This window comes from Neisseria subflava, from assembly GCF_003044935.1.
Taxonomy (GTDB): Bacteria; Pseudomonadota; Gammaproteobacteria; order Burkholderiales; family Neisseriaceae; genus Neisseria; species Neisseria subflava_E.
Map to the genome: position 1 here is coordinate 1 of NZ_POXP01000002.1, position 230,686 is coordinate 230,686.

Annotated in this window: 208 protein-coding genes, 6 tRNA genes, 2 pseudogenes and 1 riboswitch (1 of these 217 cut by a window edge); of the genes and pseudogenes, 94 read left to right on the forward strand and 122 right to left on the reverse strand. The window is 49.9% G+C overall.

Annotation, left to right across the window (positions count from 1 at the left end; translation table 11 throughout):
- The 13 genes from DBY95_RS10750 to DBY95_RS05665 form a co-directional block, all read right to left on the reverse strand.
- Positions 1-3,409 (reverse strand): collagen-flanked surface repeat-containing protein (locus tag DBY95_RS10750; protein ID WP_199903865.1); only part of this gene is annotated, 3,409 nt, incomplete at its 3' end.
- Between the two features lie 764 nt (positions 3,410-4,173).
- On the reverse strand, positions 4,174-4,302 hold the full coding sequence (locus tag DBY95_RS10755) for a hypothetical protein (RefSeq protein ID WP_256388401.1): 129 nt from the start codon (positions 4,300-4,302) through the stop codon (positions 4,174-4,176).
- Positions 4,303-4,501: 199 nt separating this feature from the next.
- Positions 4,502-6,082, reverse strand: a complete 1,581-nt coding sequence (gene purH, locus DBY95_RS05620) for a bifunctional phosphoribosylaminoimidazolecarboxamide formyltransferase/IMP cyclohydrolase (RefSeq protein ID WP_107723682.1) — start codon at positions 6,080-6,082, stop codon at positions 4,502-4,504.
- Between the two features lie 163 nt (positions 6,083-6,245).
- Complete coding sequence (locus tag DBY95_RS05625) at positions 6,246-7,415, reverse strand: chloride channel protein (RefSeq protein ID WP_199903869.1); 1,170 nt, start codon at positions 7,413-7,415, stop codon at positions 6,246-6,248.
- Positions 7,416-7,523: 108 nt separating this feature from the next.
- Positions 7,524-8,342, reverse strand: a complete 819-nt coding sequence (locus tag DBY95_RS05630; protein ID WP_107723683.1) for a hypothetical protein — start codon at positions 8,340-8,342, stop codon at positions 7,524-7,526.
- A 66-nt stretch (positions 8,343-8,408) separates the two neighbouring features.
- On the reverse strand, positions 8,409-9,284 hold the full coding sequence (locus tag DBY95_RS05635; RefSeq protein ID WP_107723684.1) for a DMT family transporter: 876 nt from the start codon (positions 9,282-9,284) through the stop codon (positions 8,409-8,411).
- 76 nt (positions 9,285-9,360) lie between these two features.
- Positions 9,361-10,095, reverse strand: coding sequence for a glutamine amidotransferase-related protein (locus DBY95_RS05640; RefSeq protein WP_107723685.1), 735 nt, complete (start codon positions 10,093-10,095; stop codon positions 9,361-9,363).
- 43 nt (positions 10,096-10,138) lie between these two features.
- Complete coding sequence (locus tag DBY95_RS05645) at positions 10,139-10,378, reverse strand: Fis family transcriptional regulator (protein ID WP_003684241.1); 240 nt, start codon at positions 10,376-10,378, stop codon at positions 10,139-10,141.
- A gap of 54 nt (positions 10,379-10,432) precedes the next feature.
- Entirely contained in the window at positions 10,433-11,437 is a 1,005-nt protein-coding gene (gene dusB, locus DBY95_RS05650) for a tRNA dihydrouridine synthase DusB (protein WP_107723686.1), read from the reverse strand.
- Positions 11,438-11,568: 131 nt separating this feature from the next.
- Positions 11,569-12,219, reverse strand: coding sequence for a site-2 protease family protein (locus DBY95_RS05655; RefSeq protein ID WP_049332294.1), 651 nt, complete (start codon positions 12,217-12,219; stop codon positions 11,569-11,571).
- Between the two features lie 372 nt (positions 12,220-12,591).
- Positions 12,592-14,010: a type I glutamate--ammonia ligase gene (gene glnA, locus DBY95_RS05660; RefSeq protein ID WP_107723687.1), complete on the reverse strand. Its 1,419-nt coding sequence runs from the start codon at positions 14,008-14,010 to the stop codon at positions 12,592-12,594.
- Between the two features lie 99 nt (positions 14,011-14,109).
- On the reverse strand, positions 14,110-14,274 hold the full coding sequence (locus DBY95_RS10565; RefSeq protein WP_159068468.1) for a hypothetical protein: 165 nt from the start codon (positions 14,272-14,274) through the stop codon (positions 14,110-14,112).
- Positions 14,249-14,641 carry a surface-adhesin E family protein gene (locus tag DBY95_RS05665; protein ID WP_107723688.1) on the reverse strand — a complete coding sequence of 131 codons (393 nt, stop codon included), beginning with the start codon at positions 14,639-14,641 and terminating at the stop codon, positions 14,249-14,251. Before DBY95_RS05665 ends, DBY95_RS10565 begins: the two co-directional genes overlap by 26 nt.
- A gap of 193 nt (positions 14,642-14,834) precedes the next feature.
- On the opposite strand from DBY95_RS05665, the gene aroE reads away from it, so the two are divergent.
- Positions 14,835-15,644: a shikimate dehydrogenase gene (gene aroE, locus DBY95_RS05675; protein ID WP_107723689.1), complete on the forward strand. Its 810-nt coding sequence runs from the start codon at positions 14,835-14,837 to the stop codon at positions 15,642-15,644.
- Between the two features lie 2 nt (positions 15,645-15,646).
- Positions 15,647-16,348, forward strand: coding sequence for a monofunctional biosynthetic peptidoglycan transglycosylase (mtgA, locus tag DBY95_RS05680; RefSeq protein WP_003684244.1), 702 nt, complete (start codon positions 15,647-15,649; stop codon positions 16,346-16,348).
- Positions 16,349-16,387: 39 nt separating this feature from the next.
- Here the strand turns inward: mtgA and pncB are convergent, their stop codons facing one another.
- Both pncB and DBY95_RS05690 read right to left on the reverse strand, forming a co-directional pair.
- Positions 16,388-17,608 carry a nicotinate phosphoribosyltransferase gene (gene pncB, locus DBY95_RS05685; protein ID WP_107723690.1) on the reverse strand — a complete coding sequence of 407 codons (1,221 nt, stop codon included), beginning with the start codon at positions 17,606-17,608 and terminating at the stop codon, positions 16,388-16,390.
- A 92-nt stretch (positions 17,609-17,700) separates the two neighbouring features.
- A complete protein-coding gene (locus DBY95_RS05690; protein WP_107723691.1) occupies positions 17,701-18,996 on the reverse strand; it encodes a M23 family metallopeptidase in 1,296 nt (431 codons plus the stop codon).
- 362 nt (positions 18,997-19,358) lie between these two features.
- Between DBY95_RS05690 and DBY95_RS05695 the strand changes: the two genes are divergently transcribed.
- Positions 19,359-20,339 carry a hypothetical protein gene (locus DBY95_RS05695; RefSeq protein ID WP_107723692.1) on the forward strand — a complete coding sequence of 327 codons (981 nt, stop codon included), beginning with the start codon at positions 19,359-19,361 and terminating at the stop codon, positions 20,337-20,339.
- Between the two features lie 6 nt (positions 20,340-20,345).
- Here the strand turns inward: DBY95_RS05695 and rfaQ are convergent, their stop codons facing one another.
- Positions 20,346-21,428, reverse strand: coding sequence for a putative lipopolysaccharide heptosyltransferase III (rfaQ, locus tag DBY95_RS05700; protein ID WP_107723693.1), 1,083 nt, complete (start codon positions 21,426-21,428; stop codon positions 20,346-20,348).
- 147 nt (positions 21,429-21,575) lie between these two features.
- Positions 21,576-21,620: riboswitch (PreQ1 riboswitch) on the forward strand.
- A 3-nt stretch (positions 21,621-21,623) separates the two neighbouring features.
- Here rfaQ and queF point away from each other — a divergent pair.
- Both queF and DBY95_RS05710 read left to right on the forward strand, forming a co-directional pair.
- Entirely contained in the window at positions 21,624-22,097 is a 474-nt protein-coding gene (queF, locus tag DBY95_RS05705; RefSeq protein WP_003748427.1) for a preQ(1) synthase, read from the forward strand.
- Positions 22,098-22,197: 100 nt separating this feature from the next.
- Positions 22,198-22,875, forward strand: a complete 678-nt coding sequence (locus tag DBY95_RS05710) for a 7-cyano-7-deazaguanine/7-aminomethyl-7-deazaguanine transporter (protein ID WP_107723694.1) — start codon at positions 22,198-22,200, stop codon at positions 22,873-22,875.
- A gap of 67 nt (positions 22,876-22,942) precedes the next feature.
- On the opposite strand, the gene ubiM is transcribed toward DBY95_RS05710, so the two are convergent.
- From ubiM to rplU, 3 genes are all read right to left on the reverse strand, one after another.
- Positions 22,943-24,127 carry a 5-demethoxyubiquinol-8 5-hydroxylase UbiM gene (ubiM, locus tag DBY95_RS05715; RefSeq protein WP_003680095.1) on the reverse strand — a complete coding sequence of 395 codons (1,185 nt, stop codon included), beginning with the start codon at positions 24,125-24,127 and terminating at the stop codon, positions 22,943-22,945.
- A 273-nt stretch (positions 24,128-24,400) separates the two neighbouring features.
- A complete protein-coding gene (rpmA, locus tag DBY95_RS05720) occupies positions 24,401-24,673 on the reverse strand; it encodes a 50S ribosomal protein L27 (RefSeq protein ID WP_002212328.1) in 273 nt (90 codons plus the stop codon).
- A 27-nt stretch (positions 24,674-24,700) separates the two neighbouring features.
- A complete protein-coding gene (gene rplU / locus DBY95_RS05725; protein WP_002216394.1) occupies positions 24,701-25,009 on the reverse strand; it encodes a 50S ribosomal protein L21 in 309 nt (102 codons plus the stop codon).
- Positions 25,010-25,272: 263 nt separating this feature from the next.
- Between rplU and ispB the strand changes: the two genes are divergently transcribed.
- The 3 genes from ispB (at position 25,273) to DBY95_RS05740 (ending at position 26,791) form a co-directional block, all read left to right on the forward strand.
- Complete coding sequence (gene ispB, locus DBY95_RS05730) at positions 25,273-26,247, forward strand: octaprenyl diphosphate synthase (protein ID WP_070588035.1); 975 nt, start codon at positions 25,273-25,275, stop codon at positions 26,245-26,247.
- A gap of 4 nt (positions 26,248-26,251) precedes the next feature.
- Positions 26,252-26,698, forward strand: a complete 447-nt coding sequence (locus tag DBY95_RS05735) for a DUF441 domain-containing protein (protein WP_063069345.1) — start codon at positions 26,252-26,254, stop codon at positions 26,696-26,698.
- Between the two features lie 18 nt (positions 26,699-26,716).
- Positions 26,717-26,791 (forward strand) — tRNA-Arg (locus DBY95_RS05740).
- Between the two features lie 101 nt (positions 26,792-26,892).
- Here the strand turns inward: DBY95_RS05740 and DBY95_RS05745 are convergent.
- Complete coding sequence (locus DBY95_RS05745; RefSeq protein WP_070588034.1) at positions 26,893-28,050, reverse strand: NnrS family protein; 1,158 nt, start codon at positions 28,048-28,050, stop codon at positions 26,893-26,895.
- Positions 28,051-28,136: 86 nt separating this feature from the next.
- Positions 28,137-28,517 carry a hemerythrin domain-containing protein gene (locus tag DBY95_RS05750; RefSeq protein WP_070588032.1) on the reverse strand — a complete coding sequence of 127 codons (381 nt, stop codon included), beginning with the start codon at positions 28,515-28,517 and terminating at the stop codon, positions 28,137-28,139.
- A gap of 147 nt (positions 28,518-28,664) precedes the next feature.
- Between DBY95_RS05750 and DBY95_RS05755 the strand changes: the two genes are divergently transcribed.
- Entirely contained in the window at positions 28,665-29,123 is a 459-nt protein-coding gene (locus DBY95_RS05755; RefSeq protein ID WP_004518811.1) for an RrF2 family transcriptional regulator, read from the forward strand.
- A 599-nt stretch (positions 29,124-29,722) separates the two neighbouring features.
- On the opposite strand, the gene DBY95_RS05765 is transcribed toward DBY95_RS05755, so the two are convergent.
- From DBY95_RS05765 to DBY95_RS05800, 8 genes are all read right to left on the reverse strand, one after another.
- A tRNA-Ile gene (locus tag DBY95_RS05765) sits at positions 29,723-29,798 on the reverse strand.
- 92 nt (positions 29,799-29,890) lie between these two features.
- The gene (folP, locus tag DBY95_RS05770) at positions 29,891-30,742 is read right to left on the reverse strand and encodes a dihydropteroate synthase (RefSeq protein WP_107723695.1); all 852 of its coding nucleotides are present in this window, start codon (positions 30,740-30,742) and stop codon (positions 29,891-29,893) included.
- Positions 30,743-30,826: 84 nt separating this feature from the next.
- A complete protein-coding gene (locus DBY95_RS05775; RefSeq protein ID WP_107723696.1) occupies positions 30,827-32,488 on the reverse strand; it encodes an electron transfer flavoprotein-ubiquinone oxidoreductase in 1,662 nt (553 codons plus the stop codon).
- Between the two features lie 132 nt (positions 32,489-32,620).
- A complete protein-coding gene (locus DBY95_RS05780; RefSeq protein ID WP_101755979.1) occupies positions 32,621-33,058 on the reverse strand; it encodes an ExbD/TolR family protein in 438 nt (145 codons plus the stop codon).
- 3 nt (positions 33,059-33,061) lie between these two features.
- The gene (locus DBY95_RS05785; protein ID WP_049332314.1) at positions 33,062-33,721 is read right to left on the reverse strand and encodes a MotA/TolQ/ExbB proton channel family protein; all 660 of its coding nucleotides are present in this window, start codon (positions 33,719-33,721) and stop codon (positions 33,062-33,064) included.
- Between the two features lie 102 nt (positions 33,722-33,823).
- Complete coding sequence (locus tag DBY95_RS05790; RefSeq protein ID WP_107723697.1) at positions 33,824-34,756, reverse strand: energy transducer TonB; 933 nt, start codon at positions 34,754-34,756, stop codon at positions 33,824-33,826.
- A 351-nt stretch (positions 34,757-35,107) separates the two neighbouring features.
- Positions 35,108-36,004, reverse strand: coding sequence for a tyrosine recombinase XerC (locus DBY95_RS05795; protein WP_063069341.1), 897 nt, complete (start codon positions 36,002-36,004; stop codon positions 35,108-35,110).
- A gap of 1 nt (position 36,005) precedes the next feature.
- Positions 36,006-36,434, reverse strand: coding sequence for an acyl-CoA thioesterase (locus tag DBY95_RS05800; protein WP_063069340.1), 429 nt, complete (start codon positions 36,432-36,434; stop codon positions 36,006-36,008).
- A 150-nt stretch (positions 36,435-36,584) separates the two neighbouring features.
- On the opposite strand from DBY95_RS05800, the gene fba reads away from it, so the two are divergent.
- Together fba and DBY95_RS05810 are read left to right on the forward strand one after the other, a co-directional pair.
- Positions 36,585-37,649, forward strand: a complete 1,065-nt coding sequence (gene fba, locus DBY95_RS05805; RefSeq protein WP_070608533.1) for a class II fructose-bisphosphate aldolase — start codon at positions 36,585-36,587, stop codon at positions 37,647-37,649.
- A 128-nt stretch (positions 37,650-37,777) separates the two neighbouring features.
- Complete coding sequence (locus DBY95_RS05810; protein ID WP_107723698.1) at positions 37,778-38,707, forward strand: glycosyltransferase family 2 protein; 930 nt, start codon at positions 37,778-37,780, stop codon at positions 38,705-38,707.
- 65 nt (positions 38,708-38,772) lie between these two features.
- Here the strand turns inward: DBY95_RS05810 and DBY95_RS05815 are convergent, their stop codons facing one another.
- On the reverse strand, positions 38,773-40,449 hold the full coding sequence (locus DBY95_RS05815) for a formate--tetrahydrofolate ligase (RefSeq protein ID WP_107723699.1): 1,677 nt from the start codon (positions 40,447-40,449) through the stop codon (positions 38,773-38,775).
- Between the two features lie 178 nt (positions 40,450-40,627).
- On the opposite strand from DBY95_RS05815, the gene DBY95_RS05825 reads away from it, so the two are divergent.
- Positions 40,628-41,059: an EamA family transporter gene (locus DBY95_RS05825; RefSeq protein ID WP_003680126.1), complete on the forward strand. Its 432-nt coding sequence runs from the start codon at positions 40,628-40,630 to the stop codon at positions 41,057-41,059.
- Positions 41,060-41,135: 76 nt separating this feature from the next.
- Here the strand turns inward: DBY95_RS05825 and DBY95_RS05830 are convergent, their stop codons facing one another.
- Positions 41,136-42,278: an extracellular solute-binding protein gene (locus DBY95_RS05830; protein WP_107723700.1), complete on the reverse strand. Its 1,143-nt coding sequence runs from the start codon at positions 42,276-42,278 to the stop codon at positions 41,136-41,138.
- Positions 42,279-42,586: 308 nt separating this feature from the next.
- Here DBY95_RS05830 and rpsT point away from each other — a divergent pair, with 308 nt between their 5' ends.
- From rpsT to lpxH, 6 genes are all read left to right on the forward strand, one after another.
- Positions 42,587-42,850 carry a 30S ribosomal protein S20 gene (gene rpsT, locus DBY95_RS05835; RefSeq protein ID WP_107723701.1) on the forward strand — a complete coding sequence of 88 codons (264 nt, stop codon included), beginning with the start codon at positions 42,587-42,589 and terminating at the stop codon, positions 42,848-42,850.
- A 169-nt stretch (positions 42,851-43,019) separates the two neighbouring features.
- Complete coding sequence (locus DBY95_RS05840; protein WP_107723702.1) at positions 43,020-44,159, forward strand: phospholipase A; 1,140 nt, start codon at positions 43,020-43,022, stop codon at positions 44,157-44,159.
- A 152-nt stretch (positions 44,160-44,311) separates the two neighbouring features.
- Complete coding sequence (locus DBY95_RS05845; RefSeq protein ID WP_101756094.1) at positions 44,312-45,013, forward strand: DUF502 domain-containing protein; 702 nt, start codon at positions 44,312-44,314, stop codon at positions 45,011-45,013.
- A 64-nt stretch (positions 45,014-45,077) separates the two neighbouring features.
- A complete protein-coding gene (gene aspS, locus DBY95_RS05850) occupies positions 45,078-46,886 on the forward strand; it encodes an aspartate--tRNA ligase (protein WP_107723703.1) in 1,809 nt (602 codons plus the stop codon).
- 239 nt (positions 46,887-47,125) lie between these two features.
- Positions 47,126-48,511, forward strand: a complete 1,386-nt coding sequence (locus DBY95_RS05855; protein ID WP_107723704.1) for a PIG-L deacetylase family protein — start codon at positions 47,126-47,128, stop codon at positions 48,509-48,511.
- Positions 48,512-48,662: 151 nt separating this feature from the next.
- Complete coding sequence (gene lpxH, locus DBY95_RS05860) at positions 48,663-49,373, forward strand: UDP-2,3-diacylglucosamine diphosphatase (protein ID WP_199903870.1); 711 nt, start codon at positions 48,663-48,665, stop codon at positions 49,371-49,373.
- A 71-nt stretch (positions 49,374-49,444) separates the two neighbouring features.
- Here the strand turns inward: lpxH and serB are convergent, their stop codons facing one another.
- Positions 49,445-50,275 (reverse strand): phosphoserine phosphatase SerB, encoded by an 831-nt coding sequence (gene serB, locus DBY95_RS05865; protein WP_107723952.1) that lies wholly within the window; start codon positions 50,273-50,275, stop codon positions 49,445-49,447.
- A 321-nt stretch (positions 50,276-50,596) separates the two neighbouring features.
- Between serB and DBY95_RS05870 the strand changes: the two genes are divergently transcribed.
- The 4 genes from DBY95_RS05870 to argC all read left to right on the forward strand — a co-directional run bounded on the left by DBY95_RS05870 (position 50,597) and on the right by argC (position 58,706).
- Positions 50,597-52,801, forward strand: a complete 2,205-nt coding sequence (locus tag DBY95_RS05870; protein ID WP_107723706.1) for a TonB-dependent siderophore receptor — start codon at positions 50,597-50,599, stop codon at positions 52,799-52,801.
- 430 nt (positions 52,802-53,231) lie between these two features.
- Entirely contained in the window at positions 53,232-55,439 is a 2,208-nt protein-coding gene (locus DBY95_RS05875) for a TonB-dependent siderophore receptor (protein ID WP_107723707.1), read from the forward strand.
- 133 nt (positions 55,440-55,572) lie between these two features.
- A complete protein-coding gene (locus DBY95_RS05880) occupies positions 55,573-57,276 on the forward strand; it encodes an ABC transporter ATP-binding protein/permease (RefSeq protein WP_107723708.1) in 1,704 nt (567 codons plus the stop codon).
- A gap of 383 nt (positions 57,277-57,659) precedes the next feature.
- Positions 57,660-58,706, forward strand: a complete 1,047-nt coding sequence (gene argC, locus DBY95_RS05885; protein WP_107723709.1) for an N-acetyl-gamma-glutamyl-phosphate reductase — start codon at positions 57,660-57,662, stop codon at positions 58,704-58,706.
- An 80-nt stretch (positions 58,707-58,786) separates the two neighbouring features.
- On the opposite strand, the gene DBY95_RS05890 is transcribed toward argC, so the two are convergent.
- Complete coding sequence (locus DBY95_RS05890; RefSeq protein ID WP_003748371.1) at positions 58,787-59,062, reverse strand: hypothetical protein; 276 nt, start codon at positions 59,060-59,062, stop codon at positions 58,787-58,789.
- A gap of 261 nt (positions 59,063-59,323) precedes the next feature.
- Between DBY95_RS05890 and DBY95_RS05895 the strand changes: the two genes are divergently transcribed.
- From DBY95_RS05895 to DBY95_RS05905, 3 genes are all read left to right on the forward strand, one after another.
- Positions 59,324-60,010 (forward strand): S24 family peptidase, encoded by a 687-nt coding sequence (locus DBY95_RS05895; protein WP_003680158.1) that lies wholly within the window; start codon positions 59,324-59,326, stop codon positions 60,008-60,010.
- Between the two features lie 132 nt (positions 60,011-60,142).
- Positions 60,143-60,481, forward strand: coding sequence for an iron-sulfur cluster insertion protein ErpA (erpA, locus tag DBY95_RS05900; RefSeq protein ID WP_003680162.1), 339 nt, complete (start codon positions 60,143-60,145; stop codon positions 60,479-60,481).
- A 335-nt stretch (positions 60,482-60,816) separates the two neighbouring features.
- Positions 60,817-61,479 (forward strand): hypothetical protein, encoded by a 663-nt coding sequence (locus DBY95_RS05905; protein ID WP_107723710.1) that lies wholly within the window; start codon positions 60,817-60,819, stop codon positions 61,477-61,479.
- Positions 61,480-61,559: 80 nt separating this feature from the next.
- Here DBY95_RS05905 and DBY95_RS05910 read toward each other — a convergent pair whose 3' ends face one another.
- Positions 61,560-63,749 (reverse strand): primosomal protein N', encoded by a 2,190-nt coding sequence (locus DBY95_RS05910; RefSeq protein ID WP_107723711.1) that lies wholly within the window; start codon positions 63,747-63,749, stop codon positions 61,560-61,562.
- Positions 63,750-63,884: 135 nt separating this feature from the next.
- Between DBY95_RS05910 and DBY95_RS05915 the strand changes: the two genes are divergently transcribed.
- A complete protein-coding gene (locus DBY95_RS05915) occupies positions 63,885-64,676 on the forward strand; it encodes a DsbC family protein (protein WP_107723712.1) in 792 nt (263 codons plus the stop codon).
- Between the two features lie 137 nt (positions 64,677-64,813).
- Here DBY95_RS05915 and DBY95_RS05920 read toward each other — a convergent pair whose 3' ends face one another.
- From DBY95_RS05920 to DBY95_RS05950, 7 genes are all read right to left on the reverse strand, one after another.
- A complete protein-coding gene (locus tag DBY95_RS05920) occupies positions 64,814-65,497 on the reverse strand; it encodes a 2,3-diphosphoglycerate-dependent phosphoglycerate mutase (RefSeq protein ID WP_107723713.1) in 684 nt (227 codons plus the stop codon).
- Positions 65,498-65,599: 102 nt separating this feature from the next.
- Positions 65,600-66,352, reverse strand: coding sequence for a class I SAM-dependent methyltransferase (locus tag DBY95_RS05925; protein WP_107723714.1), 753 nt, complete (start codon positions 66,350-66,352; stop codon positions 65,600-65,602).
- A 48-nt stretch (positions 66,353-66,400) separates the two neighbouring features.
- Positions 66,401-68,029 carry a sigma-54-dependent transcriptional regulator gene (locus DBY95_RS05930; RefSeq protein WP_107723715.1) on the reverse strand — a complete coding sequence of 543 codons (1,629 nt, stop codon included), beginning with the start codon at positions 68,027-68,029 and terminating at the stop codon, positions 66,401-66,403.
- On the reverse strand, positions 68,022-69,608 hold the full coding sequence (locus tag DBY95_RS05935) for a two-component system sensor histidine kinase NtrB (protein ID WP_107723716.1): 1,587 nt from the start codon (positions 69,606-69,608) through the stop codon (positions 68,022-68,024). Before DBY95_RS05935 ends, DBY95_RS05930 begins: the two co-directional genes overlap by 8 nt.
- 70 nt (positions 69,609-69,678) lie before the next feature.
- Positions 69,679-71,982 (reverse strand): DNA topoisomerase IV subunit A, encoded by a 2,304-nt coding sequence (gene parC, locus DBY95_RS05940; RefSeq protein WP_107723717.1) that lies wholly within the window; start codon positions 71,980-71,982, stop codon positions 69,679-69,681.
- 208 nt (positions 71,983-72,190) lie between these two features.
- On the reverse strand, positions 72,191-73,513 hold the full coding sequence (locus DBY95_RS05945; protein ID WP_107723718.1) for an MFS transporter: 1,323 nt from the start codon (positions 73,511-73,513) through the stop codon (positions 72,191-72,193).
- Positions 73,514-73,713: 200 nt separating this feature from the next.
- On the reverse strand, positions 73,714-74,757 hold the full coding sequence (locus DBY95_RS05950; protein WP_107723719.1) for a LacI family DNA-binding transcriptional regulator: 1,044 nt from the start codon (positions 74,755-74,757) through the stop codon (positions 73,714-73,716).
- 251 nt (positions 74,758-75,008) lie between these two features.
- On the opposite strand from DBY95_RS05950, the gene pgi reads away from it, so the two are divergent.
- Both pgi and DBY95_RS05960 read left to right on the forward strand, forming a co-directional pair.
- On the forward strand, positions 75,009-76,649 hold the full coding sequence (gene pgi / locus DBY95_RS05955) for a glucose-6-phosphate isomerase (RefSeq protein ID WP_107723720.1): 1,641 nt from the start codon (positions 75,009-75,011) through the stop codon (positions 76,647-76,649).
- A gap of 207 nt (positions 76,650-76,856) precedes the next feature.
- A complete protein-coding gene (locus DBY95_RS05960) occupies positions 76,857-78,134 on the forward strand; it encodes an AmpG family muropeptide MFS transporter (protein ID WP_234394597.1) in 1,278 nt (425 codons plus the stop codon).
- 72 nt (positions 78,135-78,206) lie between these two features.
- Here DBY95_RS05960 and hpf read toward each other — a convergent pair whose 3' ends face one another.
- The 8 genes from hpf to DBY95_RS06000 form a co-directional block, all read right to left on the reverse strand.
- Positions 78,207-78,521 carry a ribosome hibernation-promoting factor, HPF/YfiA family gene (hpf, locus tag DBY95_RS05965; protein ID WP_004518850.1) on the reverse strand — a complete coding sequence of 105 codons (315 nt, stop codon included), beginning with the start codon at positions 78,519-78,521 and terminating at the stop codon, positions 78,207-78,209.
- A 49-nt stretch (positions 78,522-78,570) separates the two neighbouring features.
- On the reverse strand, positions 78,571-79,926 hold the full coding sequence (rpoN, locus tag DBY95_RS05970; protein WP_107723721.1) for an RNA polymerase factor sigma-54: 1,356 nt from the start codon (positions 79,924-79,926) through the stop codon (positions 78,571-78,573).
- A gap of 135 nt (positions 79,927-80,061) precedes the next feature.
- Positions 80,062-80,721: an energy transducer TonB gene (locus DBY95_RS05975; RefSeq protein WP_107723722.1), complete on the reverse strand. Its 660-nt coding sequence runs from the start codon at positions 80,719-80,721 to the stop codon at positions 80,062-80,064.
- Between the two features lie 27 nt (positions 80,722-80,748).
- Positions 80,749-81,483 (reverse strand): LPS export ABC transporter ATP-binding protein, encoded by a 735-nt coding sequence (gene lptB / locus DBY95_RS05980; protein ID WP_107723723.1) that lies wholly within the window; start codon positions 81,481-81,483, stop codon positions 80,749-80,751.
- 70 nt (positions 81,484-81,553) lie between these two features.
- On the reverse strand, positions 81,554-82,084 hold the full coding sequence (gene lptA, locus DBY95_RS05985; protein ID WP_107723724.1) for a lipopolysaccharide transport periplasmic protein LptA: 531 nt from the start codon (positions 82,082-82,084) through the stop codon (positions 81,554-81,556).
- Positions 82,065-82,646: an LPS export ABC transporter periplasmic protein LptC gene (lptC, locus tag DBY95_RS05990; protein ID WP_003686789.1), complete on the reverse strand. Its 582-nt coding sequence runs from the start codon at positions 82,644-82,646 to the stop codon at positions 82,065-82,067. The genes lptA and lptC overlap by 20 nt, the downstream gene beginning before the upstream one ends.
- Positions 82,643-83,179 carry a KdsC family phosphatase gene (locus DBY95_RS05995; RefSeq protein WP_003686818.1) on the reverse strand — a complete coding sequence of 179 codons (537 nt, stop codon included), beginning with the start codon at positions 83,177-83,179 and terminating at the stop codon, positions 82,643-82,645. Before DBY95_RS05995 ends, lptC begins: the two co-directional genes overlap by 4 nt.
- A gap of 66 nt (positions 83,180-83,245) precedes the next feature.
- Entirely contained in the window at positions 83,246-84,220 is a 975-nt protein-coding gene (locus DBY95_RS06000; RefSeq protein WP_107723725.1) for a KpsF/GutQ family sugar-phosphate isomerase, read from the reverse strand.
- Between the two features lie 134 nt (positions 84,221-84,354).
- Between DBY95_RS06000 and tal the strand changes: the two genes are divergently transcribed.
- From tal to DBY95_RS06015, 3 genes are all read left to right on the forward strand, one after another.
- Positions 84,355-85,410, forward strand: coding sequence for a transaldolase (gene tal, locus DBY95_RS06005; RefSeq protein WP_107723726.1), 1,056 nt, complete (start codon positions 84,355-84,357; stop codon positions 85,408-85,410).
- Positions 85,411-85,562: 152 nt separating this feature from the next.
- Entirely contained in the window at positions 85,563-86,450 is an 888-nt protein-coding gene (gluQRS, locus tag DBY95_RS06010; RefSeq protein ID WP_107723727.1) for a tRNA glutamyl-Q(34) synthetase GluQRS, read from the forward strand.
- Between the two features lie 238 nt (positions 86,451-86,688).
- Positions 86,689-87,423: a LytR/AlgR family response regulator transcription factor gene (locus DBY95_RS06015; RefSeq protein WP_036493381.1), complete on the forward strand. Its 735-nt coding sequence runs from the start codon at positions 86,689-86,691 to the stop codon at positions 87,421-87,423.
- Between the two features lie 274 nt (positions 87,424-87,697).
- Here the strand turns inward: DBY95_RS06015 and pilC are convergent, their stop codons facing one another.
- Positions 87,698-91,168 (reverse strand): PilC family type IV pilus tip adhesin, encoded by a 3,471-nt coding sequence (pilC, locus tag DBY95_RS06020; RefSeq protein ID WP_234394598.1) that lies wholly within the window; start codon positions 91,166-91,168, stop codon positions 87,698-87,700.
- Positions 91,169-91,669: 501 nt separating this feature from the next.
- On the opposite strand from pilC, the gene carA reads away from it, so the two are divergent.
- The 18 genes and pseudogenes from carA to ispH all read left to right on the forward strand — a co-directional run bounded on the left by carA (position 91,670) and on the right by ispH (position 113,698).
- Positions 91,670-92,800 carry a glutamine-hydrolyzing carbamoyl-phosphate synthase small subunit gene (gene carA, locus DBY95_RS06025; protein ID WP_107723729.1) on the forward strand — a complete coding sequence of 377 codons (1,131 nt, stop codon included), beginning with the start codon at positions 91,670-91,672 and terminating at the stop codon, positions 92,798-92,800.
- A gap of 137 nt (positions 92,801-92,937) precedes the next feature.
- A complete protein-coding gene (locus DBY95_RS06030; protein ID WP_016687622.1) occupies positions 92,938-93,195 on the forward strand; it encodes a SemiSWEET family transporter in 258 nt (85 codons plus the stop codon).
- A 362-nt stretch (positions 93,196-93,557) separates the two neighbouring features.
- On the forward strand, positions 93,558-94,463 hold the full coding sequence (locus tag DBY95_RS06035) for a hypothetical protein (RefSeq protein ID WP_107723730.1): 906 nt from the start codon (positions 93,558-93,560) through the stop codon (positions 94,461-94,463).
- Between the two features lie 28 nt (positions 94,464-94,491).
- Positions 94,492-97,707, forward strand: coding sequence for a carbamoyl-phosphate synthase large subunit (gene carB, locus DBY95_RS06040; protein WP_107723731.1), 3,216 nt, complete (start codon positions 94,492-94,494; stop codon positions 97,705-97,707).
- A 200-nt stretch (positions 97,708-97,907) separates the two neighbouring features.
- On the forward strand, positions 97,908-99,449 hold the full coding sequence (locus tag DBY95_RS06045) for a type I restriction-modification system subunit M (RefSeq protein WP_107723732.1): 1,542 nt from the start codon (positions 97,908-97,910) through the stop codon (positions 99,447-99,449).
- Between the two features lie 116 nt (positions 99,450-99,565).
- Positions 99,566-99,649, forward strand: a pseudogene (locus tag DBY95_RS06050) (DNA-damage-inducible D domain protein); the annotation flags it as partial.
- A 132-nt stretch (positions 99,650-99,781) separates the two neighbouring features.
- A complete protein-coding gene (locus DBY95_RS06055; RefSeq protein WP_199903866.1) occupies positions 99,782-100,936 on the forward strand; it encodes a restriction endonuclease subunit S in 1,155 nt (384 codons plus the stop codon).
- Positions 100,937-101,014: 78 nt separating this feature from the next.
- Positions 101,015-104,113, forward strand: a complete 3,099-nt coding sequence (locus DBY95_RS06060; protein ID WP_107723733.1) for a type I restriction endonuclease subunit R — start codon at positions 101,015-101,017, stop codon at positions 104,111-104,113.
- A gap of 51 nt (positions 104,114-104,164) precedes the next feature.
- Positions 104,165-104,923: a nucleotidyltransferase domain-containing protein gene (locus DBY95_RS06065; RefSeq protein ID WP_107723734.1), complete on the forward strand. Its 759-nt coding sequence runs from the start codon at positions 104,165-104,167 to the stop codon at positions 104,921-104,923.
- 14 nt (positions 104,924-104,937) lie between these two features.
- Positions 104,938-105,999: a DNA polymerase beta superfamily protein gene (locus DBY95_RS06070; RefSeq protein ID WP_107723735.1), complete on the forward strand. Its 1,062-nt coding sequence runs from the start codon at positions 104,938-104,940 to the stop codon at positions 105,997-105,999.
- A 392-nt stretch (positions 106,000-106,391) separates the two neighbouring features.
- On the forward strand, positions 106,392-108,071 hold the full coding sequence (gene pilB / locus DBY95_RS06075) for a type IV-A pilus assembly ATPase PilB (RefSeq protein WP_107723736.1): 1,680 nt from the start codon (positions 106,392-106,394) through the stop codon (positions 108,069-108,071).
- Between the two features lie 79 nt (positions 108,072-108,150).
- The gene (locus DBY95_RS06080) at positions 108,151-109,392 is read left to right on the forward strand and encodes a type II secretion system F family protein (RefSeq protein ID WP_107723737.1); all 1,242 of its coding nucleotides are present in this window, start codon (positions 108,151-108,153) and stop codon (positions 109,390-109,392) included.
- Position 109,393: 1 nt separating this feature from the next.
- Positions 109,394-110,281 (forward strand): prepilin peptidase, encoded by an 888-nt coding sequence (locus DBY95_RS06085; protein WP_107723738.1) that lies wholly within the window; start codon positions 109,394-109,396, stop codon positions 110,279-110,281.
- The gene (coaE, locus tag DBY95_RS06090) at positions 110,281-110,901 is read left to right on the forward strand and encodes a dephospho-CoA kinase (RefSeq protein ID WP_107723739.1); all 621 of its coding nucleotides are present in this window, start codon (positions 110,281-110,283) and stop codon (positions 110,899-110,901) included. Before DBY95_RS06085 ends, coaE begins: the two co-directional genes overlap by 1 nt.
- Entirely contained in the window at positions 110,898-111,080 is a 183-nt protein-coding gene (gene yacG, locus DBY95_RS06095) for a DNA gyrase inhibitor YacG (protein WP_003682475.1), read from the forward strand. The genes coaE and yacG overlap by 4 nt, the downstream gene beginning before the upstream one ends.
- An 81-nt stretch (positions 111,081-111,161) precedes the next feature.
- Positions 111,162-112,061, forward strand: coding sequence for a glycine--tRNA ligase subunit alpha (gene glyQ / locus DBY95_RS06100; protein ID WP_107723740.1), 900 nt, complete (start codon positions 111,162-111,164; stop codon positions 112,059-112,061).
- A gap of 148 nt (positions 112,062-112,209) precedes the next feature.
- Positions 112,210-112,716: a signal peptidase II gene (gene lspA / locus DBY95_RS06105; RefSeq protein ID WP_199903867.1), complete on the forward strand. Its 507-nt coding sequence runs from the start codon at positions 112,210-112,212 to the stop codon at positions 112,714-112,716.
- A 13-nt stretch (positions 112,717-112,729) separates the two neighbouring features.
- The gene (gene ispH / locus DBY95_RS06110) at positions 112,730-113,698 is read left to right on the forward strand and encodes a 4-hydroxy-3-methylbut-2-enyl diphosphate reductase (RefSeq protein ID WP_107723742.1); all 969 of its coding nucleotides are present in this window, start codon (positions 112,730-112,732) and stop codon (positions 113,696-113,698) included.
- 121 nt (positions 113,699-113,819) lie between these two features.
- On the opposite strand, the gene ftsZ is transcribed toward ispH, so the two are convergent.
- The 28 genes from ftsZ to mraZ all read right to left on the reverse strand — a co-directional run bounded on the left by ftsZ (position 113,820) and on the right by mraZ (position 141,351).
- On the reverse strand, positions 113,820-115,019 hold the full coding sequence (gene ftsZ, locus DBY95_RS06115) for a cell division protein FtsZ (protein ID WP_003682480.1): 1,200 nt from the start codon (positions 115,017-115,019) through the stop codon (positions 113,820-113,822).
- A gap of 252 nt (positions 115,020-115,271) precedes the next feature.
- Complete coding sequence (ftsA, locus tag DBY95_RS06120) at positions 115,272-116,525, reverse strand: cell division protein FtsA (RefSeq protein WP_003682483.1); 1,254 nt, start codon at positions 116,523-116,525, stop codon at positions 115,272-115,274.
- 74 nt (positions 116,526-116,599) lie between these two features.
- The gene (locus tag DBY95_RS06125) at positions 116,600-117,319 is read right to left on the reverse strand and encodes a cell division protein FtsQ/DivIB (RefSeq protein ID WP_107723743.1); all 720 of its coding nucleotides are present in this window, start codon (positions 117,317-117,319) and stop codon (positions 116,600-116,602) included.
- A complete protein-coding gene (locus DBY95_RS06130; RefSeq protein WP_107723744.1) occupies positions 117,309-118,223 on the reverse strand; it encodes a D-alanine--D-alanine ligase in 915 nt (304 codons plus the stop codon). Before DBY95_RS06130 ends, DBY95_RS06125 begins: the two co-directional genes overlap by 11 nt.
- Before the next feature lie 87 nt (positions 118,224-118,310).
- Positions 118,311-119,720 (reverse strand): UDP-N-acetylmuramate--L-alanine ligase, encoded by a 1,410-nt coding sequence (murC, locus tag DBY95_RS06135; RefSeq protein WP_070826291.1) that lies wholly within the window; start codon positions 119,718-119,720, stop codon positions 118,311-118,313.
- A gap of 165 nt (positions 119,721-119,885) precedes the next feature.
- The gene (gene murG / locus DBY95_RS06140; protein WP_063069305.1) at positions 119,886-120,953 is read right to left on the reverse strand and encodes an undecaprenyldiphospho-muramoylpentapeptide beta-N-acetylglucosaminyltransferase; all 1,068 of its coding nucleotides are present in this window, start codon (positions 120,951-120,953) and stop codon (positions 119,886-119,888) included.
- A 4-nt stretch (positions 120,954-120,957) separates the two neighbouring features.
- Complete coding sequence (locus DBY95_RS06145) at positions 120,958-122,220, reverse strand: FtsW/RodA/SpoVE family cell cycle protein (RefSeq protein ID WP_107723745.1); 1,263 nt, start codon at positions 122,218-122,220, stop codon at positions 120,958-120,960.
- 271 nt (positions 122,221-122,491) lie between these two features.
- Positions 122,492-123,988, reverse strand: a complete 1,497-nt coding sequence (locus DBY95_RS06150) for an amidase (protein ID WP_107723746.1) — start codon at positions 123,986-123,988, stop codon at positions 122,492-122,494.
- 189 nt (positions 123,989-124,177) lie between these two features.
- Positions 124,178-124,780, reverse strand: a complete 603-nt coding sequence (locus tag DBY95_RS06155) for a hypothetical protein (RefSeq protein WP_107723747.1) — start codon at positions 124,778-124,780, stop codon at positions 124,178-124,180.
- Positions 124,781-124,913: 133 nt separating this feature from the next.
- Positions 124,914-125,474: a L,D-transpeptidase family protein gene (locus DBY95_RS06160; RefSeq protein WP_107723748.1), complete on the reverse strand. Its 561-nt coding sequence runs from the start codon at positions 125,472-125,474 to the stop codon at positions 124,914-124,916.
- A 13-nt stretch (positions 125,475-125,487) separates the two neighbouring features.
- On the reverse strand, positions 125,488-126,825 hold the full coding sequence (gene murD, locus DBY95_RS06165; RefSeq protein WP_107723749.1) for a UDP-N-acetylmuramoyl-L-alanine--D-glutamate ligase: 1,338 nt from the start codon (positions 126,823-126,825) through the stop codon (positions 125,488-125,490).
- Positions 126,826-126,870: 45 nt separating this feature from the next.
- Entirely contained in the window at positions 126,871-127,794 is a 924-nt protein-coding gene (locus tag DBY95_RS06170; RefSeq protein ID WP_107723955.1) for an SEL1-like repeat protein, read from the reverse strand.
- A gap of 61 nt (positions 127,795-127,855) precedes the next feature.
- Entirely contained in the window at positions 127,856-128,380 is a 525-nt protein-coding gene (locus tag DBY95_RS06175) for a hypothetical protein (protein ID WP_107723750.1), read from the reverse strand.
- Between the two features lie 24 nt (positions 128,381-128,404).
- The gene (locus tag DBY95_RS06180) at positions 128,405-129,478 is read right to left on the reverse strand and encodes a hypothetical protein (RefSeq protein ID WP_107723751.1); all 1,074 of its coding nucleotides are present in this window, start codon (positions 129,476-129,478) and stop codon (positions 128,405-128,407) included.
- A gap of 22 nt (positions 129,479-129,500) precedes the next feature.
- Positions 129,501-129,992, reverse strand: coding sequence for a hypothetical protein (locus DBY95_RS06185; RefSeq protein ID WP_159068470.1), 492 nt, complete (start codon positions 129,990-129,992; stop codon positions 129,501-129,503).
- A gap of 139 nt (positions 129,993-130,131) precedes the next feature.
- Positions 130,132-130,743 carry a hypothetical protein gene (locus DBY95_RS06190; RefSeq protein ID WP_107723753.1) on the reverse strand — a complete coding sequence of 204 codons (612 nt, stop codon included), beginning with the start codon at positions 130,741-130,743 and terminating at the stop codon, positions 130,132-130,134.
- Positions 130,744-130,873: 130 nt separating this feature from the next.
- Positions 130,874-131,353, reverse strand: a complete 480-nt coding sequence (locus tag DBY95_RS06195; protein ID WP_107723754.1) for a group II truncated hemoglobin — start codon at positions 131,351-131,353, stop codon at positions 130,874-130,876.
- Positions 131,354-131,468: 115 nt separating this feature from the next.
- On the reverse strand, positions 131,469-132,551 hold the full coding sequence (mraY, locus tag DBY95_RS06200) for a phospho-N-acetylmuramoyl-pentapeptide-transferase (protein ID WP_004518887.1): 1,083 nt from the start codon (positions 132,549-132,551) through the stop codon (positions 131,469-131,471).
- A gap of 100 nt (positions 132,552-132,651) precedes the next feature.
- Positions 132,652-132,801 carry a hypothetical protein gene (locus tag DBY95_RS10610; RefSeq protein WP_003748282.1) on the reverse strand — a complete coding sequence of 50 codons (150 nt, stop codon included), beginning with the start codon at positions 132,799-132,801 and terminating at the stop codon, positions 132,652-132,654.
- Positions 132,802-132,816: 15 nt separating this feature from the next.
- A complete protein-coding gene (locus DBY95_RS06205) occupies positions 132,817-134,181 on the reverse strand; it encodes a UDP-N-acetylmuramoyl-tripeptide--D-alanyl-D-alanine ligase (protein ID WP_107723755.1) in 1,365 nt (454 codons plus the stop codon).
- Positions 134,178-134,681, reverse strand: coding sequence for a hypothetical protein (locus tag DBY95_RS06210; protein WP_107723756.1), 504 nt, complete (start codon positions 134,679-134,681; stop codon positions 134,178-134,180). Before DBY95_RS06210 ends, DBY95_RS06205 begins: the two co-directional genes overlap by 4 nt.
- Positions 134,682-134,702: 21 nt before the next feature.
- Positions 134,703-135,557: a peptidase gene (locus DBY95_RS06215; protein ID WP_107723757.1), complete on the reverse strand. Its 855-nt coding sequence runs from the start codon at positions 135,555-135,557 to the stop codon at positions 134,703-134,705.
- Positions 135,558-135,581: 24 nt separating this feature from the next.
- A complete protein-coding gene (locus DBY95_RS06220; protein WP_070826302.1) occupies positions 135,582-136,103 on the reverse strand; it encodes a M23 family metallopeptidase in 522 nt (173 codons plus the stop codon).
- A gap of 180 nt (positions 136,104-136,283) precedes the next feature.
- Complete coding sequence (locus tag DBY95_RS06225; RefSeq protein ID WP_107723758.1) at positions 136,284-137,762, reverse strand: UDP-N-acetylmuramoyl-L-alanyl-D-glutamate--2,6-diaminopimelate ligase; 1,479 nt, start codon at positions 137,760-137,762, stop codon at positions 136,284-136,286.
- Between the two features lie 26 nt (positions 137,763-137,788).
- Positions 137,789-139,537 carry a peptidoglycan D,D-transpeptidase FtsI family protein gene (locus DBY95_RS06230; protein ID WP_107723759.1) on the reverse strand — a complete coding sequence of 583 codons (1,749 nt, stop codon included), beginning with the start codon at positions 139,535-139,537 and terminating at the stop codon, positions 137,789-137,791.
- Between the two features lie 74 nt (positions 139,538-139,611).
- Positions 139,612-139,875 carry a cell division protein FtsL gene (gene ftsL / locus DBY95_RS06235; protein WP_107723760.1) on the reverse strand — a complete coding sequence of 88 codons (264 nt, stop codon included), beginning with the start codon at positions 139,873-139,875 and terminating at the stop codon, positions 139,612-139,614.
- Positions 139,876-139,936: 61 nt separating this feature from the next.
- The gene (gene rsmH, locus DBY95_RS06240; protein ID WP_107723761.1) at positions 139,937-140,899 is read right to left on the reverse strand and encodes a 16S rRNA (cytosine(1402)-N(4))-methyltransferase RsmH; all 963 of its coding nucleotides are present in this window, start codon (positions 140,897-140,899) and stop codon (positions 139,937-139,939) included.
- Positions 140,896-141,351, reverse strand: a complete 456-nt coding sequence (gene mraZ / locus DBY95_RS06245) for a division/cell wall cluster transcriptional repressor MraZ (RefSeq protein ID WP_039861849.1) — start codon at positions 141,349-141,351, stop codon at positions 140,896-140,898. Before mraZ ends, rsmH begins: the two co-directional genes overlap by 4 nt.
- A 401-nt stretch (positions 141,352-141,752) precedes the next feature.
- On the opposite strand from mraZ, the gene DBY95_RS06250 reads away from it, so the two are divergent.
- From DBY95_RS06250 to DBY95_RS06260, 3 genes are all read left to right on the forward strand, one after another.
- Positions 141,753-142,904: a class I SAM-dependent methyltransferase gene (locus DBY95_RS06250; protein WP_107723762.1), complete on the forward strand. Its 1,152-nt coding sequence runs from the start codon at positions 141,753-141,755 to the stop codon at positions 142,902-142,904.
- A gap of 106 nt (positions 142,905-143,010) precedes the next feature.
- Positions 143,011-143,087, forward strand: a tRNA-Met gene (locus DBY95_RS06255).
- Between the two features lie 6 nt (positions 143,088-143,093).
- Positions 143,094-143,169 (forward strand) — tRNA-Ala (locus DBY95_RS06260).
- Between the two features lie 146 nt (positions 143,170-143,315).
- Here the strand turns inward: DBY95_RS06260 and DBY95_RS06265 are convergent.
- From DBY95_RS06265 to DBY95_RS06290, 6 genes are all read right to left on the reverse strand, one after another.
- Positions 143,316-143,720, reverse strand: a complete 405-nt coding sequence (locus DBY95_RS06265; protein ID WP_107723763.1) for a ClpXP protease specificity-enhancing factor — start codon at positions 143,718-143,720, stop codon at positions 143,316-143,318.
- A gap of 11 nt (positions 143,721-143,731) precedes the next feature.
- Complete coding sequence (locus DBY95_RS06270) at positions 143,732-144,337, reverse strand: glutathione S-transferase N-terminal domain-containing protein (protein WP_039861850.1); 606 nt, start codon at positions 144,335-144,337, stop codon at positions 143,732-143,734.
- Positions 144,338-144,551: 214 nt separating this feature from the next.
- Positions 144,552-145,340, reverse strand: a complete 789-nt coding sequence (locus DBY95_RS06275) for a cytochrome c1 (RefSeq protein ID WP_198341499.1) — start codon at positions 145,338-145,340, stop codon at positions 144,552-144,554.
- A 14-nt stretch (positions 145,341-145,354) separates the two neighbouring features.
- Complete coding sequence (locus tag DBY95_RS06280; RefSeq protein WP_003681866.1) at positions 145,355-146,704, reverse strand: cytochrome b; 1,350 nt, start codon at positions 146,702-146,704, stop codon at positions 145,355-145,357.
- An 18-nt stretch (positions 146,705-146,722) separates the two neighbouring features.
- Positions 146,723-147,304 carry a ubiquinol-cytochrome c reductase iron-sulfur subunit gene (petA, locus tag DBY95_RS06285; RefSeq protein ID WP_070504243.1) on the reverse strand — a complete coding sequence of 194 codons (582 nt, stop codon included), beginning with the start codon at positions 147,302-147,304 and terminating at the stop codon, positions 146,723-146,725.
- A gap of 122 nt (positions 147,305-147,426) precedes the next feature.
- Entirely contained in the window at positions 147,427-148,176 is a 750-nt protein-coding gene (locus DBY95_RS06290) for a Nif3-like dinuclear metal center hexameric protein (protein ID WP_107723764.1), read from the reverse strand.
- 175 nt (positions 148,177-148,351) lie between these two features.
- Here DBY95_RS06290 and DBY95_RS06295 point away from each other — a divergent pair, with 175 nt between their 5' ends.
- Complete coding sequence (locus DBY95_RS06295) at positions 148,352-149,278, forward strand: LysR family transcriptional regulator (protein ID WP_003748251.1); 927 nt, start codon at positions 148,352-148,354, stop codon at positions 149,276-149,278.
- 73 nt (positions 149,279-149,351) lie between these two features.
- Here DBY95_RS06295 and DBY95_RS06300 read toward each other — a convergent pair whose 3' ends face one another.
- The 3 genes from DBY95_RS06300 to dnaJ form a co-directional block, all read right to left on the reverse strand.
- Positions 149,352-150,002: a TIGR01621 family pseudouridine synthase gene (locus DBY95_RS06300; protein WP_107723765.1), complete on the reverse strand. Its 651-nt coding sequence runs from the start codon at positions 150,000-150,002 to the stop codon at positions 149,352-149,354.
- A 1-nt stretch (position 150,003) separates the two neighbouring features.
- Positions 150,004-150,582: a TMEM165/GDT1 family protein gene (locus tag DBY95_RS06305; RefSeq protein WP_004518907.1), complete on the reverse strand. Its 579-nt coding sequence runs from the start codon at positions 150,580-150,582 to the stop codon at positions 150,004-150,006.
- A 291-nt stretch (positions 150,583-150,873) separates the two neighbouring features.
- Entirely contained in the window at positions 150,874-152,043 is a 1,170-nt protein-coding gene (gene dnaJ / locus DBY95_RS06310) for a molecular chaperone DnaJ (protein ID WP_107723766.1), read from the reverse strand.
- A gap of 211 nt (positions 152,044-152,254) precedes the next feature.
- On the opposite strand from dnaJ, the gene leuS reads away from it, so the two are divergent.
- From leuS to DBY95_RS06325, 3 genes are all read left to right on the forward strand, one after another.
- Positions 152,255-154,885: a leucine--tRNA ligase gene (gene leuS / locus DBY95_RS06315; protein WP_107723767.1), complete on the forward strand. Its 2,631-nt coding sequence runs from the start codon at positions 152,255-152,257 to the stop codon at positions 154,883-154,885.
- A gap of 236 nt (positions 154,886-155,121) precedes the next feature.
- On the forward strand, positions 155,122-155,934 hold the full coding sequence (locus tag DBY95_RS06320; protein ID WP_107723768.1) for a DNA adenine methylase: 813 nt from the start codon (positions 155,122-155,124) through the stop codon (positions 155,932-155,934).
- Positions 155,927-156,742: a DNA-methyltransferase gene (locus tag DBY95_RS06325; RefSeq protein ID WP_070591787.1), complete on the forward strand. Its 816-nt coding sequence runs from the start codon at positions 155,927-155,929 to the stop codon at positions 156,740-156,742. Before DBY95_RS06320 ends, DBY95_RS06325 begins: the two co-directional genes overlap by 8 nt.
- A gap of 12 nt (positions 156,743-156,754) precedes the next feature.
- Here DBY95_RS06325 and DBY95_RS06330 read toward each other — a convergent pair whose 3' ends face one another.
- The 4 genes from DBY95_RS06330 to DBY95_RS06345 form a co-directional block, all read right to left on the reverse strand.
- The gene (locus tag DBY95_RS06330) at positions 156,755-157,453 is read right to left on the reverse strand and encodes a MutH/Sau3AI family endonuclease (RefSeq protein WP_159068471.1); all 699 of its coding nucleotides are present in this window, start codon (positions 157,451-157,453) and stop codon (positions 156,755-156,757) included.
- Positions 157,440-157,694: a helix-turn-helix domain-containing protein gene (locus tag DBY95_RS06335; RefSeq protein ID WP_070591788.1), complete on the reverse strand. Its 255-nt coding sequence runs from the start codon at positions 157,692-157,694 to the stop codon at positions 157,440-157,442. The genes DBY95_RS06330 and DBY95_RS06335 overlap by 14 nt, the downstream gene beginning before the upstream one ends.
- 125 nt (positions 157,695-157,819) lie before the next feature.
- Positions 157,820-160,435 carry a bifunctional acetaldehyde-CoA/alcohol dehydrogenase gene (gene adhE / locus DBY95_RS06340; protein WP_107723770.1) on the reverse strand — a complete coding sequence of 872 codons (2,616 nt, stop codon included), beginning with the start codon at positions 160,433-160,435 and terminating at the stop codon, positions 157,820-157,822.
- 316 nt (positions 160,436-160,751) lie between these two features.
- Positions 160,752-162,071 (reverse strand): MFS transporter, encoded by a 1,320-nt coding sequence (locus tag DBY95_RS06345; RefSeq protein WP_107723771.1) that lies wholly within the window; start codon positions 162,069-162,071, stop codon positions 160,752-160,754.
- A 363-nt stretch (positions 162,072-162,434) separates the two neighbouring features.
- Between DBY95_RS06345 and DBY95_RS06350 the strand changes: the two genes are divergently transcribed.
- Both DBY95_RS06350 and DBY95_RS06355 read left to right on the forward strand, forming a co-directional pair.
- The gene (locus DBY95_RS06350; RefSeq protein ID WP_107723772.1) at positions 162,435-163,808 is read left to right on the forward strand and encodes a Na+/H+ antiporter family protein; all 1,374 of its coding nucleotides are present in this window, start codon (positions 162,435-162,437) and stop codon (positions 163,806-163,808) included.
- Position 163,809: 1 nt separating this feature from the next.
- Positions 163,810-164,037 carry a SlyX family protein gene (locus tag DBY95_RS06355; RefSeq protein ID WP_004518924.1) on the forward strand — a complete coding sequence of 76 codons (228 nt, stop codon included), beginning with the start codon at positions 163,810-163,812 and terminating at the stop codon, positions 164,035-164,037.
- Positions 164,038-164,138: 101 nt separating this feature from the next.
- On the opposite strand, the gene lysA is transcribed toward DBY95_RS06355, so the two are convergent.
- Together lysA and lptM are read right to left on the reverse strand one after the other, a co-directional pair.
- Positions 164,139-165,359: a diaminopimelate decarboxylase gene (lysA, locus tag DBY95_RS06360; protein ID WP_107723956.1), complete on the reverse strand. Its 1,221-nt coding sequence runs from the start codon at positions 165,357-165,359 to the stop codon at positions 164,139-164,141.
- A 16-nt stretch (positions 165,360-165,375) separates the two neighbouring features.
- Positions 165,376-165,567, reverse strand: a complete 192-nt coding sequence (gene lptM, locus DBY95_RS06365; protein WP_003684659.1) for an LPS translocon maturation chaperone LptM — start codon at positions 165,565-165,567, stop codon at positions 165,376-165,378.
- Positions 165,568-165,617: 50 nt separating this feature from the next.
- Here lptM and cyaY point away from each other — a divergent pair, with 50 nt between their 5' ends.
- The 3 genes from cyaY to DBY95_RS06380 all read left to right on the forward strand — a co-directional run bounded on the left by cyaY (position 165,618) and on the right by DBY95_RS06380 (position 168,078).
- Entirely contained in the window at positions 165,618-165,941 is a 324-nt protein-coding gene (gene cyaY, locus DBY95_RS06370; RefSeq protein ID WP_107723773.1) for an iron donor protein CyaY, read from the forward strand.
- 54 nt (positions 165,942-165,995) lie between these two features.
- The gene (gene luxS, locus DBY95_RS06375; RefSeq protein WP_004518928.1) at positions 165,996-166,502 is read left to right on the forward strand and encodes an S-ribosylhomocysteine lyase; all 507 of its coding nucleotides are present in this window, start codon (positions 165,996-165,998) and stop codon (positions 166,500-166,502) included.
- A gap of 184 nt (positions 166,503-166,686) precedes the next feature.
- On the forward strand, positions 166,687-168,078 hold the full coding sequence (locus DBY95_RS06380) for a hypothetical protein (protein ID WP_107723774.1): 1,392 nt from the start codon (positions 166,687-166,689) through the stop codon (positions 168,076-168,078).
- Positions 168,079-168,188: 110 nt separating this feature from the next.
- Here DBY95_RS06380 and DBY95_RS06385 read toward each other — a convergent pair whose 3' ends face one another.
- The 4 genes from DBY95_RS06385 to DBY95_RS06400 form a co-directional block, all read right to left on the reverse strand.
- Complete coding sequence (locus DBY95_RS06385) at positions 168,189-168,878, reverse strand: hypothetical protein (protein ID WP_107723775.1); 690 nt, start codon at positions 168,876-168,878, stop codon at positions 168,189-168,191.
- Positions 168,860-169,918: a beta-ketoacyl synthase N-terminal-like domain-containing protein gene (locus tag DBY95_RS06390; protein WP_107723776.1), complete on the reverse strand. Its 1,059-nt coding sequence runs from the start codon at positions 169,916-169,918 to the stop codon at positions 168,860-168,862. Before DBY95_RS06390 ends, DBY95_RS06385 begins: the two co-directional genes overlap by 19 nt.
- Positions 169,915-170,205 carry an acyl carrier protein gene (locus DBY95_RS06395; protein WP_063068421.1) on the reverse strand — a complete coding sequence of 97 codons (291 nt, stop codon included), beginning with the start codon at positions 170,203-170,205 and terminating at the stop codon, positions 169,915-169,917. Before DBY95_RS06395 ends, DBY95_RS06390 begins: the two co-directional genes overlap by 4 nt.
- Before the next feature lie 82 nt (positions 170,206-170,287).
- Complete coding sequence (locus DBY95_RS06400) at positions 170,288-171,013, reverse strand: 16S rRNA (uracil(1498)-N(3))-methyltransferase (RefSeq protein WP_107723777.1); 726 nt, start codon at positions 171,011-171,013, stop codon at positions 170,288-170,290.
- A 163-nt stretch (positions 171,014-171,176) separates the two neighbouring features.
- Between DBY95_RS06400 and DBY95_RS06405 the strand changes: the two genes are divergently transcribed.
- Positions 171,177-171,965 carry an inositol monophosphatase family protein gene (locus DBY95_RS06405; protein WP_003684681.1) on the forward strand — a complete coding sequence of 263 codons (789 nt, stop codon included), beginning with the start codon at positions 171,177-171,179 and terminating at the stop codon, positions 171,963-171,965.
- Positions 171,966-172,229: 264 nt separating this feature from the next.
- Here the strand turns inward: DBY95_RS06405 and DBY95_RS06415 are convergent, their stop codons facing one another.
- The gene (locus DBY95_RS06415) at positions 172,230-172,697 is read right to left on the reverse strand and encodes a YchJ family protein (RefSeq protein ID WP_107723778.1); all 468 of its coding nucleotides are present in this window, start codon (positions 172,695-172,697) and stop codon (positions 172,230-172,232) included.
- Positions 172,698-172,884: 187 nt separating this feature from the next.
- On the opposite strand from DBY95_RS06415, the gene DBY95_RS06425 reads away from it, so the two are divergent.
- The 5 genes from DBY95_RS06425 to DBY95_RS06445 all read left to right on the forward strand — a co-directional run bounded on the left by DBY95_RS06425 (position 172,885) and on the right by DBY95_RS06445 (position 177,819).
- Entirely contained in the window at positions 172,885-173,733 is an 849-nt protein-coding gene (locus tag DBY95_RS06425; protein WP_199903872.1) for an RnfABCDGE type electron transport complex subunit B, read from the forward strand.
- Between the two features lie 70 nt (positions 173,734-173,803).
- The gene (locus tag DBY95_RS06430; RefSeq protein ID WP_070606141.1) at positions 173,804-174,802 is read left to right on the forward strand and encodes a BtrH N-terminal domain-containing protein; all 999 of its coding nucleotides are present in this window, start codon (positions 173,804-173,806) and stop codon (positions 174,800-174,802) included.
- 81 nt (positions 174,803-174,883) lie between these two features.
- Complete coding sequence (locus tag DBY95_RS06435) at positions 174,884-175,627, forward strand: SH3 domain-containing protein (RefSeq protein WP_107723781.1); 744 nt, start codon at positions 174,884-174,886, stop codon at positions 175,625-175,627.
- Between the two features lie 27 nt (positions 175,628-175,654).
- Positions 175,655-176,569, forward strand: coding sequence for an ABC transporter ATP-binding protein (locus tag DBY95_RS06440; protein WP_107723782.1), 915 nt, complete (start codon positions 175,655-175,657; stop codon positions 176,567-176,569).
- A complete protein-coding gene (locus DBY95_RS06445; RefSeq protein WP_107723783.1) occupies positions 176,566-177,819 on the forward strand; it encodes an ABC transporter permease in 1,254 nt (417 codons plus the stop codon). Before DBY95_RS06440 ends, DBY95_RS06445 begins: the two co-directional genes overlap by 4 nt.
- 194 nt (positions 177,820-178,013) lie before the next feature.
- Here DBY95_RS06445 and DBY95_RS06450 read toward each other — a convergent pair.
- The 5 genes from DBY95_RS06450 to glnE all read right to left on the reverse strand — a co-directional run bounded on the left by DBY95_RS06450 (position 178,014) and on the right by glnE (position 185,682).
- Positions 178,014-178,089: transfer RNA gene (locus DBY95_RS06450), tRNA-Lys, on the reverse strand.
- Between the two features lie 58 nt (positions 178,090-178,147).
- Positions 178,148-179,227, reverse strand: a complete 1,080-nt coding sequence (gene apbC, locus DBY95_RS06455) for an iron-sulfur cluster carrier protein ApbC (protein ID WP_107723784.1) — start codon at positions 179,225-179,227, stop codon at positions 178,148-178,150.
- 162 nt (positions 179,228-179,389) lie between these two features.
- On the reverse strand, positions 179,390-181,453 hold the full coding sequence (gene glyS, locus DBY95_RS06460) for a glycine--tRNA ligase subunit beta (RefSeq protein WP_107723785.1): 2,064 nt from the start codon (positions 181,451-181,453) through the stop codon (positions 179,390-179,392).
- Between the two features lie 167 nt (positions 181,454-181,620).
- On the reverse strand, positions 181,621-182,715 hold the full coding sequence (locus DBY95_RS06465; protein ID WP_107723786.1) for an FAD-dependent oxidoreductase: 1,095 nt from the start codon (positions 182,713-182,715) through the stop codon (positions 181,621-181,623).
- A gap of 282 nt (positions 182,716-182,997) precedes the next feature.
- A complete protein-coding gene (gene glnE, locus DBY95_RS06470; protein ID WP_107723787.1) occupies positions 182,998-185,682 on the reverse strand; it encodes a bifunctional [glutamate--ammonia ligase]-adenylyl-L-tyrosine phosphorylase/[glutamate--ammonia-ligase] adenylyltransferase in 2,685 nt (894 codons plus the stop codon).
- Positions 185,683-185,810: 128 nt separating this feature from the next.
- Here glnE and DBY95_RS06475 point away from each other — a divergent pair, with 128 nt between their 5' ends.
- The 3 genes from DBY95_RS06475 (at position 185,811) to coaD (ending at position 187,555) form a co-directional block, all read left to right on the forward strand.
- Positions 185,811-186,086 carry an oxidative damage protection protein gene (locus DBY95_RS06475; protein ID WP_003682648.1) on the forward strand — a complete coding sequence of 92 codons (276 nt, stop codon included), beginning with the start codon at positions 185,811-185,813 and terminating at the stop codon, positions 186,084-186,086.
- 163 nt (positions 186,087-186,249) lie between these two features.
- Positions 186,250-186,936: a Bax inhibitor-1 family protein gene (locus DBY95_RS06480; protein ID WP_107723788.1), complete on the forward strand. Its 687-nt coding sequence runs from the start codon at positions 186,250-186,252 to the stop codon at positions 186,934-186,936.
- A 106-nt stretch (positions 186,937-187,042) separates the two neighbouring features.
- Positions 187,043-187,555 carry a pantetheine-phosphate adenylyltransferase gene (gene coaD, locus DBY95_RS06485; protein WP_049345008.1) on the forward strand — a complete coding sequence of 171 codons (513 nt, stop codon included), beginning with the start codon at positions 187,043-187,045 and terminating at the stop codon, positions 187,553-187,555.
- A gap of 47 nt (positions 187,556-187,602) precedes the next feature.
- Here coaD and DBY95_RS06490 read toward each other — a convergent pair whose 3' ends face one another.
- Positions 187,603-188,163: a hypothetical protein gene (locus tag DBY95_RS06490; protein ID WP_049336656.1), complete on the reverse strand. Its 561-nt coding sequence runs from the start codon at positions 188,161-188,163 to the stop codon at positions 187,603-187,605.
- A 204-nt stretch (positions 188,164-188,367) separates the two neighbouring features.
- Here DBY95_RS06490 and DBY95_RS06495 point away from each other — a divergent pair.
- From DBY95_RS06495 to DBY95_RS06535, 9 genes are all read left to right on the forward strand, one after another.
- Positions 188,368-188,443: transfer RNA gene (locus DBY95_RS06495), tRNA-Phe, on the forward strand.
- Between the two features lie 309 nt (positions 188,444-188,752).
- Complete coding sequence (locus DBY95_RS06500) at positions 188,753-189,661, forward strand: hypothetical protein (protein WP_107723789.1); 909 nt, start codon at positions 188,753-188,755, stop codon at positions 189,659-189,661.
- Complete coding sequence (locus tag DBY95_RS06505; protein ID WP_283114128.1) at positions 189,639-189,941, forward strand: GNAT family N-acetyltransferase; 303 nt, start codon at positions 189,639-189,641, stop codon at positions 189,939-189,941. Before DBY95_RS06500 ends, DBY95_RS06505 begins: the two co-directional genes overlap by 23 nt.
- 19 nt (positions 189,942-189,960) lie before the next feature.
- Entirely contained in the window at positions 189,961-191,127 is a 1,167-nt protein-coding gene (locus tag DBY95_RS06510) for a beta-ketoacyl-ACP synthase III (protein WP_107723790.1), read from the forward strand.
- Positions 191,128-191,523, forward strand: coding sequence for a hypothetical protein (locus tag DBY95_RS06515; RefSeq protein WP_107723791.1), 396 nt, complete (start codon positions 191,128-191,130; stop codon positions 191,521-191,523).
- Between the two features lie 8 nt (positions 191,524-191,531).
- Complete coding sequence (locus tag DBY95_RS06520; protein WP_107723792.1) at positions 191,532-192,206, forward strand: glutathione S-transferase family protein; 675 nt, start codon at positions 191,532-191,534, stop codon at positions 192,204-192,206.
- 163 nt (positions 192,207-192,369) lie between these two features.
- Positions 192,370-193,044, forward strand: a complete 675-nt coding sequence (tsaB, locus tag DBY95_RS06525; protein WP_107723793.1) for a tRNA (adenosine(37)-N6)-threonylcarbamoyltransferase complex dimerization subunit type 1 TsaB — start codon at positions 192,370-192,372, stop codon at positions 193,042-193,044.
- The gene (gene rimI / locus DBY95_RS06530; protein WP_107723794.1) at positions 193,041-193,484 is read left to right on the forward strand and encodes a ribosomal protein S18-alanine N-acetyltransferase; all 444 of its coding nucleotides are present in this window, start codon (positions 193,041-193,043) and stop codon (positions 193,482-193,484) included. The genes tsaB and rimI overlap by 4 nt, the downstream gene beginning before the upstream one ends.
- Positions 193,478-194,245, forward strand: coding sequence for a uracil-DNA glycosylase family protein (locus DBY95_RS06535; protein ID WP_107723795.1), 768 nt, complete (start codon positions 193,478-193,480; stop codon positions 194,243-194,245). The genes rimI and DBY95_RS06535 overlap by 7 nt, the downstream gene beginning before the upstream one ends.
- A gap of 70 nt (positions 194,246-194,315) precedes the next feature.
- Here DBY95_RS06535 and DBY95_RS06540 read toward each other — a convergent pair whose 3' ends face one another.
- Genes DBY95_RS06540 through thiE form a run of 4 tightly spaced genes read right to left on the reverse strand, consistent with a single transcriptional unit; the run spans position 194,316 to position 196,364 of the window.
- Complete coding sequence (locus DBY95_RS06540) at positions 194,316-195,104, reverse strand: thiazole synthase (RefSeq protein WP_049332237.1); 789 nt, start codon at positions 195,102-195,104, stop codon at positions 194,316-194,318.
- Between the two features lie 54 nt (positions 195,105-195,158).
- Complete coding sequence (locus tag DBY95_RS06545) at positions 195,159-195,452, reverse strand: YciI family protein (RefSeq protein WP_039861865.1); 294 nt, start codon at positions 195,450-195,452, stop codon at positions 195,159-195,161.
- Between the two features lie 58 nt (positions 195,453-195,510).
- The gene (gene thiS, locus DBY95_RS06550) at positions 195,511-195,705 is read right to left on the reverse strand and encodes a sulfur carrier protein ThiS (protein WP_004518965.1); all 195 of its coding nucleotides are present in this window, start codon (positions 195,703-195,705) and stop codon (positions 195,511-195,513) included.
- Between the two features lie 41 nt (positions 195,706-195,746).
- Positions 195,747-196,364 (reverse strand): thiamine phosphate synthase, encoded by a 618-nt coding sequence (gene thiE, locus DBY95_RS06555; RefSeq protein WP_004518966.1) that lies wholly within the window; start codon positions 196,362-196,364, stop codon positions 195,747-195,749.
- Positions 196,365-196,571: 207 nt separating this feature from the next.
- Between thiE and DBY95_RS06560 the strand changes: the two genes are divergently transcribed.
- The gene (locus DBY95_RS06560; protein WP_004518967.1) at positions 196,572-196,955 is read left to right on the forward strand and encodes a hypothetical protein; all 384 of its coding nucleotides are present in this window, start codon (positions 196,572-196,574) and stop codon (positions 196,953-196,955) included.
- Positions 196,956-196,975: 20 nt separating this feature from the next.
- Here DBY95_RS06560 and DBY95_RS06565 read toward each other — a convergent pair.
- A pseudogene (locus DBY95_RS06565) lies at positions 196,976-197,505 on the reverse strand (IS1595 family transposase); the annotation flags it as partial.
- Between the two features lie 218 nt (positions 197,506-197,723).
- On the opposite strand from DBY95_RS06565, the gene DBY95_RS06570 reads away from it, so the two are divergent.
- Positions 197,724-197,990 carry a SemiSWEET family transporter gene (locus DBY95_RS06570; RefSeq protein ID WP_004518970.1) on the forward strand — a complete coding sequence of 89 codons (267 nt, stop codon included), beginning with the start codon at positions 197,724-197,726 and terminating at the stop codon, positions 197,988-197,990.
- A 149-nt stretch (positions 197,991-198,139) separates the two neighbouring features.
- Here the strand turns inward: DBY95_RS06570 and mgtE are convergent, their stop codons facing one another.
- Both mgtE and DBY95_RS06580 read right to left on the reverse strand, forming a co-directional pair.
- The gene (gene mgtE, locus DBY95_RS06575; protein WP_004518972.1) at positions 198,140-199,612 is read right to left on the reverse strand and encodes a magnesium transporter; all 1,473 of its coding nucleotides are present in this window, start codon (positions 199,610-199,612) and stop codon (positions 198,140-198,142) included.
- 246 nt (positions 199,613-199,858) lie between these two features.
- The gene (locus tag DBY95_RS06580) at positions 199,859-200,752 is read right to left on the reverse strand and encodes a LysR family transcriptional regulator (RefSeq protein ID WP_049331643.1); all 894 of its coding nucleotides are present in this window, start codon (positions 200,750-200,752) and stop codon (positions 199,859-199,861) included.
- A gap of 14 nt (positions 200,753-200,766) precedes the next feature.
- Between DBY95_RS06580 and DBY95_RS06585 the strand changes: the two genes are divergently transcribed.
- Together DBY95_RS06585 and DBY95_RS06590 are read left to right on the forward strand one after the other, a co-directional pair.
- Positions 200,767-201,240, forward strand: a complete 474-nt coding sequence (locus DBY95_RS06585; RefSeq protein ID WP_107723796.1) for a CidA/LrgA family protein — start codon at positions 200,767-200,769, stop codon at positions 201,238-201,240.
- A 15-nt stretch (positions 201,241-201,255) separates the two neighbouring features.
- On the forward strand, positions 201,256-201,951 hold the full coding sequence (locus DBY95_RS06590; protein ID WP_107723797.1) for an LrgB family protein: 696 nt from the start codon (positions 201,256-201,258) through the stop codon (positions 201,949-201,951).
- Between the two features lie 80 nt (positions 201,952-202,031).
- On the opposite strand, the gene DBY95_RS06595 is transcribed toward DBY95_RS06590, so the two are convergent.
- The 3 genes from DBY95_RS06595 to DBY95_RS06605 form a co-directional block, all read right to left on the reverse strand.
- A complete protein-coding gene (locus DBY95_RS06595) occupies positions 202,032-202,661 on the reverse strand; it encodes a hypothetical protein (protein ID WP_107723798.1) in 630 nt (209 codons plus the stop codon).
- Positions 202,662-202,969: 308 nt separating this feature from the next.
- Positions 202,970-203,062, reverse strand: a complete 93-nt coding sequence (locus DBY95_RS06600) for a methionine/alanine import family NSS transporter small subunit (protein WP_036493939.1) — start codon at positions 203,060-203,062, stop codon at positions 202,970-202,972.
- Positions 203,062-204,597 (reverse strand): sodium-dependent transporter, encoded by a 1,536-nt coding sequence (locus DBY95_RS06605; protein ID WP_107723799.1) that lies wholly within the window; start codon positions 204,595-204,597, stop codon positions 203,062-203,064. The genes DBY95_RS06600 and DBY95_RS06605 overlap by 1 nt, the downstream gene beginning before the upstream one ends.
- A gap of 776 nt (positions 204,598-205,373) precedes the next feature.
- On the opposite strand from DBY95_RS06605, the gene gap reads away from it, so the two are divergent.
- Both gap and uvrD read left to right on the forward strand, forming a co-directional pair.
- Positions 205,374-206,402: a type I glyceraldehyde-3-phosphate dehydrogenase gene (gene gap, locus DBY95_RS06610; RefSeq protein WP_107723800.1), complete on the forward strand. Its 1,029-nt coding sequence runs from the start codon at positions 205,374-205,376 to the stop codon at positions 206,400-206,402.
- 100 nt (positions 206,403-206,502) lie between these two features.
- On the forward strand, positions 206,503-208,710 hold the full coding sequence (uvrD, locus tag DBY95_RS06615) for a DNA helicase II (RefSeq protein ID WP_107723801.1): 2,208 nt from the start codon (positions 206,503-206,505) through the stop codon (positions 208,708-208,710).
- Between the two features lie 255 nt (positions 208,711-208,965).
- Here the strand turns inward: uvrD and DBY95_RS06620 are convergent, their stop codons facing one another.
- On the reverse strand, positions 208,966-209,442 hold the full coding sequence (locus tag DBY95_RS06620; RefSeq protein WP_063068390.1) for a hypothetical protein: 477 nt from the start codon (positions 209,440-209,442) through the stop codon (positions 208,966-208,968).
- Positions 209,439-209,690 (reverse strand): helix-turn-helix domain-containing protein, encoded by a 252-nt coding sequence (locus tag DBY95_RS06625; RefSeq protein ID WP_004518984.1) that lies wholly within the window; start codon positions 209,688-209,690, stop codon positions 209,439-209,441. The genes DBY95_RS06620 and DBY95_RS06625 overlap by 4 nt, the downstream gene beginning before the upstream one ends.
- A 66-nt stretch (positions 209,691-209,756) precedes the next feature.
- On the opposite strand from DBY95_RS06625, the gene dndC reads away from it, so the two are divergent.
- The 4 genes from dndC to DBY95_RS06645 are packed head-to-tail and all read left to right on the forward strand — an operon-like array spanning position 209,757 to position 214,753.
- Positions 209,757-210,869, forward strand: coding sequence for a DNA phosphorothioation system sulfurtransferase DndC (dndC, locus tag DBY95_RS06630; RefSeq protein ID WP_107723957.1), 1,113 nt, complete (start codon positions 209,757-209,759; stop codon positions 210,867-210,869).
- Positions 210,866-211,090 (forward strand): DNA modification system-associated small protein, encoded by a 225-nt coding sequence (locus DBY95_RS06635; RefSeq protein WP_107723802.1) that lies wholly within the window; start codon positions 210,866-210,868, stop codon positions 211,088-211,090. The genes dndC and DBY95_RS06635 overlap by 4 nt, the downstream gene beginning before the upstream one ends.
- Before the next feature lies 1 nt (position 211,091).
- A complete protein-coding gene (locus DBY95_RS06640; protein WP_107723803.1) occupies positions 211,092-213,146 on the forward strand; it encodes an AAA family ATPase in 2,055 nt (684 codons plus the stop codon).
- An 11-nt stretch (positions 213,147-213,157) separates the two neighbouring features.
- Entirely contained in the window at positions 213,158-214,753 is a 1,596-nt protein-coding gene (locus DBY95_RS06645; RefSeq protein WP_107723804.1) for an FtsK/SpoIIIE domain-containing protein, read from the forward strand.
- Positions 214,754-214,839: 86 nt separating this feature from the next.
- Here the strand turns inward: DBY95_RS06645 and DBY95_RS06650 are convergent, their stop codons facing one another.
- From DBY95_RS06650 to polA, 4 genes are all read right to left on the reverse strand, one after another.
- Positions 214,840-218,130, reverse strand: coding sequence for a DUF2339 domain-containing protein (locus DBY95_RS06650; RefSeq protein WP_107723805.1), 3,291 nt, complete (start codon positions 218,128-218,130; stop codon positions 214,840-214,842).
- A 210-nt stretch (positions 218,131-218,340) separates the two neighbouring features.
- Complete coding sequence (locus tag DBY95_RS06655) at positions 218,341-219,309, reverse strand: SEL1-like repeat protein (RefSeq protein ID WP_107723806.1); 969 nt, start codon at positions 219,307-219,309, stop codon at positions 218,341-218,343.
- A gap of 186 nt (positions 219,310-219,495) precedes the next feature.
- Complete coding sequence (locus DBY95_RS06660; protein ID WP_107723807.1) at positions 219,496-220,989, reverse strand: hypothetical protein; 1,494 nt, start codon at positions 220,987-220,989, stop codon at positions 219,496-219,498.
- 9 nt (positions 220,990-220,998) lie between these two features.
- Entirely contained in the window at positions 220,999-223,794 is a 2,796-nt protein-coding gene (gene polA, locus DBY95_RS06665) for a DNA polymerase I (protein WP_107723808.1), read from the reverse strand.
- Positions 223,795-223,975: 181 nt separating this feature from the next.
- Here polA and DBY95_RS06670 point away from each other — a divergent pair, with 181 nt between their 5' ends.
- The 5 genes from DBY95_RS06670 to DBY95_RS06690 all read left to right on the forward strand — a co-directional run bounded on the left by DBY95_RS06670 (position 223,976) and on the right by DBY95_RS06690 (position 228,825).
- Complete coding sequence (locus DBY95_RS06670; RefSeq protein WP_107723809.1) at positions 223,976-224,476, forward strand: hypothetical protein; 501 nt, start codon at positions 223,976-223,978, stop codon at positions 224,474-224,476.
- Positions 224,477-224,517: 41 nt separating this feature from the next.
- Positions 224,518-225,294, forward strand: coding sequence for a hypothetical protein (locus tag DBY95_RS06675; RefSeq protein ID WP_234394599.1), 777 nt, complete (start codon positions 224,518-224,520; stop codon positions 225,292-225,294).
- Positions 225,295-225,351: 57 nt separating this feature from the next.
- The gene (locus DBY95_RS06680) at positions 225,352-226,020 is read left to right on the forward strand and encodes a PspA/IM30 family protein (protein WP_107723810.1); all 669 of its coding nucleotides are present in this window, start codon (positions 225,352-225,354) and stop codon (positions 226,018-226,020) included.
- 215 nt (positions 226,021-226,235) lie between these two features.
- Positions 226,236-226,901, forward strand: a complete 666-nt coding sequence (locus DBY95_RS06685) for a YqiJ family protein (RefSeq protein ID WP_070826407.1) — start codon at positions 226,236-226,238, stop codon at positions 226,899-226,901.
- A 211-nt stretch (positions 226,902-227,112) separates the two neighbouring features.
- The gene (locus DBY95_RS06690) at positions 227,113-228,825 is read left to right on the forward strand and encodes a flotillin family protein (RefSeq protein WP_107723811.1); all 1,713 of its coding nucleotides are present in this window, start codon (positions 227,113-227,115) and stop codon (positions 228,823-228,825) included.
- A gap of 366 nt (positions 228,826-229,191) precedes the next feature.
- Here the strand turns inward: DBY95_RS06690 and DBY95_RS06695 are convergent, their stop codons facing one another.
- A complete protein-coding gene (locus tag DBY95_RS06695) occupies positions 229,192-229,617 on the reverse strand; it encodes a F0F1 ATP synthase subunit epsilon (RefSeq protein WP_049331696.1) in 426 nt (141 codons plus the stop codon).
- Between the two features lie 10 nt (positions 229,618-229,627).
- Positions 229,628-230,686, reverse strand: partial view of a F0F1 ATP synthase subunit beta gene (gene atpD / locus DBY95_RS06700; protein ID WP_003683789.1) — the 3' portion only. The gene runs 339 nt beyond the window's last position; the window shows 1,059 of its 1,398 coding nt (coding positions 340-1,398); its start codon lies off the right edge, out of view; its stop codon occupies positions 229,628-229,630.

A 230,686-nucleotide genomic window follows, 5' to 3' on the forward strand; every position in this document is an offset into this window, starting at 1 on the left:
TGGTATGGGTACCGTCACCATTATCTACAACTTCACCTGTGATGCTGTCGCCTTTGTCGCCTTTAGCGCCGGCTGCACCAGTGTCACCTTTATCGCCTTTAGCACCGGCTGCACCAGTGTCACCTTTGTCGCCTTTAGCGCCGGCTGCGCCAGTAGCGCCGTCTTTACCATCTTTACCGTTTTTACCGTCTTTAACGATAGTAGTAGTGACTGAGCCATCACCTAGATTAGTAATAGTGATGGTATGGGTACCGTCACCATTATCTACAACTTCACCTGTGATGCTGTCGCCTTTGTCGCCTTTGTCGCCTTTAGCGCCGGCTGCGCCAGTGTCACCTTTATCGCCTTTAGCACCGGCTGCGCCAGTGTCACCTTTGTCGCCTTTAGCGCCGGCTGCGCCAGTGTCACCTTTGTCGCCTTTAGCGCCGGCTGCGCCAGTGTCACCTTTGTCGCCTTTAGCGCCGGCTGCGCCAGTGTCACCTTTATCGCCTTTAGCACCGGCTGCACCAGTGTCACCTTTGTCGCCTTTAGCGCCGGCTGCACCAGTGTCACCTTTGTCGCCTTTTTCGCCTTTAGCGCCGGCTGCACCAGTATCACCTTTGTCGCCTTTAGCGCCGGCTGCGCCAGTGTCACCTTTATCGCCTTTGTCGCCTTTAGCGCCGGCTTCGCCAGTGTCACCTTTATCGCCTTTGTCGCCTTTAGCGCCGGCTTCGCCAGTGTCACCTTTATCGCCTTTGTCGCCTTTAGCGCCGGCTGCACCAGTGTCACCTTTATCGCCTTTAGCGCCGGCTGCACCAGTATCACCTTTGTCGCCTTTGTCGCCTTTAGCACCGGCTGCGCCAGTGTCACCTTTGTCACCTTTGTCGCCTTTAGCGCCGGCTGCACCAGTGTCACCTTTATCGCCTTTAGCACCGGCTGCACCAGTATCACCTTTGTCGCCTTTAGCGCCGGCTGCACCAGTGTCACCTTTGTCGCCTTTGTCGCCTTTTTCGCCTTTAGCGCCAGCTGCGCCAGTGTCGCCTTTAGCGCCGGCTGCACCAGTATCACCTTTGTCGCCTTTATCGCCTTTAGCGCCGGCTGCACCAGTATCACCTTTGTCGCCTTTAGCACCGGCTGCGCCAGTGTCACCTTTGTCACCTTTGTCACCTTTGTCGCCTTTAGCGCCGGCTGCACCAGTGTCACCTTTATCGCCTTTAGCACCGGCTGCACCAGTGTCACCTTTGTCGCCTTTAGCGCCGGCTGCACCAGTGTCACCTTTGTCGCCTTTTTCGCCTTTAGCGCCGGCTGCACCAGTGTCACCTTTATCGCCTTTGTCGCCTTTAGCGCCGGCTGCGCCAGTATCACCTTTGTCGCCTTTAGCGCCGGCTGCACCAGTGTCACCTTTGTCGCCTTTAGCGCCGGCTGCACCAGTAGCACCGTCTTTACCATCTTTACCGTTTTTACCGTCTTTAACGATGGTAGTAGTTACTGAGCCATCACTTTCATCAATAATAGTGATGGTATGAGTACCGTCGTTGTTATTTACAACTGTACCAGTGACGCCGCTGCCTTTTTCGCCAGTATCACCTTTTTCGCCGGTATCGCCTTTAGGGCCAGCAGGACCGGTATCGCCTTTTTCGCCTTTAGCACCAGGTGCGCCGGTAGCACCAGTAGAACCACCACCAATTACGCTCAGGGTGTATTCGTTAGAGCCGTTTGAGGTCATTGTCAAACCGTTACCGGCGATCAGTTTCAGGGTGTTATTGGCATTTGATTTAGGATCGTATGTGTATCTACCTACATCTGGTGAGCTACCGCTGCCATTGTGGCCTGAGAATACAAACGGATTCAGGTTTTCGATGCGGTTTGCAACAGCGTACAATTGAGAGCCGTTGATTGCATCGGTAGAAGTTGAAGAGATACGACCTGCAGCAACGTTTTGGATTTGACGTTCTTTACCTTCAGAACCTACAGACAATACTGCGCCGTTACCCAAACCGCTGGTTGCGCCTGCGAAACCACCGTAAGTGTAGCCGCGAACAGTAGCGCTGTTAGTAGGTGCGAAGTTGCTGGTTGTAGAGCCGTTACCCAGAGCTACGCTGTTTTCGATAGTAGATTTAGCTTCTGTACCCAAAGCCAGAGTGTTTTTGGCTGTTGCTTGAGCACCGTTACCCAGAGCAGTTGCATATTCACCACCATTGGCTTGAGCACCACGGCCCAATGCGATGGCTTGTTGTGAAGTGGCTTGGCTTTGTACGCCCAAAGCTACTGAGTATTTACCTGTTGCTTGAGCAGCAGGACCGAATGCAGAAGCAGAAATACCGTCGGCTACAGAACCGCGACCGATTGCTACGGCAGAACCTTGTTTAGCTTTAGCGTCGCCACCCAATGCTACTGCGCCGTTTGCCAGGGCTTGAGAACGTTGGCCGATAGCAGTTGCTACGATACCGGTTGCTTGAGCATTAGTACCGATTGCCATAGCTGAACCGGCATTATTAGCACCCACAACACCATCACCATCAGCACCAGTAGAGGTACCATCAGCTTTTGCTTCAAAACCTACAGCAACGTCAGCAGCTTGGTTAGCAACTGCGGCACTACCATGAGCAATAGAGTTACTACCCAAAGCTTGAGTTGTAAAACCTGTTGCAACAGAATAAGCACCACTTGCTTTCGCTGCAGTACCTGTTGCAATTGAGCGTCCACCAGTAGCAGAAGCACGCAAACCTACAGCAATGTCATTTACCTGACTTGCACTGGCTTTGTTACCAACAGCAACAGCATTATCACCAGCTGCAGTAGAGTCATAACCAGCAGCAACTGCAGAAGAACCAGAAGCATTAGATGATTTACCTACGGCAACAGTAGCTGGACCAGATGCTTTTGATTGAGAACCAAAAGCAAGAGACTCACCACCGGTAGCTTGAGCTTGCTTACCAATAGCTACATCCATATCTTTGCTAGATGTTGCCTCTCTACCGATCGCAACAGAATCAATAGACTGATTAGTTGCACCAAAACCAATTGCAACACCATTTTCTTTAGTTGCATTTGCGTCTTTACCAATAGCTACTGCCTTATCTCCAGTACCAGTTGCATTAGTACCAACAGCAATTGCGTCATGAGAGACTACATTGTTACCTTCGTTTCTATAAGTATTTGCATCAGTACCAATATTGATATTGTTGAAACCTAGCTCTACCGTCTTCCGATTTTTATCATTAGACTTAATAGTAATTGTACTGTTATCCACATCCACACCTGCCTGAGCAGCACCAGAAGCCATCAAGGCACCTGCAGCAACCACTACAGCAGCTACGGCTTTACGCTTGTCAGAAGCGGATTTTTTGCCGTGTGCATGGCTGATTTCAGAAACCGCGGTCCATGTCTGGGTCGCGTGGTTCCAAATGACTTTAAAGACTTTATTCATATCGATTTTCCTGTAAGGGGTTTGATTTCTTTCGGGACGTTTGCTCGGCCATAAACCGCTTGCCCATACATATGCCGCACTTCAGAGTCTCCCCTTTATGCGGTTTTACGTCGTAATCTCTTGTATGCAATTCCCGTGCCAAAAGTTTCCACTCGGCCGAATGGCAGCTAAATTCCTGTTTTAAGGGATTTTATGCTGATACATTTTGGGAAGCTTGTGAAGTTTGGGAAACGATGTGCCGTTTTTTGTCAGCTTGTTTCTTAACAAGTCACTTTTTGTCAGCTTCTTTCAATGCATTCGGAATCCTTGTCCAAATTTTATATGCGTTTGGTTTTACAAATCAACTCTTCCGATAAAGTGTTATTTTTTCGCCCTCAACGGTCATGCTGGTTAGATTTACTTGTTGCTTTTTTTAAACGATTTTTCTAGCTATATGATTTTTATTGAAATTTTTAAACAATAATGATTATTAAATAATATGTTAACAGGATAGTTATTTTAGTGATAGATTTAGATGTCAGCTTTTATTTAGAGAATTAATGAGATTTGTATCGAAGATCGGTTTGAAACGTGTAACGGGTTTATATCGCCTGTTTTCAGACGGCCTTTGACGTTTCCTAACATATAAATAGTGAACAAATGATACGAATTTATGCGCTATTAAGCCGATAGACAGCGTTAAAAAGGCAAGTGTAAAACTTGCCTTTACGTTTGGGATTTGTTTGTTCTTTATTGTAGAAAACTGTGTTGTTTTTCAGACGGCCTTACCAACGGAATGTTTGGGTCACACCTGCGGAAGCGCCGTTGTTGCCGGCATAGCCGTAGCCGCCGGTATGGCTGGAGGCGCAGGCGGTGAGTGTGGCGAGGGTGAGGATGAGGAGGATGTGTTTCATGTTTTTTCTCTGAGTGGGTTGGTTTTAGACTTTTGTGGCGTTGCGTTGCTGCATGAATCGGACGGGCTGGGGCTTGGTTGCTTTGTCCTGATTTGTAGTTAGGCCGCTAAATTGTTTGATGATTGAAAAGGCCGTCTGAAAACGGGTTTCATGATATTGAAACTTTGTTTTCAGACGGCCTTTATTTTATATCAGCTTATTAGTGGCGGAAATGGCGAATACCCGTTACCACCATCGCAATACCGTGTTCGTCCGCTGCGTCAAAGACTTCTTGGTCGCGCATGGAGCCTGCGGGGTGGATGATGGCTTTGATGCCCTGCTCGGCAATGACATCTACGCCGTCGCGGAATGGGAAGAAGGCATCGGAAGCGGCACAGGCGCCGTTTAAGTCTAAGCCTGCGTCCTGCGCTTTACGGGCGGCGATACGGGTGCTGTCCACGCGGCTCATTTGGCCTGCGCCGATGCCGTAGGTTTGGCCGCCTTTGCCGAAGACGATGGCGTTGGATTTGACGTATTTGGCGACGTTCCAGACAAACATCAGGTCGTTCCATTCTTGCTCGGTCGGTTGGCGTTTGGAGACGACTTTCAAATCGGCGCGGTTAAGGCGGTGGATGTCGGGGGTTTGTACCAACAGTCCGCCGCCGACGCGTTTGAGTTCAAAGCGGTTGGCATCTGCTTCAAGCGGCACTTCCAATACGCGCACGTTTTTCTTGGCGGCGGCGATTTCGAGGGCTTCGGCGGTAAACTTCGGCGCCATGAGGACTTCCATAAATTGGTTGTCGGTAATTTGTTTGACGGTTGCGCCGTCCACTTCGCGGTTGAAGGCGATGATACCGCCGAATGCGCTGGTGGTATCGGTAGCGTAGGCGAGTTTGTAGGCGGTCAAGGTATCGGCTGCAACGGCAACGCCGCACGGATTGGCGTGTTTCACGATCACGCAGGCCGGCACGTCAAAGGATTTGACGGCTTCCCATGCGGCATCTGCATCGGCGATGTTGTTGTAAGACAATTCTTTGCCTTGCAGCTGTTTGTAGGCGGAAAGGCTGCCTGCGGCGGGGTAAATATCGCGGTAGAACGCGGCTCGTTGGTGCGGATTTTCGCCGTAGCGCATGTCTTGCACTTTAATCCAGCTTTGGTTGAACTGGCTTGGGAATTCGCCGATTTGGGGCTGGCCGCTTAAGACGTCGTCTGAAAGCGAAGTCAGGTAGTTGGAAATCATGCCGTCGTATTGGGCGGTATGGCTGAATGCTTTGCGTGAGAGGTTGAAACGGGTTTTGTCGCTCAATGCGCCGTTGTTGGCTTCGAGTTCGGCGGCGATGACCGGAAAATCGGCGGTATCGGTAACGATGGCGACGTGTTTCCAGTTTTTCGCGGCAGAACGCACCATGGTCGGGCCGCCGATGTCGATGTTTTCAATCGCGTCTTCCAGTGTGCAGTTTGGTTTGGCGATGGTGGCGGCGAAGGGGTAGAGGTTGACGCACACGAGATCGATGTTGCCGATGTCGTGCTCTTCCATCTTGGCGACGTGTTCGTCCAAATCGCGACGTCCGAGTATGCCGCCGTGGATTTTCGGATGCAGGGTTTTCACGCGGCCGTCGAGCATTTCGGGGAAGCCGGTATAGTCGGCAACTTCGATAACGGGGACGCCTGCATCAGCCAAGAGCTTTGCTGTACCGCCGGTAGAGAGGATTTCAACACCGAGCTTGGTCAGGGTTTGTGCAAATTCGACTGCGCCTGTCTTGTCGGATAGGCTGATCAGGGCGCGTTTGATGGAAGACATTTGGATTTCCTTTGTTGAAGGTTTAATCGATATGGGATGAATTTTCAGGGCGGTATTATCCGCTATTTTTGCCTTTTTGGCAGTAGGTTTTTATAGATATTGTTGACAATTTTATTGTAAAAGGCCGTCTGAAACTTGGTTTCAGACGGCCTTTTGCTTTTGCCTATTTAAATCCCATTTTCTTTGCCACCCATACTGCGCCTGCCATGCCTGTACATAATGGCATGAGTAAGGCAACGGGGGCGTAGGTTAGCTCCAAAATAAAGGCTATGGCTGTCAAGGGCATTTTGAGGGAAACACCGAGGAAAACGGCGGCGCCGACAACGGCCGCGCTTTCGGAGGACATTTCTGGGAAAACGCCGTTCCACGCGGCTGCGGCGGCAAAGGCGATGGTACTGCCGAGCATCATGGACGGGGTAATCAGGCCGCCGTATGCACCTGCCACCAGCGCCATCAAGACGACCAGCCATTTGACGGCGGTCAGCTCAAGGCTGTGTTGCCAGTCGGTCAATCCGCCAAAGGTCAGTTGGTTACCTGCTTTGCCGTTGCCCAAAATTTCGGGAAACCAAACGGCAATCGCGCCGATGAGTGCAAACATACAGACGGCCAAGGGAATGATTTTGATGTTGTCGCGCTTGATGAAGGGGAATTTTTGGGCGGTGCGCTGGAAAAAGACGGCGGTTGCGCCCAGTATCGGTCCGATGATGGCGGAAAACCAAAGTAATGATGTGTTGATGGAAAGGTTGGTTGGATGATATTGCTGCACGTCGCCCAAGCCGATGCGTGCGACAGCGGTGGCGATGACGGAAGTCAGCAATGCGGCGGCGACGGCTTGCTGCGTCCACAAGCCAAGCATGGCTTCGAGGATAAAAAGTGTGGAGGCGAGCGGCACGTTATACACAGCCGCCAAACCTGCACCTGAGGCGCAAGCAATGACCAGCCTTGCGTCGTCTTCGCTCAACCCGAAACGGTTGACGCCTACTGAAGCAAAGGCAGCAGTCATTTCGCGCGGCGCAACTTCGCGACCGAGCGGCGAGCCAAGCCCGACGGTAATGATTTGCAACAGGGCATGGCTGACGGTTTCAAAAAACGGAAAACCGGCAAGCGGATTTTTAACCACGGCTTTAATGCTCGGTTGCGGCCTGCCGTAGCGTTTGAGCAACCACCACCCCAAGCCGACCACCACGCCGCAAAAGGCCATCACGCCGATACGTCGCTCTGGACTTGCCTGCGATACGCCCTCTCGGAATGAAACGTATAGGCCGTCTGAACCGTAACCATAGGCAAGATGTTGAATTGTATGCATGATTTCGGTTAATACAATGCCGACCATGCCGCCGATAATGCCGGTAATGATGAGGGCGACCCAAAGTTTATGCGTTTCTTTCACGGGATTTGACTTGAGGTAGTAGTGGTTTGATAAAAGCGTTTTTCAAGGAAACTATTGTCCGCCTAAGGGATAGTTTTTGGGGGCAACGTGGGTTTTGCCGTTATAAGGGAAAATATATTTCTGATTTTTATAATTTTTCTTTCCTGATACGCCGCTGAGTTTTGCAGTCAACGCCCATACGCCGGATACGGCAGGACGGCTTTTGTCAAAAGCAATTTTGGCTTCCAGGCTGGTATATCTGTTTTTGCAGTCTCGTTTTTCATGCCCTTTCCATTCATCGCAATCGCCAAAATATGCGCCGTTATCGTTACCGTTGATAATTAAGCTTTTACGGACACGGTTGCTATTATCGGTAAACAGGAAATTTTCTCCGGTTGTCGTTTCACCCTGACCGGTATAACCTGACTCGACAGTGTAGCCCCAGTTCTGCTCACCCATCTGGACAAACCGCCAATCCTTATTCTCCGGCACATCCCCCCATGCGCCAATTTCATCGCTTCCATGTTGTTTGATTGCCCACTTTCCGTCTGTTTTTTCCAAAACAAACAATTCCGCCAGACCCGAAGAAGCATGCGCGTCCTGTTTTACTTTTTGTTGCATATCGTAGGCAAAACCTGTGTACAACACATAGCGCGTGGCTTTGCCGTTGCGCGTTACGGCATGGTCGGCAACGGGTTTCATGCAATACATAATATTGTCAGATACTGTCTCACTGTCTTTCGGCGGCTTGGCGAGCTGGCATTTGTGCGCGGCAAGCGGTCGGTTGTAATACTTGGCAATGACGGCTTGTACGGCGGCTTTATCGTTATCGGGTGCAGCCGACGCCAAGATAGGGCAGGCAAGCAAAAGCAGGGAGATAATGTGTTTCATAGAAATTTTCCCAAAATGTTTTATTGAAAAAAGATACTGCTTACTTCAGGCCGTCTGAAACCGTTTTCAGACGGCTTTTTTGTGTTTGTTGCTGACACGCGCCAACATACCGGCGACAAAAGTGGACGCAATAACGACGGTAATGCCCATCGCAGACATAGCGCTTAAATGTTCGCCCAAAATTAACACCGCCATGATAACGCCGATGACCGGCTCAAGCGAAATCAGTAGGCCGGATACGTTGGCAGGGACTTTGTTCATGCCTTTGTTCCACAACAGATAGGCAAGCCAGCTGCAACCGATCCCCATATATAAAATCGACAGCGTACCGCCCCATGACCAGTTGATTTGATAACTGTCTGCCAACACCAGCGAAAACGGCAGACACAACACCGCCGCCACCGCCATGGAAGCCACGGTAAATGCAGGCGCACCGATACGGGCAACCATCTGCTGGCTCGGACGTATCACGCCTGCAAAACCCAATCCCGCAAGCAAAATCAACAGACAGCCGAACCAGTCAATCGTACCGCCCTCTTCCGCGCCGCCCATTACCATCATGCCCACGCCGACAAACGCCGCCGTACCGCAAATCCAGTGGTAAATTTTCGCTTTGTCGTTGAAAAAGAAATGACCGACAAAAACCACCAGCAAAGGCTCCAACCCCACCATGGTAACCGCGCTGGCGGCAGACGTGTATTTCAAACCGATAAACTGGAGCATCAAAACGACAACGTAGTTGACAAAGGAAATCCACAACAACGGCTTCCACTCGCTCCGCGGAATCCTACCCAAATGACGGCGGCACGACGGCAGTACCATCAACGCGGCAATCAACAACCGTGCCTCAACCATCAGCGCAGGGTCGATCATCTCGTAAGAATACTTGGCAGCGATAAAAGAGCTGCCCCAAATCAGCAGGGCAAGTATTTGATAGAACATGGTCCGACCTTTTAAAAAGGATTAATCGTTTCTTCTCTATATTTATTATTCAGACGGCCTGGAGAGTTAGCCTTTTTTATTTTGTCTGCGTCAGCGAATCCAAAAAGTCAAAGAGTTTGGCATTCATTTCACTGAAATCCGCCGCTTCGATTTTATCCGGATGCTGGACATAAGTTTGGGCTTGGCTTTGTTCGGCCACATTTTCGCGTCCGTCCACCGCAATCAGCAGCCCGACGGCTTCATGGTCAAACTCCAAATGGGCCTGGAAGGCATAATGTTTGGGCGCAAAACGGATAATCTGGCGCGGACAGCCTTTGCTGGTTGCCAACACAACCGCCTTATCCGTCAAACCGGGCATATCACCGTGCCAATGGCCGGTATTCAGGGTTTTGCCCAACAGGGAAACATGGGCATCCGCCAAACCTTCCGCCGTCAGCTCAATCGGATAAATGCCGATTTCACGCTCAGGGCTGCGTGTGTGGCGCGCGCCGTAGGCAACGGATAAAAGCTGCGCACCCAAACACACGCCGACAATATATTTATCCGCCACCATCGCCTGACGCATCAGGCACAGCTCTGATTCGGGGTCGTAATACGGGAATGCCTGCCTGTCTTCATCAGGCGATTGCGGCCCGCCCATCACAATCAAAAAATCTATATCATCCACATTGTCAGGCAGGGTTTCCCTTTCGTACACTTTGGTTGTACTGATGTTATGTCCGCGCCATTGCGCCCATTTCAAATATGCTCCCGGCACTTCAAATGCCTCGTGCAAGATGAAATGGATATTTAACTTATTCGGATTTTGCATTGTTATTTCTCCTTCGACCGTCAGGACGGATTGCCCTGCCGCATTACAGCATACCGTGCTGTTGTAATTTTTTACGCAGGGTATTGCGGTTCAAACCCAAAATAACCGCCGCTTTAGACTGGTTGCCGCCGCATTGCTCCATCACGCAGGCAAGCATCGGCTTTTCCACTTGATGCAATACCATATCATACACGCCGCAAGGTTCCGTACCATCCAAGTCTTTGAAGTATTGTCGTAAGTTTTGTTCAATACATTGCGCAATGTCAGTCGTCGTTTGATTCATCGTGATTGTCTTTCTTTAGATTTGTTTTTAAATGATGAGGCCGTCTGAAACTCTTCAGCCTTCCCGATAATGGCATACCCAACGGTTGGTTTTTTCTGAAAGTATTTCAAGATAGGCGGCAATGGTATCGTATTGTGCCGCAGCACTATCCAAGCGGTTGATTTCCCGGCGTGTTTGCTCTCCGTCGGGCATTTCATCGATGTACCAGCCGATGTGTTTGCGGGCGATGCGTACGCCGGCAATTTCGCCATAAAATTCATGCATGGCGCGGATGTGGTTCAAAATGGTGGCGTTGCATTCTGCCAAGCTCAAGGCCGGCGGCAAAACGCCGTGTTCGGCGTAATGTTTTAAATCACGGAAAAGCCACGGCCTGCCTTGTGCGCCGCGCCCTATCATGATGCCGTCGGCGGCGGTTTGTTTGAGGACGGCGGCGGCTTTTTGCGGCGAAGTAATATCGCCGTTAACCCAAACGGGAATGTTCAGACGGCCTTTGGTTTCGGCAATCAGTTCGTAACGCGCTTCGCCTTTGTACATTTGCGTGCGTGTACGTCCGTGGATGGCAAGGGCTGCGATGCCTGATTCTTCGGCAATTTTGGCGATGGTCGGCAAGTTTTGATGTTCGTCATGCCAGCCCAAACGGGTTTTGAGGGTAACGGGTACGTCCACCGCGTTGACAACGGCTGCCAAGATTTCGGCAACCAACGGCTCGTTTTGCATCAATGCGCTGCCTGCCTGAACATTGCAGACTTTTTTGGCCGGACAGCCCATGTTTATATCAATGACCTGCGCGCCCAAGCCGACATTGTAACGCGCGGCTTCCGCCATCTGCTGCGGATCGCTGCCGGCAATCTGCACGGCCACCACTCCGCCCTCGCCTTCAAAATCGCTACGGCGCAAGGTTTTTTTGGTATGGCGCAAGCTCGGATCGCTGGTCAGCATTTCGCATACCGCCCACCCTGCGCCAAACTCGCGGCAAATCCGGCGGAACGGTTTGTCCGTAATGCCTGCCATGGGGGCAAGTGCGATAGGATTGTCAATGAAATAGCCGCCGATGTGCATGATGTTTGCGCCAAATTGAAAGGGCTGAAATTGTACAATTTTTAAGCAACTTTTCCAATCGTATTTACATGTTACACAATGAAAAAGGCCGTCTGAAACTGAGTTTCAGACGGCCTTTTCAGCCACAACATTCAAATAAACAACATGACAACCATCCCCACTGCGTCCTGAATCATAGCAATAATCGGCCAAATCAGTTTGGCCAGCAGGCCGGTAAACAACAGAATCAGGATAATCCATGTGCCGTATGGCTCGATTTTACGGAACTGCATGGACTGTTTGGCATTGAGGAAGGTATCGATAAAAATACCGCCGTCCCAAGGCAAAATCGGAATCAGGCTGAATGCGACCCAAATCGAGTTCACCATCACACCGTAACCGGCCATCTGCGCCAACGGCGCTTGATACGATTCAGGCACATACGCGGCAAGTACGACGACAAAGCCCCAGAAGAATGCCAAAATCAGATTGGCAATCGGGCCTGAAATCGACACCCAACGCCACGCGCGGCGCGGATCGCGGAAATTGCGCGAATCGATGGGCATGGGGCGCGCCCAGCCGAACAGAAAACTGCCTATCATCAGACACACCAGCGGCACGACAATCGTACCGACAGGGTCGATGTGCGGCAGCGGATTGAGCGTCAAACGCCCAAGCTGCTCGCCGGTATGGTCGCCCCAATAACGCGCCGTATAACCGCGTGCCACTTCGCGCACGGTAATGGCCAACAACACGGGCAATACTGCCAGCAGAAATACGCCTAAATCAAAATTTGCAAACATGTTTTTCCTTATCAAACACGCCGTCTGAAAACACAAAATATCCTTTCAGACGGCCTGAGGCTTTAATCTTCCTGTTTTTTGTCCGAACCGAAAGACTCTTTCAGCTCTCGCCAAGTAATGCCTTTACCTTGCGGATTCAGCTTGAAGACCGGTTCACTACAAAGTAATGGCGGATATCTTTAATAAAAGGCCTGTCATACTGAAATTTAACACGTAGAACCGATTCCATAAAGGCTTTCCAACAGCATGATTTATTGCTTCTCGCTATCATACCCAATTCGATCGCCCTATCTATTTTAAGCCTAAAGGCCGTCTGAAACTTCAAATCCAGTTTCAGACGGCCTTTGATTTCCTATTTAAAATGTTTCAGCTTTACAGGCTGTAATACATTTCAAATTCCAGCGGGTGCGGCGCCATGCGGATACGGCGTACGTCTTCTTCTTTGAAGGCGATGTAGCTGTCGATCCAATCTTTGCTGAACACTCCGCCGCGCAGGAGGAATTCGTGGTCGGCTTTGAGGGCGGCCAGTGCTTCTTCCAAAGAGGCGCAAACGGTTGGCACCAATGCATCTTCTTCCGGAGGCAGATCGTAGAGGTTTTTATCGGCAGGGTCGCCCGGATGGATTTTGTTTTGAATACCGTCCAAACCGGCCATCAACAAAGCGGAAAATGCCAAGTATGGGTTGGCGGTCGGATCAGGGAAACGCGCTTCAATGCGGCGTGCCTTGCTGCTGTTTACGGACGGAATGCGGATGGAAGCGGAACGGTTTTTGGCGGAGTAGGCCAGTTTGGTCGGCGCTTCAAAATGCGGCACGAGGCGTTTGTAGGAGTTGGTGGACGGATTGGTAATCGCGTTCAGGGCTTTGGCGTGTTTGATGATGCCGCCAATGTAGTAGAGAGCGGTATCGCTCAAACCGGCGTAGCCGTCGCCGGCAAACAGGTTTTGACCGTCTTTCCAGATGGATTGGTGGACGTGCATGCCGCTGCCGTTGTCGCCCATGATGGGTTTGGGCATGAAAGTGGCGGTTTTGCCGAAGTTGTGGGCGACGTTTTGGATAACATATTTCATGTCTTGGGTTTGGTCGGCGCGTTTGACCAAGGTGGCGAAACGCGTGCCGATTTCCATTTGGCTGCCGGTACCGACTTCACTGTGGTGCACTTCCACTTCGATGCCGAGTTCTTCCAAAATATTGACCATGGCAGAACGCAGGTCTTGGCCGCAGTCAATCGGTGCAACAGGGGCGTAGCCGCCTTTGACGGCCGGGCGGTGGCCGGTGTTTTGACCGTCCAAATGCAGGCCGCTTGACCATGCACCGCTTTCGGACGTGATTTCGTAACGGGTTTTGTGCATGTCGGTTTCAAATTCTACGCCGTCAAAAACGAAGAATTCAGGCTCAGGGCCGAAGTAGGCGGTATCGCCGATACCGGAAGATTTCAAATAGGCTTCGGCGCGGCGTGCGATGGAGCGCGGGTCGCGGTCGTAGCCTTGACCGTCGGCCGGATCGATAACGTCGCAGGTAAAGACAACGGTGGTATCGTCGTAGAAAGGATCGACGAAGGCTGTAGATGCATCGGGACGCAACTGCATATCTGAAGCCTGAATGCCTTTCCAGCCGCCGATGGACGAACCGTCAAACGCCTGACCGTTTTCAAACCATTCTTCGGGATCGTCGAGGACGATGCGGGCGGGTACGGTAAAGTGGTGCTGCTTGCCTTTGGTATCGGTAAAGCGCAAATCTACGAAGCGGGCTTCGCTTTCTTCAATCAGTTTTACAGCGTCTTTGATGGACATCTTCAGCTCCTGAGGGATTGGGTTTAATTTGTTATTCTATCACGGTAAGGCCGTCTGAAATACATCAGGGCACCCGTTTTTACGCAATGAAATATAGTTTCAGACGGCAAGATTGTCAACAATATGCTTCGGTTTGCCCGTTCCCACGCGGAATGCCCGCCCTTTTGTCCGAATGCCGACAAAACAAATGCCGTCTGAAAGCAGCTCAGACGGCATCTGTTGTTTGGTTTGAAAACGGTCAGCGAGGATAGCGGTTGCAGACAAATTTGTACATACTCTCTCCACGCGTACCGGGAATAACATATTCCCATTCGGCATAGGATGGCGTATAAGAACCGATATAGTTTCCCGATTCGGAATACATCGTTGCCGTCAAAACCCTACGACGTCCACCACTGCAATCCATTTCTACCAACATTTTATTTATATTATAAAATTTTCCATTGCCATACTTTTGCGGCTTGACAAACAGTATTTCAAACCATGCTCTATTGTCCGTACGGCTGTCTGCATCACCAAATGTGGCAGCAGTATTGTCACTGCTACTAATACCTACCAACACCAAATCCGCCGCCACCGCCGGCGCTGTCAACCCTAATGCAAATACTGCCAAGCACAATATCTTTTTCATGTCCGCCCCTTTCGTTCTTGTCAAGAAAATAAAGTTAAATTGTAAAAAAATAAAGTTAAATTGTAAAAAGAAAACGACTTTTTTTCAAGAAACAAATATTCCATCATGCTACCTGACAACCGTTTCAGACGACATCGTTTCCATCTGTACGCCGCCGTTATAAAATAGCCGTCCCGTCTTTTGGAACACGACCATGACTACCCTCCCCCGTTACGCCGTTTTCGGCAATCCCGTTGCACACAGTAAATCGCCGCAAATTCATCAGCAGTTTGCGCTGCAAGAAGGCGCGACCATCGAATATGAGCGAATTTGCGCCGAAATCGACGGTTTTGCCGAGGCTGTTGCGGCGTTTCGTGCCGAGGGTGGGCAAGGTGCGAATGTGACCGTCCCGTTCAAGCAGGAAGCTTTTGCGCTGGCAGACGAACATTCCGAACGCGCTTTGGCTGCCGGCGCGGTCAATACGCTGGTGTGGTTGGAAGACGGCAGAATACGCGGCGACAATACCGACGGTATCGGTTTGGCCAACGACATCACGCAGGTCAAAAATATTGCCATCGAAGGCAAAACCATTTTGCTTTTGGGCGCAGGCGGCGCGGTGCGCGGCGTGATTCCTGTTTTGAAAGAACACCGCACTGCCCGTATCGTCATTGCCAACCGTACCCACGCCAAAGCCGAGGAATTGGCGCGGCTTTTTGACATTGAAGCCGTCCCGATGGCGGATTTGAACGGCGGTTTCGATATCATTATCAACGGCACGTCCGGCGGCTTGAGCGGTCAGCTTCCTGCCGTCAGCCCTGAAATTTTCCGCAACTGCCGCCTTGCCTACGATATGGTTTACGGCGAAGCGGCGCAGGCGTTTTTGAACTTTGCCCAAAGCAACGGCGCGGCCGAAGTTTCAGACGGCCTGGGCATGCTGGTCGGTCAGGCTGCTGCCTCCTACCATATTTGGCGCGGATTTACGCCCGATATCCGCCCCGTTATCGAATACATGAAAGCCCTGTAACCATGTTCCGCATCATCAAATGGCTGATTGCCCTGCCCATCGGCATCTTCATTTTCTTCAACGCTTATGTGTACGGCAACATCATTACCTACCGCGCCGTCGCGCCCAGCAAAACTGCCTTCATGTCCATGCGCATGAGCCAATTTGCAAAAGAAGGCCGCGATGTCGAGCTGGATTACCGCTGGGTGCCTTACGACCAAATTTCCGTCAACCTCAAAAAAGCCCTGATTGCTTCCGAAGACGCCAACTTTGCCGAACACAGTGGCTTTGACTGGAACGGCATCAAATACGCCATGAAACGCAATAAACAAAGCGGCGAAGTCAAAGCCGGCGGTTCGACCATCAGCCAACAGCTGGCGAAAAACCTGTTTCTCAACGAAAGCCGCAGCTACATCCGCAAAGGCGAAGAAGCGGCGATTACCGCGATGATGGAAGCTGTTACCGACAAAGACCGCATTTTTGAGCTGTATTTAAACTCAATTGAATGGCACTACGGCGTATTCGGCGCGGAAGCGGCATCCCAGTATTTCTACAAGAAACCTGCCTCCGCCCTCACCCGCCAACAAGCCGCCAAGCTCACGGCACGCGTTCCGGCTCCGCTGTTTTACGCAGACCACCCTAAGAGCAAACGGATGCACAACAAAACCAATATCATCCTGCGCCGGATGGGTTCGGCAGAATTACCTGAAAGCGATATGGATTAATGAAGAAGGCCGTCTGAACATTTCAGACGGCCTTTATTTTTAGGCTTTCTCTTCCGGATCCGGTACGTCAAACACTTGGCGCAGGTAAGCGAGGAAGGTGTTGTTGGTGGTCATGGTTTTGCCCGGGGAGTCGGAGAGCTTGGCGACGGATTGGCCGTTACACTCGACGAGCTTCAAGACAATGTTCAAAGGTGTGTGTCCCAAGTCGTTGGTCAGATTGGTACCGATACCGAAACTGGTTTTGAAACGGTCTTTGAAGTATTGGTGCAACGCCCATGAACGCTCAATATCGAGGCCGTCTGAAAAGGTCAGCATTTTGGTGCGGCTGTCGATTTTGAGTTTTTTGTAATGCTCGTAGGCTTTGTCGCCCCAAATATAAGGATCGCCGCTGTCATGACGCAGGCCGTCGAAGAGTTTGGCGAAGTAAAGATCGAAATCGCGCAAGAAGGCATCCATGCCGACCACATCGGTCAGGGCGATACCGAGGTCGCCGCGGTATTCGTGTACCCAGCTTTCCAGCGCGGCTTTTTGGAAATTGCGCAAACGTACGTCCAAGGCTTGGAAGGCTTGGAGGAACTCGTGCGCCATGGTGCCGATGGGTGTGATGCCGAGTTTTTTGGCCAGATAAACGTTGCTGGTACCGCGCACGATATCAGGAGCGGCTTCCAGCAAGGTACGGATAACGTGTTCCTGCCATGCAAGGGTATAGCGGCGGCGCGTACCGAAATCGGAAATCAGGAACGGCGGATCATTCGGATTTTGAGTGGCCGCAATTTCTTTCAGCTGTTGCGCTTTGGCCTGCAAACGGCGCTCACCCTCTTCGATGACGGCAGGCGTTTCCAAGCGGCGGAAATAGAGTTCGTTGACGATGGCAAGAATGAAAATCTCGAAGAACATCGCCTGTACCATCGGGCCTTCGATGCGGATATTCAGACGGCCTTGGTCGTCGGGGCTGACTCGGACGAAGCGGCGTTGGAGTTGGAAAAGTTCGAGATAATCGACAAAATCGCTTTTGATAAAACGCAGGCTGCGCAAATAGTCGAGTTCGTCATGGGTAAAGCGCAGCTGGCACAGGGCGTCGAGCTCGCGTTCCAAGTCTTCTTGAATATCGGCCAGCGGATACACCATCTCTTTGTTGCGGCAGCGGAATTCGTAGAGGCTGTGGGTTTGCGGGAATTGGTGCAACACGACTTGCAGCATGGTGAATTTGTACAGGTCGGTATCAAGCAGGGATTGGATAATGGGCTGATGAGCAGACATAAGCTTTCTCTGAGTAAACGTGGGCGTTGAGGTATCGATTTTAATGGAAAAGGCCGTCTGAAAGAAACCTTATTCAGACGGCCTTTATCTTATTAATCCAACTGCGCTACGGAAACCGGCAAAGAGCGGATGGTAGACAACATCGTGCTGGCATCTTTTTGCTGTTTGCGGAACGCGGCCATATTGGTCGGGGTCAATTTCGGCGTCGGCAGAGCGACGGTAGTCGGGTTGACCGGCTGGCCGTTGACGCGTGCTTCGTAGTGCAGGTGCGGACCGGTAGAACGGCCGGTTGTACCCACAAAACCAATCACTTCGCCGGCGCGGACTCTACCGTCGGCAGGGCTGAACGCGCTCATGTGGCCGTACAGGGTTTCCACACCGTTGGCATGGCGAATCATAACGGTATTGCCGTAACCACCTTTCCAACCTTTGAAAATCACTTCGCCGTCGGCAGCGGCCTTAATCGGCGTACCGGTCGGAGCGGCATAGTCGATACCGGTGTGCATACGGACGGTATGCAAAACCGGGTGGACACGGTAGCCGAATGGGGAAGAAATGCGCGTGTATGCAACAGGCTCGGTATTAAAGCCTTCTTTTTGTTGCAGGGACTTACCGTTTTGGTCGTAGTAGCTGCCGCTTTCTTCGTCGCCTTTACCTTGACTGTAATAATAGGCTTGGTAGGTTTTACCGTCTTTAACCACTTCAGCCGCCAAAATATCGCCAACCGCCATTTGCTGGCCGCGGAAATACATGCTGTTGTACAAAAGGCGTACGGTATCGCCTTCTTTCAAATCGCTCATATTGAACGAGTCGGCAAAGATTTCTTTGAGCTGGATATACACTTCGGAAGGTATTTCGGCACGGAGCATATCGCCGATGGCGGAAGTGCGGATTTGTACGGAGCGCAGGGTTGGCATGGTTTTCATGTCAATTTCGGCATTAGAGATGCGCCATTTTCCTTTGACTTTTTCCAAAGCCACCAAGTTGCGTTCCAATTCTTCATCGGTAAAGAATTGAACATCGGTTACTTGGCCTGAAGAATCGATGCGGATGTTGACGGATTGGTTGGTCCGCAGGTTTTTCATATCGAGGTTGGCATTGTTTTTCGCCATGATTTGCTTGATGTCTTCTTGGTTGACACCCATGCGCGTCAAAACGTCTGCCAAAGAGTCGCCGGCTTGGACGGCTTCTTGCACCCAATAGCTGGATTGATAGGTATTGGTTTCCACATAAACGGCAGGCAACTCTTCGGAAATACGCTCGACTTTGAAATCGGTTTGTGCAGGTTGAGGGTCGGTAATGGCGTATGCAGTCATGATGCCTGAAGCCGGCAGCAGAAACGCTAAGAGGGTTGCTTTGAATCGAGTGGAATATTTGTTTTTAATCACGCGTTATCCTTAATGGGGCGGTCTGTTTTTGAGGTTTGCAGAATGCCGGCACATCCGGCCTGCCGCGACCGCCTGCTGGTTTAAACAGTTTTGGGGATAAAGGACTTTGAGTCTTTTTTCCGATCTGAAAATCAGGTTTTCATTCGGAATGAATGAGGTCGTATTTGAGATTGACGTTATTATCAGGGCTATTGTGTTGATTTACACCCTGTTTTTCTGAAATTTACGCCACGCATTTTAACATGACAGCCCGTTTTTTCCAAACCGGCCGTCTGAACGGCTCTTTTTCAGGGCGTGAGGGCAAGGTTCCGAAACGCATCATTTGTCGCGTAAAATAACGGTTTTCCTATCTATTTGCGCTTATGAAGCTGACCCTCGCCCTCCCCTCGCTCAACCGCTTTGCCGACGAATCCGTCCCTGAGCTTGCCTTACCTGCTTTTAACCGTCTTTTGCGTTACGGCACATTACGCAAAGAAACACTCAGGCCGTCTGAATTTTACGGACGCCATTTGTGGAGCGGCAGCCTCATTGCCCAAGTGCAACGTTTACGCCACACAAGCCAAAAACGCGCGGCCGCTTTTGCCTCTCCGGTTTGGCAACAGATGGGCATGCACCATGTCAACATTATCAGCGGCGAGTTTATCGGCATCCAAAAAGAAGAGGCGCAACGGTTATGTGCGGATTTGTCGGCGTTTTATCAAGATAAAGATTGGCAATTCGAGCCGCTTTGCGAAAGCATGTGGCTGCTCAGTATGCCGACAATAGAAGATTGGGGCGCGGAATGTGTTTTGGATGTGTGCGGGCAGCCGGAAATGGACGGTCAGGCGCACGGCCAAGATGCGGTGTCTTGGTTGGCCATGCAGACGGAAATCCAAATGTTTCTCCACACGCATCCGATTAACCAAGCGCATGAACAACAAGGATTGCCGGAAATCAACGGTTTGTGGCTGTGGAACGATGCAGACGGTACACAGTCTGCGGATATCGTCGCTTCAGACAGCGCATGGGCGCGTTTTTCGGATGCGCCCAAACTCGATGCGCCGTATGATTTGAAGGCTTGGTTTGAGATGGTTCAAGAAACAGGCAACACGGTTTCAGACGGCCTTATCTTTTTGGACGACTTGGTTTCCACCTTACAGACAGGCGATGTTTGGGCATACAAAGATATTTTGGAAAGCTGGGAAACCCGTTGGTTTGCGCCTTTATGGGACGCTCTCGCTTCAGGCCGTCTGAAAGCAGTGTGCATTGCCACAGACGGCGAAAACGGCGGCACGCTGGAAATTGGCCGCCGTTCAAAATGGGCGTTTTGGCGCAAAGCCAAAACGTTTAACGGATCGTGGTAAGCGGTTTTAAGCCTCCAACGCCTCCAATTTGGCCGAAATTTTATCCCACACATCCTGCAACGGAATCGCTTTTAACAAACGGGTCGGATCGTTGGTGTCGATACTGTCAGGATGCGGCAATTCGGCATAATCGCCGGCATAAATGACTTCCGCCTGTTCGGAATACGGACGCCATTTGTCCACCCATGACGCCCCAAACAAAGCGATTTGCGGTTTATCCAAAGCGGCGGCGATGTGCATCGGTGCGGAATCGACACCGATAAACAGCTTCGCTCCCTCAATGGCCGCCGCCAATTCACGCAGGCTCAAGCATCCGGACAACACCCAAACTTTCCCGCCTTCCGGAATATTCAGACGGCCTATAATTTCCTGAAGCATGTATTGCTCGACATTGTCGGGGGAAGCGGTCAATACGACATTCTGTCCGCTGTTGAGCAGAAGCTGTACGATGGCGGCGTTTTTTCCGTCTTCCCAACATTTGAAATGCCAACGCGCACCCGGGTGCATCAACACATAATCTTCGCCGTTCCAACCCTGCTCACGCAATTTCTGCCGCATGCTTTCCCTTGCATCTTGCGCCACCCAAAGGCGTACCTTCGCATCGGCCACATCTTCCGGCTGGATAAGCGGCGCAAGGATATTCAACTGGTTTTCAACGATATGATGGCTGGGATCCAGCTCATGGTTGATAAAATCATGACAAAAACGCCACCAAAAACCGTCGCGCTTGATGCAGTCCAAACCCACGCTGCAACGGGCGCACAGTTTGGCAATTACCGCTGCGCGCCATTGGTCGGACAGGTTGAAAGCCCAGTCATAATCGCGCGCCTTCAGCTTTGAAAAAAGATTTTTCTCACACGCCAACTGCTTGAATACGCCCAGCTTCTTCCAATTTCGATCAATGGTAAAAATCTGCGCAATCTGCGGATTATCGGCAATCAGCTGCTCCGTACCGGCGTATACCAGCATATCGATTTCGCAATCGGGGAAACGGGTTTTCAGCGCATCGACTACCGGCGTGCTCAAAAGCACATCGCCATGATGGCGCAATTTGATGATCAGAATACGTTTGGGTTGGGCTAAAGACATACAAAACTTTCAGACGGCCTGTTGATTGGCTGCTATTGTAAAGCGGAAAACAGGTTTCATAAAATACAAAACAGGCCGTCTGAAACCTATCCTGCTGATTCATCGCTATAAAATCCGCACAAGCCATTCAATTTATATTACAATCCGCACCCCGTGGTTCGAAAACCTCCCACATTAAAAAACTAAGGAAACCTCATGTCCCGCAACAACGAAGAGCTGCAAGGCATCTCCCTTTTGGGCAACCAGAAAACCCAATACCCGAGCGAATACGCGCCTGAAATTTTGGAAGCGTTCGACAACAAACATCCCGACAACGACTATTTCGTCAAATTCGTCTGCCCCGAGTTCACCAGCCTCTGCCCGATGACCGGCCAGCCCGACTTTGCCACCATCTACATCCGCTACATCCCCCATATCAAAATGGTGGAAAGCAAATCACTGAAACTCTATCTCTTCAGCTTCCGCAACCACGGCGACTTCCATGAAGACTGCGTCAACATCATCATGAAAGACCTCATCGCCCTGATGGATCCGAAATACATCGAAGTATTCGGCGAATTCACACCGCGCGGCGGCATCGCCATTCATCCGTTTGCCAACTACGGCAAAGCAGGTACAGAGTTTGAAGCTTTGGCGCGCAAACGCCTGTTTGAGCACGATGCACAATAATCCTATTCAGACGGTCTAACGCCCTTTTCATTGTAAGACTTTCTCTATTGCACAGTCTCGCAAGGCTTCATGCCGTCTGAAAAACTTCCGAAAGATTTCCATGTACGAATTTACCGCCGCACAGCAGAAGAAAGCGCTCTTCTGGCTGGTGCTGTTCCATATTTTTATTATTGCCGCCAGCAACTATCTGGTGCAGTTCCCCTTTCAAATTTTCGGTATCTTTACCACTTGGGGCGCATTTTCCTTTCCCTTTATCTTCCTCGCTACCGACCTGACCGTGCGCATTTTTGGCGCGCCGTTGGCGAGACGGATTATTTTTTGGGTTATGCTCCCGGCCCTGCTGCTCTCTTACGTCTTCTCCGTCCTCTTTCATGACGGCAACTGGACAGGCTGGGCATCTTTAGCCGAATTTAACACCTTCGTCGGCCGTATCGCATTGGCCAGCTTTTCCGCCTATGCGCTCGGGCAAATCCTCGATATTTTCGTGTTCAACAGATTACGCCGTCTGAAATCATGGTGGATTGCCCCCACAGCTTCCACCGTTGTTGGCAACGCTTTGGACACGCTGGTATTTTTTGCCGTTGCCTTTTATGCGAGCAACGATGAATTTATGGCGGCAAACTGGCAGGGCATCGCATTTGTCGATTATCTGTTCAAACTTGCCATCTGCACCCTCTTCTTCCTGCCTGCCTACGGCATAGTATTGAGCATCTTGACCAAAAAACTGACTTCCTTAAACGTCTGTCAAGAAATGCCCGAATCGGTTTTAGCCGAATAAGCAGTAGATAAAAAACAAGGCCGTCTGAAACTTTAATCGTTCAGACGGCCTTTTATGTTTTAAACAATTAACCGGTCAATTGTTTGGTAATCAGTTTTTTCAGTGGCGGAAAGTTATTGCTTGCACGCAATACCAAACCGCGCAGCAGTTTTGCCGGAGCAGTTTCATTGGTAAAGAGTTTCAGCAGCATATTGGTACCGTGGTAAATCGGATGGGCGTGGAGCATATGCTTGGTGCTGTATTTTTCCAGCAGGCTCTTCGCACCAATATCCTGACCGCGTTGCTCGGCTTCAAGCACCAATTTAGCCAAAAGATCAGCACTTGCCAAACCCAAGTTGAAACCGTGCGCAGTAACCGGATGCATACCGACTGCGGCATCGCCGATCAACGCACTGCGTTTGCCGTAGAAACGTTGGGCAATCATACCGACCAAAGGATAATTGTGAATGGTGCTGACCAATTCCATATCGCCCAAACGGCCTTTGAGTTGCTCTTTCACGCTGGCTGCCAATTCTTCCGGCGACATGTTTTTAATTGTTTCGGCTTTATCGCTATCCACCGTAATCACTGTATTGGTCAAGTGTTCTTCCAAAGGCAGCAACGCAATGGTACGGCCGTAGTGGAAGCATTCATATGCGGTATGCAGGTTGGACAGAGTATGCTTCATGCGGCACACAAACATGGTGCGGCTGTAATCGTGCATATCGGAAGAAATGCCCAATTGGCGGCGCGTTTGCGAGAAGCGGCTATCGGCGGCCAACAACAGACGGCCGGTCAATACTTCGCCGCTTTCCAAAATGACTTGCGCCTCATCGTCAGAAGTTTTGACTTCTTTAACATTGGTGCCGGTCAGAATTTTGACGTTGTCCAATTTGGACACGACTTCATAAGCGGCTTTACGGATATTGTGATTGGAAATCAAATAGCCCAAGCAGTCCGCAGGCTCGCCGCGCGCCTGAGTAGGTTGCGGGAAGTGGAGCTGGTAATCGGAATGGCCATTCAACACTTTGGCATCGCGCAAAGGATAAATTTCGTCTTTTGGAATCAAATCCCACATACCCAATCGCTGCATGATTTCACGCGACAAGTGCGTCAATGCGATTTCACGGCCGTCATACGGCGGATTTTGCAACACTTCTAAAGGACTTCTTTCAATCAGGGTTATGTTCAAACCACTTCCGGCCAACTCTGCGGCAAAACTTAATCCGGCAGGGCCTGCGCCGACGACGAGAATATCACTGTGTAAGCTCATGGGAGGAATTCCTTGTATTCAACTGATACGGATTTTTTCAGACGGCCTTAAGTTTACTGTGTTTAGCTACATGAGGGTAAATCAAAGGCATTTGATAGATTATATAGAAAGAGTCGATAGAATAAAACAAAGGCCATCGATTGTAAGCACGTTTTTACTTTGGCCTTAATATAAATCAAGCTTCACGACATACGGATTTTATCAAACAGACAAAACAGTCTGACAAACAAAAACCGCATTCCGAAAAGGAATGCGGTTTCAATCGTAAAACGATTATTCTTCAGAACCGGTGTAAGGACGGATGCTGACAGTTTTACGGTTCAGCGCGCCTTTGGTTTTGAATTCAACGTAACCGTCGACTTTAGCAAACAAAGTGTGGTCTTTGCCCATGCCTACGTTGTCACCTGCGTGGAATTTAGTACCACGTTGACGAACGATGATAGAGCCTGCCGGAATCAGCTCGTTGCCGTAGGCTTTAACGCCCAAGCGTTTGGCTTCTGAATCGCGACCGTTGCGGGTGCTACCGCCTGCTTTTTTACTTGCCATTTGTAATACTCCTGAACTTACTTGAAATTAGGCGATTGCCACGATTTCGATTTGGGTGAAATTTTGGCGATGGCCTTGGCGTTTTTGGTAGTGTTTGCGACGACGCATTTTGAAAATGCGTACTTTCTCGCCACGACCATGAGCAACGACTTTAGCTGTTACTTTTGCGCCTTCGATAAAAGGTGCGCCTACTTTTACAGATTCGCCGTCAGCAATCATCAAAACTTCAGTCAGTTCGATTTGGCTGTCGAGTTCGGCTGGTATCTGTTCTACTTTCAATTTTTCGCCAACGGAAACTTTGTATTGTTTACCGCCGGTTTTTACGACCGCGTACATACTCAACTCCATGAGAATTAGGTTAACATTCCGCACACCATGTGCGAAACGAGCTATTCTATTTCTATTTGCCTGTTTTGTCAAAATTTATTTTATTTACAAGTGAAAATGCCGTCTGAAAGATATGTTGCATGCTTTTTAACTGATATAATCACGCGCTGGATTGCTGATATCTTTATGCAACGTTATTACCCCGACCGAATGTACGGGTTTAAACAGATTCATTGGAGCCACCGCTCCGTTTTATCAACAGAGAATGTTTTATGCTCGAAAACCTGCCTTACTTCCAACGCCACCTGCCCGATGACCTTGCCAAAGTTAATGCGGTCATCAACCAAGCTGTTCAATCCGATGTTGCGCTGATTTCGCAAATCGGCACATACATCATCAGCGCGGGCGGTAAGCGCCTGCGTCCGATTATTACCATTTTGGCAGGCAAAGCAGTCGGGCATGACGATGAAAAACTGTACTCGCTGGCAGCGATGGTGGAATTCATCCACACCTCCACCCTCCTGCACGACGATGTCGTCGATGAAAGCGATTTGCGCCGCGGCCGTAAAACCGCAAACAACCTCTTCGGCAACGCGGCGGCTGTTTTGGTCGGCGACTTCCTCTATACACGCGCCTTCCAACTGATGGTCGGTTCGGGCAGCATGCGTATCTTGGAAGTGATGGCAGATGCGACCAACATCATCGCCGAAGGCGAAGTCATGCAGCTGATGAACATCGGCAATACGGATATTACCGAAGAGCAATACGTCCAAGTTATCCAATACAAAACAGCAAAACTATTTGAAGCGGCCGCACAAGTCGGCGCAATTTTGGGCAAGGCTTCCCCCGAACACGAGCAAGCCCTAAAAGACTACGGCATGTACGTCGGCACGGCTTTCCAAATCATTGACGATGTATTGGACTATTCTGGCGAAACCGAAGAAATTGGCAAAAACGTCGGCGACGATTTGGCAGAAGGCAAACCCACCCTGCCATTGATTTACCTGATGCGAAACGGCTCCGAACAGGCCGCCAACGATGTGCGCCATGCTTTGGAAAATGCCGACCGCAACTATTTTGAAAAAATCCACGACTATGTCGTCAACTCCGACGCTTTGCCGTATTCGATTTCCGAGGCGAAAAAAGCCGTCGACAAAGCCATCGCTTCATTGAACGTGTTGCCTGACAGCGAAGTCAAAGAAGCCATGATCCAACTGGCAAAAGAATCTTTGGCCCGAGTATCTTAATCCGATGAATTTCAGCTTTGTCCCTTTGTTTCTGGTTACGCTGATTTTTTTGGGCGTCGTCAGCAACAACAACTCGATTACGATTTCGGCAGCGGTATTGCTGCTCATGCAGCAGACGGCCTTGTCGCAATATCTTCCCTTGGTGGAAAAACACGGTTTGTATCTGGGCATCATCCTGCTGACCATCGGTGTATTGAGCCCGCTGGTTTCCGGTAAAATCCAGATTCCGCCGCTGTCCGAGTTTATCAATTTTAAAATGATTGCCGCCGTCCTTATCGGCATTTTGGTTGCCTGGCTTGCCGGACGCGGCGTTCCCTTGATGAGCGAACAGCCTGTTTTGGTAACCGGATTATTAATCGGCACGGTCATCGGCGTTGCCTTTGTCGGCGGCATTCCGGTTGGCCCTTTGATTGCCGCCGGCTTATTGTCTTTTTTTGCCGGAAAGGTTTAAAATCCCCTCCTTTACCGCCTCGCCATAGTTCAACGGATAGAACGTATGCCTCCTAAGCGTAAAATACAGGTTCGATTCCTGTTGGCGAGGCCATAATTTCAATAAAAGCCTTTCATATTCTGAAAGGCTTTTTTATTATCAATAATAAAGGCCATCTGAAACTTTTCAGACGGCCTTCTCATTTTGCCAAACCGTTAACCCGGACGACCATCCGAACGCGGACGGATCAACCAAGGAATATATTTCCATGCGTACAACAGCAAAGAGGCGGCAAACAAAGCGGCGGAGCAACGGATACTGTGCGTGTATGCCGTACCGCTCACAAAGGTTGCCAAAACACGGACAACCGTTGCGGCTATCATCAACCAAAAGGCAACAGGAACCACTTTAGGCGGTGGATAAATGGAGTTGCCGGTATGGCCAAGCGCAGTTCGCGCCATCATGCCCAAAGTCAGCACGCCGATACCGCCAACGCCGATAAGGTGCACGCCCAAATTCAGGAAGTTTGAAATCCAATAGGAAAGACCGACCGCAATCAAACCCAAGCCGGTAAACAGATAGCCGGCAAACAAAATCCAAAGCATAGGCTCTTTCAGCACGGCTTTATACCACCAGCGGTACACCTGCACGGTAAAAATCACACCGGCAGCCAGAGCAAACAACGCGGCCAGTCCCGGCAAAATGTTATGCGCCATCAGCATGGCGGTCAGCATAGGCAGCCAAAGTGAAGCGTGCGCTACCCATTGAGGGCTGGGAATTTGCGGCACGTTCAGGCGCTTGGACGTAAAGAACGAGATAATCCGCATACCGATCAAACCGATAAATCCGGCCACCATAATCAAACCGGATTGCAAACCGGTCATCAGCGCAATGGCATCAAACGGCTGCACTTTCAGATGGAAGGCGAAATGGGTGCCGCCCAAAACAAAAATAGCGAACACGGCAACATAGTTGCGCTTGTTTTGAGAACGAATTACCGGCAAAGCCATGCATACCGCGCCATACCAGAAAAAAATCGTACCGAATATGCCGCTTGCCGTTACCCCCCAACCAGGAATAAACATACAAATGCGGGCCAACAGCCAAAATGCGGTCAAACCGGCCAACGCCTTACCGCGTGTCGGCGGCTGGCCTGTCCAAGTCGCCACGGCCGTCAATAAGAATGCAATGACAACCAATCCGGCATAGCCCCAAATCATTTCATGGGCATGCCAATAGAAACCCGGCAACTCAGGCATACCCTGAAAGCCGAAGCCCCAAAGCAGTATAGACAATGCGCCATACAAAGCCGCCAACGAATAAAACGGGCGGAAGGCCATTGCCCAAACCGGGTGTTTGAACAAATCGGTCATGGTGGTTCCTTCAATTTTTATATCATCATAAAACAGCAACAGAGGCCGTCTGAAACTTTTCAGACGGCCATCGACTCCTTTACCTGTTACACATTTTCAGGCAAAGGCAAAAAAGGTTCAATCGCAGGGAAAAGCTCGCGCTCCTCAAAGCGCGCATGATCGCGCAAAGTGACAGCAAACTCCTTATTCCATGATTCATTCATATATTCAGGATGCGCCATCATCGCACGCAATTTGGCATGATCGCCTTCAAAACGCTGCTGCAACGCAGGGTCAATTTTATCCCAATACGGAGCAAACATGGTTTCCTCTTCCAAAAAATGTGGCTCAAGCTCAACAAAATGAGGCTCCAGCTCCGCCTGATGGCTTTGATCGGGCGTACGCAGAAGACGGACGCACAACGATAGCGAGCCATGATGTTCGCGGGAAAGTTCTATTAAGGCAGGATGGCGTTTCAAGGGCTTCATAAGTTCGTTATAATGGTAACAGTTTGTCAAACTGGATTAATTTAAATGTTTCAGATATTATGAAACCCAATCCCACATAAAGTCAAACAACCCTTTACCAAACACTACCCTTTTGACATATAAGAAAAAATATTCAAAGAGCCAGCCATGTATCTGACCCAACATACCGATTACGGATTGCGCGTATTGGTTTATACCGCCATCAACGACGACACCCTCGTCAATATCGGCACCATTGCCGAGACTTACAATATTTCCAAAAGCCATTTGATGAAAGTAGTTACCTCATTAGTCAAAGGCGGTTTTCTGGTCAGTGTGCGCGGCAAAGGCGGCGGTTTACGCTTGGCAGACAATCCTGAAAACATCAATATCGGTGCAGTTGTACGCCATCTTGAGCCGATGCAGGTCGTTGAATGCATGGGCGATAACAACGAATGCCTCATCACCCCATCCTGCCGACTGACCGGCATCATCACCGGCGCCATCAAAGCCTTCTTCAATCATTTAGATCAATATTCACTGCAAGATCTGCTGGACAAGCCGACTTACGACATACTTTATACACCGCGCATCCCAATCAACGAAATACGCGGAACGGCCGACTAAATCTTCAGGCCGTCTGAAAACAATCCAGTCATACTGAAATGGTATTACTTAAATAATAAAAAATGCCGTCTGAAATGAAGATTTTCAGACGGCATTGGTTTACAAAACACTCTACAACTTAAATAGCTGACTTTCATTCTATAGGTTAATTTTTATACTAAATATGTCGAATATAAGACAATAGAAAAACCTAAAATAAGAATAATCATAGCAACCGTAAAATTTATTCTTAATACTTTCAAATAAAATTTATTGGAGATTTTTTGCACTCCAAACAGCACCTTGAAAAAATTAAATTGCATTCTTCTAGCAATAAACAGATATTCAAAAAAACCCGCATTCATCCCTTCTAATTTTGATATTTTATATAGCATTACTAGATTAATGATAATTACAATAAAATACACAAATACTAAAAAAAACAGAAAATAAGGCAATAACTCCACCAAACTACTCCTTCTTTTTTAAAAAGAATTTTCCCTAAAAAACATATTGGACGACATAACCGAATTGCTATACTCGACATTATATTCCAACCCTTCACAAACCAATAAATACAAAAATGCCCGAAGCCAAAAGCCTCGGGCATTTTTAATATTTGGTGGGTCCGGTGGGTTTCGAACCCACGACCAAGGGATTATGAGTCCCCTGCTCTAACCCCTGAGCTACAGACCCGTCAAGAGTAGACGCGGATTATAGCATAACTTGTTGCTTGTTCAAAATGCCGAAAAATGTTTCAGACGGCCTGTTGGTTTTCTATTCGGGTATTATGCCGATATGCCCAATGCTTCCCAAACTTTCAAAGCGTCCGATGTTGCTTTGACATCGTGAACACGGATGATTTGCGCGCCTCTAGCCACTGTGGCCAAAGCGGCTGCAACGCTGCCGTGTACACGTTTGGCGGCATCTTGTTCGCCTGTCAGTTCGCCAATCATACGTTTGCGCGACACGCCGATCAGAAGTGGGAATCCGGTTGCGTCCATCAATTCAGGCAAATGTTTTATCAGGGTAATGTTGTGTTGCAGGTTTTTGCCGAAACCGAAGCCGGGGTCTAGTGTGATGCGTTCAGGGGCAATACCTGCTTGAACGCATTCTGCCGCGCGTGCTTTTAAATAACGCACAACTTCTTCGACGACATCTTGATATTGCGGATTAAGCTGCATGGTTTTGGGCAAACCCTGCATGTGCATGAGACACACGCCTGTCTTCGGCTGTTGCGCCAGCAATGCGACTGCACCTTCATCACTCAATGCGGCAACATCGTTGATAATATCGATGCCGCCTTGCGCCAAGGCTTTTTCCATAATCACCGTGCGGCGCGTGTCCAAGCTGACGGGAACATTCCACTTGGCCACCTCCGCCAAAACCGGCTGCACCCTGGACCATTCTTCTTCGAGAGAAACATCATCCGAACCCGGGCGGGTAGATTCGCCGCCGATATCGAGAATATCCGCACCGTCTTTCAGCAGCTGCTCGGCATGTGCCAATGCTATTTGGACATTTTGCGAATAGGTGCCGCCATCGGAAAATGAATCGGGGGTCAGATTGACGATGCCCATGATTTTCGGTTTGTCCAAGGCGATTTCAAATCGGCCTGCCTGCCAAATGCGTGTGTTCATAATGCTTCCATTGATGAAATAATAGGATAGAGGCCGTCTGAAACTTTTCAGACGGCCTTTAGGTTTTGACTTCAAAACAGTAAATTACATTCCGCCGTAATTCGGTCCGCTCGCACCCTCAGGACAAATCCAAGTGATGTTTTGCGTCGGGTCTTTGATGTCGCACGTTTTGCAATGAACGCAGTTGGCGGCGTTGATTTGCAGGCGCGGGCTGCCGTTTTCTTCGACGATCTCATATACGCCGGCCGGACAATAGCGCGTTTCGGGCGAGGCGTATTCTTTGTAGTTTACGTCTATCATGACCTGCGGATTTTTCAGCACCAAATGGTCGGGCTGGTTTTCTTCGTGCGCAAGGTTGGCAAGGAAAACACTACTCAAACGGTCAAAGGTCAAAACACCGTCGGGCTTCGGATAATCAATCGGCTTGCATTCGGAGGCTTTTTTGAGCTGCTCGTTGTCTTTGCCGTGATGTTTCAAAGTCCAAGGGGCTTTGCCTCTGAAAATCATTTGGTCGATACCGGTATAGATTGAGCCGAGGTAAACGCCCCATTTGAATGACGGACGGACATTGCGCGCGGCGTAAAGCTCTTGATACAGCCAGCTTTGTTCAAAACGTTGCTGATAATCGGTGGCCTCTTTGCCGCTGTCGAAGCTTTCCACTTCTTCGAGGTTTTCCAACATAGGGAACACTGCTTCTGCGGCAAGCATGGCGGATTTCATGGCCGTATGGATGCCTTTGATGCGTGGCATATTCAGGAAACCTGCGGCATCGCCGACCAAAACGCCGCCTTTAAACGAGAGTTTCGGCAGGCTTTGCAAACCGCCTTCAATCAGCGAACGCGCGCCATACGCGATACGGCGGCCACCTTCAAAGGTTTTGCGGATTTCAGGATGGGTTTTGAAACGTTGGAACTCTTCAAACGGCGACAGATACGGGTTTTGATAATCCAAACCGACCACAAAGCCGACAGCGACTTTGTTGTCGTCAAAATGATAAATAAACGAGCCGCCGTAGGTTTTGCTGTCGAGCGGCCAGCCTGCGCTGTGCATCACCAAACCTGGCTGATGTTTTTCAGACGGCACTTCCCAAATCTCTTTGATGCCCAAGCCGTAAGTTTGCGGCTGACTGTTTTGGTCGAGTTTGAAGCGTTCTATGACTTGTTTGGAAAGCGAACCGCGGCAGCCTTCGGCAAATATGGTTTGCTGCGCCCAAAGCTCCATGCCGGGTTGGAAACTGTCGGTTGGCTCGCCGTCTTTGCCGATGCCCATATTGCCGGTCGCAATGCCTTTGACCGAACCGTCTTCGTGATACAGCACTTCGGCGGCGGCAAAGCCCGGATAGATTTCCACGCCCAAATTTTCCGCCTGCTCCGCCAGCCAGCGCACGACTTCGCCCAAGCTGGCAATATAGTTCGCATGGTTGTCGAAATTCGGGGTAACCGGCAAGTTGAAGGCTTTTTTCTCGGTCAGGAACAAAACCCTGTCCTTCGTCACTGTACGCGTCAGCGGCGCGCCTTTTTCTTTCCAATCAGGAATCAGCTCATTCAAAGAAATCGGATCGATGATGGCACCGGCAAGCGAGTGCGCACCGGCCTCCGAACCCTTCTCCACCACGCAAACGCTGATTTCACGTCCATTCTTTTCGGCAAGCTGCTTGAGTTTGATGGCGGCAGACAAACCCGACGGGCCTGCGCCGACAATCACGACATCGTATTGCATACTGTCGCGCTCGATGGTTTCTGTCATAGTGGTTCCTGTATTGTCATTATTCAATTTAATCCGCTAATTATACAGCTTGGACATATAGTTACCAAATACAACAAAAGGCCGTCTGAAACTTTACTCAAATTTCAGACGGCCTTTACTTATTCAAAGAGATTATTGCGCTTTAGTTTCCGTTACAAAACCGATTTTGCTGATACCGGCTTCGCGCGCTGCTTGCAGGGCTTGGTTGACGTAATCGTATTCAACCGCTTTATCCGCCGCAATCGCCACAATCACATCTTCGTTTTTCGCTTTGGCTTCTTTCAGCTTGGCAGTTACCGTTGCCAAATCCACTTTGGTATCGGAATCGCCGCCAACGACATAAGCACCGTTGGCATCAATATTCAAACGCAAAGGATCTTTAGGCTGCTGCTTATCCTCTTTCGCCGCTTTTTCCGAAGCAGTCGGCAACTCCAAAGGAATTGAGTGGGTCAGCACCGGCATGGTAATCATAAATACAATCAGCAACACCAGCATCACGTCCACCAAAGGCGTAACGTTGATATCCGACATCGGCGCATCATCGCCGGAATTCATTGATCCGAAAGCCATGGTTTAATCCTTTTGGTTCAGCAGGCGGACATGCAGGTCATGTGCAAATGCGTCCATATCTTGCGCGATGGTTTTTGTACCGCGATTGAGGAAGTTGTACGCCAATACGGCCGGAATCGCCACAAACAGGCCGACAGCAGTCGATACCAAAGCCTCACCAATCGGACCGGCTACCGCAGCAATGCTCATTTGACCGCTTTCGCTGATGCCGATCAGGGCATGGTAAATACCCCAAACAGTACCCAACAGGCCGATAAACGGAGCGGTTGCGCCGATGGAGGCCAACGCGGTCATGCCGTAGTCAAACTGACGCATGGTTTGGGACATGCTGTTGCGGATGTGAACAACCAAGTATTCGTTCAAAGGCAATTCGTCAATCAGCGATTTGCTTGTCGTTTGACGGTAGTTTTGGTATGCGCGCAGAGACTCATCGGCAACATTGCTCATTGGTGCTTCTACCGCTTTGGCTTTCTGTACAGCATCGGCCAGCGTAAACGCATTCAACATCAACTCTTTTACCTGAGCATTGCCTTTTTTCGCTTTGCGGTATTTGATGCAGCGAATCACAATGACACTCCAAGTCACCACACTCATCAACAACATCAGGACAAATACACCAATCAGTACCACATCACCTGATTTGAAAACTAAACTTAAATCCATAATTTTTCCAAGTTAAAAATAAAATTAAAATTTCTATCGGGTCATTTAAAAATATTTCCCAACAGCATATATTTTCCAATCAATCAGCTTAGTCCTAGATACTTATTCAAGCGTGAATTTGACAGGTACTTTAAATTCAGTCCAAACGCTTGCATGACAGCTACCATCTTTAACGGCTTTACGCGCTGCATTATCCAGACGACTATAACCACTTGATTTATTCACACTAATTGAATCCACTTTACCGCCGGGACCAACCAAGACTTTCAAAACAACCAAGCCCTCTTCGCCATTTTCAGTGGACAGTGAAGGATACGGAGGTCTCGGAATATGGCAGGTTCCTTTTGCCGGATTGCCTTTACTGCTGCCGGCACCTGTACCGCTGCCACCACCTCCGCCACCGCCGGTACCGGAGCCATGTTCGCCTTTCGCACCGCCGCTGCCGGATCCGCTGCCTTCGCCACGGCCGCTGCCTGTACCTTTCGTACCGCCGCCGTTGCCTTTTCCTTCTCCGCCCAAGGCTTTGCCTTCGCCGTTGCCTTTACCGTTTTCAGCAGTGTTCGGCCCGGTTTTGCTGCCTGAGTATTCCGATGCTTTTGGAGACGGTTTAGGTTCTGCCTTCGGCTCTGGTTTTGGCTCGGGCTTCGGCTCAGGTTTAGGTTCCGGCTTAGGCTCGGGCTTAGGTTTCTCGATAGGTTTCGGTTTTTCCTTTTGCTGTACGATATCCGCTTTTTCTTTTTTCGTTACCACAGGTTTGATAACAGGTTTGGGCGGCTCGACAGGCTTAGGTTTGGGTTTCGGCTTGGGTTTCGGCTTGGGTTTCGGTTGTTCGGGGGTTGGCTCGGGTGCGGCAGGTGCGCCTTCGCCCTCAGGGCTGCCGTCGCCTCCGCCGAAATCGCCCAAATCGACAAATTCAATATTCGCCATTTCGACAGGAGGCGGTTTGTGCGCGTGCCATAAAAGTGCAACCAAGCCGACGTGAATCAACGCAACGGAAGTCACGACGGCTGGAGTTAAAATTCGTTTTTTATCCATAATTCCGTTATGTTAATAGCAACAATTCCCGTTTGCAAGTCGTTTTACAGTCAAAATAAGCATTAATGCTTATAGAGAAAGTTTATAGACCTGCTGTTTTAAAGGCTGCATATCATAATATGATATTAGCTCTCATTACTAATATTATCAAACAAAAGGTCGTTTTAAAAGATAAGCGGTAAGACAAAACAGCCTATTCTTCCGGCGTTTATGCTATCCGCACATTAAATCAATATCGAAACCTCATCAGACCGATAAAAATTCAAATGGTTTCAAATAATCTGTATTTTTTATCCATAAAACATCAGGCCGTCTGAAAACATTCTTTCAGACGGCCTGATTCAAACAAAATCATTTTTTCCGTTTCGCCCTTGGGTGCGCCTCATCATAAACGCGCGCTAAGTGATCAAAATCCAGCTTTGTATAAACTTGCGTAGCGGAAAGGTTGCTGTGTCCCAACAATTCCTGCACAGCACGGATATCGCCCGATGCCTGCAAAAGATGGGTTGCATAGCTGTGGCGCATCATGTGCGGTGAGATATGGCTGGCACTGCCCACGCGCACTGCCCACGCCTGCAGGCGTTTTTGGATTTGACGTTGCCCCAGCCTGCCGCCGTTCTTATTGGTGAACAAGGCCTGCTCGCCCTCTTTGGCAATACGCACTGCCAAATAATCATGCAATGCTGCAATGCTTTTAGCTACCAACGGCACTTGCCGTTGCTTGCCGCCTTTACCATTCACACTGACCCAACCTTCGTCCAAAACGATACCGTCCAGATTCAAACCTTGTATCTCGCTCAGGCGCAAGCCGCTGCCATACATCAATTCAAACATGGCCTTATCGCGTACATCCAACTCATCATCAACCGGCGCATGGTCAAGGATATGGTTTAAAGGCTCTTGCGGCAGCGCTTTGGGCAGGCGTTCGGGCAGGTGCGGCGCTTTCATATTAAATGTCGGGTCGCTTTCCATGACTTCTATCTGCACCAGCCAACTGCAATACTGCCGCCACACCGACAATTTCCGCGCCAAGCTACTTTCGCTCAAGCCCTTTTGCGACAGCTTTTTCAATACCGCCACAAAATCACGGCGCGTTGGCAGGCCGTTTTCCAGATTATCGGGCAACAGGCGCATCAACTCACTCAAATCGCGCCGATAAGCGGAAACGGTATGCTCCGACTTGCCTTGTTGCAGCAAGGTTTTCAGATAGCGTTCAAAATGGGGCGCAAAATTGTTTGATTCCGCCATTTCAGACGGCCTCCAATGCTGTTTTCAATGCCGAAGGCAAACGGCAGACACGCTGCTTGCCATAATCGAAACACACCATACCTGTCTGCACTTTCGCCAGCACAAGGCCATCTGAAATCCTGCGGATACGGTACAACAAAGAAAAGCCCACTCCGGCCACACCCGCCGCCCCCATTTCCACCGACAGCTCATCGCCATGATGACCTTGCGCCAAATACTGCACCGCCGCATCCGCCATAATCAGGCCAGCCCCTCCGGCATCCATTTCACTCCAACCCAGCTTCGCCAGCCAACGCATCCTCACTTCATGGCACAAACGCAACACCGCATCGTTCGCCAGATGGCCGCCATAGTTCACATCGCCCACCTGCACCATCAAGTCCGTCTGAAACAAAGGCTTATCACACTCGGCCACCGAAATCCTATCCATTTTACACACCCGTTTTCAATACTCTGCCATTATAAACCGAGACCCTGTTCGTTAATATATAAAAACAATGTAGCAGCTTGTAGTTTTTCATAGCAAAAAACATTATAATTTATCGGATAAATTTACCCTTCACTACTTCAGGAGCTTCTCATGGCACTCGTATCCATGCGCCAACTGTTGGACCATGCTGCCGAAAACAGCTACGGTCTGCCCGCATTCAACGTTAACAACCTCGAACAGATGCGCGCCATCATGGAGGCGGCCGACCAAGTCAACGCCCCCGTTATCGTTCAAGCATCCGCAGGCGCACGCAAATACGCAGGTGCCCCATTCCTGCGCCATCTGATTTTGGCCGCAGTCGAAGAATTCCCGCATATCCCTGTCGTGATGCACCAAGACCACGGCGCATCTCCTGATGTATGCCAACGCTCCATTCAACTGGGCTTCTCCTCCGTGATGATGGACGGCTCGCTGATGGAAGATGGCAAAACCCCTTCTTCTTACGAATACAACGTCAACGCCACCCGTACCGTGGTCAACTTCTCCCACGCTTGCGGCGTGTCCGTTGAAGGCGAAATCGGCGTATTGGGCAACCTCGAAACTGGCGAAGCCGGCGAAGAAGACGGCGTCGGCGCAGTGGGCAAACTTTCCCACGACCAAATGCTGACCAGCGTTGAAGATGCCGTACGTTTCGTTAAAGATACCGGCGTTGACGCATTGGCTATTGCCGTTGGTACCAGCCACGGCGCATACAAATTCACCCGTCCGCCCACAGGCGACGTATTGCGTATCGACCGCATCAAAGAAATCCACCAAGCCCTGCCCAACACCCACATCGTAATGCACGGCTCCAGCTCCGTTCCGCAAGAATGGCTGAAAGTCATCAACGAACACGGCGGCAAAATCGGTGAAACCTACGGCGTACCGGTTGAAGAAATCGTCGAAGGCATCAAACACGGCGTGCGCAAAGTCAACATCGACACCGACTTGCGCCTCGCCTCTACCGGCGCCATCCGCCGCTTCATGGCAGAAAACCCAGCCGAATTCGACCCGCGCAAATACTTGAGCAAAACCGTCGAAGCCATGAAACAAATCTGTCTTGACCGCTACCTCGCATTCGGTTGCGAAGGCCAAGCCGACAAAATCAAACCGATTTCTTTGGAAAAAATGGCAACCAAATACGCCAAAGGCGAATTGAACCAAATCGTTAAATAATCCGTAGATCGGATTAACACTAAGGCCGTCTGAAAACTTGGCAATAAGGTTTCAGACGGCCTTAGCTTTTGGGAAATTTATAGTAAAATCTTCCACCGACTACACATCAAAACACATCGAAAGCAAACATGAAACTCGCCGTTATTTTGCCGGCCTATTGCGCCGAAGCTTATTTGCCCGAATGCTTGGACTCGGTATTGAATCAAACATTCCGCGACTTTTTCGTCATCGCCATCAACGATGCTTCAACAGACAAAACCGGCGAAATCCTCGAGGCTTACGCAGCCAAAGATTCACGTTTGCAGGTTTTCCACCTTCCGGAAAACAGGGGCGAGCCGTTTGCCTGCCAATTTGCCATGGATATGCTCAAAGACGTAGAAGTCGAATATGTGGCACGAATGGACGCGGACGATATTTGCGCCTTGGATCGTTTTGAAAAACAGATTCAATTCTTAGACAGCCATCCCGAAATCGATATTGTCGGCAGCCAAGCCACCATCTTTTTTGATGACCAAACCGGAAGAGAACCCGTTTTAAGCGACCTCCCCCTGCTCGACAAAGACATTAAAGCCTTTCTCTCCTTTGCCGCCCAAAACATGTTCAACCCCACCACCATGTGGCGGCACGACAGCATTAAAAACCTCGGAATAAACTACACCGCGACGGAAACCGCACCCGATTTCCATATGTGGGTGCAATGCGCCCTACATGGCAAAACCTTTGCCAACCTGCCCGAGCCTTTGTTGTCATACAGGATACACACAACTCAAGAAAGCAAAAAAAGAGACAAAATCAACAGATCCGTCCAATACACCATGGAGTTGTGGATCAGTCATCTCTTCCCTGATTTGAATGCGACGGAAGTAACGCTCTTAAGCCGCATCTTGTACGAAAAGCAACTGCGCTTGACCACTGAAGAGCTGAAAACCATTTTTGCCGCCTATGACAGAATCAGCAAAGACCGCAGCATTTCATTGTTTGGCGAAGACCGCAATACCATGTTCGACATGATAGACAAGTTCTTCAATTTCTTAAAAAGCCAGTTGAAATTCACTTAAATCATAAAAGGCCGTCTGAAACCTAAGTTTCAGACGGCCTTTGTCTATTTCAAGAGCAATCTAAATCAGAACAAGCCATGAATCACGCCTTCTGCGTCCACATCAATTTTCTCGGCAGCCGGAACTTTCGGCAGGCCCGGCATCTTCATCATATTGCCGCACAACGCAACGATGAAACCTGCGCCTGCGGAAACAGTGATACCGCGCACGGTAATGCGGAAGCCTTCGGGGCAGCCCAAAAGTTTGGCGTTGTCGCTCAAAGAATATTGGGTTTTCGCCATGCAGATCGGCATTTTGTCCAAACCCAGTTTTTCCAGTGAAGCGATTTCGGCAGACGCTTCCGCGCTGAAATCAACATCTTCCGCGCCGTACACTTTTTGGGCAATCGCACGGATTTTGTCTTTAATGCTCAACTCAACATCGTAGGCAAACTTGAAGTTATTCGGTTGGTTTTCGATGGCGTTGACGACTTTGTGCGCCAAGTCTGCACCACCCGCGCCGCCTTTGCCCCATACTTCGGTCAGGGAAACTTCAACGCCGTGTTCCGCGCAGGCTTTTTCAATCATGGCCAACTCGGCATCGGAGTCGGACACGAAGCGGTTGATGGCGACGACGACGGGCAGGCCGAATACGTTTTTCAGGTTGGAAATATGTTTCAAGAGATTAGGCAGACCTTTTGCCAAAGCGTCGAGGTTTTCTTCGCCGAGGTTGGCACGTTCTACGCCGCCGTTGTATTTCAAAGCACGGACGGTGGCGACGACAACAGCCGCATCAGGTCTCAAATCAGCTAGACGGCATTTGATGTCGCAGAATTTTTCCGCGCCCAAATCCGCACCGAAGCCTGCTTCGGTTACTGCGTAATCGGCAAGGTGTTTCGCCAGTCGGGTGGCGGTAACGGAGTTACAGCCGTGGGCGATGTTGGCGAATGGGCCGCCGTGTACAAAGGCCGGCGTGCCTTCGATGGTTTGTACCAAGTTAGGCTTAATCGCATCTTTGAGCAATGCCGCCATCGCGCCATTTGCTTTCAAATCTTTGGCGTAAACAGGGCTGCCGTCTTTAGCGTAAGCGACAAGGATGTTACCCAAACGCTCTTTCAAATCGCTGATGTCTTTGGCAAGACAGAATACCGCCATCACTTCGGAAGCAACGGTAATGTCGAAACCGTCAGGACGCATCACGCCGTCAACAGGTTTGCCCATGCCGTCGATGATGTTGCGCAACTGACGGTCGTTCATATCGACCACGCGACGCCACAGGACGCGTTTCGGATCGATGTTCAACTCGTTGCCTTGGTAGATATGGTTATCAAGCATGGCAGCGAGCAAGTTATTCGCCGCGCCGATGGCGTGAAAGTCGCCGGTGAAGTGCAGGTTGATGTCTTCCATCGGCAACACTTGGGCATAGCCGCCGCCTGCCGCGCCGCCTTTAACACCGAACACCGGTCCCAAAGAAGGCTCGCGCAGGGCGATAACCGAGTCTTTGCCGATGTGGCGTAATGCGTCCGCCAAACCAATGGTTACAGTGGTTTTACCCTCACCCGCAGGAGTCGGATTAATGGCGGTCACCAAAATCAGACGGCCTTGTTTTTGCGGCAGCTTGAATGCCTCGGCGGGATTGATTTTGGCTTTGTAATGACCATAGGGCTCGATGTTGTCAACGTTCAAACCCAGCTTGGCGGCAATTTCACCAATCGGGCGCATGGTGGAAGACTGGGCAATTTCAGCATCGGTTTTGAAGCTCATGATTTTCCTTTATTGAGAGAGGGAAAGGCCGTCTGAAACAATATAATAAAGACGGCTGGAAGAAAAAGAATATTCGTTCTATTATAGCGTTTTCCAAAGACAAACCGCAGTGAAAATTTCGATATTTCATCAACAAGCGGATTCATATTGTCAACAATTTAAAACAAAGGAATAAAACATGAGCAGCAACGCATGGCTGTTTTGGGCATTGGCATCGGCAGGCTTCGCCTCATTGACCGCCATTTTCGCCAAAATGGGTTTACAGGGTATAGATTCAGATTTCGCCACCTTTATCCGTACCTTGGTCATCCTCGCCGCTTTGGTACTGTTTTTAACCTACACCGGCAAATGGCAGGGCGTGAACGGCTTTACCGGCCGCAACTGGACATTCCTCATCCTATCCGGCCTCGCTACCGGCGCATCTTGGCTCGCCTACTTCAAAGCCTTGCAACTGGGCAACGCCTCGCAAGTCGCACCCGTCGACAAATTTAGCCTGGTCTTGGTCGCCCTGATGGCCGTCGTTTTCTTAGACGAACGCCCAAGCACGCAGGAATGGATAGGCTTAGGCTTGGTAACCGCAGGCGTATTGACTTTGGCTTTGAAACGATAAAGATTGGGATATCAAAAAAAGGCCGTCTGAAAAATTTCAGACGGCCTTTGCTTTGCTTCAAACAATCAGCTCACAATTAATTTGAACCGACTTTGATTTTTTGCCACAAGTTGACAGACAGTTTTTTCGCATCTGCGCTCATTTGAGGCATGACGAAACCGTCTTTCATATCTTGCTCGTTCGGGAAAATAGAACGTGTGTTCACCAGCTCGGCAGGCATTTTTTCGCGTGCAGGTTTGCTGGCTGGGGCGAAGGTTACGGCAATACCGTTTTTCGCAGCCACTTCTGGATCAAGCGTGTAGTTGATGTATTTGTGGGCATTGACGATGTTTTTCGCATCGGCCGGAATCAACCAAGATTCAATCCAGAAGCCCATGCCTTTCGGAGTCAATACTTCGACGCCGACATTGTTCTTCACTTCTTCGGAACGCGCTTTGGCCAAGTTCAAGTCGCCGCCGTTACCTGCCGCCAAGCAGATGTCGCCGCGCGCCAATTCGTCAATGATGGAGGGGCTGAAACGTTTCACGTCAGGACGGATGGTTTTCAAAACTTCTGCAGCCGCTTTCAAATCTTCAGGATTCGAGCCTTTAGGATCTTTACCCAAGTAATTCAACAAGATTGGGAACATTTCGCTCGGGGTATCCCACAAAGCGATGCCGCAAGATTTCAGCTTGTTGGTGTATTCAGGTTTGAACAGCAAATCCCAGCCGTTTTCAGGCAATTTTCCGCCCAAAAGCTCCTTGCCCTTCGCCGTAATCGCAATCGTATTCACACCTGAGAAGTATGGAACGGCGTATTGATTGCCCAGATCGGCGGTTTCCAACATCTTCAGCAATTCAGGATCGATGTTTTTGTAGTTCGGAATCAAGTCCTTATTGATTTTTTGGTATGCACCCGCCTCAATTTGACGCGGCAGGAAGGCAATACCGGGCACAACCAAGTCATAGCCGGATTTACCGGTCAGCATTTTGGCTTCCAGCGTTTCATTGTTTTCATACAAATCGTAAGTCAGCTTCAAATTGTTGGCTTTTTTGAAGTCTTCGACTGTACTTTCGTCAACGTAGTTTGACCAGTTGTAGATATTCAAAGTATCGGTGGCGGCTGCTTCGGCATTGGCAGCAGGCGCGCTGCCTGCTTGAGGTTGCTCGGCTTTTTTCTCGCCACCGCCGCACGCGGCCAAAGACAATGCGGCCAATACGGCTAATACAGATTTTTTCATACGGGCAGATTCCTGATGAAAGAGTGGTTAATGTCAATAAATAAGAAACCCTGCACCCCATAAACACCCCGGCGCAGAGTTAGGCTATTGTAATGGAAACGTAAGCAAACGCAAAGCAATATCCATCTGATTTTTATTGAAATAAGGCAAAGCAACACCATCTTTTTACCAAAAGCGTTGCACCGGCTGTCGTTTTTGGGCAAAATACGGCTGATTTGCGCGCGTTTATAGAGAAAAAGCTTGCATACAAGGAAATCTGTCTTTAAAATTGCGCGTTTACAGAATTTATTTTTCAGGAGATATTCAATATGGCAAACAGCGCACAAGCCCGCAAACGTGCCCGCCAGTCGGTTAAACAACGCGCCCACAACGCCAGCCTGCGTACTGCATTCCGTACCGCTGTGAAAAAAGTGTTGAAAGCAGTTGAAACCGGCGACAAAGCTGCTGCTCAAGCAGTTTACCAAGAATCCGTTAAAGTCATCGACCGTATCGCTGACAAAGGCGTATTCCACAAAAACAAAGCAGCCCGTCATAAAAGCCGTCTGTCTGCTAAAGTAAAAGCTTTGGCTTAATACTGACGCAGATGCCGGAAATCCTGACAATCAAAACAGGATGAATCGAGCTGATACGATGCCCCTGAGGTCCTGCCTTTCAGGGGCATTGCCGTATTCACCGCCCAAACCGACTGAATAAAACCATTTACCCTTTCATCAGGCCGTCTGAAAAACAACGGAAACTCTCATGAACAAGATGTTGAAACATTCCCTAAGTATCGGATTCATTGTCGCCGCCCCACTGGCTGCCGCCGATACCGCCCTACACTGCACCACCATTCAAGACAACGCCACCCGTTTGGCGTGTTACGACAACATCTACTCGGCGCAACTTCCCCCTCAATCCCCACTGCCGCAAGCGCAAACCGAAACCGTCAAAACACCAGTTGACCTCGAAAAAAGCGTGCGCAAGAGCATCGAGAAAAAAGAAGCGGCCATCGTATTCGACAACCCTACCCATCCGAATATTTCAGACGACGTATTAAGCGAAACTGCCGACAGCTACACACCTTTAAGCCTGATGTACGATTTGGATAAAAACGACACACGCGGCCTGTTGAGCGTACGCGAGCACAACCCTATGTACCTCATGCCCGTTTGGTACAACAGCAGCCCCAACTATTACCCGGAATCCCCCAGCCGCGGCGTAACCACACAGGAAAAATTCAGCGAGCAAAAACGTCTCGAAACTAAAATGCAGGTTTCCTTCAAAAGCAAGATTGCCGAAGATTTATTCAAAACCCGTGCCGACGTATGGTTTGGCTACACCCAAAAATCCGACTGGCAAATCTTCAACCAAGGCCGCAAATCCGCTCCGTTCCGCAACACCGACTACGAGCCCGAAATCTTCATTACCCAACCCGTTAAAGCAGACCTGCCTTTTGGCGGCAAACTGCGTATGGTCGGCGCAGGTTTTGTTCACCAGTCCAACGGTCAAAGCCGCCCCGAATCACGCTCATGGAACCGGGTTTACGCCATGGCAGGCATGGAATGGGGCAAGCTGACCGTCATTCCCAGGGTTTGGATGCGCGCCTTCGACCAAAAAGGAGACGACGATGACAATCCGGACATCAACAAATACATGGGTTATGGCGACTTAAAAGTCCAATACCGCCTCAATGACAAACAAAATGTTTATTCCGTCCTGCGTTACAATCCGAAAAGCGGACGTGGCGCCGTTGAAGCGGCCTATACTTTCCCCATCAAAGGCAAACTCAAAGGCGTTGTCCGCGGCTTCCACGGCTACGGCGAAAGCTTGATTGACTACAACCACAAACAAAACGGCATCGGCTTCGGCCTGATGTTCAACGACTGGGACGGCATCTAAATGACCCCATATTGTTTCAGACGGCCTTTGCAATCAAGGCGGCCGTCTGAAACAATAAAACAAAACAAGCCATTCGTTTAAAATACTCGTTTCCTAGCGTCCAAACGCGTATAATGCAAAGTTTGGGCAAAACTTGCCGGAATGAAACAAAGATGACAGAAGCCGCAGCCGAAAGCGGAAAAATCGCCAAGGCTTTAAAGAAATACCTGATTACAGGCGTACTGGTTTGGTTGCCGATTGCTGTAACCATCTGGGCGATGACCTACATCATATCCGCCGCCGACAGACTGATCAGCCTATTGCCGGAAAGCTGGCAGCCCCAGCATTTCTGGGGATTCAACATACCCGGTTTGGGCATTGTTGCCGCCACAGTCGTCTTGTTCGTTACCGGAGTATTTGCCGCCAACGTATTGGGCAGACGGATTCTAGGCGCGTGGGACAGCCTTTTGGGACGCATTCCCGTCGTCAAATCCATCTACTCCAGCGTTAAAAAAGTTTCCGAATCCCTGCTCTCTGACAGCAGCCGCTCGTTCAAAACCCCCGTACTGGTTCCCTTTCCGCAACCGGGCATTTGGACGATAGCCTTTGTTTCCGGCCATATCCCCGCCAAACTCAAAGGCAGCCTGCCGCAAGATGACGACTATATTTCCGTTTACGTCCCAACCACGCCCAACCCGACCGGCGGCTATTACATCATGGTTAAAAAAAGCGACGTTCGCGAGCTGGACATGAGTGTGGATCAGGCATTGAAATATGTAATTTCACTGGGCATGGTGATGCCGGACGACTTACCGGTTAAAGCCCTACCTGCCCAAAAACCGTCTAAAGACGGTGATACCGAACACAACAATTAAGGTCTTCTTTTTTTCAGACGGCCTTTCCTTCTTTTCAAATTGAACAATATAAAAAGGTGATTTTATGCGTACCAACTATTGCGGCCTTATCAGCGAGCAATACTTAGACCAAACCGTTACCGTCAAAGGCTGGGTACACCGCCGACGTGACCACGGCGGTGTGATTTTTATCGACCTGCGCGACCGCGAAGGCATCGTTCAAGTCGTTATCGACCCTGACACTCCGGAAGCATTTGCCGCTGCCGACTCTTCCCGCAACGAATACGTTTTGAGCATTACCGGCCGCGTACGCAACCGTCCTGAAGGTACAACCAACGACAAAATGATTTCCGGCAAAATCGAAATCCTTGCCAAAGAAATCGAAGTCTTGAACGCTGCCGCTACGCCTCCGTTCCAAATCGACGATGAAAACATCAGCGAAAACGTTCGCCTGACCAACCGCGTTATCGACTTGCGCCGTCCTACCATGCAACGCAACCTGCGCCTGCGTTACCAAGTCGCTATGGGCGTTCGCCGCTACTTGGACGCGCAAGGCTTCATCGACATTGAAACGCCGATGCTGACCCGCTCCACCCCGGAAGGCGCGCGCGACTACCTCGTACCAAGCCGCGTTCATCCAGGCGAATTCTTCGCTCTGCCGCAATCTCCACAATTGTTTAAACAACTGTTGATGGTTGCCGGTTTCGACCGTTACTACCAAATCACCAAATGTTTCCGTGACGAAGATTTGCGTGCCGACCGTCAACCTGAATTCACTCAAATCGACTTGGAAACCTCGTTTTTGAACGAGGATGAAATCATGGACATCACTGAAGGCATGGCCAAACAAGTCTTCAAAGATGCTTTGAACGTAGATTTGGGCGACTTCCCACGCATGCCTTACTCTGAAGCCATGTTCTACTACGGCTCTGACAAACCGGATATGCGCATCAACTTGAAATTTACCGAGTTGACCGACTTGATGAAAACGGAGGAATTCAAAGTCTTCCGTGGCGCCGCCGACATGAAAGGCGGCCGCGTAGTCGCTCTGCGCGTGCCTAACGGCGCGAAATTCAGCCGCAAAGAAATTGACGAATACACCAAATTTGTCGGCATCTACGGCGCGAAAGGTCTGGCATACATCAAAGTAAACGATGTCAGCAACCTTTCCAATGGCGAAGACAGCGGCCTGCAATCTCCAATCGTGAAATTCCTGTCCGAAAACGCCCTGAAAGAAATCATCGAACGTACCGGCGCACAAAACGGCGACATCATTTTCTTCGGTGCAGACAAAACCAAAGTCGTGAACGAAGCCATCGGCGCATTGCGCATTAAAGTCGGCTTGGAACACGGCAAAGACAACGGCTACTTCGTAGACGAATGGAAGCCTTTGTGGATTGTCGATTTCCCAATGTTCGAATACGATGAAGAAGCCGACCGCTACGTTGCCGTACACCATCCGTTTACCGCGCCTAAAGAAGGTCATGAAGACCTGATGGTTTCCGACCCTGCAAACTGCCTGGCCCGTGCCTACGACATGGTATTGAACGGCTGGGAAATCGGCGGCGGCTCTATCCGTATCCACCGTGCAGACGTACAAGAGAAAGTGTTTGCCGCGCTGAAAATCAGCCCTGAAGAGCAACAAGAGAAATTCGGCTTCCTCTTGGACAACCTGAAATTCGGCGCGCCTCCTCACGGCGGCCTTGCATTCGGCCTCGACCGTCTGATTACCCTGATGACCGGTGCCGAATCTATCCGCGACGTGATTGCCTTCCCGAAAACACAACGTGCACAATGTCTGCTGACCAATGCACCTAATGTGGTCGACGACAAACAACTTCGCGAATTGAGCCTGCGTCTGCGTCAGAAAGCAGTTGAAACAAAAGAAGCGTAATTTATCGGCTTAACCTTTAAAATATCAAGGCCGTCTGAAATTTTTGAAATTTCTTTCAAATTTTTCAGACGGCCTTTCTGTATTTTAGTCGTTTATATATAATCAACTCATAAACTGTTTTATTTTAAACGTTCACTTTAATGACGTTAGAGTATAAAAAACAACCGTTTGTAAGAAAAACAAACAAATAAGCTCCACAAGCACTATCATGACTGTTACAACAATAAAGGAACCAAACAATGTTTCTGATACTGACGGGGCTGATACTGACTTTTTTTATTTTGTTGTTTATTATTACTTCAATTATTCACAAAAAACAGTTTGCCTATAACACACACCAAGACTATAACTATCCCTCCCTCCCCTCTACCGCGCATGCTACCCTCAAGGGTGGCAGCCTGACTTTACCTGCCACTATCAGCGGGCAAGATACCGTTATTGCCAAAATCCGTATCAAATCCACTTGGGCAGGATTGCTGGTATTGCCTTTTGTTGAAACCATTTCATCTAAGGGCAAATGGAAGCAATATTTCGAATATGGCGCAAAAGGCGTGCGCTATATCAATCTGAGCGACACCTTCTCCGACAGCGACAAAACCATCCGCTTGGAAGGCAAATACCTAACCTTGTCCGATCAAGAAATCGAACTCTCTGTTTATCCGCGTGAAAACCTAGACGGAAAAAAAATCCTTGTTCTCGCGCCTCATGCTGACGATGCCGAATTAAGCGCATACGGTTTGTATGAAAAACACGCCGCCAATTCAATGATCTGCACCTTAACCGCCAGCGAAGGCGGCAGCTTCCACTATGGCAACCTTTATAGCACGTGCGACTGCGACACTCAGGCCCAATATCTGCAAAAAGGTCGGATGCGCGTTTGGAACAGCCTGACCGTTCCCCTTTTAGCCGGCGTGCCGTTTGAAAACATCCTGCAACTGGGTTACTTCGACAGCACTTTGACCGCCATGCGCCAAAATCCGGAAAAAGAGATTAAATCGACCAAAATCGATACAACCAACGTCGATATTTTCCGCCATGCCAATACCTCCTCATTGGCGAAACACCTCAAGCCCGGCTCGACTTGGAACAGCTTGGTGGACAACCTTGGCTATCTGATAGAAACGTTCCAGCCGGATATTATCGTGACACCGTCCCCAAATATTGATGCACATCCCGATCACCAACATACTGCGCTGGCCGCCATCGAAGCCCTGCGCAAAATCGATTACCGCCGTGGCAATCTGTTTTTGCACACCATACATTATCTGAGCGACGACTTTCCTATCGGCAAAGTAGGTTCTTCCCTCAGCCTGCCGCCGCCCTCCGAGCAACCGTTTTACTTCCAAAGCATCTATTCCCATCCCTTGGATAAAGAAGAGCAAAACCGCAAACTTCTCGCCCTTGACGCCATGAACGACATCCGTCCTAATTCAGACGGCTATATGCGTTGGAGCACCATGATATTCAAAGGCCTAAACAAACTGCGGCACCACGTCCTCCATCTCGACAAAGACTTGGTCAACCGCTTTGTCCGTAGCAACGAATTCTTCTATACCGTCCCCATCAGCGACTTGTACCAAGAAGATACGCTGAAACAAATCACTTATCAGGGCAAAGCCCAATAAACCAAAAGGCCGTCTGAAAAGATGTTTCAAACGGCCTTTATCACACCAAATCAAAACAATAAAATCACCGCATTACAACGAAAAACACCCAGCCAAAATCCAAACGCGACAACCCAAGTTATAATAAAACCCTTCCCATACGCCTCACATCATCATGCCGATTTACTTCATCGCCGATTTGCACCTGAGCGAATCCCATCCTCAACTGACCGCACTCTTCCAGAAATTTATCCAAGAAAAAGCCGTTCATGCCCAAGCCGTATACATTCTTGGCGACCTTTTCGATTTTTGGATCGGCGATGACGAAAACAGCCCTTTGGTTCAAACCATCAAACAAACCATCCGCAGCCTGACCGAGCGCGGCATTACCTGCTATTTCATCCATGGCAACCGCGACTTCCTCATCGGCAAAACCTTCGCCCGCGATACCGGCATGACCTTACTGCCCGAGTACGCCGTGATCGACCTGTTCGGCACACCCACCCTACTCTGTCACGGCGACACCCTTTGCACCGACGACCATTCTTATCAAAAATTCCGCCGTACCGTCCATCAAAAATGGCTGCAACGCCTGTTCCTGCTCCTACCACTCACACTCCGACTGAACATCGCTACCAAAATCCGCAAGCAGAGCAAACAGGACAAACAGCACAAAACTGCCGACATCATGGATGTCAATCCGGCCTTTACCCACGAAACCGTCCAACACTTCCACACGCCCCTGCTCATCCACGGCCATACCCACCGCGAAAACATCCATCGCAACGCCGGCTACACTCGCATCGTACTCGGTGACTGGCGCGACAATTACGCCTCCATTCTCGAAGTCGATGCCGAAGGCTACCGTTTTATCGCCTTATAAAACATCAGGCCGTCTGAAAACCGGTTTCCCGATTGTTCAGACGGCCTGACTGACAAATATCCTCAATCGGTTTACGCAAACCAACCGCGTATCCGCTCCAAACCACCAAAGCGCACACACGCATCCGCATTCGCCTCAGTTTTCGGTTTCGCCCGATAAGCAATGCCGAATCCCGCCTCCCGTATCATCGGAATATCGTTCGCACCATCTCCCATCGCCACCACCTGCCATGGAGCCAAACCCAGACGCTCACGGTATTCACGCAACAAATCCGTCTTAGCCTGCGCATCGATAATACGCCCTTTCAGACGGCCTGTCAGCTTGCCGTTTTCCACTTCCAACACATTCGCAAAATGGAAATCCAAGCCCAAACGCCGTTGCAGACGTTCCGTAAAGAACGTAAATCCGCCCGACACCAGCATAAACTTCACATCATTCCGTTTACACGCTTCCAACAAAAATTCCGCGCCCGGCGACAGCTGCAACACATTCTCGTACACCTCTTCCAACACGCGCTCGTCCAAACCGGCCAGCAAAGCCACACGCTTACGCAAAGACTGCTCAAAGTCCAGCTCGCCGCGCATCGACTGCTCCGTAATCTTGGCCACCTCATCCTTTAGTCCGACACCGGCCGCAATCTCATCCACGCACTCAATCGTAATCAGCGTCGAATCCATATCGCTGACAATCAGTCCCAAATCAGCAAAAGCCACATCCGGCAACACCGCACCATCTATCTGCTGCGCAATCAATGCAGCCCGCATCTCGTCCGTCAATTCAAAATCATCATCAACCGGCACACGCAATACCGACTTCCCTGATGACGCAGACACCAAACCGCCAAACGCCGACCAGTCGCAAGCGCCCAAATCTCCATGTTGCAACACCAAAAATTTCTTCATCTCATTCTCCTCATACCCCAAAACCTTTGCAAACATATCGGGTACACATTCAGCTTAAAATAACAAAACCATATTTTTGCAAAGGCCGTAAAAAACCAAAACAGCATTATAGCCGAACCACCCCGAAAATTTTCAGACGGCCTGTCGCTTGATTCCCTTAGCTAGTTTAATTTCAAAAACACCTTCAAAAACCATAGAAACAACATAAATCCGCTAAAAAACCTCAAAACCTTGTTCTTAAATTACAAAACAACAAAATTATCGTAAAATATAATTATTCTTATTTTGGTTCGATTAAATTTTAATTATAGAAAGACGTTCATGAACGCCCCAGCCCTTAAAACATTAGCACTCATTATTGCCACTCTGCCTTATGCAGCCTTAGCAGAAAACACTGCAACACCCCGGCCAGAACAAACTGCCGAGCTGCAAACCGTCAATGTAACCGGCAAAAACCGTTCCACCCGCACCGAAAACCGCGACTCTTACACCACCTCTGCCATGCGCACCACCACCGGGCTTGCCTTGTCTCCGAAAGAAACGCCGCAGTCGGTAAGCGTGATTACCAAAACGCAGCTGGATAACCAAGGCATGACCAATATGGAACAAGCCTTAAAAACCACAACCGGCATCAACGTGATTCCCGATTCCGGCCGTTGGCGTTATCAGTCGCGCGGCTTTTACATCGATCAAATTGAAGAAGACGGCTTATCCACTACCGTTGCAGGTTCGTCCGGCAACCCGTACAACGACCCTCAAAGCATGAGCAATCTGGCCATCTACGACCATATCGAAGTTGTCCGCGGTCCGACTGGCCTGACCCAATCCAACAGCGAACCCGGCGGCACAATCAATGCCGTACGTAAACGTCCGACCGCCAATACGCAGGCAACCTTAAGTTTTATGGCCGACCGTTTCGGCGCAGCAAGCCTGATCGGCGACGTATCGGGCAGTTTAAACAGCAGTCACAGCGTCCGCGGCCGTTTGGTTTCCAGCCTGACACGCAATAAAACTTTCCAAGACAAAAACCCAACCAAAGGTCAAATGCTGTACGGGATTTTAGAGGCCGATATCGGCGAGAACAGCAAAGCCACACTTGGCGGCCTGTACCAACGCACCGAAGAAACACCCGATTTTTACGGCGTACCGATGGGCAATGGCTTTGACCTTAACCTTCCGAGAGATACCTATCTGGGCGCGGAATGGAATCAAATCCGCTTTTACAAACGCAATGTCTTTGCCGAATTCGACCATCAAATCAACGACAATTGGAAATGGAGCAGCAAGCTCAACTACAACCGTTCTTCATCCGCCCAAAACTTCGCCACCGCAGCCAATACAGGCGGCAGGTTCGCTGGCATCGGACAGAACGGTATTTTTACCGGTGCAACCGACAACATCCAAAAATACGACAATACCGGCAAACAATTTGCCTTCCAAACCGGCGTATCCGGCAAATTCCAAGCCTTAGGCAACGAACAGCAGGCATTTGCCAACTACACTTATTCACGGGAAAACAACAGCTCCTACAACCTATGGAAAGCCCGTACCTCTAACGAATACAATATTTTCGATTACTACTGGAAGAGCGTGGCGCGCACCGATTGGACAAGCGGCAACGCCAACTATACCGATACCGAACGTACCATCACCAACCATGCCGTATCGACAGGCGTTCTCTTTACCCCTTGGCACAAACTCCACATTTTGGGCGCATTGCGTTACACACACTGGGTATACGACTTCGACAACCGCAAAACAGGCAAACTGTCCGAATACCGAAAATCCAGCCTTGTCCCTTACTTGGGCATTACATTCGATGTCGACAAAAACCACAGCATCTATGCCAACTACACCCAAATCAAAAAACCGCAGACCAACCGCGATATGGACAACAACCTCCTGAACCCGATTACCGGTACCAATACCGAAATCGGCTTCAAATCCGACTGGTTCGGCAACGGCAGGCTCAACAGCTCGTTTGCCCTCTACCAAATCATTCAAAAAAACCGTCCGTATGATTTAGATAAACGCAACGCTATGGGCGAATGGGCATATCAGGCCATTGGCAAAGTTCAAAGCCGCGGCTTTGAAGCCGAACTCTCCGGCGACCTCACCGAAGATTGGAAAATATCGGCAAACTACGCTTTCAATATGAGCAAATATAAAGAAAGTGAAGGGGCGCGTTACCCCATCGGCACAAACTTCAGCAAACATACGCCCAAACATATGTTCCGCCTGTACACCAGCTACCGCCTCCCCTTTACCGACCGTAAATGGACCATCGGCGGCGGCATGACCGTACAAAGCAAAACCAACAGTTTGTGGAATGTAGGCCAAGGCGGCTACCTGCTTTGGAATGCCGATGTTCATTACACACCGACCAAAAATCTCAACCTCAGTTTGATCGGCAGCAATTTGGGCAACCGCCGCTACTATGAAAACCACCGTATTCGCACAATGGGCATTAACAATATTTATGGCCAACCGCGCAACGTCATGTTCAAAGTCGATTACAAGTTCTAATCCCACTTGATTCAAAGGCCGTCTGAAACCGATTCTTTCCGTTTTCAGACGGCCTTTTCCAATCAAACCTTTTTTTAAATCTTGATATAAAGCAAACAGTCTAAAAAATTTTCTCAACCGAAAAAAATTCCTGTTGATTTTTTTCACCGTTTCGATATAGTTATTTATAGCTAGTTTGATACTACCCTTTGTATCTAGCTTTCATTGCATTACCACCTCCATTCGTTGCCAACGGCTCCCTTTCCGGCGGCAACCTTTTTTTGACCCGATGGTTTGGCAAAATCGAAATTGAATCAAATAAAATGATTCGGAGATTTAAATTTAATTTTTAAAACAAAACGGATTATAAAAAATAACTGCTCAATTTAAACAGATATTGCCGCCAATATTTAAAAACAAACAGATCTTTCTTTATCAAGGACCTCATCAAATGCATCATTCTGAAAAACTATTCAAACTGAGCACACTTGCCCTCTGCCTTGCCGCATTGCCCCAAGCCGCGCAGGCTGCCGAAGAAGTACAACAGGCTGAAGTGGAACAAGTTACCGTTGTCGGCAAAAACAAAAGCTTGCGCACTGAAAGTCAAAACAGCTACACAGTATCCGCCCTGCGCTCAACCACGGGGCTGGTCCTCTCTCCGCGGGAAATTCCCCAATCTGTCAGCGTCATTACTAAAAAACAAATTGAAGACCAAGGCATCACCGACTTAGAAGGTGCGTTGCAAAACGCTACGGGCATCAATGTTTTCAAAAGCGGCGGACGCACGCATTTCATGTCGCGCGGCTATTTTATCGAACAGTTTGAAGAAGACGGCATTGCCACGCAACTCGGCTCACCCGGCGGATTCGGCTTAAGCGGCCCGGCCGGCGACCCGACCAGTGCAACCGATATGGCAATGTACGACCACATTGAAGTAGTGCGCGGTGCGGCAGGTTTGACACAGGCAAACAACGAACCCGGCGGCACGGTAAACGCCGTCCGTAAAAAGCCGACTGCAAAACGCCAGCTTTCCGCCGATTTGATGGCAAACTCATGGGGCAAAGTAAACAGCGTCTTTGATGCATCCGGTGCCTTAAGCCAAGAGCACGGCCTGCGCGGACGCTTTGTCGGCTCGGTTGGCAGTAACAAAACTTTCAAAGACCAATCCAGCGGCCGCGACATCCTTCTGTATGGCGTGATGGACAAAGACATCGGCGACAACAGCAAACTTACCTGGGGCGCAAGCTATCTCAACCAAACTGAAACACCTGATCCTGACGGCCTGCCTATGCGTGCAGACGGCAAAGAGTGGAAACGCAGCCGCTATCTTGGTGCGGATTGGAACGAAGCCCGCCTGAAAAAATACAATCTCTTTGCCGAGTTTGAACATTATTTCAACGACAACTGGAAACTGAGCAGCAAGTTGGACTGGCGTAAAAACACCAGTTCAAAAGAATATTACACGCTGGGCGGCACAGGTAACGGCATCGGTACAGACGGCCTGGGAACCACATACAGCTTCGACCGTTACGATGCAGGCAACCGCCAGTTCACTTTCCAAAACAACCTGACCGGCCGCATCTTCGCTTTTGGCCAAAATCACGACCTCTTCTTCATGCACAGCTATTCCAAAGAGAACGTGAACTCAAGCAACCGCTGGTTTGATGACAGCAGTACCTATGACGCAGATGCCTTTAACGGCAGCGAGAAAGCCAAACCCGATTGGGATTCTGCCACAGCCAAAGCCCGTGGCGGCGACGGCCGTTATACTACCCATGCCTTCGGTTTGGGCGCGCGCATCAATCCTACCGACAAACTGCACATCATCGCAGGCGGACGCTATACCAGCTGGAAACGCGACTTCTATTGGGATCGCGACCTCAAAGACGGGGTAGCAGGTTCATCAGACTCGCTCAAACGCAACCGCTTCGTTCCTTATGCCGGCATCACTTACGACATCACGCCTAAACAAAGCGTTTACGCCGCCTATACGTCCATCTTCAAACAAACGATGAACCGCGACTACAACGACAACCTGCTGCCTCCGATTATGGGACGCAACTACGAACTCGGCTGGAAAGGCGAATGGAACGAAGGCCGTCTGAATACCTCCGTCGCCCTCTACCGCACCGATAAAGACAACAACAATCAACGCGTCAATGCCAAACCGCACGCCTACTGGGAACCGCTCAACCAAAGCAGCCGCGGCCTGGACGCCGAAATCTCCGGCAGCCTGACCGACCGTTGGCAAGTTTACGCAGGCTACACCTTCAACCGCAGCACCAACCGCAGCAGCGTTACCGGCAATGTTGAATCGCGCCGAAAAGGCTACAACTTCAGCAGCCATACGCCGAAGCATATGTTCCGCCTCTATACCAGCTATGTCCTGCCGGTGGATGACGGCAAATGGACGGTCGGTCTTGGCTTGAAGAGCAGCAGCAAAACCTCCAATTCCTACGGCTCCATCAAGCAAGGCGGCTACACCATTTGGAATACCAACGTCCAATACCGTCCGAGCAAAAACCTGCAACTGGGACTGGCAATCAACAACCTGACCGACAAACGCTACTACGAAAACCAATACAGCCGTGCCGCCAACAGCGGCAACTTCTACGGCGAACCGCGCAATGCCGTGTTCAGCCTAAAATGGAAAATGTAAATAGCAGCATAGCAAGCACGGGTTGACCGCTCATTTTTTAAAAGCATAAACCAACTATTGCTGATAAAAAGGCCGTCTGAAAGTACAATTTCACTTTCAGACGGCCATTCGCACGCATTCACAAGCATTCATCATGAATACGCTCAAAAAATTCTTTTACCTTGCCCGCCCTTTTTGGTCAGGGGCACACGGTCGCCTCCAATGGCTGATGCTCGCCGTTTTGATAGGGTTTACCCTATTCTCCATCACCATCAGCGTTTGGATTGCCGCATGGGACAAACGCTTCTACGACGCGCTGGCCGCGTTTGACGGCGCATCCATGCCCACGCTCATCGTTGAATACCTCGGCTACATGGCGATGATTATCGGCTGCATCGTCTGCGGCGACTGGCTGCAAAAACGCCTCATCTTCCGTTGGCGCACCCATCTGACCGATCAATTTCAAAAAAACTGGCTCGAAGGCCACAAACACTACCGCCTGCGCCTGACAGGCGAACCGGACAACCCCGACCAACGTATCGCCGAAGACATCTACCTCCTTGCCGACAAAAGCATCAGCCTCTTTCGCTCCTTCATCAATAATATTGCCAAATTCAGTGCGTTCGTTGCCGTATTGTGGACACTCTCCGGCGTGCAGACCTTCAACATCGGCGGACACAACATCACCATACACGGCTACCTCGTCTGGGTTGCCCTGATTTATTCCATCTTCAGCACCGTCATCGCCCATCTTGTCGGCCGCAAACTGAAAAACCTCAACATCGACCGCCAGCACCGCGAAGCCGACTACCGCGCAGCCCTTTTACGTGTACGCGACCATGCCGAACAAATCGCCTTCTACAACGGCGGCGAAGCGGAAACAGGCCGTCTGAAACAACGTTACCTCCGCATCCGCGACAACTGGCGACGGCTGACCAACTGCGAATTCCGCCAAGAAACCTTCTGGGCGACCTATGTGCGCATCAGCATCTTCATCCCCATCCTCGCCACCCTGCCCATGTACCTCGCCAAAACCATGACCTTCGGCGACATGATGCAGACGCGCACATCGTTTGCCCGCGTTCAAGACAGTTTCGGCTGGTTTACCGATGCATACCGCCGCCTGATTGAATGGGCAGCAGTCATCGAACGGCTTTCCGGTTTTCAGACGGCCTTGGAACAAGCAGAACAAAAAAGCCCCTCCCTTCAGTCACACCAAACAGATTTGCCGCATCATAGCGGCAAAGTCGTCCTGCAAAACCTCACCGTCCACACCCAAACCGGCAGCCCCCTGCTTACTGATATTCACCTCCAAGCCCGTTCTCCGGAATGGGTATTGCTTGAAGGTCGAAGCGGCATCGGCAAATCCACGCTGCTTCGCGTGCTTGCCGGTTTATGGCCGTATTATCACGGCAGTTTTTCCCTCGAAGGCAACCGCCTGTTCTTCCCGCAACGCCCTTACCTGCCTGCGGACACATTGCGTCAAACTGTCAGCTATCCCTATGCGGCCTGCCAAGACGACCATTTGATTCAAACCGTTTTGGAACAAGTCGGCTTAAGCAGCCCCACGGGTAGGTTGCACACGTTGATGACCGATTTGGACACTTCATACGAATGGCACGGCATCCTTTCCGGCGGCGAACAGCAACGCCTCAGCCTTGCACGCGCACTGCTGCACAAACCGCAAATCCTGTTCCTAGATGAAGCCACCAACCATCTCGATGATGAATCAGCCCTGATGTTAATGCAGACCCTCAAGCAACATTTGCCCGATACTTTGGTCATCGGCATCAGCCACCAACCCAAGATTAAAGCCCTGTTTGATAGCTCACTGAATTTGAATGAAAAAATTATTTAAATGTTAAAATGTGCAAAACTCTTGCTTTCAATCCTAACAAGAGATATAGTACCAAGTAACTAGTTCTTATTGATGAGAGCTACTCCTTGGATACTTGCCTCCGGTTCTCCAACCCGGGGGCATTTTTTTGCGTTTTTATTTTATGTTTGTATGAATAGGATAAAGACGAAACACCCACCACAAATCAACAAACAAATCGAACCGCAAACTGCGTTTTCCAAACGCTCAGGCCGTCTGAAATCCTCTCCATGATGTCGTTAATCCCATATTTCAGACGGCCTGTTTAACTGTCTATTGCAAAGCTTGGCACAAGCACCGCTGACCGACTGCAATTAATTACTATATAATCAAACGCATTGTTACCCCTACAAAGGAGCCACACCATGACCACAAAAATTAAAATTGGTATTGTCGGTGCAACCGGATATACAGGCGTCGAATTGTTGCGCCTGCTCAGCAGCCACCCCAACGCAGAAGTCACTGCCGTCACCAGCCGAAGCGAAGCCGGTATTGCGGTTGCCGACTACTTCCCCAGTCTGCGCGGCATTTACGACATTGCATTCCAAACGCCTGAAGATGCCGGGCTTAACCGTTGCGACCTCGTGTTCTTTGCCACGCCCAACGGCGTAGCCATGAAAGAAGCACCGTCCCTTGTCGAAAAAGGCGTACGCGTGATTGACCTGTCTGCCGACTTCCGCATCCGCGACATCCCCACATGGGAAAAATGGTACAAAATGACCCATACCGCGCCGCAACTTGTTTCCCAAGCGGTGTACGGCTTGTGCGAACTTTACAAAGACGACATCTCCAAAGCCATGTTGGTGGCCAATCCGGGCTGCTACCCTACCTGCGTTTCCCTGCCCTTATTGCCACTACTTCAGGCTGGCCGTCTGAAAGCCAACGCGCCTCTGATTGCCGACTGTAAATCCGGTGTTTCCGGTGCAGGCCGCAAAGCCAGCACCCACGCCCTGTTGTGCGAAGCTGGCGATAACTTCAAAGCCTACGGCGTCGGCGGCCACCGCCATCTGCCTGAAATCCGACAAACCCTGTCCGGACTGCAAGACCATGTTTCAGACGGCCTGATTTTCGTGCCACACCTTGTTCCGATGATACGCGGTATGCACGCCACCCTGTATCTGCACCTGCAAGAACATACCGATCCTGAAGCTTTGCTGCGCGAATACTACCGCGACAGTCCTTTTGTCGATATTTTGCCTTCAGGTTCGACACCTGAAACCCGCAGCGTGCGCGGCGCCAACCTTTGCCGTATCAGTGTTCAAAGAGCGCCCGAACAAGACGATGTGTGGATTGTTCTTTCCGTCATCGACAACTTGGTTAAAGGCGCAGCCGGCCAAGCCGTGCAGAATATGAACATTATGTTCGGCCTGCCCGAAACCACCGGCCTGACTAATGCACCATTAATGCCTTAAGCCAGCCATCCTTATTAAAAACACAAGGCCGTCTGAAACTTTGATCGTTCAGACGGCCTTTATCGATTCATTCACAAACATCACTCATACACCACGCCGGCAAGCATTTCTTCTTCATTCAAGTTGCCGTACTGTTGCTCCCAATCGTGGGTAGCCTCCACCATATCGCATTCTTTCGCAAAAGCCAGCAGCCTGCCGTCCATCTGATCCAAACTCAAGCTGCCCAAGCGTTCGCATTCCGAAGCCGTCAAATTACCGTCCGCTTCATGCGCTTCCGAAGATCCGAAAGGCAGGGCAAAAAAACCCAGCACCAACGCCAGCAGCACCCAAAAAATATTTTTACGCGAACGAGTCATTTCACACCTCTCATCATAATCATATAGCAGGTTTAAATCAGAAAAACTAAACCAAATAAAACTAAACTAAGAAAAATCAAATATAAAACTAGAAATATCGATTTATCTAAGACAAAACGAATAATACTAAGAAAAAATAAAATATGCAATACTTTTTCTTAGATTGAGTAATTTTTTTCTTACAATTTTATAAAAACTAAGGTAAAATACACTCAAATCGTCCAAACCATATAAAAAACATACCTCCATAAAGGCATAAACATGGATACCTTTAAAGACCGCCTGGCTTTCTTATGGAAAGATGAAGCCCGCCAAGCCAAAATTGCCGCCGACATCGATATGACCATCGCCGGATTCAGCCGTATCTGGAACGAAGGCGGCCTGCCGAAATCGGAAACGCTAAAAAAAATCAAACAACTTAAAGGCTGTAGCATAGACTGGCTTTTGACAGGCGAAGGTTCTCCCTTCCCCGATTCCGAAGCCCCAAAAGCCACGGCAACCGACACACTGGGCAACCCTGTCGATATAGACGAATTTGTCTTCGTACCGCGTTACGACATCCAAGCAGCGGCCGGACACGGCCAGCTCGTCGGCGATGAACAGCCCATGTTCGCCATGGCGTTCCGACGCTATTGGATAGAAAATTATGTGACGCGCGACATCAAAAACCTTTCCGTTATCTCAGTCAAAGGCGACTCGATGGAAGGCGTGCTTAATGATGGCGACACCATCCTCATCAACCACGGCCAAACCACGCCGCGCGACGGCCTCTATGTTTTGCGCCTCAACGAAAACCTTTTAGTCAAACGCCTGCAACTGATACCCGGCGGCATCGTCAACGTCATTTCCGCCAACGAAGCCTACCCTACTTTTGAAATCGACTTGAAAAACCCGACCGACGACGTTGCCATCATCGGCCGTGTAGAATGGTTTGGCAGAAGCATCTAAATCTGACATACTGGTGCTTGAAATTTCTGCCATGCCCTCCATGTAAGCTGGCAGACCCTGTCTGCACAAACTTGCCTTGACTAACGGTTTGCGCGACAATAGTAAAAATATTCATATAAAAGGAATCACATCATGTCAGACGAAAGCCCTATTATCTTTACTGACAGCTGCTGCACCAAAGTTGCCGACCTGATCGCCGAAGAGAACAATCCCGATTTGAAATTGCGCGTATTTGTCAACGGCGGCGGTTGCTCCGGCTTCCAATATGGTTTTACCTTTGATGAAATCAAAAACGACGACGATTTCGAAATCCAGAAAAACGGCCTGACGTTCTTGGTCGACCCGATGAGCTACCAATATCTGGTTGGTGCAGAAATCGACTACACCGAAAGCCTGCAAGGTTCTCAATTCGTCATCCGCAATCCGAATGCCGAAACGACTTGCGGTTGCGGCTCGTCCTTCTCCGTATAAATAATCCGTTTCTTCATGAAAAACAGGCCGTCTGTATCTTCAGACGGCCTTTTGTGTGAATTTATTTTAAACAATATTGGATTTATCTTATAATAATAATATCGGGCGTGAATATTTACTCTACAATAGACATAACATTGGACATGCATATTGCCATATAAATAAAAAATCATTGTCCAGCCGATTAACGACACAAAGGCACCTCCTATCCGGTCTGCCTAAGACTGCGGCCTCTGTTTTTGCCTGCATCGCAAGCCAAAACAGCTCAAACACAATAACAAAACCTCAGGCCCAACCCATTTGGTTGACGCAGTCGAAATATTCATGGGATATCAATGAGCAAACAAGAAAAATTTTTCGACGTATATGTTTCCTATCCGCCGAACACGGATAAGGAGCGCATCCATGCCTGCCTGTATGAAAACGAAGTCGAGAGCCTGATTCAAGCCTTGGCCGAGCGTCCGCAAGCCATTGTGGCCGAAAAATGTACCCAAGACGAGCGCGAAAATGCGCAGCATTACTTCAGCTATTTGGGTTTGGACGTAATCGTCCGTCAGGCTATGGAGTTGGAAGCAGTCGAAGAAGAACCCGTGTTGGCAGTCAACACTCCCGACCCTATCCAATGCCCAGTCTGCATGACGATTATCGACGAACTCGACGCACAGGAATGTAAAACCTGCCACTTTGATTTGACAGAAAAAAATGAGCTGGCCATCCAGCGCAAGCGCATTGAATGGCAGGAAAAAATCTCTTTCGAGCATAAAAAACAAACCGAAATTGCCCACAAGCTCAAATATGAACGCGAGCAGGAAGAGAAAAAGCTGCGCAAGAAAATCCGTGCTGAATTGGAATCCCAACTACGCGAAGAGTTAGGCCAAAATCCTGAGCTGGCCGCACTTGCAGCAAGGAAGAAAACACAATTTCTGCTTACAATGGCTATCGTATTCGCCGTTTTGAGTCTGCTTGCACTCGGCTATATCGCTGCAAAATTCTTCTAACCTGATTTCAAAACTCAAGGCCGTCTGAAAAACAGATTTTCAGACGGCCTTTTATTTCCTTATTGATTGAATCATTTCAATCAAGCCTCTTGCACATCAACGTCCACTGACCATCTGATTTTACCATCGCGGTTTTGCTGCAACACTTGCACCCATAAACTCACGGCGCGGTGCAAATCCTGTCGGGACGGGGATTCGAGGAAGATTTGCGCGCGTTCGCGTTCGGCGAGGCGGACCATCAGCATGGGTGCGGCGCCGAACTGAGAGACGCTTTCGGGCAAAAGCGGGGCCAGGGTTTCTTTGGCGGCGTTGAGAAATTCCATCGCATCGGCAACGCGCGGCGCATCGGCACGGACGGCCGTCTGAAAACCGAAAGGCGGCATGGCGAACATTTGCCGCTCTTTCAATTCGTTTTCGGCAAACACGGCGTAGTCCTGCGCTTTAACGGCGGCGAAGACGGGATGTTCGGGCAGTTGGGTCTGTATCAACACCTTGCCGGGTTTGTCGGCGCGCCCCGCCCTGCCGGACACCTGCATCAGCTCGGCGAACAGCCTTTCCGGCGCGCGAAAGTCTGCGCTGTACAGGCTGCCGTCGGCGTTCAACACGATAACGAGGTTGAGCCGCGCAAAATCATGGCCTTTGGCAAGCATCTGCGTGCCGATCAGAATGTCGATTTCGTTGTCGGCGATGCGGCGGTACAAATCCGCCCAGTCGTTTTTGTGCGCCGTACTGTCCCTATCGACGCGGACGACGGCGGCCTTGGGCAGGAAGGTGCGCAGTGTTTCTTCGACGCGCTGCGTGCCGTGTCCGACGGCGGTCAGGTCTTGGTTGCCGCAGTCGGGGCATTTGGACGGAATGGGTTCGCGGTGGTCGCAGTGGTGGCAGCGCAGTTGGCGGGCGCGTTGGTGCAGCACCATTTTGGCGGAACAGTTTGGACAGCCGAAGGTATGACCGCAGTCGCCGCAAAACAGCGCGGGCGCAAAACCGCGCCGGTTGAGGTACACTAGCGACATACCTCCTGCTTCAAAGTTCTGTTTCAAAAGCTGCAAGGCTTGCGGCGAGAAGCCGTTGTCGAGTTTCAGACGGCCTACGTTGAGGATATCCACTTGCGGCAGTTGCGCGGAAGCATGGGCGCGCTCGGTCAGTTGCAGCAGGCAGTACGCGCCGCTTTGCGCCTTGTGCCAGCTCTCTAGGCTAGGCGTGGCGCTGCCCAATATGATGGGACAGCCGCTCTGCTTCGCCCGCCACACCGCCAAATCACGGGCATGGTAGCGCAATTCGTTGTCCTGTTTGAACGAGCCGTCGTGTTCCTCATCGACCACAATCAGCCCGATATCAGGCAAAGGTGTGAACACCGCCAGCCGCGTGCCGATCACCAGCTTCGCCTGCCCCAACATGGCACGCAGATAATCCTGCGTGCGCCTGCCTGCCGCCATCTGGCTGTGCAACACGGCGGTCGGCACGTCGGCAAAACGGTTTTCCACCCGCTTCAAAAGCTGCGGCGTGAGATTGATTTCTGGCAACAGAAACAACACCTGCCGCCCCTGCGCCAACACTTTCGCCATCGCATCGAAATACACCTCAGTCTTGCCGCTGCCGGTGATGCCGTACAGCAGAAACGGCTGAAATTTACCAAAGGCCGTCTGAATTTCATCGGAAGCCTTCTGCTGGTCGGCATTCAACACAAATTCAGAGTGCGAAGCCTGCCCATGGCACGACTCTAAAACGGACTTTGCCGCTTCCATCGTTTCAATCCAACCCTGCTTCGCCCAATCTTCGATTAACTTCGCCGCCTGCGCATTCACCTGCTTCAACGCCACCATCGTCATCCCGCCCGACAGCAGCGCGCTCCACAAAGCCGCTTTTTTGTTGAACCGAGACGACGGCGGCGTTTGCGCCCTACCCGCTTCGTTCAAAGCGTAAAACAACGGCGGCTGCGGCATTTCCACCGCGCGCGTTTCCTTCAAACCCTGCGGCAATGCGGTAAATACTGCCTGCCCGGTCGGATAGTGGTAATAACGCGACGTAAACGCCAACAAATCACGCCAGCCTTGAGGCAACGGCTTTTCTTCCACAAAGGCCGTCTGAACGCTCAAAATCCGCGCCGTATCCATATCGGGCGCAATATCCGTTTCCCACACAATCCCAACAACGGTTTTATTGCGGAAAGGCACGAGTACCCGCGTTCCCGGAGGAAGCGGCTTGGAATAGGAATAAGTCAAAAGGCCGTCTGAAAGCGGCACGTTTACGGCAATACGGTGGTAGAACATACAAACAATCAAATCATTTTTTCGTATTTTAACAGCCGAAAGCTATTTTCAGACGATAAATTGAGCCTCAATACAATGCAGGCATGACAGAGGTTTGATACAATACCTTACTTTTAACACACGCAAGTCTCTCGCATGAAAACCAAGTTAATCAAAATCTTAACACCGTTTGCCGTCCTTCCTTTGTTGGCATGCGGTCAACCTGCCGTATCCAACGCCAACGCGGCGCCTGCACAGGCTGCCAAAGCGGAAGCGCCTGCCGACAAATCCGTTGCCGCTTCTTTGAAAGCACGTCTGGAAAAAGTCTATGCCGCCCAAGATTTGAAAGTTTTGAGCGTCAGTGAAACACCGATTAAAGGCATTTATGAAGTTGTCGTCAGCGGCAAACAAATCATCTATACCGATGCCAAAGGCGACTATATGCTTGTTGGCGACCTCATCAACGTCAATACGCGCCAAAGCATGACTGAAGAACGCGCCGCCGATTTGAACAAAATCGACTTCGCTTCCCTGCCTTTGGACAAAGCCATCAAAGAAGTACGCGGCAACGGCAAACTGAAAGTCGCTGTTTTCTCTGATCCGGACTGCCCGTACTGCAAACGCTTGGAGCATGAATTTGAAAAAATGACCGACATCACGATTTATACCTTCATGATGCCGATTCCAAGCCTGCACCCTGATGCCGCGCGCAAAGCCGAGCTGTTATGGTGTCAGCCTAATCCGACTCAGGCATGGATCGACTGGATGCGCAAAGGCAAACTCCCAAGTGGCAAAGCAAACTGCGAAAACCCTGTTGCGGAAACCACTTCATTGGGCGAACAATTCGGCTTCAACGGCACGCCGACCCTGGTCTTTCCTAACGGCCGCAGCCAAAGTGGTTACAGCCCTATGCCTCACCTCAAAGAAATCATCGAGAAAAACCAGTAATACAGGGTTTAATCTCCATAAAGGACGCTTTACGCGTCCTTTTTTCATGTCGCCCGCCATCAACTGCCTTCAGACGGCCTCGATATAGACAAATATAAAAAAAGGACGTGTCCAACACATCCTTTTTTTCCTTTACCTTACAGGTAGAATTTTTCAATCACTTTCAGGTTTTCATCCAATTTGTACACCAACGGCTGACCTGTTGGGATTTCCAAGCCCATGATGTCTTCGTCGGAAATGCCTTCGATGTGTTTAGCCAACGCACGCAGGGAGTTGCCGTGTGCCGCAACCAATACACGTTTGCCGCTCAAGATGGCCGGAGCGATTTGGTCTTCCCAGAAAGGCAGGACGCGCTCGAGGGTAACTTTGAGGTTTTCACCATCAGGAATAACATCGCTAGGCAGGTTGGCATAGCGGCGGTCGTTGTGGGCGGAGTGAGGGTCTTTAGGATCAAGCAGAGGAGGCAGGGTGTCGTAGCTGCGGCGCCAAATGTGGACTTGCTCGTCGCCGTATTTTTCTGCGGTTTGTTTTTTATCCATACCTTGCAGCTGACCGTAGTGGCGCTCGTTCAAACGCCATGATTTGATTTGTGGAACAAACAGTTGGTCGGATTCTTCCAAAACAATGTTACAGGTTTTGATGGCACGGGTCAGAACGGAGGTAAAGGCGATGTCGAATTCATAGCCTTTTTCTTTCAGCTTTTTACCTGCTGCTGTGGCTTCTGCCAAACCTTGCTCGCTCAGCTTGACGTCGCGCCAGCCGGTGAAAAGGTTTTTCGCGTTCCATTCGCTTTGTCCGTGACGGATGAATACTAATTTCATGATTGTTTGCTCCAATGAAGTTTGGGAAAAGGTATTTATAGCACACTTTGCCGCCGCGCTGATAACGTCGGCGGTTTCTTTTGATATGTTGCAAATTTGCTTCTAGTCTTCAGACGGCCTTGTCGGAAGGTAAACGTCAAAACGCGTGCTTTTGCCTGTGTATTGATAAGCAGGTTTGCGCCCGTCAAGAAATTCGCCCAAGCGCGGGCGTTTGACGACAATGCGCTTTTTGGCGGTATTCAACGCTGCGTCCAACAACTCGGCTTCGTCTTGTGCCGCGCCGACCAAGTCGTGGAAATAGGCCATTTCTTTTTTCACGGCGGCGGTTTTGCGGCGTTCCGGGTACATCGGGTCGAGGTACACCACATCGGGTCTGCCTTTTTGCGCGGCCAATTTCTGCATTAAATCAACGGCATTGCCGAAATGCAAAGTAATGCGTTGGGCAATCTCCCGTGTCTCTTCACTTTGCCCCGCCCTGTTGAGGCCGTCTGAAAGTAGACAGGCAACGGCAGGATTTTGTTCAAAAGTGTGTACCTTCAAACCCAACGAGGCAAGCACAAAACTGTCGCGCCCCAGTCCGCCGGTAGCGTCCCAGACAGTCGGTTGTACAGTATGGTTGACGGCTTTGGCAATCAACTCGCCTCCGCCTTTAGTTCGCCGATAATGGGCGGCACCGCCATCAAAATCAACGCGAACACGGCCTTTTTCACCGGCGCGGCACAAACTGATGCCGCTTTCGTAAGCAATAAGGAAACTGCCTTCTTCAGGCTGCCGATCAATAACGGTCAGCCTGAAAGGTGCAGCAAGGCTGCGAAGTTCGGCAGATGCGGTTTCGTCAAAATAAATCTTGTACATAAGGCTTATGTTTCAGACGGCCTTGAAAACTTGGGCCGTCTGAACGTTTTAATTGATGTCCAAGCGTTCCATGCGGTAGCGCATAGAGCGGAAGCTGATGCCCAAAAGCTTGGCGGCTTGGGTACGGTTGTAACGGGTTTGCTGCAAGGCCTGCTCGATGATACTGCGTTCCACTTGGTCAAGGTAATCCTGTATCTGCATGGTACGCGGATCAAACGGTGGAATGGGGCTGTGATTGAGCGTAGTTTCACGCGCGTCAGGTTCGGCAATATCGTCAAAGGAGAAGCCGCTGCGTTCAGCCTTAACCTGTGGGGCGTTTTGAATCTGCAAGTCGTCCACTTGTATCACTTGACCGACCGTCAATGCAACGGCGCGTTCGAGGATATTTTCCAACTCGCGGAAGTTGCCGGGGTAGCTGTAATGCAACAGGGCTTCTTGGGCTTTCGGGCTGAGTTTGTAGGTTTGATTGCCGTGACGGTGTTTATACAGCAGATACAGAATCAGCGCGCCCAAGTCTTCGCGCATTTCACGTAAAGGCGGCATGTGCAGGGTGACAACGTTGAGGCGGTAATACAAGTCCTGACGGAATGCACCGCTTTCAACCAAGGCTTCGAGGTTTTTGTGGGTTGCACAAATAATGCGCACATCCACAAAGGTTTCCCGCGCATCGCCGATACGGCGCACGGCTTTTTCTTGAATGGCGCGCAGGAGTTTGACCTGCATGGCAAGCGGCAAATCGGCAACTTCGTCAAGGAACAAAGTGCCGCCGTCAGCGTGTTGGAAAAAGCCGAGACGGTCTTGATCTGCGCCGGTAAAACTGCCTTTTTTGTAGCCGAAAAACTCGCTTTCCATCAGGTTTTCAGGAATGGCTCCGCAGTTGACGGCAATAAACGGTTTGTCGGCGCGGTCGGACAGCTCGTGAATCGTGCGCGCCGCCTGCTCTTTACCCGTACCGGACTCGCCGGAGATATAAACGGGAACAAGGCTGTGGGCCAATCTGCGAATCAGGTGGCGTACTTCGACCATTTGCGGCGAAGTACCCAACAGGCGCGGCATATCGTCCTCGCCTTCCAATATAGGTGCATCTTGTTGCAGAGCAGGATTGATGCTGCCGGCCGAAAAACGCTCTTTTAAGGAATTGAGCCCTTCCGGAACAGTCAAAGGCCGGTTAAATTCACTCTGTACGCTCTTAGGAGGCGTAACAACAGGCTTGGCCGGCTGAGGTTCAGGTTTATACAGGGCAGCAGAAACAGGCGCAGGCTGCAATTTGACTTTTTCAGACGGCGTGGGTTCGGCAGTATTATCGGAAACCGATACTGCCGATTTAACCAATGAACGCAACTGCGACAGCGTAATCGGTTTTTGCAGATAATCAAACGCCCCCGCTTTCAAGGCTTCAACGGCTTGGTCGGCATTGCCGAAAGCCGTAATCACGGCGACGGGCGTGTCGAGCATCAATTCGTCGATGTATTGAACCACCTCGAGGCCGGAGCCGTCAGGCATACGCATATCGGTCAACACCAGCGAATAATCGTTGTTGTCCAGCTTGTCTTTAGCCTCTTCAACACCAGCCGCAGTATCGACACGCAGACCCATTTTCATCAGGGTCATTTCCATCAGGTCGCGGATGTCTGCCTCGTCATCGACAACCAAAACCGGCTCTTGCAATTTATTCATCCTGCGCTTGCTCCTTCGGTAAAATCAATTCAAACCCGTTCATTTCAGGGTGATAATGCAGCTGCCCCATATTGGCGTGTGCCAACTCGCGTGCGACGTAAAGTCCCAAGCCGGTGCCTTGTTTTTCGGTGGTGTAAAACGGCTCAAACAAATGATTTCGTACATCCGGCGGCACGCCTTTGCCGTTGTCCGCCACGACGATGGAAATATGCATCCTGCCGCTAGAGCGGATAAGAACGGTAATGGCGTTTTCGTCCTGACGGCTGTGTCGCCAAGCGTTGTTGCACAAGTTCCACATCACTTGCTGCAAGTGCATGGAGTCGACCAATACGGTCAGGTTGTTGCCGTCCATATTCATGCGCAGACAGCCGATGGCATCGGGATTATTCAAGGTAAATTCCTGCTTAAACTCCAACCAGAATTTCATCAGATTAATCGGCTGGCGGCTGATGTTGTCTCGTTTGTTAAGCAGGGATACGTCTTCCAACATCTTGTCGATACGTTGGATATTGCTGTCGATGATGTTGTAGAGCTTGGCCTTGAGCGGATCTGCCTCATCGCCCTCTTGCAACAAATCGCTGGCATGACGGATGGCGGACATCGGGTTACGGATTTCGTGGGCAAGGTTGGCAGTCAACTGTCCGAGCGAAGTCAGCTTGGTGGACATGGCCTCTGCAGCCACTTCACGCAATGAGCGGACGTACAGCATCAGCAGCTCGGTTTGCTCCTGAATCAGCGGAACGGCTCGGACGTGCATGGCGTGTTGGAAAATATGGATATCGGTTTCAAAAGGTTTGTCGGGTTGGCGCTGCCAGCGGGCCACCAGTTCGCCGAACACGATTTCCTGCTGATCGATAATCAGGCTGGGAAAATAGATTTTTGCCTGTTTGTTAAACAGCCACACGCGTTGGGTCGCATCAATCACCACAACCGCTTCCTGTACTCGGTTCAAAACCAAATGGTTCAAACCGCTGATACGGCGGTAGGCCAGTTGATGGCGGCTGGCGGACTCTGTGGCCTGTTCGAGATAACGGGCGGCAAACGAGGTCAGCATCGCCACCAGATAGCTGGCGCCGATCAGCATTAAAGAATTCGCCATTGATTTCGCGTCCCAATTAAACGAATCGAAACGCATACTGCCGTCTAAAAACAGGTTCAAAATAAACAACATTGCCGTATAGCCTGCATACAGCATAGGATAGTGGCCATAACTGAGTAGACACGACGTGGCCACAAACGGCAAAACCAAAATCCCGAAACCGGAAGCCGTACCGCCGGAGATATACACCAAAACCATCATCATGGTGATGTCGACCACGGCACTGGCATTGGGCAAATCCAAAGACTGCCACTGCCAGCCCGGACGGAACACGGAAAGCATAATCAGGAAGAAATACAGCGTTACCCAGATATAAAACTCAACGTCCGGCAACGAAACGCCAATCAGGTTGCCGCCTGTGTAGCTGCCGAAAGCGTGCAAAACCAAAAGCGGTAAGACGATGGCTATTCGGGCAATGTTGATGACGCCGGGAATTCGCTCCCTCAGATTACCCAGCTCTTGAAGATTGGCTCTGTTCATAAGTGAACCTTTTTTATTTTCATGCAATGTCGTAGTAAATTTAATTTATTTGAATATATTTGTTCTTGTTTCAGGACAAACTTTTCAGACGGCCTGATATTTCCAATACCTTGCCTTTTTTACCGCGTTTACCGTCAATATCGGCAATCCGCAGTTTTTCCTGATGCTCGGCGCCGCGTCGGCCGACCGATACAACGGTAAACTCAGGAGAGGTCGTCACCATAATGTGTTCCAAAGATGCACCCTCAGCCAACGACATCAGCTGCAAACCGCGGCCTTTAGGCATGACTTTGAGTTCGCCGATGGAAAACGCCAAGAGACGGTGGTCGCTGCTGGCCAGTACGACTTTGCAGTCGGGATTGATCAGCGAAGAAGCATAGACGGCAACTGGCGGCAGGACGGTTTCGTCGCTGTCCACGGTCATGACCACTTTACCCGCTTTCACTCGCCCGACCATATCGGCCAACTTGGTGATAAAACCGTAGCCGCCGCTGCCTGAAAGCAAGTAATGCTGTTCGGGCTGACCGGTGAGCATGGCGACGGGTTTTGCACCGTTTTGCAGCTCGATTAAGGATGAAACCGGCACGCCGTCGCCGCGTCCGCCGGGGATTTCGGCGGCATCGAGCGTGTAGGTTCTGCCCAATGAATCCAGGATGACGACGGGTAAAACAGTGCGGCCTTCGAGGGTTTGTTTGAGGCGGTCGCCTTCTTTGAACGCGGTTTGGCTCAAATCAAGGTTGTGTCCGGCGCGGCTGCGTATCCAGCCTTTTTCCGACAAAATCAGCGTGATGGGTTCGTCGGCGGTGGTTTGAGTCAACACGGCGCGTCCAGCCTCTTCCACCAGTGTGCGGCGTGCGTCGCCGAACTGCTTCATGTCCGCCTGCATCTCTTTGATAATCAGCTTGCGTTTTTCGTTTTCGTCGCCCAAAAGGATATTCAGACGTCCTTGTTCTTCGCGCAACTCGTTCAATTCTTTTTCGAGTTTGAAACCTTCCAAACGCGCCAACTGGCGCAGGCGGATTTCCAAAATGTCTTCGGCTTGGATTTCGGTCAGCCCGAACGCTGCCATCAAATCGGTTTTCGGGTCGTCTGACTCGCGGATGACTTTAATCACTTCGTCAATGTGCAGAAAGACTTTCAGACGGCCTTCAAGGATGTGCAGCCGTTTTTCCACTTGGTTCAAACGGAATTTCAGACGGCGTGTTACGGTCACGACGCGGAAATCCAGCCATTCCTGCAAAATCGTTTTCAGATTTTTCTGCGCAGGGCGGTTGTCCAAACCCATCATCACCAAGTTCATGGACACATTGCCTTCCAGCGAAGTTTGCGCCATCAGCGTGTTGATGAAGGTATCCGTATCGATGCGGCTGGATTTCGGCTCGAACACCAGTCGCACGGGATGTTCGCCATCTGACTCGTCGCGCACGCGGTCGATTAAATCCAGCATCAGCTTTTTGGTGTTGAGCTGGTCTTGGTTCAGCTGCTTTTTACCCGCTTTCGGTTTCGGGTTGGTCTGCTCTTCAATTTCGGCAAGGATTTTGGCGGAGTTGGCGTTCGGCGGCAGCTCGGTCACAATCACGCGCCATTGCCCGCGCGCCAGCTTCTCAATTTCGTAACGTGCACGCACGCGCACACTGCCTTTACCGGTTTCGTAAATCCGGCGCAATTCATCCGCCGGCGTAATGATTTGACCGCCGCCGGCAAAGTCGGGCGCAGGGATATATTGCATCAGGTCGGCGGTTTCCAGCGACGGTTTTTTTAACAGCGCAATCGCCGCCTGCGTGACTTCGTTCAAATTGTGCGACGGAATTTCGGTCGCCATGCCCACCGCAATGCCCGACGCGCCGTTGAGCAACACCATAGGCAAACGGGCGGGCAGGTGCAGCGGCTCGTCAAACGCGCCGTCGTAGTTCGGCACAAAATCTACCGTCCCCTGATTGATTTCGGACAACAGCAATTCCGCAATCGGCGTCAGTCGCGCTTCGGTGTAACGCATCGCCGCCGCTCCGTCGCCGTCGCGCGAACCGAAGTTGCCGATGCCGTCGATTAAGGGATAGCGCAAGGTAAAATCCTGCGCCATTCGCACCATCGCTTCATAGGCGGAACTGTCGCCGTGCGGGTGGTATTTACCCAAAATTTCGCCGACCACGCGCGCCGATTTCACCGGCTTCGCCCCCGCCGTCAAACCCATATCGCGCATGGCAAACAAAATACGCCGTTGTACAGGCTTTTGGCCGTCTGAAACTTCAGGCAGCGCGCGGCCTTTGACCACGCTCATGGCGTATTCGAGATAGGCGCGTTCGGCGTATTGACCTAACAGCAGGTAGTCTTCGCCGATAGGAGATGGGCTTGGAGCGGAAATGTGTTCTGTCATCAGGATGGTAAAACGAAATAAATTAAAGGAGGATATTGTAAAGCAAAATCGGTAGTCATAGCCAATTTGAGTGATGAACGGTAGTGCAACGACAATAAGGCTTGCCGAATCAGGTCAGCAAATGGAATCCGTTTCTGCCAAAAAGGCCGTCTGAAACCATTTCATGTTTCAGACGGCCTTTTCATTTTGGTTTTAAATCAAAACTTCGTTATTCTGCAGTAGCCGGTTTGGCCGCAGTTTTAATGGTTAAGGTCACCGCTGCGGCAATGGCCAGGGAAACACCGGCAAAAGTCATCGCGTTGGCAGGGTTTGAACCCAAGAAAGTTCTGTACACCCAGCCGAAAGATACGGTTTCAATCAGCATTGGAATCACAATCATCATGTTCACAATACCCATGTACACGCCGTAACGTTCTTTAGGGATAGAGCCGACCACAATCATAAACGGCACGCCCATCATACTTGCCCAACCGACACCGAAACCAATCATCGGCGCAAACATCAGGTATTTATTACCGATGTGCGGAATGGTAAGCAATGCCAGCGCGGCAAGGGTTACGGCAAAGGCGTGAACATATTTGGCGGCGTATTTGCGCGCCATCCACATCAGGCCGAAAGCGGAGATAAAGGTTACCACGTTGTAAAAACCGTTTACCAGGCCGGTCCATGCAACCGCTTGGCTATACGCTTCGGTATTTTCAACGGTCGAATCCCAGACGGATTGGACGATACTGTGGGAAATATATTGCCAGTAGATGAAGAGCGCGTACCATTGGAAGAGATACACCAAGGCCAGTTGCCACAGGGCAGTCGGCATTTCGCGCACGGCAACGACAATATCTTTAACAGCATGGGCCGGACCGCTCGGCTGGGCTTTAATGGCCGCCATTTCTTCAGGGCTGGGCTCGCGTTCGGCCGTTGATAAAACGGTAACCAAAACCGAACCGATGGAGCAGACCGCACCAATATAAAACGAACCGAATACCCAATACGGAATGCCCGCTTCGGAGGTTTGTTGCAACCAGCCGATTTGTTGGAAGATGTAGAGGGAAACGTTGGCCAGGGTAATACCCAAACCGGTAAACACGGACTGCATCAAGAAACCGGTGGATTGCTGGTGTTCAGGAACGGTATCGGCAATAAAGGCACGGAAAGGTTCCATTGCCGTGTTGTTGCTGATGTCCAAGAGCCACAGCAGCAATACAGCCACCCATAATGCGGTAACGTGCGGATAGATAAAGAGACAGAGGCTGCAACCGATGGCGCCAATCAAGAAATACGGGCGGCGGCGACCTAATCCCGGCACCCAAGTGCGGTCACTCATCGCACCAATCATCGGCTGCACCAGCAAACCGGTAATCGGACCTGCCATATTCAAAATCGGCAACTGGCTCGGGTCGGCATGAAGAAAGCTGAAAATCGGATTAATCGCAGTTTGCTGCAACCCGAAGCTATATTGAATACCGAAGAAACCGAAGTTCATCAGCATAATCTGGCGAAGTGTCATCGCCACTTGTGGGGAGATTTTCATAGGAAGGCTACTCCTGGGTAATAAACTATGGAAACAACAAACTCCAATTTCAGCGGTATGACGCTTTTATTGTATTTGGGCTGCCCTTTTTACTGAAGCAACTCCGTTTTCAGACGGCCTTTATTTTGACCGTTTACATGAATCTTATTTTGATGTGTGTTTGTGTTGTTTAAAGCTTATTATTTTCAGGCCGTCTGAAACTATTTATTAATCACAGACTGACGCCAGATGGTTTCCCCAACGACCTTGACTGGCTGAACCGCACCGGCCGGGTGTTCAATATGTCGAAACAGCAAATCCGCCGCCATCGCACCCATACGCAGATACGGCAGCTCGGTGCTGGTCAACGGCGGAAACAGCGTCTCCGCAATCGCGCTGTGATTATCATAGCCGGCAACCGAAACTTGCTCGGGAACCCGCACGCCGCGCGTCCTCAAAATCCCGTACACGCGTACTGCCATTTCATCGTTACCACAGCAAATTACCGTCGGCGGAAGCGGCAAAGACAACAGTTTCAAAATAGCCGAAATCAAAGATCCGCTGTCATTGCTGAAGTCAGGATAACCAGTTTGCACCAAATCAGGATCGAAGACAATATCCGCATCAGCCAAAGCACGGCGGTATCCGGCCAATCTCAATCTCGTCGCTTCCACGCCCGGCTGCAAAGTTACATAAGCAATCCGTTTGTGCCCGCTTTGGATAATCCGGCGCACCAAGCCATACTGCCCTGCTTCGTCGTCCGGCAAAACCGACGGCGTACCTGCCAAATCAAAACAGTTGACCAACACCATCGGGCAACGGTTGGGCACTTCCGGCAGCAATACTTCCTGATGGAAACCTGCCACATATAAAATCCCCTCAGCACGATGCTCCATAAAGGTACGGATCAGCGGCTCCATCTGACCGGGCTGCCCCGGCTTGTTGTCGATGTCGGCAATCATCAAAATCTTGCCTTGTGCGCGAATCTGCTGCTGAATGCCCTTAATCAAGAACATATCCGGTATACCGTGTCCGCCCGTATTCTCGCCTGTCCGCGAAATAGCGCCGGTAATCAAACCGACCAATCCGGAACGGTGTGACCGCATAATCCGCGCCGCAGAAGACGGGATATAGCCCAAAGCAGCAATCGCTGTTTCTACTTTGAAACGGGTTTTATCACTGACCGGCGCATCGCCGTTAATCACTCGGCTGACCGTCTTGGGAGATACCCCGGCATAAGCAGCGACATCATAAATTGTAGCCATCTTACGAACCCGCCCCGACAGGATTTCAATAATGTTACATAGGATAACACAGCAGACATCGGTGTCATACCCCCTTTTTTACAGAAACTTGATGATAATCAACCGTTTCTATTGCATTTTGCATACATTTCTTAAATAAAACCGACCCTACCATCTCCCAAAAGTTGTCCAAATTTGTTAAACTACAAACAACTACAAAAAGCAGAAAATAGATACCCTGCTTGTTTACCGTTACATACTAAGGAAACGAGATGTCCGCATACTCAGATGCATGGCAAGCCTTGGAAGCCCATCATGCCGATACTCAACACGTTACCCTGCGCGAACGCTTCGCCGCAGATGCCGAACGTTTCAACAATATGCACGAAATTCTGCACGGCTTGTTATTTGATTACAGCAAAAACCGTCTAGATGAAAACACCCTGGATTTATTGTGTCAACTGGCCGAAGCAGCCGATTTGCCACAATATATGCAGGCCATGAGCAGCGGTGAAAAAATCAACACCAGCGAGCACCGCGCCGTCCTCCACACTGCCCTGCGCCTGCCTGCCAATGCCAAACCTGTTTACGTCGACGGCGAAAACATCGTGTCCAAAGTTCATCACGAACTCAACCGCACCCTCGAATTCGCACGCCAACTTTTAGACGGCACCCACGCAGGCATTACCGGCAAACCCATTACCGATTTGGTTCACATCGGTATCGGCGGCTCCGATTTAGGCCCGCGTATGGCCACACAGGCGCTGCAACCTTATTGGCAAAACATCCGCGTCCACTTTGTCAGCAACTCCGATGATGCCGACCTGACCCAAACCCTTCTCGGCCTCAACCCCGAAACCACCGTATTCAGCATTGCCAGCAAATCGTTCCGCACACCGGAAACCCTGCTCAATGCCTACGCTGCGCGTACTTGGTACCGCGATGCAGGTTTGCCTGATTCCGGCATCTACCGCCACTTCTGCGCCATTTCCGCCGATGTGGCCGCAGCCCAAAACTTCGGCATCTCCCCCGACAAAGTTTTCGCCATGTCCGACTGGGTCGGCGGCCGCTATTCCGTCTGGTCGCCCATCGGCCTGCCGCTGATGGTTGCCGTCGGCGAAAAAGCGTTCCGCAAAATGCTGGCCGGCGCACACGCGATGGATACCCATTTCTTCGAAACGCCATTCCGCCACAACATTCCCGTCCTGATGGCGCTCATCAACGTTTGGTACAACAACTTCCAACATTCAGACGGCCAAACCGTTGTCCCATACAGCCACAACATGCGCCTCTTTACCCCGTGGCTCAACCAGCTCGATATGGAAAGCCTCGGCAAACAGCGTACTTCAGACGGCCAACCCGTTTCCTGCACCACCGGCGGCATTGTCTTTGGTGATGAAGGCGTCAACTGCCAACATGCCTACTTCCAGCTTCTGCACCAAGGCACGCGTCTGATTCCCGTTGATTTCATCGTCCCCATGACCACAATCTACGGCAACCACCGTCAACACCGCTTTACCGTTGCCAATGCTTTCGCCCAAGCCGAAGCGCTGATGAAAGGCAAGACCTTAGACGAAGTGCAAATCGAATTGGCCGCCCTGCCCCAAGACGAACGCGACCGCCTTGCGCCGCAAAAAGAATTCCCCGGCAACCGTCCGAGTAACAGCCTGCTCATCGACAGCCTGACGCCTTTCAACCTCGGCATGCTGATGGCCGCCTACGAACATCGCACCTTCGTTCAGGGCGTGATTTGGCGTATCAACCCCTTCGACCAATGGGGCGTGGAATACGGTAAAGAGCTGGCCAAAACCATCGAACCCGAACTCGAACGCGGCACGCCGGCACACGACAGCTCCACCAACGGTCTGATTGCCTTCTACCGCAACTGCAACGCAGCATCGAAGGCCGTCTGAAAATGAAAATATCCGTAAAACAAACATCTCTGCCTGTCTTACGGACATTTCAAAACCTGATCAACTTGTTCCAACAAAAGGCCGTCTGAAACTTAATTTGTTAAAGTTTCAGACGGCCTTTTATTATTCAATAAAGATAGCAGAAGTTCATTCGCCATATCCCCCATCTTTGCTACAATATCCCTTTTCTTTTTTATTGATTCCACTATGACAACCGCACCCCAACCCAGCACTTGGCGCAAGATTTTTTCGCGCAAAATGCTGATTTGTATCTTTACAGGCTTCACTTCGGGGTTGCCGCTTTATTTTCTGATCAACCTGATTCCGGCATGGTTGCGCAGCGAACATGTTGATTTGAAAACCATCGGCCTGATGGCACTTATCGGGCTGCCTTTCACTTGGAAATTTATCTGGTCTCCCGTCATTGATTTGGTCAGATTACCTTTTTTAGGACGGCGACGCGGTTGGATGCTGGTTACGCAAATTGGTTTACTGCTGACCTTGCTCATTTACGCCTTCCTAAATCCTGCTCAGCATTTATATGTAATTATGGGCTTATCGTTGGTGGTCGCCTTTTTCTCTGCCAGTCAAGATATTGTATTGGATGCATTTCGCCGCGAAATTTTGTCAGATGAAGAATTAGGCTTAGGCAACTCTATCCACGTCAATGCCTACCGTATTGCCGCTTTGGTACCTGGTTCGCTCAGCTTGATTTTGGCCGACTTGATGCCTTGGCACAACGTATTCATCATTACTGCACTATTTATGCTGCCCGGTCTGCTGATGACCCTGTTTTTAGCTAAAGAGCCTGACATTCCACCATCTGTGTCGCGTACATTTGCCCAAACAGTCTCTGACCCTTTCAGTGAGTTCTTCTCCCGCAAAGGAATCAAACAGGCCATATTGGTATTGCTGTTTATCTTTCTCTACAAACTGGGCGACAGCATGGCCACTTCTTTGGCTACACCTTTTTATCTGGACATGGGATTCAGCAAAACCGACATCGGCCTCATTGCCAAAAATGCCGGTTTATGGCCTGCTGTCATTGCCGGTATTGTAGGCGGTATTTGGATGATAAAGCTCGGTATCAATAGAGCTTTGTGGATTTTCGGCGTGGCGCAATGGGTTACTATTCTAGGCTTTGCCTGGTTGGCAAATTTTGGCAAGTTTGAAACCATCACACTGACAGAGCAAATGATGCTTGCAGCTGTAATTGGTGCAGAAGCAGCAGGCGTAGGTCTGGGTACAGCGGCGTTTGTTGCCTATATGGCTCGTGAAACCAATCCTGCATTTACGGCCACACAATTAGCCCTCTTTACCAGCCTGTCAGCCGTTCCACGTACATTTATCAATGCTTCGGCAGGCTATCTGATTGAAGCGATGGGTTACTTCAATTTCTACTGGCTGTGTTTCGCTTTGGGCATACCGGGCATGTTGCTGCTGTTTAAAGTGGCACCGTGGAATGGCGAAAAAGAGAGTAACTAGATTGCCAGTCTAAAACTTCTAGTAAAACAAAAGGCCGTCTGAATGTTCAGACGGCCTTATCATACAAAAGCTTTATTCGGCAGCAGGTTTGACAGTACTACGGACATCGCCGCTTTTTTCTTTATGTTTCAAAACAGCGCGGTCGAGCTTGTCCATCAAAACATCAATCGCGGCGTACATATCCTGTTCAATCGCTTCAACGTGCAAATCTTTACCTGCCAGATGGACATCGGCTTCGGCTTTCTGGCTGACTTTTTCCACCGAGAGCGTGATGGTCACGGAAATGATGTTGTCGGCGTGGCGACTGATTCGTGCCAACTTGTCGGAAACGTAGTTTTTGATGGCTTCGGTAACATCAAAATTCAGACCGGTGATTTTCAGATTCATGATACAGCTCCTTCGGTTGATTAGTCCGTCAAAACGGATCGGAATATATCTACTCGGTAAATTTTCGTTTGTGTGCCGGTGGTATGTCTAATGATTCTCTATATTTTGCAACTGTACGTCTGGCGATTTCAATGCCGCGTTGTTTTAATAATTTGACGAGGGTCTCGTCCGAATAGGGTTTGCTGCTGTCTTCACTTTCAATCAGCTGGCTCAATACGGCTTTGATTGCGCCTTGGCTGAACCCTTCGCCATCATCATCGGCATTAACTGCCTGTGTGAAGAAATAGCGTAACGCAAACAGGCCGCGCGGGCAAGACAAATATTTCTGGTTGGCGGCGCGCGAAATGGTGCTTTCCGCCAAACCCAATTCGGCGGCGGCATCTTTCATCAGCATGGGCGACAGGCCGATTTCTCCGAAGATAAAAAAATCTTCCTGATTTTTGACGATATACTCGGCAAGGCGGAGGACCGTACTTTTACGCAGCTCCAAAGAATCAATGCGCTGCTTGGCTTCGTTGATTTTTTCCTTCCACTCCGGTGCCCCCTCTTCCGCCGCCTTCATCAGGTCGCAATACTCCTGATTGAGCTGCAGCTTCGGCCAAGCCGCCTCGTTGCTGATGACTTCCCAGCCATCCTTGCCCTCTTTGACCCAAACGTCAGGCTGAATATAAGGCGTGGGCGTGGCAGAGGCGAAGCCGTAGGCCGGATAGGGATTGAGCTCGGCAATCATATCGAGCGCAGCTTCTATGGTTTCGCTATCGGTATCTGGATAGAGTTTGCGGAAACGCAGAACGTTTTGTTTGCGGTTTTTGCCTAACTCTTGAAGCGAACTTTGCACCAAATGCGCGGCCATTTGTCTAGCCGGAGAAGCCGGCAAACGCATCAGCTGCAGCATGAGCGACTCGGTCAAGTCGGCCGCCGCCACGCCGGGCGGCTCAAAGGTTTGCAATACATCCAGCGCGTTTTGCAGGGCCTCTTCGTCCAGCATCCATTCTAACGGCGTGTGGTCGATGATTTCTTCGAGACTGTCGGTGAGGTAGCCTTGTTCGTCCAAAAAATCAATCAAGACGTGAACATAGGCTGCTTCCACTTGCGAAAGCGGATGCTCGCACACTTGGGCATGCAGATAGTGTTTGAAATCCTCTTCTTCGGCGATGTTGCTCCAAATATCTTCGGCATCGTCGCCACTCAACTGCTGACCTGCGCGCGGCATGGTTACCGCACGGTTGAGCCCGCTATCGGCAAACTCATCGGTTTCCGGACGCTCAAGCAGAGGATTGTCTGACAACCAGTCTTCCACTTCGCGCTCAAGCTCAAGACCTGACATCTGCAAGATGCGCAAAGACTGCTGCAGCCGCTGGTTGAGCTGCTGGGTCTGTTTGAGTTTAAGGACGAGTGAAGACATAATGTTTGATAGTAAATGTGCTTTATGGATTTCAGACGGCCTGTATCTGACGGGCCGTCTGAAAGTATCAAATATATTGTTTATATATTGGATGATTATTTCAATATATTATTCTTTTATCAACCGATAAATGAATTATTCAACAGTAGAGATGGTTTCTAACGGTAAAGCAAACGTAATAGGCAGAACAAAAACCATGGTAACAGGCTTCCCGCGATAGGTAGCAGGTTGAAATTTTGTCTTCAAAACTGCTTTTCGTCCTGCCGCATCTAAACGCGGGGACCCACTACTCTTTTGTATCCATACAAATGCTTTGCCATCTATATTGATAAAGACATTTAATACCACAGTCCCTTCCTCGCCATTCTCTGTAGAAAGCTGTGGATAAGGTGGGGGAGCAACTTGGACAGGTTTCGTCTTTATCTCTTCTTTGAATCCATTTGGCACAGTATAAAAGAATCTGAATTTTTTAAGGCTTTCCAGTGTCTTACAATCCGTTTGTTGGGTTTTCTGATTATAAGTACACTCTTTATAAGGCTCGACTTGTTTTGGCAAACCTACTTCTTGAGCAAGTTTCAACAATTCCAGCGCATCCACTTCCCAATGGAGGCTTTTTCCCAGCTTACCCTCTTTATCCACGATAGCTGTCGCCGTTACGATACCGGTTATCGGCTTGCCATTTTTATCTATCACGCCTTGGCGCACACCCATATTCTGCAATGGCAGTTCTGGCATTGCATGCACGGCAGTAGCTGCCAAAACGGCAAAGGAAGACAAAAAAATTCGTTTCAACACAGATACACCTTTTCAGACGGCCTAAACTCAATATTTGAAATTTTCACCCAAGTAAACCGAACGGACTTGTTCATTGTTGACCAAATCATCCGGCTTGCCTGAAGCCAATACCGTACCGTCGCTGATGATGTAGGCACGGTCGCAGATGCTGAGGGTTTCGCGCACGTTGTGGTCGGTAATCAATACGCCGATACCGCGTGATTTGAGGAACTCGATGATTTTCTGAATATCGATGACGGCAATCGGGTCAACGCCGGCAAAAGGTTCGTCCAACAAAATGAAACGCGGCTGCATGGCCAACACGCGCGCGATTTCGACACGGCGGCGTTCGCCACCAGACAAGGACGGCGCAGGGTTGTTGCGCAGGCGCTCGATATTCAAATCTGCCAACAGTTTTTCAAGTTCAGCATCGATGCGGCTTTTGTCCTTCATGCTGATTTCCAAAATGGCGCGGATATTTTGTTCCACGGTCATTTTGCGGAAAATCGAGGCCTCCTGCGGCAGGTAGCCGACGCCGAGGCGGGCGCGTTCGTGAATGGGCAGGTGGCACAACTCTTGGCCGTCCAGCATCACACTGCCTGCATCGGCGGCAATCAGGCCGACTATCATGTAAAAGCTAGTGGTCTTACCCGCGCCGTTGGGGCCGAGCAGGCCGATGACTTCGCCGCTTTCGATTTCAAGGGAGAAGCTTTTGACGACTTGGCGTTTTTTGAAACTTTTTTGCAGGTTTTGAACCACAAGACGGCTGTTGTTTGCGCTCATATTCTGTTGACTTTCGATATTGACCTCAGGCCGTCTGAACCTTTTTCAGACGGCCTTTTTGTGTGTTTTCTTATTTGTTTTTCTGCGTGCTGGACGGCTGGATGACCACGCTGACGCGGCCGGATTTCGCGGCGGATTTCACACCGGATTTGGCGCTGCCGTTGATGGTGTAAACCTCGGTTTTGGTGTTGTAGGTAATGACCGCACCTTCGGCCACATCGCCGCCGCGCTGTACTTTGGCATTGCCGGTCAGGGTAACCAGACTGGCTGCGGAAGAATACGTTACAGTATTGGCTTGGCCGTTGACCACGCCTTTGCCGCCGTCCAACTCTTGGCTGAATTTGACGGGCGAGCCGGTGGCTTTCATCAACTGCTCGCTTTTGTCGTTGCGCGAAACGGTCACGCTGCCGGCACGGATATTGAGCGTGCCTTGTTTGATGATGACGTTGCCGAAGAAGGTAGTGCTTTGGTTGTTTTGGTCAAGCGAGCCTTGGTCAGCTTCGATTTGAATCGGCTGCTTGCTGTCGCTTTGCAGGGCAAAGGCCGGGCTGGCGGCAAAAACGGCAACAAGGGCTAAGGTTTTACAAATTTTTTGTATCATAAATTGTGGCTTTCACTTTGGAAGGGAAATTCAGCAAACCGGTTTTGTGGTCATAAGTCATGCCGTTTGCCTGACCGCCGGACTGTCCGTATTGGAAAGTAACGGGGCTGTCGGTATGGGCGTATTGCGCTTCGGTATCAACATTCAAACGTTCGGTTTTGACGATGCCGGCCAAACGCTTGGCATCTGCCGCTTTATTTAAGACAACATTCTGTTCAAAAACGACTTTTTTGTTTTGAATATTGTACGCTGCCTTATCGCTGCCGACTTCATACAGCAGGCTGCCGTCGCGGTAAAACGAAAGATGTGGTTTGTCCAAATGCACGTCTGCGCTATTCGGATATTGGACGGCATCGACCGCGCTCAGGTTTTCTTTCAGACGGCCTTCTTGGTCAAAACGTTTGCCGTTGATGCCTTTCATCGAATATTGCGGCTCATTCGGATTGAGGACGACTTCTTCGACCTGCACTTCGCTGATGCGGCCGAGCCACGCCGCCAGTGCGCCGAGTGAAACGGCCAACACCAGCGGAAAGGCGATTCCGTAACGCCATCTGATTTTCATCGTACATACTCTTTCAAAGCAGGTTCAAGCGTACCTTGCGCCTGCATAATCAAATCGCACACTTCACGCACCGCACCTGCGCCGCCGGATCGTCGGGTTACATAATGGGCGTATTGCAAAGTAAACCAATGCGCCTCAGGAACGGCGACCGCCAATCCGCAACGCACCATCACGGGCAAATCGACAACATCGTCGCCGACAAAGGCGCACTCATGCTCCTCCACACCGGCCTGTTCGCGTAATTGGGCGTAGGCGGCACGTTTGTCGTGAATGCCTTTGAAGTAATAGTTGATACCGAGCTGCTTCACGCGGATACCGACGGAAGGTGCATCGCGGCCGGTAATAATCGCTGTTTGCACGCCACTGGCCTGAAGCATTTTCAAACCGTGTCCGTCCAAAGTGTGGAACGATTTGATTTCTTCGCCGTTGTCGCGGATAAAAATGCGGCCGTCGGTCAAAACGCCGTCCACATCCAGTATCAGCAGTTTGATACCTAAAGCACGTTGTTGCAGGTCGGAAGAGAGGTTTTGCATAAGGTTTCCTTATTTCAGACGGTCTATTCTAGCATAAGGCCGTCTGAAAACGTTTTTGCCGTCGTTTCAGACAATTCGTGCCATCAATAAATCGTGCATATTCAGCGCACCAATCAATACGCCGTTTTCTTCTACCACCAGCAAACCGTTCACATGGCCGCTTTGCATGGCTTTCAGAGCTTCGGTGGCAAGGCGGTCGGCGGAAATGGTTTTCGGCGAAGCGTGCATGATGTCGTCCACTTTCAAACCGGCAAAGCTGTCGCGTTCTTGAAACAGACGGCGCAAGTCGCCATCGGTAAATACGCCTTTCAGACGGCCTTCGGCATCGGTTACCGCCAGCATGCCCAAGCCTTTTTCACTCATGCGGACAATGGCCTCTTTCAACGGCGTGCCCAACAAAACGGCTGGCAGGGCTTCTTCTTTGTGCATGATATCCGCCACGCGCAACAGCAGGCGTTTGCCCAAGCTGCCGGCAGGATGGCTTAAAGCAAAATCATCCGGCGTAAACGCTCGCGCCTGCAGCAATACCACCGCCAGCGCATCCCCCAACGCCATCACGGCGGTCGTACTGGAAGTCGGTGCGAGGCCGAGCGGACAGGCTTCTTTAGAAACCGCCGCGGTAATATGGATATCGGCATGACGCGCCATGGTGGAAGTCGGATGGGCAGTGATACAAATAAGCGTGATGTTTTTGCGTTTCAATGCCGGAATAATCGCTGCAATTTCATCGCTTTCGCCGGAATTGGAAATGGCAACCACGACATCGTGGTCCACAATCATGCCCAAATCGCCGTGCGCCGCTTCGGCAGGATGGACGAAAAACGCAGGCGTACCGGTGGAAGCCATGGTTGCCGCCATTTTGCGGCCGATGTGTCCGGACTTGCCCATGCCGGTAATGACGACCCTGCCCTTGCAGTGCAACAACGCTTCTGCCGCACGGACAAAATCATGATCCAAAGCCGCTGCAATTTCACGCAAACCTTCGGCTTCCGTATCTAATACATCGCGCGCCCAGTCGAGATAAAGTGTGTTTTCCGCCATCAAAGCCACCTTTCGTGCTTGAATTTAGGTTTGTTTTGCCCAAATTAATCGGCTGTAAACTGTTCAAATTCATCGAATCGGCGTAGCATTACCGCCACTTCACAAACAAACCTATTATGTAAAAGGAATCAGAGATGACTATTTTATCGGACGTTAAAGCATTAGGACAACAAATCTGGTTGGACAATCTCTCCCGTTCGCTGGTACAAAGCGGCGAATTGGCAGAAATGCTGAAGCAAGGCGTGTGTGGCGTAACTTCCAATCCTGCCATTTTCCAAAAAGCCTTTGCCGGAGATGCCCTGTACGCCGATGAAGTAGCCGCGCTCAAACAGCAAGACCTGACCCCGAAACAACGCTACGAAACCATGGCGGTTGCCGACGTACAAGCCGCTTGCGACGTATGTCTTGCCGAACATGAATCCACCGGCGGCAAAACCGGCTTCGTCAGCCTCGAAGTTTCGCCTGAATTATCCAAAGACGCACAAGGCACGGTTGAAGAAGCGCGCCGCCTGCACGCCGCCATCGGCCGTAAAAATGTCATGATTAAAGTACCGGCAACCGACGAAGGCATCGAAGCGCTTAAAATCCTCGTTTCAGACGGCATCAGCGTCAACCTGACCCTGCTCTTCTCCCGCGCCCAAACCCTCAAAGCCTATGCGGCCTACACGCGCGGCATTGCCAAACGTTTGGAAGCAGGACACGACGTTTCCCATATCCAAGTTGTCGCCAGCTTCTTTATTTCCCGTGTCGATGCCGCATTGGACGCCACCCTGCCCGACCACCTCAAAGGCAAAGTCGCCATTGCGCTGGCCAAAGCCGCCTATCAAGATTGGGCGCAATACTTCGGCAGCAGCGAATTTGCCGCACTTGCCGAACAAGGTGCCAACCGCGTACAACTTCTGTGGGCATCTACCGGCGTGAAAAACCCTGCCTATCCTGACACTTTGTACGTTGACAGCCTGATTGGCGCCCATACCGTCAACACCGTTCCCGATGCCACACTCAAGGCCTTTATCGACCACGGCACCGCCAAAGCCACTTTGACCGAAGGTGTGGACGAAGCCCAAGCGCAGCTTGCCGAAACCGCGAAACTCGGCATTGATGTCGAAACTTTGGCAACGCGTTTGCAGGAAGACGGTTTGAAACAATTTGAAGACGCTTTTGCCAAACTGCTTGCTCCCTTGGCTTAAGCGGATTGAACGGACGGCCGAGAAACTTAAATCATTTTGAAACGTCTCAGGCCGTCTGAAACCCAAATTCGGGCGTGTACGGCACGCCCTTTTCTATCACGATTTGAATACCGTGCAGGCATACTTCCCCTGCCCTACAAAACCACCCTGCCATGTATATAGGACGTTTCGCCCCCAGCCCTACCGGCCTGCTTCATATCGGCTCCCTACTGACCGCCGTTGCCTCCTATGCCGATGCGCGCGATCATCAGGGCAAATGGCTGGTCCGCATTGAAGACCTTGACCCCCCGCGCGAAATGCCCGGCGCCGCTGCCGACATTTTGCGCACGCTTGAAGCTTTCGGTTTTGAGTGGGACGGCGAAGTCGCCTATCAAAGCCGCCGTTACGACCTATATCAAGACACCCTCGACCGCCTCAAAGCGGCCGGGCTGGTGTATCCCTGCTATTGCAGCCGCAAAGACTGGCAGGCGGCGGCAACACATGGCGCAGACGGATTTGTGTATAACGGCCGTTGCCGCAATCCTCAGCAAAGGCCCGACACGCAAAACAAAACGCCGGCATGGCGTATTCAAGTGCCCGATCGCGTGATCGGTTTTTCAGACGGCATTGTCGGACATTACGTACAAAATCTGGCACACGACATCGGCGATTTCGTCCTGCTTCGTGCCGACGGCTATTGGGCATATCAGCTTGCCGTGGTTGCCGACGATGCCGATCAGGGCATAACGCATATTGTCCGCGGTCAGGACTTGCTCGTCTCCACACCGCGCCAAATCTATCTGCAACAATGCCTCGGCGTTCCCACACCGGCCTACGCCCACCTTCCCCTGTTGACCAACAACCAAGGGCAAAAATGGTCGAAACAAACCCTTGCCCCGGCTTTGGATTTGAATCAAAAAGAACAGCTTCTCCGCCAAGTCCTAACCTACCTCAACCTACCCGATGCACCTACCGTGAACCATCCTCAAGAATTGCTCGATTGGGCGGTGGCACACTGGCAAATGGACAAAATCCCAAAATCGTCCATTATCACAGACTGAATTAGCACGATTACAACAAAATTACTCTAGGTATTACAATATTTCATAAAATTATGTAAGTAATCTTCCGATTCATCCCAAACCATGCCCAAGAAGCGAAAAATCATGTATATTTCAAAAATTTCCTAAAATTGTCACAAACTGATAATTTCAAGGTTGTAACAACATACGGCTGACGCGTTATTGAGGATGACAAAGCGCGGCAGATCTCCCACGATACAACAAAAAGAATACCGCTATGCCAAGTGCCATTATTGTAGAAGACGAAGTATTAGCAGCAGAACGCTTACGTGTATTATTGGAAGAGTGCAATGTCGTACTGCTCAACGTCTTTCACCATGCCATGCCAGCATTGGAGTGGCTGAGCGTCCACGAAGTCGACATCGTCTTTGCCGACATCGGCATGCCGGAAATCGACGGTCTCGAATTTGTCGAACGCATTAAGCGTACCGCCAAACGCCAGCCGGAAATTGTATTCACCACAGCCTACGAAGAACACGCCCTGCGCGCCTTTGAGCTGGCTGCCGCAGACTATCTGCTCAAACCGATCAAAATGACTCGCCTGCAAACCGCGCTTGACCGCATCATCGAGAAAAACCGCGAAAAAGCAGACAGTTTCACCCATTTCAAAGTCTACAACCGCGAACGCATGGTCGAAATCCCATGGCAACAGGCGCGTTACCTGATGGCGGAACACAAAACCGTCTATCTGTTTACTGGCGACGGCCACAGCTACGAATTACCGAAGACCTTGGTTTACTGGGAAGAATTACTGGGCGACAAAGTCATCCGTATCCACCGCAATGCCCTCGTCTTCCGCCACACCCTCGACAGCCTGATTCGACTAGACGATGACGAAAACGACGAATCCGCATCCACATGGGGCGCAAAAATTCTTGATATTCCGACCCCGTTGCCCGTCAGCCGCCGACAACTGTCCACCCTGCGGAAAATCATTAAAAACAGCATCTAATATGTACTCCTTAACTCGTTGTCCTTAAATTAAAGGCCGTCTGAAAAGATATCTTCAGACGGCCTTTTAACTTCTCAGCCAAATAGTAGAAATTTAAAAAAAGAATAACCTAAGTCTGTCGTTTAGCTTTATCCAAGTTCTCAATTTGATCAAACCTTGTTTTGCTTTCAAACAAGCTTTTCTATCCACCAATCCAACATCTTTGAATTACTACTACTCAACAGAAAAGGCCGTCTGAACAATTCAGACGGCCTCGATACTTAAGCCTTACAGATTAAAAGAACAATTCACGCCAGCTGATGCGTTTCAGTCCGCATGTACGGCCTTGAACTTCCAGACTGTCCAATTGATTGGACAAGAGACTGCGATCGCCTTTGGTTGCAAAACATTTATTGTTTGGCACGCTCGGCGTAGCGTTCAGCTCCTTATCCGTACCCGTGCCGCCGCTATCGCCATCGGCAGTGACCGGAGAATCGTCGGCTTTGCTGGAATTCATATAAGTAAAGTTGATAACGCCATCAAAAGTCATACCGTTGGCGTAATAAATCTGGCCATTATTTTCACGTTTGATAAACGTGCGATCCTTACTGGAGATACGCGCATCACGCAAGCCCAAACGGCCGCCGTTTTCAGCATTTACGCCCAGAATAATCGTTTTCGCTGTCGTTTGCGTGGATGTACTGTCTGGCAAACAAACATCTGTACTGGAAGAATCAGTATGAATTGTTTTGGTTTCATACTTGCGGATGGTCACAACGGCTGTACGCAAAATCATGGTTGGTTTGACGGTCACACGTTCATTCGGACCCAAAGTAAGGCTCCAGCCTTTTTTGCCTTCGCCAACCTTATTGTCGCTGACATAAATGTGTTCGCCGTCACTTTCTCTGGTTTGCTGTTCCAACTCACTACTTTTCGCCAAAACCGCTTTTTTAGATTCATCAGGAGACACATCGTCGTAAATACCATAAACGGCATTGATTTGACCGTTGGTACCTTCTAATTCATTCTGATAAATCTCGCTACCCGTACCAAAAATGACGACATACTTATCTTTACTGCGGCGTGATACCGCAGGCGCAGAAGTAATCGGTTGATTACCCGATCCTTGGAAAATCATTTGCGCAGACCATTTGGACGGAGTTTCACCACTCAAGTCAAAGCGGAACATATTGCCGTAACGGTCGCCGGCATAAGCAATATCGACAATACCGTCAAAATCGGTGTCTACCAAAGTAGGGGTAGAGAGGCCGCCTTTGCCATTCGGCGCAGGAATTTTAGCCAAGAGCTTGCCGGCTTCAGAAACATTTTTACCGGTATCTTGCGTACCAGCTTCTTTACCCGTCATATCATAGATATACAAAGCTGTTTCATTGTCGGTACTGTTCACATCTTCAGTACGATAGCCGCTGGCCAAGAAACCCGCATAGCGCACATTAGATTCCAGCTTGACCGGAGTAGTATCACGCTTGATAGACACACGACCAATTTGTGTCGAACCAATGGTATAACCCAGCGTATTGCCAGAGCCTTTTTTTGTTTCAAACAAAGGCACAGTCGTATTCCAACCACTACGATCACTGTTAGCTACCGCACCAATATTCAACGCATACGCACCGCGTCCACCCTGCCCCATCGCACCAAACATAAAGGTTTGCTTATCAGGCGTTTGACGGAGAACAAAACCACCATTAACCATATAGCGGTGTGGCGTGCTAGAGCCGTAACCATCGCGTGCAATATCTTTCAGAACTTTGCCCAAAGTTGTTGCTTGACCTTGATCATCCTCGCGCTCCATACCTGCCGGAATATAGCTGAGTTTCAAGTCATAAGGATTGCTAGACGTACCATTACGGAAAATATGTACCATGCCGTCATTGGCAGCGGCGACCAAAAACTCTTGACGGTTGTCGCGCTTATCGCCAATAGCCGCAACCGAACCGTCTAAAATATCGCCCAAATTGCGCTCATCTTTACTTGCGTCAGCTGGATCAGTGGGACGAATTCGATAAGACTGACTATAACCTTTTGTCTCTGCATCCGCTTTAATGGCTGCATCCGCTTTAATGGCTTCATTACTACCTGCTCGGCCAGTCCATTTCAGCAATGCATTTTTCCATTCCAACTTATCTTTCGCACTGCCGTCTGAAATGCCAAAATCGGCATTTGAAGCCTCATTATCAACTCTATCGATGAAATAGGTTTTACTGCCGTCCTTAACCAAAGTGAGGCGATTATTAAATGATGGCTGAACAAACTCGGTCGTATTGATAGGCGTACCATCACGGTTTAATTTATAAAACCGCAACTGACTGCTCCAAGAGCCGGTATTCAAATGAACCGTTGCCGCCATATTGGGAATACCTGTACTGGTCGTTGCCGGTGCAGTTGAAGATACTCCTTCAAATTTCGTATTCTTGCTGTCATTTTCAATATTGTCGACAATGGTCTTGAAAGCATCGAGCAACTTTTCAGGTTTTGCGGCATTAAAATACCATTCTGGGCGACTGGCGCCCTTTTCCAGATATTCTCTCCCGACTTTAGAAACTCCCTCACCAAAGCCCACGGTAAAAGTCTGAACCAATTGCTTGCTATAATCTACGCCTTTAGGATCGCTTGGATCACCATCCCAGCTCTTGCCTGCAGCATCTTTGCCATCTTTTTCTGTTTTGATGTCTTTTTCTGCCAAAGTCTGACTGAAGAAACGCATACCGCGTTTCTCATTACCATAGTTTCTATCCCAAATAGGAACAATGATTTCGCCGCTACCTATCCACATTCGCCTACGATAATAATCGCTATACCCGAATTTATAATCGGTATATTGGCACATCACTTTTTTTTCATGCTCCGGGATATGGGCATCATATTGATAAAGTGGCAGGTCAAAGTATCCACTAAAGCCATGGCCATCGTTGAAAAATTCACCTTTTCCATATTTATCGTCATAAGCCTTCGCTGCAGACGGCTCGAAATATTGGTATGCAGGCGTATCCGCGCTATGTTCGATGGCTCGGTAGTAGTTTGAATAGTAATAATCTCGATCGTAGTTGAAGCTGGTATTGCGCGATAAGCGAGGATCCTCACCGGCACCCTGATTGCTACAACTCATATTGGCATCACCATCAGATACCACAACAACATAAGATTTTTGACAACGGTATTTAATATTTGGGATAACGAAATTTTTGACAACTTCATAATAACGGCGCGTTGTCGGCGTACCTTGATAAGCCAGCATTTCATCTACTTTTTTACTGACATATTCCCAGTTTCGACCGGCAGAACCATCCGTAAAGCCTTCAGAATCCTTCATATCACCTTTGGTATCATCGGGTCTAGGCAGTTCTGTATATGCGTAAATAGCATTATTCTCTTGCCTTTTTTTCTCATCCCATTTCCAATACCGAGGATTATTGTGTAAAGTCTGCAAGCCCCAGTTAAACTGATCTTTATATTGCGCCAAAACCTGCTTTAATGCCGATTTTGCAATATTGATTTTTTTATTCTCATCACGAACATGATAATCACCCTTAGCATCAGCCAACATACTGCCCGAGTCATCAATCAAAAACATAATATTGTGTTTGACTTTGGGTTGGCCGCTGACATCGGTTTTGTTTTGCAGGTAAAAAGGAGTTTGGGCAAATTGCTGCGTATTTGCCTGAACAGAAATACTAATGAGCGCTAAAGCGGAAGCGACACTTGCATGAATGAGGCGATGGCGGCCTGATGGAGCGTTTTGCATAATGTGTTCTTTTTTCATCGGATAATCTCAGCTAAAAATGACGTTGTTTTTATTTTTTATAAGGTTACGATTCTAGCATAAACAGCCTGTTTCATGTTTGATTCGGCTGAATTTCCCTACACCTGCATTTCAAACACAACAAAAATGAAACAATCTGCCTGCTCAGTTTTCAGACGGCCTGACTGAATATTTAGTTCCAACCTTATTCATCAAGCATTACAAAAGCAAGGGACTGTACCGTAAAGATAAAACGTTTTTAAATTATCGATTATTGGCTCTACGCTTGAAATTCCTATTACTTTGACTTAAAATACACTGCTTCTACGGCATAGACCGCTATGTCTGAAAAAGCACGTTACACAGCAAAATCAAAGCTGCGGAGCGTGTTTTTTTTTAGCCGAGATTTCCGAAGGCTGTCTTTTTTGTAAACAATTTTTATTTTTCAGACGGCCTGACCCATTTTTTTCGAACCGACCATCATCAGGCAAACAGGATTCCATCATGACCACTCCGGCTCTTCTCGTTCTCGCTGACGGCAGCGTATTTCACGGCACATCAATCGGTTACGAAGGTTCGACTTCCGGCGAAGTCGTGTTCAACACTTCCATGACCGGCTATCAGGAAATCCTGACCGACCCTTCCTACTGCAAACAAATCGTTACCCTCACCTACCCACACATCGGCAACACCGGCACCAACGCCGAAGATGAAGAAAGCCGCAGCGTTTACGCCGCCGGTTTGATTATCCGCGACCTGCCGCTCTTACACAGCAACTTCCGCGCCTCTGAAAGCCTGCACGACTATTTGGTACGCAACAAAACCGTCGCCATCGCCGACATCGATACCCGTCGCCTGACCACCCTGTTGCGTGAAAAAGGCTCGCAAGGCGGTGCAATCTTGACCGGTGCAGATGCCACCGTTGAAAAAGCGCAAGAACTGATTGCCGCATTCGGCAGCATGGTCGGCAAAGACTTGGCAAAAGAAGTTTCCTGCACAGAAACTTACGAATGGACCGAAGGCGAATGGGAATTGGGCAAAGGTTTCGTTACCCCTTCCGAACAGCCTTACCACGTCGTCGCCTACGATTTCGGCGTCAAAACCAACATCCTGCGCATGCTCGCCTCACGCGGCTGCCGCCTGACCGTTGTTCCCGCACAAACCAGCGCGGAAGAAGTATTGGCACTCAATCCTGACGGCGTATTCCTGTCCAACGGCCCCGGCGACCCCGAGCCTTGCGACTACGCCATCAAAGCCGTACAAAAACTGATGGAAAGCGGCAAACCGATTTTCGGCATTTGCTTAGGACACCAACTGATCAGCCTCGCAATCGGCGCAAAAACCCTGAAAATGCGCTTCAGCCATCACGGTGCCAACCACCCGGTACAAGATTTGGACAGCGGCAAAGTCGTCATCACCAGCCAAAACCACGGTTTCGCCGTCGATGCAGACACCCTGCCCGCCAATGCACGCATTACCCACAAATCCTTGTTCGACAACACCTTGCAAGGTATCGAACTGACAGATAAACCTGTGTTCTGCTTCCAAGGCCACCCCGAAGCCAGCCCAGGTCCACAAGATGTCGGTTATCTGTTTGACAAATTTATTGACAATATCAAAGCAGCAAAACAATAAAGCTGATTTTTTCAGACGGCCACACTCAACTCAACAACAGGCCGTCTGAAAACCAAACCTCAAAAAATATAAATTCAGGCACACTCTCAACATCTACACAGTCTGAAACCCAACCTTCTAATCAGAAAGGAAAAACCATGACAGAAAAGCAAATGCGCATTCTTTCCGTCGTCGCCACCCTGACCGCCGTCGGTATGTACGTTTCCTACATCCCACAAATCCAAAACAACCTTGCCGGCAACCCCGGCTCGCCGCTGCAACCCCTCGTTGCCGCCATCAACTGCACATTATGGGTTGCCTACGGCTTTTTGAAAGAAAAACGCGACTACCCCGTCATGCTGGCAAACGCCCCCGGTATCATTTTGGGCTTGATTACATTTATCACTAGTTTTTAAGGAAGTTTTCAGACGGCCTGTGCAACATAAAAACGCAAAAGGTCGTCTGAAAAAGAGTCACCAAAATATCAACGGCAGGAATTTTTCAGGTAGCTTTTTATAGAAAGGCAGATGGAACAAACGCCGCGAGCGTTTTTTTCAGACGACCTCTGAACCCATCGGTAGGGTGTGTGCCGCAAGGCACGCACGCGGTGGGTTGGGATTGTAGGTAAAATAGAGAACGCATGCGTGCGTACCGCACACACCCTACATGCGGGCTACGGCTTACTCTCAAGAAGAGTCAACTAATTTTCAGATAACTTTTAAAGCAATAAAAGATCATTCAACTCTATATATACATTACTGCATCTTAAAGACTTATCATGATTACTTTAAAAAAAGATAGAAACTTAGTTTACATAAAAAACTGGTCTGACTTAGAAGAAATGGCTGGTTTTAGAAGAGAGATAAATCCAGAAGAAACCAAATTAAAAGAAATTATAGGCCAGTATAGTGGAGAACATGGAAAAGTTATATGTGGATTGAAAAATTGCCACACTCAACATCAAAATGGTTACATTGTAGTATCTACTGATGGACATATTACAAATATTGGAAAAGATTGTGGTGAAAAATATTTTGGGGTTGATTTTAAAACTATGTCATCGAAATTAACTCAAGATATCAAAGACTACACTAATCGAGAAGAATTACATACCTTCAATTTAAACATCTTAAATGAATGGTGTGAGACACGACTTAAAATTGCAAAAAATATTAATCGATATATTAGTCAATTAAGAGATGGCAAAGGAATTCCGGAAACTGTTCGAAAAAAAATTTCAAAAATGTCTAGAGATAGGACTTATCAAATAACAATTGAAAGAGAACTGACAGAAAAAGAAAAAGCTATCTACGAAAATATAGGTAGGACCGGAATTAAATATATCGAAGAAAATATAGCTACAGTTTCTGGTATAGAAGCAATGTATGATCAGAATAATTTAAAACTTCTAATTACTGATACACTAAAAAAATTTATAGAAAATTTCCCAATAGATAAAATTGATTTATTATCATCCAAAGACTTAGCATATTGGGCAAAGGAAGTAAAAGAAATTCCAAATTTAAAAAATAAAATAGATACTGCTATTAAATTTTGCGTTAATTTCCTAACCTTTGAGAATTTATTGCCATTTGAAAAAATTATTGAGAAACAGGAGGAAGTTGCAGAATGGCATAACTTTCTCAATTCATTGAAAACATTACCTTCAGTTAAAATAGATTAACTTTAGACTTAATCCAACAGGAAACATCATGCCTAAACGTACCGACCTAAAATCCATCCTTATCATCGGCGCCGGCCCTATCGTTATCGGTCAGGCCTGCGAATTTGACTATTCGGGCGCACAGGCCTGCAAAGCCTTGCGTGAAGAAGGCTATAAAGTCATTTTGGTAAACTCCAACCCTGCCACGATTATGACCGACCCTGAAATGGCCGATGTTACCTACATCGAGCCGATTATGTGGCAGACGGTAGAAAAAATTATCGCCAAAGAGCGTCCTGACGCGATTCTACCTACCATGGGCGGTCAGACCGCGCTGAACTGTGCGCTGGATTTGGCGCGCAACGGCGTGCTGGCGAAATACAATGTCGAGCTGATTGGCGCGACGGAAGACGCGATCGACAAGGCGGAAGACCGCGGCCGCTTTAAAGAAGCGATGGAAAAAATCGGTTTGTCTTGCCCGAAATCTTTTGTCTGCCACACCATGAACGAGGCTTTGGCAGCGCAAGAACAGGTCGGCTTCCCTACCCTGATTCGTCCTTCTTTCACGATGGGTGGTTCGGGCGGCGGCATTGCCTACAATAAAGACGAATTTTTGGCAATTTGCGAACGTGGTTTTGATGCGTCGCCCACGCATGAATTGCTGATTGAGCAGTCTGTTCTCGGCTGGAAAGAGTACGAGATGGAAGTTGTACGCGATAAGAACGACAACTGCATCATCATTTGCTCGATTGAAAACTTCGACCCGATGGGCGTGCATACCGGCGACTCCATCACTGTTGCGCCTGCACAAACATTGACCGACAAAGAATACCAAATCATGCGTAATGCTTCGTTGGCAGTGTTGCGCGAAATCGGCGTGGATACCGGTGGCTCAAACGTTCAGTTTGCGGTGAACCCTGAAAACGGCGAGATGATTGTCATTGAGATGAACCCACGCGTAAGCCGTTCTTCTGCGTTGGCATCTAAAGCAACGGGCTTCCCGATTGCCAAAGTAGCGGCCAAACTGGCTGTCGGCTTTACGCTGGACGAGTTGCGCAACGACATTACCGGCGGCCGTACGCCCGCGTCATTCGAGCCTTCCATCGACTATGTCGTAACCAAAATCCCGCGTTTCGCCTTTGAAAAATTCCCTGCCGCAGACGACCGCCTGACCACGCAGATGAAATCTGTGGGCGAAGTAATGGCAATGGGCCGCACCATTCAGGAAAGCTTCCAAAAAGCCCTGCGCGGCTTGGAAACCGGCTTGTGCGGCTTCAATCCGCGCAGCGAAGACAAAGCGGAAATCCGTCGCGAGCTGGCCAACCCGGGCCCTGAGCGTATGCTTTTTGTAGCAGACGCGTTCCGCACAGGCTTCACACTGGAAGAAATCCACGAAATCTGCGCCATCGATCCTTGGTTCTTGGCGCAAATCGAAGACTTGGTGAAAGAAGAAAAATCTGTTTCAAACGGCCAGTTGCAAGACTTGGATTATGCCGCTTTACGCCGTCTGAAACGCAAAGGCTTCTCTGACAAACGTTTGGCACAATTATTGAACGTAAGCGAAAAAGAAGTCCGTGAACACCGCTACGCGCTGAACCTGCATCCGGTTTACAAACGCGTTGACACCTGCGCCGCCGAGTTTGCCACTGAAACCGCCTATCTCTACTCCACTTACGAAGAAGAATGCGAATCCCGTCCTTCCGACCGTAAAAAAGTAATGATTCTCGGCGGCGGTCCAAACCGTATCGGCCAAGGTATCGAATTTGACTACTGTTGCGTTCATGCCGCACTCGCCCTGCGCGAATCCGGTTTTGAAACCATCATGGTCAACTGCAACCCGGAAACCGTATCAACCGACTTCGACACCAGCGACCGCCTGTACTTCGAGCCGCTGACATTGGAAGACGTATTGGAAATCGTCCGCACCGAAAACCCATGGGGCGTGATTGTTCATTACGGCGGCCAAACCCCGCTCAAACTGGCCAATGCCTTGGTGGCAAACGGCGTGAACATCATCGGCACATCTGCCGACAGCATCGACGCTGCCGAAGACCGCGAACGCTTCCAAAAAGTATTGAACGACTTAGGCCTGCGTCAACCGCCTAACCGCATCGCCCACAACGAAGAAGAAGCCCTCGTTAAAGCCGAAGAAATCGGTTATCCGTTGGTTGTCCGTCCTTCTTACGTACTCGGCGGCCGCGCCATGCAGATTGTTCACTCAGCCGAAGAGTTGCAAAAATACATGCGCGAAGCCGTACAAGTTTCCGAAGACAGCCCTGTATTGCTCGACTTCTTCTTGAACAACGCCATCGAAGTAGACGTAGACTGCGTTTCAGACGGCCAAGACGTCGTGATCGGCGGCATCATGCAACACGTCGAACAAGCAGGTATCCACTCCGGCGACTCCGGCTGTTCATTGCCTCCATACTCATTGGACGAAGAAATTCAAGACGAAATCCGCCGTCAAACCAAAGCCATGGCATACGCACTGGGCGTGGTCGGCTTGATGAACGTACAGTTTGCCGTACAAGACGGCGTGGTCTTCGTACTGGAAGTGAACCCACGCGCCAGCCGTACCGTACCGTTCGTATCCAAAGCTACCGGCGTACCGCTCGCCAAAGTCGGCGCACGCGTGATGGCAGGCATTTCACTGAAAGAGCAAGGCGTAGAAAAAGAAGTCATCCCAGACTTCTACGCCGTTAAAGAAGCCGTGTTCCCATTCATCAAATTCCCGGGTGTGGACACCATTCTCGGCCCTGAAATGCGCTCTACCGGCGAAGTCATGGGCGTAGGCGCAAGCTTCGGCGAAGCCTACTTCAAAGCCCAACTCGGCGCAGGCGAACGCTTAAGCACAACCGGTAAAGTATTCCTCGCCGTACGCGACGAAGACAAACCGCTCATCGTCAAAACCGCACAAAACTTCCAAGCACTCGGCTACGGTGTCTGCGCCACTCGCGGTACCGCCGAATACTTGAAAGAACACGGCATCATCGTGCAAGCGGTCAACAAAGTGCAGGAAGGCCGCCCACACATCGTGGACGCAATTAAAAATGGCGAAATCGCACTGGTGGTCAACACCGTCGGCAGCACAGTACAATCTGTTACCGACAGCCACAGTATCCGCCGCACCTCCCTCACCCAACGCGTACCGCAATACACCACCATCGCCGGCGGCGAAGCCATGAGCGAAGGCGCAAAAAGCCGCGAACACTTGGGCGTGTACAGCGTACAGGAATTGCATGGCCGATTAAAAGCAATGAAGTAAGGGAAATTTGGACTGTTTTAATTCAGCCCAAGAAGATGCAATTCAGATCCACAGATTGGATTTATGACTGAATCCATGATTACTGAAATTCATCTTGATAGTTACCCATACGTTTATTACATATGAGGCCGTCTGAAAGGCTGGTTCCCAACTTTTCAGACGGCCAAACTTATCCTCTCACAACAATAAGGAAACGTCTAATGTCCGCCACACAACAACGCGCTCAACTACACCGCCAAATTTGGAAAATCGCCGATGAAGTACGCGGTGCGGTGGATGGCTGGGACTTTAAACAATACGTTCTCGGCACACTTTTCTACCGCTTTATCAGCGAAAACTTCACCGACTATATGCAGGCTGGCGACAGCAGTATTGATTACACCGCCATGTCCGACAGCATCATCACGCCTGAAATCAAAGATGATGCCGTCAAAGTCAAAGGCTATTTCATCTACCCCAGCCAGCTTTTTTGCAATATTGCCGCCGAAGCTCATCAAAACGAAGAGCTCAACACCAAGCTGAAAGAAATTTTTACTGCGATTGAAAGCTCCGCCTCCGGCTATCCGTCCGAACAAGACATCAAAGGCCTGTTTGATGACTTCGACACCACCAGTAGCCGGCTCGGCAGCACTGTTGCCGACAAAAACAAACGCCTTGCCGCCGTCCTCAAAGGCGTGGCGGAACTTGATTTCGGCAGTTTTGAAGACCACCACATCGACCTTTTCGGCGATGCCTACGAATACCTGATTTCCAACTACGCCGCTAACGCAGGCAAATCCGGCGGCGAATTTTTCACCCCGCAAAGCGTATCCAAACTGATTGCGCGGCTGGCGGTGCACGGGCAGGAGAAAGTCAACAAAATCTACGACCCCGCTTGCGGCTCGGGTAGCCTGCTCTTGCAGGCGAAAAAACAGTTTGACGAGCACATCATCGAAGAAGGCTTCTTCGGGCAGGAAATCAACCACACCACCTACAACCTCGCCCGCATGAACATGTTCCTGCACAACATCAATTACAACCAATTCCATATCGAATTGGGCGACACACTGACCAATCCCAAGCTCAAAGACAGCAAACCCTTTGATGCCATCGTTTCCAATCCGCCTTATTCCATCAACTGGATAGGCAGCGACGACCCCACCTTAATCAACGACGACCGCTTTGCCCCCGCAGGCGTACTCGCCCCGAAATCCAAAGCCGATTTTGCCTTCATCCTGCACGCACTGAACTACCTTTCCGGCAGAGGCCGCGCAGCCATCGTCTCATTCCCCGGCATTTTCTATCGCGGTGGTGCAGAGCAGAAAATCCGCCAATATCTAGTGGAGGGCAACTACGTGGAAACCGTGATTGCCCTTGCGCCCAATCTCTTTTACGGCACCAGCATCGCCGTCAATATCCTGGTTTTGTCCAAACACAAAGACAATACCGACATCCAATTCATCGACGCAAGCGGCTTCTTCAAAAAAGAAACCAACAACAACGTCTTAACCGAAGAACACATTGCTGAAATCGTCAAACTCTTCGCCGATAAAGCCGATGTGCCGCATATCACCCAAAACGCTGCCCAGCAAACCGTCAAAGACAACGGCTACAACCTCGCCGTTAGCAGCTATGTCGAAGCCGAAGACACCCGCGAAGCCGTCGACATCAAACAGCTCAACGCCGAAATCAGCGAAACCGTCGCCAAAATCGAACGGCTGCGGCGTGAAATTGACGAAGTGATTACAGAGATTGAGGCCTAGGCAGTTGTTGCATGTTTTGCAACAACTGAATGAGAAAGAGGCCGTCTGAAAATACGGGCGGCAACCTGTAAGCAATCCTTACAAGTTCAAATCAAGAAATTTTCGGGGAAAAATACATGACAACAGAAAACAACGCTTTTGAAAACGCCAAACACATCGACGAAACAGGCAATGAATATTGGTCGGCGCGCACCTTGCAGACAAAGTAGGGTGGGCTTCAGCCCACCGAAACAACGGCAAAACAGCAGGCGGATTGGTGGGCTGAAGCCCACCCTACGGCGGACAAAACCGCCCCACATCCCGCCGCAGCGGGAAAGAAACGGAAAACAACCATGGATATGCAAAGCAAAGCGAAAAAATTGATTGAGATGATTCAGACGGCACCGGTGGAGTGGAAGCCGTTGGGGGAGGTGTGTCTTATTGCAGATAACTTAAGGAAGCCTGTTAAAGCATCTTTACGTGTCGCAGGCAAAATTCCTTATTATGGTGCAAATAATATCCAGGACTATGTTGATGGATATACGCACGATGGAGAATTTTTACTAATTGCAGAAGATGGCTCTGCCAGCTTAACTAATTATTCTATTCAATGGGTAGTAGGAAAATTTTGGGCGAATAATCACGTTCATGTTGTTCAGGGTAATAAACTATTGAATAATAGATTTCTATTTCATTATTTGAGACAGATGAATTTTATCCCTTATTTAGTAGGAGGAGATAGAGCAAAGTTAACAAAGGCAAAGATGTTAGAAATAAAAATCCCCATCCCGCCCCTGGAAACTCAGCAAAAAATTGTAAAAATACTTGATAAATTCACCGAGCTGGAAGCTACGCTGGAAGCTACGCTGGAAGCAGAATTAGCCCTGCGCAAACGCCAATACCAGTATTACCGCGACTTTCTTTTAGATTTTGACAATCAAATCGGAGGGGGGATAGCTGATAGCTATAAAGGCCGTCTGAAAGATGTGGTTTGGAAAACGTTAGGGGAGGTTTGCCATAATATTTCTTCCGGGAAAAACAAAAAAAGAGATATAAATGGTATTTATCCCATTTATGGATCGACGGGAGTTATTGGAAAAACAAATGAAAAAGTTTATGGCAAACAACACATTTTGGTAGCTCGTGTAGGTGCAAATGCTGGTTTTGTTCATATTGGAGAAGGTGAATATGATGTTTCAGACAATACCTTAATTATTGATAATAAAGATAACATTCTATTTGGATATTTGTTTTACGTATTAAAAAATATGAAATTAAATCAATTTGCACGAGGAGCAGGACAACCCCTTCTTACAGCTGGTCAACTTAAATCCCTTAAAATCCCCATCCCTCCGCTCCCCGAACAGGAAAAAATTGCCGCCATCCTAGACAAATTCGACACCCTGACCCACTCCATCAGCGAAGGCCTGCCGCACGAAATCGCCCTGCGCCGCAAACAATACGAATATTACCGCGAACAGCTGCTTGCCTTCCCCAAGGCAGCCTGAAAAAGCAGCCTGCACATTTTCAGGTAGCCCAATCCGAACATCAAACCGTTTAAAACCCGATACCGCAAAGGACGACCCGTGAACCTCGAAACCAAACCCATCGCCGAAACGCCGAATTTCATCGTGCTTGACCAATATGAAAAAATCGAACAGTCGGGCAGCTACCAATCGGAAAACCAGTTGGAAGCGGAGTTAATCACCGATTTGCAGAATCAGGGGTACGAATACCGCAAAGACTTGAACAGCCAAAGCAGGCTGCTGGAAAACCTGCGCGCCCAGTTGCAGCGGCTGAACGATGTGGCGTTTTCAGACGGCGAATGGGCGAGGTTTTTAACGGAATATCTGGACAGGCCGTCTGAAAACATTACCGATAAAACCCGCAAAATCCACGACGACCATATCTATGATTTCGCTTTTGATGACGGCCGTCTGAAAAACATTTATCTGCTGGACAAGAAAAACCTTGCCCGCAACCATGTGCAGGTTATCAACCAGTTTGAGCAGACGGGCACGCATGCAAACCGCTATGACGTTACCGTGTTGGTAAACGGCTTGCCGCTGGTGCAGATTGAATTGAAAAAGCGCGGCGTGGCGGTGCGTGAAGCATTCAATCAGGTGCACCGTTACAGCAAAGAGAGCTTCAACAGCGAAAATTCGTTGTTCAAATTCCTGCAAATCTTCGTGATTTCCAACGGCACGGACACGCGCTATTTCGCCAACACCACCAAGCGCGACAAAAACAGCTTTGATTTCACGATGAATTGGGCGCGGTCGGACAATAATCCGATTAAGGATTTGAAAGACTTTACCGCCACGTTCCTGCAGAAAAGCGTATTGCTGAGCGTTTTGCTGCATTACAGCGTGTTCGATGCGAATGATACGCTGCTGATTATGCGGCCGTATCAGATTGCCGCTGCCGAACGCATTTTGTGGAAAATCAACAGTTCGGCACAGGCGAAGAATTGGAGCAAGCCGGAAAGCGGCGGCTATGTTTGGCATACCACGGGCAGCGGCAAAACGCTGACCAGCTTTAAGGCGGCGCGTCTGGCGACGGAATCGGCGTTTATCGACAAGGTTTTCTTCGTGGTGGACAGGAAGGATTTGGACTATCAGACGATGAAAGAATACCAACGTTTTTCGCCCGACAGCGTGAATGGTTCGGAAAGCACGGCGGGCTTGAAACGCAATTTGGAAAAAGACGACAACAAAATCATCGTTACCACCATTCAAAAGCTGAATAACCTGATGAAGGGTGAAGATAATCTGCCGGTTTATCACCAGCAGGTTGTCTTTATTTTCGACGAATGCCACCGTTCGCAATTTGGCGAAGCGCAAAAAAATCTGAAAAAGAAATTTAAAAAATTCTGCCAGTTCGGCTTTACCGGTACGCCGATTTTTCCCGAAAACGCTTTGGGCGCGGAAACCACGGCGGGCGTGTTCGGGCGGGAGCTGCATTCTTATGTGATTACCGATGCCATCCGCGATGAAAAAGTATTGAAATTCAAAGTGGATTACAACGATGTGCGCCCGCAGTTCAAAGCCGTGGAAGCGGAACAGGACGAGAAAAAACTAAGTGCCGCCGAAAACCGCCAAGCCCTGCTGCATCCCGAACGCATCCGCGAAATCACGCAATATATCCTGAACCAGTTCAGGCAGAAAACGCACCGCTTGAATGCGGGCGGCAAGGGCTTTAACGCCATGCTTGCCGTCAGCAGCGTGGATGCGGCGAAGTGCTATTACGAAGCGTTCAAAACACAACAGGCAGGCAGCCTGAACCCGCTGAAAGTGGCCACCATTTTTTCCTTTGCAGCCAACGAAGAGCAAAACGCCGTCGGTGAAATTGTTGACGAGACCTTCGAACCGGAAGCGATGGACAGCAGCGCGAAAGAATTTTTGCAGGCTGCCATCAACGATTACAACGCCTGTTTCAAAACCAATTTCGGCACGGACAGCAAAGCCTTTCAGAACTACTACCGCGATTTGGCAAAACGGGTGAAAAACCAGGAAGTGGATTTGCTGATTGTGGTCGGCATGTTTTTGACGGGTTTTGACGCGCCGACGCTGAATACGCTGTTTGTCGATAAAAATCTGCGCTATCACGGCCTGATGCAGGCGTTTTCTCGCACCAACCGCATTTACGATGCCACCAAAACCTTCGGCAATATTGTCTGCTTCCGCGATTTGGAGCAGGCAACCATTGATGCGATAACTCTATTCGGCGACAAAAACACCAAAAACGTCGTACTGGAAAAAAGCTACGAAGAATACATGAACGGCTATACCGATGATCAGACTGGCGAAGCACGGCGCGGTTATCTAGATATAGCAAAAGAATTACACGAGCGTTTCCCCGATCCCGACAAAATCGAAACGGAAAAAGACAAAAAAGATTTTGCCAAACTCTTCGGCGAATACCTGAGAGCGGAAAACGTATTGCAGAACTACGATGAATTTGCCGCGCTGTGTGAGTTGCAGAATGTGGATGCGGCGGACGAAGATGCTATGAAGGCGTTTCAGGAAAAATACTACTTGAGCGATGAAGACGTGCAGGAAATGCGGCAAGTGCCGATGCCGTCTGAAAGAGCCGTGCAGGATTACCGTTCCGCCTATAACGACATCCGAGACTGGCTGCGCCGCCAAAAAGCAGGCGAACAGAAAGAGCAATCAAAAATCGATTGGGACGATGTGGTTTTTGAGGTGGATTTGCTCAAATCGCAGGAAATCAATCTGGATTACATCCTGCAACTGGTTTTCGAGCACCACAAAAAAATCAAAGGCAAAGCGGAGCTGGTAGAAGAAATCCGCCGTATCATCCGCGCCAGCATCGGCCACCGCGCCAAAGAGAGCCTGATTGTGGATTTCATCAACGATACGGATTTGGATAAAGTCCCCGACGTTCCTACCATACTAGAAACCTTTTACGCATACGCGCAAGAAGTGATGAAGAGCGAAGCAGCAGAGCTGATTGCCGCCGAAGGCCTGAACGAAACCGCCGCCAAACGCTATTTAACCAGCTCACTCAAACGCGGCTATGCCAGTGAAAACGGAACGGAACTAACCGAAGCCCTGCCTAAAATGAGCCCGCTCAACCCACAGTATTTAACGAAAAAACAAAGTGTCTTCCAAAAAATTTCTGTGTTTATAGAGAAATTTAAAGGCATAGGGAAAAATATTTAAAATGTCGTCTGGAAACTTTAGGTTTTCAGACGGCTTTTTTCTGGAAACATCATGAAACAAACTATTCAAGAAAAACTGACTCAAATTTCACTTGCCGAACCACTGCATTTTCTGCTGGCGGCGGAGAGCGGAAGCCGCGCATGGGGCTTTGCTTCGCCCGACAGCGATTATGACGTTCGCACCATTTATATCCGCCCGCAAGAATATTATCTGCAAATTGATGAAGCAAAAGATACTTTTGAATTTATTGAAAACCAATGGTTTGACGTAGGCGGTTGGGACATCCGCAAGGCTTTGCGCCTGTTGAGAAAAAGCAATGCCGTATTGCTGGAATGGCTGCGTTCTCCGATTGTTTATACACAAGATGAGGCATTCATAGGCCGTCTGAACGAACTTGCTCCCCAATACGTCCAAGCCGCCGCGTTGTTGCACCATTATCGCGGTATCGCTGGCAATGCTTTGAAAGCCATGGATTTGGCACAGCCGATTAAATTGAAAAAATGGTTTTACGTCTTGCGCCCTTTATTGGCGGCTCGCTGGGCAGTGAAACAAGGCGGTATTCCGCCAATGACTTTGGTTGAGTTGATGAATGAGTGGCAGACAGATTGTGCTACCCAAATTACTGATCTAGTCGCATTAAAAACAGGACAAGACGAAAGTTATCTGCACACATTATCGCCAGAGCTGCAAAAGCTGACTGTTGACCTATATAACGAAGTTTCTGCCTTGTCTGCCCCTGCTGCCGAACCTGCTGATAGCGGGCCTTTGAACGAATTGTTCCGCTCCACCTTGGCAAGCATTTATCCATAAAAGGCCGTCTGAATATGCTGACCCTCGAAGACTTGTACACGCAAAACCTGATTCTGCTTGAAGCCGTGTCCGGCAGCCGCGCCTACGGTTTGGCAACGCCCGAGTCCGATACCGACATCAAAGGCGTGTTTTATCTGCCCAAATTCATGTTTTACGGCATGGAATACATCCCACAAATCAGCAATGAAACCAACGACATTGTGTATTACGAACTGGGACGGTTTATCGAATTGCTGCTGCAAAGCAATCCGAACACGCTGGAGCTGCTGGCTTCCCCTTCCGACTGTGTGCGATACCGTTCGCCATTGATGGATGCGTTCAAAACCGAATGGTTTATCTCCAAAACCTGCCAGCAAAGTTTTGCAGGTTATGCTTACGGACAAATTAAAAAAGCACGGGGATTGAATAAAAAAATCAGCAATCCGATGCCGTCTGAAAAGAAAAGCATCCTTGATTTCTGCCACATCATAGAAGGCAGGCAAACCGTACCGTTACAGTACTGGCTTGCACAACGCGGAATGGAACAAAGGCGTGTAGGCTTAATCAAAATAGCCCACGCCCGAGAACTTTATGCCCTGTTTTACGATACCGACGGCACACTTGGCTACCACGGTATTGCACCCAAACCCGAAGCCACAACGCTTTCACTCAGCACCATTCCAGAAGGCGAAACACCGCTTGCCCATCTATCCTTCAACCAAGACGGATACAGCAGCTACTGCCGCGAATATGCCTCTTATCAACAATGGCTGACAGAACGCAACGAAACACGCTATCAAGGCACGCAGGCGCACGGCCAAGGTTACGATGCAAAAAATATGATGCACATCTTCCGCCTGCTTGAAACCGCGCGCGATATTGCCCTTTATGGCGAAATCCGGCCACGCCGTCCCAATCGTGACGAATTACTGGCCATCAAGCGCGGTTCTTTTCCTTACAATGAACTGTTGGCGCGTGCAGAAACATTGGTTAACGAAGTAGAAAATTTGTTCGCCCAGTCCGATCTACCGGAAGCTGTAAACAGCAGTTTGGCAATCAATTCCCTTGTTGGAATCCGAACCAAGATTTACGGATAAGAGAATCAAAAACAAAGGCCGTCTGAAATTATGTGTTTCCTCTTTTCAGACGGCATTTTCATATTTCAAATTCCAACCGTCTGTCCATCAAAACAACCTTTTCTGCCATCTCCAAACAAGCAATAGCAACATGAAATATAATTTCGTTATTGATTGGATTCATACGACAAAATTGTTGTTTTTTCATCATAATCCCAAAATATCGAGTTTAACGCCTATTCCCCTTGCTTTATAATGGCCGTCTGAAATAAAAATACAATTAAAGCAGAAGCATGTCTTTGCAACTTAAGCAGATTTGCATAATTAAATATATGCTTTAATCATAATAATGATAAAATAATACGGCTTTCCTCTAAATTAAAGGGAAAACTGCACAAGAAACGGAAAATAAAATGAGTGTCGGATTATTGCGTGTTTTGGTTCAAAGCCAGACCATCTCAAATCAACAAGCGGAACATTACAACAGCCTTTTACAATCGGGCAAAGAAATCCTGCCCAACCTATTTTCAGACGGCATCATCTCCCCTAAAGCTTTGGGAGAGTTAGTCGCGCGCATATTCAGCTATCCTCTTTTGGATTTGCACTACTACCCGCGCAATAATGTAGTCAGCGACATTCTGACGGAAGAGCAAATGGTGCAAAATCGTTGCATTCCGATTTTCAAACGCGGACGCAAGGTTTATTTCGCCGTATCCGATCCGACCCAAATCCAAAACTTTCAAAAAATCGCTTTTGCTTCAGGTTTAAGTGTCGACTTGGTAGTGGTTCCAGACGACCAGCTCAGCTCATTGCTGGAATGGTTGGGCCAACGTTCGACCACCATTCTGAAAGAAATCAACGACGAACATGAAGCAACGCAGCAATCTCAATCGCTTTATATCGACAATGAAGAAGCTGAAGACGGTCCTATCCCCCGTTTCATCCACAAAACCTTATCCGATGCCCTGAACGCGGGCGCATCGGACATCCACTTTGAATTCTACGAGCAAATAGCACGCGTCCGTTTCCGCGTGGACGGACAATTACGCGAAGTCGTACAGCCGCCTGTCGCCGTGCGCGGCCAGTTGGCATCGCGCATCAAAGTGATGGCGCGTTTGGATATTTCTGAAAAACGTATTCCGCAAGACGGCAGAATTCAAATTGCCTTCCACAAACACGGCCGTCCGATTGACTTCCGTGTCAGCACTTTGCCGACATTATTCGGCGAAAAAGTGGTGATGCGTATCCTAAATTCCGATGGTACATCGCTCAATATCGACCAACTCGGCTTAGAGCCTTTCCAAAAAGAAATGCTGCTTGAGGCCATCAACCGCCCTTACGGCATGGTGTTGGTTACCGGTCCGACAGGTTCGGGTAAAACCGTTTCGCTCTATACCTGCCTGAGCATTTTGAACACGGAAGATGTCAACATTTCAACGGCAGAGGATCCGGCCGAGATTAACCTACCAGGCGTCAACCAAGTCAACGTCAATGAAAAACAAGGCCTGACGTTTGCCACCGCACTCCGATCCTTCTTGCGTCAAGATCCTGATATTATTATGGTCGGTGAGATTCGTGACTTGGAAACCGCCGACATTGCCATTAAAGCCGCACAAACCGGCCACATGGTTTTCTCGACCCTGCATACCAATAATGCACCGGCCACGCTGTCCCGCCTTTTGAACATGGGTGTTGCGCCTTTCAACATCGCCAGCTCGGTCAGCCTGATTATGGCGCAAAGGCTGTTGCGCAGACTGTGCCCGAACTGCAAACGCGAAGTTGAGCGCCCGCCGGTTCCGGCATTGAAAAAAGCCGGCTTTACCGATGCGGACTTGGCTCAAGATTGGAAACTCTACCGCCCGGTTGGTTGCGACAGCTGCCGTGGCAAAGGCTTTAAAGGCCGCGTCGGTATTTATGAAGTCATGCCGGTCAGCGATGAAATGCAAAAAGTCATTATGAACAACGGTACAGAAGTTGATATCATGAACATGGCCTATCAGGAAGGCATGGTAGACTTGCGTCGCGCCGGCCTCATGAAAGTCATGCAAGGCCTGACCTCGTTGGAAGAAGTGACTGCTCATACCAATGACTAAACTGCCATATTTTCGAAAATTAAAATAAAGCGGCACGGGGAAACAGTCCGCTTTATTTCTTACTAACAAGGGATAACTCATGGCTCAAGCAGAGCAAAAAAGAAGTCTGTTCAGCTCAAGAAGTAAAGGCAAGCGTTTTACATTTGAAGGAAAAAATACCGAGACCGAACGTCTTGTCCGTGGTGAAGTAGTTGCCAAAGACGAAGAAGAAGCACGCAAAAAACTCCAACGCAGAGGCATTCGTCCTTTACGTATCAGCAAAGTCAAAACCGCACGCAAACGCCGTATTACCCAAGAAGACATCACGGTGTTTACGCGCCAACTGGCAACGATGATGAAGGCAGGCTTGCCGCTGATGCAGGCTTTTGAAATCGTTGCTCGCGGCCACTCCAATCCGAGCATGACCGAAATGCTGATGCAGGTTCGCTCCGATGTCGAACAAGGTAGCGCATTAGGCAAATCATTCTCCAAATATCCAAAATATTTCGACCGCTTCTATTGCAATCTGGTCAGCGCAGGCGAGTCCGGCGGCGTACTGGAAAGCCTATTGGACAAACTGGCTGTCTATAAAGAAAAAACCCAAGCCATTAAGAAAAAAGTCAAAACCGCACTGACCTATCCGATTGCCATTATCGTGGTGGCGATTGCGCTTATCTTCATCATGATGATGTTTGTGCTACCTGCCTTTAAAGAAGTTTATGCCAATATGGGTGCAGAGTTACCAAGCCTTACCCAACTTGTCATGAGCTTGTCCGATTTATTCGTCGACTACGGCTGGATTATGATCATCCTTTTGATTGTTTCCGCCTTCGGTCTGTACAAACTCCATGAAAAATCGCCTACTTTCCAAAAACGAATCGATGCTTTGATTTTGAGACTGCCTGTTTTTGGCACCATCGTCCGTAAAGCGACCATTGCCCGTTGGGCGCGTACGACTTCTACCCTCTTCGCAGCCGGCGTTCCTTTGGTGGAAGTATTAGATTCAGTTGCAGGCGCATCCGGCAATATTCTCTATGAAGAAGCCACTCAAGACATCCGCGCCAAGGTAACCCAAGGTCTGTCACTGACATCCAGTATGCAAAGTACAGATATGTTCCCCAACATGGTGATCCAAATGGCGGCCATCGGCGAAGAGTCAGGCTCTTTGGACGATATGCTGAACAAAGCAGCCGAATTCTACGAAGATGAAGTAGACAACTCCGTCTCCCGCTTATCTGCCTTGATGGAACCTATCATCATGGTGGTATTGGGTTCGCTCATCGGTATCTTGCTGATTGCCATGTATCTGCCGCTGTTTAACTTGGGTAATGTCGTAGGTTGATATGCTTGATAGTATTTACTCTGCCATCGACGCCCTCTCCGTTCTTGCACCATTCGCCATTCCTTTAGCCGTTATTTTGGGATTGCTGATTGGCAGCTTTCTAAACGTTGTTATTTATCGCACGCCGATAATGATGGAACGCGAATGGACACAATTTTCTAAAGAGCATTTGGGCATCGATCTGACAGATGAAGAAAAACAGCCATTTAATCTGCGCAAACCGGATTCACGCTGCCCAAAATGCAAAAGCCCAGTCAAACTTTGGCAAAACATCCCCATCCTCAGCTATATTTTACTGGGTGGGAAATGCCACTCCTGCAAAACCGCTATCGGCATACGCTATCCGCTGATTGAGCTACTGACAGGCGTCTTGTTCGGTATTGTCGCGTGGCAATACGGCTGGTCATGGGCGACTATTGGCGGATTCATTCTGACTGCCATATTGATTGCGCTGACCTTTATCGATGCCGATACTCAATATTTACCCGACAGCCTGACTCAGCCCCTAATTTGGATCGGCCTGCTGTTTAATCTGAATGACACATTCGTACCCCTGCATTCAGCCGTTTGGGGTGCGATCGCAGGCTATATGAGCCTTTATACTTTATGCGCTGTCTATAAATTTCTGACCGGTAAAATCGGCATGGGCAATGGCGACTTCAAACTTTTGGCCGCGCTCGGTGCATGGCTGGGCGTAGGTATCTTGCCTGTTCTGATCTTCATGGCTGCCTTGGTCGGACTGGTGGGCGCACTCATTGCCCGCGTCGGCAAAGGCCAATATTTTGCTTTTGGTCCCAGCCTTGCTGTGGCAGGATGGATTATTTTGGTTGCCAATGCACCTATTACCCAACTGGTACAATGGTGGCTCGTACAATCAGGATTCCGATAATGACATTATGGATAGGCTTGACCGGCGGTATCGGCAGCGGCAAATCATCTATTGCCCAAATGTTTGCCGAACTTGGCGTACCCATTATCGATGCCGATGCCATCAGCCGTTCACTGACCGCTGAAAACGGTGAAGCCCTTCCAGCCATCCGCCAACTTTTCGGCGATGAGGTTTTTGATCATGAAGGCCGTCTGAATCGTATGGCTTTACGGGAAGAAGTTTTCAGACGGCCTCAATCCAAAAAACAACTGGAAAACCTGCTTCTGCCATTAATCTTAAACAAAATCCAAAAGCAGAAACAACAACTTGCCTTCTCCACCTACGGCATTGTCGATGTACCGCTTTTGATTGAGAATCCGGCATTTAAAGCGGAGACCGACCGCATTTTGGTTGTAGATGTTCCGGAGTCCGTCCAAATCAAACGCGTACATCAACGCAATGGTTTTTCAGAAGAGCAGACGCGCCAAATCATGGCAACCCAAGCTTCTCGCTCTGACAGACTGCTTCATGCCGACGATGTATTAGACAATACCCATAGCTTGGAAGAAGCAAAAATCAAGGTTGCCCGCTTGCATCAATACTATCAATCCATTGCACAATCACTGAAAGAAACTGCATGACTGCTCCTGTTGTAAAATGTCCGACCTGCCATAAAGAAGTCGTTTGGAACACCGACAGCCCCTACCGTCCTTTCTGCAGCAAACGGTGCAAACTCATTGATTTAGGCGAATGGGCGCAAGAAAAATACACCGTTTCTTCGGAAGACGACCCCTTTTCAGACCTATTGGACGGCAAATAAACTGTGCCGCTTCCTTCAGTCTATCCAAAACAGGCTCAAAACAGTAAAATACCCTCTTTATTCCAACCTATTCCATCCACCATGCTCACCTTCCAACAAATTATTTTCAAATTACAAAACTACTGGGCAGACAAAGGCTGCTCCGTTATCCAACCTTTCGATATGGAAGTCGGTGCCGGTACTTCGCATCCAGCCACCTGCCTGCGCGCATTAGGCCCGGAGCCTTGGTTTGCCGCTTACGTTCAACCCAGCCGCCGCCCCAAAGACGGCCGTTATGGCGACAACCCCAACCGCTTGCAACACTACTATCAATTCCAAGTTGCGCTCAAACCAGCTCCCGCCAATATTCAAGACCTATACCTCGACTCACTGCGCGAATTGGGTATCGACCCTAAAGTACACGACATCCGTTTTGTCGAAGATGACTGGGAAAACCCTACTCTCGGCGCTTGGGGTTTGGGTTGGGAAGTTTGGCTCAACGGCATGGAAGTAACCCAATTCACCTACTTCCAACAAGTCGGCGGTATCGACTGCTCCCCCGTACTCGGCGAAATCACCTATGGTATCGAGCGTCTCGCCATGTATCTGCAAGGCGTGGAAAATGTGTACGACCTCGTTTGGGCAAAAACCCTTGATGGCAACATCGTCACTTACGGCGACGTTTATCATCAAAACGAAGTCGAACAATCCACCTACAACTTCGAATACAGCGATGCCGATTGGCTCTTGCGCCAATTCAACGACTATGAAGAACAAGCCAAACGCCTGCTTGCAGTTGAGGACACCAGTCTTGCCCTGCCTGCTTACGAGCTTGTACTCAAAGCCGGCCATACGTTCAACCTCTTGGATGCACGCGGCGCCATTTCCGTTACCGAACGCGCAACCTACATCGGCCGTATTCGTGCACTGAGCCGTATCGTTGCTCAAAAATTCGTTGAAAGCCGCGAGAAACTGGGCTTCCCATTGCTTAAAAACCAATAAGCCCGCACATACTTACCACGCCGCCCTTTGATACATTCAAGTGGCGGCGTTTCTATTTTCAGACGGCCTTGACGTCGATGCCATTGCAAACACTTCCAGCCTGCTTTCAGGTAAAATAAGCCCTTTACTACATAAACCGTCTGAAAACATGAGTTCATCCTCTCCTGCAAAAACGCCCTTTTTCTTACTTTCCCTCGTTGCCATCATTCTTGACCAACTGAGCAAATGGGAAATCTTGAAACACTTTACCGAAGGCGAACGCCTCAATATCATTCCAGACTTTTTTGACCTGACACTTGCCTATAATCCAGGTGCGGCATTCAGCTTTTTGGCCGACCAAGGCGGCTGGCAAAAATTCTTCTTTTTAGGTCTGGCCGTCGTTATCAGCCTGTATTTGGCCCGTGCCATCTGGCGTGATGAGTTTGGCCGCTGGGGTAAACTGGGGGCTGCCATGATTATCGGCGGCGCGATTGGCAATGTGATTGACCGTCTGATTCACGGCCACGTTGTCGATTTTCTGCTTTTCTATTGGCAAAACTGGTTCTACCCCGCATTTAACATTGCCGACAGCTTTATCTGCGTTGGCGCAGTTTGCTTGGTAATAGATGGTTTGCTGCACAAAAAAACACCTTCAAACGACACAAAGGCCGTCTGAAAACGGAACACACATGACTCAAAAAACCATTATCCTTGCCAATCCCCGCGGCTTCTGTGCCGGCGTTGACCGCGCCATCAGCATTGTTGAACGTGCACTCGAAGAGTTCGGCGCGCCCATTTACGTCCGCCATGAGGTCGTTCACAACAAATTCGTCGTGGACAATCTGCGGGCAAAAGGTGCCGTCTTTGTCGATGACTTGGCGGATGTCCCAAAGGGCGCAACGCTGATTTACTCTGCTCACGGCGTATCCAAAGCTGTACAGGAAGAAGCGGCACAACGTGGTTTCCGCGTTTTTGATGCCACCTGCCCTCTGGTAACCAAAGTCCATAAAGAAGTAGCCCGCCTCGATGAGCAAGATTACGAAATCATTATGATCGGCCACAAAGGCCACGTCGAAGTAGAAGGCACGATGGGACAATTGCCTCCGGGTAAAATGTTTCTGGTTGAGACAGTGGAAGATGTAGCCGGACTGAACGTCAAAAATCCTGACAAACTTGCCTACGTCAGCCAAACCACTTTATCGGTAGATGAAACCAAAGACATTATTGCGGCCTTAAACCAACGCTTCCCCAATATCCGTAATCCGCATAAAGAAGACATCTGCTACGCCACAACCAACCGCCAAACTGCTGTTAAAGAATTGGCCGAAGAATGCGATATCGTAATTGTTGTCGGTTCGCCCAATTCTTCCAACAGCAACCGCTTGCGTGAAGTAGCCGCATTACGCGGAGTTGATGCCTATATGGTCGATAATGCTTCCTATCTGAAAAAAGAATGGTTTGCAAACAAAACCAAGGTTGGTGTCACTGCCGGTGCATCTGCGCCCGAAGTCTTAGTTCGAGAAGTCTTACAAACCATTCAAGATTGGGGGCACGAGACCATACGCGAAGGAGAAGGTGCAGAAGAAAGCATTGTATTTGTCTTGCCTAAAGAATTGCGCCGCGAGGGCGAAAACAAACAAATTCTCAATAAAGGGTAGGCTTGTTATTTGCTTTATTTGAAAACTTAAGGCCGTCTGAAAATTTTCAGACGGCCTTAAGTTTATTTTGCTAATAAAAAAGACCTGCCTTAAAGGCAGGTCTTTTCATACATTATCCTGATTATTTCTCAGAAGTATGTTGCTGACGACGCAAGATAGCCGGAATTTCAAAGTCATCCAGTACAGACTGGTTGCTGAAATCAGCCGCAGTCAAATTCATAGAACGGATATTGCGGTTGGTACGAACCAGGCTTTCAGCACTACTTTGGCTTTGAGCTTGAGGCGCTTCTTCCGCACCACGTACCAATTGTTGGGTACGGGCAGCAGCGCGCAGTTGGTTGTCAGTACCGTTTTCTTTCAAGCCGGTAGCAATGATGGTAATACGGATAGCGTCTTCGCTCATGCTCTCGTCTTCGGCAGCACCAAATTTACATTCCACTTCAGGGTGTGCATTTTGGTTGACAATACGCATAATCTCATTGAACTCAGACATTTTCAGGCAGCCAGGAGCAGTGGTAATGTTTACCAATACGCCGCGTGCACCATCCAAAGTAACGTTATCCAAGAGCGGACTGGAGATAGCTTGATCGGTAGCCAAACGGGCACGGTCGATACCTTGTGCGAAACCTGAACCCATCATGGCGATACCGCGATTGCTCATCACGGTTTTCACGTCGGCGAAGTCCAAGTTGATCATGTCGCTCGGGCAAGTCACTACTTCGGAAATACCGGCAACCGCATCACGCAATACATTGTCGGCCGCACGGAAAGCTTCACGCATGGTCACGTCTTCGCCCAAGGCAGTCATCAATTTGTCATTCGGGATAATAATTAGGGAATCAACGCGCTCTTTGAGCTGATCCAAACCTGCTTGAGCGATGTGTACGCGTTTGCCTTCGTAAGCAAACGGACGGGTCACAACCGCAACGGTTAGGATACCCATTTCTTTAGCGATTTCAGCCACAACAGGAGCAGAGCCGGTACCTGTACCGCCACCCATACCGGTAGTGATGAACAGCATGTTTGCACCGCGGATGGCATCTTCGATGGCTTCGCGATCTTCTTGGGCAGCAGCGCGGCCGATTTCAGGATTTGCACCGGCACCTAAACCGCGAGTCAGGTTTGTACCCAATTGAATGCGTTTAGCCGCATTGTTTTTAGCCAATGATTGCGCATCGGTATTGGCACTGATGAACTCAACACCATGAATAGTGTTGGCAACCATGTTGTTGATGGCATTACAACCGCCGCCACCCAAACCGATAACTTTAATAACAGCAGGGCTCGTTGCTGATTCTGCTACGTCGTAAACAAATTCCATTCAATAATCCTCCGCGCCCCGCTTTATAAGGACGGTTCAAAAATAACTCATTATCCGTATTATATAAGAAGTATTCAGATACTGGCAAAAATCTTCTTACCATTCGGCTGTCGGCGTTATATTTTTACTACATTTTTTAACAGAAAATATACAAGTTTTAAATTATTCACTTGGCAATTATTTAAAACTGTTTAATTTCACTTAAATATTCAGGACAAACGGTTGCTGCACCGCCTGCCCTGAAAACTTTTATCAGAAATTATCTCTGAAGAATCTTTGGATTTTTTCCCACAGACCCATTTTTTTGCCTGAATCATTCAGTGCAATCGCACCGGTTCGGCTGGTTTGCTCACCCTCTTCGGCAGCATAGGCCGTCTGAAGCAGGCCGATCGCTGTTGAATAGCGTGGATTACGAATACGCTCGGATACGCCGCCCATTTCTTGTGGAACACCGATACGCGCCGGCAGGTTGAAGACTTCTTCCGCCAACTCAACAATACCGGTCAACATAGAAGCACCGCCGGTCAAAACGATACCGGAAGTCAGCACTTCTTCTGGGAAACCGGAGCGGCGCAATTCGTTCAGCGTCAACTCCAAAATTTCTTCTACACGCGGGCCGATGATTTCAGCCAATACACGGCGTGAAATTTGACGTGATTGACGGTCGCCAACGCTAGGAACTTCAATCATTTCGTCCAAGCCGTCCATAGTCGGAATCGCGGCACCGTAATGGATTTTGATGTACTCGGCTGCACTGTGCGGCGTACGCAAGGCTTGTGCCAAGTCTTTGGTAATCAAATCGCCGGCAACGGGAATAACCGCAGTATGGCGGATTGCACCATTGGTATAAACCGCAATGTCGGTTGTACCGCCACCGATATCGATGACGCACACACCCAAATCTTTTTCGTCTTCAGTCAAAACAGCATGACCGCTTGCCAAAGGCTGAAGCATGATTTGATCCATTTGCAGGCCGCAACGTTGGATACATTTTTGGATATTTTGCAAAGCAGTGTTCGCACCGGTAATGATGTGAACACGGGTATCCAAACGCACGCCGCTCATGCCGATAGGCTCTTTCACACCTGGCTGGTTGTCGATGATGTACTCTTGAACCACAGTATGCAAGATATTGTGATCAGGCGGAATATTGATAGCTTTGGCCGTTTCGATGGCACGATCGATGTCGGCTTGTGATACTTCGCCATCTTTAATTTTTACCACGCCTTGTGAATTCAGGCTGCGGATATGGTTACCGGCAATACCGGTGACGACGTGGGAAATTTTGGTATCTGCCATCAGCTCGGCATCTTCTACCGCCTGACGAATGGCTTGCGCGGTAGCGTCAATGTTGGTCACCATACCTGCACGCAGACCGCGTGAAGGGCTTTGACCCAAGCCAACAATGTGGATTTCGTTATCTTCCCGAATCTCACCGATTAAGGCGATGACCTTGGACGTACCAATGTCTAAGGCACTGATATATTTATTTTGTTGTTGTTCCATAATTGCTCGTTCGCTATGTTGTCTGACTGACGGTTTGATTATTTTTGAAACAAGATTGCTTCACGTCTAATCGGCTATTCACTGTCGGAAGGGTTTTCAGACGGCCTGTAACGGACTGAAAAACCATCCTTATAACGCATATCGACATACTCGATACGACTTTGTTTTTTACGCAGCAGCGACGGCCAAATCTGGGCAAACTGCTGCAAACGTTTAATTTCGTTTTCACGCCCCAAGCGCACGGTAATGCCGTTGTCCAATACAAGCAGCCATGCCGAACGCGGCGTGTAGATCAATTCTTTGATGGTCAGCTTCAACGGACTCAAAATACCGGAAAAGTCCGCATAATGTTTGACCATGTCTTTGCCTGTCCCCTGCTGCCCTTCAAATATAGGCAGGTCCTGTTTCAGGCTTGCGGCAAACACATTGCCCTTACTGTCGACCAAGCCGCCAGCACGCCAGTGTGCAACCGGCACGCGCTCGGTCAGGATAATTTCCACGGTTTCCGGAAAACGGCGGCGTACCATTGCCGAGTCAATCCAAGGCAATTCCTGAAAAGCGGCCTGCGCCGAATCAATATCGGCGCGGAACATATTACCCCTGATATGCTCTCGTGCAACAGTTTGCAATTCTTTGCTGGAGGCATATTTCAGCTTACCCTGAATGGCAATCTGTTTCACAGGGAAATATTTGGAATTGTAAAGCCAAGCTATGCCCGAACCTATCAGCAGAAAGGTCATCAGCAACAATAGCCGGCGGGTCAGCCGACCCAGTGCGCCTGCATCATCCCACATGAGCGGTCTTCAAAATCTCAATACACAAATCAGCAAAATCTACGCCGGTATGGCTTGCAGATTTTGGCACCAAACTATGGCTGGTCATACCAGGCAAGGTATTGATTTCCAACAGATACAGTTTACCGTCTGTATCTTTCAGAAAGTCCACGCGCAAACAGCCGTCCGCACCAATCGCCTGCGCGCCACGCACAGCCAGTTCGCGCATCAGGTTTTCCTCCGCCTCGCTCAAATCTTCCGACGGGCATTGATAAATCGTATCGTCACGGTTGTATTTGGCTTCGTAGTCGTAAAACTCGGTAGCCGGAATAATATGAATGCTCGGCAGGCCTTTGCCGTTCAATACCGGGCAAGAATATTCGCCGCCGCCGATAAAGCGTTCGGCAATGATTTCGCCCTGCAAGTGTTTCAATTCTTCGTAAACGCTTTTCAGACGGCCTTTTTCTTTTACTTTTACTACGCCGACGCTACTGCCTTCTGAGGCAGGTTTCACAAACATCGGCAGGCCCAATTTTTCTTCAACGGCATCAAAGTCGCTGTGGTCATGCAATACGGCAAACTCAGGAACAGGCAAGCCCACAGCCTGCCAAATCAGTTTGCAGCGGTATTTGTCCATACCCAACGCAGAAGCGGCCACACCGCTGCCGGTGTAAGGAATACCCATCAATTCCAACGCGCCTTGAATCGCGCCATCTTCGCCGAAAGTGCCGTGCAGAATATTGAAGGCCGTCTGAAAACCTTGTGTTTTCAATTCAGACAACGGGGTTTCTTTGGGGTCGAACGCATGGGCATCGACACCTTTGCTTTTCAAGGCAGCCAAAATAGCGGCGCCGCTATCCAGCGAAACTTCGCGCTCGCTGGAGAAGCCACCCATCAACACGGCCACTTTGCCAAAATTCTGCATAATTTCCACTTTCTTAAATACTGATACAGGCCGTCTGAATATTGTTCAGACGACCTATCTGTCCTCAAAGGCCAATATGCCTGTTTATTATGATTGTTTCGACAATTCCACCAATGCAGACGGAACGCGGTTGATGCTGCCGGCACCCATATTCAACACAACATCGCCGTCCTGCAAAACATTCAGCAGCATTTGCGGCAGATCGGCAACGTTTTCGCAGTAAATCGGCTCAAGTTTGCCCAATACGCGGATGGCGCGCGCCAAAGCGCGGGAGTCGGCCGCGGCAATCGGCTCTTCGCCTGCGGCATAAACTTCGGTCAACACCAGCGCATCAACGGTATTGAGGACTTTGGTGAAGTCTTCAAACAAATCGCGTGTACGGGTATAGCGGTGTGGTTGGAAAGCCAAGACCAAGCGTTTTTCAGGGTATGCACCGCGTGCGGCGGCCAGAGTTGCCGCCATTTCGACAGGATGATGGCCATAATCGTCCACCAGCAGCGCGGTTCCGCCGTTTGGCAATTTGATGTCGCCATATTTTTGGAAGCGGCGGCCGACACCTTCAAAGCCGAGCAAGCCTTTTTGAATGGCCTCAACCGATGCACCAACTTCCAGCGCAACGCCGATAGCCGCCAACGCATTGAGGACGTTGTGGCGGCCGGGCATATTCAAAACAACTTCAAACGGCTCTTGCTCATGCCCTTTCATTTGAACATGAACGGTAAATTTCATTTGCGCGCCAACGTTTTCAATATCGGTCGCGTAGATATCGGCAGTATCGTCCAAGCCGTAAGTGGCGTAAGGCTTGCTCACTTTGGGCAAAATCGCGCGGACGTGTTCGCTGTCGATACACAAGAATGCCTTACCGTAAAACGGCATACGGTGGATGAAATCCACAAACGCCTGATGCAACTTCTCAACGCTGTGGCCGTAAGTGTCCATATGGTCTTCATCGATATTGGTCACGACGGACATAATCGGCGTCAGATACAGAAAAGAAGCATCGGATTCGTCGGCTTCTGCGACGATGTATTCGCCTTTACCCAAACGGGCGTTGGTACCAGCGGCATTGAGCTTGCCGCCGATAACGAAAGTCGGGTCGAGTCCTGCCGCGCCGAGGATGGAAGCGGTCAGGCTGGTGGTTGTGGTTTTGCCGTGCGTACCGGCAATAGCGATACCATCGCGGAAGCGCATTAATTCTGCCAACATCAACGCGCGCGGAATGACGGGGATTTGCTGTTCCAACGCGGCAACAACCTCAGGATTGTCTTTTTTAACCGCAGTAGAGGTAACAACCACGTCGGCGCCATTGACGTGTTCGGCAGTATGACCTGGGTAAACTTGGATGCCGAGAGCGCTCAAATGCTCAGTAACGGCATTACGCGCCTGATCCGAACCGGAAACTTTAAAGCCCAAATTGTGTAAAACTTCGGCAATACCGCTCATGCCGACGCCGCCGATTCCGACAAAATGGATGTTGGTCACTCGATTTTTCATCATAACGTTGCGTTCCGGTTGGTTTTTAGTGCGTAAAAGCGTTATTTTAAAGGGCTATCCGCTTCTGCGCTATGCTTTTATTGTAAAGGAATTTTAACAAAAGCAATAAAGGCCGTCTGAAACGCCGTTAATCAACTTTTCAGACGGCCTTGAACAAAGTCTGCCTGCTTATTCGGTACAGGATATGGCGACCTCCGCCACATCGTCCGCACTGTGCGGCAGTGCCAAGGTACGGGCATTTTTCGCCCATTTCAGGCATTTTTCACGGTTTAATCCGCCGAGGATTTCGGCCAGTTTTTCTGCCGTCAGTTGAGTTTGCGGCAGCAGTAAACCAGCTTCAGCCTGCACCATAAAGCGCGCATTGGCTGTTTGATGGTCGTCCACTGCGTGAGGATACGGCACCAGCAATGCGCCCAAACCGGCAGCCGTCAACTCGGCAATCGTCAGCGCACCGGCACGGCAAATTACCAAATCGGCATCGCGGTAGGCGGATACCATATCGGTAATAAATTCGACGCACTCGGCTTGCACACCCAATGCATCATAATCCGCCTGCAGGTTACCCAATTTATTGCGGCCGGACTGATGATACATTTGCGGACGGGCCGCCTCAGGCAATAATGCCAAAGCTTGCGGAACGGTTTTGTTCAACACATCCGCACCCAAACTGCCGCCCACCACCAAAACTTTCAGACGGCCTTGACGGTTTTCAAAGCGTTCTTCAGGTACAGGCAATGCCGCAATATCGGCACGGACAGGGTTACCCACCAATCCGCCTTCATGTTGAAAGGCTTTGGGGAAAGCATACAGAACACGTTTTGCCCAACGCGACAGTTGGCGGTTGGACAAACCGGCTACGGCGTTTTGCTCGTGAATCACAATCGGCACACCGGAAATTTTTGCCGCCAAGCCGCCGGGGAAAGTAACGAAACCGCCAAAACCGATAACGCACTCGACACGGTGTTTCTTAATAATCTGCTGCGCCGCGCGGACGGTTTTATACAACGTAAACGGCAACATCAGCTTACGCTTGATACCATTGCCGCGGATACCTTTAATAGCCAGCGTTTCCAAGCGTATGCCGTATTGCGGCACGATACGCTCTTCCATCGAATCCTGACTGCCCAGCCAAATCACATGATGGCCGCGCTTTTGCAGCGACTCGGCAACCGCCAATGCAGGGAAAATATGACCGCCCGTACCGCCGGCCATCAGCATAAAAGTTTTACCGCTCATGGTTTTACTCCACCGAATAACCGCGCATTTTTTGGCGGTTTTCATAATCAATGCGCAATAACAAAGTAATGCACACCAGCATGATAAAGACAGCCGAACCACCGTAAGACATAAACGGCAAAGTCAGGCCTTTAGTAGGCAGGATACCGATGTTTACACCGATATTGAAGAAACTTTGAATACCAATCCAAATACCGATACCGTTGGCAATGTACGCGCTGAACATCAAGCCCGAATCACGCGCCTGCTTGCCGATGGAAAACGCGCGCCACACCAGCCAGCCGTAGCAGAACACCAAAACTAGCATCCCGACAAAGCCAAATTCTTCACCGATAACGGCAAAAATAAAGTCCGTATGCGCTTCAGGCAGATAGAAACGTTTTTCCAAACTCGCACCCAAGCCCTCGCCAAACCAGCCGCCGCGCGCAATCGCCATCAAGGAATGTGTCAGCTGATAGCCTTTACCCAGAGGATCGCTCCAAGGGTCCAAAAACGCCGCCACACGCGCCATACGGTAAGGCGCAGCCAAAATCAGCAAGCCCATACCGCTCACAACGGTCGCCACCAATACGGCAAAATACTTCCACGGAAAACCTGCCAAAAACAGCATACCCATGGTAATTACGACAATCACGACAAACGAGCCAAAGTCCGGCTGACCCATAATCAAAACCAAACCGACCGCCACCAACATAATCGGCAGAATCAAGGTCTTAAACTTGCGGAAGCGTTCCTTTACCCTTACCCAAGCTTCACTTTTAAAAGGGCTGCACACCAAATCGCCAATACCGGTAAACAAAGACGACCAACCCAAAGAATCCAAATCGCGCAACATTTCCTCACGGCGCGTAAACAGGCTGGACAAGTACAAGACTGTCGCCAATTTGAAAAATTCAGTCGGTTGCAAGTTGAGCGGTCCGATATGAATCCAGCGCGTCGCGCCGTTAATCTCGCGGCCGACAAACAAAACCAGCAGCAACAGCAAACCCGAAACAGCAAAATAAAACGGAATAATCCGCCGCCAGAAGCTCATCTTCAGCAGGAAAAGCGGCAAGCATATAGCCACCGTAAACAGGATAAACATTGCCTGCTTAGACACAAAAGAAAACTGACTGCCCCCTTCCGATGCCGCATACGCAATAGAAGCCGAATAAATCATAATCAGGCTGAAGACCGTCATTAAGACGACCATCCACAAGAGAGAAACATCAAACTTCCGACCATCGCGCGCAATCGGCCGGTCAAGCATTTTGGAAAGACTAATCATGAAAACATCCGTAACGGCTTGAATAAAATATTCAGACGGCCTGCTAATGGGCAAGAGGCCGTCTGAAAAAATGAATTAACGTTATTTTAAAGGTTTATTTCCAAACCAACAATTCAGAATCTTTAAAGATGCCGGATTCCGACGTTCTTTGCGCCCTCCCCTACCCTTTGATACCGGCAAAAGGCCGTCTGAAAACGCTTTTATGTTCTCAGACGGCCTTGTATAAATTTTTTCTTCAGAAAAATAGGCTACTTTTTATCCAATACAAACCCTAAGCCAACTGCGGTATTTCCGCCCACGGCTGTATCTGTTCCAACTGCGCTGCAAGGCGGAGCAGCGTGTCTTCGCGTCCGTGAGCGGCGGCAAACTGAGTACCGACGGGCAGCTCGTTATGCCGGTAAAGCGGCACGCTCATGGCGGGGTTGCCGCTCATGTTCAGCGGCGACGTATAACCGACGTATTGCAGCGCGGCGGCGGCTTCTTTTTCTAAAAACGGGTTGTTTTTCAACAGAAAACCCAAGCGCAGCGTGCCAAACAGCAGGCGCATGGCTTTTTGTGCGGCGGGCGGCGGCATCATCTCGCCGATTTTCGGCGTGGTGCGCGGGCAGACGGGCGTCATCAACACGTCGTAGCGTGTGAAAAATGCTTTGGCGGCACGTTCCTGCGCCAGCATCACGTCGCGCGCCCATGCCATTTCGCCCGCACTGATTTGCCGCCCCTGCACAATCATTGCCCACGTTGTCGGTTCAAGCAGGCAGTGCGGTAGTTTTTGTCCGGTTTCGTATTGATATTGGTAGAACAGTTTTGCCGTTTCGCCCATGACGATGATGCGGGCGGCGCGGTTGAGCTGTTCGGGCAGCGCGAAATCGGGCGTGGCTTCTTCCAATTCGTGTCCCGCGTCTTGCATCAGTTTCAAACTATGGGCGAACGCGGCTTCCGTGCCTTCGTCGTTACCGCCGCCAAACCATGTCTGTTTCCAAAAAGCGATTTTCAGACGACCTGTTTCTAGTTTCAGGCTGCCTGCAAAACCGTTTTCGGGCGGCGGCGGGCAGGCATACAGGGCGCGGGCTTGGGTTTGGGCGGCGATGTCCAGTAAAACCGCGCTGTCGCGCACGCTGCGGGTCAACACATGGTCGCATACCAAACCTTGCCATGCCTCCGATGCGTTCGGCGCGTAACTGCTGCGGCCGCGCGTGGGTTTCAGCCCGAACACGCCGCAGTTGTGCGCGGGTAAGCGAATGGAGCCGCCACCGTCGCTGCCGTGCGCTGCGGGTACGACGCCCGAAGCCACTGCCGCCGCCGCGCCTCCGCTGCTGCCGCCCGCGGTGTAATCCAAATGCCACGGATTGCGCGTGATGCCGTAAATTTCGGTTTCGGTAACGGGATACGAGCCCCATTCGGGCGTAGTGGTTTTGCCGAACACGCGCAGCCCCGCATCGAGATAGGCTTGGGTCAAATCGCTGTTTTGTTTGGCAATGTAATGCTGCATCATACGCGAACCCGACCATGTCGGCGCGCCTTCCCAATCCGCCAGCAAGTCTTTGAGCAAAAACGGTACGCCCGCCAGCGGCGTATCGGCATTTTCAGACGACCCCTGCCACGCCGCCGCGCGTTCGCGCAGATCGTGCGCCAACAGATTGAGCTTGGGATTGACTTCGTCCAAGCGGTTTAAAGCAGCCTGCAACACTTCATCGGCGGAGACTTCTTTTTTGCGGATCAGCTCTGCCAAACCGACGGCATCGTAACGGATGTAGTCTTGAAAATTCATGGGTTTTCCTTTCGGATTGATAAACACACGTTTTGTCAGTCAGGCATAGCTACCTGCCATGGTAAAGCGTTTAATGTATTTAGCTTCCAGGGTTGTTGCAGTTTACTGAAAGAATATGCACATGGAGAAGCCCGCTAAATGTCTTGGTGGTAGTTTAGGGAATTTTACAAAGATCTCAACCTATGTTTACTACCATCCTCTCCACAGAATTTTACCTGATCGAATACTATCAATTTGTTCTTTATCCAATACCTCATTGGCATGTTTCATAAATTCTCTACGCCATACAGGTAACCAGACATATTTTGCATTAGTACTGTAACCCATATGTTCGGGGGTATACAGCAATTCCGCTAACACTTCTTTATCAGTAATAATTTTCTCCTCATAAGCTTTATTGGCTGTTTTCAACAGGTAGATATGATCTTTCATTGAAGCAAAATGCATCAACATAATAGCGTATGCTTTTTGGGATTGGTCAAACTCCTTGGACTTAATAACATAAGCCGCATCACAAACATACGGAGATGGATTATCCAATATTTCAGCTTTTAACAGCGTATATACAGATATATCCCTTGTAGGATAGTTCCATGTAACAGGCGCAAACAACCCCTTTTCCTTATTAATTTTTCTAACACGTTCTTCTGACAGATCATCTATAAATTGGAAAAAATCATTGTTTAGGTTTATATACTGACAAGACCGTGTATCTATTTCACTATAGCCCCAAAAAACAAATAATAGGATAAAAGGAGTTGTAGTCAAAAGTTTTCGAGTTAACTTCATCATTTTTTATATGGCTTATATTTCAAACAGTAACACCGGATAAAGAAAAAGAAACAAATTTATCGTTGCTGCAAAAAGGTCGTCTGAAACCACCTTGACGTTTTCAGACGACCTTTGAGGCAATAGCGCACAAGGTTTACGGCAGAATCTCAATTTCCGCGTTGTGTTTTACACTGCGGTAGAGTTCGTCGACTTCTTCGTCCGTTACCGCGATGCAGCCGTTGGTCCAGTCTTTTTGCAGGTGTTTTTTACCGATAAAACCCCAGCCGTTTTTCATGCCGTGGATTTTAATCAACCCGCCCGGGCTTTTGCCTTGTGCCGCCGCGTAGGCTTTGTCGGCTTCGTTGGGATAGGAAACGCCGAGGTTTTTATGGTAGCCGCTATTGGGATTACGCTCATTGATGCGGTATTTTCCTTCGGGCGTTTTGCCGTCGCCTTCAAACTGTTTATGCCCGACCGGTTGCTTGCCCAACGAAATAGGATAGGTTTTCAGCAACCTGCCTTGCGAGTACGCCGACATGGTGCGTTTGCTTTTATACACGACCAATCTGTCGATAACCGCATTTTCAGGCAACGGCGCTTCACTTGACATGGTAACAGTTGTCGTGGAACGAATCGGCGCGGCAAACCAAACTACTGAAGCGGCGACAGCCAAAAGCACAGCTGCCGACAAGCCGATTTTCAACCCGACTTTCATCTTTCAGACGGCCTTACAAAGCTTTGAACGCTTCGATAAACACTTCCGAACGGTGCGCATAGCCTTTGAACATATCAAAGCTCGCACAAGCAGGGCTGAGCAACACAATATCGCCCGCTTCGGCTTGGGCGTATGCCGTCTGAACTGCTTCTTCCAAAGTGGCGCAGTCGGTCATATTCAAGCCGCAGCCGTCCAAATCGCGGCGGATTTGCGGAGCATCGACGCCGATCAGGAACACGCCTTTTGCCTTGCCGACAAGCGCGTCGCGCAGGGGCGTGAAGTCCTGCCCTTTGCCCATGCCGCCCAAAATCACGAAGAGCGGATTTTGCAAACCGGCAATCGCGGCGGCGGTCGCGCCGACATTCGTGCCTTTGCTGTCGTCGATAAACACCACGCCGTTTTTCTCGCCGATTTTTTCCACTCGGTGCGGCAGGCCTTGGAAGGTTTTGACTTGTTCGAGCAATGCCTCGCGCGGCAAACCGACAGCCTCGCACAAAGCCACGGCAGCCATAACATTGGCGGCATTGTGCAAGCCTTGCAGCGGGATGTCTTGCGTGGCAATCAAATCTTCATTGCCTTGTTTCAGGCGGCCTGTCTCCCGTTCCAACCAAAAATCGGCTTCGTGTTCCAAAGAAAACCATTTCACCTCGCGCCCTGCCCGTTTCATCGCACGACAGAACACGTCGTCCGCATTCAAAACCTGCACGCCATCGCCACGGAAAATCTTATCCTTGGTATGCGCATAGTCGAGCAAGTCGTCGTAGCGGTCGAGATGGTCTTCGGAAATGTTCAGCACCGTCGCCGCAGTCGGGCGCAGGCTTTCGGTGTTTTCCAATTGGAAGCTGGAAAGCTCCAACACCCACACGTCCGCTTTTTTGCCTTCGCGCTGCAATTCCGCCTCCAAAACCGGCGTGCCGATATTGCCCGCGATAACGGTATCCAGCCCGCACTTGATGCAGAGATAGCCCACCAGGCTCGTTACTGTGGTTTTACCGTTGCTGCCGGTAATCGCAATCACTTTGTCGCCACGACGGTTCACAATGTCCGCCAGCAATTCGATGTCGCCCAACACGCGCCCGCCGTTTTGCTTGAACGCTTCAATATCTGGCTGCCGCTCGCTGATGCCGGGACTGAGCGCCAAAATATCGAAACCGTTATCCAGCGCATCTTTCATGCGACCCGTGTAAAACACCAGCCCGTCAAACATCTTACCGATTTGCGACACGCGCTCAGCTTTCAGCTCCGCATCATACGCAGCAACCTCCGCACCGTTTTTGCGCAGGTAGGCAATCATGGAAATACCCGTGCCACCAAGCCCGGCGACGAGGATTTTTTTGTTTTGAAAAGTCATTTTGGTTTTGTCCTAAGTTTTTTCAGACGGCCTTTGAATAAGGATTCAATATCCTGCCTGATTTAATATGCGATAAGCATCGCAACCTCGTTGCAATCCATTATTACAAGCCTTACCAAACCACTCTTTGGTGATCTTATAGTTCTGACGAACACCTTCTCCTTTGGCATACATCACACCCAAATTATATTGGGCTTCTGCAAGCCCTTGTTCTGCTGCCTTGCGATACCACTGCACTGCCTGTGCATAGTCTTGACTGGCTCCTTGTCCTTCCTCATACATCACACCCAAATTAGATTGGGCATCGGCATACCCTTGCTCTGCCGCCTTGCGATACCACTGCACTGCTTGTGTATAGTCCTGACGGACTCCTTTACCTTTTTCATACGCCACACCCAAATTATATTGGGCTTTAGCATACCCTTGTTCTGCCGCCTTGCGATACCATTTGACCGCTTCAACATAGTTTTTGCGGACACCTTGCCCATCGTAATACATCACACCCAAATTATATTGGGCTTCTGCATCCCCTTGTTCTGCCGCCTTGCGATACCACTGCACCGCCTGTGCATCATCTTGACGGACTCCTTGCCCATTGTCGTACATCACACCCAAATTATATTGGGCTTTTACATACCCTTGTTCTGCCGCCTTGCGATACCACTGCACCGCCTGTGCATCATCTTGACGAACTCCTTGCCCATTGTCGTACATCACACCCAAATTATATTGGGCTTTTGCATCCCCTTGTTCTGCCGCCTTGCGATACCACTGCACCGCCTGTGTATAGTCCTGACGAACTCCTTGCCCATTGTAGTACATCAAACCCAAATTAAATTGGGCTTTAGCATACCCTTGCTCTGCAGCTTGAAGCGTTTTCTTAAAATCCGGTACATTATCAGCCCAAACTGCCTGCACCAAGCCCAAAGATAACAGGGCTACCATCATTTTTTTTAATAATTTATTCATTCTAAAATCCATTTCTTTCAAATTATTATTTCTGTTTTATCCTAGTTTTTCAGACGACGTTTTATTTCTTTCTCGGTTTTGCCTGACGATAGCCGTTACCGACATTTTTACCTGTATTGATACAAATGCGCCCTTCACATATGTAGGCATCCGACTCAGCAAATGCTTTGGCAGTTTCAATGGCATGTTCATAACTCTCCAATTCCGCACGCCTATCAGCCAAATCAACAACCGTATATCGCACCACCACAAACAATATAATGACAGCAATAACTAATACTACGCCTATGCCGATATACCAGCTTTTGATAATTTTATTGAGTTTTCCCACTTCACGATTTAATTCATCAACTGCCTTCTTATACCCTTCACTTGCTAAGCCCAACGACTGCTCAGTTTCTTGTCGGATAGTCTTCCCTGCATTGTCAACTATATTACCAACCTGTCGTCTGAACCGGTCAGACTCCTCCGACAAAGCACGCTGTTGCTCATTAATTCGGCCATTAATTTTCTTCCCCTGTTCGATAACGTCCGCCCGCAACATTACCAACACCTTTATAGCCTCATCAAATTTCTTATCGTCCATTTAAACCTTCCCTGATATACGGATTTAAAGCGTTCTGACCATTGCCCGGCTTGAATGTACCAACTCCTGTTGCCGCTCCAATTCCTGCTGTTCTTTATATTCAGCCAACAGATTTTCTCCCTGCCTCAGCATACGCTGACCTTCTTCCGACTGCGCCAGACTTTTACCCAACGCATCCAACTGACTACTGTCCGCAGACAAAACTGCAGCGTATAAATCACTGCCGTTCAAATTGTTCCAGTCAGGCAAATTATAGTTGAAAGAGGACTTATCTTGAATTTGTTTGACAGGCTCTCCATTTATATCAGTGACCGTCTCACTTTCCACTGGCAAACCACGTTCATCTTGACGCAAATAATCAGTATTTACCGTCTTGATAGTTTCGTTTTTTTCGTCGTAAGTTTTGACTGTTTTACCTATAAGGTTGCCATCTTGGTCGTAATGATTGGTTTGAGAATTGATGGGATTAGGTACAGAAACAAACATTGAATCACCGATATAATCAGGTCTTATTGGCTCATTATGAAATTTACTGACTATTTCGTTGGACATCGTTACAGCCAAATATTCAGGAGCGTTATAAAATTTATGTTTCACGTCATCTGATGCAAAAGGCTTGTTATAACTGTCCATTTCAACATCAGATTTTGCCAAATTAGGATCAGTTGCATGAACCAACTCATGAAACAAAACATTAGCAGCAGATTGGACTCCTAATGAAACTTTTTTCCCATTAATTTCAGAAAAAATCTCTGCCGATTGATTAGGGTTCCAAAAGATAATCCCATCAGTATTATTGGGTCTTAGTGGATAAAAAGTGTTATCTCCCTCTTTAAAGATTACGATATGAATACCCATATCAGAAGCATTTTGAATCAACGAATTAGCTTTTTCATTTTGCTGCAAATATTGCAAAGCCAAGTCTAATTTTTTGACATCATCCGAATCTGCAGGCATTAAAGCATTCACTTTTGTTTTATCAAACTCTTTCGTCTCATTATTGTAAGCGTTATTTTCTATTAAAACTCTCCCAAAAGTTTCCTCATTTTGCACACTGGCAACAAAACCTTTTTTATTAAAATCCACACCGCTTGTCATAAACAGCTCCAACTTAAATTAATCATTTCAGGATATTTTGATTTGGATCGATCGTGTTAAATAACTCTTTTAATCCTTTTGAATCCAATAAAATCAAAAATCTCTCATCATTCTTAATAATTTTACTGAATAAAAAATCTTCTCCCGCTGCTGCCTCTCGAGTAAGTATTTGGACAGAATGGGTGTTATACTTAATTTCAATCAATATCAAATATACTGAATCAAATTTATCATAAGGATTTAATGTACTTTTAATTCTATTAAAACCAGAGAAAAAATGAGAAAAGTCTTTTGGTTCTAAACGGTAATGGACAGATTTTGTACCAAATAAGTCCTTATAACCCAAACCTTCCCCTACTCTTTGTTTAATTTGCTCAGCAGTAGAAATGGGCGAAAATGATTCAACAAATCCATAGAGAGCATATACATCGATAGATTTAACACCCTCACTAGGAATTTGTATCACCTCATCTAATTTTTTTGTATTCTTAGCAAAATAAGTATTCATATTCATATTATGCAACTCCTGTTTTTTCGAAATGTTTATATCTTTTACCAAAGTTTCTGTTTGGCAAGCTGATAATGTTATACAAAAACTAATTCCAAGTAGAAATCTCAACATAACTATCCTTTCTTATATCTTTTCCACAATTTTAAAAATATAGATAACTGGGAATTTCAAAAACTTCTCCGCAACGGCTCACTCCATAATAGCTTCTTGTTTTTTCAATTTTCTGATAAACACGCTTTTGTTCTTCATACATTTTAAAATTTGGCCTTATTTGCCAATACTCCAACATTACATATCCATAAAATTTCCCAGTGAATTTATAGACATATTTAACCGGACCGCTACCGTCATTAATATCACCTATATATACATGACAGCAATCATCATTAAATGATTTAAAATTAGCAATATCAAAAGTCTCAGAATTTTTAGAAAAATCTTGATTTTTTTTATACCCACCCAAAGAAATATCTGAACCCTTATTTATCAACAAAATTATTGCATCATTAACCATTTTTTCTTTTGAATATTCAGAAAAATACTTTCTGTCCCTAATGCAATATCCTTTATCTACGATTTGCGACATACCCATATATAAAATTAACGGGGTAACAATGATTAAAATTGCTATACCTCGCTGCACTTTTATAGGAAGTGTGCACGTATATTTATAAATTCTCCATACGATGTACACAATAATAGGAAAAAAGACTATTCCAACTAACCACATCAGCATTATTCCTACAACATCCATATTACCTCTTGTTTTAGCCGTAGGCTGGATTCAGAATCCGACCTTTTCATGATTTGAGTTTAAAGTCCCCCTTTATCATGATGATTAATCTATTTTTACATTTGCTATCACAATCACTTTTCAGACGACCTCAACCTTCAAAATAACTATCCACGCCATACTGCTTTAAAACGTTTTTCAATTCGGGAATGCGGATTACGGGATCGACCGCCATCGGCGGCATAGGCGGTTCGATACCGTCTTCGTTTTGGTTACGGCACCAATCTGCCATGGCAAAAACTTGGATTAAAACCGGCTCGGCAAGTGCTTTATCGATGTCCAGTTCGCTCATGGCTTGGGCAAAGCAGGCGATCCATTCGTTGCGGACTTGTACGTTGACGGCAAAAGGCATGTGGCGGGCTCGCAGTTGGGGATGGCCGTATTTTTCGACAAAGAGTTGCGGGCCGCCGAGCCAGCCGCTGAAAAATTCGTAGAGCTTTTCGCGTATCAGGGTCATGTCTTCGCCGTGCATTTGGCGTAAGGCTTGGTATTGCGGCTCAAGTTCCATCAAGTCGTAGAAACGGTCGGTCAGTGTGCGGATACCAGTTGCGCCGCCAAAAGATTGGTACATGTTTGGAGACTTTCTGTGTGGATTATTACGGGATTTATTTTGAGACGTAGGATTCAGGCAAGCATGCTTACCTTACATAATGGCCGTCTGAAAGTTTCAGACGGCCTTTGGAGATTTAGCGGATTTTGAGGGTACTTAAACCAATCAGCACCAAGACGATGGTGATAATCCAGAAACGGACGACGACTTGGGTTTCTTTCCAGCCTTTTTGTTCGTAATGGTGATGAATCGGCGCCATCAGGAAGATGCGTTTTTTGGTGCGTTTGTACCAACCGACTTGCAACATAACGGAAATGGCTTCAACAACAAACAAACCGCCCATAATGACGAGGACAAATTCTTGGCGGATGATGACGGCAACGGTACCAAGCGCCGCGCCAAGCGCGAGCGCGCCGACGTCGCCCATAAAGACTTGCGCGGGATAGGCGTTAAACCACAAAAAGCCGAGACACGCGCCACACATGGCGGTACAGAAAATCACCACTTCGTTCGCGCCCGCAACGTAAGGCAATTGCAGGTATTGTGCAAATTGGGAGTGGCCGCTGGCATAGGCAAAGATGGCAAGACCGGCTGCGACAAGTACAACGGGGAATGCGGCTAAGCCGTCCAATCCGTCGGTCAGGTTAACGGCATTGGATGTGCCGACGATGGTCAGGTAGGACAATACCAAGAAGCCGACTACGCCAAGCGGCAAGGCAACTTGTTTGAAGAAGGGAACAATCAGGATATTGTTGGCGGAATTTGTAGCAAGGTAGAACAATGCTAAACCGGCGATGATGGCAACGCTGGACTGCCACACCATTTTGAATTTGGCAGACACGCCGTTAGGGTCTTTATAAACCACTTTACGCCAATCGTCGTAAAAACCGAGTGCGCCGGTAGCAAGCAAGACGCCTAAGAGAATCCAAATATAAGGATTTGCCCAGTTGCCCCACAAGATTGTGGACACGGTTATGGCGGTCAAAATCAGCGATCCGCCCATGGTTGGCGTACCGTTTTTGATCAGGTGGGTTTGAGGGCCATCGGTACGGACGGCTTGGCCTACTTTAAGCGCAGTCAGTTTGCGGATGGTCCACGGACCAAGCAATAGGGAAAACGCCAAAGCAGTCAAAGCCGCCATCACGGCACGAAATGTGGTGTATTGAAAAATATTCAGACCGGTTAACCAGTTACTGAAATGTGCGAGCCATAAAAACATGGGGCTTCCTTTTTTGTTTTTGTTGTTACAGCGGGCTTATGCCCAATTAAAAATAAATCGGTATGCCGTCTGAAATTGCAGACGGCCTTGTTGAGTAAGATTATTTCTCTACCACGCAAATCGGATAGTTTCCAGGATTCTTTCCGCCACCCAAATCCAAGCAGGTATCTTCATAAATAAATGCCTGTACTTTCATTCCAGCATAAAACGCGGCAATCAGCAAACCAGCCAATAGTAAAATCTTTTTCATATTTCAGACGGCCTTTTACGCAGTTGTTGTTGCCAACACCTCGACCACTTCTTCCATCTTCATAAAGCGCGAGCCTTTGACCAATACAGTAGCGCGTTCAGGCAAATCATGGCTCAACACTTGAATCAAAGGATCTTTGTCTGCAAACCACAAACCTTCCGCGCCAAATGTTTCCGCCGCTTCGACGCTGTTGTCGCCGACAAAATAAGCCGCTTCGATGCCTTGGTCGCGGGCGTACGCGCCGACTTCGGCGTGCATGGCTGCGGCCTCATCCTCACCCAATTCGCCCATATCGCCCATCACAAAAATACGCGGCGCAGGCATAGCGGCGAGCACATCAATAGCGGCTTTCATGCTGTCAGGGTTGGCATTATAAGTATCGTCAATCAAAGTCGCGCCTTTAATGCCTTGCTTGATATTCAGACGGCCTTTGATATTACTGAAATTTTTCAGGCCGTCTGAAACTTCGGCAAGGCTCAAACCTGCCGCCAAAGCCAGAGCCGCCGCTGCTACGGCATTATGCACATTGTGACGGCCGGGGACTGGTAGTACCACGGCAACACGTTCATTGTCACGCACCAAATCAAACGTACAAGACAACGGTTTCAACTCAACATTTTCTGCATGGACATCGCCACTGGCAATGCCGAAAGTCTGAGCGTTCAATTGCGCAGTAGCGGCTTCAAATGTAGCGATATTGGCATCTTCGCACGGAATCAGCGCAATGCCGTCTGAAAGCAAACCTTCGTAGATTTCACTTTTGGCTTTGGCAATGTCGCCGACACCATCAAAACCGCAACCGACATGCGCGCGCAAAGCGTTATTGACCAGAGCGACATTCGGACCGGCGATTCGGGTCAACAAAGACAATTCGCCAAAATGGTTCATGCCCATTTCAATGACGGCATAGCGGTGTTTTTCGTTCAGTTTCAACAAAGTCAGCGGCAGGCCGATATGGTTGTTGAAATTACCGGCAGTCGCCAACACGGCTTCATCACCGAATCGATGACGCAATACACCGGCCAACATCTCTTTAACCGTCGTTTTGCCGGAAGAGCCGGTAATGCCAAAGACAAACGGATTCACATTTTCACGCCACGCCTTCGCCAGTTTTTGCAAAGCCACAAGCGTATCGTCAACCTTCAATGCGCCTTCCAGAGCCGCGCAATCTTCGCGCGAAACCACAACTGCCGTTGCCCCCGCTGCCAACACATCTTCAACAAAATCATGCGCGTCAAAGCGCTCTCCGGCAAGCGCGAAAAATACATCGCCATCCTGAATATCGCGGCTGTCTGTAACGATACGCGAAACAGGTTGATTTTCAGACGGCATCGGAAGGTTGAGGGTCTGACAAATAAAATTAAGGTCTAGTGGTTTCATGATTGTGTTTCTTGTCCTTGTTCTAACGGCTCCACATTTTTATCCGTATTTTGGGAAACCATTTTTAAATGACGATAATTACGTCCTGCCAGCACAATAAAAAGAATAGCGGCAAAATTTACACCGACAGTAAGCTTATGTACCGTAAGGCTAAATAATAATTGCAGTACACTTTCTATATAATACGTAAAAGAAAATGCCTCTCCTACAAAGACTATTTGCAACAAGCATGGCGTGTACACATATATCATTCTATTAAAACCTATTTCACGGAATTTAAACGCATTCCATGCTGCAGACAACGCCAACACACCCAAAATGAAAAGTAAAATCCCAAAAAACACAGCCCATGCTATGTTGTTAATCAGTCCTTGCACACTCTGAATTGATGCCAGAATCAACCAAACCACGCCCTGCACAAAAGTCAGCCATGCCATAAATTTGCCGCTTTTGGGCAATTTTTTATATTCAGGAAATGTATTGGAAAACCAACTTTTCATACTACAAATCACTTTCTCTTATCAACTGCCGATTTTCCCGTACTGCTGGTAATCGGAAAAACACAATACAATGGTTTTACCGTTTTGTCGGTAGGGGTGGCAAAGGCTGTAATTACCGTCTTTTGCCTCATAACGTATTTCATTTGTTTGTCCGGCAAATATTCTTTGCAAGTATTCACGCTCGCTCAGATTTGGGGCATAAAGATATTGCGTTTTGCTGATTATTTCTTTATTGCCATTCCGAGTAACGACAAAACCATTATCATCGCCTACTCCCTGAGCATTGGGTGTCTGCTCATCAATCCCGCTTAAATAGGAATCGGCTGAGAAAGCCAGATAAACCTGTTTATTACCTATCGTATCCGGCACAATCACCGTAGCGGCTTTAAAGGCAGAATCTTCCTTCGACATCAGCTCAAGAATTAACGCCGCTTTTTTGATGTACGCCAAGTCAAAACGATAATCTGCCAACGCATTGATTTGCGATGGATTATCCTTGACGATACGCTCTAGAGATTGAGTCAAAATCTGACGTTTTTTCTGAACAGTCAGATAATTTCCGCCAAATAACAGGGCTGCTAAAACGGGAAACACTGCCAACAACAAATATAAGGTTTTCCGGCCACCTTTGCTTTCTTCCTCTTGTCCTCGCTCGGCAATACGGGTCAAATTCAGCATGATGTTCAGTATCAAGGCACCCGCCATCACGGCAAAAATTCCCAAAATACTCATCAGGAAAATTTCCGTAATGTATTCGCGGAATACCTTAAGCCCGAAAACATTGGATAAAATCAGAACAAATACCCAATACACCAGCAGCACGACTGCCACCATACCGACGATATTCGTTGCCTTAACCAATTTCTTTGCGTTCATATTCTCAAATCTTGTTCAGACGGCCTATCTGTTCTGATTAATCAGCGGATACGGATTCACCGCGCCGTTCGGCAGATACACGCCGTAATGCAGGTGGGCCGGTGTGGTTCTGGCGTTGCCGGTTTTGCCGACATAGCCGATGACCTGCCCTTCTTTTACTCGTTCATACAGACGGATACGGGCAAATTTATTGAGGTGGGCATAGTAATGCCAAGCACCCGGCCCTTGGATACCGATAACTTTACCGCCCAATCGGTTGCGCCCGATTTTGGTTACGATGCCGGGTGTAGTACTGCGTATCGGCGTGTTTTTCTTAGCAAAAATATCCACACCTTCATGCCTGCGCCCCTGACTGCGCGCCGCGCCCCAAGTGTCGTCAAAACGCTTGCCTTTGACAGGATTGGGCAGGCTTTGCTCGGCCGGAGGCTGTTGCGCCCTCAACTGCTCGATTTCGGCAGTAGGGCGCGGAAGTTGTTTGGTGGTACAGCCTGCGAATAAAACTACGGCTGCACTGATTAATAAGGTTTTTGTCGGCATTTTCAGCATCAAATCGGTCTCCTTGTTGTTCAGACGGCCTTGTTAAAAAGTCCTCCGAAACAAACAACTGTGATGGGTTTAATGGCTGACGTGCCGTAATGCGTGTGTCGTTTTGCTTTTATTGTATATGTTTAAATCTTTTTCAGACGGCCTTAAGGTTTCGGGCCGTCTGAACATTTGCGATATGGTCTATCCGCGCGCTGCCAATGCTTTTTCTGCGATTTCAAAATCGGAGAAATGGTGCTTCACGCCTTGTACATCCTGATAGTTTTCATGCCCTTTACCGGCAATCAGAATGATGTCGTTTGCGGCAGCCTGCTCAACCGCATAACGGATGGCAACGGCACGATCAACTTCGACGCGTTCAGGATGAGGCACGGCAGGCAAAATATCGTTGATGATGTCTTGAGGATTTTCCAAGCGTGGGTTGTCGCTGGTTACGACAACTTTATCGGCACCCTGCACGGCTGCCGCACCCATCAATGGGCGTTTGCCACGGTCACGGTTACCTCCGCAGCCAAATACGCACCACAAAGCCGCGCCCTGCGGTTTGATTTCCTGCAAAGTGGAGAGTGCTTTTTCCAGTGCATCGGGCGTGTGGGCATAATCGACAACAACCAAAGGTTTGCCGCTGTTCATAATGCAATCCATGCGGCCTGAAGCGGGACGGATTTTTGCCAGTACTTCCAAAACGTTATTGAGTGGATAACCGTTGGCACACAGCAAGGCAACGCAGGCAGCGAGGTTTTGCGCGTTGAATCGTCCGAGCAGACGGGTACGGCATTTTCCTTCGCCCCACGGGGTTTGGAATACGGCTTCCATGCCGTTTGAAGAAGCGGTGAAATCGGTAATGCGGATATCGGCTTGCTCGCTGAAACCATAGCCGTAAACGGCTAAATCGGGACAGTCTTTTTTCAGACGGCCTGCGAGTTCTGCACCGTATGCGTCATCGACATTGATGATGGCGTGTTGCAGACCATGCCAGTAGAACAGGCGCGATTTGATGGCACCATAGGCTTCCATGGTGCCGTGATAGTCGAGGTGGTCACGGGTGAGATTGGTAAAGATTGCACTGCAAAACGGCACGCCGTTGACGCGCGATTGGTCAAGGCCATGGCTGGAGACTTCCATCGCGGCGGCTGTTGCGCCTTGCTGGCGGAAGCGGTAGAGCAGGGTTTGGACATCGACAGGAGCAGGCGTGGTATGCGTGGTCTCTTCCAATGCGCCCCAAAAGCCGTTGCCGACTGTGCCAATAATGGTGGTTTTTTCGCCCAGAAAATCGGCAGCTTGCGCCAGCCATTGTGTGATAGAGGTTTTGCCGTTGGTACCGGTTACGCCCCAAACTTTAAGACCGTCTGAAATATTGCCGTAAACCTGCGCCGCCAACATACCGGCGCGATGTTTCAGATCTTTAATGCCTTGATTGGGAACGTTCCATTCGGGATTCCACGCAAATTTGCCGTCATCGTCCCAAAAAACAAAAGCCGCGCCGTTGGCAATGGCTGCGGGGATATAACTGCGGCCATCTGTATATTCGCCCTGACAGGCAACGAAAATATCACCTTGTTTGATTTGACGGCTGTCTGAATGCAACAAACGCCCTGCTGCGTTTTCACACAGCAGAGGCGGAAAGTTGGTTTCAGCCAAAGGGGTTAGCTTGCTGAACATAAACAATATCTCTTTGATTGTTTGGATTATGACGGTACTTTGACAGTAGCGGCATTACTTAACGGCTTGGTCGGGGAAACGCCCAAGATGTTCAAGCTTCCGCTCATGACTTCTTTGAATACAGGACCGGCAACCACGCCTCCGTAATAGCCGTTGGCAGTCGGTTCGTCGATGGTAACGGCCACAATCACGCGTGGATTTTTAGCCGGAGCAAAACCGATGAACGTACCGACGTGTTTGTTGTCCACATAGCGGCCATTAACCAGTTTACGCGCCGTACCGGTTTTCGCACCTACGTCGAAACCATCGACAGCACCGGCAGTACCGGTACCGCCGGCTTCAGTAACGGAAACCATCAACTCGCGCACTTTTTTCGCAGTAGAGGCTTTGATGACGCGCTTGCCTTTAGGTGCAACCGCTTGTTTTTCAAAGCTGACAGGCAACAATTCGCCGTCATGGGTCAAGACAGTATAGGCACGCGCCAATTGCAACAGGCTTAATTGCAGGCCATAACCGAAAGACATGGTTGCCTGTTCGATTTTTTGCCATCTGCGCCAGCTTCTCAACAAACCTGCAGTCTCACCAGGAAAGCCTGAATGCATACGCACGCCCACACCTAAATCATGATAGAAATCGTACATTTCTTTAGGCGTAAACATGGCAGAAAGTTTACTGGTACCGACGTTGGAAGATTTTTGCATAATGCCGCGCACATCCAAAGTAGGATAAACGTGGGTATCTTGTACGGTAGCCGGACCGATTTTGTAAGGCAGGGTGTTGAACGTATCGGTTGCATCCACTTTGCCGGAATCCAATGCTTTGGCAATAGTAAACGGCTTCATGGCAGAACCGGGTTCAATCATATCGGTTACGGCGCGGTTGCGGCGCTGTTCGCTATTGGCCTGACCCGGTTGATTCGGATCGTAAGCCGGACTGTTGACCAACGCCAAAATCTCGCCGGTTTGCGCATCCAATACCACAACCGTACCCGCTTTGGCTTTGTGATAAGCCACAGCCTTGTTCAACTCGTCATAAGCCAGAGTTTGAATACGCTGATCCAAAGACAAAATCATGTCTTGGCCGTTTTTAGGCACACTGTTGCGCGGAGAGTCAAGGCTGTCAACGATATTACCTTTGTTATCGCGCAATACGACTTTCGCACCATCTTCACCGCGCAGGCTGTCTTCACGGGAAAGCTCCAAGCCTTCCTGACCTTTGCCGTCGATATTGGTAAAACCGATAACGTGCGCAAACAGATTGCCCATCGGGTAATGGCGTTTCAATTCTTTTTGGAATGCAATGCCTTTAATGCCCAATGCCTTGATTTCTTCCGCTTTTTCGTAGCTGAGTTGACGCTTCAGATAGATAAAACCTTTGTCTTTTTTAGACAATTTATTTTTTAACACTTCAACAGGCACATCGGCAATGGCCGACAGTTTTTCCAACTGCTCGTCAGTCGGCATTTCCTCCATACCGGAAGGCATGGCATACAATGATTCGGTAGGCGCACTCAACGCCAATGTAGCACCATTACGGTCGGTAATCATACCGCGTGATGCAGGCAACGGAAGCGTACGCACAAAACGTTGGTCGCCCTGATTTTTCAAAAACTCATGCTGACTGGTTTGCAGATAAACCCCGCGCACCAACAGACCGGTAAATGCCAGCGCAACGGCACCCAGCACCAAACCGATACGCCCGTTACTTGTCAGCGGTTTTTTTGTTTTTGTGGTTCCAGACAGCATTTGAGGTTTATATTCGTTCTTAATTAACATGTTGGACTTCTCATGACTTAGCTGCTCAGTGAGCTATTAATTCCCGTAAACACCTTGAAAACAAGGCTATATTCTTATTTTTTGCGTTCCAGCATAGCCGTATTATGCACACCCGGCGGAAGCAGATGTTGCTTTTCGGCCGCCACTTTAATCAGTTTGTGGTTGGCCAATCTTGCCTGCTCCAATTTCAAGCGCGCGTAATCCTGTTCCAACTGAATTTCCCGTTTTTGTGCCTTATCCAACTCGATAAAGTGCAAGCGCGACTGGTTTTGCTTAAACACTACGGCAAAGGCCGAAACCGTCACCAAAACCAGTAATAAAATATTCAACTTACCCATTTCAAACTTTCAGACGGCCTGTCAACAGAAACATCCCTTGCGACAATGCCGAAACGCTTCCCTAGTCAACAACCGAAAATTCGTCGCTGCTGCGCTCCGCCACACGCAAAACTGCACTGCGTGCACGCGGATTAGCTTCAGTCTCTGTCGAACCCGGTTTGATTGCTTTGCCCACAGCCTTCAAAGGCGGCTGAGGCAAATCCGCCTCTTTGACCACTGCCCAACGGGGTAATGGCGCATGTTGCGAATATTTTTTAATAAACTGCTTCACAATTCTGTCTTCCAGCGAATGGAACGCAATGACAGCCAAGCGTCCACCCTCTTTCAGACGGCCTGCAACCTGCGGCAAAACTGCCTCTACCTCTTCGAGCTCGCGGTTAATAAAGATGCGAATTGCTTGGAAGGTGCGCGTTGCAGGGTCTTGTCCGCGCTCACGAGTACGGACGTTTTGCGCCACAAGCTGCGCCAGCTTGCGGGTTGTATCGATGGGACTCTCCTCGCGTTGCGCAACAATGGCGCGCGCAATCTGGCGACTAAACCGCTCTTCACCATAATTCTTAATGACCTCGTGTAAATCCTGTTCGGATGCGGTTGCAATCCATTCTGCCGCAGACATCCCGCGAGTCGGATCCATCCGCATATCCAACGGCGCATCAAAGCGGAAACTGAATCCGCGGCTGCCATCGTCAATTTGCGGCGACGAAATCCCCAAATCAAAAAGCGCACCGTCAATCTTATCGATGCCTAATTCATCCAAGGCCGTCTGAAATGTTTCAAAACCATTGTGTACGACACTGACACGTTTATCTTGGGCCGCCAGCTCATTAGCTACCGCAATCGCCTCCGGGTCTTTATCAAAAACAACCAAACGACCCTGCTCACCCAAACGTGACAAAATCAGCCGGGAATGCCCTCCCCTACCGAACGTACCGTCCACATAAATCCCGTCTTCACGGATTGCTAACGCATCCACCGCCTCATGCAACAAGACAGTAACATGCTGATAATTTTCAACTTTACTCACAATTGCAAATCCGTTTGACTTAATTGGAAAGCCAATTCATCAGGATCGATATCCAAAGCCTGATTCATTTCCTCTTCCCAATGTTCGCGACCCCACAACTCCATACGGTTTGCACGGCCAACCAAAGTAACTTCTTTTTCAAAATCCACACGTTTGCGCAGATTGGCCGGAATCAAAACACGTCCGGCGCTGTCCCACTCCAAAATCTCCGCATTGTGCAGCAGCAGATTTTGATACCGTTGCAAAGCTTCATTGCCGGCAACTTTCAACTTCAAAATCTGCTCGGCTTTTTCTTCCCAAACGGGCTCGGGGTACATCAATAATTTTTTTCGGGAATCCAGTGTGACCACAATTGCAGGCGTATAACGGCGCAGCAAAATATCGCGGAATTTGGCAGGAATCGCCAACCGCCCTTTACTGTCCATACTCAATTCATGAGCACCACCAAACACATCACACCTCAAATTCGATTAAAATAAAACTAGAGTGGGATTAAAAATCCCACCTTCCTAAAATATTTCGTTTTCACTTCTACGGAACACTTTTTGGGAAAAGTAACCACTTTCACCCACTATGCCCCACTAACCGACACTATAAGAAATTTTGGCAATCAGGTCAAATCAACCCTTTATCTGAAATGAAACACTAAACACTTAAAATTCAATAGCTTATATATATAAAAATGCATGACAAATTAATATGCCAGCCATTTTATATGGCATAAAACACCATATCTAGTATTGTTTATATTTTTAAAATACTACATATAGTATTTTTACACCCGATTATCACCCCTCTCACAAGGGGCTATAATATACAAACAAATTCAAATTTTTTACATTATCTAACAGTCATGAAGCCACAACTCCCCCTCCCTTCCACTGATGCACAAGCCTCTTCAGCACACCTGACCAAGCTCATAAAAAACGAAATTGAACAACATCAAAACTGGATACCCTTTTCCCGTTTTATGGAGCTTGCCCTTTACACACCTCAATACGGCTATTACAGTGGAGGCAGCCATAAAATCGGCACAGACGGCGACTTCATTACTGCCCCAACCCTCTCCCCCCTATTCGGACAAACCCTTGCCAAACAACTTGCCGAATTACTGCCGCAAACAGCAGGCAATATCTATGAATTTGGTGCAGGTACAGGCCATCTTGCCGCTACTTTGTTACAAAATCTTTCAGACGACCTGAGTCATTACTACATTATTGAGCTATCAGCAGAGCTTGCAGAGAGACAACGTCAACATATTCTTGAGCACACATCTCCCGAAGCAGCCGCCAAAATCATCCACCTCACCGCATTACCCGAACACTTTGACGGCATCATCATCGGCAACGAAGTATTGGATGCCATGCCGGTTGAACGCTTAATTTATCAAGATGGAGGATTTCAACAAATCGGCGTCAGCCTAGAGAATGACGAGCTAATCGAAGCCATCAGACCATTGACCCAATCCGAACTGATACAAACAGCCACCTTATATTTTCCTCCCCTCCCTTCATACACAAGCGAGCTGCATCCGGCACAATATGCCTTTATCCAAACCCTGGCCGCTAAATTACAGCGCGGCGGCATGATATTTATCGATTACGGCTTCGACGCCGCCCAGTATTACCATCCGCAACGCAAAGAAGGCACATTTATCGGCCACTATCGCCACCACACCATCCACGACCCATTTTTCAATATCGGCCTAACCGATTTGACTGCGCACGTCAATTTCACCGATATTGCACGCGCCGGCACGGAAGCAGGTTTGGACTTAATCGGCTACCTGCCCCAATCCTATTTCCTGCTCAATCTCGGCATCACTGATCTACTTTCACAAATCGGCAGCCCGGATTCGGTTGAATATATCCAAGCCGCCGCCGCAGTACAGAAACTGATACATCAGCACGAAATGGGCGAACTTTTTAAAGTGATCGCTTTTGGCAAAGACATTGATATCGATTGGACAGGCTTCAGCCACGGCGATATTTGCCATAAGTTATAGCCTGACAACCTACTTTTTATTTTTTAAAAACAATAAGAAATAAAAAAAAGCAAAATTAGCGCTTGCCAAATATTCAAAAAAAACTATAATAGCGACTTCACGAAACGGCGAATTAGCTCAGTCGGTTAGAGCAGAGGAATCATAATCCTTGTGTCCGGGGTTCGAGTCCCTGATTCGCCACCAAATTTCGGGGGTATAGCTCAGTTGGTAGAGCGCTTGCATGGCATGCAAGAGGTCAGCGGTTCGATCCCGCTTACCTCCACCACTAAACAAAAAAGCTCTTGTTAAACACAAGAGCTTTTTTGTTTGGCTTAATCTTAATTAATAACTGATTGCTCATTAATTTTGCCATCTCAATACCCAATCAATAAAGGCCGTCTGAAACATTTCAGACGGCCTCTTGTCTTTTAATTACTTCACAAGCTTCAATACTTTTTTCGGTTTTTCTTCCGCAGATTCAGCTTTTTTATCTTCGACCACTGCAGCTTCGATAGAAGCAGGCTGATATGGTTCTACCTCAAACCCCATACCCTCTCCACTTTCGCGGCCAAATATACTGACAATATGACCGACCGGAATCCAAATCTCGTGCGCTACGCCGGAAAAGCGTGCAGAAAAATTGACCCACTCGTTGTCGATATTCAAGTTATGGCTGGCAGTAGGGCCAATATTTAAAACAATTTCATTGTCACGCACATACTGCATCGGCACACGGGTATGTTCATTTACCCAAACAACGATGTGCGGTGTTTGGTTATTGTCCAAACACCATTCATACAAAGCACGCAACAAATACGGTTTGGTTGAAGTTGCCATATATCCATCCTTTAGCGGCGCATGGCTTTTTCAGCCGGCGTCAATGCCTCAATAAAGGCTTCGCGTTGGAAAATACGCTCGGCGTACTTCAGCAAAGGCGCAGCAGATTTACCCAGTTTGATGTCGTAATAGTCCAAACGCCACAGCAGCGGAGACAAGGCAACATCAATCATAGAAAAGTCATCGCCCAAGATGTATTTGTTTTTAGTAAAAGATGGTGCCAACAATGTCAAACCATTGCCAATGGCTTCACGCGCTTTAGCTTGTTCTTTATTGGTAGATTCAGGGTTTTCCAACACTTGTACCAAGCTGAACAATTCTTTTTCCATACGGTACAGCACCAAACGGCCGCGACCGCGCATAACAGGATCACCCGGCATCAACTGAGGATGAGGGAAACGCTCATCAATGTATTCGTTGATGATGTTTGATTCGTGCAAAATCAAATCACGCTCAACTAGAACCGGTACTTGGTTATACGGATTCATCAAAGCCAAGTCTTCAGGTTTATTGAACACGTCCACATCTTTGATTTCAAAATCCATGCCTTTTTCGTACAGCACAAAACGGCAGCGTTGGCTGAATGGACAAGTAATACCCGAATACAAAGTCATCATAATCTTCTACTCCTGATCAATCTTTTCAGACGGCCTTAAGCCTTATAAAAATTCAGAAAGAATTATACATAATTTCAAATACTTAATCCAGAAATTTAAAATAACACACTGTTTACATTAAGCAATTTTTAGATTTGCATTAATCCGACATAAATTGATTAAGCAAACAAAAAAGGCAAACCTGAAACAGGTTTGCCTTTTTGATTCAAAAGAATTAATGAACGTCTTTCCAGAATTCTTTTTTCAGGAAGTACGCCAACGGCAACATTACGGCAAACAGGAATGTCAAAACCATGTAACCGATACGGTGGCGTTGCAATTGAGCAGGCTCACCCATGTATACCAGGTAGTTTACCAAATCGCGCACATACGCATCGTACTCTTTTTGGATCACTTTACCGTTAGGCAGGCGACGGCTGTGCAGACCGGTAGATTCCCAATACAGCTTAGGAGTCAGGTTGCCATGCTCGTCTTTAATCATAACAGGCTGACCTTTAGCATCCAACTCAACGGCTTGAATACCTTGTTGCTCCCACAATGGGTGAGGCATACTCGCGCCGGCCAAAACAGTATTGTTCCAACCGTTCGGACGAGTTGGGTCTTTATAGAAACCGCGCATATAGGCGTACAGGTAGTCTGCACCTTTAGAACGAGCAATCAGGGTCAAATCCGGCGGAGGCGCACCCAACCATTTGGAGGCATCTTTCGGATCCATTGCCGCTACCATTACGTCACCAACGTTGTCTGTTGTGAACATCAGGTTTTTCTTGATTTCATCTTCAGTCAAACCAATATCTTTCAGACGGTTGAAGCGCATACCGCTTGCAGAGTGGCAAGACAAACAGTAGTTTGTAAAGATTTGCGCACCGTGCTGCAGACTGACTTGATCACGCAGGTCGATATCGACTTTTTCGTAGTTTGCATGGCCGCCGCTGGCGACGGCTGCACTCATAGGCACTGCCAGCAATAAGGCAGCAAACCAGTTTTTCAGAGTTTGTTTCATTTTCGCTGCCCTCATCAGATATTGGTTGCAAACAAATAAGCACCAACAACGGTAATACCGACGTAAACAAAGAACATAATTTTTTGTTTAGTAGTGCTCATGGTTACGCGTTCAGGAACTGGTTTGTTGGTATCCAGTTTGGTATAGAACGGCATACCCAGGAAGAATGCAAAGTAGACGAAAGACAGGATACGTGCAACCAAAGTACGAGTATCAGTTGCTACCATTGCACCCAAAATACCCAAACCGATGAAGGCAATGATGAACAGAACCAACGCAGTTTTGAAGATTGGGCCGCGATAACGGACAGATTTAACCTCGCCTTTATCCAACCAAGGCAACAAGGCAATCAGTACAACTGCTGCCCCCATACCGATTACACCCCATACCTGAGTACCGGCAAAGGAAGGAATCGCACGCAAAATTGCGTAGAACGGAGTGAAGTACCATACCGGCGCAATGTGAGGAGGTGTTTTCAGCGCATTAGCTGCATCGAAGTTTGGCGCTTCCAAGAAGTAGCCGCCGCCTTCAGGTGCAAAGAACAACACAGAACAGAAGACAATCAGGAATACAACGACGCCCAAGATGTCTTTAACGGTGTAGTAAGGATGGAATGGGATACCATCGCGTGGAATACCGTTTTCGTCTTTGTTTTTCTTGATTTCAACACCATCAGGGTTGTTAGAACCCACTTCGTGCAGGGCGATGATGTGAGCCACAACCAAGCCGAGCAATACCAGAGGTACTGCGATAACGTGCAGGGCGAAGAAGCGGTTCAAAGTAACGTCGGAAACGTTGAAGTCACCACGAATCCAAGTGGACAAATCAGGACCGATAACAGGGATGGCGGAGAACAGGTTAATAATTACCTGCGCACCCCAGAAGGACATTTGACCCCAAGGCAACAGGTAACCCATAAAGGCTTCTGCCATCAATGCCAAGAAAATCAGGGAACCGAAAATCCACACCAATTCACGAGGTTTTTTGTATGAACCGTAAATCAGACCACGGAACATGTGTAGATAAACGACGATGAAGAAGAAAGATGCGCCGGTGGAGTGCATGTAGCGGATAATCCAGCCGCCGGACACGTCGCGCATGATGTACTCTACTGCGGTAAAGGCAGCAGGCAGATGGTAGGCGTTAAGGTTGCCGTCCGGTTTGTAGTTCATGGTCAGGAAAATACCGCTGACGATTTGAATTACAAGGACAAGCAGGGCCAAAGAGCCGAAGTAATACCAGAAGTTGAAGTTCTTCGGCGCATAGTATTGAGCCAAATGCTCATTCCACATTTTAGACAGAGGGAAGCGAGCGTCCATCCAGCCTAACAATGCTTTTGCTTTGCTATTGGTTTGGTTTGCCATAATTATCGTTCCTTATTTTTAGTCTTCGCCCACCAAAACAGTTGTATCGCTCAGATATTTGTAAGGCGGTACAACCAAGTTGGTCGGTGCAGGAACACCTTTGTATACTCGGCCTGCAATGTCGAATTTCGAACCGTGGCAAGGGCAGAAGAAACCGCCTTTCCAGTCTGCACCCAAGTCGGCGGGAGCAATGTCGGGACGGTAAGTCGGAGAGCAACCCAGGTGGGTACAGATACCGATAGCGACGAGAAGGTTCGGCTTGATCGAACGGGTCTCGTTTTTACAATTTTCGGGCTGATGATCCACTTCGGAATTAGGGTCTGTAACTGCACCATCCAAACTTTTCAAGTCTTTGAGCTGTTGATCTGTGCGGTTGACCAGCCAAATCGGTTTACCCTGCCATTCGGCAGTCAGCATTTGGCCTGCTTCGATTTTGCTGACATCTACTTCGACAGCAGCACCGGCAGCCTTAGCTTTCTCCGATGGGAAGAAGCTGGCCACGAAAGGCGTAGCTACGCCCAGAGCCGCCACACCGCCTGCACCGCAAGTAGCCAGTGTCAGGAAACGGCGGCGACCGTTGTTGATTTCTTGATTATCCATTATTCAGTCGTCCTAAAATTTTGGGAATACCGAGCCATTAAACAGCGTAATTCTACCTAGTTTGTTGTAATACTCAAAGCATTATTTAAAATAAGGTAAAGTTTTATGATATTGCTCAATACTCAAGCAGGATTGTTTTCATCAAAGTGAACCACTTCGATACCGAATTTTTCTGCCACGGCATCGCCTAAGGCACGTACGCCGTAGCGTTCTGTCGCATGATGGCCAGCGCTGATAAATGCCACACCTGTTTCATTGGCAAGATGATATTGCGCTTCGGAAATTTCACCGGTCAGATACGCATCGACACCTTCGTCTACGGCCGTCTGAAAAAATCCCTGCGCACCGCCGCTGCACCAGGCAATACGTTTGATTTTACGTTCAAGATCGCCGATAACGGTCGGCTTGCGGCCGAATACCGCCTCAATGCGTTCAGATAACTGCACCAGCGTTTGCGTGGTTTTCAGACGGCCTGTATTTAACAGGTTTTGCTCGCCGAATTGTTTTTCGAGTACCCAATCGAGTTTCTCAGCCAACTGTGCGTTATTGCCTAATTGCGGGTGCGCGTCCAGCGGCAGGTGGTAGCCCGCCATATTGATTTGGTGTTGCAGCAAGGTTTCAATGCGTGCTTTTTTCCAACCGGTAATCGTGACAGGCTCGCTTTTCCAAAACATACCGTGGTGGACCAAAAGCAGATCCGCTCCCTGCGCTACGGCAAAATCGATTGCTGCTTTGCTGGCGGTAACCGAAGTGGCGATTTTGGCAATTTCTTCTTTGCCTTCGACCTGCAGACCATTGGGCGCATAGTCCTTAAACAGCCCGACCTGCAAAGTCTCATCACACCAAGCCAGAATTTCGCGGCGTAAAGCCATATTCCGCTCCTTATATCTATCTTCAAAAACAGCTTCGCATTCTAACCGCAAAATCTGTTTATGCCTCAAATTCTTACATTCCGATTTCAGCAATCATTCCCAACATTAATCATTTGCACATCATCATGAATTATTTTAATATACCCCACCTTACCTACAGGCCGTCTGAAAACACATGGACTCTATTATCGAATTGCGTCATCTCAAAACCTTGCTGGCTTTAGAAGAAACCGGCAGCGTTTCCCTTGCCGCCAAACGGGTTTTCCTGACCCAATCCGCCCTGTCGCACCAAATCCGCGCCTTGGAAAATTATTACGAAACGCCGTTGTTTGAACGCAAATCCACACCTTTGCGCTTCACACCTGCCGGTATGCGCCTATTGCAACTGGCGCGCGAGCTGTTGCCGCAGGTTGCCGCCGCTGAACGTGATTTGGTGCGGATTATCGAAGGCGAAGCGGGCGAACTCAGACTTGCCGTCGAGTGCCACACCTGCTTTGACTGGCTGATGCCTGCCATGGGCGAATTCCGCCCGTTATGGCCGCAAGTTGAATTGGACATCGTTTCCGGTTTCCAAGCCGATCCGGTCGGGCTGCTGCTGCAACACCGCGCCGACCTTGCCATCGTTTCCGAAGCCGAGCCGCTCAACGGCATCAGCTACCGCCCTCTGTTTGCCTATGAAATGGTCGGCATCTGCGCAGAAGACCACCCGCTTGCCGACAAAGACGTTTGGGAAGCGGAAGATTTTATCGACGAAACCCTGATTACTTATCCCGTCCCCGACGAAATGCTGGATTTGCCCAAAAAAGTGCTACTGCCCAAAGGCATTAATCCGCCGCGCCGCCATAGCGAGCTGACCATTGCCATTATCCAGCTGGTTGCCAGCAAACGCGGCATCGCCGCCCTGCCCTATTGGACGGTCATGCCGTATCTGGAAAAAGGCTACGTCGTCCACCGCAAAATCACTTCAGACGGCCTGCAAAGCAAACTTTATGCCGCCATTCGTACGGAAGATGCCAACAAAGGCTATCTGGACAACTTCTGCCAAATCACGCACGACCGCTGTTTTGCCGACTTGCCGGGTTTGAGCGAATTGGAAATGTAAACTTGAAACAATCAAAAGGCCGTCTGAACAATTTTCAGACGGCCTTTTCAATATATAAAAAATCTCACTGCTTCTATTCGGACTTATCCGAGTTCAAACACGCCGACAAATCGATTTCAGACGGCCATGTTTTATCGGGTGCAACCCGAATATCGAAATGCTCGCCGCGATAGTCGAAAACCAAACGCCAGGCGTGCAGAAACAGATGTTCCGCCTCATCGCCGCCATACAGCGTATCGCCCAAAATCGGACTGCCTATGCTTTTCATGGCCACGCGCAGCTGATGGGTTTTGCCGGTAAACGGTTGCAACACAAACAGGCGCAAACCGGGCTGCAGGCTTTGGCTGCTGAAACGGGTAACGGCAAAATTATCCTCATCACGCGTCAGCTTCCATGTACCACGCCGCGAACGCGCCATACCGCCTTTCACCCAACCCTGCTTTTTCGCCGGCTTGTGCGTACCGAGTGCCAAATAAGTTTTACGCATGGTTTTCTCGGCAAACTGTGCCGACAAAGCGGCCGCGCTGTCGCGGTTTAACGCAAACAGCAACAGGCCGCTGGTGGCTTTGTCCAAACGGTGAACCAGCCACACGCGCTCAACGCCGAGCTGTTGCGCCAGCGATGCGGTCAGGCAAACATTCCCTTCCGATTCGCTGTGCACCGATACGCCGCAAGGCTTATTGATGACCACAAAATCTTTGTGTTCAAAAACAATGTCCCACATTTCAGACGGCCTTCAACACAATACCGTCGCCAAGCAGGGTCAAAATACCCAGCAGGCAGAACAAGATACATGCGGCAATGCGTACTGCTTTGGCTGGAATTTTGCGCATCAGCATTTCGCCCAAATACACGGCAGGCACAGAAGCAATCATCAAACCGGCAATACTGCCGACCACGACCAGCAGGATAGATTGGTATTTTGCCGCCAAAAGAACTGTTGCAATTTGCGTTTTATCGCCGATTTCAGCCAAGAAAAACAGGACGACCGTCGCCGTAAATGCGCCGTATTTCAGCCACTTGCCGTCAGGGTCTTCGTCTTTGTCCGGCAACAGCAGCCACAATCCAACCGCAATAAAGCTGCCGCCGACCACCCATTTCATGACTTCGGGCGAAATAGCGGATGCCAGCCAGACACCGAGTGCGGCTGAAACAAGATGGTTCAACAGGGTTGCAATAAAGATACCGGCAACAATCGCGTTTTTATGGGCAAAACGTGCTGCCAAAAAGAGCGCCAGTAATTGCGTCTTATCGCCGATTTCGGCAATGGCAACGCCCAGCGTCGAGGAGAAAAAAGCTTCCATGATTTAAGATACTCAACCGAAAAGCGGGCAAACAAAAAGCGCTGTGCATACCGCCCGCAAGGGTATGGACAACGCTTACGTCTTGCCTGTCTTCCGATAAAGCAGAGAAGATACCGCTGCCACGGCCGCACAAGCCGATTATGTTGACAACGGTTTCGGCATTGCGCCGAATGGCTACTCCCGTAAGAGTGAAGCGCGGATTTTACGGCAAACAAAAGTTTGAAGCAAGAAAAACAAAAGGCCGTCTGAAACCTGATTCAAGCAGGTTTCAGACGGCCTTTTTCACAGCGATTAATTATCGGAGAACAAATCGCCTACTTTTTCGCCTACTTTTTCCCAAAACGATTTTTTGCGCGGGGTTTGGCTGAGATTGAGGCCGGAGGAGATTTTTTCAAATTCTTCCAGCAACTCTTTCTGACGGTCGGTCAGGTTGACCGGAGTTTCAACCAAAATGTGGCAGTACAAATCGCCGGTCGAGCTGGAACGCAGAGACTTGATGCCTTTGCCTTTCACGCGCATACGGCGGCCGGTTTGCGTTTCTTTCGGAATATGCAGTTTGACTTTGCCGTCCAAAGTCGGCACTTCGACTTCACCACCCAATGCAGCAATGGCAAAGCTGATCGGCAGTTCGCAATGCAGGTCCAAGCCGTTGCGCTCGAAGATTTTGTGCTGTCTTACGCGGACATTGACGTACAAATCGCCTGCCGGTGCACCGTGTTGACCCGGCTCGCCCTCGCCGCTCAAGCGGATGCGTTGACCGTCGTCGATGCCTGCCGGAATGTTGACTTCAACTGTTTTGCTGGTTTTGGTGCGGCCTTCGCCACGGCATTTGACGCAAGGATCCTTGATTTCTTTGCCTGTACCGTGACAAGTCGGACAAGTCTGCTGCATTTGGAAAATGGCTTGGCGGACGTGTACCGTACCTGAGCCGTGACAGGTCGAACAAGTCGATGCGGATGTGCCCGGTTTGGCACCTGAGCCGTGGCAGACATCACATTCTTCGTAAGTCGGAATGTTGATGCGTTTTTTCACGCCTTTGGCGGCTTCTTCAAGCGAAATCTCTATGCCGACCTGCAAGTCCGCGCCGCTGTAATCCGGCTGGTGGCCGCCTGCGCTGCCGCCACCGCCGAACATTTGGCTGAAAATATCGGAAAAATCGAAGCCTTGCGCGCCACCGAATCCGCCTTGGCCGCCGAAACCGCCAAAGCCACCGAATCCGCCCGCACCTGCGCCCTGTTCGAACGCGGCATGGCCGTATTGGTCGTACATGGTGCGTTTTTCCTTGTCAGACAAGGTATCGTAAGCTTTTTGGACTTCTTTAAATTTTTCTTCCGCTTCTTTGTTGTCAGGGTTGCGGTCGGGATGGTATTTCATTGCCAGCTTGCGGTAGGCTTTTTTGATTTCATCGTCGCTAGCGCTGCGGGCAACACCAAGGGTTTCGTAAAAATCTTTATTGCTCATATATTTTGATAGTGTTAAGAATGAATTCAAACTGGGTGAGATATGTGGGCGAGTATCAAAAACTCAAGTCAGTATTTTCAAGGCCGTTTGAAATTGTGCTTTTCCGACATCCAAACATTCAGACGGCCTTTGTCAAACCGACAGGCCCGACAACCTGCTATAATCCCATCTTTATTTTTTCCAACGTTTTCAAGCGAAAAACAGAATGACCATGCAAGAACATTACCAACCCGCCGCCATCGAGCCTGCGGCGCAGAAAAAATGGGACGACGAGCGTATTTTCAACGTCTCCGAAGACGCTTCCAAACCCAAATACTACTGCCTCTCCATGTTCCCCTACCCCAGCGGCAAGCTGCACATGGGGCATGTGCGTAACTACACCATCGGCGACGTATTGAGCCGCTTCAAACGCTTAAACGGCTTCAACGTCATGCAGCCTATGGGTTGGGACGCGTTCGGCATGCCGGCGGAAAACGCAGCGATGAAAAACAACGTCGCCCCCGCCGCTTGGACGTACGACAACATCGAATACATGAAAACCCAGCTCAAAAGCCTGGGTTTTGCGATTGACTGGGAACGCGAAGTCGCTACCTGCAAACCCGAATACTACCGCTGGGAACAATGGCTGTTTACCAAGCTGTTTGAAAAAGGCATCGTGTACCGCAAAAACGGCACGGTAAACTGGGACCCTGTCGACCAAACCGTCCTTGCCAACGAGCAAGTCATCGACGGGCGCGGCTGGCGTTCGGGCGCGTTGATCGAAAAACGCGAAATCCCGATGTATTACTTCAAAATCACGGATTACGCCGAAGAGCTGCTCAACGATTTGGACAAGCTGGAACACTGGCCGGAACAAGTCAAAACCATGCAGCGCAACTGGATCGGCAAATCTCGCGGCATGACCGTGCGCTTCGCCGTTTCAGACGACAGCAAACAAGGCTTGGAAGGCGATTACGCGAAATTCCTGCAAGTTTATACCACCCGTCCCGACACGCTGATGGGCGCGACTTATGTTGCCGTTGCCGCCGAGCATCCGCTGGCAACCGCCGCAGCCGCCGACAAACCCGAATTGCAGGCATTTATCGCTGAATGCAAAGCCGGCTCCGTTGCCGAAGCCGATATGGCGACGATGGAGAAAAAAGGCGTGCCGACCGGCCGCTACGTCGTCAATCCGCTCAACGGTGACAAGCTGGAAGTGTGGATTGCCAACTACGTCTTGTGGGGCTACGGCGACGGCGCAGTGATGGCGGTTCCGGCGCACGACGAACGCGATTTCGAGTTCGCCACCAAATACAATCTGCCTAAAAAACAAGTCATTGCCGTCGGCGACAACGCATTTGACGCAAACCAATGGCAAGAATGGTACGGCGACAAAGAAAACGGCGTATTGGTCAACAGCGGCGACTTGGACGGCATGAATTTTCAGACGGCCTTTGACGCCATCGCCGCCAAGCTGCAAAGCCAAGACGCAGGCGAACCGAAAACCCAATACCGCCTGCGCGACTGGGGTATTTCCCGCCAACGCTACTGGGGCTGCCCGATTCCTATCATCCATTGCGAAAAATGCGGCGACGTACCCGTCCCTGCCGACCAACTGCCGGTCGTTTTGCCTGAAAACGTCGTACCAGACGGCATGGGTTCTCCTTTGGCAAAAATGCCCGAGTTTTACGAAACCACCTGCCCATGCTGCGGCAGCGCGGCGAAACGCGAAACCGACACCATGGACACCTTCATGGAATCGAGCTGGTACTTCTTCCGCTATATGTCGCCTCAATTCGCAGAAGGCATGGTATCGGCAGAAGCCGCGAAATACTGGGGCTCGGTCGACCAATACATCGGCGGTATCGAACACGCAATTTTGCACCTCTTATACGCGCGCTTCTTCACCAAACTGATGCGCGACGAAGGCTTGGTCAATGTTGACGAACCATTTGAACGCCTGCTGACGCAAGGCATGGTCGTTTGCGAAACCTACTACCGCGAAAACGACAAAGGCGGCAAAGACTGGATCAACCCCGCCGATGTCGAGCTGACTTTCGACGACAAAGGCCGCCCTGTTTCTGCTGTTCTGAAAGCCGACGGCCTGCCTGTCGTCATCAGCGGCACGGAAAAAATGTCCAAGTCCAAAAACAACGGCGTCGATCCGCAAGAGCTGATTAACGCCTACGGCGCGGACACTGCCCGCCTGTTCATGATGTTCGCCGCACCGCCCGAACAGTCCCTCGAATGGAGCGACAGCGGCGTCGAAGGCGCACACCGCTTCCTGCGTCGTCTGTGGCGTACCGTTTACGAATACTTGAAGCAAGGCGAAGCAGTCAAAGCGTTCGCAGGCAGCCAAGATGGTTTGTCTAAAGAACTCAAAGACCTGCGCCACAAATTGCACGCCACTATCGCCAAAGTCAGCGACGACTACGGCCGCCGTCAACAGTTCAACACCGCCATCGCCGCCGTAATGGAACTGCTCAACCAATACGATAAAACCGACACCGGCAGCGAACAAGGCCGCGCCGTCGCCCAAGAAGTATTGGAAGCCGCCGTACGCCTGTTGTGGCCGATTGTTCCACACATCTGCGAAACCCTGTGGAGCGAATTGAACAGCGCGAAACTGTGGGAAGCAGGCTGGCCGACAGTCGACGAAGCTGCTTTGGTCAAATCCGAAATCGAAGTGATGGTTCAAGTCAACGGCAAACTGCGCGGCAAAATCACCGTCGCCGCCGACGCCTCCAAAACCGACCTCGAAGCCGCCGCCCTTGCCAACGAAGGTGCAGTAAAATTCATGGAAGGCAAGCCTGCGAAGAAAATCATCGTCGTTCCCGGACGCTTGGTGAATATCGTCGTCTAAACCGCTTTTAAGGTTTAGCCACACAGATAAAGGCCGTCTGAAACTTGGAAACAGGTTTTCAGACGGCCTTTTTAAGGTAGATTAAGCTGATAAGTCCAATAACACATTGTGATGAAAAGGTTCCATTGGATTTAGAATCACTCTACACACGTCCCTGAAACATAAATCCGTTGTATTCCTCACGATGTTTTGGCACAATTCGAAGCCAATCAACCACGCTTGTACTTGGCATCCTAATGGCTTCAAAACCCTTCCTAAAATGGGCTGGTGGCAAACATAAACTTGTCCCCTTTATCGAACACAATCTACCCACTCCTGCACGAAAACGTCTGGTTGAACCCTTTTGCGGTTCTGCTGCTTTGTCTCTTGCATTGGATTTCGAACATTATCTGCTCAATGATATTAACGCTGACTTAATCGGCTTATTCCGTATCCTAAAAGAAGAAAAATCCGGATTCATAGACTATACCCGCTCTTTCTTTACTTCCGAAAACAATAGCGATTCAAGATTCTATGAATTGCGGGAACAATTCAACTTCAACCAAGATCTACACGAACGTTCAGCGCTATTTATTTATTTGAACCGCCATGCTTTTAACGGTTTATGCCGTTACAACAGCAAAGGGGCATTCAATGTGCCATTTGGACGCTACAAATCTCCTTACTTTCCACAACAAGAAATGGAAGGTTTCATTCAAAAATCTGACAGAGTTGAATTAATGTGCGGAGATTTTCAAACGATCCTATCTCTGACAAACAATACAGATACTGTTTATTGTGATCCTCCTTATGCACCTTTAAGCCCAACCGCTTCATTTACCACTTATGCCAAAGAAGGTTTCAATTTAGACGATCAAATCCGCCTTTCCCTGTCAGCCCAACAAATTGCGCCTAACTCTCAAGGCGTTTTGATTTCAAATCATGATACTGAATTTACGAGAGATATTTATTCTTCTGCTATTCTGAAAACGGTTGAAGTACAACGCAATATTGCCGCGAAAGGCAGCAGTCGTAAAAAAGTCGGAGAATTATTGGCAATTTATGAGTGATTTCGACAAATTGGCTGAAGAAGCTGCCATTTATCAAAGTCGTTTGAAAAAAATTGTTTCAGACGACCTTGTCCTCTACAACGAAAATTCCCTTACCGTCATGCGGAAGATATTGGAAAAACATCCAAATGGCTGTTTTGATATGATTTTCGCAGACCCTCCTTACTTTCTTTCCAATGACGGCTTCAGTTGTCAAAACGGACAAATGGTTTCCGTTAATAAGGGCAACTGGGATAAATCCAAAGGAATGGCGGCAGATTTGGAATTCTACGAAGAATGGCTCCGACTGTGTTACGCCTTATTAAAACCAAACGGCACAATTTGGGTTTGCGGCACATTTCATAATATCTATTTAATCGGCTACCTGATGCAAACCATCGGCTACCATATTTTGAACAATATTACTTGGGAAAAACCAAATCCTCCCCCTAATTTGTCCTGCCGTTTTTTTACCCATTCGACAGAAACAATCTTATGGGCAAAGAAAAATAAAAAAGCCAAACATACGTTTCATTATGAAATGATGAAAGCACAAAATGATGGCAAACAGATGAAATGTGTTTGGACATTTCCTCCACCAAATAAAACCGAAAAAACATTCGGCAAACATCCGACACAAAAACCACTCCCCTTGCTTGAACGCTGCATACTATCGGCTTCAAATATCGGAGATTTAATTTTTGACCCTTTCATGGGCAGCGGCACAACAGGCGTTGCTGCCTTAAAACATGGTCGGAAATTTTGTGGTTGCGAACTAGAAGAAGATTTTTTTGAATTAGCAAAGAAAAGGCTACAACAAAAGCTGTAGCCCCATCTTATTTTAAATTATTCGAACAACACCATCTCTATCCTGTCTGGCCATTTCACGAACTTCCCGCATGAATTCTTTTTTAAAATAAAATGCATGATTCTTATTTGAAATATTCCGATTATATTGTGCAGAAAATATAGGACTGTATGGCTTGGAATCTTTTGATCTGATTTGTATAAAACTACCGTTTGATGTGTGAATGTATCCGTCGCCGGAATTAATATCAGCTAACAGCTTACCTTTAATTTGCGTGAAATCAGCAGATAACTGTCTGAAAAGTTCACCCTCTTCATTTATTTGCACATGATAGGCTGACTGTATGTACCATTTATCAGGATCGTTGTCGACTTTACAAATAGGAACATATAGCAAATTCTTTATTTTTTGGTATATCCAACTATCTTCAAAGCTTATCTGATCGCTGATTAACTGATCAAAGTTACTGGAAATCTGCGAGATAAACATAGTCTCTAGTGGTGCACCATCTGCATCTGCTTTATTGGTTTTCAGCTCACCATCAGAAAAATCTGTCAAAGCATTTGTATTCTCAAGTCCTATTAATTTCTCGATAAACTGTCCTACCCCGCCTTTATTTATCTTCATTTCAGAGGTGAACTCGGGAAATCTGGTTTGATATTCAAGTTTTAGATCTCCTAGCGTCCTTCCGACGTTTTCTATAAAAAAACCATACGAATCAGTTAGATTCATTATCACAGTTCCCGTCATTAACATAGTCCTTAAAAGTTAAAAGTTCAGGCAAAGAAATATCTAATGCACTAGCCAAACGAATAAGATTTAATAGGGCAGGGTTACGCTCTCCACGTTCTATCATTCCGATATAAGTCCGGTGCATATTCGCTTTTTCAGCCAATGCTTCCTGACTTAAATCCTGGAGTTGTCTTAAATGACGAACATGTTTGCCAAATTGTTTTAAAATTTCTGATTTCATGATGACTATTCTTAATGTTTGCAAATTAAATTCCACATACAATAAGTATCAACTTTAGTTCTAATACGAAAGGCCGTCTGAAACCCTATATTCAGGTTTCAGACGGCCTTTTTAACTGCCCGATTTTATTCGCCGTAATAGGCTTTGGTCAGGATTTCTTCCATATCGGCTACCATAGCGAGGCGTGGGTTGGCCGGGGTGCATTGGTCTTCAAAAGACATCATGGCCAGCTCTTTTCTGCCGTCGAGGAAGGTTTTCTCATCGATACCCTGCTCTTTCAACGACATTTTGATGCCGACGTTGACTGCCAGTTCATGGCAGGCGCGGGCGAAGGATTCGACGCCTTCAGCCGGCGTGCTGCATGGCAGGCCTAAAGTACGGGCGATTTCCTGATATTTCAGGTCGGCTTTGTAGTAGTTGTACTTCGGCCAAGTGGCGGTTTTCTGCGGACGCGTGCCGTTGTAGCGGATGACGTGCGGCAGCAGGATGGCGTTGGCGCGGCCGTGCGGAACGTGATATTTGCCGCCAATTTTGTGTGCCATCGAGTGGTTGATGCCCAAGAACGCATTGGCAAACGCCATGCCTGCGATGGTAGAGGCATTGTGCATATGCTCGCGCGCTTCGGGATCGGCCGCACCGTGTTTATAAGAGCGTTCGAGATATTGAAACACGAGCTTAATGGCTTGCAGGGCGAGGCCGTCTGTAAAGTCGTTCGCCAGTACGGAAACGTATGCTTCTACGGCATGGGTCAATACGTCCAAACCGGTATCGGCGGTTACGCCTGCCGGAACGGTCATGGTAAACGCAGGATCAACAATTGAAATGGTCGGTGTCAGCGAGTAGTCGGCAATCGGATATTTTTTGTCGCCGTCGCTGATGACGGTAAACGGCGTCACTTCGGAGCCTGTGCCCGATGTGGTAGGGATACCGATAAATTTGGCTTTGCGGCCCAATTCGGGGAAGCGGAACGCGCGTTTGCGGATGTCCATGAATTTTTGGACGAGGTCTTCAAAATCGACTTGCGGCTGCTCGTAGAAGAGCCACATGGCTTTTGCCGCGTCCATCGGCGAGCCGCCGCCCAGCGCGATGATGGTGTCGGGCTGGAAGCTGCGCATCAAATCCGTGCCTTTATAGACGGTTTGGACGCTCGGATCGGCTTCGACATCGGTAAACAGCTGGATGGTCACTTTGTTTTTGCGTTGATGCAGTTGATGAGTGATTTTATCGACAAAGCCCAGATCAACCATCGAACGGTCGGTCACAATCATGACTTTTTCGCAGTCTTTCATGTCTTGCAGATATTGGATGGAATCGCGTTCAAAATAGATTTTGGCGGGCACTTTGAACCATTGCATGTTGTTTCTCCGACGGCCTACTTTTTTGATGTTTAACAGATTGACTGCGCTGACGTTGCCGCCGACGGCGTTTTTACCGTAAGAGCCGCAACCGAGGGTCAGAGAAGGCAGGAAGGCGTTGTACACGTCGCCGATGCCGCCAAAAGTAGAAGGCGAATTCCAAATCACGCGCAGCGCTTTGACGCGGGAGCCGAACGTTTTGACCAATTCTTCGTTAGCGGTATGGATGGCGGCGGAGTGTCCCAAGCCGTCAAAGGCAACCATTTCTTCGGCGAACTTCAAACCTTGTTCGGTCGAATCCGCCTTAATCATGGCCAAAACAGGCGAAAGTTTTTCGCGGGTCAGCGGCTCGTTCGGGCCGACTTCTCGGCATTCGGCGATGATGATGTTGGTTTTTTCAGGCACTTTAAACCCGGCCTGCTCGGCAATCCATGCCGCCGGTTTGCCCACTACCGCAGAATTGAGTTTCGCTCCGCCGCAGCTGGCGCAATTCGCCGTTACGCCGAAGATAAACTCTTCGAGCATGGCTTTTTCTTTTTTATTGGCAAAGTACACGCCGTAAGATTTGAACTCTTCGGCCAACTCTTTGTAAATCTCTTTATCGGCAATGACGGCTTGCTCGCTGGCGCACACCATACCGTTGTCGAAAGATTTCGACATCACAATATCGTGCGCCACCTGTTTGATGTCCGCCGTTTTTTCAACATAAGCAGGTACGTTGCCCGCCCCGACGCCGAGCGCAGGTTTGCCGCAAGAATACGCGGCTTCCACCATCGCATTGCCGCCGGTCGCCAAAATCGTTGCTACGCCCGGATGCTTCATCAGCGCGGAAGTGCCTTCCATAGACGGCTTTTCAATCCACTGGATACAGTTTTCCGGCGCACCGGCCGCAATCGCTGCATCGCGCACAATACGTGCGGCATGGGCGGAACACTGCTGGGCGGACGGGTGGAACGAGAAAATAATCGGATTGCGGGTTTTCAGCGCAATGAGGGATTTGAAAATGGTGGTGGAAGTCGGATTGGTTGTCGGCACGATACCGCAAACCACGCCGACCGGATCGGCAATTTCCGTAATACCGGTTACATCGTTTTCGTTGATGACACCCACGGTTTTCAAATCGCGCAGGCGGCGCACAACGTTTTCGCAGGCAAACAGGTTTTTCGTCGCCTTATCCTCAAACACGCCGCGTCCTGTTTCTTCCACCGCGTGCATGGCGAGTACACCATGTTTGTCCAGCGCGGCGATAGAGGCTTTAGCCACAATAAAATCAATCTGCTCCTGATCCAGCTTAAGAAACTCATCCAACGCCCGTAAACCCTTTTCAACCAGGCTGTTTACCTCGGCTACGGCTGGGCTGACGACGTTGTCGGCTGATGCGTTCATGGTGTATCTCCTTAATAAAAGGTGGCAATAAGGTCAATAAATTTTCACTACGATAACTATAAGTAATTTAGTTACATTTTGCTTTGACCTACATCACAAACCATGATTGAACTTTTCAGACGGCCATTTTATCGTTTATTCATTTTAATTCTTTGAAGTATAATATTTTTATCTACACGAAAACAAAGACGGTCATTCTTCGTCGCTTTCCTCGGTAATTAAGATAAAAACAGAAAATCAATGTATTAAAATTACAAGCGTAAATGAAAAAGGCCGTCTAAAAATCTTTTTCAGACGGCCTTTTCATATCTATCTTTTATTGGCTGATGTCTTCCAGCGTTCGGCCTTTGGTTTCTTCACCCAATACCAAGATTACCGCCACAATCAGCAGCATAACCAGCGCAAACATCATAAAGATATTGCCGAAGCCGCCGCTGTTGCCCACCATCGCCGCCACTACCATAGGCGCGAGTATGCCGCCGACGCGGCCGATGGCGCCTGCCCAGCCGGATGCGAAAGCACGGAAGCGCAAGGGGTAGAGTTCGGGGGTGTAGGTGTACAAAACGCCCCATGCGCCCAAGTTGAAGAAGGACATCAGGCTGCCCCAGACCATGACTTCGGCCGCAGTGGTGCTTTGTCCGAAAAACCATGCGCACGCGGCGCAAGCGGCCAGGAAGCCTGCCAGCGTTGCTTTGCGGCCGATTTTTTCCACCAAGGCCGCAGCAGCTATATAGCCGGGCAGTTGCGCAACAATCATCACCAACACATATTCAAAGGTTTTGACCACGGTATTGCCCTGCTCGACCAGCAATTTGGGCAACCAAGTGAAAATGCCGTAATACGAAAACACGATGCCGAACCAAACCAGCCACAGCATCAGCGTGCGCCGTGCAAACGGATGTTGCCAAAGTTGGACGAAGCGGATGCGTTCGCGCGGGGCGGCTGGGGCGGCAACGGCTTGTGTCGGCGGCGTGATGCCCGATTGGATTTCCAGCGCGGATACCAAATGGTGCGCTTCATCGGTTTTGCTGCGGGAAAGCAGGTAAGGCACGGATTCAGGAACGAATTTCAACACCAACGGCACATAAAACAGGGGCAAGGCGCCGAATAAAAACGCGCTGTGCCAGCCGGTTTGCGGAATAAAGAAATAAGACACCAGCGCAGCCGAGAGCCAGCCCAAGCCCCAGAAGCTTTCCAGCAATACAATAAAACGGCCGCGTACTTTCGGCGGCGCATATTCGCTGACCAGCGACACGGCGACGGGCAGTTGGCCGCCCAAGCCGACGCCGACAAAAAAGCGGCACACCAGCAAAACCGTCAAATCAGGCGCAAGCGCACACAAACCTGTGGCAATGCTGTACACCACCATCGTGCCGGCAAAAACGGTTTTCCGTCCGAACCTGTCCGCCAGCCAGCCGCTGAATACCGCACCCAGAGCCATGCCGACAAAGGCAATGCTGACAATCCAACCCAACTGCGCCGGAGCCAGCGCCCAATCTTTGCCCAAAGCCGGCAATACAAACGACACCAAGCCTGTATCCATGGCATCAAACAGCCAACCTATACCGACCAAAACCAGAAGTTTGTAATGAAAGCGGGAGGGCGGCAGATTGTGCAGCCGCGTCAGAATATCCATAGTTTCTTTCCTTTGTTTGTGTATTATTGAATTAGATTTTATAAATAACTGCTTTAGTTTCAGCTACAAATCTAAAAATAGAGCATTGTATCGATTTTAACATTTATACAATATGCAAAGAATAGGAAGCGCGCGTTTTTTGGCTATTTTTGAATATCTTAATCTCGGCGATAAACCGCATACCATATTGAAACATAAAACAAGAAATTACTTCAGGCCGTCTGAAACCGATGCTCCGGGTTTCAGACGGCCTGCCGTTTTTTGCAAAGGCTTCATGCTTGGGTTATGATGTTTATTTGTAATATGTAAACAGATGATTGCCTGTTTTTACATAACAGGCCGTCTGAAACAACGGAGAACGATATGAATGCGGTTGTAATTGCGGTCATCATCATGCTTGTGCTGTCTTTATCGCGCGTGCATGTAGTGCTCAGCTTGGCTGTCGGCGCGTTTGTCGGCGGCTTGGTGGCCGGTATGCCTTTGGAGAATGTAACCAACGCGGCCGGCGATGTGGTGCAGCAAGGGATTATTCCTGTTTTTAACGAAGGCCTGAAAGGCGGGGCGCAAATCGCGCTGTCTTATGCCATGCTCGGCGCGTTTGCCATGGCCATCACGCATTCCGGCCTGCCGCAACAGCTCGCCGGTGTGATTATCCGCAAACTCAACGGCGGCGAAGGCAATGCGAAAGGCGAAGGCGCGGTCAAATGGATGCTGCTGGCGATTATTTTGTGCATGGGCGTGATGAGCCAAAACGTTGTGCCGATTCATATCGCATTTATCCCGATGATTATTCCGCCGCTGCTGTTGGTGTTCAACCGCTTGAAGCTCGACCGCCGCTTGGTGGCCTGCGTGATTACGTTTGGCTTGGTAACGACTTATATGTTCCTGCCTTACGGTTTTGGCGCCATCTTCTTGAACGACATCATGTTGGGCAATATCCGCTCGGCAGGCATGGATACCGGCGGCATCAATGTGATGCACGCGATGGCGATTCCGGCTTTGGGCATGGTGTCCGGTTTGCTGCTGGCCTTCTTGCACTACCGCAAGCCGCGCATTTATCAAAACAACGCCGCCGATACGGAAGACAACCGTGAAGCAGTGCAGCAGCAAGAGCCGTCAACCTATCGCAGCTTGGTGGCGGCCGTGGCGATTGCCGTGTGTTTTGCCATTCAGCTTTTGTATGAAAACTCGTTGGTATTGGGCGCGATGTTGGGCTTTGCCGTGTTTATGATGCTGGGCGTGATGAACCGCTCCGCCGCCAGCGATGTGTTCGGCGAAGGCATCAAAATGATGGCGATGGTCGGCTTTATTATGATTGCGGCACAAGGTTTCGCCGCCGTCATGAACGCGACCGGCGACATCCAGCCTTTGGTCGAACGCAGCATGGCTTTGTTCGGAAGCAATAAAGGCATGGCCGCCTTTACCATGCTGTTTGTCGGCCTGCTGGTAACCATGGGCATCGGCTCGTCTTTCTCCACCTTGCCGATTATTACCGCGATTTATGTGCCTTTGTGCATCAGCTTGGGCTTCTCCCCAATGGCTACCGTGGCCATCGTCGGCACGGCAGGCGCACTGGGCGATGCCGGCTCCCCCGCTTCCGACTCAACGCTCGGCCCGACCATGGGTTTGAACGCCGACGGCCAACACGACCACATCCGCGATTCGGTTATCCCGACTTTTATCCACTACAATATCCCGCTGATGGCTGCCGGCTGGATTGCCGCGATGGTGCTGTAATATGAGCGATATTCAGGAATTGGAACACCGCGTCACAGAGCTGGAAATTCAGACTGCCTTGCAGGAGGATTTAATCGGCAGCCTGAACGACACCATCGCCAAGATGCAACAGGCTTTGGATTTGCAGCAAGGCCAGTTGCGGCTGCTGTATCAACGGATGCAGGACAAAGGCGCAAACGGCGAACGCGAACCGTACAGCCTGCGCGACGAGATTCCGCCGCATTATTGATAACCTAAAAAGGGCGTGTTGGATACATGCCCTTTTCTTTTATAACAAAGGCCGTCTGAAAGTCAATCAAGCTTTCAGACGGCCTTTTAAACAATCAAACCTTACAAACAAGCCAATTCGTTGGCCATTTGCTGCTCGACGGTTTCACGTTGGCGGATAAGTTTGTATCCGCTGCCGTCAACCAATACTTCCGCCGCACGATTGCGCGTGTTGTAGTTGCTCGCCATGCTTGAACCATACGCACCGGCGCTGCGGATAAGCAGCAAATCCCCTTCTTCGCAAGCGATGGTGCGGTCTTTGCCGAGGAAGTCGCCGGTTTCGCAAATCGGGCCGACGATATTGGCCGTCAGAGGCTCAATGTTTTTGGTTTCGACCGCTTCGATGTGATGATAGGCGTCATAAAGCGCCGGACGCATCAAATCGTTCATCGCCGCATCGACCATCACAAAGTTTTTCTCTTCGCCGTGTTTGACGAATTCGACGCGCGTCAACAACGAACCGGCATTGCCGACCAAACTACGGCCTGGCTCAAGAACCAGTTTCAGACGGCGTGTACCGATTAGTTTTTGAACGGCTTGGGCATACGCGCCCAAATCAGGCACATTTTCGTCTTGGTAAACAATGCCGACACCGCCGCCCAAGTCCAAGTGTTCCAACACAATGCCTTCTTCTGCCAGTTGGTCGACCAAGGCCAAAATACGTTCGCAGGCTTCGATGAGCGGGCTAAGGTCGGTCAATTGCGAGCCGATATGGCAGTCGATACCGACGATTTTCAAATGGCTTTGTCGGGAAGCATGACGATAGGCCTCAAGCGCATCGGCATAGGCAATACCGAATTTGTTGGCTTTCAAACCGGTGGAGATATAAGGATGGGTTTTGGCATCGACATCAGGATTGACGCGCAGGGAAACCGGAGCGACTTTACCCAAACGCGCGGCAACTTTCTGAATGCGGTCGATTTCGGGAATGCTTTCCATATTGAAGCATTTCACGCCTGCATTCAGCGCAAATTCAATTTCTGCCTTACTCTTGCCTACACCAGAAAAAATCGTTTTCGCCGCATCGCCGCCGGCCGCCAAAACGCGCGCCAACTCGCCGCCGGACACAATGTCAAAACCGCTCCCCAAAGAAGCAAAGTGTTTGATAATGCTCAGGTTGCCATTGGCTTTAACCGCGTAGCAGACAAGCGGGTTCAAAGCAGCAAACGCGGTTTGGTAGTTGTCAAACGCCTCGGTCAGCGCAGATTTGCTGTACACATAAAGCGGCGTGCCGAATTCCTCGGCAAGGTGGGAATAAGGGATTTGTTCGCAGGATAAGGTCATGTTTGTGAAGTCTTTTTTAATCATTGGTTTGAGTGGTCGGCTCTTTAGCCGTATCGAATTTCAAGCCGGTCTGAATCACGCCGAAGCGCGCCTTGTCGCCTTCTTTGGGCAGGTAGAGGTCGCCTTTGTAGCCGCAGGCAGAGAGCAGCAGAGCCGTTGCCGCTGCAAAAAATACGCCGTATTTCATCAGTAAAACTTTCTTCATCATTACGAATGTGGCAAGATTCGGTATCTTAAACAAAAACCACACAAAAAGCCATGATGACCGAAAGCGAATTCATCCGCATGAGCGAAGAATTATTCGAACACATCGAAGACCAAATCGACGAAAACGGCTGGGATTTCGACTGCCAGTTTGCCGGAAACGTCCTGACCATCGAAGCCGGAAACGGCACGCAAATCATCGTCAACCGCCACACGCCCAACCAAGAATTGTGGATTGCCGCAAAAAGCGGTGGCTACCATTTCGCCGAGCAAAACGGCAAATGGCTGGCAACACGCGACAGCCGCGATTTCTACGACGTTTTGAACGAAGCACTAAGCGCGGCTTCGGGCGAAGCAGTTGAGATTGCGGAATTGTGATTCAGTCTCCAAATATCCCTAGCTAAAAATCTATTTACCTCAAAGGACACCCAAATGCCCCTACTAGACAGTTTCAAAGTCGACCACACCCGTATGCACGCCCCTGCCGTACGCGTGGCAAAAACCATGACCACGCCCAAAGGCGACACTATTACCGTGTTTGACCTGCGTTTCTGCATTCCCAACAAAGAAATCCTGCCTGAAAAAGGCATTCACACGCTGGAGCACCTGTTCGCAGGCTTTATGCGCGACCACTTAAACGGCAACGGCGTCGAAATCATCGACATTTCCCCGATGGGCTGCCGTACCGGTTTCTACATGAGCCTCATCGGTACGCCCGACGAGCAAAAAGTGGCCGATGCATGGCTCGCTTCAATGCAGGATGTTTTGACCGTTCAAGACCAAAGCAAAATTCCCGAGCTGAACGAATACCAATGCGGTACTTATCTGATGCACTCGCTTGCCGAAGCGCACGAAATCGCCCAAAACGTTTTGGCACGCAAAGTAGCCGTCAATAAAAACGAAGAGCTGACATTGGACGAAAGCCTGTTAAACGCCTAATACGCTATGACAGCAAAGGCCGTCTGAAACTTTATATGACAAGTTTCAGACGGCCTAAGACCTTTTATTCCAATTTTCAACCTTTCAGCCACAGTTTTACACCGCCTAAAAATAAGTTGGCGGATGCTGACAGTGTACATAGTATAATTACACTTTAAACAAACAACCTGATTCTATTGCTTTTATGAAACCGTTTTTCTGCAAAACCGCCATTGCCCTCAGCCTGACCCTCCCCGCCGCCGCCAACGCTGCCGAGTATGTCTGCAATGTTGAAGGCATCTCTGTTTATGCTTCATACCCACTCAACAATACCTGCCGCGTAGTTGACACAAACACCACCACAGAGAGCAGCATTGTTGCAGAACCTAACGTATTCACTGAATCTGAACCAACTAATAAATCCGTTACAAATGGTTCTGCTATCCTCAACGATATGTCCGCTTTAAAAACGGTACAAACAACAGAATTTAAAGCATCTGCCACTGACTACGTTCATGCTTCTCAAGCAATGCCTGCGGTACAAACCCCAGTCGTTGTTACTCGAAATGAAAACGGTATCCCTACACCTATTTCCATTCCGATGGCACAAGCACGTCTAACTTCTCAAATTGATAAAAATGTTGCTGACGGCCTTGCCATTCTCGGTGATACAACCCCATCTACAATAAAACCTGAAATTGACACTACTGACGTTCTCAACGTCATGCCTGATACCACACAACCTCAAACTGCGGCTGATCAAACTCCAAACAATATACCCGACTCCATTACCACTCCTATTACGCAAACCCGCCCGAAAGCATCTGCGATTCAAGCTCCCCAAACAATTATTCAGAATCCTGTTGTTTTACCGAAAACACCTGATCGCACTACGGCCAAACAAAATAACCAAACCGTAACTGCCTCAGATGAAGCACTTGACAAAACACCTATCAAAGTTGAAACCAAGCGTAAAGGCAAAGCCCAAACTCCAACCCTACGTAATGCAAAAAACACCAAAACTGTAAAAATAGCCGTCACAAACACGGCTAACGAACAAACGATTAAAACCGTTGTTACACCAACAGCAGAATCAAATGTACCAAATAAACCTGCTGCAACGATTTCCCCGGTAGATCAAAGCAAAACATCCGTACAAACGCCTTTCCCTAATGCATATAAGCCGGCTGCCGATATTCCGTTCGATCCGAGCAATGTTTACAACGATATCAAAATTCTGCCCCATATTCCGATTACCAGCGTAACCAACACAGCCGAAGCCGCCAATCCGCGTCTGAATATTATCTTGCGCAACCGTCCGGGTAAATCACGCGCTTCTTCATACAGCAAATACAAAGCCCCTGTGATCCGTACTGCTCCTGTGGTTACGCCGGCTCCTAAGCCAAGTCCTAAGGAAACCCGCAAACAAATATTGCAGACCGAAGTACGCAACGAACAGGCCGCTATTACCCGCCTTCAAACACAGCTGAATGCGGCCAAACAAAAAGGCGATCAGATTAAAATCCAACAACTGACCCGTACCATCAACGCCCGTAAAGCAAATATCCGCGCTATTCAAGGCGAGATGTCTCGTTGATTGGTTTTTTATACAAAAAGGCCGTCTGAAAACATTTTCAGACGGCCTTTTTAATGGTACAAACCTTATTTATTCAACAGACAAATACTTTCTCTAAAATCATTTGCTGATCACGCCAAAGTACATTTCTTCACATCCCTACCCTCGTGCGCCATTACTGCTTCTATCCAATCGGCGATATTTTGCCAATAATATTGCGGCTTTTCAGACGACCTATCAGTCTGCATCACTTCATCATTCAACACAACGGGAACACCCTGCTCTGCACCGGCTTCAAGCACAATCCAAATACTGCCTTCATGGGTATCGGCATGTGCTGCTTGATGTTCATATGCCCAGCCAACCGCAGCCTGTCCGCCATTTTGCACAGATTGCATCGCCAGCAACAATGGATGAAAGCAGGTATCCATATTGTTGTCGACAGCTACGACCAAAGTTGCACCATGCGTTCCTAACGCTTGAGCAGCATGAAAAACGGGAGCGTTGTGCAGGTTGGCAATAAAGTCAAACGGCATCGCAGCGTGATGGTTCAGTACATTGTCTGCCATTTTTTCAAACACGGATGGCGAAGAAAACAGCGTACCGAGAAAAACGGTGCAATCAGGGCAAATTTTGCTTTGTTCCTTCAGTTGCCCTGCACCAAGCGCGGCAATCAAACTCAAGCGGCTGAGGCGGCGGGTATCTATACCGTTTTGCTGCTTTAAGGTTTGTTTGAGAATTTTACCACCGGTGCCAGCGTCCGTATCAAAACGCACGGCGGCGGTAATGCGGATATTAGGATTTACGGTTGCCATTTCCATACCAAAGATGTGTTGCTGCCGCCAAAACCAAACTGATTGGCCAAACAGAAAAAACCGCCTTTTTGTGAAGCTGCGCACTCGGAAAAACGAATTTCCCGCCCCTGATAATCGCTGTTTCCACCTTGTTTTAAAGCGGATAAAAGCAGGGCTGTTTCAAGGGCTGCCGTTGCGCCAAGCGTGTGTCCGATTTGCGGCTTAAACGCCATCAGAGGCGGCAGTGCACCGAATATATTTTCCAGTGCGGCCAATTCAGCGGCATCGCTGTCAGCCGTGCCGATGCCGTGTGTTTTAACGGCTGCAATGCTTTCAGGAGCGATGCCTGCAATATCTAACGCACGGCGCATCACCTGCTCTTGCGCTTGGCCATCGCTTTGAATCAGGTCATTGCCTGTATTGGCAGCGTGTCCGATAAGTTTCAGACGGCCTGAAGAAGATTCGGGAGCAACGGAAGATAAGGCAAGTGCGGCAACACCTTCGCCTAAAATCAAACCGTTTCCGCCAAAAGGCTGATAGTGTTCTGCCAGCAAACCCAAACTGTGAAAATGCAGCAAAGTCAGTCGGTTGAGGTTTTCAATCCCAAGCACAAAGGCACGCTCCGCCTCGCCGCGCAAGCAGTTATCCGCCTGAATGAGCGCATGGGCGGATGAAGTGCAGGCAGTAGCGAAACTGAAAATCTGCCGATTGCCGCTGCGCCGGCGCAAATCTTCGGCGAGATAAAGCAGATTGTGTTCTTCTTCCGCCCTATTGCCCACAAAATGGCAGTTTTCATATTCGGAGATGGAATAGGAACTAGACCCGATAAACACCGGCGCATCATGCCAACTTTCAGATGGCCAGCCTGCATTTTCGGCAGCTAGGCGCAAATGTTGTTCGGCGATATCCGCCAATTCCTTCCGCCCCAAACTGTCGCTAGCAAATGCACGAAAATAAGCAGCCTGCTGCGGTTGGTTTAAAAACGTATAAGACACCGCATCAGGCCGTCTGAAATCCGTTTGCGGATTCAAGGCAGAAGTGGCCGCCGTACCGCAAACCCAACTCACGCGCCATGCTCCGCACGGATAAACGCCGCCAAATCGCGTACGCACATCATATGTTTGCGCACCATCCGGTCGCCCTGCAGGCGCACTTGGAAATACTGTTGCAAGGCAACGCTGATTTGCAGCGCATCAAGCGAATCCAAACCGACCGGACTGCCATCGCCAAACAAAAGTGCATCGTCGGTGAAATCATCCATATCCACATCGTCGGCCTTATCGGCCTCTTGCACGATTAGCTTTTTCAATTCCGCTTCCAGCTCGTGCTCGGCCAGTGTAAAGGTGTAAGACATTTTTAAACTCCCATTTTTATCTCATGAAGCAACAGCTTGTTTGAGCGAAACTCGCTACGCTCGTTTTCAGACGGCCTGAACTTTATGCAAAATCACCCCAAAGCGTCTGCATGGCGGCAATGGCCGCAAGTGAAGCGGTTTCGGTACGCAACACCCGTTTGCCAAGCGTAACGGATTGAAAACCGGCATCAAATGCCTGTTGCTCTTCCTTCTCCGTCCAGCCGCCTTCCGGGCCGACCATAAACACGACCTTACCGGACTGCGGCTGAACATCGCTCAGTTTTTGTGCGCGGTTCAAGCTCATTAACAGTTTGCTCGTTTCCTGCGGCAACTGCTGCAGAGCCTGTGCATAAGTCGTCAGTGGCAAAACCTTCGGCACAATATTGCGGCCGCTTTGTTCACACGCCGAAACAACGATTTCCTGCCAACGCGCTACCCGCTTTTCAGCGCGTTCGCCGCTCAAGCGGACGACACAGCGTTCGCTGATGACCGGGCGAATTTCTGCCACGCCCAATTCCACGCTTTTCTGCAAAGTGAAATCCATGCGCTCTGCGGCGGATACCGCCTGTACCAACGTAATGTTCAGCGGCGATTCGTTGTCCGTTGCCTCTTCACGCAGAATCCGCACGCTGGCGCGGCGTTTTTCCAAAACTTCAGGCAAAGCCGGATATGACTTGCCATTGCCGTTGAACAACACGATTTCTTCCGTATTTTTCACGCGCAATACATTCAGATGGCGCACCACATTATCGGGCAATTCGACCACGCTGTCGGGGCTTAAGGCAAAATCAACGTAAAATCGGGGCATGGTTTCCTGCTTTATTCATGTATATAATTTGAACTTTCGTGAACGAAGTTGAAACACGGCGACATCCTCTTGCCTGCCTGATTTCGATTTCATCCACTATAATTTAAAACTTCCTGAATTTTAATCCACTGTCACGCAAAACTGCAAAAAACAAGGATACGCCGTGCTATACCGTTTACAGAAAGTCGTCCGCCACATCGCCCAAACCGAAGTCATGCCGCGTTTTCTGAACACGCCGTCACGACGCAAGGAAGACGGTTCGGTTTTGAGTGAAGCAGATTTGGCCGCACAAACCGCTTTTGCCGCCGCCCTGCCCTTATTGGAGGATTGTCCGATGTTGGGCGAGGAGATGAGCGTTCAGGAGCAAACCCGTTTGTGGAACGAACATTCAGACGGCCTGTGGATTGTCGACCCTATCGATGGCACAAACAACTTCGTCAACGGTTTGCCGCATTTTGCCGTATCCGTCGCGCTGGTTAAAAACGGCCACGCCGAATTGGGCGTGATTTACAATCCGGTCAGCGGCGAATGTTTCTATGCCGAACGCGGCAAAGGCGCATTCCTCAACGGCACGCCGCTGCCGCTGCGTTCGGAAAACAAAAAACTCAACGAATCCATTGCCGGCGTGGAAATCAAATACCTGCGTTCGGGCAAACTCGCCAGCCGCATGAATACCCTTGCCCCATTCGGCACAATCCGCAGCATGGGCAGCAGCACGCTCGATTGGTGCTACCTTGCCAGCGGCCGCTACGATATTTACATCCACGGCGGACAAAAGCTGTGGGACTACGCTGCCGGCGCATTGATTTTTGAAGAAGCCGGCGGCTGTCTGACCACTTTGGAGGGCGACGATTTTTGGAGCGGCGAACATGTATTCAAGCGTTCCGTCATAGCCGCATTGCAACCCGAGCTGTTTCAACAATGGGTGAAATGGATTCGCGAAAATCAGTAAAAATACCGTTTATCTTCAAAAAATCACGATTATCTTGCAACTTATTGAAATTATTTCACTTCTTAACAGCATTTAATACTAAAAACGGTAGAATATCAATCGCTGACACAACACCGCTCTTTCATCCCTTTTGGGCGGTGCAGCAAGTAAGACGTTTTCCCGCAATGTATTGGCCATTCATACTTCTCCCTTAGTATGAATGGTTTTTTTTATCTGAAAAAACAGCTCAGGCCGTCTGAACGTTCAGACGGCCTGTTTACATTACTATTTGAAAAACTGTCCGCAACACGCCTTAAACTTTTTGCCAGAACCGCACAAACAAGGCTGTTTCATCGTCGGCAAAGCAACGGTCGGATCAATAAAGTACCAACGCCCGTCTATTTTCACAAACGCCGACAATTCATGATGGCACTCAGTTTGCCCGTTCTCTTCAAAATACGCCTCAAACTCGACCAAAGCATGCAGCTTGCCAAACGGCACATGACGGATAACCTTCAATCCCGACCACTGCGTCTGCTTACTCCATGCCGCCAAATCCTGCTTGTCCAACAAATTCTGCTGCGCAGGGACGGTCGTGTCCACGATATAGTCGATTTCCTGCAAAACATACGCGCTGTAACGCGAGCGCATCAACTCTTCCGCCGTCGAAGCCGCCGCCTCACGCGCATGAAACGGTGCGCAACATTCCGTATAAACACGCCCCGACTGACAGGGGCAAAGTGTAGCCGTCATTCCTAATTATCCGAATAAATCCATTTCAAAATTATAACGCAAACCCGACTCAGGCCGTCTGAAAACGAGTGTAACGAGTTTCGCCAAAACGAGCGTAGCGAGTTTCGCTAAAATAAGCAAAGCGGGTTTCGTCAAAATAAACGCAACAATCTGATATAATGCGTCTTTTCGATTTTGACTATCCATGATGACCATTCCCATCCAAAGCATCAGCCGCCTGTTGCCGCAAACCCAATGCCGTGAGTGCGGCTATGAAGGCTGCTTACCCTATGCGCGCGCCCTGTCGGCAGGAGAAGCGCCGGTAAACCTGTGCGCGCCGGGTGGGGAAACCGTCATGAAAGACATTGCCAACCTGTTGGGCAAGCCATACCTCGCTCCGGCAAAAACACAAATCAAAGCCGTAGCCCTGATTGACGAAGCCGTCTGCATCGGCTGTACCGCCTGCATCCGCGCCTGCCCTGTCGATGCCATTATGGGCGCGTCCAAACTGATGCACACCGTCATCAGCGACGAATGCACCGGCTGCGGCTTGTGCGTTACCCCCTGCCCCGTCGACTGCATCGACATGGTTCCCGTATCGCAGCCCTTCCTGCCGTCCGCACGCCGTTTCAGCACCTCTGCCGAACCGCGCTTTGCCGCCGCCGAACACGCACAAAGCCGTTTCGAACGCCATACCGCGCGCAAACAGCGCGACGATGCCGAACGCAAAGCCCTGCTGGCGCAACGCGAAGCCGCCGTCAAAGCCAAACAGGCCGCACAGGCACAAACCCAAACAGCCGCACCAAGCGCCGCATTCAACCCCATGGATTTGATTGCCAAAGCCATGGCAAAAGCGCAATCACAACAGGATAAACTCGTCTCCTCCGACAACCGCGAAGACTTCAAAGCGCAACAAATCGAAGAAGCTAAAGAACGCGCCGAACTGCGCCGCGCCCAACGTGATGCCAAATACGGCAACGAAGCCGAAAAAGCCGCCGCCATCGAATTTCTGCGCCGTCACAAAGCCGAGCAGGAAGCGGCCAAAGAAGCCCGCTGATTTCCAAAACAACAAACCATTCCGACCGCATCAGGCCATCTGAAAACATTGCACGAAAACCAATAACTTTATGACCACACAAGAATTTCCACACCAGCATACCGCCCATTGCGAAAGCGGTGTGATGTCCACCCTGCTCAAATACCATGGCCACAATTTAGATGAAGCCATGATTTTCGGCATTGCCCATGCGCTGACATTTGTCTGGATGCCGCTGATCAAATTAAACGGCATGCCGCTGGTTTCTTACCGTACCGCGCCGCGCAGCATCATCAAAAACACCTGCAAGGCATTGGGGCTGAAATTGTCTGTCCGCAAATTTTCCGACGCACAAAGAGGACAAGCCGCATTGGATGCCGCGCTATCCTCAGGCAAACTGGCCGGTTTGCAAACCTCCGTCTTTTGGCTGCCCTACTTCCCGCCGCAAATGCGCTTCCATTTCAACGCACACAATCTTTTAGTGTACGGCAAAGACGGCAACGACTACCTCATCAGTGACCCCGTATTTGAAACCGTGCAACGCTGCGCCGCCGAAGATTTGCAGCGTGCGCGCTTCGCCAAAGGTGTATTGGCGGCAAAAGGCATGATGTACACCTTGGAAGATAACAGGCCGTCTGAAAAAATCATGGCAGACTTACCCGCCATTATCCGCAAAGCCATACGCAAAAACGCCAAACATATGCTCGCGCCGGTCTTTTTCATCGGCGTAAAAGGCATCCGCACGCTGGCAAAAAAAATCGAATCCCTGCCTGCCAAACAAAACGACAAATACCAAAAACTGTTTCTTGGCCATTTGGTGCGGATGCAGGAAGAAATCGGTACCGGCGGCGCAGGTTTCCGCTATATCTACGCCTACTTCCTCGAACAAGCCGCTCATATCTGCAACGAACCTGCGTTTCAGACGGCCTCAGAACAAATGACCGCCATCGGCGACCAATGGCGCCAATTCGCAGCAATGTGTGTGAAACAGTGCAAAAAGCCGTCTGAAAATGGTTGCCGCAACATTGCCGAATTTCTGCGCAAAATTGCGGATGATGAAGAAGCGTTATGGCGGGGATTATTGAAATAATCAGGATTTATTCGATCCCGATTAATCTACCGTGAATTATTTTGACATTCAGGCCGTCTGAAAACTAAAAGAAATAAAAAAATGCGTTACTTAGCTTCCCTCTTATTATTGTGTTCCGCCTTAACCCATGCCGCGCCGCAAAACGGCTTTGCCTTGGTTCATGATGCCGACGGACACACCAACTTACGCGAACGCCCCGATTTGAAAGCCAAAGTCTTGGCAAAAATTCCCAACGGCACACCGTTGGAATGTATAGAAGAACTCAGTGAAAACAGGTCGGACTTCTGTTTTGTTCAGCTGCAACAGGCAAACGCCGACGATTCTGGCTTTATCCATTACAGCCGTTTAACATTTCCCGCCTCCGACAAAAACTTCGTCCGCCTGCGCGAACAATCTGGTCATGACGATACACTGACTTTGTCCGGCAACGGTCAAAAGGTACACATCGTAGCCCGCCGCATTCACCCAAAACGCAGTGATTTCTCGGGTATCAGCAAAGACAAATACACCGCGCGATTCTATCAAGGCAAACCTTTCTATGGTACAGACTACGTCATCCCCAAAAGCGTGTTCGCGCTTGAGCGTATCACGCTAAACGGTCAAGCGGTTCCCGCTGCCGAACTGCAAGGACTGTTCTCGCCCGATTTTGCCGCCACCGCACGCGGCAGCAATGTATATCAAGGCTGGAAAGCCTATTACCGCCACAGCGATAAGACGCTTTACCTGTTCGGCAGACAAGGTTCGGACGGTGATCCTTTCGGCGTCTGCTTTATATTTAAGGACAGCAAATTCCAGCGCCGTTATTTATGGGGTGCTGCGATTTAAATATCGCTCGAAAGGCCGTCTGAAACCATGATTCAAATCCAATCCCTCTCCCACCATTATCCCAAAGCCGAAACTGCCGCGCTGGACAATGTGTCGTTCGATATTGCCGACGGCGAATGTTTGGGGCTGCTCGGCCACAACGGTGCGGGGAAAACGACGCTGATGTCGCTTTTGGCCGGCTTGCAGGAAGTACGGCAGGGCGAAATTTTGTTTGACGGCAAGCCGTTGCGCCTGTTAAGCCGCAACGAGCGGCAAAAAATCGGTTTGGTGCCGCAGGATTTCGCGTTTTATCCGCAGCTTTCGGTGTGGGACAACCTGCTGTTTTTCGCCTCACTTTACAAAGTGCGCGACAAAGGCCGTCTGAACACGCTGTTGGAGCAGACCGACCTGACCACCCACAAAAACAAAGCGGCAAAGCATCTTTCGGGCGGGCTTAAACGCCGTCTGAATTTTGCCATCGGCCTGATTAACTCTCCACAACTGGTGTTCCTCGACGAAATCACGGTAGGCATCGACCCGCAGTCGCGCCGCTTTATCCTCGACAGCGTGGCGGATTTGACACGGCAGGGAGTAACCGTGGTTTATACCTCACACTATCTGTCGGAAATTGAGCAGCTTTGCGACAAAATCGCGCTGCTGCAGCACGGCAAGCTGGTGTACCACGGCGGTTTGGACGAGCTTTTAAGTACGCAAACAGGTGTCGTGCTCTTTACCGTCGAACCGCCACTGCCGCCTCAAACGCTGACTGCTTTGGGTGCCAAGCAAGTGGACAGCCGCGGCATGATGGAAACGACGCACGATGCCGCCGCCGTTTACGCCGCCCTGCAACAAAGCGGCGCACAAATCCGCTACTTCCAGCAGGGACACGGTTCGCTGGAAACGTTTTACCTTGATTTCCTGCGCAAAGACAAACCGGCAACAGATAAGCAAAATCCACAATGACGATTTCCTCCCTCCTCAAAGAACTCAAACTGCTCTGCCGCGACCTGCACGGTTTGGCCGTGTTGTTTGTGATGCCCATCGCCTTCATGCTGATTATGTCGTTGGCGCTAAGCCGCGACCAAGATCCGCACACTGACAGCCGTATCGCGCTGGTTGGTGCAACAAACGACAGTATCAATACCGCGCTGGCCGCCGCTCTGGAAAAAGAGCAGATTCATGTTACGCGGACGCCGTCTGAAAAACTGACCGACGCGCAAAACGGCCTACACGACAAGCGTTTTCAACTGGTGCTGCACAACCCGAACCCCGCTTCCGGCAAAATCGCCGACGACAAAGCCCTGCAAATCTATGTACCGCCCGATACCGAGCCTTCATGGCTGGCGGCTGTCAAAGGCGTTTTGCAGCAGCACTACACCGAAACGCGGCTAGACGCCTATTTCGACAACAACGACGGCATCAAAATCGACAATAAAAAACTGCCCCGCTCCATCCGTAAAGACATCCAGAAAAAAGTCGATGAAAAAAACGACGAACAATTCGCCGCCGTGCGCAGCTTTTTAGATAAAAAAATGCTGGAAGAACACTATCTGAGTGCAGGCAGCGGCACGGTGGAAAAACCCAACGCCGTACAACACAGCGTTCCCGCATGGCTGATTTTCGGTATGTTTTTCATCATGATACCGCTGTCGAACGTTATGGCGCTGGAACGCCAGACCAACACCATCACCCGCCTGCGTCTCGCCCGCGCCTCCGCGTCCGGCCTGATTGCCGCCAAACTCGTTCCCTATTTCCTGATTAACCAGCTTCAGTTTGTCGGAATGCTGCTGCTCGGCCGCTACCTATTACCCGAAATCGGCGTACCCGCCCTCATACTCAACGGCAGCCTTGTTCCCTACGCGTTGCTGTCCGCTGCCGTCAGTGCCTCCGCCCTTGGCTACGCGCTATTAATCAGCGTCTGCTCCAAATCCACCGAACACGCCGTCGTCCTCGGCGGCGGCGGCATTATCCTGATGGCGGCAATCGGCGGCATTATGGTGCCTGCACACGTCATGCCCGAAACCATGCAGCAACTTACTTGGATTTCCCCGATGGCTTGGGGCTTGAAGGCTTTTCAGGAATTACTGCTCAACCGCAGCGGCTTGAATGGAATCGGCCAGTATCTGCTCTTATTGTCTGCATTCTCTTTTACCACACTGACTGCTGCCGTATTGGTTTATCGTAGGCAGTTGCAGACGCAGGTAAGGTTTTAAACGTTTGTCTGCCCGAAGTAGAAAACTTATTTCTCAAAACCATTCCTATAAAACTTCAGGCCGTCTGAAATTATCTTTCAGACGGCCTGATGCTTGATATGCTATGGATTGTTTCAATAACAAAATATACTCAACAAAATACCAAAATTCAAACGCAAAAAAACCTGCTTTTTTTCAAAGCAGGTTTTTATATTTGGTGGGTCGTGAGCGATTCGAACGCTCGACCAACGGATTAAAAGTCCGCTGCTCTACCGACTGAGCTAACGACCCGATAAGCTGTGCATTATAGAGATGGGGCACACAGCTGTCAACACTTTTTTAAACTTTTTTATTCGACGACGATTTTCGGGAAGCGGCTGCTGAAGTCTTTGCCTTTATCGGCAATGGCCAGTGCAATTTGGAAGGCGGCTTCGGTGTAGATGTCGGCGATAGTTTGGTTGTTTTCAAACAAGGCCGAAGATGTACCGCTGTCCATGGCTTCGCGTACAGGCAGGCTCAACGGAAGCTGGCCGAGCAATGGTACGTTCAAACGCTCTGCCAGGTTTTTACCGCCTTCTGCGCCAAAGATTGCTTCAGCATGGCCGCAGTTGGTGCAAATATGGACAGACATGTTTTCCAAAACGCCCAAAATCGGAATATTGACTTTGTTGAACATATCCACGGCTTTGCGTGCATCAATCAGGGCGATGTCTTGCGGCGTGGTGACGACAACGGAGCCGGTTACGGGGATTTTTTGCGACAGGGTCAATTGGATATCGCCGGTACCGGGCGGCAGGTCAATGAAGAGATAATCGACATTGTCCCATTCGCTTTGGAACATAAGCTGTTGCAAGGCTTGGCTGACCATCGGGCCGCGCCAAACGACGGCTTGGTCGGTATCGACCAGAAAACCGATGGACATCACTTGAATGCCGCTTTCGGCTTCAACGGGAATGAGTTTTTTGTTTTGTTGGTCGGGTTTGCGGTCTTGTACGCCGAGCATGGTGGGCTGGCTTGGGCCGTACAGGTCGGCATCGAGTACGCCGACGCGCGCGCCCATTCTGGCCATTGCGGTGGCAAGGTTGGCAGTGGTCGTTGATTTGCCGACGCCGCCTTTGCCCGATGCAACGGCGATAATGTTTTTCACGCCTTTGATGGTTGCTACGCCGGGTTGAACTTTATGCGTACCGATTTCGGTATCGATACTCAAGTGAATGTGGGTATCGCCGGTATGCGAAATGACGGCTTCTTGAACGGCGTTGGCAATGTCTGCGGCAATATGGGCAACTGGGAACGCGAATTTCAGGCCGATATGCAGGCCGTCTGAATGCTCTTCCAGAAGCGAAACGGCTTTTTCGCTGCCCAAAGTGCGTATTGTGGTGGGAATCAACACGGCATCGAGTGCGGTTCGGATGGCTGGGATATTCATAATCTGCCTCTTGAATGTGGGAAATTGTTTATGTGCGCGATTTGTCGTGCGACAAATCTGCCAAATTATACCCTTGAACGCCATGTAAGGGATACGCCCGAAAAACTTCAGGCTGCCTGAAACATCGGGCAGCCTGAAAAGAGGGGCAACTGAAACGCGGCCTTATTCGCTCAAGAGCGCAATGTCGGCAACTGCGTTCATTTGTTCTGCCAAGCGGTTCAGCAGGTTCAAACGGTTTTGCTTCACGGCGGCATCTTCAGCCATAACCATCACGCCGTCGAAGAATGCATCGACTTGCGGCTTGACGGAAGCCAGTTCGGACAAAGCAGTTTGGAAATTGCCTTCGGCAACGGCGGCGGCAATTTTCGGCTGCAAACCTTGCGCGGCAGCATACAGGGCTTTTTCTTCGTCTTGTTGCAACAGGCTTTCGTTAACCGCGCCCAACTCGGCATCGGCTTTTTTCAGCAGGTTTTGCACGCGTTTGTTGGCTGCGGCCAATGCGGCGGCTTCGGGCAGCTGTTTGAACGCGGCAACGGCCTGCAGTTTGGCCACTACGTCGTCCAAACGGCGCGGCTGTTTCGCCAATACGGCGGCAACGATGTCTTGCGGATAATCGTTTTGCAGCAACACGGCCAAACGCGCCTGCATGAAGTCGGCGGTTTCAGACGGCGTTTTCTCGTTGAGCAAACCTTGCGGGAAGCTGTTGAAGGCCGTCTGAATCAGTTCGTTTACGTCCAAACCGTACTGCATCAGCATACGCAAAATACCCAAGGCGGCACGGCGCAGGGCGTATGGGTCTTTGTCGCCGGTCGGAATCAGGCCGATGCCCCAAATGCCGACCAAGGTTTCCAGTTTATCGGCCAAAGCAACGGCGGTTGCCACTTTGCCCTCTGGCAGGTTGTCGCCGGCAAAACGCGGTTGGTAATGTTGCTCGATGGCTTCGGCGATTTCTTCGGTTTCGCCGTCCAAGCGGGCATAGTATTTACCCATGGTGCCTTGCAGTTCGGGGAACTCGCCGACCATTTCGGTTACCAAGTCGGCTTTGGCCAAACGTGCGGCGCGCTCGGCTGCGGCGGCATCCGCACCCAAAGCTTTGGCGATATGGGCGGCAATGCTTTGCAGGCGTTCGATGCGCTCGGCTTGCGAACCGATTTTGTTGTGGTAAACCACGCTGGACAATTTCGGCAGGCGGCTTTCCAAAGTCGCTTTTTGGTCTTGTTTGTAGAAGAACTCGGCATCAGACAGGCGCGCGCGCAAAACGCGTTCGTTGCCTTGGATGATGTGTGACGAATCTTCGGTTTGCAGATTGGACACCAGCAGGAAGCGGTTCATCAACTTGCCGTTTTGGTCGAGCAGCGGGAAGTATTTTTGGTTTTGCTGCATGGTCAGAATCAAACATTCCTGCGGTACGGCGAGGAAGTGTTCTTCAAAACCGGCTTCCAATACCACAGGCCATTCGACCAATGCGGTCACTTCGTCCAACAATGCTTCATCGGCGGCAACGGTCGCGTTCAGACGGCCTGCCTGCTCGTTCAAGGCCGTCTGAATGGCGGCTTTGCGTTCGGCAAACGATGCTTCCACTTTGCCTTGCTCGCGCATTTGTGCGGCGTAGCTGTCGGCATTTTCAATGGCGATTTCGCCACTGGAGAGGAAACGGTGACCCAATGTTTTGTTGCCGCTTTGCAGGCCCAAGACGTTGACGTTTACGATGTCGCCGCCGTGCAGCACGATCAGCCCGTGAACGGGGCGCACGAAGGTAAACGTGCTGCTGCCCCAACGCATCACTTTCGGAATCGGCAGTTTCTTAACCGCTTGATTGATAATATCTTCCAAGAGCTCGCCCAGCGGTTTGCCGGTTTGGACGTATTCGTAGGCGTACACGTCTTGCTTGCCGTCGTGGACGATGGTCAAGTCTTCGATTTTCGCACCCGCACCGCGCGCAAAACCTTCCAAAGCCTTAGTCGGCGCACCGTCTTTCATGGTATTCGCCACGGCAGGGCCTTTTTTCACAATTTTTTGATCGGCTTGAACGGCTTTCACGTTTTTGACTTGAACGGCCAAACGGCGCGGAGAAGCGTAGGCAGTGTATTCGGCTGCGCCGTCAATCAGTTGCGCCTTTTCCAAGCCTTCGGCAACGGAAGCGGCAAAATGGTTGCCCAAATTATTGAGGGCTTTTGGCGGGAGTTCTTCAGTGAGAAGTTCGATTAAAAGGGTTTGGGTTGTCATGTGCTTATCGTTAAATAGGAAATTGGTTGACGTCTGAATACGGCATCATGCGGTTTTCAGACGCAAGGTTAATTGAATTGACGGCGATTTTATCATTTTCAGACGGCCTGTGGCTGTCTTTCACAAACAATTTGCCCGATTTTCAAGCCACTTCGTCCGCAACAGCTTCAATTCGCAGCGCGGATATACGGCAAACCACTGGTTTCGTCGTATTCGGGAATGTCGCTTCCGGCAAACAGCGCACCGGCCAAACGCACGGCCGCGCCGGTAACGGCCGGGGAAATCATAAAGCCGTGGCGGAACAGGCCGTTGACTTCAATCAGGCGGCGTTCGCGGTTGAAGCGGATTTCGGGGTTGTGGTGGTTTAAAGTCGGGCGCAGGCCGGTGGTCAGTTCCAAAAGGTTTGCCTCGCCAAATGCCGGATGCACGGCGTACAGCGCGGACAAAAGTTCCAAACCGGAACGCACGCTGGCCGGCGCTTGGCTTTCGCTTTCGATTTGGGTCGCACCAATCACAAAAATATGGTTTTCCTTCGGCGCGATATACAAAGGATAGCGCGGATGCAGCAGACGCACGGGGCGGGACAGCTCAATTTCGGGGGCGTAAACGCGCGCCACTTCGCCGCGAACGCCGCGCAAAACGCTTTCAGACGGCCTGTTCCACGCGCTCTTTGCACCATAACCGCGGCAGTCAATGACCCAATCGTATTGCGCTGCCAAATCTTCGACTTCGCGTTCGCACGACCAATGACACGCTACATTCATCGACTCCAAAGCATCGGCCAACGCATTCAATACCTGCCGTCCGTCCAACTGCCCTTCTGTCGGCAGATACAGGCCGTCTGAAAACCGCCCTGCCAGTTGCGGCTCGTTGGCTGCGATTTCATCCGCGTTCCAACGTATGGTTTCATGTTCCGCCACGCCGCCGCGCTTCAAATGACGGGCAAACTCGGCAGAAAGCGGCTTGTCCTGCGTGTGCCAGACAATCAGGCTGCCGTTTTCCTGCATCATCACCGGCGTATTCAGGCGGCCGACAATCGCGCGCCAAAGCGCAATGCTTTGTTTGCCCAAACGGATGACTTCGGGCGTTGCCTCCACCGCTTCGGCAGACGGCGCCAGCATGGCCGCGGCAACATAAGCGGCGGCTTGCGCGCCGTTGCGTTCGCCTTTCTCAAACAACTCGACCGAAATGCCCTGCTCTGCCAGTTGGAACGCCATCAGACGGCCCGACAGACCGCCACCGAGTACCGTAACCTTAGACATCAGTTTCTCCTTGTTTTTAATATATAAATAAGCAGCATATTTTAGAACTTGTTTTGCTATATCACAATATCGACACAAAATGAGAACAGTTTTTGCATACCATGCTCAAACTGAATCAGTAATACGCAAACAAAAAGCTTCCCTCTATACCCGACAGTTACCGCTTCAAGCTGCCAATCAGCTTTTATAAAAATATCTTCCTTACATAAAACCTACTATTTGAAGTGAGTGTGTTGCGACGGCAAATCAAATTATATTGACGCGTTAAATACGCCTGCCTGCTTATCCGAACTTCACTTCTGCCCCGAATACTTCCTGCCATAGTTTTCGCACATTGCCGTAGTGGGTCAGCAACTCGTCCGTTACTTCGGTTTTTTTGGCATCGCGCAGTTTGGTGTTGTGTTGCTGCTGGCGGTAGAAGCGGTAGGCGGTGCGGCTTTGTTCGGCGAGGGTTTTGTCGATGAGGCCGCAGTCGGCGGCGATGTTCAATAGGGCGATGTTGCCGTAGTTATCGAGGAGTTGCGGATACTGGCGGGCATGGGCAAGTATCAGATATTGGACGATAAATTCAACATCGACCACGCCGCCGCGCGCGTATTTGACGTTGCTGTCGGCAGGCGGGTGGGTGGGAAACATTTTTTCGCGCATTTCGATGATTTCGCCTGCTAAAACGGTTTGGTCGCGTTCAGCGGTCAGCATCTCAGTACGGATACGATCGAAGGCCGTCTGAACATCAGGCGTACCGCAGATAAAACGGGCGCGGGTGAGGGACTGGTGTTCCCATGTCCATGCGTTTTCACGTTGGTATTTTTCAAAGGCAGCGATGCTGTGGGCGAGGAAACCTGCATCGCCGTTGGGACGCAGGCGCAGGTCGGTTTCGTAGAGGCTGCCTGCGCCGGTAGCGGCGGAAAGCCAGTTGGTTAGGCGGCGGGCGAGGCGGCTGTACACGTCGCCTGCATCGGGATGAGGGTCGTCATAAAGATAGACCAAGTCGAGATCGGAGGAATAGCTGAGCTCTTTACCGCCCAGTCTGCCGTAGCCGATGATGGCAAATTGCGGCGCATCACGGTGTTTTTTGGGCATATCCGCCCACGCGCACGGCAGGGCGGCGGCAAGGATGGTGTCGGCAAGTGCGGAGAGCTGGTCGGAAAGTGATTCTACCGTCCACAATCCGGCAAGGTCTTGAACGGCTAGGCGGAAGACTTGGGCGTGTTGGAAATGGCGCAGTGTGTCCATTTGTGCTTCGGTGTCGCCGCCGCAGGCTTTGAGATCGTTTGAAAGTGAGGCGGCAAGGGCCGGCCAGTCGAACGCGGTATCCAAAAGCTGCGTGCTGATGAGTTCGTCCAGCAAAATCGGATATTTGCTCAGATACGCCGCCACCCATGAGCTTTGGCTCATGATTTGTGCCAGATGAGCCAAGGTTTGCGGATGTTCGTTGAGGAAGGCGAGATAGGCGGAGCGGCGGCTGATGTTTTCGAGAAAGTCAAACAGCCGCATTAATGTGTCGGTCGGGTTGGGTTGCTCGGCCGCCGCCTGTACCAACAGCGGCACAATGGCGTCGAAACGCGGCTGGGCGTGGGCGGAAAGGTGGCGGTATTTATGGCCGTTGCGGATTTGGTCAAGCCGCGTGGCGATGGTTTCGGCATCAAACCCATATTCTTTCAGACGGCCTAGCCGTTCTTCTTCATCGGGTTTTTCCTGCCATGCCCATTGCCATTCGCTGTTGCTTTGCGTTTGCTCTTCGGGTTCACTCAAAATTTCGTTGAACAACTGATTGACTTTGTTCCGATGCACATTGAGGCCGTCTGAAAAAGCAGCATAGCTGTCGAAACCCATGCTTTCGGCGAGCAGTTGTTGCTGTTCGGGCGAGGTGGGCAGAGTTTGGGTTTGCTGGTCGTCCCAGTATTGCAGGCGGTGTTCGACGTCGCGCAGGAATCGGTAGGCGGCCAGCAGGGTTTCGACGTTTTCAGACGGCATGATGCCCAGCTCGGCAAGTTTCTTCAGCGTTTCCTGCGTGCCTTTCAGTTGCAGCGCGCGCATTTGTCCGCCGCGTATCATTTGGAAAATTTGGGCGATAAATTCGACTTCGCGGATGCCGCCCGCGCCGAGTTTGATGTTGTCCGCCATACCTTTTTTGCTGACTTCGCTGCGGATTTGGCGGTGCAGGTTGCGCATCGCTTCATACGCGCTGTAATCCAGATATTTGCGGAACACAAAGGGGCGCACCAGCGATTTGATGTCGTTCGGATACGGCGTAACCACGCGGCCTTTGCACCACGCATAACGCTCCCATTCGCGCCCCTGTGTAATCAGATATTGCTCCAGCGCGGTTTCACTCAACACCAGCGCGCCCGAATCGCCGTCCGGCCGCAGCCGCATATCGACGCGGAACACCTGCCCGTCGGCGGTAATGTCGTTCAACAATGCAATCAATTTCTGCCCGACTTTGGTGAAAAACTCCTGATTCCCCCGTTCGCGCCTGCCGTCGGTGTCGCCCGATTCGGGATAGACGAAAATCAAATCGATGTCGGAAGACACGTTCAACTCATAGCCGCCCGCCTTGCCCATCGCTACCACGCTCAAATGCTGCGGCGATTTCGTATAACGCCCGATCGGCGTGCCGTACATATCCCGATAATAGGCGTAGGAAAAGTCCAATGCGGTATTGACGGCAAAATCGGCAAACAGCGTAATCGTGCGGGTTACTTCGTTCAAATCGCTGATGCGGTTTATATCGCGCACGATAATCTGCGACACGACATAGCGGCGCAACTCGCGCAACTGCCGCGCCAATTCTTCCTCGTTTTCTTCCGCGCGGATTTTGTCCCAATCGGCAAAAGCTTGAAAATCAGCTTCGGTCAAAACCTTGTCCAACATGGGCAGGAAAATTTCAGGCTTGAGTTTGCCGTTGTCGAGCTGGCGGGCGAGAAAAAGGGAATAACGGCGGGCAGTATCGAGGCGGTTCATAATCTTTGCCTGAATAAACAGAAAAGACCATCATAGCAAGGTTTCAGGCCGTCTGAAACCCACGCTTTCCCCTATCCGTGCAATCGGCTAAAATACCAACCTTTGCAACCCCACATAAGGAAACCACCATGACCCGTATGGTTCACTGCGTCAAACTCGGCAAAGAAGCCGAAGGCATGAAATTTCCGCCGCTGCCCAACGAATTGGGCAAACGCATTTTTGAAAACGTTTCCCAAGAAGCATGGATGGCTTGGACCCGTCACCAAACCATGCTGATCAACGAAAACCGCTTAAGCCTTGCCGATCCGCGCGCGCGCGAATACCTCGCCCAGCAGATGGAACAATACTTCTTCGGCGACGGAGCAGATGCCGTACAAGGCTACGTTCCGCAAGAGCCTAAATAAGCATTGAAAAGCCAAGGCCGTCTGAAACCCGATTTTCAGACGGCCTTTAAAATTCCCGATTGCCCCGCATATTAGGCAAATAGAACAGATAAATCATACAAACCCATGATTCTCTGTTAGAATCCAAATTTCATTTATTTCAATCCACACTGGAGCAAACGCCATGCAAAACGACGTTTACGACTATACCTCGCAAGGCTCGGTTGCCAAAAATACCGTCCTGCAAAAAACCTACCGCCTGCTCGGCCTGTCTTTCATTCCTGCCATTGCCGGCGCATTCTTTTCCGCCAAAACAGGCTTTAACATTTTCGCCATGTTCGGTTCATACTATGTTGCCCTGGCCGCCTTCTTCGGCTTTTTCTACGGCATGACCTTCCTGATCGAGAAAAACCGTTACAGCAACGTCGGCGTAGCCCTGTTGATGATCTTCACTTTCGGTATGGGCCTTGCCATTAGCCCTATGTTGCAATACACCCTGTCTATTAACAACGGCGCGCAAATCGTCGGCACAGCCGCCGCCATGACCGCCGGTGTATTCTTCACCATGTCCGCTATGGCACGCCGCACCACAATGAACATGAACAAACTCGGCAGCTTCCTCGGTGCCGGCGCCATCGTGCTCATGATTGCCGTTGTGGCCAACATCTTCCTCAACATCCCTGCCCTGAGCCTGACCATCGCGGCCGGCTTCGTTGTCTTCAGTTCCCTGATGATTATGTGGCAGGTGCGTGCCGTTATCGACGGTGGTGAAGACAGCCACATCAGCGCGGCGCTGACCATCTTCATCTCCATCTACAACATTTTCAGCAGCCTCTTGAGAATCCTCATCTCTATTAGCGGTGACGACTGATAAAGCCGCAAAGGCCGTCTGAAATTTCAGACGGCCTTTTTGATTTTTGACATCACCGGCAAACTCCCCTATCCTGAACGTACACAAACCCCATTCCCAACCCAAAATGACCACGACCACTCCGCGCCGTGCAGTGTACGCAGGCAGCTTCGACCCTCCCACCCTCGGCCACCTGTGGATGATACAGGAAGCCCAATCCCTCTTTGACGAACTCATTGTCGCCATCGGCACCAATCCCGAAAAGCGCAGCACCTACACCATAGAAGAACGCCGCGCCATGCTCGATGCCATTACCCACCCCTTCCCCAATGTCCGCATCAGCGTGTTTGAAAACCGCTTTTTGGTCGATTATGCCCGCGAAGCCAAAGCCAATTTTATCGTCCGCGGCATCCGTTCCGCCGCCGACTACGAATACGAACGCTCGATGCGCTACATCAACAGCGACATCGCCCCCGAAATCTCCACCGTCTTCCTGATGCCGCCGCGCGAAATAGCCGAAGTATCCTCCACCATGGTCAAAGGCCTGGTCGGCCCACAAGGCTGGCGCGACATGATAGGCCGCTACCTCCCCGACCCCGTCTATCAAAAAATCCTGCAAGACCACGAAACAAACACATAAAACAAAGGCCGTCCGAACATTTCAGACGGCCTTCCAATTTTCATTGATTATTTACGGGCAGACGTCAACGCCTGCAGGTTTTGATTCAACGTTTCCATGTCCAACCAACCGGCGGCAATAAACAGCATCAAAATCACCGTACCCACACACAGCACGCCGATACCATACAACAGATAGCCCACCAAAACACGGCCTACCGTCGCATTCCCCATCCACATCAAACCGCGTACCTGCACCACAAAAACCCAAGCCTGCCACAGCAGCGCAAACGCAGCCAACGCCGGCACATACAACACCAGCAACAGCGGCAGCAGCAAAGCCTCAGACACCAAAATAAAGCCCCACAAAGGCAACCGGGGCGCACCGTAATAATGCAGCACCTTGCGCATCGAGCGGCTCAACACCAACCATTTCACAATCACCAAAATCACCGACAGGCACACCGCCGCCGCGCCACTGCCAAACAAAGGCGACATGCTGGCCGCGTTCACCACACCCAACAGCAGCAACACCGCCGCCATCACCAAAGGTGAATACAAATACGTCTCCGGCGAACGATAGCGCAAACGCAAAACATCCCACATATCACGAACAAACACATACAGCATGGCATAAATCCAAAGCAAAAAAGCCGATTGTATCTTAGGCCGTCTGAAAATCAAACCAGCAAACCTAAAAACCGCCAATTAAAACGAAAAATAATTCAATACAAAACAAAATCTTAATTTACCGCCTCAAAAATAAAGCCTACAAACGCTTGCACAAGGCAACGAAATTTGGTTTAATTCACATCTCGCAACGAAACACGCGAAGGCCAGATAGCTCAGTTGGTAGAGCAACGGATTGAAAATCCGTGTGTCGGCGGTTCGATTCCGCCTCTGGCCACCACCAACCGCATTGAAGCGGTTATTTTTTTGTCTATACAATTTGCACGCATGTTTTAAGCGCAAATCCCGTTCCAGACCATGCGTCCCGATTTCCACACAAGGCCGTCTGAAAAATTTCAGACGGCCGTTGTTCATGTTGGCATGGCATAAAAATCCGCTTCTCCGCTCCATTCCGACAGAATACGGCGCTTCCATCCAAATCGGTTGAAACCTTCGTGAACATACTGAATATGAATAAAGTTCAAGGCAGGTCGGTTTACTATATAATACCGTCCAAACCAACCATAACTTACTCATTGCAGGGAAGATAATGAAAAAAGTGCTGATTATGCATTACTCGCAAACGGGGCAGCTCTCCAGCCTGGCGCGAAATTTTGCCGCGCCGTTGCAAACAGCCGGGATACAGGTCGATTGCGTCAATATCGTACCGGAGCAGGCATTTCCGTTTCCATGGCCGTTTTGGCGTTTTTTCGATACTTTTCCTGAAACCGTCCATTTAAAACCCGCCCCGATTCTGCCACCGCAAATTCCATCCGAAGATTACGATGTGGTGGTTATTGCCTACACCGTTTGGTTCCTCTCTCCTTCGCAACCGATTACCGCCTTTTTGCAACGCGAAGAAACGCGCCGCCTGTTAGACGGCAAACCGGTCATCACGCTTATCGGCTGCCGCAATATGTGGCTGGGCGCGCAGGAAAAAATGAAATCTTTGCTGAAACAAAACGGCGCCAAACTCATCGGCAACATCGTAAAAATCGATGACTGCAACAGCGCGGCAAGTTTCATTACCACGCCCGCATGGATGCTGACCGGCGACAAACGCTATTTCCGCTCCCTGCCCTCCGCCGGCATTGCTGAAGAAGAATTGGCGGATGCGGCGCGGTTTGGGACGAAATTGCGCGATACACTATTGAACCAACAGCCTTTGGACGAAACCCTGTTTCAAAATATGGGTGCGGCGACAGTGAATGAAAAACTGATTTTCAGCGAACGCGCCGCCGGTCGCAGCTTCTTCATCTGGGGCAAGCTTTTGATGGCGGCAGGCCGTATTTCTCCGCTCTTGCGCCATGCCTTGTTGTGCTTCTACATCGTCTTTTTATTGGCGATGATTTTGGTGGTTTTACCCATCAGTGTAATTTTGAAAAAACTGCTGCATCCGCTGCTCAAAGGCCGTCTGAAAAAGCTGGCGGACTATTATGAACAACCGTCAGGCAGATAATCTGTTTCAGACGGCTTCAAACCAGGAATCCATCATGCCCGAAGTTATCCACTACCCCGAACGCCGTCGCTTTCAAATCGACATTGACGGTTTGGAAGCAGGCTATATCAGCTATACCGAACATAATGGCGGCTGGGACGTAAACCATACCGTGGTCTCGCCCAACTTCCGTCATCGCGGCATTGCCAAACTGCTGGTGAGCGCGCTGATGGAATACGCCGAAACACACAACATCCCGTTAACTGCAAGCTGCGACTACGCGGCGCGGTTTATCGGTTGATTATTTTGACAACCACATCATGACATCGAATAACACACTCAAAGACGTTTATCTCAACCGCGTTTCTGCCTTTTTGCCCAATGCCCCTGTCGGCAATGACGAGATGGAAGCCGTCCTCGGCATGGCAGGCGATGTGCCTTCACGCGTGCGCCGTATGATTTTGCGTTCCAACGGCATTTTGTCGCGCCATTACGCCATCGATCCCGAAAGCCGCCGCACGACGCACACCAATGCCGAGTTGGCTGCCGAAGCGGTCAATGGCCTGTTTGCCCAAGGCGTTCCAGCAGAAGCCATAGGCAGCCTGGCGTGCGCCACTTCCTACCCTGACCAAACCATGCCCGGACACGGTGTGATGGTGCATGGTTTGCTGGATATGCCGCCTTGCGAAGTGTTCAGCATGGCAGGCGTATGCGCGGCAGGCATGGCGGCGATGAAACACGCCTACAACGCCGTGCGTACCGGCGAACACGCACATGCGCTTTCCGTTGCTTCCGAAAACGCCTCGGCGGTCATGCGGGGCGAAGTATTTCAAAGTGAAACCGACCATAAAAAACTGGAAAACGCGTCCCCCGAAATCGGGTTTGAAAAAGACTTTTTGCGCTGGATGCTGTCTGACGGCGCAGGCGCGGTGTATCTGTCCGACCGCCCCAATTCAGACGGCCTCAGCCTGAAAATCCATTGGATAGACCTGCTTTCCTACGCCAACGAAATGCCGCCCTGCATGTATGCCGGCGCAGAATTCCGCGACGGCGTCTTTGAAGGCTGGAAACATACCGATGCCGATTACGGCCGCCGCCACAGCCTGATGGCGGTCAAGCAGGACGTCAAACTGCTGAACGAAAACATCGTCCGCTATACGGTGGAAAAACCCCTCTCCCAAATCGCCGCCAAACACGGCATCCGCGCCGAAGAAATCGATTGGTTCCTGCCCCACTACTCTTCCGGCTTTTTCCGCGACCGCCTTTCAGACGGCCTGAAAAACATCGGCTTCGACATTCCGCAGGAAAAATGGTTTACCAATCTGCACAGCAAGGGCAACACGGGTTCGGCCTCGATTTACATCATCCTTGAAGAATTTCTGCGCACCTTTCCCATCGAACACGGCCAAAAAATCCTGTGTTACGTTCCGGAAAGCGGACGCTTTTCAACATGTTTCATGCTTTTGGAAGCAGTAAAGGCCGTCTGAATGAAAATTGACGACATTCCTCAAGACAACAGCGCCAGCTACCACGGCCACCGCAAAGTCATCTACGGCACTCGCGACGGCCACTACGAAGCGGCCACCAGCAACGGTTGGCAGGACGAAGCCTACGCCACCGAAATGGCGGTGTGCGAACTCGATGCCCAAACGCAGGCCGCGCGCGAAGCCGTCGAAAAAGGCGAATATTCGCCGCTGTACTACCATATGTTCCGCTGTCGTTATGATGAAACCGGCTTGGCCATGGCGGCAGGCGTATGGAAATGGCAGCTGCGTCGGCATTTCCGTCCCGAAGTGTTCGCCAAACTACCTGCCAAAACCCTGCAAAAATACGCCGATGCCTGCCAAATCAGCATAGATGACCTCAAACAAACCGATATTTAAAGTCCCTCATGATTACCCTGCATTCGCTCGATCAATCCCGCGCCCTGCGCATTGTTTGGCTGCTTGAAATCCTCGGCACGCCCTACCGCCTGCAAACCTACCGCCGTCATCCCGACACTTTGCTCGCCCCTAACGAACTCAAAGCCATCCATCCCTTGGGCAAATCGCCCTTATTGGATGATGACGGCTTTATCTTGGCGGAAAGCGGCGCGATTACCGACTATCTGATTCAAACCTACGGCAACGGCCGCTTGATGCCCGAACGCGGCAGCCGCGAATACTGGCAATATCAACGCTGGCTACATTATGCCGAAGGTTCGCTGATGCCGTTATTGCTGCTCGGACTGGTGTTCCGCCGGATTGAAAGCGCGCCCATGCCGTTTTTCGTCAAACCGATTGCCCGCAAAATCAGCGGCAGCGTCAAAAGCAGCTTTATCCATCCGCAAGCCGCCCTGCATCTTTCCCACATTGACAGCGAGTTGGAAAACCGCGAATGGTTGGTCGGCAACAGCCTCAGCGGTGCCGACATCATGATGAGCTATCCGCTGCAAGCCGCGGCCGACCGCTTCGACTTTGCCGACTACCCCAATATCCGCGCTTATTTGCAGCGCATCGAAGCGCATGAAGCCTACCGCCGCGCCGTTGAAAAAGCTGGTTCGCCTTTATTGAAACTCGACCAATAAAACAAGGCCGTCTGAAATATTTTCAGACGGCCTGAAACCTTGGTTCACTTATCGAATAGCTTTGCGGTAAACGGCGTTTTTACCCAAACGCCGTCCGAGTGCTTTGTTCCCCATCGCCGTTCCACTATAATGGCAACCCATATCCTTCTAAAAAAATAACACCATGCCAACCGACAACCGCCCGACTCTTGCCATCGACACCAGCACATCCTTTCTGTCCATCGCATTGGAACATCAAGGCGAAATCCGCCTGTTTCACGAAAACGTCGGCACCAAGCAATCCGAACAAATCCTGCCGCAAATCGAACGCCTCTTCAAAGAAGCAGGCATCACGGCCGCCGATTTGGGCTGCATCGTTTATGCACAAGGTCCCGGCGCATTTACCGGCCTGCGTATCGGCGCGGCGGTTGCACAAGGTTTGGCCACGCCGTTTGACACGCCCATGATCGGCATTCCCTGCCTCGATGCCGCCGCTTCGCTGCTGCCGCCATCAAGCTGCATACTGGCGGCCACCGATGCGCGCATGGGCGAAGTGTTCTACGCATGGTTTGATACGCAAAACCACGTCCGCTTGAGCGATTACACGGTTGGCAAAGCCGCCACCATTATTGCGCCCGAAGGCCAAACGCCTAGCGGCGGCGTCGGCAATGCCTTTGCCCTCGCCGACAAACCGCCTTTTGACGGTCAAGCCGATATGCCGACTGCCGCCGACTATCTCAAACTTGCCCGCAGCGGCCGCTATCTTGCTACTGACGCGGCGCACGCCGAGCTACTCTACGTCCGCAACAAAATTGCCCTGACCGCGCAAGAGCAAGCCCAACAAAAGGCCAAACCGTGAACCTGCCCCCAGCCGTACTTGCCGACTGCCCCGCCCTTGCCGCCATCGACGCACAAGGTAATCCTTCGCCGTGGACGGTGCAGCAGTTTGAATCGGCGGTTCAACACCATCCCGACAGCATTTGGCTCAGCCAGACCGACCACCAAATTACCGGTTTTATCGTATGGCAAACCGTATTTGACGAGTCCGAGCTACACCTGATTGCCGTCGCGCCCGAATACCGCCGCCAAGGCATTGCGTCCGCCCTGCTGCAACACTGGCAAAACGCAGTGCAACAGCAAGGCGCGACCCGATTGCTGCTCGAAGTCCGCGCAAGCAATGAAACCGCGCAACAGCTCTACCGCAAACACGGCTTCCAAACCTGCGGCCGCCGCAAAAACTACTACGCCCTGCCCGACGGTGGCAGCGAAGATGCCGTATTGATGGAGAAATCATGTTAAGCAGCCGCTACCTGCACCTGCACGAAGCCTTGGGCTTGGGCCCGATGTGGCTGAACCGAAACGCCAAAATCATCCATGCTGCGCCTCAAACCGCAGCATCAGCCGCACCCGTCCGCCCCAAAACCATTGCTGCCGATACCGCGCAAGCCGTGCGCACTTTATCCGCAGGCGCCCATCATGCACGCACTGCCGCCATTGCCACTGCGCAAACGGCCAAACCTGCTGCCCGCATTCCCGAAGCGGCACCCAAAGCCATTTACGAAACACCGGCAAAAACAGAAAAAGCCGCGCATTCAGACAATCTGCCCCGTCTTGACGTAACCATCAGGCCGTCTGAAATCATGGTGGTCAGCATTTGTCCGTCCACCGAAGACAGCCTGCACGGTACGCTGTTTAGCGGCGACGTCGGCACGCTTCTCGACAACATCCTCGCCGCCATCGGCCTCAAACCCGAGCAGGCGCACAAAACCGCGTGGGTCAAAACCGCGCCTGTATTTACCGCCCTGCCCGATGCCGAACACATCCGTTCCGAGCTTGCCGAAATGCAAAACGAGCTGACCGCTTCGCAAGCGCGCGCAGTCTTGTTCCTCGGCAAAATCTTTGATAGCCCAGACATGATCGGGCTGATGAATGAATTGTGCGCAGAGCGGCCGCATTTCGTCATCCCCCATCCCGCCCGCCTGCTGATGCAGCCGCAACTCAAAGCGCAGGCATGGCAAATCTTAAAGCCATTGAAACAGCTTTTGGCCAAGGCCGTCTGAACATTCTGTTCAACCTGACATCAGGTTTTTCACCAACAAAAAGGGCGTGTTCGACACGCCCTAATATTTTTCAATATTCCGCCGAATGCCAGAAAGGCTGACCCACCGTCGGCGTGCTGGCGCGCGCTTTCTCACGCGCCTCCACAGGTTCCGCCTCATAAGCCAGACGGCCCGACTCGACCGCAAGCGCAAAAGCGCGTGCCATATTGACCGGATCGCCGCTACGGGAAACGGCAGTGTTCAGCAACACGCCGTCAAAACCCCATTCCATCACTTGTGCCGCCTGCGAAGGCAAACCCAAACCGGCATCAATAATCAACGGCGTGTCGGGCAGACGTTCGCGCAGGACTTTCAACGCATAAGCATGAACCGCGCCCAAACCCGTGCCAATCGGCGCCGCCCACGGCATCAACGCCTGACAGCCTGCGTCAAGCAGTCGGCGGCAGGCAATCAAATCTTCAGTGCAATAAGGCAGCACCTTGAAGCCATCTTTAATCAGGATTTCCGCCGCCTCGACCAGTTGGAACACGTCGGGCTGCAACGTGTCATCATCGCCGATAAGTTCGAGCTTAATCCAATCGGTATCAAACACTTCGCGCGCCATTTGCGCAGTGGTCACAGCTTCCTGTACGCTTTGACAGCCTGCGGTATTGGGCAACACAGGCACACCCATTTCTTCCAACAACGACCAAAAACCCTGCCCGTGCGCTTCGCCGCCGCTGCCGGCGCGGCGCAATGAAACGGTAATCATCGCCGGTTGCGCGATTTGAACAGACTGCTTGAGGATTTCCGGCGTCGGATAAGCAGCCGTACCGAGTAGCAGCCGTGAAGGGAAAGTTTCTCCATATAGGGTAAACATGATGGATTCCTTTGTAATATTATTTTTGGGGCGATAGCCTTCTGAAAAATCGGTTCAGATAGTTTCCAAATAGTTTTCAAGTCCTTCCGCGACCTTAGTCGGAATAAACTCGGTAATTGTGTATTTCGCTACGCCTTCTCGGTGAAATGGGTCTTCTGCAATTAACTTTTCCACCTGTTCCCTGCCTGATGCTTTCATCAGGATAATGCCGCCTGTCCGCGGCTGTTTGCGTCCAGACATCACAAATACACCTGCTTGATAATACCGTTCAAGATACGCAATATGCTCGGACAGGTAGGTTTCAACCGCAGCCAAGTCTTTAATATATTCCAACGATACGATAAACATTTCTTTTCCTTTTCTCAGCATTAAACCAATAGCGCAGCTATACACGCAGTAAAACCGCTTATCCGCCGACTACGGGGCGCACAATGTCCACTTTGTCGTTTTCGTTTAAAACCGTTTCCGCATACGCGCCTTTGGCGACAAACTGGGTATTGACGGCAACGGCAAACGGTTTCTGCGGCGCGGTTTGGGCGATAAGGTCGGCAACGGTTGTGCCGTTTAATGTGATGGCTTCATTGTTTAATATAATCTTCATAATGCTGCTCCTCTTGTCAGACTTCTTATTTTCAGACGGCCTTATTCATCCCACAAAGCCTGAAACGCTTTAACCACGGCTTCGGGATTTTCCGCTTCGGTAACGGCGCGGACGACGGCGAGGGAGGAAACGCCGGTGGCAAGTACATCTTCAGCGTTGTTCAAATCGATGCCGCCGATGGCGACGACGGGTATGCCGCGAGCCTGTTTCACATATTCGCGCAGTTTCTCCAAGCCTTGCGGGGCGGTGGGCATTTGTTTGGTCGTGGTCGGAAAAATCGCGCCGCTGGCGACGTAGCTAGGTTGTACGGACAAGGCGCGATCGAGTTCGGCAACAGAGTGCGTACTCAAGCCCAAGCGCAAACCGGCAGCTTCAATCGCGGCTAGGTCGGCAGTGTCCATGTCTTCCTGCCCGAGATGCACGCCGTATGCACCTGCGGCAATCGCTTCGCGCCAGTGGTCGTTGATGAAAAGCTGGGTTGCACTGTTTTGACAGGCTACGACGCAACGTTCGATTTCGCGTTTCAACTCGTCGCCATGCAGGATTTTACAGCGCAGTTGCACCGTGTCGGCACCTGCTTTGACCATGCGCTCGACCCAGTCAGCAGTGGGAACAACGGCGTAAAATTTCAGGGGAGATTTGAGTGGCGGGAAGGTCATAACGGCTCCGAAAGGAATAATTCGTTGTTATATTATCAGAAAAGGCCGTCTGAATAATATTTGTTTTCAGACGGCCTGATTGAAAAAATGAATATTGCCCTATTCGGCTTTGGCTTTATAAAAATATGAACATACTGATGGGTTATCAAAATGAGTGCCATATTGGCGCCCCACATTCGGAGACCCAACCCATGAAAAAAATTTCTCTTGTTAGCCGCCCTTCCCTTACTGTTTACCACTTATTCAAATGCCGCCACGCCTAAAGCGGAAGCTTCAAAACCAGCTTCGGCACACAAACAAACCAAGCAGCGTTTTTCCGGCAAAATCACCGGCTATCAAACCGCCGAGCATTTGTTCTCCGTACGCAAGGGCGACCGCCTGCGCATCAGTAAAACCGGCAGCCCTAACGCCTATTTCAACGTATGGGCACCCAAAGACGATGAAGCCGTATTTAACGGTTCGGCACAAGGCGATAAATTTGACGGTATCGCTACCCAATCGGGCAAATATAAAGTGCAGGTCTATATGATGCGCGCCCAAGCCCGCCGTAACACTACTGCCCATTACGCCGTAAACGTCATCAAAAACTAAGGGGCTGACGTAGATTAGCCCTAAATTCCACACCAATCTCGCAGGATTTTAAGCTGTTGAGACGGTGTGCCGAAGTTAAATCGAAATTCGCATTCTTTCAAGAACAGCGGGAAAGATTTGCGATCGATTCCGTTGTATTTTCGCAAGAAACGTTTTGCCTGATTCCAAAAATTCTCAATGCCGTTAATGTGGTTCTGACGGTCGACAAATTCCTTGGAATGGTTGATGCGGTAATGGATAAAACCGCTCACGTCCAACTTATCATAGCTGCTCAGGCTATCCGTGTAAACAATGCTGTCCGGCATGATTTTCTTTTTGATGACAGGGAATAACGTTTCAGACTTGGCATTATCCACCACAACGGTATAGACCCGTCCGTTGCGTTTCAGAATGCCGAAGACAACCACTTTTCCTGCCGCACCTCGACCACGTCTGCCTTTACGCTGTCCGCCGAAATAGCTTTCGTCCAGCTCGACAGAGCCCTCGAAAACCTCATCGGCAGCCAAGGCCAAATGATGGATGATGACATACATATTTTGCGGTAGAATAGAGTTATTTATCCTGCGACTAGGTAGAAGGCGCGGAAAGTCCGGCAGAACTGGTCAGCCTGATTGAAAGCGGCGACTACGAAGCCCTGCTTGCCGAAGATTCGGACGAACATGGCCAAGGCCACGAACATCATTGCGGCTGCGGCTGTTCCCTCGGCTGAGTCAGCCTGCCCATATTATCTACCGCCTCGATTTTCATATTAAAAGGAGACTTACCAGCATGATAAGCAAAGCAAAATTCAATACCGTTGTCGGCAGCATAGGAGCGGCAATAGGTATTTTCGTATTTGTCGCCTATATCCCCCAAATTATCGCCAATATGCAAGGGGCAAAGGCGCAGCCGTGGCAACCTCTGTTTGCAGCAGTATCCTGTCTGATTTGGGTTTTGTACGGTTGGAGCAAAGAACCCCGGAAAGACTGGATTCTGATTATACCCAACGCAGTCGGCGTGATATTGGGATTTCTGACTTTTCTGACTTCGCTTTAAACAAGGGGCTAATCTACGTCAGCCCCAAAACTAAACGCCCTCATGATGTAAAGCTTTAAAAAACAGCAAAGGCCGTCTGAAAATTGAAATTTCAGACGGCCTTTTAAACGGTTTGAAAAGGACGTATCGAACACGTCTTTTTTTTCCTATTACAACAGGAACATGGTTGCTAATCCCAAGAAAATCAGGAAGCCGCCGGAGTCGGTAACCGCGGTAATCAGCACCGAGCTGCCCAATGCCGGGTCGCGTCCGGCTTTGTCCATCATGACGGGAATGAGGACGCCGACGGTCGCGGCCAGCAAAAGGTTCAAGGTCATCGCGGCCACCATGACCAAACCGATGCCGATGTTGCCGTAGAGCAGCCATGAAATCACGCCCATTACCGTGCCCCAAATAATGCCGTTGACGAGGGCGACGCCGACTTCTTTTTTCAGCAGGCGGCCTGCCTGCGTACTGGTCATTTGTCCCATTGCCATGGCGCGGACGATCATGGTGATGGTTTGGTTGCCGGAGTTGCCGCCGATGCCGGCGACGATGGGCATCAGCGCAGCCAGTGCGACGATTTTCTCGATACTGCCTTCAAATGCGCCAATTACGCGGCTGGCGATAAAGGCGGTACACAGGTTGATGGCAAGCCACATCCAGCGGTTTTTCACCGAGTCCCAAATCGGGGCGAACAAGTCCTCTTCTTCTTGCAAACCGGCCATGTTAAACATGTCGGCTTCGGATTCTTCACGGATCACGTCCACCATTTCGTCAATGGTGATCCTGCCGATCAGCTTTTTGTTTTCATCGACAACCGGCGCGGTGACCAAGTCATAACGTTCAAACGCCTGTGCCGCTTCTTCCACGTCGTCTTCGGGACGGAAGCGCACGACATCGGTGGCCATCACGTCCGCCACCATGTCTTCGGGGTCGGCGACCAAGAGTTTGCGGATGGGCAACACGCCTTGCAACACGTCGTTTTCATCAACCACGAAAATCTTGTCGGTATGGTCGGGCAGGCTGTCGAAACGGCGCAAGTAGCGCAATACGACTTCACACGCCACATCGGCGCGGATGCTGACCAATTCAAAGTCCATAATCGCGCCGACTTGGTTGTCTTCGTAAGACATCGCCGCTTTGACCTGCTCGCGTTCTTCTTCATCACGCGTTTGCAGCGCTTCGTACACCACTTGGTGCGGCAGGTCGTCTGCCAGCTCTGCCAATTCGTCTGCATCCAAATCATCGACGGCGGCCAACAGCTCGTCTTTGTCCATGGACTCGATCAGCGTTTCGCGTACGGCGTCGGATACTTCCAGCAATACTTCGCCGTCGTCTTCCGGGGCGACCAAAAGCCAGACGATGTTACGCTCGCGCGGCGGCAGGGATTCCAAGACGGCGGCCACGTCGGCAGGGTGCAGCTCGGCCAAGAGGACGGTCAGCTCGGTGAACTTGTCGCGCAGGCTTTCGTCTTCAATCGGCACGCCTGCTTCGATTTGTTCAAAGGACGGCTCGAGGATTTCGCATAAGGCGTGGATGCGGTCGATATCGTCAGAGATGCGATCGTCAGAAATGCGGTCTTCCACCGCTTCATTGTCGGGGGTATGGTCGAGATTCGGAGGGGTTTGTTCGATGCTCATAAATGCTCCGCCCGCCGGACGCGGGGAGGCATTTCGGCGGGATGATTATGGTTGTTGTGTGTCTGATGGGAAGTTCAAAGGCGAACTGGGAAGGTCCATAATTCGAGCCTGCTGAGAGGCGCAGAGTTGTAAACGGTGCATATTCTACTCTTTTTTAGGCCGTTTTACCATTTTTAACGGGAAAGGCCGTCTGAAAGCGGGTGATAACGACACCCCTTTTTTTTCAGACGGCCTGATGATTTGATTTTATTTGTTTCGCCTGCCGAACGCTTCCCTGACCACGTCCAACCAAGCCCTTAAGGCCGGCGTCGGGCGTTGGTGTTTTTTCCATGCCATGGTGAGCTGCCAGCGGATTTCGGGTTCGACCAAAGGAATGGCGGCAAAGACATCGGGATTGATTTTTCGGGCATAGTATTCGGGCAACAAGGCAATGCCCATATTGTGCGCCACCATGTCGGCAACCAAATTCCATTGTCCGGTACGGCAGACAACATTGGGCGTAAAACCTTGATTGCGGCAGGCCGTCTGAATGGTTTCGTTGAGGGAAAAACCGGCGCCGAACAGAATGAAGGGCTCGTGTTGCAGGCTTTTGAGCGTCAGTGCATCGTGTCTTGCCCGACTTTTCGGCATCAAGACCACCAGCGGATAGTCGCACAACGTGATGCTGTCGAAGTCTTCGTGAACCGGCGCGAGCAGCTGTCCGGCATCGAGTTCGTTGTTGCGCAATGATTGCTCGATGGCGAGCGAGCCTTGTTCCAAAAACGACAATTCGATGTCCGGCCATTTTTGGTGGAAATCAAACAGCGCATGACTGAGCAAATCGCTGCCAAACAAAGCCAAGCCCAAACGCAGCGTCCCGCTTTTGACATGGCGGTAATCGTCAATGCGGGCCAGTAGCAAATCGCGTTCGTGTAGAAGGTTTAACGCGTGGCGATAGACTTCTTCGCCGATAGCAGTCGGCTGTACCTGCCGCTTTTTGCGTCCGTTTTCTTTGCACAAAAGCGGTACGCCCAATTCTTCTTCCAAAGCCTGAATGATTTTGCTGACCGTCGGCTGCGTCAAATTCAACGCGGAAGCCGTGGCCGAAAAACTTTGCAGGCGGATGAGTTCGGCAAAACAATACAGGCTTTTGAAGTCCATTATTCCTCTAGGGCATGATTATTCGTTTAATAATTCATATTATGCAGAAACCAGGTTTCTATAATCAAGCCTTTCATTCAACACACACCCATATCATGGATTCCCTCACCAGATTTTTTCAGACGGCCTTGCCGCTTGCCATCATCGGCGCAGTATGGGGCGTCTCCGACCTTATCGTCCGCTTCACGCATCTGCCTATTTCTTCAGGCGTATTGGGCTTGTTCCTCATGCTCGCCCTTTTGGGGCTCGGCATCATCCGCCCAGGCATGGTTGACCGCGGCGCAAAATGGGCATTGGGCGAACTCGTCTTTTTCTTCATCCCCATCATGGTTTCCGTCTTGCAATATCAAGACCTGCTGATGTCCGAAGGTTGGCAGCTGATTTTGACCATCGCCGTCGGCACCGCGCTCGTGATGATCAGCACCGCCCTAACCCTCGATTTCTGCTACCGCTGGAAACGCCGTCTCTACAAAAAACTCCACTCCTAAAAATAGAGAATAAAAATGGACTACACCGCCCTCGCCTGCTTCATCTGGACTTGCTTTGCCTATGTCGTTGCCAAAAAAATCCACCGCAAAAAACCCTTAATGATTTTCTCCCCCGTCGTTACCGTCTCCGTCAGCACCATCCTCCTGCTGCTGGCATTCGGCATCAATTACGACACCTACCATAAATATACCCAAGGCATCGTCTTCCTGCTCACTCCGGTTACTGTTGCCTTTGCCGTCCCCATTTATGAAAACCGCGAAGTCATCCGCCGCCAACTGCCCATCCTCTCCATCGCCATTATGGTGGGCATGTTTGTCGGCATAGTCAGCGCATTCCTCATGAGCCATATGTTCCATTTCAACAACGAAGTGACCAACAGCCTGATGGCGCGCTCCATCTCCACCCCGTTTGCCGTCGTCCTCGCCAGCGAAATCCACGGCTCCGCCTCGCTCGTTTCCCTGTTCACCATCATCACCGGCTTTGTCGGCATGATATTCGGCGACCTGTTTTTGGCCTTTACCCGCATCCGTTTCCATACCGCCAACGGCGTGGCATTCGGCAATGCCGCCCACGGCTTCGGCACATCGCGCGCCGGACAACGCCACGAAACCGAAGGCGTGATGGCCAGCCTGACCATGATTTTGGCCGGACTTTTTATGGTATTGTTTGGCCCGACCATGGTGCATTTGGTAATCTGGATGATGAGTTAGGCCCCGTCCTGATGACCATACACAAAAAGGCCGTCTGAAACATATATTGGTTTCAGACGGCCTTTTATATTATGGAACGATTACAGTTTGAAAATAGAAGCCTCTGCTAAATCATGGATGGTATCCAACGCAGATGAACCCGTACCATTGCTTGAATAGGTCGCATTGTCTGAGGAAAGACCGGCAGAAGAATCAAGAGGATCAGCCTCACCAAACGCACGGCTCAAAAGTTCATCACCATCGAAAGCTTTGGATTCCAATATCGGCTTCGCGGCCGGCTGCGCAGGCTCGAAACCTTCCCACTCACGCGGATCAAGGCGGATGATATGGTCATCATCATAGCCGTCATTAGGACCTTTGCCTTCTCCTGAAAAAGTGCCATCCCATTCGCGCGGATCGAGGCGGATGGTATGGTCATCATCATAGCTGTCATTAGGACCTTTGCCTTCTCCTGAAAAAGTACCGTCCCATTCGCGCGGATCGAGGCGGATGGTATGGTCATCATCATAGCCGTCATTAGGTCCTTTGCCTTCTCCTGAAAAAGTACCGTCCCACTCGCGCGGATCGAGGCGGATGGTATGGTCATCATCATAGCCGTCATTAGGACCTTTGCCTTCTCCTGAAAAAGTACCGTCCCATTCGCGCGGATCGAGGCGGATAACAAAATCTTCAGAATCACCTTCTTTACTTGGTTGATGTACTTTAGCCATAAAATTCTCCTTAACAAATAAACGGATACTGTACCTAATGCCTCATAAAGGCATTGCGGACTTTATTCTAAAACAAAGAAAACAGCGGGCAAAGATTGAAGGGAACAACGGTTTATTAACACGATAATCGGATTTAAATCTTTTTAAAACAAATAGATATAATTTATACATCATACCTGGTCATCCATTATTAAAAATCTCGCCCATGCCGTCCACCAAGATGATTCCCCCTCTTCCGTCCCCTTGCCATGCGGCAAAAAGGCCGTCTGAAAAATGACTTTCAGACGGCCTTTTCATTTGCTCAAGCCTTATTCTTTAGGCAGGCGCAGGACGGAGACGATGAATCCGCCCCAAATGACAATCAGTGCGACAAGCATCATGACAATAGCTGAAGTGCTCATTATTCTTCTCCTTCACGTTCGTGTTCATGTTCGTCTTTGACGTTGAAGCCCTGACCGTGTTTCCACGGCAAGAACGACAGCAAGACTGACAATACGAGGATGGCGCCCACCATACCCCAACCGAAGATATTGAGGAAGCTGTCAGGATAGCCGCTGTAATTCTCTTTTAAGAGGCCGGCAGTATCCTGATAAAGCATATAGCCGAGCATAGCGACAGTAACCACCACGCTGGCGGTCCACACTTTGCCGACACGGATGGAAGACAGCGCGTTCAAGTGGTTGCGCAGTTCCGGCAGCTTGTTCAACAAGACAATCGCCAAAACGTAAACAAAACCGGAAGCCACAATGCCGTAAGTATTGATGAATTTGTCCAATACGTCCAACACAGGCAGGCCGGTGGTCGTACCGAACAGCAAGGTGGAAATAATCGCCATGGGAACGCCTGCAATCAGCGTTGCGCTGACACGGCCGATGTTCATTTTGTCTTGAATCGCGGCCACAATCACTTCAACGATGGAAATCATGGAAGTTACACCGGCAAACACCAGCGAGCCGAAGAACAATACACCAATCAACGCACCCATCGGCGCTTGGTTAATGATGGTCGGGAACGCAATAAACGCCAAACCGATACCGTTGGATGCCACTTCGCTGACTTCTTTGCCTGCCGCGTGCGCCATAAAGCCCAATGCTGCGAATACGCCGATACCGGCGAGCAACTCGAAGCTGCTGTTGGCAAAGCCGACAACCAAGCCTGTGCCGCCCAAGTCGGTTTTTTTCTTCAGGTAAGAAGAATAAGTAATCATGATGCCGAAGCAGATGGAGAGCGAGAAGAAGATCTGGCCATATGCGGCTACCCAGACTTTCGGATCCGCCAAGCGGCTCCAGTCAGGCGTAAACAAAGCGTCCAAACCTTTTGCCGCACCCGGCAGTGTCAGCGCAATGCCCACCATGATGACAAACATCACCACCAACAAAGGCATGAAGAATGTGGATGCACCGGCTACGCCTTTTTGCACGCCCAAAGCCATAATCGCCAGCGTAAACACCCACACGGCAATCAACGGACCGGCAACTTTGCCAACAAAATCCAAGCCCAAGTCTTTGGCATCGGCCATTTGCAGGAAGTCTTTGAAGAAGAATGCCTGCGGATCCGCACCCCATGCCGAAGTCAAAGAATAATAGGCATAGCTTGCCGCCCAGCCGACAATCACGGCGTAGTAGATACAGATGATGACGTTGGTCAGGAAGTTCCACCAACCCATCGGCTCAAACAAACGGCCGAGGCGGCGGAAAGCCAAAGGTGGCGAGCCGCGGTAACGGTGGCCGATGGCATAGTCGAGCAGCAACAGCGGAATACCCGCCGTCAACAGCGCAACCAAATAAGGGAGGACGAAAGCACCGCCGCCGTTGTCGAAGGCGATGTAAGGGAAACGCCAAATGTTGCCTAAGCCCACGGCCGAGCCGATGGCGGCAAACATAAAGGCACGGCGACTGCTAAACGTCGCGCGTTCGCTGGATTGAGAATTTGACACAATGAACCTCTTAAAAATCGAGTGTCGTCAAGGCCTCCCGGCCTTGCGCGTATATATTTAGAAATCAGGCCGGACAAACCGGCCGGTTAAAATAGATATTCGGACAAGGATAATATCCGGTATTTAAAGAATGCACCGCTTATGGCCATGCAAACATAATCTGACCTTATCGTAAAAAAATTTAACACTGTTGGCAAGTCAGTATTGCATTAAAATCGCAAGGAAAATCTTCATGCACTACGACTAAAATCTTCATACACTTCTTTATATACAAGCCAAACGCAACACCCAAGCCCCGTTTTTCCCTCCCCTTCCCACTGACAGCCGCCCTCGCCGCAAACCGCCTTTTCCTTATCCAGTAAGGAAAAGCGGCAACCCAACGCATTCAAATCCCCCGTCATCAAAATGTTTCAGACGGCCTGTTTTCCTTCCGTCCAATCCGGGCCGTCTGAAAATTTCACTGTTGCATGTTGTAATCAAGAAACCGTCCCAAAATTCCGTTTAATATAAACAAAAACAATCCGCCTTTTCCCGTTTCCTTCATTACCATGATTTAAAACGAACATAAAACACCAAAAAATGGAATTAATAAAAATAAAATTTCAAAAAATATTAAATAACATTAAATTTAAACCTGCATTTCTACTCTAATCATCTACAATCAAAAATAATCGAACCTAAATTTTTCAATAAAACATTAATTACACAACACTACATTTTTGCTATAATTGCCGCCATTCAATCCACAACCCAAACCCAAAAGAAGAGGAAAAGCCATGGGTATCAAAGTTGCCATCAACGGTTACGGCCGCATCGGCCGCCAAGTAGTGCGCGCTATTTTCGACTACAAACTGCAAGACCAACTCGACATCGTTGCCATCAACGCCAGCGGCAGCATCGAGACCAACGCCCACCTGACCAAATTTGACACTGTTCACGGCCGCTTTGACGCCGATGTTTCCCATGATGAAAAACACCTCATCATCAACGGTAAAAAAATCCCTTACTTCTCCACCCGCAATCCTGCCGAATTGCCATGGGGCGAATTGGGCGTTGACCTGGTCATGGAATGTACCGGCGCGTTCACTAGCAAAGAGAAAGCCAAAATCCACTTGGAAAGCGGCGCGAAAAAAGTGCTGATTTCCGCTCCCGGCGGCGATGACGTTGACGCAACCATCGTTTATGGCGTAAACGACGACGTGATTACCGGCGACATGACCGTTATCTCCAACGCGTCTTGTACCACCAACTGCCTGGCACCCGTAGCCAAAGTGTTGAACGAAAACATCGGCATCGTAAACGGCGTGATGACCACCATCCACGCGCTGACCAACGACCAAACCGTCACCGACGTACGCCACAAAGACCTGCGCCGTGCGCGTAGTGGCGTGGAAAACATGATTCCGACCAAAACCGGCGCGGCAAAAGCCGTCGGTTTGGTATTGCCGGACCTGAAAGGCAAACTCGACGGCCTCGCCATCCGCGTACCGACCGTCAACGTTTCCCTGGTTGATCTGAGCTTCCAGGCAAGCCGTGAGACTTCTGTCGAAGAAATCAATGCGCTGATGAAAGCCGCTTCCGAAGAAGGCCGTCTGAAAGGCGTTTTGGGTTACAACACCCTGCCGCTGGTTTCTATGGACTTCAACCACACTACCCAAGCCAGCACATTCGACTCTACGCTGACCAAAGTAACCGAAGGCAAAATGGTTAAAGTGTTCGCATGGTACGACAACGAGTGGGGCTTCAGCTGCCAAATGCTGAACACCGCGCGCCGTATGTTCGGTTTGGAAGTACGTCCGTTCTAATCGGCTTCCAACGCAAAGGCCGTCTGAAACATCTTTTCAGACGGCCTTTTGTATTTCCTTTAAAATATCGCATTCCCATTTATTTTCAGACGGCCTCTTCATGTTTCCCAACGAATCCGCCCCCAACCTCCTGCAAGGCTTAAACCCCGAACAACTCTCCGCCGTAACCTGGCCGCCGCAATCCGCCCTCGTTTTGGCAGGCGCGGGCAGCGGCAAAACGCGCGTACTGACCACGCGCATCGCATGGCTTTTGCAAAGCGGACAAGCCAGCGTGCACAGCATTATGGCGGTAACGTTTACCAACAAAGCCGCCAAAGAAATGCAGACCCGTTTGGGCGCGATGATTCCCGTCAACGTCCGCGCCATGTGGCTCGGCACGTTCCACGGCCTCTGCCACCGCTTTTTGCGCCTGCACCACCGCGACGCCGGCCTGCCCTCTTCCTTCCAAATCCTCGACAGCGGCGATCAGCTTTCCCTGATCAAACGCCTGCTCAAAAGCCTCAACATCGCCGAAGAAATCATCGCGCCGCGTTCGCTGCAAGGCTTTATCAACGCGCAAAAAGAATCCGGTTTGCGCGCTTCCGTGTTGAGCGCGCCCGATCCGCACACACGCCGCATGATTGAGTGCTACGCCGAATACGACAAAATCTGCCAACGCGAAGGCGTGGTCGATTTTGCCGAACTCATGCTCCGCAGCTACGAAATGCTGCAAAACAACGAAATCCTGCGCCAGCACTACCAAAACCGCTTCAATCACATTTTGGTCGACGAGTTCCAAGACACCAACAAGCTGCAATACGCGTGGCTGAAACTGATTGCCGGCAACCACGCCGCCGTCTTTGCCGTCGGCGACGACGACCAAAGCATTTACCGATTCCGCGGCGCAAACGTCGGCAACATGACCGCGCTGATGGAAGAATTCCACATCGACGCGCCCGTCAAACTCGAACAAAACTACCGCTCCGTCGGCAACATCCTCGCCGCCGCCAACGCCGTTATCGAAAACAACGACGAACGCCTCGGCAAAAACCTGCGCACCGACGCCGAAGCAGGCGACAAAATCCGCTACTACTCCGCCTTTACCGACCTCGAAGAAGCCCAATTCATCGTGGACGAAACCAAAGCCCTCGAACGCGAAGGCTGGGATTTGGACGAAATCGCCGTCCTCTACCGCAGCAACGCCCAATCGCGCGTCATCGAACAAAACCTGTTCCGCAGCGGCATTCCCTACAAAATCTACGGCGGCCTGCGCTTTTACGAACGCCAAGAAATCAAACACGCCCTCGCCTACCTGCGCCTTGCCGTCAATCCCGACGACGACAACGCCCTCTTGCGCGTGATTAACTTCCCACCGCGCGGCATCGGCGCACGCACCATCGAAAACCTTCAGACGGCCTCAAACGAACAAGGCATCACCCTCTGGCAGGCAGCCTGCAATGCCGGCGCAAAAGCCACCAAAATCGCCGCCTTCGTCCGCCTGATTGAAGCACTGCGCAACCAAGTCGGACAAATGCCCCTGTCCGAAATCATCGTCGGCATCCTCAAAGACAGCGGCCTGACCGAACACTACCAAACCCAAAAAGGCGACAACCAAGACCGCCTCGACAACCTCGACGAACTCGTCAACGCCGCCATCGAGTTCAAACCCGAAGACAGCAACTTTGAAACCCTGCCTGAAAACATTTCAGACGACCCCGCCTTCCCCATCCTCGCCTTCCTCAGCAACGCCGCCCTCGAATCCGGCGAAAACCAAGCAGGCGCAGGCGAAAAAGCCGTCCAACTCATGACCGTCCACGCCTCCAAAGGCTTGGAATTTAACGCCGTCTTCCTCACCGGCATGGAAGAAGGCCGCTTCCCCAGCGAAATGAGCCTTGCCGAACGTGGCGGCCTCGAAGAAGAACGCCGCCTCATGTACGTCGCCATCACCCGCGCCCGCAAACGCCTCTACATCACCATGGCGCAACAACGCATGCTGCACGGACAAACCCAATTCGGCATCGTCTCCCGCTTCGTCGAAGAAATCCCACCCGAAGTATTGCACTACCTGTCGGTCAAAAAACCCGCCTACGACAGCTACGGCAGCACGCGCCAAACCACCGTACAACGGGACAAAATCATCGATAACTTCAAACAGCCGCAAACCTACGCAGGCTTCCGCATCGGCCAAAATGTCCGCCACGCCAAATTCGGCACCGGAGTCATCATCGATGCCGTGGACAAAGGCGAATCCGCCCGACTGACCATCAACTTCGGCAAACAGGGCGTGAAAGAGTTGGACACCAAGTTTGCAAAACTGGAAGAGATGTAGAAGGGAGATGGCAGAGGCCGTCTGAAAACGGGAGGAGCAATTTTGCCGAAACCTCCGCCGTCATTCCCTCGCAGGCGGGAATCCAGAAGTAGAAATGTAGGTTGGATACTCGTATCCAACAAAAACATTGACGCGTCTATCGTTTCCGAAAAAAACGCTGTTGGAAAATGTCGGATTCGAGAATCCGACCTACGGCTGCTGCTTTTGGGGCGATGAAAAAGCAGCCTGCACTTTAAATTTCACTCGTTTCCCTGCTCATAAGATTTCAAACAATTGTGCCAACAGCACATCCTGCAGCACCACCCGCGTTTCGGCCTGCCGAAGCAGCCGTGCGAGTAGTGCATCGATTTCTACGCCCGAAACAGTTTGACGCAGGCTGGATAAAGCCTTCATGCGGTTTTTTTGTTCGAATGCATCTTCCATACCAGGTTTGACACAAAAATACCAAAACGGCTCGGTCCTCATGTGGTAGAGCGGCATGCCGAAATTTTCTTGGTGGTATGCGTTTGCCACCCACCGCTGCCATTGCTGTCTGAATATTGCCTGCCATTCTTCCAAAAGCGTATCCGAAAAATCAATTTTTTCTGTGTGCAGGCTGCCTGATTCATACAGCAGGCATAAACTGTATAGAAGGATGAATTTATGCGGGGCACGGTTGTTTGCTTGTGTAAAACTTGTATGCAGGCTGCGGAATTGTTCCGCATATTTTAATAATGCTGCCAAATCTTTCATACCGCTTCCTTCTGCAAACTTTGCAATACCTCCTCCGGTTGCCAATTCAATGCGCGGCAATAATCAATAAACTCAAAGATATCCAGCCGCCTGTCACCTGTTTCCACTTTTCCTACGAACGAATGCACCACATTCATCCGTTCCGCCAATGCACGCTGCGACAACCCCAAATCCAATCTTCTGCGGATAAGGAGTTGTCGCAAATAGGTGTGTTCGGCAGAGTGTACCGACAAACGAATATTTCTCATGCGCTCCGATTTTAGGTACAATCACGCATGCACCTGTTTTAGGTGCAAATAAGAAATATGTATAAAATGACCGTAATACCCATACACCCTGCCAACCCGTTCGACGCTATACGCCAAAACATCACTGAAGAATATTTGAGCGAAACGCAGCACTACCCTTGGATTGTTACCTTTTCAGGCGGCAAGGACAGCACCCTTGTCGCCCATTTGGTGTTTGACATGCTGCTTTCGCTGCCGCCGATGCTGCGGACGCGGCAGGTGTTCTTCATTTCCAACGACACGCTGGTGGAAAGCCCGCTGGTAGTGAAACACATGCGCCAATCTTTGGCAGAAATTCTGCGTGCCGCTGAAATTTTCAGGCTGCCCGTCAGCGGCGAAATCACCGTGCCGAAATTGCAGGACACCTTTTGGACGCTACTCATCGGCAAAGGCTACCCCACGCCCAACCGCTCAATGCGCTGGTGCACCGACCGCCTGAAAATCCAGCCTACTAGCGGCTACATCCTGCAAAAAGTAAACGAAAACGGCAAAGCCATCATCGTACTGGGCGTGCGCAAAGACGAATCTGCCACCCGCAAAGCAAGTATCGAAAGCCACCAAAACTTGGAAAACAGCAATCTGACCCCGCACAGTGATTTGAAAAACGCGTTGGTGTACCGACCGATTGTCGATTTGAGTACCGACGACGTGTGGGAATTCCTTGCTGCCAACGACCCGCCCTGGGGAGGCGCACACAGCGATTTAATCAAGCTCTACCGCGAAGCCGCTGGCGGCGAATGCCCGATTGTACTGTCGCAGGAAGAAGCCCCTGGCTGTGGCACCAACTCTAGCCGTTTCGGCTGTTGGACGTGTACGGTGGTCAATAAAGATAGAAGCCTGCAAGGATTTGTGGATGCGGGGAAAACCGAATTTGCACCGTTAATTGAATACCGCGACTGGCTGGTGGACATCCGCAACAAACCCGAATACCGCCAGGCCGAACGGCGCAACGGAAAACTTACGTTCAAAGGCGGCAAACACATCCCCGGCCCGTTCACCATAACGGCGCGGCAGGAAATGCTGGCGAAGCTGCTAAAAGTGCAGGCTGCTTTCGGCGAAGAACTGATTTCGCAGGACGAAATCGACCTAATCAAACAGATTTGGACGGAAGATATTTTGAAACAAGGAGACAGACGATGAACCCGGAAACCGAAGCACAAATTGCCGACCTACTGCTGTGGCGCGACCACGACGCGCGCCATTTGCTGGAAGTGGCCGCAAAAAAACACAATGTCAAAATGGAAGCGGCGGCGGAGCTTCTTGCTTGGGCGCGCCAGGTGCAGCGCAAGGGTGACAAATACGGCGGCATGAAGCAGAAGCTGGACAAAATCTTCGAACAACAGGATTTATGGGGGAAATAAGGTGTATATCAAGCGAATAAAACTGAAGAATTTCAAGTCCTACGCCGAAGCTGAATTTGAATTTCCCCCGCCTGAAAAAGGGCGAAACCTGATTTTGGTCGGGGCGGAAAACGGGCACGGCAAAACTACGCTGCTGGAAGCGATATATCTGTGCCTGTATGACAAAGACGCGATTGACAATTTCCAGCGTGCCGGTTTGGTCGACAGCAGATTCAAATACCGCGATTTCATCAGTCAGTCCTTATATAAGGAAGCCACTGCCGCCTTTGCGCGCTCTTATGAAATAGTGCTGGAAATGGATTTGATGGAAAGCTATGCCTTTGGCGAACAGGGTATCCGTATTGTTCGTAAATGGTATTTCGACCATTTGGGCCTCTATCAGGAAGAAAGCAACCAGCTGCTTTTGTATTACATAGGCAAAGACGGCCTGAAAAAACCTATAGACGGTGAAGAAATCCAAGAATATTTGGAAGATTACGGCCTGCCGTCAGAATATTCTGCTTTTTTCTTTTTTGATGGCGAACAATTGGTCAATATCGCCAAGCAGTTTGGTGCGGGCGGCTGGATGAGCGGCGCACTGAACAAACTTTTGGGCATCGACCTGCTTAAAGCCTTGCAGGCAGAGGTGAGAGAATACGGGCAGAAGCTATACAGCGAAAAGGCGGGTGGCAAGCAAAAAGAGCAGCTTTCTGAAACCGAACGCCATTTTCAGGCTGCCTCTGAAGAGTTGGCGCGTCATACCGAAACCCTGCAACAGTGGCAGCGGCAGAAGCAGGAAACCGAAGCTCGGCAGGACGACTTGCAGATGCGGTTGCGGGGCGCGGGCAGCACTCAGCATTCCAAAGAGCTGATTGCCCAAATCGAACAATGTGAAGCCGAAACCGCCCAACTGAACCAAAACATTCAGGCAGCCTTGTTAGCCTTGCCGCTTGCCCTACTGCCTGAAAGCGATATCACCGCCCTGAAAACGCAGCTTCACGGTGATTACCGCCGCCTGCTGCACGAGCAGGGCAAAGAGCAGAACGCGCACCGGTTGGAAGAATTCTGGCAAGCGTTTTCCAACAATCCCAACACGCTGGAACTACTGACGCCGAAAATCCTGAAAGACGAACTGCTCAAACGTGCTCTGAACGAATCATGGAACGTTCTGTTCGATAAACTGCCGCCAGATGCATCTGACCCCATGCAGCACAATTACTTGGACGATTCATGCTTTCAGGCTGCCTTCGAAAACATCGCCCGCATCACATCGCCTGACAACGACCTCGGCAGCCTAAACAAAGAGAAAAATCGCCAGGAAACCACACTGGCCGAACTGAAACGCTGCTACGAACAGCAGAAAGACAGGCTTGTCGATTCCGACCGCCTGCGCGAAGAATTGGAGCGTGTTCAGAAAGAGCTGGCCGAAGCCAACCAAAAACTCGGCGGCGTGCAAAACAGCATCGAGCGCAGCCAAACCGAAGTCAACCGCCTGAAAACCGAATGGGAAACCCTGCAACAGGCACTGATAGACAGCCTGCCCAAACAGCAAAAGGCCGAGCGTGCCGAGGCCGTGTGCCGCCTGATAGACGACTTGGCCGTGCAACTACGCCGCAGCAAACTGGATGCATTCCGCAAAACCGTAAACAGCCTGCACAAGAAAATCGCCCATGACAAACAAATCGGTGACATCGAAATCGACGAAAATGGCAACCTGTCGCTGTACAGTCAAAACGGCATGGCTATCGACTTCCAGCCGCTTTCCCACGGTGAAAAGAAAATACTGGTGCTGACCCTGATTGCCGCATTGGCTGAAATTACCGATTACCAAGTTCCCTTCGTGGTCGATACCCCGCTCACATCTTTGGACACGCGCCATTGCGACAACCTAGTGCACTACTGGATGAATTTAAACCGCCAAGTGATTATTCTGGTGCAGAGTGCCGAAATCGGTTCCGAAACCTATCAAAAGCTCAACGCACAAGGATGCATCGGCAAGAGCTACCTTATCCGTTCTCAAATCCTACAAGGTGGCGGAAAATGCGCCACCGTTACCCCGCACGCCTATTTTGAATAAAGGGAAACGCCATGTACGAATTGGACGACGACAAAATCTGCAACGACAAATACTGGGTAACGCTGACCGAAAACACCCACATCAAATCCAGCGGCGAAGCAGCCAAAATCCTAAAACAGCTCGAAAGCGACGGCGTGCTGCCTAAAATGCAGAACCATGAATGGGCGCGGCTGTGCATCGCCTTCTGCTTTGCCAAAACCAAAAATATCAAAGATTGGGAACAGAAACCCAGCATGGACGGTGGTTTGGAAATCGCATCGTTCAACACCTGCTTTAATCAAAACGGCAAAAAAGGCGAAGAAAAATTTTGGCTAGCCTACATCAGCCAGCGCATGTTTGACGAAGTGCCAGAACGGAAATTCACCAAAAAACACTTGTTTGCCTATATCCAACTGGCGTGGCACAACGGCGCGAAACTGCTGGAGGAACGTTACCGGAAAGCCTTGGACTACTGTGACGGCAGCATCGTGGAAGCCAAAAAAATATTCTTTGACGAACTGGCCGGCTTGGCGGCGCAACACCGGGGCAGTGGTTCGGACGGTGCTGCCCCTGCCGTTTCAGGCAGCCTGCACCCGGCCGCTTCCGGCACGGAAGAACAAACCTGCATCAAACTCAAAACCGCACTGGACAAAACAGTCGGCAAAGGCGGTACGATACAGCCTGAATACGGCGGCGTGCGCTATGACTGCTTGCGCGTGCAGTTTGACCGCTATGTGGATTTGGAAAAATACCACAGCCAAATTTGCTCCGAATTGGGCATCGGCGATGACGAAATGCGCTGCGGACGCATACGCGGCGAAGCCAATACATGGCACATCAATATCCTGCGCCCGCAAGACACTTGGCGGCAATACGGGCAAAGTGAGTTTCAGACGGCCTTACAGCAATACCGCGCATCGGCACAGCAATTCAGATTGCCAGTGTGTATCGGTTTGGACGAACGCGGCGAACCCGTGTTTCAAGATTTTGCCACCGCGCCGCATGTGATGGTAGGCGGGGAAACGGGGGCTGGGAAATCGGTACTGGTGCGCTCAATGCTGGCTTCCCTGTTCGAACTCGCTCCTCAGAATGAAACGGAAATCGTCGTGTGTTATTGCAAAGTTTCTGCGGATTTCGCCGCCTTCAAAGACCGTCCGAATTTATGGCAGGGGCGCATAGTCAGCGATGCGGAAGAAGCTGCTGAAATATTGTCGTCTTTTGCTGACGAGATGGATAAACGATACCGCCTGATGGACGAATACGCTGCAAAGGATATTGCAGAAGTCCCACAGCACGCCCGTCCAAAATATGTTGTTATCGTGATTGACGAACTGGCCGACCTTATCGATGTCAGCAGTGACGCAGAAGGGCATTTGGTACGGCTGGCACAAAAAGCGCGCTCCGCAGGAATGTATCTGTTATTGGCAACGCAACGCCCCGATGCGAAAACACTCAGCGGCCGCCTACGTGACAACCTGCCGACCAAAATTGCGTTGAAAACAGGCAAACGCCAGTCTTCCGAGATTATCTTGGGCGAGCGCGGTGCTGAAAACCTGACGGCCAAAGGCGATCATTTGGTCAAATGGAACAATGAAGCAGCACGTTTTCTGCACGGGTATAATGTATAATTTGTTCAACCATCCTTTGCAAAGGTCTCAGGCCGTCTGAAACTTAAATGGGGTTTCAGACGGCCTTTTCCTTTGGGGATTAGTGATTAGGCTTTAGGTTCGCCATCATTCTCTGCTTTGGGCGGAACGGGGGCAAACCAGCCGACCAGAAGCAGCAGCAGGCCGACGATGATGAAGGAGGCAATGCGCTCGATACCGCCGCTGTTGGAAAGCTCGATCAGGAAGAGTTTGACGACCACGATGCCCATCAGCGTCGCGCCTGTCATCCAGTAGGAACGCTGTTTGCGGCGGTTGCCGAGTACCATCAAGATGATGGCGGTTACTGCCCAAACGACGGAGAGGCTGGCTTGCAGGCCGAAGGATTGGAGCATGATGTCGAGACGCCAAGTGATGCCGTCGTAGAAATGCCATACGCGCATCACGCCCGCGCTGATCAGCATAAATGCCAAGGCGGCGACTGTGGTTGCCGTGGTACGGCGAAGGTCGGGCGGCAAGGCTTCGGGCAGGGATTGCAGGGCAAACCAAAGCATGGCGGCACAGGCGAGTTCTAATGGGTTAAGCACGGGAATATACGGCAAAGGCGAGGGTTGGAACGGCGTGGAGAAGTTGGTCCACAGCATCCAACAAGCGGCGGCAAGGGCGCACAACGGCAAGGCGAAATGCTGATAAATGGTTTGATGCCGTCTGAAAAATGCGCGTTGGCGCTGCGTATGGAAAACAATCCACATTGCCAAAGGCACGACCAGCCATGAAAGCTGAGTCCAAACGCCGGAGAGGAGGCCGCCGACATACAGCGCGGTCCAAAGCGTCCAAAGTATGCCGAGTATCGTGATATTGAGTTTGTGCAACCAAATCAGATCATGGCGCGGATAGTTGTTCAGAATGATGAAGTTCAACACGGTGGCAGCCACAAGCGGCAAGGCTGCGGCGGCTGTCCATGCGTGTTCGGTATGATAGAAGACGAAATGCAGGGCAAACACGGGCAGGAATGCCAAGTTTGCCTGCAACAGCTCTTCCCATTTCAAACGTTTGGCAAACAGCAGCAAGCCGGCAAATATCGACCACATCCACAACTCGATAAACAGGGTTTCCTCGCCTGTCCATTGCATATAGAGGGCGTAGCTGCCTGTCGCCAACGCAGTAAGCAGGATGATCCAGCCTGAAACCTGCGCAAAGTAAACCTCGTTTCCTTCCGGCTTTTCGCTTGCAACCGGTACGCGCGGATATTGCAGCGCATAGGCAGCCGCAAACAGCAAAGGCGTAGCGGCAATAAGGTACAGATGGCTCAGGAAGCCTTGGGATTCATAAATAATACCGGCTTGCAGCAACAGGGCGAACAATACATTGCCCAAGGTAAATGTGATAAACACATTCGGCTCATGTTTGCGCCGGCAGAATGCCCACGCTGCCGCCAAAGCGGAGAGAGCGACAATGCTGCCTTGGTCGGCCAAGAAAAGCAAAGGCAAAATAGAGATGTACAGCAAGGCGGCAGACAACACGGCCGTCTGAACGGATTTTTCCCATTGCGCCGAACCTTCGCGACGCGAGAAATACCACAGCAAGTAAATCGCTGCTCCGCCAAGCAACACCACAACCGTTGTAAACCACTGCCCTTCCAGAACGGTATCCGTGCCGAAGCCCTGATAATTGCCCAGCTGAATCAGTGCCGCCAAGAGATAAACAATCAGCGCACCCAAACGGATATGCGGACGCTGTTGGCGCAGACCGAAGAAATAAACCAGTGCGGATTCGGCACTCCACAAAATGACCGTATTGCTCGGTTCAAAATAAAGCGGAACGGCAATCGTGAGGAACAACACCGCCAACGCAAAAAACGCCTGACGCAAAATATACAGCCCCTGCTGACGTTTCAGCAGCAGCGCCGCCAGTCCGTAAACCGCGGCAAAACCCAATGCGGAAAGCGCATCCGCGGACGGCCAATGCTCCACCATGCGGTATTGCAGGCCAAACGCTGCCGCCATCGTGCCAAACAATAAAGTATGGTCGAGGACATGAACGCGCAGGCCGTGTGTATAAATACTCTTGCCGATTTCTTCCAAAGTCGCATTGTCGGCAATCGGCGTAACGCCGTCTTCGCTGTTTTCCGTCAGCTTACGGCGTGCGAACAGATACGCGATAAAGGTATAGAGCAGCCAGTGGTAAATCAAGAAAGGCTCGGTCGTGGCGAAATGTTGCGGCGTATAGCTGCGCATACCCCACAGCGCGGCAATGGCAAAAGTAGCGGCAAAACCCGTCAGATTCAGCGGACGCCATGCCTTAAACCAAGCAATCACGGCCACACCGCCATTGAGCAGGGCAAGATAAGAAAACAGCACCAAATAATTGCCGCTGCCGTCTGAAGTCAGCAAAGGCGCAGCCATACCGCCGATTAAAGCAACCTGCGCCATAATCTGCGCATTCTGCCTTACCGCCAGCCACGCCATCAGCACAACCATCGCCACCATCAGCCCGAACACGACCGACACAGGCAGCAGCGGATGCAGTTTCAACGCCGCCAACGCCGTCAAATACATCACCGCCACGCCGAAACCCTGCAACACCAAGCCATATTCACGCTTACGGCTTTGCAGCTTCCAGCCGCCGACCACCGCCGCCAAACCCGCGCCTGCCACAGTCAGATAACGCAGCTCCACCGGCACATGAACCCGCTCGGAAGCATAGCGCAGTAAAAACGCCAAGCCGAGGAACAGCACCACAATACCGGTTTTCAACAACGGATTGCCGCGCAAGAACCAAGCAACAATCGGATTGTCGGAAAACTTATAATACTCTCCGCCTTCCACCTTATCTTTATGGATAACGAATTGACGCGATGGCGCTTCTTCGCTTTCAGACGGCATCGAAGCAACAACAGCCTCTTCCTTAGGCAGTCCTGCTTGTTCAGCAACAACCGGAGCAACCGCCTCGACAACTTCTTCCACAACAGGCTCAGACGAAGCAGAAGCCTTGGCAGAAACAGGATCAATAGGTATAGAAAAAGAAGGGGCAAACGCTTCCTCAATTTTCTGCTTAACAGGTGCAGCTTCCGCCCCAGGCTCAACCCGAACCTGAAGCGGCTCGGAGGCCGTCTGAACATCGGCAACAGCCCGAGCCTCAAGCCCCTGTCCTACCTTCGCCTCATCACGGACAGCCTCATGCTCCAACACCGACAAACGCCGTTTCAGCAGCTCGATTTCCTGCTCCAGCTTCTGCATCCTGTCGCCTGCCGTAGCAGATTCAGCCAAACGCTCTTCTTGACGCTGTTTCGAGATTGACCAAGCAACCAGCCAAAACAACGACCCAATAATCACGCCCGTGGCCATCTCATCAAGAAAATAGCCGATAATAATAGGAATAAGCAGGCCAAAAAACTGCATGAAACACCTGTTTGATAACAATAAGAATATGCCGATTGTAACACTGGCAACATTATTGATGAAAAAAAGAGACAAAAGGCCGAGAATAAAAGCATACGGCGAATAGAATATAAAGAATCGGCATAGAAAAAGGCCGTCTGAAAATGTTTAGAAGGTTTTCAGACGGCCTAATATTATTGTCAGGTTAATTGAGCAACTACTTATTGAACCTTAAGACTCTTCACGAGGATACCCGTTGCTATAAGCCTTCTCAAACCATTCTTGAGCCAACGTGTCATCCTGTTGAAAACCTTGGCCAAGTTTATACTTAATGCCCAAACGAAACTGAGCCGATGCAACTCCCTGCTCTGCCGCTTTACGATACCAATAAATCGCCAATACATCATTTTGCGTCACGCCTACTCCATCATTGTACATCTGAGCCAATTCAAACTGAGCATCGGCATGCCCTTGTTCCGCCAATTTACGAAATAAAGACAGTGCCTGCTTATAATCAATACCAAAAGAAGAGTCACATCGATCTACACTTCCACCGTATCGATACTGAAAGCCTAATTTGTATTGAGCCTCTATATCCCCTTCACTCGCCATGCGAGAATACATCATGAACAAGTGCCATCGAGGCTCACTATATGGTCCACCTTTAATAAACCATTCTTCTGCCTGTTTATAGTCTTGAGGAACACCTATTCCATACTCGTACATTGTTCCTATTTGGCAATCAGCAGGGCCATATCCCTGGCTACTGGCAAGACGATACCAATACAATGCCTGTTCATAATCTGACAGCTTCAAATACAGCTTTCCCAAAGAAAATTTAGTTCTCCCATCTCCATTCTCTGCCTTTGCATGAAGCCACTGTTTCAACTGCTCATAATCCCGATTGGTCAAAAACCTTGAATACTCCATTATCAAAAGGCATTGCGCATCAAGATGTCCCTGCTCTGCTGCCTTCATATACCAATGCACTGCCTTTCGATAATCTTTAGGCTCTTTATTACAACATAACCCGGCTAATTCATATTGAGCCTGGACATTTCCTTCTTCTGCCAACTGAGTAATAGCTTGAATAGGATCAGAAGTCTGGACAGGAGCATATTCCTTAACCGCACTCCGTCGCATAAGCCTAAAAAGAAAAATCACGACAGCTATTAAAAAACAAGCGAGTAACAATTTCATCTTATATTCCCAGTCTTATTCATTTTTTTATTTTCGATACCATAATTATTTTTTAATTACACCCATTGAAATGGTGGTTGCCATTAAATCAAATTCTTAAAATCTAGTAATGTTGAATATAACATCGTCTGAAAACCTTGAAAGGTTTTCAGACGAACTTGGATATATTTTGAATTCAATCTACAACTACTTAATCAATACACGTTTATCTGCCAATCCTGTCAATCTTGAAAAATTTTCTTTTTGTTTCAATTCACTCCAAGAAAACTTATGCAATCGCTCCCACTTAAAGTCATCTTGCCGAGTTGAAATCCATACCCCTTCAAGCGCAACCAAGCCAAAGCCATCACACCCCAAACGCAAAGCATAAGACTTTGCCTGCAGGAAGGCATCTTTTAGCTGTCTTTCATTAGCAATACGATATTTGGCTTCCCAAATAAATCGAGCATTCTCTTCTCCACGTCGATCATTTGCAAATAGGGCATAATCAGGAAAAACACGATCATTACGCCCCATTCTTAAAGTCATCTGCCTTAGCCAATCATCTTCATCAAAACCTAATTGTTTCAACAACGGTTCAAGTAAAGTAATTTCTACATCCCGTTCATTACTTAAATTGCCAAAATCAGGCTCGTCTAAAAATGGTAATTTTGGCAGTATAGAAATATCAAAGTTTTTAGATTTTAAAATCTCTATGATTGCATTGTATTCATCTGATGTGCATTCCCTTCCATTCACTCCTTGCATATTGGCTTTAACCAAACCTTTTTCTTTCCAAACTGGGTTACTTTTCAATTCAGATAAATGAATCGTTGGAATGACTATGGGAAAGCCTACCCAAACTCGTTCAGGATAGTAACTAAATGGATCATAGTAGGTAGGAGATACCGCGCGGAAGATAGCCGTCAATCCACTATACGGGGACAAACTATACAATAAAATAATATCCCCTATTTTCGTTTGTGAATTTCCCTGCCAAAAAGTTTGATATTTTTCCCCATTCTTGCTTAATAAATCCGTATCCTCTTTGGTTCCTCCGCTGATATAAATATTGATCGCATCAGGCAATTCATCGGTATTGATAAAGTCAGGTAGGGTTTTTAACGAAAAATCATATAGAAAACAACTTAATTCTATATAGTCTAATGAATATTTTTTCCGAAATTCGTAAATATCTCGGCATAAATTTCCATAGTAAAAGAAACGATCACGGTATTTCTGTTTACTTGGCAGTATTGGCAAAGGTATATCAAATGACTGGAAAACTCTTTCCAACAAGAAAAACCGGTTAGTAAAAAAGTACGGAATATAATGTTCAGGGTCTTTTAGATACAAAAACAATGAAATTCCATCTAACCATGCCAATTTGTTCCTACATTCCTTTTTATCACTCTCAGCAAGAAAAGAATCAACAAATCCTTCAAACTTTTCAATTGCCTGCTCAATATTCTCAGCACGTTCCCAATCTGAAAAATTTTCTAATAGGTTTTGTATAAAGACAAAAGTTTCTATCCAATAACCTTCGCTTTCCTGTGTATATCCTTGCTTAAATAAGTAAGAGTATATTTCCTTCCATTTTTCTTCTTTTACCCATACAGATAAATTCTCAAAAAAGTTTTTAGTTTCTCTTGCTGAATCAGTTTGCAGATAACAATCAAAAATATAGCGATTAAAATACATACTACTTCCTCAATGCGCTTCTTCCCAATTCATCCCCACGCCCACTTCTGCCACCAGCGGCACGTTCAACTTCCCTTCATCCACTTTCGCCATAATCTGCGGCAGTTTTTCTTTGACCAAATCCAGCTCGACTTCAGGTACTTCCAACACCAATTCATCATGCACCTGCATAATCAGCTTGCTCTTCAGGTCATCTGAAGCCAGCCAGCGGGACACGTCTATCATGGCGCGTTTGATGAGGTCAGACGCGGTGCCTTGCATGGGGGCGTTGATGGCGGCGCGTTCGGCTCCGGCGCGGGCATTGGCGTTTTTGTTATGGATGTCGGGTAGGTAGAGGCGGCGGCCGAACAGGGTTTCGACGAAGCCTTGGGCGGCGGCTTGTTCTTTGGTGCGCTGCATGTATTCGGCGACGCCGGGGTAGCGGGCGAAGTAACGGTCGATAAAGTTTTTGGCGGAGATGTTGTCGATGCCCAATGATTTGGCAAGGCCGTATTGGCCCATGCCGTAAATGAGGCCGAAGTTGATGGTTTTGGCGTAGCGGCGTTGTTCGGACGAGACGTTTTCGGGGGAGATGCCGAACACTTCGGCGGCGGTACGGCGGTGTACGTCTTCTCCGTTTTGGAACGCGGTAATCAGGGTTTTGTCGCCGGAGAGGTGCGCCATGATGCGCAGCTCGATTTGGGAATAGTCGGCGGAAACGATGACGCTGCCTTGCGGTGCGGTGAAGGCGCGGCGCACGCGGCGGCCTTCTACGGTGCGGATGGGGATGTTTTGCAGGTTGGGGTTGTTGCTGGCGAGGCGGCCGGTAATGGCGACGGCTTGGGCGTAAGTGGTATGCACGCGGCCGTCTTTAGGAGAAATCATTTCGGGCAGTTTGTCGGTATAGGTGGATTTGAGTTTCGCCAGGCTGCGGTTTTGCAGGATGATTTTGGGCAATGGATAGTCGGGCGCGAGCTGTTCGAGCACGGCTTCGTTGGTGGAAATGCCGCCTTTGGCGGTTTTTTTCAGGCCTTTGGTGGGAATGCCCATTTTGTCGAACAGGATTTCTTGAAGCTGTTTGGGCGAGTTGAGGTTGAACGGCTGGCCTGCGGCGGCATAAGCTTCTTGTTCGAGCTTCATCAGCTCGGCGCCGAGTTCCGCGCTTTGACGGGCGAGTTCGGCGCGGTCGATTTGCACGCCGTTGCGTTCCATTTCAAACAATACCTGCGCGACGGGCAGCTCCATTTTTTCATACATTTCAAGCTGTTTGGCGTCCATTTGCGCGCGCAGGTGCGCTTCGAGGCGCAGGGCGAAATCGGCGTCTTGGGCGGCGTATTCGGTCGCCTGCCCGATGGCGACATCGGCAAAACTGATTTGCTTCGCGCCTTTGCCACACAGCGATTCGTAGGTAATGGTTTCCAAGCCGAGCCATCGTTCGGACAATTCGTCCAAACCGTGTCCCAGATGGCTCTCGATGATGTAGGAAGCGAGCATGGAATCGCCGGCAATGCCGTTCAGGGCGATGTCGTAGTTGGCGAAAACGTGTTGGTCGTATTTGAGGTTTTGCCCGATTTTTTTCAGGGCGGGGTTTTCCAAATGCGGTTTCAGACGGCCTAATACGTCTTGTAAATCAAGCTGTTCGGGTACGGCAGTCAGGCTGTGTCCTACGGGGATGTAAACCGCCTCCCCTGCTTGGAACGCGATGCTGATACCGACCAGCGCGGCGTTCATCGCGTCTAGGGACGTGGTTTCCGTATCGATGCCGATTTTGTCCGCCTGAGCCAGTTTGTCCAACAAGGCGGCAAACTGAGCTTCGGTGGTAACGGCTTGATAATCCAGTTTTTCAGGGGCTGGAGCGAGTTCGGGTTGTTTTTCAGGCTGCGTTTCCATCGCCAATGCGGCTTGTTCGCCGATATGCTCGCTACCGAACAAATCAGTGTTTTGCGCTTCGTGCATACGGCTTTCCGCCTCTTTCAGCCAAGTGCGGAAGCCCCAGCGTTTGAAATCGACAACCAGCTGCGCCCATTTAGGCGTAGTGCGGCGCAGGCTTTCGAGGCCGTCTGAAAGCTCGGTGTGCAAATCCACATCGGTTTTAATCGTTACTAAGTCATACGACAGCGGCAGTTGTTCCAAAGCGGCTTGCAGGTTTTCGCCGACCTTGCCTTTGACTTCGCCAGCGTGTTCCATCACGCCGGCCAGCGAGCCGTAGGCTTCCAGCCATTTCACCGCGGTTTTCGGGCCGCACTTCTCCACGCCCGGCACATTGTCCACTTTGTCACCCATCAACGCGAGATAATCGCGAATCTGGTCGGGGCGCACGCCGAATTTTTCCTTCACGCCTTCAATGTCCAGCGTTTCGCCGCTCATCGTGTTCACCAGCGTCACGCGCTCGTTTACCAACTGCGCCATGTCCTTATCGCCGGTGGATACCACCACGTTCCACCCTGCTTCGCTAGCCATCTTAGCCAAAGTTCCGATAACGTCGTCCGCTTCTACCTGCGGAATCACCAATACCGGCCAGCCCATCAGGCGCACCAAATCCGGCAAGGCTTCCGCCTGCGGGCGCAAATCGTCCGGCATCGGCGGGCGCGTCGCCTTATAGTCGGGGAACATCTCGTGGCGGAAATTCTTGCCCTTCGCATCAAACACCACTGCGCAATAGTCGTGTACATAATCCGCCCTCAACCGGCGCAGCATGTTCAACACACCGTACATCGCCCCAGTCGGCGCACCGTCTGGCGCAGACAAATTCTGCCCCATAGCATGATAGGCGCGGTAAAGATAAGAAGAGCCGTCAACGAGAAGGAGTGTGGGTTTGTTGGACATGGAGAACCTGCTGTGTGTATGAAAATAATGTACGGATTATAAAGGAAAAGGCCGTCTGAAAACCGAAAATCAAGTTTCAGACGGCCTGATGTTTACATAAATATACGGTTTCAGGTATTGCGCCTCAGAATCCCATCTTGTATATTTGTATTCAAATGAATACAAACCAAATCAAACGAATATGAATGCAACGAACCGTATCCCAATTAGTGTGCGCATCACTCAGGAAGATGCTGATTTTATTGCCGAACTTAAAATCGAAGGTGCGAATACGCCGTCTGAAAAAATCCGCGAATTGCTCAAGCTGGCACGCTTGGCGCATACGCAGACACGCGATTACGGCTCCGCACTGACGGCGCAGGAGCAGTTTTTCCAAGCGGCAAAACACGAAATCTTGCACGCTGAAAAACAGGCCGGAGTGCATTCGCATATCGTGGCGAGGTTGTTTGAACAACTGCCCGACTTAGGCGCAACACTCGCTGCCGACCTGCCCGAAGAAGCTGACCTCGACGATTTGAAAAAATACGAGCGCGAACTGATGTGGCGCATCGTCCGCCTGACTGACAGCATCCTGCAACTCGCCGTAACCGGCAAAGGCGCGGCATACGACGACAGCGTGTTGCAACAGCTTGAAAATACTTTGAGACTGGCGAAGATTGTGCAACAGGCAAATGAAGTTTAAGGCCGTCTGAACAACGCCCCTTCCCCCATTCCTAAATACCAATGCTCAACATCGAAGACAGAAGCGACAAGATGGAAAAATGGATAGCAGAAGCATACGAATTATTTGCACCTTACAGCGTGCGCTTCCCGCTGAATATCTGCACTTGCAATAGCTGTTCTCCCGAGGATTTCCAACAGACGTTGTTGGAATATCCGTTACGCGAAATTCCTGCTGATATGTTGCAAGCGTATTTGGGCAGCGCGCCTTTAGACGATGGAGCCGCGACAGCTTTAGACATGAAGCATTTTCTGCCGCGTATTTTGCAGGCTTTGGTCAACAAAGAAGATGTCCGATCTCTTGATGAAACATTGCTCGATAAATTGCATTGTGATTTACCTGAATGCTGGACAGAAGAAGAAATCGATTGGCTAAAACGTTTCGCCGTCGCTTGGTTTGACTCGCAACTGACTGCGCCACGCTACGAAGGCTGCTTGGTCGTTTGGCTGAATATGTTTCAATTTGCCGGATTGGATGTTATCGACGCACTGCTGGCATTGTGGACGGAACAGGCAGATAAAACGGCAGCTTTACGCGAATTTATCGACTTGTACTTAGAAATTCCGTATGGAAGCGACAAGCCGGATTGGTACAAAGTCTGCTATCTGCCCGAGCATTGTCCGAATAGAACGCAATTCGACACCCAACTGTCGGCTTGGTTTACCCACCCGGATACCCGCGCCACATTCAGACGAGCTTTAGAACAAGCCCTGCTGGAAGGCAAAGAAGACGAAAACGAAACATTGCCATGGGAGCAATGTTACGACTGGTTGGCGTAATCGGATGCCGGCTAAACACAAAATTTCTCATGATTTCATAAAGAAAGGAAAATCCAAATGAGCGAAACCCTATCCCGCCGAGTAGGCCGTCTGGTAAGCGGCGGTTTTCATGCCCTGATTGATGCGGCGGAAAACCTTGCGCCTGAAGCGGTCATGAACGAAAGCATCCGCGAAATCGAGCGCGCAGTAGATGAAGTGCGTGCTGAATTGGGCAAAGTGTTGGCGCAGAAACACCTTGCCGCCAAGAAAATGGTCGATGAAAGCAACCGCCACGAGGCCATCGATGCCAATCTGCAAGCCGCCGTAGATGCCGGTCGCGATGACCTTGCCGAAGCAGGTATCGCCGAACAGATAGACATCGAAGCGCGTCTGCCCATCTTGGAAAATACCATTGCCGATTGTGCCGCACAAGAAAAAGAGCTCGAAGGCTTTATCGCCGCCTTGCAGGCGAAAAAACGCGAGATGCAGCAGCAGTTGCAAGACTGGCGTGCCACACAGCAAAGCATGGGCACAGGCAAAACAGCCGGTGGCAACGGCAGCGACCTCAATCGCATTGTCCGTGATGCCGAAAAAAGCGGCAACGCTTTCGACCGTGTGATGGGTCGCCAAAACTCAGTACACAGCAGCACCGATGCGGCGCAGTTGGCCAAGCTGAAAGAACTGGAAGACTTAAGCCGCAACAACCGCATTGCCGAAAGATTGGCGGCATTGAAAGCGAAATCATAAGCTATATTGAGAAAATCGCGGTTTCAGACGGCCTTTATCTTCACGGGGCCGTCTGAAAAAAGAAAACCATACACGCTTCAATAACAAAAAGATGCCGGATTGGGAAAAATCCTGTCAGTTACGACAAATTAATAAAAATACCCATATCCAATCGGCTTAACTTTAAAATAAAATATATGCCGTCTGAAAATTAAAAAGAATAAGGAAATGCAATTATGTGGAATCTAATCAACGCCCCCGAAACTGAAATCTTCGGCATTGCCATTGCGCTGATGGTTTTGCTCGGTGTGTTTGAAGTCATTTCCATGCTGGCAGGCGGTATCAGCGACTGGTTGGACAACCTGTTGCCCGACAGCCTGACCGAAACCGCGCACGCCGAAGTCGGATTGGATGTGGCGGACGCAGGCATATTCGTGCGTTTCCTGAGTTGGCTGTATGTCGGACGTATCCCGGTGTTGATGTTAATGGTGGTGTTTCTTGCCGTATACGGACTGACGGGTTATCTGTTTCAGACGGCCTTTGCCACTGTATTCGGCAGCTACCTGAATGGCACGCTGGCAGCAGTCATCGTTTGGTTTATTTCCCTGCCCTTAGTGCGGGTAACGGCTAGCGGTTTGTACAAAATTATGCCGAAAGATGAAACCACTGCCGTTTTGCAGGAAAGTTTAATCGGCCGCGTCGGCACGGTGGTATTGGGCGAAGCTCGGGTAGGCAATGCGGCGCAGGTGCGCGTGAAAGATGCTTACGGCCAACAGCATTATGTGATGGTAGAGCCTGACTCTGAAGATGTATTAAAACAAGGTGATGCGGTATTGCTGGTGTCGTTGGACGGAAATACATTTAAAGCGATTTTGAATCCGAGCGGCAGCTTGGTAGATTAAGGCCGTCTGAAACTTCTGATTTATCGATACGGTAAAAATAGATGCTTCACCGCCCTATCCTCACCATTTAGAAATTTGAAATAACAATCAGAAAAACAACCACCCTATTATTTCAACCCATATTTTTAACCCTTTCAGACGGCCTCTCTCCCTCAAAGCCTTCTGAATCCACCGCCCCCAAAGGCATATTAACAAGAAGAAAGGAAAAACCATGAACTTGGTCTCCATCGGCACTATCGCCGGCGTCATACTCGTCGCGCTGTTTGTACTCGGCCTCATCCTGACCCGTCTGTATCGCCGTGCCAGCAAAGAAGTTTCATTTGTCCGCACCGGTTTTGGTGGCGAAAAAGTCATTATGAACGGCGGTGCGATGGTGCTGCCCGTATTGCACGAAATCATCCCCGTCAACATGAATACACTGCGCCTTGAAGTGCGCCGCGCTGCCCAACAAGCGCTGATTACCCGCGACCGTATGCGCGTTGACGTAATGGCGGAATTTTACGTCCGCGTTAAACCCAGCGCCGAGAGCATTGCGACCGCCGCACAAACGCTGGGTATGAAAACCATGTCTCCCGATGAGTTGAAAGACCTCGTCGAAGGTAAATTCGTTGACGCTCTGCGCGCCGTTGCCGCCGAAATGGCGATGGAAGAACTGCATGAAAAACGTGTTGATTTCGTTCAGAAAGTGCAACAAGTCGTGAGTGAAGACTTGTTCAAAAACGGTCTCGAACTCGAAACCGTTTCCCTGACCGGCCTCGACCAAACCAGCTTTGAGTTCTTTAACCCGCAAAACGCCTTTGACGCGGAAGGTTTGACCAAACTGACCGAAACCATCGAAGGCCGCCGCAAAAAACGTAACGAAATCGAACAAGACACCGACTTGGCAATCAAAACCAAAAACCTCGAAGCCGAGCAGCAACGCCTGAAAATCTCGCGCGAAGAAGAATACGCCAAACTCGAACAAGAGCGTGAGATTGCCGTCCGCCGCGCCGAACAAGAGGCCAGCATTGCCGAGCAAGAATCTCAGAAAAAACGTGAAGCGGAAGAAGCGAAAATTGCCGCCGAACGCGAAGTGGATTTGAAACGCATTGCCGCCGAACGCGATATTAAAAACGAAGACATTAGAAAAGCACAAGCCGTTGAGCAGGCAGAGGTTGAACGCCGTAAAGCCATCGAATTGGCCGAGCAAGACCGCGCCATCGCCGTTGCTGAAAAATCGCGTGCCGAATCCGAAGCCAAGGCCGAAGCCGACAAAGCCCGCGCCGCCGCCGTTCGCGAAGAAGAGAGCGTGATTACCGTACGCGAAACCGAACGCGCCGAGCGTGCCAAAGCGGTTGAATTGATTGTCGCAGAAGAAGCCGCGCAAAAAGATGCGATTTCGCTCACTGTTGCCGCTGAAGCTGAAAAACAAGCTGCACAAGACCGCGCTGAAGCAGTGCGCATTGCCGCCGAAGCAGAAGCCGAAAAACACCGCCTGCAAGCCAAAGGTGAGGCCGATGCCAAAATTCTGTTGGCACAAGCGCAAGAGCAACAATACAAGGTTGATGCAGAAGGTACACGCGCTGTGAACGAAGCTGCCAACGTCCTGAGCGTTGAACAGGTTGAAATGCAAGTCCGCCTTGCCCTCTTGAAACATCTGCCTGACATCATCCGCGAATCCGTCCGCCCGATGGAAAAAATCGAAGACATCAAGATTTTGCAAGTCAATGGTCTAGGTGGCTTTGCCAGTGGTGCAAACGGTACTGAAGGTGTTTCAGACAGCCAAACCACACAAGCCAGCCTTGCAGACCAAATGGTCAACAGCGCCCTGCGCTACCGCAGCCAAGCCCCGTTGGTCGACGGTCTCTTGAAAGAGTTGGGACTGAATGGTGGCGATATCAACGGTCTGACCCAAGGACTGGATAAAACCATCGACCAATCATAAACGAATGCCGCAATAATGATTTAAAGGCCGTCTGAAACTTTTCAGACGGCCTTTTTTGTATACAAGCTCAGAAAAACGCTAATATTTTCAATACTGATAAATTCAATACTATTGCGGTTGCAATAAATTAGGAATTATCCAATCTGTTTTTGAGGTTAAAAGATTGGGGGCTATTTTAAATGTGAATCACAAGGCTAACTGCTTCAATAATGATCCACCAACAATTTAGTCATAAAAGCCGGTTCTACCGTTTCGATTTCAAGCTTGCCATCTACTCATCTATCGACATTTTAATATCAAACCGCTTATCTTCAGGCAAATAAAAAAGCACAACATTTTGTTGTGCTTTTTCTTGATGAACCCACATTACTTGTTTTTTTGCGAACGAAGGTAGTCCAAAGTTTTCAGCTGGGCAATGGCTGCTGCCAATGCTTTGTGCGCTTCGGCCAGAGATTTATCATCTTTGGCTGCAGAAACACCTGCCTCGGCTGCTTTTTTAGCTGCTTCAGCACGCGCCTGATCCATTTCGGTACTGCGGACGGCAACGTCTGCCAATACGGTAATCTTGTCAGGCTGTACTTCTAAAACACCGCCGGAAACAGCAACCAGCACTTCTTCAGCTTCACCCGGAACAGTCAAACGCAATGCGCCGGGGCGTACCAAACTCATAATCGGCTCGTGTCGTGGATAAATACCAAGCTCACCTTGAACGGTCGGAACCACCACAAAGCTGGCCTCGCCCGAATAGATGTTTTGCTCGCTACTAACCACTTCAACTTGCATGGTGCTCATGCCGGCCTCCTTAGTTTAAGGTTTTCGCTTTCTCAGCCGCTTCTTCGATGCCGCCTACCATATAGAACGCTTGTTCAGGCAGATGGTCGTATTCGCCGTTCAAGATGGCTTTAAAGCCGGCGATGGTGTCACGCAATGAAACGTATTTGCCTGGAGAACCGGTAAATACTTCGGCAACGTGGAACGGTTGAGACAGGAAGCGTTGGATTTTACGGGCACGCATCACAGTCAGTTTGTCTTCGTCAGACAATTCGTCCATACCCAGAATGGCGATAATGTCGCGCAATTCTTTGTATTTTTGCAGAGTAGACTGTACACCGCGCGCTACGTCGTAGTGCTCTTGACCCAATACCATCGGATCCAATTGGCGTGAAGTAGAGTCAAGCGGGTCAACTGCCGGGTAAATACCCAAAGATGCAATATCACGGCTCAATACGACGGTCGCGTCCAAGTGGGCGAAAGTTGTCGCTGGAGATGGGTCAGTCAAGTCATCCGCAGGTACATATACGGCTTGGATGGAAGTAATGGAACCGGTTTGGGTAGAGGTAATACGCTCTTGCAAACGACCCATTTCTTCAGCCAATGTCGGTTGGTAACCCACTGCAGAAGGCATACGGCCCAACAGTGCAGATACTTCAGTACCGGCCAGAGTGTAACGGTAGATGTTGTCAACGAAGAACAATACGTCGCGACCTTTACCGTTTTCGTCTTTTTCGTCACGGAAGTATTCGGCCATGGTCAAACCGGTCAAAGCAACGCGCAGACGGTTACCTGGAGGTTCGTTCATTTGGCCATACACCATGGCTACTTTATCCAATACGTTGGAATCTTTCATCTCGTGGTAGAAGTCGTTACCTTCACGGGTACGTTCACCCACACCTGCGAACACGGACAGACCGCTGTGCGCTTTGGCGATGTTATTAATCAATTCCATCATGTTCACGGTTTTGCCCACACCGGCACCACCGAACAGACCTACTTTACCGCCCTTAGCAAACGGACACAGCAAGTCGATCACTTTAATACCGGTTTCCAGCAATTCGGTAGTTGAAGACAACTCGTCGAATTT

Coding starts and splice junctions, on each gene's coding strand:
- DBY95_RS10755 (WP_256388401.1), bottom strand. CDS start 4,302: ATGAAACACATCCTCCTCATCCTCACCCTCGCCACACTCACCGCCTGC.
- purH (WP_107723682.1), bottom strand. CDS start 6,082: ATGTCTTCCATCAAACGCGCCCTGATCAGCCTATCCGACAAGACAGGC.
- DBY95_RS05625 (WP_199903869.1), bottom strand. CDS start 7,415: ATGGTCGGCATTGTATTAACCGAAATCATGCATACAATTCAACATCTT.
- DBY95_RS05630 (WP_107723683.1), bottom strand. CDS start 8,342: ATGAAACACATTATCTCCCTGCTTTTGCTTGCCTGCCCTATCTTGGCG.
- DBY95_RS05635 (WP_107723684.1), bottom strand. CDS start 9,284: ATGTTCTATCAAATACTTGCCCTGCTGATTTGGGGCAGCTCTTTTATC.
- DBY95_RS05640 (WP_107723685.1), bottom strand. CDS start 10,095: ATGCAAAATCCGAATAAGTTAAATATCCATTTCATCTTGCACGAGGCA.
- DBY95_RS05645 (WP_003684241.1), bottom strand. CDS start 10,378: ATGAATCAAACGACGACTGACATTGCGCAATGTATTGAACAAAACTTA.
- dusB (WP_107723686.1), bottom strand. CDS start 11,437: ATGCACATCGGCGGCTATTTCATTGACAATCCTATCGCACTTGCCCCC.
- DBY95_RS05655 (WP_049332294.1), bottom strand. CDS start 12,219: ATGTTTGCAAATTTTGATTTAGGCGTATTTCTGCTGGCAGTATTGCCC.
- glnA (WP_107723687.1), bottom strand. CDS start 14,010: ATGTCCATCAAAGACGCTGTAAAACTGATTGAAGAAAGCGAAGCCCGC.
- DBY95_RS05665 (WP_107723688.1), bottom strand. CDS start 14,641: ATGAAAAAGATATTGTGCTTGGCAGTATTTGCATTAGGGTTGACAGCG.
- aroE (WP_107723689.1), top strand. CDS start 14,835: ATGACTACCCTCCCCCGTTACGCCGTTTTCGGCAATCCCGTTGCACAC.
- mtgA (WP_003684244.1), top strand. CDS start 15,647: ATGTTCCGCATCATCAAATGGCTGATTGCCCTGCCCATCGGCATCTTC.
- pncB (WP_107723690.1), bottom strand. CDS start 17,608: ATGTCTGCTCATCAGCCCATTATCCAATCCCTGCTTGATACCGACCTG.
- DBY95_RS05695 (WP_107723692.1), top strand. CDS start 19,359: ATGAAGCTGACCCTCGCCCTCCCCTCGCTCAACCGCTTTGCCGACGAA.
- rfaQ (WP_107723693.1), bottom strand. CDS start 21,428: ATGTCTTTAGCCCAACCCAAACGTATTCTGATCATCAAATTGCGCCAT.
- queF (WP_003748427.1), top strand. CDS start 21,624: ATGTCCCGCAACAACGAAGAGCTGCAAGGCATCTCCCTTTTGGGCAAC.
- DBY95_RS05710 (WP_107723694.1), top strand. CDS start 22,198: ATGTACGAATTTACCGCCGCACAGCAGAAGAAAGCGCTCTTCTGGCTG.
- ubiM (WP_003680095.1), bottom strand. CDS start 24,127: ATGAGCTTACACAGTGATATTCTCGTCGTCGGCGCAGGCCCTGCCGGA.
- rpmA (WP_002212328.1), bottom strand. CDS start 24,673: ATGGCAAGTAAAAAAGCAGGCGGTAGCACCCGCAACGGTCGCGATTCA.
- rplU (WP_002216394.1), bottom strand. CDS start 25,009: ATGTACGCGGTCGTAAAAACCGGCGGTAAACAATACAAAGTTTCCGTT.
- ispB (WP_070588035.1), top strand. CDS start 25,273: ATGCTCGAAAACCTGCCTTACTTCCAACGCCACCTGCCCGATGACCTT.
- DBY95_RS05735 (WP_063069345.1), top strand. CDS start 26,252: ATGAATTTCAGCTTTGTCCCTTTGTTTCTGGTTACGCTGATTTTTTTG.
- DBY95_RS05745 (WP_070588034.1), bottom strand. CDS start 28,050: ATGACCGATTTGTTCAAACACCCGGTTTGGGCAATGGCCTTCCGCCCG.
- DBY95_RS05750 (WP_070588032.1), bottom strand. CDS start 28,517: ATGAAGCCCTTGAAACGCCATCCTGCCTTAATAGAACTTTCCCGCGAA.
- DBY95_RS05755 (WP_004518811.1), top strand. CDS start 28,665: ATGTATCTGACCCAACATACCGATTACGGATTGCGCGTATTGGTTTAT.
- folP (WP_107723695.1), bottom strand. CDS start 30,742: ATGAACACACGCATTTGGCAGGCAGGCCGATTTGAAATCGCCTTGGAC.
- DBY95_RS05775 (WP_107723696.1), bottom strand. CDS start 32,488: ATGACAGAAACCATCGAGCGCGACAGTATGCAATACGATGTCGTGATT.
- DBY95_RS05780 (WP_101755979.1), bottom strand. CDS start 33,058: ATGGCTTTCGGATCAATGAATTCCGGCGATGATGCGCCGATGTCGGAT.
- DBY95_RS05785 (WP_049332314.1), bottom strand. CDS start 33,721: ATGGATTTAAGTTTAGTTTTCAAATCAGGTGATGTGGTACTGATTGGT.
- DBY95_RS05790 (WP_107723697.1), bottom strand. CDS start 34,756: ATGGATAAAAAACGAATTTTAACTCCAGCCGTCGTGACTTCCGTTGCG.
- DBY95_RS05795 (WP_063069341.1), bottom strand. CDS start 36,004: ATGGCGGAATCAAACAATTTTGCGCCCCATTTTGAACGCTATCTGAAA.
- DBY95_RS05800 (WP_063069340.1), bottom strand. CDS start 36,434: ATGGATAGGATTTCGGTGGCCGAGTGTGATAAGCCTTTGTTTCAGACG.
- fba (WP_070608533.1), top strand. CDS start 36,585: ATGGCACTCGTATCCATGCGCCAACTGTTGGACCATGCTGCCGAAAAC.
- DBY95_RS05810 (WP_107723698.1), top strand. CDS start 37,778: ATGAAACTCGCCGTTATTTTGCCGGCCTATTGCGCCGAAGCTTATTTG.
- DBY95_RS05815 (WP_107723699.1), bottom strand. CDS start 40,449: ATGAGCTTCAAAACCGATGCTGAAATTGCCCAGTCTTCCACCATGCGC.
- DBY95_RS05825 (WP_003680126.1), top strand. CDS start 40,628: ATGAGCAGCAACGCATGGCTGTTTTGGGCATTGGCATCGGCAGGCTTC.
- DBY95_RS05830 (WP_107723700.1), bottom strand. CDS start 42,278: ATGAAAAAATCTGTATTAGCCGTATTGGCCGCATTGTCTTTGGCCGCG.
- rpsT (WP_107723701.1), top strand. CDS start 42,587: ATGGCAAACAGCGCACAAGCCCGCAAACGTGCCCGCCAGTCGGTTAAA.
- DBY95_RS05840 (WP_107723702.1), top strand. CDS start 43,020: ATGAACAAGATGTTGAAACATTCCCTAAGTATCGGATTCATTGTCGCC.
- DBY95_RS05845 (WP_101756094.1), top strand. CDS start 44,312: ATGACAGAAGCCGCAGCCGAAAGCGGAAAAATCGCCAAGGCTTTAAAG.
- aspS (WP_107723703.1), top strand. CDS start 45,078: ATGCGTACCAACTATTGCGGCCTTATCAGCGAGCAATACTTAGACCAA.
- DBY95_RS05855 (WP_107723704.1), top strand. CDS start 47,126: ATGTTTCTGATACTGACGGGGCTGATACTGACTTTTTTTATTTTGTTG.
- serB (WP_107723952.1), bottom strand. CDS start 50,275: ATGAAGAAATTTTTGGTGTTGCAACATGGAGATTTGGGCGCTTGCGAC.
- DBY95_RS05870 (WP_107723706.1), top strand. CDS start 50,597: ATGAACGCCCCAGCCCTTAAAACATTAGCACTCATTATTGCCACTCTG.
- DBY95_RS05875 (WP_107723707.1), top strand. CDS start 53,232: ATGCATCATTCTGAAAAACTATTCAAACTGAGCACACTTGCCCTCTGC.
- DBY95_RS05880 (WP_107723708.1), top strand. CDS start 55,573: ATGAATACGCTCAAAAAATTCTTTTACCTTGCCCGCCCTTTTTGGTCA.
- argC (WP_107723709.1), top strand. CDS start 57,660: ATGACCACAAAAATTAAAATTGGTATTGTCGGTGCAACCGGATATACA.
- DBY95_RS05890 (WP_003748371.1), bottom strand. CDS start 59,062: ATGACTCGTTCGCGTAAAAATATTTTTTGGGTGCTGCTGGCGTTGGTG.
- DBY95_RS05895 (WP_003680158.1), top strand. CDS start 59,324: ATGGATACCTTTAAAGACCGCCTGGCTTTCTTATGGAAAGATGAAGCC.
- erpA (WP_003680162.1), top strand. CDS start 60,143: ATGTCAGACGAAAGCCCTATTATCTTTACTGACAGCTGCTGCACCAAA.
- DBY95_RS05905 (WP_107723710.1), top strand. CDS start 60,817: ATGAGCAAACAAGAAAAATTTTTCGACGTATATGTTTCCTATCCGCCG.
- DBY95_RS05910 (WP_107723711.1), bottom strand. CDS start 63,749: ATGTTCTACCACCGTATTGCCGTAAACGTGCCGCTTTCAGACGGCCTT.
- DBY95_RS05915 (WP_107723712.1), top strand. CDS start 63,885: ATGAAAACCAAGTTAATCAAAATCTTAACACCGTTTGCCGTCCTTCCT.
- DBY95_RS05920 (WP_107723713.1), bottom strand. CDS start 65,497: ATGAAATTAGTATTCATCCGTCACGGACAAAGCGAATGGAACGCGAAA.
- DBY95_RS05925 (WP_107723714.1), bottom strand. CDS start 66,352: ATGTACAAGATTTATTTTGACGAAACCGCATCTGCCGAACTTCGCAGC.
- DBY95_RS05930 (WP_107723715.1), bottom strand. CDS start 68,029: ATGAATAAATTGCAAGAGCCGGTTTTGGTTGTCGATGACGAGGCAGAC.
- DBY95_RS05935 (WP_107723716.1), bottom strand. CDS start 69,608: ATGAACAGAGCCAATCTTCAAGAGCTGGGTAATCTGAGGGAGCGAATT.
- parC (WP_107723717.1), bottom strand. CDS start 71,982: ATGACAGAACACATTTCCGCTCCAAGCCCATCTCCTATCGGCGAAGAC.
- DBY95_RS05945 (WP_107723718.1), bottom strand. CDS start 73,513: ATGAAAATCTCCCCACAAGTGGCGATGACACTTCGCCAGATTATGCTG.
- DBY95_RS05950 (WP_107723719.1), bottom strand. CDS start 74,757: ATGGCTACAATTTATGATGTCGCTGCTTATGCCGGGGTATCTCCCAAG.
- pgi (WP_107723720.1), top strand. CDS start 75,009: ATGTCCGCATACTCAGATGCATGGCAAGCCTTGGAAGCCCATCATGCC.
- DBY95_RS05960 (WP_234394597.1), top strand. CDS start 76,857: ATGACAACCGCACCCCAACCCAGCACTTGGCGCAAGATTTTTTCGCGC.
- hpf (WP_004518850.1), bottom strand. CDS start 78,521: ATGAATCTGAAAATCACCGGTCTGAATTTTGATGTTACCGAAGCCATC.
- rpoN (WP_107723721.1), bottom strand. CDS start 79,926: ATGTCTTCACTCGTCCTTAAACTCAAACAGACCCAGCAGCTCAACCAG.
- lptB (WP_107723723.1), bottom strand. CDS start 81,483: ATGAGCGCAAACAACAGCCGTCTTGTGGTTCAAAACCTGCAAAAAAGT.
- lptA (WP_107723724.1), bottom strand. CDS start 82,084: ATGATACAAAAAATTTGTAAAACCTTAGCCCTTGTTGCCGTTTTTGCC.
- lptC (WP_003686789.1), bottom strand. CDS start 82,646: ATGAAAATCAGATGGCGTTACGGAATCGCCTTTCCGCTGGTGTTGGCC.
- DBY95_RS05995 (WP_003686818.1), bottom strand. CDS start 83,179: ATGCAAAACCTCTCTTCCGACCTGCAACAACGTGCTTTAGGTATCAAA.
- DBY95_RS06000 (WP_107723725.1), bottom strand. CDS start 84,220: ATGGCGGAAAACACACTTTATCTCGACTGGGCGCGCGATGTATTAGAT.
- tal (WP_107723726.1), top strand. CDS start 84,355: ATGACTATTTTATCGGACGTTAAAGCATTAGGACAACAAATCTGGTTG.
- gluQRS (WP_107723727.1), top strand. CDS start 85,563: ATGTATATAGGACGTTTCGCCCCCAGCCCTACCGGCCTGCTTCATATC.
- DBY95_RS06015 (WP_036493381.1), top strand. CDS start 86,689: ATGCCAAGTGCCATTATTGTAGAAGACGAAGTATTAGCAGCAGAACGC.
- pilC (WP_234394598.1), bottom strand. CDS start 91,168: ATGCAAAACGCTCCATCAGGCCGCCATCGCCTCATTCATGCAAGTGTC.
- carA (WP_107723729.1), top strand. CDS start 91,670: ATGACCACTCCGGCTCTTCTCGTTCTCGCTGACGGCAGCGTATTTCAC.
- DBY95_RS06030 (WP_016687622.1), top strand. CDS start 92,938: ATGACAGAAAAGCAAATGCGCATTCTTTCCGTCGTCGCCACCCTGACC.
- DBY95_RS06035 (WP_107723730.1), top strand. CDS start 93,558: ATGATTACTTTAAAAAAAGATAGAAACTTAGTTTACATAAAAAACTGG.
- carB (WP_107723731.1), top strand. CDS start 94,492: ATGCCTAAACGTACCGACCTAAAATCCATCCTTATCATCGGCGCCGGC.
- DBY95_RS06045 (WP_107723732.1), top strand. CDS start 97,908: ATGTCCGCCACACAACAACGCGCTCAACTACACCGCCAAATTTGGAAA.
- DBY95_RS06055 (WP_199903866.1), top strand. CDS start 99,782: ATGGATATGCAAAGCAAAGCGAAAAAATTGATTGAGATGATTCAGACG.
- DBY95_RS06065 (WP_107723734.1), top strand. CDS start 104,165: ATGAAACAAACTATTCAAGAAAAACTGACTCAAATTTCACTTGCCGAA.
- DBY95_RS06070 (WP_107723735.1), top strand. CDS start 104,938: ATGCTGACCCTCGAAGACTTGTACACGCAAAACCTGATTCTGCTTGAA.
- pilB (WP_107723736.1), top strand. CDS start 106,392: ATGAGTGTCGGATTATTGCGTGTTTTGGTTCAAAGCCAGACCATCTCA.
- DBY95_RS06080 (WP_107723737.1), top strand. CDS start 108,151: ATGGCTCAAGCAGAGCAAAAAAGAAGTCTGTTCAGCTCAAGAAGTAAA.
- DBY95_RS06085 (WP_107723738.1), top strand. CDS start 109,394: ATGCTTGATAGTATTTACTCTGCCATCGACGCCCTCTCCGTTCTTGCA.
- coaE (WP_107723739.1), top strand. CDS start 110,281: ATGACATTATGGATAGGCTTGACCGGCGGTATCGGCAGCGGCAAATCA.
- yacG (WP_003682475.1), top strand. CDS start 110,898: ATGACTGCTCCTGTTGTAAAATGTCCGACCTGCCATAAAGAAGTCGTT.
- glyQ (WP_107723740.1), top strand. CDS start 111,162: ATGCTCACCTTCCAACAAATTATTTTCAAATTACAAAACTACTGGGCA.
- lspA (WP_199903867.1), top strand. CDS start 112,210: ATGAGTTCATCCTCTCCTGCAAAAACGCCCTTTTTCTTACTTTCCCTC.
- ispH (WP_107723742.1), top strand. CDS start 112,730: ATGACTCAAAAAACCATTATCCTTGCCAATCCCCGCGGCTTCTGTGCC.
- ftsZ (WP_003682480.1), bottom strand. CDS start 115,019: ATGGAATTTGTTTACGACGTAGCAGAATCAGCAACGAGCCCTGCTGTT.
- ftsA (WP_003682483.1), bottom strand. CDS start 116,525: ATGGAACAACAACAAAATAAATATATCAGTGCCTTAGACATTGGTACG.
- DBY95_RS06125 (WP_107723743.1), bottom strand. CDS start 117,319: ATGTGGGATGATGCAGGCGCACTGGGTCGGCTGACCCGCCGGCTATTG.
- DBY95_RS06130 (WP_107723744.1), bottom strand. CDS start 118,223: ATGCAGAATTTTGGCAAAGTGGCCGTGTTGATGGGTGGCTTCTCCAGC.
- murC (WP_070826291.1), bottom strand. CDS start 119,720: ATGATGAAAAATCGAGTGACCAACATCCATTTTGTCGGAATCGGCGGC.
- murG (WP_063069305.1), bottom strand. CDS start 120,953: ATGAGCGGTAAAACTTTTATGCTGATGGCCGGCGGTACGGGCGGTCAT.
- DBY95_RS06145 (WP_107723745.1), bottom strand. CDS start 122,220: ATGATTAGTCTTTCCAAAATGCTTGACCGGCCGATTGCGCGCGATGGT.
- DBY95_RS06150 (WP_107723746.1), bottom strand. CDS start 123,988: ATGAATTTTCAAGACTACATCCGTTACGATGCCGTCGGTTTGGCAGAG.
- DBY95_RS06155 (WP_107723747.1), bottom strand. CDS start 124,780: ATGATGAAGTTAACTCGAAAACTTTTGACTACAACTCCTTTTATCCTA.
- DBY95_RS06160 (WP_107723748.1), bottom strand. CDS start 125,474: ATGAAAGTCGGGTTGAAAATCGGCTTGTCGGCAGCTGTGCTTTTGGCT.
- murD (WP_107723749.1), bottom strand. CDS start 126,825: ATGACTTTTCAAAACAAAAAAATCCTCGTCGCCGGGCTTGGTGGCACG.
- DBY95_RS06170 (WP_107723955.1), bottom strand. CDS start 127,794: ATGAATAAATTATTAAAAAAAATGATGGTAGCCCTGTTATCTTTGGGC.
- DBY95_RS06175 (WP_107723750.1), bottom strand. CDS start 128,380: ATGGACGATAAGAAATTTGATGAGGCTATAAAGGTGTTGGTAATGTTG.
- DBY95_RS06180 (WP_107723751.1), bottom strand. CDS start 129,478: ATGACAAGCGGTGTGGATTTTAATAAAAAAGGTTTTGTTGCCAGTGTG.
- DBY95_RS06185 (WP_159068470.1), bottom strand. CDS start 129,992: ATGAATATGAATACTTATTTTGCTAAGAATACAAAAAAATTAGATGAG.
- DBY95_RS06190 (WP_107723753.1), bottom strand. CDS start 130,743: ATGGATGTTGTAGGAATAATGCTGATGTGGTTAGTTGGAATAGTCTTT.
- DBY95_RS06195 (WP_107723754.1), bottom strand. CDS start 131,353: ATGTACCAATCTTTTGGCGGCGCAACTGGTATCCGCACACTGACCGAC.
- mraY (WP_004518887.1), bottom strand. CDS start 132,551: ATGTTTTTATGGCTCGCACATTTCAGTAACTGGTTAACCGGTCTGAAT.
- DBY95_RS10610 (WP_003748282.1), bottom strand. CDS start 132,801: ATGAAAAAGATTTTACTATTGGCTGGTTTGCTGATTGCCGCGTTTTAT.
- DBY95_RS06205 (WP_107723755.1), bottom strand. CDS start 134,181: ATGAAACCACTAGACCTTAATTTTATTTGTCAGACCCTCAACCTTCCG.
- DBY95_RS06210 (WP_107723756.1), bottom strand. CDS start 134,681: ATGAAAAGTTGGTTTTCCAATACATTTCCTGAATATAAAAAATTGCCC.
- DBY95_RS06215 (WP_107723757.1), bottom strand. CDS start 135,557: ATGAACGCAAAGAAATTGGTTAAGGCAACGAATATCGTCGGTATGGTG.
- DBY95_RS06220 (WP_070826302.1), bottom strand. CDS start 136,103: ATGCTGAAAATGCCGACAAAAACCTTATTAATCAGTGCAGCCGTAGTT.
- DBY95_RS06225 (WP_107723758.1), bottom strand. CDS start 137,762: ATGTTCAGCAAGCTAACCCCTTTGGCTGAAACCAACTTTCCGCCTCTG.
- DBY95_RS06230 (WP_107723759.1), bottom strand. CDS start 139,537: ATGTTAATTAAGAACGAATATAAACCTCAAATGCTGTCTGGAACCACA.
- ftsL (WP_107723760.1), bottom strand. CDS start 139,875: ATGGGTAAGTTGAATATTTTATTACTGGTTTTGGTGACGGTTTCGGCC.
- DBY95_RS06250 (WP_107723762.1), top strand. CDS start 141,753: ATGAAGCCACAACTCCCCCTCCCTTCCACTGATGCACAAGCCTCTTCA.
- DBY95_RS06265 (WP_107723763.1), bottom strand. CDS start 143,720: ATGGCAACTTCAACCAAACCGTATTTGTTGCGTGCTTTGTATGAATGG.
- DBY95_RS06270 (WP_039861850.1), bottom strand. CDS start 144,337: ATGATGACTTTGTATTCGGGTATTACTTGTCCATTCAGCCAACGCTGC.
- DBY95_RS06275 (WP_198341499.1), bottom strand. CDS start 145,340: ATGAAACAAACTCTGAAAAACTGGTTTGCTGCCTTATTGCTGGCAGTG.
- DBY95_RS06280 (WP_003681866.1), bottom strand. CDS start 146,704: ATGGCAAACCAAACCAATAGCAAAGCAAAAGCATTGTTAGGCTGGATG.
- petA (WP_070504243.1), bottom strand. CDS start 147,304: ATGGATAATCAAGAAATCAACAACGGTCGCCGCCGTTTCCTGACACTG.
- DBY95_RS06290 (WP_107723764.1), bottom strand. CDS start 148,176: ATGGCTTTACGCCGCGAAATTCTGGCTTGGTGTGATGAGACTTTGCAG.
- DBY95_RS06295 (WP_003748251.1), top strand. CDS start 148,352: ATGGACTCTATTATCGAATTGCGTCATCTCAAAACCTTGCTGGCTTTA.
- DBY95_RS06300 (WP_107723765.1), bottom strand. CDS start 150,002: ATGTGGGACATTGTTTTTGAACACAAAGATTTTGTGGTCATCAATAAG.
- DBY95_RS06305 (WP_004518907.1), bottom strand. CDS start 150,582: ATGGAAGCTTTTTTCTCCTCGACGCTGGGCGTTGCCATTGCCGAAATC.
- dnaJ (WP_107723766.1), bottom strand. CDS start 152,043: ATGAGCAATAAAGATTTTTACGAAACCCTTGGTGTTGCCCGCAGCGCT.
- leuS (WP_107723767.1), top strand. CDS start 152,255: ATGCAAGAACATTACCAACCCGCCGCCATCGAGCCTGCGGCGCAGAAA.
- DBY95_RS06320 (WP_107723768.1), top strand. CDS start 155,122: ATGGCTTCAAAACCCTTCCTAAAATGGGCTGGTGGCAAACATAAACTT.
- DBY95_RS06325 (WP_070591787.1), top strand. CDS start 155,927: ATGAGTGATTTCGACAAATTGGCTGAAGAAGCTGCCATTTATCAAAGT.
- DBY95_RS06330 (WP_159068471.1), bottom strand. CDS start 157,453: ATGAATCTAACTGATTCGTATGGTTTTTTTATAGAAAACGTCGGAAGG.
- DBY95_RS06335 (WP_070591788.1), bottom strand. CDS start 157,694: ATGAAATCAGAAATTTTAAAACAATTTGGCAAACATGTTCGTCATTTA.
- adhE (WP_107723770.1), bottom strand. CDS start 160,435: ATGAACGCATCAGCCGACAACGTCGTCAGCCCAGCCGTAGCCGAGGTA.
- DBY95_RS06345 (WP_107723771.1), bottom strand. CDS start 162,071: ATGGATATTCTGACGCGGCTGCACAATCTGCCGCCCTCCCGCTTTCAT.
- DBY95_RS06350 (WP_107723772.1), top strand. CDS start 162,435: ATGAATGCGGTTGTAATTGCGGTCATCATCATGCTTGTGCTGTCTTTA.
- DBY95_RS06355 (WP_004518924.1), top strand. CDS start 163,810: ATGAGCGATATTCAGGAATTGGAACACCGCGTCACAGAGCTGGAAATT.
- lysA (WP_107723956.1), bottom strand. CDS start 165,359: ATGACCTTATCCTGCGAACAAATCCCTTATTCCCACCTTGCCGAGGAA.
- lptM (WP_003684659.1), bottom strand. CDS start 165,567: ATGATGAAGAAAGTTTTACTGATGAAATACGGCGTATTTTTTGCAGCG.
- cyaY (WP_107723773.1), top strand. CDS start 165,618: ATGATGACCGAAAGCGAATTCATCCGCATGAGCGAAGAATTATTCGAA.
- luxS (WP_004518928.1), top strand. CDS start 165,996: ATGCCCCTACTAGACAGTTTCAAAGTCGACCACACCCGTATGCACGCC.
- DBY95_RS06380 (WP_107723774.1), top strand. CDS start 166,687: ATGAAACCGTTTTTCTGCAAAACCGCCATTGCCCTCAGCCTGACCCTC.
- DBY95_RS06385 (WP_107723775.1), bottom strand. CDS start 168,878: ATGGAAATGGCAACCGTAAATCCTAATATCCGCATTACCGCCGCCGTG.
- DBY95_RS06395 (WP_063068421.1), bottom strand. CDS start 170,205: ATGTCTTACACCTTTACACTGGCCGAGCACGAGCTGGAAGCGGAATTG.
- DBY95_RS06400 (WP_107723777.1), bottom strand. CDS start 171,013: ATGCCCCGATTTTACGTTGATTTTGCCTTAAGCCCCGACAGCGTGGTC.
- DBY95_RS06415 (WP_107723778.1), bottom strand. CDS start 172,697: ATGACGGCTACACTTTGCCCCTGTCAGTCGGGGCGTGTTTATACGGAA.
- DBY95_RS06425 (WP_199903872.1), top strand. CDS start 172,885: ATGACCATTCCCATCCAAAGCATCAGCCGCCTGTTGCCGCAAACCCAA.
- DBY95_RS06430 (WP_070606141.1), top strand. CDS start 173,804: ATGACCACACAAGAATTTCCACACCAGCATACCGCCCATTGCGAAAGC.
- DBY95_RS06435 (WP_107723781.1), top strand. CDS start 174,884: ATGCGTTACTTAGCTTCCCTCTTATTATTGTGTTCCGCCTTAACCCAT.
- DBY95_RS06440 (WP_107723782.1), top strand. CDS start 175,655: ATGATTCAAATCCAATCCCTCTCCCACCATTATCCCAAAGCCGAAACT.
- DBY95_RS06445 (WP_107723783.1), top strand. CDS start 176,566: ATGACGATTTCCTCCCTCCTCAAAGAACTCAAACTGCTCTGCCGCGAC.
- apbC (WP_107723784.1), bottom strand. CDS start 179,227: ATGAATATCCCAGCCATCCGAACCGCACTCGATGCCGTGTTGATTCCC.
- glyS (WP_107723785.1), bottom strand. CDS start 181,453: ATGACAACCCAAACCCTTTTAATCGAACTTCTCACTGAAGAACTCCCG.
- DBY95_RS06465 (WP_107723786.1), bottom strand. CDS start 182,715: ATGTCTAAGGTTACGGTACTCGGTGGCGGTCTGTCGGGCCGTCTGATG.
- glnE (WP_107723787.1), bottom strand. CDS start 185,682: ATGAACCGCCTCGATACTGCCCGCCGTTATTCCCTTTTTCTCGCCCGC.
- DBY95_RS06475 (WP_003682648.1), top strand. CDS start 185,811: ATGACCCGTATGGTTCACTGCGTCAAACTCGGCAAAGAAGCCGAAGGC.
- DBY95_RS06480 (WP_107723788.1), top strand. CDS start 186,250: ATGCAAAACGACGTTTACGACTATACCTCGCAAGGCTCGGTTGCCAAA.
- coaD (WP_049345008.1), top strand. CDS start 187,043: ATGACCACGACCACTCCGCGCCGTGCAGTGTACGCAGGCAGCTTCGAC.
- DBY95_RS06490 (WP_049336656.1), bottom strand. CDS start 188,163: ATGCTGTATGTGTTTGTTCGTGATATGTGGGATGTTTTGCGTTTGCGC.
- DBY95_RS06500 (WP_107723789.1), top strand. CDS start 188,753: ATGAAAAAAGTGCTGATTATGCATTACTCGCAAACGGGGCAGCTCTCC.
- DBY95_RS06505 (WP_283114128.1), top strand. CDS start 189,639: ATGAACAACCGTCAGGCAGATAATCTGTTTCAGACGGCTTCAAACCAG.
- DBY95_RS06510 (WP_107723790.1), top strand. CDS start 189,961: ATGACATCGAATAACACACTCAAAGACGTTTATCTCAACCGCGTTTCT.
- DBY95_RS06515 (WP_107723791.1), top strand. CDS start 191,128: ATGAAAATTGACGACATTCCTCAAGACAACAGCGCCAGCTACCACGGC.
- DBY95_RS06520 (WP_107723792.1), top strand. CDS start 191,532: ATGATTACCCTGCATTCGCTCGATCAATCCCGCGCCCTGCGCATTGTT.
- tsaB (WP_107723793.1), top strand. CDS start 192,370: ATGCCAACCGACAACCGCCCGACTCTTGCCATCGACACCAGCACATCC.
- DBY95_RS06535 (WP_107723795.1), top strand. CDS start 193,478: ATGTTAAGCAGCCGCTACCTGCACCTGCACGAAGCCTTGGGCTTGGGC.
- DBY95_RS06540 (WP_049332237.1), bottom strand. CDS start 195,104: ATGTTTACCCTATATGGAGAAACTTTCCCTTCACGGCTGCTACTCGGT.
- DBY95_RS06545 (WP_039861865.1), bottom strand. CDS start 195,452: ATGTTTATCGTATCGTTGGAATATATTAAAGACTTGGCTGCGGTTGAA.
- thiS (WP_004518965.1), bottom strand. CDS start 195,705: ATGAAGATTATATTAAACAATGAAGCCATCACATTAAACGGCACAACC.
- thiE (WP_004518966.1), bottom strand. CDS start 196,364: ATGACCTTCCCGCCACTCAAATCTCCCCTGAAATTTTACGCCGTTGTT.
- DBY95_RS06570 (WP_004518970.1), top strand. CDS start 197,724: ATGATAAGCAAAGCAAAATTCAATACCGTTGTCGGCAGCATAGGAGCG.
- mgtE (WP_004518972.1), bottom strand. CDS start 199,612: ATGAGCATCGAACAAACCCCTCCGAATCTCGACCATACCCCCGACAAT.
- DBY95_RS06580 (WP_049331643.1), bottom strand. CDS start 200,752: ATGGACTTCAAAAGCCTGTATTGTTTTGCCGAACTCATCCGCCTGCAA.
- DBY95_RS06585 (WP_107723796.1), top strand. CDS start 200,767: ATGATTATTCGTTTAATAATTCATATTATGCAGAAACCAGGTTTCTAT.
- DBY95_RS06590 (WP_107723797.1), top strand. CDS start 201,256: ATGGACTACACCGCCCTCGCCTGCTTCATCTGGACTTGCTTTGCCTAT.
- DBY95_RS06595 (WP_107723798.1), bottom strand. CDS start 202,661: ATGGCTAAAGTACATCAACCAAGTAAAGAAGGTGATTCTGAAGATTTT.
- DBY95_RS06600 (WP_036493939.1), bottom strand. CDS start 203,062: ATGAGCACTTCAGCTATTGTCATGATGCTTGTCGCACTGATTGTCATT.
- gap (WP_107723800.1), top strand. CDS start 205,374: ATGGGTATCAAAGTTGCCATCAACGGTTACGGCCGCATCGGCCGCCAA.
- uvrD (WP_107723801.1), top strand. CDS start 206,503: ATGTTTCCCAACGAATCCGCCCCCAACCTCCTGCAAGGCTTAAACCCC.
- DBY95_RS06620 (WP_063068390.1), bottom strand. CDS start 209,442: ATGAAAGATTTGGCAGCATTATTAAAATATGCGGAACAATTCCGCAGC.
- DBY95_RS06625 (WP_004518984.1), bottom strand. CDS start 209,690: ATGAGAAATATTCGTTTGTCGGTACACTCTGCCGAACACACCTATTTG.
- dndC (WP_107723957.1), top strand. CDS start 209,757: ATGACCGTAATACCCATACACCCTGCCAACCCGTTCGACGCTATACGC.
- DBY95_RS06635 (WP_107723802.1), top strand. CDS start 210,866: ATGAACCCGGAAACCGAAGCACAAATTGCCGACCTACTGCTGTGGCGC.
- DBY95_RS06645 (WP_107723804.1), top strand. CDS start 213,158: ATGTACGAATTGGACGACGACAAAATCTGCAACGACAAATACTGGGTA.
- DBY95_RS06650 (WP_107723805.1), bottom strand. CDS start 218,130: ATGCAGTTTTTTGGCCTGCTTATTCCTATTATTATCGGCTATTTTCTT.
- DBY95_RS06655 (WP_107723806.1), bottom strand. CDS start 219,309: ATGAAATTGTTACTCGCTTGTTTTTTAATAGCTGTCGTGATTTTTCTT.
- DBY95_RS06660 (WP_107723807.1), bottom strand. CDS start 220,989: ATGTATTTTAATCGCTATATTTTTGATTGTTATCTGCAAACTGATTCA.
- polA (WP_107723808.1), bottom strand. CDS start 223,794: ATGTCCAACAAACCCACACTCCTTCTCGTTGACGGCTCTTCTTATCTT.
- DBY95_RS06670 (WP_107723809.1), top strand. CDS start 223,976: ATGAATGCAACGAACCGTATCCCAATTAGTGTGCGCATCACTCAGGAA.
- DBY95_RS06675 (WP_234394599.1), top strand. CDS start 224,518: ATGCTCAACATCGAAGACAGAAGCGACAAGATGGAAAAATGGATAGCA.
- DBY95_RS06680 (WP_107723810.1), top strand. CDS start 225,352: ATGAGCGAAACCCTATCCCGCCGAGTAGGCCGTCTGGTAAGCGGCGGT.
- DBY95_RS06685 (WP_070826407.1), top strand. CDS start 226,236: ATGTGGAATCTAATCAACGCCCCCGAAACTGAAATCTTCGGCATTGCC.
- DBY95_RS06690 (WP_107723811.1), top strand. CDS start 227,113: ATGAACTTGGTCTCCATCGGCACTATCGCCGGCGTCATACTCGTCGCG.
- DBY95_RS06695 (WP_049331696.1), bottom strand. CDS start 229,617: ATGAGCACCATGCAAGTTGAAGTGGTTAGTAGCGAGCAAAACATCTAT.